The organism is Streptomyces sp. RLA123, from assembly GCF_056270165.1.
The window spans coordinates 576716-802520 of sequence record NZ_JBWDOR010000003.1; the positions used below are offsets into that span (position 1 = coordinate 576716).

At 72.2% G+C, this 225805-nt stretch carries 201 protein-coding genes, 2 tRNA genes and 4 pseudogenes (1 of these 207 only partly in view); 98 read left to right on the forward strand and 109 right to left on the reverse strand.

The window, feature by feature from the left end:
• A protein-coding gene (locus RV983_RS02595) for a S8 family peptidase (RefSeq protein WP_475984113.1) crosses the window boundary here: on the reverse strand, positions 1-41 show its start. The gene continues 3289 nt to the left of window position 1, outside the view; the window shows 41 of its 3330 coding nt (coding positions 1-41); its start codon is at positions 39-41; its stop codon lies off the left edge, out of view.
• Between the two features lie 188 nt (positions 42-229).
• Between RV983_RS02595 and RV983_RS02600 the strand changes: the two genes are divergently transcribed.
• Entirely contained in the window at positions 230-1183 is a 954-nt protein-coding gene (locus tag RV983_RS02600) for a class I SAM-dependent methyltransferase (protein ID WP_475984114.1), read from the forward strand.
• A 171-nt stretch (positions 1184-1354) separates the two neighbouring features.
• Here RV983_RS02600 and RV983_RS02605 read toward each other — a convergent pair whose 3' ends face one another.
• Positions 1355-3340, reverse strand: a complete 1986-nt coding sequence (locus RV983_RS02605; RefSeq protein WP_475990201.1) for a DUF1996 domain-containing protein — start codon at positions 3338-3340, stop codon at positions 1355-1357.
• Positions 3341-3587: 247 nt separating this feature from the next.
• Here RV983_RS02605 and RV983_RS02610 point away from each other — a divergent pair, with 247 nt between their 5' ends.
• Positions 3588-3926 (forward strand): hypothetical protein, encoded by a 339-nt coding sequence (locus RV983_RS02610; RefSeq protein ID WP_475984115.1) that lies wholly within the window; start codon positions 3588-3590, stop codon positions 3924-3926.
• 18 nt (positions 3927-3944) lie between these two features.
• Here the strand turns inward: RV983_RS02610 and RV983_RS02615 are convergent, their stop codons facing one another.
• The 4 genes from RV983_RS02615 to RV983_RS02630 all read right to left on the reverse strand — a co-directional run bounded on the left by RV983_RS02615 (position 3945) and on the right by RV983_RS02630 (position 6488).
• Positions 3945-4958 (reverse strand): alcohol dehydrogenase, encoded by a 1014-nt coding sequence (locus tag RV983_RS02615; RefSeq protein ID WP_475984116.1) that lies wholly within the window; start codon positions 4956-4958, stop codon positions 3945-3947.
• 180 nt (positions 4959-5138) lie between these two features.
• On the reverse strand, positions 5139-5498 hold the full coding sequence (locus RV983_RS02620; RefSeq protein ID WP_475984117.1) for an ArsR/SmtB family transcription factor: 360 nt from the start codon (positions 5496-5498) through the stop codon (positions 5139-5141).
• Between the two features lie 70 nt (positions 5499-5568).
• Positions 5569-5988: an SRPBCC family protein gene (locus tag RV983_RS02625; protein ID WP_475984118.1), complete on the reverse strand. Its 420-nt coding sequence runs from the start codon at positions 5986-5988 to the stop codon at positions 5569-5571.
• Between the two features lie 74 nt (positions 5989-6062).
• Complete coding sequence (locus tag RV983_RS02630; protein WP_475984119.1) at positions 6063-6488, reverse strand: organic hydroperoxide resistance protein; 426 nt, start codon at positions 6486-6488, stop codon at positions 6063-6065.
• 479 nt (positions 6489-6967) lie between these two features.
• Here RV983_RS02630 and RV983_RS02635 point away from each other — a divergent pair, with 479 nt between their 5' ends.
• A complete protein-coding gene (locus RV983_RS02635; RefSeq protein WP_475984120.1) occupies positions 6968-7405 on the forward strand; it encodes a DUF7336 domain-containing protein in 438 nt (145 codons plus the stop codon).
• A gap of 47 nt (positions 7406-7452) precedes the next feature.
• Here RV983_RS02635 and RV983_RS02640 read toward each other — a convergent pair whose 3' ends face one another.
• The 3 genes from RV983_RS02640 to RV983_RS02650 form a co-directional block, all read right to left on the reverse strand.
• Complete coding sequence (locus RV983_RS02640) at positions 7453-8079, reverse strand: CGNR zinc finger domain-containing protein (protein ID WP_475984121.1); 627 nt, start codon at positions 8077-8079, stop codon at positions 7453-7455.
• 194 nt (positions 8080-8273) lie between these two features.
• Entirely contained in the window at positions 8274-9125 is an 852-nt protein-coding gene (locus tag RV983_RS02645; protein WP_475984122.1) for an MBL fold metallo-hydrolase, read from the reverse strand.
• A 37-nt stretch (positions 9126-9162) separates the two neighbouring features.
• Positions 9163-10152 (reverse strand): quinone oxidoreductase family protein, encoded by a 990-nt coding sequence (locus tag RV983_RS02650; protein ID WP_475984123.1) that lies wholly within the window; start codon positions 10150-10152, stop codon positions 9163-9165.
• Between the two features lie 165 nt (positions 10153-10317).
• Here RV983_RS02650 and RV983_RS02655 point away from each other — a divergent pair, with 165 nt between their 5' ends.
• Positions 10318-10947 (forward strand): TetR/AcrR family transcriptional regulator, encoded by a 630-nt coding sequence (locus tag RV983_RS02655; protein ID WP_475984124.1) that lies wholly within the window; start codon positions 10318-10320, stop codon positions 10945-10947.
• A 141-nt stretch (positions 10948-11088) separates the two neighbouring features.
• On the opposite strand, the gene RV983_RS02660 is transcribed toward RV983_RS02655, so the two are convergent.
• Positions 11089-11679: a flavodoxin family protein gene (locus RV983_RS02660; RefSeq protein WP_475984125.1), complete on the reverse strand. Its 591-nt coding sequence runs from the start codon at positions 11677-11679 to the stop codon at positions 11089-11091.
• Between the two features lie 552 nt (positions 11680-12231).
• Between RV983_RS02660 and RV983_RS02665 the strand changes: the two genes are divergently transcribed.
• Complete coding sequence (locus RV983_RS02665; protein WP_475984126.1) at positions 12232-12420, forward strand: phosphotransferase; 189 nt, start codon at positions 12232-12234, stop codon at positions 12418-12420.
• 336 nt (positions 12421-12756) lie between these two features.
• The gene (locus tag RV983_RS02670) at positions 12757-13524 is read left to right on the forward strand and encodes a hypothetical protein (protein ID WP_475984127.1); all 768 of its coding nucleotides are present in this window, start codon (positions 12757-12759) and stop codon (positions 13522-13524) included.
• Between the two features lie 67 nt (positions 13525-13591).
• Here RV983_RS02670 and RV983_RS02675 read toward each other — a convergent pair whose 3' ends face one another.
• Entirely contained in the window at positions 13592-14515 is a 924-nt protein-coding gene (locus RV983_RS02675; RefSeq protein WP_475984128.1) for an SDR family oxidoreductase, read from the reverse strand.
• 86 nt (positions 14516-14601) lie between these two features.
• Between RV983_RS02675 and RV983_RS02680 the strand changes: the two genes are divergently transcribed.
• Complete coding sequence (locus RV983_RS02680) at positions 14602-15168, forward strand: TetR/AcrR family transcriptional regulator (protein ID WP_475984129.1); 567 nt, start codon at positions 14602-14604, stop codon at positions 15166-15168.
• A gap of 199 nt (positions 15169-15367) precedes the next feature.
• On the opposite strand, the gene RV983_RS02685 is transcribed toward RV983_RS02680, so the two are convergent.
• Positions 15368-16348 (reverse strand): helix-turn-helix domain-containing protein, encoded by a 981-nt coding sequence (locus tag RV983_RS02685; protein ID WP_475984130.1) that lies wholly within the window; start codon positions 16346-16348, stop codon positions 15368-15370.
• A 337-nt stretch (positions 16349-16685) separates the two neighbouring features.
• Between RV983_RS02685 and RV983_RS02690 the strand changes: the two genes are divergently transcribed.
• Both RV983_RS02690 and RV983_RS02695 read left to right on the forward strand, forming a co-directional pair.
• Positions 16686-18215 carry a carboxylesterase/lipase family protein gene (locus tag RV983_RS02690; protein ID WP_475984131.1) on the forward strand — a complete coding sequence of 510 codons (1530 nt, stop codon included), beginning with the start codon at positions 16686-16688 and terminating at the stop codon, positions 18213-18215.
• Positions 18216-18537: 322 nt separating this feature from the next.
• Positions 18538-20574, forward strand: a complete 2037-nt coding sequence (locus tag RV983_RS02695; protein ID WP_475984132.1) for a S9 family peptidase — start codon at positions 18538-18540, stop codon at positions 20572-20574.
• 52 nt (positions 20575-20626) lie between these two features.
• Here RV983_RS02695 and RV983_RS02700 read toward each other — a convergent pair whose 3' ends face one another.
• Positions 20627-21343: a tetratricopeptide repeat protein gene (locus RV983_RS02700; protein ID WP_475984133.1), complete on the reverse strand. Its 717-nt coding sequence runs from the start codon at positions 21341-21343 to the stop codon at positions 20627-20629.
• Between the two features lie 83 nt (positions 21344-21426).
• Here RV983_RS02700 and RV983_RS02705 point away from each other — a divergent pair, with 83 nt between their 5' ends.
• Both RV983_RS02705 and RV983_RS02710 read left to right on the forward strand, forming a co-directional pair.
• Positions 21427-22044 carry a hypothetical protein gene (locus tag RV983_RS02705; RefSeq protein ID WP_475984134.1) on the forward strand — a complete coding sequence of 206 codons (618 nt, stop codon included), beginning with the start codon at positions 21427-21429 and terminating at the stop codon, positions 22042-22044.
• 80 nt (positions 22045-22124) lie between these two features.
• Complete coding sequence (locus tag RV983_RS02710) at positions 22125-22985, forward strand: hypothetical protein (RefSeq protein ID WP_475984135.1); 861 nt, start codon at positions 22125-22127, stop codon at positions 22983-22985.
• A 203-nt stretch (positions 22986-23188) separates the two neighbouring features.
• Here RV983_RS02710 and RV983_RS02715 read toward each other — a convergent pair whose 3' ends face one another.
• The gene (locus tag RV983_RS02715) at positions 23189-23986 is read right to left on the reverse strand and encodes an inositol monophosphatase family protein (RefSeq protein WP_475984136.1); all 798 of its coding nucleotides are present in this window, start codon (positions 23984-23986) and stop codon (positions 23189-23191) included.
• A gap of 282 nt (positions 23987-24268) precedes the next feature.
• On the opposite strand from RV983_RS02715, the gene RV983_RS02720 reads away from it, so the two are divergent.
• The gene (locus RV983_RS02720; protein ID WP_475990202.1) at positions 24269-25789 is read left to right on the forward strand and encodes a hypothetical protein; all 1521 of its coding nucleotides are present in this window, start codon (positions 24269-24271) and stop codon (positions 25787-25789) included.
• Between the two features lie 34 nt (positions 25790-25823).
• Here RV983_RS02720 and RV983_RS02725 read toward each other — a convergent pair whose 3' ends face one another.
• The 3 genes from RV983_RS02725 to RV983_RS02735 form a co-directional block, all read right to left on the reverse strand.
• A complete protein-coding gene (locus tag RV983_RS02725) occupies positions 25824-28892 on the reverse strand; it encodes a helix-turn-helix transcriptional regulator (protein ID WP_475984137.1) in 3069 nt (1022 codons plus the stop codon).
• A gap of 276 nt (positions 28893-29168) precedes the next feature.
• Entirely contained in the window at positions 29169-29702 is a 534-nt protein-coding gene (locus tag RV983_RS02730; RefSeq protein ID WP_475984138.1) for a winged helix-turn-helix transcriptional regulator, read from the reverse strand.
• A gap of 12 nt (positions 29703-29714) precedes the next feature.
• On the reverse strand, positions 29715-30749 hold the full coding sequence (locus tag RV983_RS02735) for an alpha/beta hydrolase (protein ID WP_475984139.1): 1035 nt from the start codon (positions 30747-30749) through the stop codon (positions 29715-29717).
• 80 nt (positions 30750-30829) lie between these two features.
• On the opposite strand from RV983_RS02735, the gene RV983_RS02740 reads away from it, so the two are divergent.
• The 4 genes from RV983_RS02740 (at position 30830) to RV983_RS02755 (ending at position 41359) form a co-directional block, all read left to right on the forward strand.
• Positions 30830-31657, forward strand: a complete 828-nt coding sequence (locus RV983_RS02740) for an enoyl-CoA hydratase/isomerase family protein (RefSeq protein ID WP_475984140.1) — start codon at positions 30830-30832, stop codon at positions 31655-31657.
• Positions 31658-32168: 511 nt separating this feature from the next.
• Complete coding sequence (locus RV983_RS02745) at positions 32169-39410, forward strand: non-ribosomal peptide synthetase/MFS transporter (protein ID WP_475984141.1); 7242 nt, start codon at positions 32169-32171, stop codon at positions 39408-39410.
• A gap of 82 nt (positions 39411-39492) precedes the next feature.
• Positions 39493-40416: a pyridoxal-phosphate dependent enzyme gene (locus RV983_RS02750; protein ID WP_475984142.1), complete on the forward strand. Its 924-nt coding sequence runs from the start codon at positions 39493-39495 to the stop codon at positions 40414-40416.
• Between the two features lie 13 nt (positions 40417-40429).
• Entirely contained in the window at positions 40430-41359 is a 930-nt protein-coding gene (locus tag RV983_RS02755; RefSeq protein WP_475984143.1) for a fatty acid desaturase family protein, read from the forward strand.
• A 174-nt stretch (positions 41360-41533) separates the two neighbouring features.
• Here the strand turns inward: RV983_RS02755 and RV983_RS02760 are convergent, their stop codons facing one another.
• Positions 41534-42067, reverse strand: coding sequence for a P-loop NTPase family protein (locus RV983_RS02760; RefSeq protein ID WP_475990203.1), 534 nt, complete (start codon positions 42065-42067; stop codon positions 41534-41536).
• Between the two features lie 89 nt (positions 42068-42156).
• Here RV983_RS02760 and RV983_RS02765 point away from each other — a divergent pair, with 89 nt between their 5' ends.
• Positions 42157-42609 (forward strand): MarR family winged helix-turn-helix transcriptional regulator, encoded by a 453-nt coding sequence (locus tag RV983_RS02765; RefSeq protein ID WP_475984144.1) that lies wholly within the window; start codon positions 42157-42159, stop codon positions 42607-42609.
• 51 nt (positions 42610-42660) lie between these two features.
• On the opposite strand, the gene RV983_RS02770 is transcribed toward RV983_RS02765, so the two are convergent.
• Positions 42661-43938: an MFS transporter gene (locus RV983_RS02770; RefSeq protein ID WP_475984145.1), complete on the reverse strand. Its 1278-nt coding sequence runs from the start codon at positions 43936-43938 to the stop codon at positions 42661-42663.
• A 271-nt stretch (positions 43939-44209) separates the two neighbouring features.
• Here RV983_RS02770 and RV983_RS02775 point away from each other — a divergent pair, with 271 nt between their 5' ends.
• The 6 genes from RV983_RS02775 to RV983_RS02800 all read left to right on the forward strand — a co-directional run bounded on the left by RV983_RS02775 (position 44210) and on the right by RV983_RS02800 (position 54666).
• Positions 44210-45214 carry a LacI family DNA-binding transcriptional regulator gene (locus RV983_RS02775; RefSeq protein WP_475984146.1) on the forward strand — a complete coding sequence of 335 codons (1005 nt, stop codon included), beginning with the start codon at positions 44210-44212 and terminating at the stop codon, positions 45212-45214.
• A gap of 275 nt (positions 45215-45489) precedes the next feature.
• The gene (locus RV983_RS02780) at positions 45490-46839 is read left to right on the forward strand and encodes an ABC transporter substrate-binding protein (RefSeq protein ID WP_475984147.1); all 1350 of its coding nucleotides are present in this window, start codon (positions 45490-45492) and stop codon (positions 46837-46839) included.
• Positions 46840-46846: 7 nt separating this feature from the next.
• Positions 46847-47794 (forward strand): carbohydrate ABC transporter permease, encoded by a 948-nt coding sequence (locus tag RV983_RS02785; protein ID WP_475984148.1) that lies wholly within the window; start codon positions 46847-46849, stop codon positions 47792-47794.
• Positions 47795-47841: 47 nt separating this feature from the next.
• Positions 47842-48648 (forward strand): carbohydrate ABC transporter permease, encoded by an 807-nt coding sequence (locus RV983_RS02790; RefSeq protein ID WP_475990204.1) that lies wholly within the window; start codon positions 47842-47844, stop codon positions 48646-48648.
• Between the two features lie 58 nt (positions 48649-48706).
• Entirely contained in the window at positions 48707-51445 is a 2739-nt protein-coding gene (locus RV983_RS02795; RefSeq protein ID WP_475984149.1) for a glycoside hydrolase family 38 N-terminal domain-containing protein, read from the forward strand.
• Positions 51446-51660: 215 nt separating this feature from the next.
• On the forward strand, positions 51661-54666 hold the full coding sequence (locus RV983_RS02800) for a glycoside hydrolase family 2 TIM barrel-domain containing protein (protein WP_475984150.1): 3006 nt from the start codon (positions 51661-51663) through the stop codon (positions 54664-54666).
• A gap of 326 nt (positions 54667-54992) precedes the next feature.
• On the opposite strand, the gene RV983_RS02805 is transcribed toward RV983_RS02800, so the two are convergent.
• Genes RV983_RS02805 through RV983_RS02815 form a run of 3 tightly spaced genes read right to left on the reverse strand, consistent with a single transcriptional unit; the run spans position 54993 to position 56586 of the window.
• Complete coding sequence (locus RV983_RS02805; RefSeq protein WP_475984151.1) at positions 54993-55358, reverse strand: YciI family protein; 366 nt, start codon at positions 55356-55358, stop codon at positions 54993-54995.
• Positions 55359-55414: 56 nt separating this feature from the next.
• A complete protein-coding gene (locus tag RV983_RS02810) occupies positions 55415-55849 on the reverse strand; it encodes a protein-tyrosine phosphatase family protein (protein WP_475984152.1) in 435 nt (144 codons plus the stop codon).
• 14 nt (positions 55850-55863) lie between these two features.
• On the reverse strand, positions 55864-56586 hold the full coding sequence (locus RV983_RS02815; RefSeq protein WP_475984153.1) for an FAD binding domain-containing protein: 723 nt from the start codon (positions 56584-56586) through the stop codon (positions 55864-55866).
• A 348-nt stretch (positions 56587-56934) separates the two neighbouring features.
• On the opposite strand from RV983_RS02815, the gene RV983_RS02820 reads away from it, so the two are divergent.
• From RV983_RS02820 to RV983_RS02835, 4 genes are all read left to right on the forward strand, one after another.
• Positions 56935-57495, forward strand: coding sequence for an NADPH-dependent FMN reductase (locus tag RV983_RS02820; RefSeq protein WP_475990205.1), 561 nt, complete (start codon positions 56935-56937; stop codon positions 57493-57495).
• A gap of 264 nt (positions 57496-57759) precedes the next feature.
• Positions 57760-59334, forward strand: coding sequence for a serine/threonine-protein kinase (locus RV983_RS02825; RefSeq protein WP_475984154.1), 1575 nt, complete (start codon positions 57760-57762; stop codon positions 59332-59334).
• Between the two features lie 161 nt (positions 59335-59495).
• Entirely contained in the window at positions 59496-61817 is a 2322-nt protein-coding gene (locus RV983_RS02830; protein WP_475984155.1) for a SpoIIE family protein phosphatase, read from the forward strand.
• Between the two features lie 69 nt (positions 61818-61886).
• Positions 61887-63047 (forward strand): methyltransferase, encoded by a 1161-nt coding sequence (locus tag RV983_RS02835; protein WP_475984156.1) that lies wholly within the window; start codon positions 61887-61889, stop codon positions 63045-63047.
• 126 nt (positions 63048-63173) lie between these two features.
• Here the strand turns inward: RV983_RS02835 and RV983_RS02840 are convergent, their stop codons facing one another.
• The gene (locus RV983_RS02840) at positions 63174-63668 is read right to left on the reverse strand and encodes a hypothetical protein (RefSeq protein ID WP_475984157.1); all 495 of its coding nucleotides are present in this window, start codon (positions 63666-63668) and stop codon (positions 63174-63176) included.
• A gap of 636 nt (positions 63669-64304) precedes the next feature.
• Between RV983_RS02840 and RV983_RS02845 the strand changes: the two genes are divergently transcribed.
• A complete protein-coding gene (locus RV983_RS02845) occupies positions 64305-64727 on the forward strand; it encodes a hypothetical protein (RefSeq protein ID WP_475984158.1) in 423 nt (140 codons plus the stop codon).
• A 25-nt stretch (positions 64728-64752) separates the two neighbouring features.
• On the opposite strand, the gene RV983_RS02850 is transcribed toward RV983_RS02845, so the two are convergent.
• Positions 64753-65124 (reverse strand): ClpX C4-type zinc finger protein, encoded by a 372-nt coding sequence (locus RV983_RS02850; RefSeq protein ID WP_475984159.1) that lies wholly within the window; start codon positions 65122-65124, stop codon positions 64753-64755.
• A gap of 158 nt (positions 65125-65282) precedes the next feature.
• Positions 65283-65486, reverse strand: a complete 204-nt coding sequence (locus RV983_RS02855; protein WP_037915390.1) for a cold-shock protein — start codon at positions 65484-65486, stop codon at positions 65283-65285.
• A gap of 302 nt (positions 65487-65788) precedes the next feature.
• Between RV983_RS02855 and RV983_RS02860 the strand changes: the two genes are divergently transcribed.
• Positions 65789-66037, forward strand: coding sequence for an SCO5918 family protein (locus RV983_RS02860; RefSeq protein WP_475984160.1), 249 nt, complete (start codon positions 65789-65791; stop codon positions 66035-66037).
• 113 nt (positions 66038-66150) lie between these two features.
• Here the strand turns inward: RV983_RS02860 and RV983_RS02865 are convergent.
• Positions 66151-66687, reverse strand: a pseudogene (locus RV983_RS02865) (TetR/AcrR family transcriptional regulator); the annotation flags it as partial.
• On the opposite strand from RV983_RS02865, the gene RV983_RS02870 reads away from it, so the two are divergent.
• Positions 66638-66790 (forward strand): hypothetical protein, encoded by a 153-nt coding sequence (locus tag RV983_RS02870; protein WP_475984161.1) that lies wholly within the window; start codon positions 66638-66640, stop codon positions 66788-66790. The pseudogene RV983_RS02865 and the gene RV983_RS02870 overlap by 50 nt on opposite strands.
• Positions 66791-67249: 459 nt before the next feature.
• Positions 67250-68986, forward strand: coding sequence for an MFS transporter (locus RV983_RS02875; RefSeq protein WP_475984162.1), 1737 nt, complete (start codon positions 67250-67252; stop codon positions 68984-68986).
• Positions 68987-69238: 252 nt separating this feature from the next.
• Here RV983_RS02875 and RV983_RS02880 read toward each other — a convergent pair whose 3' ends face one another.
• The 4 genes from RV983_RS02880 to RV983_RS02895 all read right to left on the reverse strand — a co-directional run bounded on the left by RV983_RS02880 (position 69239) and on the right by RV983_RS02895 (position 74540).
• Complete coding sequence (locus tag RV983_RS02880; protein WP_475984163.1) at positions 69239-70507, reverse strand: vWA domain-containing protein; 1269 nt, start codon at positions 70505-70507, stop codon at positions 69239-69241.
• Complete coding sequence (locus RV983_RS02885) at positions 70504-71766, reverse strand: AAA family ATPase (RefSeq protein ID WP_475984164.1); 1263 nt, start codon at positions 71764-71766, stop codon at positions 70504-70506. Before RV983_RS02885 ends, RV983_RS02880 begins: the two co-directional genes overlap by 4 nt.
• 64 nt (positions 71767-71830) lie before the next feature.
• On the reverse strand, positions 71831-73180 hold the full coding sequence (locus RV983_RS02890; protein WP_475984165.1) for a hypothetical protein: 1350 nt from the start codon (positions 73178-73180) through the stop codon (positions 71831-71833).
• Positions 73181-73337: 157 nt separating this feature from the next.
• Positions 73338-74540: an MFS transporter gene (locus RV983_RS02895; RefSeq protein ID WP_475984166.1), complete on the reverse strand. Its 1203-nt coding sequence runs from the start codon at positions 74538-74540 to the stop codon at positions 73338-73340.
• Between the two features lie 74 nt (positions 74541-74614).
• On the opposite strand from RV983_RS02895, the gene RV983_RS02900 reads away from it, so the two are divergent.
• Positions 74615-75586, forward strand: coding sequence for an ArsR/SmtB family transcription factor (locus tag RV983_RS02900; protein WP_475984167.1), 972 nt, complete (start codon positions 74615-74617; stop codon positions 75584-75586).
• 7 nt (positions 75587-75593) lie between these two features.
• Here the strand turns inward: RV983_RS02900 and RV983_RS02905 are convergent, their stop codons facing one another.
• From RV983_RS02905 to RV983_RS02920, 4 genes are all read right to left on the reverse strand, one after another.
• Entirely contained in the window at positions 75594-75818 is a 225-nt protein-coding gene (locus RV983_RS02905; RefSeq protein WP_475984168.1) for a hypothetical protein, read from the reverse strand.
• A gap of 158 nt (positions 75819-75976) precedes the next feature.
• Entirely contained in the window at positions 75977-78931 is a 2955-nt protein-coding gene (locus RV983_RS02910) for a M14 family metallopeptidase (protein WP_475984169.1), read from the reverse strand.
• A gap of 204 nt (positions 78932-79135) precedes the next feature.
• Positions 79136-79336 carry a cold-shock protein gene (locus tag RV983_RS02915; RefSeq protein ID WP_319659350.1) on the reverse strand — a complete coding sequence of 67 codons (201 nt, stop codon included), beginning with the start codon at positions 79334-79336 and terminating at the stop codon, positions 79136-79138.
• 447 nt (positions 79337-79783) lie between these two features.
• Positions 79784-80503 (reverse strand): response regulator transcription factor, encoded by a 720-nt coding sequence (locus RV983_RS02920; RefSeq protein WP_475984170.1) that lies wholly within the window; start codon positions 80501-80503, stop codon positions 79784-79786.
• A gap of 722 nt (positions 80504-81225) precedes the next feature.
• On the opposite strand from RV983_RS02920, the gene RV983_RS02925 reads away from it, so the two are divergent.
• Positions 81226-84678, forward strand: a complete 3453-nt coding sequence (locus RV983_RS02925; protein WP_475984171.1) for a phosphodiester glycosidase family protein — start codon at positions 81226-81228, stop codon at positions 84676-84678.
• Between the two features lie 40 nt (positions 84679-84718).
• Here RV983_RS02925 and RV983_RS02930 read toward each other — a convergent pair whose 3' ends face one another.
• The 10 genes from RV983_RS02930 to RV983_RS02975 form a co-directional block, all read right to left on the reverse strand.
• A complete protein-coding gene (locus RV983_RS02930; protein WP_475984172.1) occupies positions 84719-85261 on the reverse strand; it encodes a hypothetical protein in 543 nt (180 codons plus the stop codon).
• On the reverse strand, positions 85258-85896 hold the full coding sequence (locus RV983_RS02935; protein WP_475984173.1) for a VOC family protein: 639 nt from the start codon (positions 85894-85896) through the stop codon (positions 85258-85260). The genes RV983_RS02930 and RV983_RS02935 overlap by 4 nt, the downstream gene beginning before the upstream one ends.
• A gap of 98 nt (positions 85897-85994) precedes the next feature.
• Complete coding sequence (locus RV983_RS02940) at positions 85995-86636, reverse strand: hypothetical protein (RefSeq protein WP_475984174.1); 642 nt, start codon at positions 86634-86636, stop codon at positions 85995-85997.
• A 94-nt stretch (positions 86637-86730) separates the two neighbouring features.
• A complete protein-coding gene (locus RV983_RS02945; protein ID WP_475984175.1) occupies positions 86731-88914 on the reverse strand; it encodes an alpha-galactosidase in 2184 nt (727 codons plus the stop codon).
• A 92-nt stretch (positions 88915-89006) separates the two neighbouring features.
• Positions 89007-90356 (reverse strand): ABC transporter substrate-binding protein, encoded by a 1350-nt coding sequence (locus RV983_RS02950; RefSeq protein WP_475984176.1) that lies wholly within the window; start codon positions 90354-90356, stop codon positions 89007-89009.
• The gene (locus RV983_RS02955) at positions 90353-91363 is read right to left on the reverse strand and encodes an acetylxylan esterase (protein ID WP_475984177.1); all 1011 of its coding nucleotides are present in this window, start codon (positions 91361-91363) and stop codon (positions 90353-90355) included. Before RV983_RS02955 ends, RV983_RS02950 begins: the two co-directional genes overlap by 4 nt.
• On the reverse strand, positions 91357-93777 hold the full coding sequence (locus RV983_RS02960; RefSeq protein ID WP_475984178.1) for a glycosyl hydrolase family 95 catalytic domain-containing protein: 2421 nt from the start codon (positions 93775-93777) through the stop codon (positions 91357-91359). Before RV983_RS02960 ends, RV983_RS02955 begins: the two co-directional genes overlap by 7 nt.
• Before the next feature lie 29 nt (positions 93778-93806).
• Complete coding sequence (locus RV983_RS02965) at positions 93807-94733, reverse strand: carbohydrate ABC transporter permease (protein WP_475984179.1); 927 nt, start codon at positions 94731-94733, stop codon at positions 93807-93809.
• An 11-nt stretch (positions 94734-94744) separates the two neighbouring features.
• A complete protein-coding gene (locus RV983_RS02970) occupies positions 94745-95788 on the reverse strand; it encodes a carbohydrate ABC transporter permease (protein WP_475984180.1) in 1044 nt (347 codons plus the stop codon).
• Between the two features lie 114 nt (positions 95789-95902).
• The gene (locus tag RV983_RS02975; protein WP_475984181.1) at positions 95903-97978 is read right to left on the reverse strand and encodes an alpha-galactosidase D; all 2076 of its coding nucleotides are present in this window, start codon (positions 97976-97978) and stop codon (positions 95903-95905) included.
• 508 nt (positions 97979-98486) lie between these two features.
• On the opposite strand from RV983_RS02975, the gene RV983_RS02980 reads away from it, so the two are divergent.
• The 3 genes from RV983_RS02980 to RV983_RS02990 all read left to right on the forward strand — a co-directional run bounded on the left by RV983_RS02980 (position 98487) and on the right by RV983_RS02990 (position 102589).
• Positions 98487-99641, forward strand: a complete 1155-nt coding sequence (locus RV983_RS02980) for an ROK family protein (RefSeq protein WP_475984182.1) — start codon at positions 98487-98489, stop codon at positions 99639-99641.
• 37 nt (positions 99642-99678) lie between these two features.
• Positions 99679-100767, forward strand: coding sequence for a mandelate racemase/muconate lactonizing enzyme family protein (locus RV983_RS02985; protein ID WP_475984183.1), 1089 nt, complete (start codon positions 99679-99681; stop codon positions 100765-100767).
• Between the two features lie 307 nt (positions 100768-101074).
• Entirely contained in the window at positions 101075-102589 is a 1515-nt protein-coding gene (locus RV983_RS02990) for a hypothetical protein (RefSeq protein WP_475984184.1), read from the forward strand.
• Between the two features lie 11 nt (positions 102590-102600).
• On the opposite strand, the gene RV983_RS02995 is transcribed toward RV983_RS02990, so the two are convergent.
• Together RV983_RS02995 and RV983_RS03000 are read right to left on the reverse strand one after the other, a co-directional pair.
• Positions 102601-103329 (reverse strand): DUF2625 family protein, encoded by a 729-nt coding sequence (locus RV983_RS02995; RefSeq protein WP_475984185.1) that lies wholly within the window; start codon positions 103327-103329, stop codon positions 102601-102603.
• Between the two features lie 49 nt (positions 103330-103378).
• Positions 103379-104149 (reverse strand): SDR family NAD(P)-dependent oxidoreductase, encoded by a 771-nt coding sequence (locus tag RV983_RS03000; RefSeq protein ID WP_475984186.1) that lies wholly within the window; start codon positions 104147-104149, stop codon positions 103379-103381.
• A 126-nt stretch (positions 104150-104275) separates the two neighbouring features.
• Between RV983_RS03000 and RV983_RS03005 the strand changes: the two genes are divergently transcribed.
• Positions 104276-104956 carry an NADPH-dependent F420 reductase gene (locus RV983_RS03005; protein ID WP_475984187.1) on the forward strand — a complete coding sequence of 227 codons (681 nt, stop codon included), beginning with the start codon at positions 104276-104278 and terminating at the stop codon, positions 104954-104956.
• A 490-nt stretch (positions 104957-105446) separates the two neighbouring features.
• Here RV983_RS03005 and RV983_RS03010 read toward each other — a convergent pair whose 3' ends face one another.
• Entirely contained in the window at positions 105447-106241 is a 795-nt protein-coding gene (locus RV983_RS03010; protein ID WP_475984188.1) for an SGNH/GDSL hydrolase family protein, read from the reverse strand.
• 593 nt (positions 106242-106834) lie between these two features.
• Between RV983_RS03010 and RV983_RS03015 the strand changes: the two genes are divergently transcribed.
• Entirely contained in the window at positions 106835-107686 is an 852-nt protein-coding gene (locus RV983_RS03015) for a GNAT family N-acetyltransferase (RefSeq protein ID WP_475984189.1), read from the forward strand.
• 435 nt (positions 107687-108121) lie between these two features.
• A complete protein-coding gene (locus tag RV983_RS03020) occupies positions 108122-109342 on the forward strand; it encodes a threonine synthase (RefSeq protein WP_475984190.1) in 1221 nt (406 codons plus the stop codon).
• Positions 109343-109452: 110 nt separating this feature from the next.
• On the opposite strand, the gene RV983_RS03025 is transcribed toward RV983_RS03020, so the two are convergent.
• Positions 109453-110043 carry a TetR/AcrR family transcriptional regulator gene (locus RV983_RS03025; protein ID WP_475984191.1) on the reverse strand — a complete coding sequence of 197 codons (591 nt, stop codon included), beginning with the start codon at positions 110041-110043 and terminating at the stop codon, positions 109453-109455.
• Between the two features lie 418 nt (positions 110044-110461).
• Between RV983_RS03025 and RV983_RS03030 the strand changes: the two genes are divergently transcribed.
• Together RV983_RS03030 and RV983_RS03035 are read left to right on the forward strand one after the other, a co-directional pair.
• Positions 110462-110740 (forward strand): SDR family oxidoreductase, encoded by a 279-nt coding sequence (locus tag RV983_RS03030; protein WP_475984192.1) that lies wholly within the window; start codon positions 110462-110464, stop codon positions 110738-110740.
• Between the two features lie 61 nt (positions 110741-110801).
• Positions 110802-110939 (forward strand): annotated as a pseudogene (locus RV983_RS03035) (SDR family oxidoreductase); the annotation flags it as partial.
• 88 nt (positions 110940-111027) lie between these two features.
• Here the strand turns inward: RV983_RS03035 and RV983_RS03040 are convergent.
• From RV983_RS03040 to RV983_RS03055, 4 genes are all read right to left on the reverse strand, one after another.
• A complete protein-coding gene (locus RV983_RS03040) occupies positions 111028-111855 on the reverse strand; it encodes an SAM-dependent methyltransferase (protein ID WP_475984193.1) in 828 nt (275 codons plus the stop codon).
• 74 nt (positions 111856-111929) lie between these two features.
• The gene (locus RV983_RS03045) at positions 111930-112838 is read right to left on the reverse strand and encodes a helix-turn-helix domain-containing protein (protein WP_475984194.1); all 909 of its coding nucleotides are present in this window, start codon (positions 112836-112838) and stop codon (positions 111930-111932) included.
• Between the two features lie 110 nt (positions 112839-112948).
• Positions 112949-113623, reverse strand: a complete 675-nt coding sequence (locus RV983_RS03050) for a response regulator transcription factor (protein WP_475984195.1) — start codon at positions 113621-113623, stop codon at positions 112949-112951.
• Positions 113611-114789, reverse strand: coding sequence for a sensor histidine kinase (locus RV983_RS03055; RefSeq protein WP_475984196.1), 1179 nt, complete (start codon positions 114787-114789; stop codon positions 113611-113613). The genes RV983_RS03050 and RV983_RS03055 overlap by 13 nt, the downstream gene beginning before the upstream one ends.
• Positions 114790-114956: 167 nt before the next feature.
• On the opposite strand from RV983_RS03055, the gene RV983_RS03060 reads away from it, so the two are divergent.
• Both RV983_RS03060 and RV983_RS03065 read left to right on the forward strand, forming a co-directional pair.
• Positions 114957-115217, forward strand: a complete 261-nt coding sequence (locus tag RV983_RS03060) for a hypothetical protein (RefSeq protein WP_475984197.1) — start codon at positions 114957-114959, stop codon at positions 115215-115217.
• The gene (locus tag RV983_RS03065) at positions 115214-115987 is read left to right on the forward strand and encodes a polysaccharide deacetylase family protein (protein WP_475984198.1); all 774 of its coding nucleotides are present in this window, start codon (positions 115214-115216) and stop codon (positions 115985-115987) included. The genes RV983_RS03060 and RV983_RS03065 overlap by 4 nt, the downstream gene beginning before the upstream one ends.
• A gap of 71 nt (positions 115988-116058) precedes the next feature.
• Here the strand turns inward: RV983_RS03065 and RV983_RS03070 are convergent, their stop codons facing one another.
• On the reverse strand, positions 116059-116883 hold the full coding sequence (locus RV983_RS03070) for a helix-turn-helix transcriptional regulator (RefSeq protein WP_475984199.1): 825 nt from the start codon (positions 116881-116883) through the stop codon (positions 116059-116061).
• Positions 116884-117096: 213 nt separating this feature from the next.
• On the opposite strand from RV983_RS03070, the gene RV983_RS03075 reads away from it, so the two are divergent.
• From RV983_RS03075 to RV983_RS03090, 4 genes are all read left to right on the forward strand, one after another.
• The gene (locus tag RV983_RS03075; protein ID WP_475984200.1) at positions 117097-117963 is read left to right on the forward strand and encodes a DUF1684 domain-containing protein; all 867 of its coding nucleotides are present in this window, start codon (positions 117097-117099) and stop codon (positions 117961-117963) included.
• A gap of 51 nt (positions 117964-118014) precedes the next feature.
• On the forward strand, positions 118015-118611 hold the full coding sequence (locus RV983_RS03080; RefSeq protein ID WP_475984201.1) for a GNAT family N-acetyltransferase: 597 nt from the start codon (positions 118015-118017) through the stop codon (positions 118609-118611).
• Positions 118608-119102 carry a nucleotidyltransferase domain-containing protein gene (locus RV983_RS03085; RefSeq protein WP_475984202.1) on the forward strand — a complete coding sequence of 165 codons (495 nt, stop codon included), beginning with the start codon at positions 118608-118610 and terminating at the stop codon, positions 119100-119102. Before RV983_RS03080 ends, RV983_RS03085 begins: the two co-directional genes overlap by 4 nt.
• Positions 119103-119449: 347 nt before the next feature.
• The gene (locus tag RV983_RS03090; protein ID WP_475984203.1) at positions 119450-119923 is read left to right on the forward strand and encodes a hypothetical protein; all 474 of its coding nucleotides are present in this window, start codon (positions 119450-119452) and stop codon (positions 119921-119923) included.
• 14 nt (positions 119924-119937) lie between these two features.
• On the opposite strand, the gene RV983_RS03095 is transcribed toward RV983_RS03090, so the two are convergent.
• A complete protein-coding gene (locus RV983_RS03095) occupies positions 119938-121293 on the reverse strand; it encodes a mycothione reductase (protein ID WP_475984204.1) in 1356 nt (451 codons plus the stop codon).
• A 164-nt stretch (positions 121294-121457) separates the two neighbouring features.
• Complete coding sequence (locus tag RV983_RS03100) at positions 121458-124427, reverse strand: carboxypeptidase regulatory-like domain-containing protein (RefSeq protein ID WP_475984205.1); 2970 nt, start codon at positions 124425-124427, stop codon at positions 121458-121460.
• 500 nt (positions 124428-124927) lie between these two features.
• Here RV983_RS03100 and RV983_RS03105 point away from each other — a divergent pair.
• Positions 124928-125468, forward strand: a pseudogene (locus tag RV983_RS03105) (hypothetical protein); the annotation flags it as partial.
• Here the strand turns inward: RV983_RS03105 and RV983_RS03110 are convergent.
• Positions 125469-126035, reverse strand: a complete 567-nt coding sequence (locus tag RV983_RS03110; protein ID WP_475984206.1) for a hypothetical protein — start codon at positions 126033-126035, stop codon at positions 125469-125471. It abuts the pseudogene before it with no gap.
• Between the two features lie 159 nt (positions 126036-126194).
• Here RV983_RS03110 and RV983_RS03115 point away from each other — a divergent pair, with 159 nt between their 5' ends.
• From RV983_RS03115 to RV983_RS03140, 6 genes are all read left to right on the forward strand, one after another.
• Positions 126195-127379 carry a cysteine desulfurase family protein gene (locus tag RV983_RS03115; RefSeq protein ID WP_475984207.1) on the forward strand — a complete coding sequence of 395 codons (1185 nt, stop codon included), beginning with the start codon at positions 126195-126197 and terminating at the stop codon, positions 127377-127379.
• An 84-nt stretch (positions 127380-127463) separates the two neighbouring features.
• Complete coding sequence (gene fdh / locus RV983_RS03120) at positions 127464-130757, forward strand: formate dehydrogenase (protein ID WP_475984208.1); 3294 nt, start codon at positions 127464-127466, stop codon at positions 130755-130757.
• Entirely contained in the window at positions 130754-131773 is a 1020-nt protein-coding gene (locus tag RV983_RS03125) for a 4Fe-4S dicluster domain-containing protein (RefSeq protein WP_475984209.1), read from the forward strand. Before fdh ends, RV983_RS03125 begins: the two co-directional genes overlap by 4 nt.
• The gene (gene nrfD, locus RV983_RS03130) at positions 131770-132822 is read left to right on the forward strand and encodes an NrfD/PsrC family molybdoenzyme membrane anchor subunit (RefSeq protein WP_475984210.1); all 1053 of its coding nucleotides are present in this window, start codon (positions 131770-131772) and stop codon (positions 132820-132822) included. Before RV983_RS03125 ends, nrfD begins: the two co-directional genes overlap by 4 nt.
• 324 nt (positions 132823-133146) lie before the next feature.
• A complete protein-coding gene (selA, locus tag RV983_RS03135) occupies positions 133147-134484 on the forward strand; it encodes an L-seryl-tRNA(Sec) selenium transferase (protein ID WP_475984211.1) in 1338 nt (445 codons plus the stop codon).
• A gap of 2 nt (positions 134485-134486) precedes the next feature.
• The gene (locus RV983_RS03140; protein ID WP_475984212.1) at positions 134487-136289 is read left to right on the forward strand and encodes a SelB domain-containing protein; all 1803 of its coding nucleotides are present in this window, start codon (positions 134487-134489) and stop codon (positions 136287-136289) included.
• Between the two features lie 23 nt (positions 136290-136312).
• Here RV983_RS03140 and RV983_RS03145 read toward each other — a convergent pair.
• Positions 136313-136405: transfer RNA gene (locus RV983_RS03145), tRNA-Sec, on the reverse strand.
• Positions 136406-136527: 122 nt separating this feature from the next.
• Between RV983_RS03145 and selD the strand changes: the two genes are divergently transcribed.
• Positions 136528-137556 (forward strand): selenide, water dikinase SelD, encoded by a 1029-nt coding sequence (selD, locus tag RV983_RS03150; protein WP_475984213.1) that lies wholly within the window; start codon positions 136528-136530, stop codon positions 137554-137556.
• A gap of 563 nt (positions 137557-138119) precedes the next feature.
• Here selD and RV983_RS03155 read toward each other — a convergent pair.
• Positions 138120-138668: a hypothetical protein gene (locus RV983_RS03155; protein WP_475984214.1), complete on the reverse strand. Its 549-nt coding sequence runs from the start codon at positions 138666-138668 to the stop codon at positions 138120-138122.
• Between the two features lie 408 nt (positions 138669-139076).
• On the reverse strand, positions 139077-139274 hold the full coding sequence (locus RV983_RS03160; RefSeq protein WP_475984215.1) for a hypothetical protein: 198 nt from the start codon (positions 139272-139274) through the stop codon (positions 139077-139079).
• 192 nt (positions 139275-139466) lie between these two features.
• Between RV983_RS03160 and RV983_RS03165 the strand changes: the two genes are divergently transcribed.
• Positions 139467-141134, forward strand: a complete 1668-nt coding sequence (locus tag RV983_RS03165; protein ID WP_475984216.1) for a phosphodiester glycosidase family protein — start codon at positions 139467-139469, stop codon at positions 141132-141134.
• 85 nt (positions 141135-141219) lie between these two features.
• Here RV983_RS03165 and RV983_RS03170 read toward each other — a convergent pair whose 3' ends face one another.
• Positions 141220-141708, reverse strand: a complete 489-nt coding sequence (locus RV983_RS03170) for a hypothetical protein (RefSeq protein ID WP_475984217.1) — start codon at positions 141706-141708, stop codon at positions 141220-141222.
• Between the two features lie 47 nt (positions 141709-141755).
• Complete coding sequence (locus RV983_RS03175; RefSeq protein WP_475984218.1) at positions 141756-142250, reverse strand: PaaI family thioesterase; 495 nt, start codon at positions 142248-142250, stop codon at positions 141756-141758.
• 90 nt (positions 142251-142340) lie between these two features.
• Here RV983_RS03175 and RV983_RS03180 point away from each other — a divergent pair, with 90 nt between their 5' ends.
• Complete coding sequence (locus RV983_RS03180; RefSeq protein WP_475984219.1) at positions 142341-142808, forward strand: winged helix-turn-helix transcriptional regulator; 468 nt, start codon at positions 142341-142343, stop codon at positions 142806-142808.
• A gap of 61 nt (positions 142809-142869) precedes the next feature.
• Here RV983_RS03180 and RV983_RS03185 read toward each other — a convergent pair whose 3' ends face one another.
• Complete coding sequence (locus RV983_RS03185) at positions 142870-143175, reverse strand: hypothetical protein (protein ID WP_475984220.1); 306 nt, start codon at positions 143173-143175, stop codon at positions 142870-142872.
• Between the two features lie 763 nt (positions 143176-143938).
• Between RV983_RS03185 and RV983_RS03190 the strand changes: the two genes are divergently transcribed.
• Positions 143939-145171 (forward strand): MFS transporter, encoded by a 1233-nt coding sequence (locus RV983_RS03190; protein WP_475984221.1) that lies wholly within the window; start codon positions 143939-143941, stop codon positions 145169-145171.
• A 60-nt stretch (positions 145172-145231) separates the two neighbouring features.
• On the opposite strand, the gene RV983_RS03195 is transcribed toward RV983_RS03190, so the two are convergent.
• Positions 145232-146125, reverse strand: a complete 894-nt coding sequence (locus RV983_RS03195; RefSeq protein ID WP_475984222.1) for a LysR family transcriptional regulator — start codon at positions 146123-146125, stop codon at positions 145232-145234.
• Between the two features lie 265 nt (positions 146126-146390).
• On the opposite strand from RV983_RS03195, the gene RV983_RS03200 reads away from it, so the two are divergent.
• Entirely contained in the window at positions 146391-147287 is an 897-nt protein-coding gene (locus RV983_RS03200; RefSeq protein ID WP_475984223.1) for an alpha/beta fold hydrolase, read from the forward strand.
• On the opposite strand, the gene RV983_RS03205 is transcribed toward RV983_RS03200, so the two are convergent.
• From RV983_RS03205 to RV983_RS03215, 3 genes are read right to left on the reverse strand one after another with little or no spacing between them, the layout of a single operon-like run.
• On the reverse strand, positions 147214-148083 hold the full coding sequence (locus RV983_RS03205) for a metal ABC transporter permease (protein WP_475990206.1): 870 nt from the start codon (positions 148081-148083) through the stop codon (positions 147214-147216). The genes RV983_RS03200 and RV983_RS03205 overlap by 74 nt on opposite strands.
• 14 nt (positions 148084-148097) lie before the next feature.
• Positions 148098-148991 (reverse strand): metal ABC transporter ATP-binding protein, encoded by an 894-nt coding sequence (locus RV983_RS03210; protein ID WP_475984224.1) that lies wholly within the window; start codon positions 148989-148991, stop codon positions 148098-148100.
• On the reverse strand, positions 148988-149929 hold the full coding sequence (locus RV983_RS03215; protein WP_475990207.1) for a metal ABC transporter solute-binding protein, Zn/Mn family: 942 nt from the start codon (positions 149927-149929) through the stop codon (positions 148988-148990). Before RV983_RS03215 ends, RV983_RS03210 begins: the two co-directional genes overlap by 4 nt.
• Before the next feature lie 211 nt (positions 149930-150140).
• On the opposite strand from RV983_RS03215, the gene RV983_RS03220 reads away from it, so the two are divergent.
• Positions 150141-150980 (forward strand): patatin-like phospholipase family protein, encoded by an 840-nt coding sequence (locus RV983_RS03220; protein ID WP_475984225.1) that lies wholly within the window; start codon positions 150141-150143, stop codon positions 150978-150980.
• Positions 150981-151044: 64 nt separating this feature from the next.
• On the opposite strand, the gene RV983_RS03225 is transcribed toward RV983_RS03220, so the two are convergent.
• The 4 genes from RV983_RS03225 to RV983_RS03240 all read right to left on the reverse strand — a co-directional run bounded on the left by RV983_RS03225 (position 151045) and on the right by RV983_RS03240 (position 157616).
• Positions 151045-153939 (reverse strand): M4 family metallopeptidase, encoded by a 2895-nt coding sequence (locus RV983_RS03225; RefSeq protein ID WP_475984226.1) that lies wholly within the window; start codon positions 153937-153939, stop codon positions 151045-151047.
• 426 nt (positions 153940-154365) lie between these two features.
• The gene (locus RV983_RS03230) at positions 154366-155700 is read right to left on the reverse strand and encodes a PP2C family protein-serine/threonine phosphatase (protein WP_475984227.1); all 1335 of its coding nucleotides are present in this window, start codon (positions 155698-155700) and stop codon (positions 154366-154368) included.
• A 303-nt stretch (positions 155701-156003) separates the two neighbouring features.
• A complete protein-coding gene (locus RV983_RS03235; RefSeq protein WP_475984228.1) occupies positions 156004-156951 on the reverse strand; it encodes a glycosylasparaginase in 948 nt (315 codons plus the stop codon).
• 71 nt (positions 156952-157022) lie between these two features.
• On the reverse strand, positions 157023-157616 hold the full coding sequence (locus RV983_RS03240; RefSeq protein WP_475984229.1) for a CGNR zinc finger domain-containing protein: 594 nt from the start codon (positions 157614-157616) through the stop codon (positions 157023-157025).
• 137 nt (positions 157617-157753) lie between these two features.
• Here RV983_RS03240 and RV983_RS03245 point away from each other — a divergent pair, with 137 nt between their 5' ends.
• Positions 157754-158614 carry a DUF427 domain-containing protein gene (locus RV983_RS03245; protein WP_475984230.1) on the forward strand — a complete coding sequence of 287 codons (861 nt, stop codon included), beginning with the start codon at positions 157754-157756 and terminating at the stop codon, positions 158612-158614.
• Positions 158615-158686: 72 nt separating this feature from the next.
• A complete protein-coding gene (locus RV983_RS03250) occupies positions 158687-159403 on the forward strand; it encodes an SDR family oxidoreductase (RefSeq protein WP_475984231.1) in 717 nt (238 codons plus the stop codon).
• 180 nt (positions 159404-159583) lie between these two features.
• Here the strand turns inward: RV983_RS03250 and RV983_RS03255 are convergent, their stop codons facing one another.
• Positions 159584-160852: an MFS transporter gene (locus RV983_RS03255; RefSeq protein WP_475984232.1), complete on the reverse strand. Its 1269-nt coding sequence runs from the start codon at positions 160850-160852 to the stop codon at positions 159584-159586.
• Positions 160853-161111: 259 nt separating this feature from the next.
• On the opposite strand from RV983_RS03255, the gene RV983_RS03260 reads away from it, so the two are divergent.
• The gene (locus tag RV983_RS03260; protein ID WP_475984233.1) at positions 161112-161873 is read left to right on the forward strand and encodes a class I SAM-dependent methyltransferase; all 762 of its coding nucleotides are present in this window, start codon (positions 161112-161114) and stop codon (positions 161871-161873) included.
• 72 nt (positions 161874-161945) lie between these two features.
• On the opposite strand, the gene RV983_RS03265 is transcribed toward RV983_RS03260, so the two are convergent.
• Positions 161946-162143, reverse strand: a complete 198-nt coding sequence (locus tag RV983_RS03265; RefSeq protein WP_475984234.1) for a hypothetical protein — start codon at positions 162141-162143, stop codon at positions 161946-161948.
• A 360-nt stretch (positions 162144-162503) separates the two neighbouring features.
• On the opposite strand from RV983_RS03265, the gene RV983_RS03270 reads away from it, so the two are divergent.
• Positions 162504-162716 carry a winged helix-turn-helix transcriptional regulator gene (locus tag RV983_RS03270; RefSeq protein WP_475984235.1) on the forward strand — a complete coding sequence of 71 codons (213 nt, stop codon included), beginning with the start codon at positions 162504-162506 and terminating at the stop codon, positions 162714-162716.
• 27 nt (positions 162717-162743) lie between these two features.
• On the opposite strand, the gene RV983_RS03275 is transcribed toward RV983_RS03270, so the two are convergent.
• From RV983_RS03275 to RV983_RS03290, 4 genes are all read right to left on the reverse strand, one after another.
• A complete protein-coding gene (locus RV983_RS03275) occupies positions 162744-163181 on the reverse strand; it encodes a cytidine deaminase family protein (protein WP_475984236.1) in 438 nt (145 codons plus the stop codon).
• 137 nt (positions 163182-163318) lie between these two features.
• Positions 163319-163774: a group III truncated hemoglobin gene (locus RV983_RS03280; RefSeq protein ID WP_475984237.1), complete on the reverse strand. Its 456-nt coding sequence runs from the start codon at positions 163772-163774 to the stop codon at positions 163319-163321.
• The gene (locus tag RV983_RS03285) at positions 163771-163998 is read right to left on the reverse strand and encodes a hypothetical protein (RefSeq protein ID WP_475984238.1); all 228 of its coding nucleotides are present in this window, start codon (positions 163996-163998) and stop codon (positions 163771-163773) included. Before RV983_RS03285 ends, RV983_RS03280 begins: the two co-directional genes overlap by 4 nt.
• A gap of 335 nt (positions 163999-164333) precedes the next feature.
• Positions 164334-164945, reverse strand: a complete 612-nt coding sequence (locus RV983_RS03290) for a flavin reductase family protein (RefSeq protein ID WP_475984239.1) — start codon at positions 164943-164945, stop codon at positions 164334-164336.
• A gap of 169 nt (positions 164946-165114) precedes the next feature.
• Here RV983_RS03290 and RV983_RS03295 point away from each other — a divergent pair, with 169 nt between their 5' ends.
• The gene (locus RV983_RS03295; protein WP_475984240.1) at positions 165115-165480 is read left to right on the forward strand and encodes a hypothetical protein; all 366 of its coding nucleotides are present in this window, start codon (positions 165115-165117) and stop codon (positions 165478-165480) included.
• A 7-nt stretch (positions 165481-165487) separates the two neighbouring features.
• On the opposite strand, the gene RV983_RS03300 is transcribed toward RV983_RS03295, so the two are convergent.
• The gene (locus tag RV983_RS03300) at positions 165488-166321 is read right to left on the reverse strand and encodes a hypothetical protein (protein ID WP_475984241.1); all 834 of its coding nucleotides are present in this window, start codon (positions 166319-166321) and stop codon (positions 165488-165490) included.
• 229 nt (positions 166322-166550) lie between these two features.
• Between RV983_RS03300 and RV983_RS03305 the strand changes: the two genes are divergently transcribed.
• Positions 166551-167120, forward strand: a complete 570-nt coding sequence (locus RV983_RS03305) for an NADPH-dependent FMN reductase (RefSeq protein WP_475984242.1) — start codon at positions 166551-166553, stop codon at positions 167118-167120.
• An 89-nt stretch (positions 167121-167209) separates the two neighbouring features.
• Here RV983_RS03305 and RV983_RS03310 read toward each other — a convergent pair whose 3' ends face one another.
• Both RV983_RS03310 and RV983_RS03315 read right to left on the reverse strand, forming a co-directional pair.
• On the reverse strand, positions 167210-167398 hold the full coding sequence (locus RV983_RS03310; RefSeq protein ID WP_475984243.1) for a hypothetical protein: 189 nt from the start codon (positions 167396-167398) through the stop codon (positions 167210-167212).
• A gap of 48 nt (positions 167399-167446) precedes the next feature.
• Entirely contained in the window at positions 167447-168415 is a 969-nt protein-coding gene (locus tag RV983_RS03315; RefSeq protein ID WP_475984244.1) for an alpha/beta hydrolase, read from the reverse strand.
• A 161-nt stretch (positions 168416-168576) separates the two neighbouring features.
• Here RV983_RS03315 and RV983_RS03320 point away from each other — a divergent pair, with 161 nt between their 5' ends.
• On the forward strand, positions 168577-169041 hold the full coding sequence (locus tag RV983_RS03320) for a MarR family winged helix-turn-helix transcriptional regulator (protein WP_475984245.1): 465 nt from the start codon (positions 168577-168579) through the stop codon (positions 169039-169041).
• 39 nt (positions 169042-169080) lie between these two features.
• On the opposite strand, the gene RV983_RS03325 is transcribed toward RV983_RS03320, so the two are convergent.
• Positions 169081-169506 (reverse strand): thiamine pyrophosphate-dependent enzyme, encoded by a 426-nt coding sequence (locus tag RV983_RS03325; RefSeq protein WP_475984246.1) that lies wholly within the window; start codon positions 169504-169506, stop codon positions 169081-169083.
• 547 nt (positions 169507-170053) lie between these two features.
• Between RV983_RS03325 and RV983_RS03330 the strand changes: the two genes are divergently transcribed.
• The 8 genes from RV983_RS03330 to RV983_RS03365 all read left to right on the forward strand — a co-directional run bounded on the left by RV983_RS03330 (position 170054) and on the right by RV983_RS03365 (position 176717).
• Entirely contained in the window at positions 170054-171280 is a 1227-nt protein-coding gene (locus RV983_RS03330) for an ATP-binding protein (protein WP_475984247.1), read from the forward strand.
• A complete protein-coding gene (locus RV983_RS03335; RefSeq protein WP_475984248.1) occupies positions 171277-171678 on the forward strand; it encodes a roadblock/LC7 domain-containing protein in 402 nt (133 codons plus the stop codon). The genes RV983_RS03330 and RV983_RS03335 overlap by 4 nt, the downstream gene beginning before the upstream one ends.
• Positions 171675-172049: a DUF742 domain-containing protein gene (locus tag RV983_RS03340; protein WP_475984249.1), complete on the forward strand. Its 375-nt coding sequence runs from the start codon at positions 171675-171677 to the stop codon at positions 172047-172049. Before RV983_RS03335 ends, RV983_RS03340 begins: the two co-directional genes overlap by 4 nt.
• The gene (locus RV983_RS03345) at positions 172024-172614 is read left to right on the forward strand and encodes a GTP-binding protein (protein ID WP_475984250.1); all 591 of its coding nucleotides are present in this window, start codon (positions 172024-172026) and stop codon (positions 172612-172614) included. Before RV983_RS03340 ends, RV983_RS03345 begins: the two co-directional genes overlap by 26 nt.
• Before the next feature lie 61 nt (positions 172615-172675).
• Entirely contained in the window at positions 172676-174028 is a 1353-nt protein-coding gene (locus RV983_RS03350) for a cytochrome P450 family protein (RefSeq protein ID WP_475984251.1), read from the forward strand.
• Between the two features lie 100 nt (positions 174029-174128).
• Complete coding sequence (locus tag RV983_RS03355; protein ID WP_475984252.1) at positions 174129-175391, forward strand: cytochrome P450; 1263 nt, start codon at positions 174129-174131, stop codon at positions 175389-175391.
• Positions 175388-176203 (forward strand): enoyl-CoA hydratase/isomerase family protein, encoded by an 816-nt coding sequence (locus RV983_RS03360; protein WP_475984253.1) that lies wholly within the window; start codon positions 175388-175390, stop codon positions 176201-176203. Before RV983_RS03355 ends, RV983_RS03360 begins: the two co-directional genes overlap by 4 nt.
• 46 nt (positions 176204-176249) lie before the next feature.
• The gene (locus RV983_RS03365; RefSeq protein ID WP_475984254.1) at positions 176250-176717 is read left to right on the forward strand and encodes an NUDIX hydrolase; all 468 of its coding nucleotides are present in this window, start codon (positions 176250-176252) and stop codon (positions 176715-176717) included.
• 48 nt (positions 176718-176765) lie between these two features.
• Here RV983_RS03365 and RV983_RS03370 read toward each other — a convergent pair whose 3' ends face one another.
• Positions 176766-178271, reverse strand: coding sequence for an aldehyde dehydrogenase family protein (locus tag RV983_RS03370; RefSeq protein WP_475984255.1), 1506 nt, complete (start codon positions 178269-178271; stop codon positions 176766-176768).
• Between the two features lie 159 nt (positions 178272-178430).
• The gene (locus RV983_RS03375; RefSeq protein WP_475984256.1) at positions 178431-179405 is read right to left on the reverse strand and encodes an aldo/keto reductase; all 975 of its coding nucleotides are present in this window, start codon (positions 179403-179405) and stop codon (positions 178431-178433) included.
• 233 nt (positions 179406-179638) lie between these two features.
• Between RV983_RS03375 and RV983_RS03380 the strand changes: the two genes are divergently transcribed.
• From RV983_RS03380 to RV983_RS03390, 3 genes are all read left to right on the forward strand, one after another.
• On the forward strand, positions 179639-180622 hold the full coding sequence (locus tag RV983_RS03380; RefSeq protein ID WP_475984257.1) for a helix-turn-helix transcriptional regulator: 984 nt from the start codon (positions 179639-179641) through the stop codon (positions 180620-180622).
• Positions 180623-180937: 315 nt separating this feature from the next.
• Positions 180938-181186, forward strand: a complete 249-nt coding sequence (locus tag RV983_RS03385) for a hypothetical protein (RefSeq protein ID WP_475984258.1) — start codon at positions 180938-180940, stop codon at positions 181184-181186.
• 32 nt (positions 181187-181218) lie between these two features.
• The gene (locus RV983_RS03390; protein WP_475984259.1) at positions 181219-182034 is read left to right on the forward strand and encodes a phosphotransferase; all 816 of its coding nucleotides are present in this window, start codon (positions 181219-181221) and stop codon (positions 182032-182034) included.
• A gap of 22 nt (positions 182035-182056) precedes the next feature.
• On the opposite strand, the gene RV983_RS03395 is transcribed toward RV983_RS03390, so the two are convergent.
• Positions 182057-183028, reverse strand: coding sequence for a thaumatin family protein (locus RV983_RS03395; protein WP_475984260.1), 972 nt, complete (start codon positions 183026-183028; stop codon positions 182057-182059).
• Between the two features lie 292 nt (positions 183029-183320).
• Here RV983_RS03395 and RV983_RS03400 point away from each other — a divergent pair, with 292 nt between their 5' ends.
• Entirely contained in the window at positions 183321-185279 is a 1959-nt protein-coding gene (locus RV983_RS03400) for a sigma-70 family RNA polymerase sigma factor (RefSeq protein ID WP_475984261.1), read from the forward strand.
• A 397-nt stretch (positions 185280-185676) separates the two neighbouring features.
• Positions 185677-186390, forward strand: coding sequence for an NPP1 family protein (locus RV983_RS03405; RefSeq protein ID WP_475990208.1), 714 nt, complete (start codon positions 185677-185679; stop codon positions 186388-186390).
• Positions 186391-186453: 63 nt separating this feature from the next.
• Here RV983_RS03405 and RV983_RS03410 read toward each other — a convergent pair whose 3' ends face one another.
• Positions 186454-186846 (reverse strand): hypothetical protein, encoded by a 393-nt coding sequence (locus tag RV983_RS03410; RefSeq protein WP_475984262.1) that lies wholly within the window; start codon positions 186844-186846, stop codon positions 186454-186456.
• A gap of 47 nt (positions 186847-186893) precedes the next feature.
• Positions 186894-187256 (reverse strand): zinc-binding dehydrogenase, encoded by a 363-nt coding sequence (locus tag RV983_RS03415; protein ID WP_475984263.1) that lies wholly within the window; start codon positions 187254-187256, stop codon positions 186894-186896.
• A gap of 86 nt (positions 187257-187342) precedes the next feature.
• On the opposite strand from RV983_RS03415, the gene RV983_RS03420 reads away from it, so the two are divergent.
• Entirely contained in the window at positions 187343-187894 is a 552-nt protein-coding gene (locus RV983_RS03420; RefSeq protein ID WP_475984264.1) for a hypothetical protein, read from the forward strand.
• Here RV983_RS03420 and RV983_RS03425 read toward each other — a convergent pair.
• The 5 genes from RV983_RS03425 to RV983_RS03445 all read right to left on the reverse strand — a co-directional run bounded on the left by RV983_RS03425 (position 187873) and on the right by RV983_RS03445 (position 192099).
• Positions 187873-188232, reverse strand: coding sequence for a hypothetical protein (locus RV983_RS03425; protein ID WP_475984265.1), 360 nt, complete (start codon positions 188230-188232; stop codon positions 187873-187875). The genes RV983_RS03420 and RV983_RS03425 overlap by 22 nt on opposite strands.
• Entirely contained in the window at positions 188229-189092 is an 864-nt protein-coding gene (locus RV983_RS03430; protein ID WP_475984266.1) for a DODA-type extradiol aromatic ring-opening family dioxygenase, read from the reverse strand. The genes RV983_RS03425 and RV983_RS03430 overlap by 4 nt, the downstream gene beginning before the upstream one ends.
• Positions 189085-189954, reverse strand: a complete 870-nt coding sequence (locus tag RV983_RS03435; RefSeq protein ID WP_475984267.1) for a citryl-CoA lyase — start codon at positions 189952-189954, stop codon at positions 189085-189087. The genes RV983_RS03430 and RV983_RS03435 overlap by 8 nt, the downstream gene beginning before the upstream one ends.
• Positions 189951-191156 carry a CaiB/BaiF CoA transferase family protein gene (locus RV983_RS03440; RefSeq protein WP_475984268.1) on the reverse strand — a complete coding sequence of 402 codons (1206 nt, stop codon included), beginning with the start codon at positions 191154-191156 and terminating at the stop codon, positions 189951-189953. Before RV983_RS03440 ends, RV983_RS03435 begins: the two co-directional genes overlap by 4 nt.
• Before the next feature lie 121 nt (positions 191157-191277).
• Positions 191278-192099 (reverse strand): IclR family transcriptional regulator domain-containing protein, encoded by an 822-nt coding sequence (locus RV983_RS03445; RefSeq protein WP_475984269.1) that lies wholly within the window; start codon positions 192097-192099, stop codon positions 191278-191280.
• Positions 192100-192517: 418 nt separating this feature from the next.
• On the opposite strand from RV983_RS03445, the gene RV983_RS03450 reads away from it, so the two are divergent.
• Positions 192518-193969: an amidohydrolase family protein gene (locus RV983_RS03450; protein ID WP_475984270.1), complete on the forward strand. Its 1452-nt coding sequence runs from the start codon at positions 192518-192520 to the stop codon at positions 193967-193969.
• 76 nt (positions 193970-194045) lie between these two features.
• Here the strand turns inward: RV983_RS03450 and asnB are convergent, their stop codons facing one another.
• Together asnB and RV983_RS03460 are read right to left on the reverse strand one after the other, a co-directional pair.
• The gene (asnB, locus tag RV983_RS03455) at positions 194046-195890 is read right to left on the reverse strand and encodes an asparagine synthase (glutamine-hydrolyzing) (protein WP_475984271.1); all 1845 of its coding nucleotides are present in this window, start codon (positions 195888-195890) and stop codon (positions 194046-194048) included.
• Positions 195891-196255: 365 nt separating this feature from the next.
• A complete protein-coding gene (locus RV983_RS03460) occupies positions 196256-196714 on the reverse strand; it encodes an ATP-binding protein (protein WP_475984272.1) in 459 nt (152 codons plus the stop codon).
• Between the two features lie 163 nt (positions 196715-196877).
• On the opposite strand from RV983_RS03460, the gene RV983_RS03465 reads away from it, so the two are divergent.
• Together RV983_RS03465 and RV983_RS03470 are read left to right on the forward strand one after the other, a co-directional pair.
• Complete coding sequence (locus RV983_RS03465; RefSeq protein WP_475984273.1) at positions 196878-197114, forward strand: DUF397 domain-containing protein; 237 nt, start codon at positions 196878-196880, stop codon at positions 197112-197114.
• Between the two features lie 159 nt (positions 197115-197273).
• Entirely contained in the window at positions 197274-198182 is a 909-nt protein-coding gene (locus RV983_RS03470) for a helix-turn-helix domain-containing protein (RefSeq protein WP_475984274.1), read from the forward strand.
• A 76-nt stretch (positions 198183-198258) separates the two neighbouring features.
• Here RV983_RS03470 and RV983_RS03475 read toward each other — a convergent pair whose 3' ends face one another.
• Positions 198259-199074 carry an SAM-dependent methyltransferase gene (locus RV983_RS03475; RefSeq protein WP_475984275.1) on the reverse strand — a complete coding sequence of 272 codons (816 nt, stop codon included), beginning with the start codon at positions 199072-199074 and terminating at the stop codon, positions 198259-198261.
• Positions 199075-199460: 386 nt separating this feature from the next.
• Between RV983_RS03475 and RV983_RS03480 the strand changes: the two genes are divergently transcribed.
• Positions 199461-199823: a DUF6204 family protein gene (locus RV983_RS03480; RefSeq protein ID WP_475984276.1), complete on the forward strand. Its 363-nt coding sequence runs from the start codon at positions 199461-199463 to the stop codon at positions 199821-199823.
• Positions 199824-199836: 13 nt separating this feature from the next.
• Here the strand turns inward: RV983_RS03480 and RV983_RS03485 are convergent, their stop codons facing one another.
• The 5 genes from RV983_RS03485 to RV983_RS03505 all read right to left on the reverse strand — a co-directional run bounded on the left by RV983_RS03485 (position 199837) and on the right by RV983_RS03505 (position 204657).
• Positions 199837-200475: an SRPBCC family protein gene (locus RV983_RS03485; RefSeq protein ID WP_475984277.1), complete on the reverse strand. Its 639-nt coding sequence runs from the start codon at positions 200473-200475 to the stop codon at positions 199837-199839.
• A complete protein-coding gene (locus RV983_RS03490) occupies positions 200472-200879 on the reverse strand; it encodes an ArsR/SmtB family transcription factor (RefSeq protein WP_475984278.1) in 408 nt (135 codons plus the stop codon). Before RV983_RS03490 ends, RV983_RS03485 begins: the two co-directional genes overlap by 4 nt.
• Positions 200880-201003: 124 nt before the next feature.
• Entirely contained in the window at positions 201004-202128 is a 1125-nt protein-coding gene (locus RV983_RS03495) for a type III polyketide synthase (RefSeq protein ID WP_475984279.1), read from the reverse strand.
• 380 nt (positions 202129-202508) lie between these two features.
• The gene (locus tag RV983_RS03500) at positions 202509-203714 is read right to left on the reverse strand and encodes a cytochrome P450 (RefSeq protein ID WP_475984280.1); all 1206 of its coding nucleotides are present in this window, start codon (positions 203712-203714) and stop codon (positions 202509-202511) included.
• Between the two features lie 133 nt (positions 203715-203847).
• Entirely contained in the window at positions 203848-204657 is an 810-nt protein-coding gene (locus tag RV983_RS03505; protein WP_475984281.1) for a LysR substrate-binding domain-containing protein, read from the reverse strand.
• A gap of 81 nt (positions 204658-204738) precedes the next feature.
• On the opposite strand from RV983_RS03505, the gene RV983_RS03510 reads away from it, so the two are divergent.
• Positions 204739-205140 (forward strand): DUF5997 family protein, encoded by a 402-nt coding sequence (locus tag RV983_RS03510; RefSeq protein WP_475984282.1) that lies wholly within the window; start codon positions 204739-204741, stop codon positions 205138-205140.
• A 28-nt stretch (positions 205141-205168) separates the two neighbouring features.
• On the opposite strand, the gene RV983_RS03515 is transcribed toward RV983_RS03510, so the two are convergent.
• The gene (locus RV983_RS03515) at positions 205169-205495 is read right to left on the reverse strand and encodes an ArsR/SmtB family transcription factor (RefSeq protein ID WP_475984283.1); all 327 of its coding nucleotides are present in this window, start codon (positions 205493-205495) and stop codon (positions 205169-205171) included.
• Positions 205496-205756: 261 nt separating this feature from the next.
• On the opposite strand from RV983_RS03515, the gene RV983_RS03520 reads away from it, so the two are divergent.
• From RV983_RS03520 to RV983_RS03540, 5 genes are all read left to right on the forward strand, one after another.
• Complete coding sequence (locus RV983_RS03520) at positions 205757-206137, forward strand: SMI1/KNR4 family protein (protein WP_475984284.1); 381 nt, start codon at positions 205757-205759, stop codon at positions 206135-206137.
• Positions 206138-206247: 110 nt separating this feature from the next.
• Positions 206248-206760 (forward strand): anthrone oxygenase family protein, encoded by a 513-nt coding sequence (locus tag RV983_RS03525; RefSeq protein WP_475984285.1) that lies wholly within the window; start codon positions 206248-206250, stop codon positions 206758-206760.
• 125 nt (positions 206761-206885) lie between these two features.
• Complete coding sequence (locus tag RV983_RS03530; protein WP_475984286.1) at positions 206886-207362, forward strand: DUF6924 domain-containing protein; 477 nt, start codon at positions 206886-206888, stop codon at positions 207360-207362.
• 299 nt (positions 207363-207661) lie between these two features.
• Entirely contained in the window at positions 207662-208429 is a 768-nt protein-coding gene (locus RV983_RS03535) for an SDR family NAD(P)-dependent oxidoreductase (RefSeq protein WP_475984287.1), read from the forward strand.
• 26 nt (positions 208430-208455) lie between these two features.
• The gene (locus RV983_RS03540; protein WP_475990209.1) at positions 208456-208821 is read left to right on the forward strand and encodes a MerR family transcriptional regulator; all 366 of its coding nucleotides are present in this window, start codon (positions 208456-208458) and stop codon (positions 208819-208821) included.
• 140 nt (positions 208822-208961) lie between these two features.
• On the opposite strand, the gene tpg is transcribed toward RV983_RS03540, so the two are convergent.
• Genes tpg through RV983_RS03555 form a run of 3 tightly spaced genes read right to left on the reverse strand, consistent with a single transcriptional unit; the run spans position 208962 to position 211952 of the window.
• On the reverse strand, positions 208962-209516 hold the full coding sequence (gene tpg, locus RV983_RS03545) for a telomere-protecting terminal protein Tpg (protein ID WP_475984288.1): 555 nt from the start codon (positions 209514-209516) through the stop codon (positions 208962-208964).
• Positions 209517-209527: 11 nt separating this feature from the next.
• Entirely contained in the window at positions 209528-211591 is a 2064-nt protein-coding gene (gene tap / locus RV983_RS03550) for a telomere-associated protein Tap (protein WP_475984289.1), read from the reverse strand.
• Positions 211592-211595: 4 nt separating this feature from the next.
• Positions 211596-211952: a hypothetical protein gene (locus RV983_RS03555; RefSeq protein WP_475984290.1), complete on the reverse strand. Its 357-nt coding sequence runs from the start codon at positions 211950-211952 to the stop codon at positions 211596-211598.
• Between the two features lie 201 nt (positions 211953-212153).
• On the opposite strand from RV983_RS03555, the gene RV983_RS03560 reads away from it, so the two are divergent.
• The gene (locus tag RV983_RS03560; protein ID WP_475990577.1) at positions 212154-212318 is read left to right on the forward strand and encodes a hypothetical protein; all 165 of its coding nucleotides are present in this window, start codon (positions 212154-212156) and stop codon (positions 212316-212318) included.
• Between the two features lie 76 nt (positions 212319-212394).
• Here the strand turns inward: RV983_RS03560 and RV983_RS03565 are convergent, their stop codons facing one another.
• Complete coding sequence (locus RV983_RS03565; RefSeq protein ID WP_475984291.1) at positions 212395-213627, reverse strand: FAD-dependent oxidoreductase; 1233 nt, start codon at positions 213625-213627, stop codon at positions 212395-212397.
• 115 nt (positions 213628-213742) lie between these two features.
• On the opposite strand from RV983_RS03565, the gene RV983_RS03570 reads away from it, so the two are divergent.
• Positions 213743-215020: a cytochrome P450 family protein gene (locus RV983_RS03570; protein WP_475984292.1), complete on the forward strand. Its 1278-nt coding sequence runs from the start codon at positions 213743-213745 to the stop codon at positions 215018-215020.
• A 641-nt stretch (positions 215021-215661) separates the two neighbouring features.
• Positions 215662-216216, forward strand: a complete 555-nt coding sequence (locus RV983_RS03575; RefSeq protein ID WP_475984293.1) for an HPP family protein — start codon at positions 215662-215664, stop codon at positions 216214-216216.
• A 712-nt stretch (positions 216217-216928) separates the two neighbouring features.
• On the opposite strand, the gene RV983_RS03580 is transcribed toward RV983_RS03575, so the two are convergent.
• Positions 216929-217825 (reverse strand): RNA polymerase sigma-70 factor, encoded by an 897-nt coding sequence (locus RV983_RS03580; protein WP_475984294.1) that lies wholly within the window; start codon positions 217823-217825, stop codon positions 216929-216931.
• A gap of 331 nt (positions 217826-218156) precedes the next feature.
• Here RV983_RS03580 and RV983_RS03585 point away from each other — a divergent pair, with 331 nt between their 5' ends.
• Together RV983_RS03585 and RV983_RS03590 are read left to right on the forward strand one after the other, a co-directional pair.
• Positions 218157-219326: a hypothetical protein gene (locus RV983_RS03585; RefSeq protein WP_475984295.1), complete on the forward strand. Its 1170-nt coding sequence runs from the start codon at positions 218157-218159 to the stop codon at positions 219324-219326.
• 43 nt (positions 219327-219369) lie between these two features.
• A complete protein-coding gene (locus tag RV983_RS03590) occupies positions 219370-219723 on the forward strand; it encodes a hypothetical protein (protein WP_475984296.1) in 354 nt (117 codons plus the stop codon).
• Positions 219724-219762: 39 nt separating this feature from the next.
• On the opposite strand, the pseudogene RV983_RS03595 reads toward RV983_RS03590, so the two are convergent.
• Positions 219763-220609: pseudogene (locus RV983_RS03595) on the reverse strand (GNAT family N-acetyltransferase).
• Positions 220610-221505: 896 nt separating this feature from the next.
• Here RV983_RS03595 and RV983_RS03600 point away from each other — a divergent pair.
• A complete protein-coding gene (locus tag RV983_RS03600; RefSeq protein ID WP_475984297.1) occupies positions 221506-222579 on the forward strand; it encodes an NAD(P)-dependent alcohol dehydrogenase in 1074 nt (357 codons plus the stop codon).
• 721 nt (positions 222580-223300) lie between these two features.
• On the opposite strand, the gene RV983_RS03605 is transcribed toward RV983_RS03600, so the two are convergent.
• The 4 genes from RV983_RS03605 to RV983_RS03620 form a co-directional block, all read right to left on the reverse strand.
• Positions 223301-223375: transfer RNA gene (locus RV983_RS03605), tRNA-Trp, on the reverse strand.
• Positions 223376-223450: 75 nt separating this feature from the next.
• Positions 223451-223987, reverse strand: a complete 537-nt coding sequence (locus RV983_RS03610) for a hypothetical protein (RefSeq protein ID WP_475984298.1) — start codon at positions 223985-223987, stop codon at positions 223451-223453.
• Positions 223980-224279: an ATP-dependent Clp protease adaptor ClpS gene (locus RV983_RS03615; RefSeq protein WP_475984299.1), complete on the reverse strand. Its 300-nt coding sequence runs from the start codon at positions 224277-224279 to the stop codon at positions 223980-223982. The genes RV983_RS03610 and RV983_RS03615 overlap by 8 nt, the downstream gene beginning before the upstream one ends.
• Before the next feature lie 128 nt (positions 224280-224407).
• Positions 224408-225058 (reverse strand): LAETG motif-containing sortase-dependent surface protein, encoded by a 651-nt coding sequence (locus RV983_RS03620; protein ID WP_475984300.1) that lies wholly within the window; start codon positions 225056-225058, stop codon positions 224408-224410.
• 463 nt (positions 225059-225521) lie between these two features.
• On the opposite strand from RV983_RS03620, the gene RV983_RS03625 reads away from it, so the two are divergent.
• Positions 225522-225749 (forward strand): DUF6480 family protein, encoded by a 228-nt coding sequence (locus tag RV983_RS03625; RefSeq protein WP_475984301.1) that lies wholly within the window; start codon positions 225522-225524, stop codon positions 225747-225749.
• Positions 225750-225805 lie beyond the last annotated feature (56 nt).

A 225805-nucleotide genomic window follows, 5' to 3' on the forward strand; every position in this document is an offset into this window, starting at 1 on the left:
GTACCGCCCAGCAGGGCGGTGGCCAGAGCGAGGGCGGCCACGGCGCCTGTCGCTCGTCTCTTCTGCTCCAAGGCATGCCTTTCTCTCCGGGCGAGCCGCGTACGGCCGACCGCTTCACCATTTAGCTATCTGATTAGTGGAATGACGATGATTACGGGCCCGACGCAGACCTGTCAACGCGGACCCGGCGAGGCGAGGGGGCAGCGAAATCGGGCACACCGGTGGAATCATGGACAGCCGAGCGGTGCCGGATCCGGGCGAGGGTGGGGTGGTGGACATGACGGCGGCCGGCTGGAAGTGGGACGACACGCTGTTCTCGGGCACGGCTCCCTACTACCGGCGCGGGCGGCTCCCCTACGCTCCGGGGCTGGTCGACACGCTCGCCAGGGAACTCGCGCTCGACGGACAGGGGCGCCTCATCGATGTCGGCTGCGGGCCGGGCACCCTCGCCCTGAGCCTGGCGGACCTGTTCGGCGAGACCGTCGGGGTCGACCCGGACGACGGGATGATCGCGGAGGCCGAGCGCGGCGCCGCCGAACTCGGAGTGAGCGGCAGGACGCGGTGGGTGCGGGCCCGGGCCGAGGAACTACCCGCGGGACTGGGCACGTTCACGGTCGCCACCTTCGGCCAGTCCTTCCACTGGATGAACCGCGACCTGGTGGCGGCGACCATCCGGGACATGCTCCGGCCGGGCGGGGTGCTCGCGCACGTCTCCGACGCGAAGACCGAGTCCTGGCCACTGGACGGCCTCCCGCATCCGGCCGTGCCCTACACGGCCGTCAGTGAACTGGTCCGGAACTACCTCGGACCGGTCCGACGCGCCGGCCAGGGGTCGCTGCCACAGGGAACACCCGGCGGCGAGGCCGCGATTCTCACCCGCGCGGGGTTCTCGGGACCGCGACACCACGTCGTTCCCGGCGGACAGGCACGGGAACGCACCTGCGACGACGTCGTGGCGTGGGTGTTCTCCATGTCGTTCTCCGCGCCGCACCTGTTCGGGCCGCGCCAGGGCGCCTTCGAGAACGACCTGCGCCGACTGCTGCGGGAGGTCTCCGCATCGGGCCGGTTCAGCGAACGCCGGCCGAGCACCGAAGTCTTGCTCTGGGGGAAGGGCCCCGCCCACGCGTCACCCGGGCCCGCGTCCGGGCCCGCGTCCGGGCCCGCGTCCGGACCCTCTGCCTGACGCCTCCACCACCGTCGTGCCGGGCGTGACCGGCCTCGCATCCCTTCCCCTTCGAAACTCCGTCCGTCGTGCCCGATGCCCCACCAGCCCCGACGGCACGGCGGTCCCCCTGGTGAACCGGGCGATGCGCCGGTCGCCAGGGGGACCTGGTCGTGTCCTGTCAGGGCCGAGCTAGCGGGAACCGCGCTTGACGCTGCGGAGCAGGACGAATCCCGCGATCGCGAGTACCGCTCCGAGCGCCGCCGGCCACAGGTTGGCACCGGTGTCGGCGAGGCCGCCGCTGATCTCCTGCTGACCAGCCTGTCCCGCGGGACTCGGGGCCGCCACGGCGGCGGGAGTCTCCTCGGCCGCACCCGTGCCCGACTGGTGGTCGTGGTGGTGTTCCTCGGGGACCACGGCCGCCGGGTCGTCCGTCGCACCCTGGTTCGCGGGAGGAGCCGGGTCGGCCTTGGGCGTCACGGTGCCCGGGACGGTGGGTGCCTCGTCCCCGGGCTGCCCGTCCTCCGGTGCGCCGCCCGAGGGCTCGGTGCCGTACCCGCCGCTCCCGGGGGCCTGTCCGTTGTCACCGCCGTTGCCGCCATCGCCGCCGTCACCACCGGCCGCCGTGCCGGATGTCGGCTCGTCCGACGCGGTCGGCTCCTGCGTCGGATCTTCCGATGCCGGGGGCTCCTGCGTCGGCTGGTCCGAGGGCTCCTGCGACGGCTGCTCACCGGCGCCGCAGGTGCGGCCCTCGTTGATGCAGTCGGCCGCCTCCTGCATCAGCTTCTCGTCGAAGATGTTGATGAAGTCGCCGTGGTCGGTGATCGGCTTGTGCAGGTTCTCCGGGAAGGAGTCGACCGCGAACAGCGGGACACTGCGCCCGCCGTCCGCCAGGCTCGGCGCGTCGACGTCGTAGACGATGCGCTGGACCAGCTGCGGGATGGCCACGAATCCCTGGGGACAGTTGCCCGCGGGGTCGGCGAACGCCACGTGCGTACGGTGGTTGGCGCTGTCGACGTTCCGTCCGTCCCAGCAGCTCTGGAACCTGAAGGTCCGCACCACGTCACTGCCCTTGGGGCACAGCGGGTACTTGTCCTTCAGCTGCCGGTCCTCGTGACCCGTGCAGCTCCACGACGCGTTGGCGTTGGCGGGGCCGTTGACGAACGCCTTGGCATCACCGGTGATGATGCGCAGCAGGCGCGGCATCGGGGTGACCTTGGTGAGCGGGTTGCCGACGAAGGTGAGGGTGACCTGCTCGGGGGTGACGATCTGACCCGCGTTGCCCTCGGTTCCGCCGCCCGGTGCGTCTGCGTCGCGCTCCTTGGTGCCGTTCTGCAGCCGCAGGACAGGCCAGTAGTACGACGACTTGTCGCCCTGGTCCTGGCAGCTGGTGTCGGCCTTCGCCAGGTCGTCGATGGTGGCCAGGCCGTTGTTGTCCTGGTTGCCGACGTAGTCGTGGAAGTGGTGGGCGCCGTTGGTCACCCCGGGCGCCACGATGATGTTGTCGGAGTTGAACAGGCCGCCGGCGTTCACTCCGCACTCGGTGGTGAACGTGCCGGGCGAGGCGTCCGACGGCCGCGGTGAGCGCGGCGCGTCCGAGGGCACGCTCATGATGTCGGCGAAGTCCGCCGCGACCGGGCCGTTTCCGCCCTGGCCGCCCTGGCCGCCTTGGCCGCCTTGGCCGCCGCCCCCCTGATCGCCCGGCGCACCCTGGCTGTTCTGGTCCCCGGCCGGTGCGGTCGGCTGCCCGTCGGCCGGCGGACTCTGGGTCTCCGGTGCGCGCAGGCCGCACGCGGCGAGATCCTCGACGCCCTGTGGGCGGTCCCCCGCCCGGTCGATGGCTTCCAGGATCCGCGCGATCGTCGCGGCACGCTTGTCCTTCAGCGGGCCCAGGATGGCGTTGTCGGTGAAGGCGGCGTCCTGCTGCTGGGCCGCCGACGTCTCCTTCAGGCGCTGGTAGGCCTCGGCGATCTGCCCGTCCAGAGAAGCGAGTTCCCTGTCGACCTCCTCCTTCGCGCCCTCCGGCACGGAGGTGAGCGCGTTGCCCACGTCCGGGCAGTCGACCGTGAAGGCCTGCGGGGCCGCAGAGACCGTCTGAGCGTCCGGAGCGCCTGTCGCGTCACCCTCGGTCGCGGAGGCGAAGACATTCGCCGTGACCAGTACCCCGCCTCCCAGCATCAGGGCGACGGCCACAAAAGTGCCGCTCCGCGTGCCGGTAGCGCGTCTGCGCGTGTTGCGTCCCAAGGAAATCCTCCTGCGCCCGATGGGTGACGGCCTGACACAGCAAGCCGCCACCTCATACGCAGAGGACACCTCTGGTGTTCAACCGCCCCGGAAAACAACTGGAGTTGCATTCTGCCGCGGCCCGGGGACCGCGAGCCCCCGGTGTGCTTTCCGGTGTGCGGCCGGTGCGAAAATCGGCCCCATGGCGACCCCGAGCTACATCGACTGCTGCACCGGACCCGCGCTCGACTGGGTGCGGACGCTGTATCAGTCGGCCCATGACCAGGAGTCCCTGCTGCGGTGCGCAGGCTGCCTGACCTTCTGGTTCCACCGCTTCCACGAGTACACCGACTGGTCGGACGGGAGCGACGACCTGACGAGCTGGTACAGCCGGCTCACCGCCGCGGAGGGCGAACGTCTCCGGGACAGCACCGACCCGTCGGCCGAGGACCTGTCGTTCCTGCGAACGCGGTCCAGCTGGATGGACGACGCCCGAGGGGTCCATCGGGCCGAAGGCGCTCCGGATCGGCCGTTCGGCTGACGCCCGCACCCGGACGGCTCAGGGGACGACGACCATGCGGAAGCGCGCGGCGCCCGACATCATGCGGGCGAACGCCTCGTTGATGCCGTCCAGCGGCATCGTCTCGGCCATGGGGCGGATCCCGGCGAGGGCGCTGAAGTTCATGGTGTGCTCGACGTCGCGCGAGGTACCGGAGGGGTGGCCGACGACCGAGCGGGACGTCAGGACCAGCTGGGCCGGGGTGATCGGCATCGGCTCGGGGGTGAAACCGACGACGATCAGCTCTCCGCCGGGCCGCAGCCCGTCGACTCCCGCCGCCATGGCCTGTGAGTTGGCGGCCGTGGCGAGGACGACCGTCGCTCCGCCGAGGGCCTGCAGGGCCTTGGCGGTGTCGGTGGCGGAGCTGTCGACATAGTGGTGGGCACCGAGCTCCACGGCCAGGGCCCGCTTGTCCTCGCCCCGCGCGACGGCCACCGTCTCGTACCCCGACTTCGCCGCGTACTGGACCGCCAGGTGACCGAGGCCGCCGATGCCGATCACGGCGACGAGGTCGCCAGGCCGGGCGATGCTCTTCCTGAAGGCGTTGTACGTCGTGACGCCCGCGCAGCCGAGCGGCGCGGCGTCGACGGCCGACAGGCCGTCGGGGATCCGGGCCAGCGCGTTGACCGGCGCCACCATGTGGGTGGCGTATCCACCCTCGTACGCCCAGCCGGGTACCTGCAGGTTCCGGCAGTCGATGAAGTCGCCTTCGCGGCAGGGCGGGCAGTGGCCGCAGTGACCGCCGAACCAGCCGACCTCCACGCGGTCGCCGACCCTCCAGTGCCGCACGCCCTCACCGAGGGCGTCGATGCGCCCGGCGACCTCGTGGCCCGCGACCAGCGGGAAGGTGACACCGGGGAGGGCGTTGTTGACGAAACCGGCGTCGGAGTGGCACACACCCGAGGCCTCGACGGCGATCCGCACGTGGCCGGGGCCGGGCTCCGGGAGTTCACGCTCGACGATCTCGAATGGTCCGCCCGGTTCGGTGACCTGGGCCACCCGCATGGAGTTCATCGCCCGTCCGGTGTGTGAGGGGTACGGCACGCAAGGCGTCGGTCCCGCTCATCGTGGCACGGGAGGCACACTCGCGCGCGTCGAGCACCGGCCACCGCAGGGCCACGCCGTGAGCTGATGCGGGTCCCCGGGCACCGCCCCCACGGCTCTGAGGCAACGGGCCGCCGCGGCCGCGCCGGCTCAGCCTTCCCGGGTCGCCGTCTCCTTGATCCAGACGTCCGCGCCGACGTCGTCGTGGCCCGCCGCGGCCAGTACCGCCTCGAGCAGCTCGGGGAAGCGCTCCTCCATCTCGGCGGACCGGGCCACGACGTAGCAGCGCGTGCCCTCCTCGCGGGTGCGGATCAGGCCGGCGGACCGGAGGACGGAGAGGTGGTGGCTCTGAGTGGACTTGCCGACGGGCACCTGGAGCGCGCCCCATCCCCGCTCGACGCCGTCGGAGAGGACACGCATGAGCCCGACACGGATCGGGTCGCTCAACGCGGCTGTCACATCCGTGAGTTGCACATCGGCGAGGTCGGGGTGCTCATGCTTCTTTCTCACCCTTCCATGGTACGTCGCGTTTGACGTTCGACGAATGGCGAACACGGGCGGCGCCCAGGGCGCCCATGACCTACGTGGCCTTCAGCGGTCGCCGGTAGGACTTGCGCAGGGACGGGGCGGCGACGGGGAGCAGCCCGGCGAGCAGCTTGCCCTTGAATGTGCTGGGTTCCCTGGTGAGTTCGACGTCGATCCGGGTGCCGTCGCCTTCGGGGGTCAGCTGGAAGACCCATCCGCCGCCGGGCCCGAAGACCTTCGACTCGTGCGTGGTGATGGTGACGCGCCCTCGTGCGGTGTCCCACTCGTAGCGCGCGCGTTCCCATGCGGACGTGGTTCCTTCGGTCACTTCGGCCCAGGTGTCGCCGATCGCGTGGATCGTGACGGTGTCGATCGTGGGCCAGTTCTCGGCGCGCGAGGGGCCGAAGTCGGTCAGCACCGCCAGCGCTTCCGACGGGCTGAGCGTGGATTCGAGGTGGAAACGCACGACGGACATACGGGTTCTGCCTTTCTTGGTGAGGGATCGTTCCGGGGGCGCCGGGCCTGCGGGCGGCTGCTCGGTGCGGGCTGTCAGACCGCGGCGGCGTTGACGGTGACGGGGATGTTGCCGCGGGTGGCCTGGGAGTAGGGGCAGGTCCGGTGGGCGGCCTCGCCGAGTTCGACGGCGGTCGCCTGGTCGACGCCGCCGAGTTCGACGTTGAGAACGGCGGCAAGGCCAAAAGCGCCGGCGTCGTCCTGGGCGAGGGTGATCTCGGTGGTGATGGCGGTGCTGGTCAGCCGGATCTTGCGCTGAGCGGCGACCAGGCGGACGGCGCCGAGGAAGCACGAGCCCCAGCCGGCGGCGAAGAGCTGCTCAGGGTTGGTGGCGTCACCGGCCCCGCCCAGCTCCTTGGGGAGGGACAGGGTGGTCTGCAGGAGACCGTCGTCGGACTGCACGCGTCCGCCGTTGCGGCCCTCGCCCGTCACGTTCACGACAGCGGTGTAGTCGATGGCCATGGCCTGTCTCCGTCTCATCACCGGGAGACTTGAGCGTCACCCGTTCAGGTAGTGACGAGATCATGGCAGCCACGTGCGACACCTGTCAAACAGGTGACGCTGCGAACCGGGTGCGATCGTCGCCCCGCACGACATCATCAAAGTACGAGCGCTTCTGACACCGGAGAGGCTCCGTCAGCACAGCGCCGCTCGGTGCGGCTCCTTCCTGCGAGGTCCCCGATCTCCTCCACGCCGATACCTGCGGAACGCGCGTCGGCTGCTCCCCGAGGCGGGCGGCGCCCAGGACTTCTTCGACGCCACGCTCGCGCTGTATCCCGACCGCATCCCGCTCCGGCGCACTGTGGGGTGCGGCCGTCACGCCCTTCCCGGCGGGGTGAACCCGGGCCCCCGAAGAGCCCTCCGCACGACGGGCGGACGGCCGGGCCCGGCATGTGATCATGGGGGTGGTGGCGGATCGCTCGGATCGGGCAGTGTGACTCATGACCGCGGTGCACGCGCTGATCCACCTTCACGACTTCGCCGACGGGAGCTCCGACTTCAAGCTGATCGGGGTCTACTCGTCGCGGGAGAGAGCGGCACGGGCCCGGGCGGCCGCAGTGGAACTCCCCGGATTCAGTGACTTTCCGGCGGGCTTTCACATCGATCCGGTGGAGGTGGACCCCGCGGGACCGGGCGGCCGGGGAGTCGAACACGGCCTCCCCGAGGAGCTGTTCCTGCTCTTTCTGACCCTGCCCGACTCCGGGCGCGGCGAGGAGGTCAGGATCCTCGGGGCCTTCCACACGGAGGAGGCAGCCGACGCCGCGGCTGCGACAGCCCTGCCGCGGCCGCGCTCCGGCGAGTGGGAGGTCTGCCCGGTGGACTTGGACGAGAGCGCGTGGAACGAAGGCTTCGTCACCGTCGCGCCCGGGGAGGACTGAGGCATTCCCGGTCCGCTCCGCTCGCGTCGCAGGGCCCGCTCAGGCCCTCACTGCGCCGAGGACGGCCCGCGCTCCTTCAGACGGGCCCGGTAGGCCCGTACGTTCTGGGCGTTGCCGCAGGTCGTGACGTCGTGCCAGACGCGGGAGCAGTTCTTGGAACGGTCGTAGAACGCGCCGCGGCAGCGGGGGTTCGCACACACCTTCAGCCGGCGCAGCGTCCCGCCGTAGGAGGCGGCCACCAACTGGATCAAGGTGTACGAGCGCAGGGCTTCGACGTCGTCCCCACAGGGCCGCAGTCGCGCGCCTCCCGCGCCCAGGGTGACAGCGGCCGTCGTCTCGATGGAGGGAACTGCGACGGTCTCCGAGGACCCCTCGACGGGGCCGGAGGAGAGCACGGCGCGCAGGTCGTCGCGGAGCGACAGGACGCGGCGGAGTCCGTCGGCGTCGAGGTCGTCCGGCATCGCCGGGGCCCCGGGGTCGACCCGGTGGAGGACGGCGAAGGACGAGTCGAGCCACTGCCGCGCCGACGCGGCCGACTCCAGGAGGTCCGGCCGGCGCGGCTTGCCGAGGCTCGCCGTGTTCAGCAGGTCCTGGACGAATCCCAGACCGCCCGGAGCACCGCTCTCCGCTTCCTCGTAGCGGGCGGAGGCAGGCCATCGGACCGCTGTGGTCACCTCTTCCTCCTCCTCCCATGCAGATGTAAGAGCCTATCGCCAACACCTCTGGCATCGGGCCGGGGGGTGGCGGTCCCCGCGACGGCCGACTATTCGCCCCTGAAGTCGACGACGGACCGGATCCGCCGGGCAGGGCGACCGACATCGCGCATCCCGCCCTGCCCGCTTGCCACGGGCTTCGGCGCCGAGCGGGATCACTCGCCCAGGAGGGCGACGGCTCCGTACCAGACCGGGCCGGTGTTGATCCGGTCCGGGTGACGGCGCAGCATCTCGTCGTAGAAGTCGCGCGCGCCGGACGCCGTCTCCAGCAGCTCCGCGACATCGCGCAGGTACTGCCGCGTCCGGCCGATGGCGGCCGGCGAGTCGGGCAGGTCCTTGTTCTTGTGTCCGGCGACGACAGCGCTCGGGTTCAGGGCCTCCACCCGGTCGAGTGCCTTCTGCCACTCCTCCAGGCCCCCGTCCACGCCTTCGGTGACGTACTGGTGGACGCCGTTGTAGACGACGTCGCCGGCCACCACCAGGCCGATGGACGGCACGTGCAGGACGGTGGTCCCGTCGGTGTCCGTGTGCCCGGTCTCCACCGGGCGCAGCACGCTGCCCTCCAGTGCGAACCCGCCCGCCGGAACCGGCTCGGCGAGAACGGGGCTGTCCGGGATCTGGCCGGGCCACAGCACGTCCCACATCTGCGCGCGGCCTTCGGTGGCCTGCCGGCGCATGAGCTCGATGGTGCCCTCGGTGGCGTGGACCGTGGCGCCGGGGAAGCGCTTGAGCAGTTCGGCGGTGCCCAGCCAGTGATCACCGTGGCCGTGGGTGATGTAGACGTACCGCAGACGCTTGCCGGATGCCTCGATCCAGTCGCCGGTCTCCTTGATCTGGTCGTGGGTGAACGGAACGTCGACGAGAACGGCGTCCGTCTCCCCCTGGATCAGCGTGCTGGTGATCGGCGAGGAGACGATGGGGCCGCCGTCCGGCAGACGCTGGTCGCCGGCGCGCGGCGCGCCGGCCACGACGAGGGTTTCGTAGGTCAGGGGCCTCGGGGTGTTCATGGGTGTTCCTCCCGTGCTCGCGAGGGGTGCAGTGGAATCACATGCCGAGGAGCACCCGACCGAAGGGTCCGCCCTCGATGAGGTGGCGCTGGGCCTCGGCGGCCCGCTCCAGGGGGAAGACGCGGTCGACAAGGGGGTTGATCTCCTTGCGGACGACCATGTCCAGCAGCTTCACGTTGGCCGCGTCGATCTGCTCCTGGGTGAACATCGCGAACTGGAAGCCGCGTACGCGGGCCGCCTTCCAGATCAGGTCGGTGACGTCGATCTCGGCCCGCGTACCGGCCGAGTAACCGATGCTGATCAGGATTCCGCCCCTGGCGAGCGCGCCCAGTGCCTGGCCGGTGATCGGCCCGGCCACGCCGTCGAGGACGATGTCGACGCCCTTGCCGCCGGTGAGTCGCGCGACACCGTCGCGCAGCGATTCGCGGGCGAGGTCGATGACCTCGTATCCCGCCGCCCGGCTCAGCTCCGCCTTGGCCGTGGTGGTGGCGGTGGTGATCGCGAGGGACGCGCCCAGCTGCCTGGCGATCTCGACGCCGCCCTGACCCACCGCGCCACCGCTCCCGGGGGCGAGCACCGTGGCGCCCGGCTGGATCCCGGCCAGTTCGGTGAGCGCGAGATGGGCGGTGAGGTAGCCGGCGCCGGTCGACAGCGCCGCGGCACTGGTGTCGTCGATCCCGTCGGGAACGGCCAGCAGGTGGGCCGGATCGGTCACGATCCAGTCGGCCCAGGTGCCGTCGGCCCCGATGCCGTAGCGGCCGCCGCTGATCATCACCCGGGTGCCCGCCGCCGGACCGGAGGCGCCGGCTTCCTCGACCGTCCCCACGCCGATGCTCCCCGCCGTGACCGGGAAGGGCTTGACGGAACCGGGGGGCAGCTTGCCCCGGCGCACGGTGTCGTCCAGCGGGTGGATGCCGGCCATCGCCAGCCGTACCAGTGCCTGCCCCTCCTGGGGCGCGGGCCTGGGGATGTCGGCCAGGTGCAACACGTCGTAGTCACCGAACCGGTCGTACTGGACAGCTCGCATCGTGATGGCCTTCCGCATGTCTGGTCGTGGCGGGGCGAGCGTCGGCCCGGCCCGGCGGTGGCACCGCCTGGGGTAGCACCGCACCGCCCAGCCAAGTAAAACGATCGCTTTCCTCGACGCTAATACAGCCGGCCATCGAAGTAAAGCGACTGTTATACTTCTGCCGTGGAGACCGAGAGCACGTCCGGAACCCGTCGCCGCGGCGGCCGGGGCGCGCGTGAGCGCATCATGCGGGCGGCCGCGAGGCTGTTCTACGAAGAGGGCATCCACGCCACCGGCGTCGCGCGCCTGGTGGAGACCGCGGAGGTCTCCACGCGCACCTTCTACCAGCACTTTCCCACCAAGACGGCCCTGGTGCAGGAGTACCTGCGCGCGTACGAGACCGGACTGGCGCACCGGATCGAAGAGCACATGAAGCGGGAGGGGCTCACCCCCAGGGATCAGTTGCTGGCCCTGTTCACCATGGTCGCCGACGCGGCCCACGGCCCTTCGGGGACGGTGAACACCCGCGGCTGCCCGCTCCACAACGCCGCCGTCGAAGCCGCGGGCAGCATGCCCGACGTGCGGGATCTGGTCCGGCACAACAAGCAGGGCGTCGTACGGCAGCTCACCGAGATCGCCGCCCGTGCCGGTGCGGCAGCCCCGGAGCAACTGGGCCGCCACCTGGCCGTTCTCCTCGAGGGTTCCACGGCCCTGTCGACCTCACTGGACAGCCCCCGCCCCCGCGACGACGCCGTGGAAGCCGCCCGCGTACTGATCGATCACGCCCTTCCCGGAACGCGGCCCGCCGCCTGACGCCCGGCCGGTCCCCGCGGGGCGGCCGGCTCCGGACGCACGAGCAGCCGGCACACCCTGGGGTGTACCGGCTGTGTGTCATCCGGGCCCGCCCGGCCCACCGCCTTCCGGTGGCGGGGCGGACGTGAGCGGCCCGTTTACTCAGGCGCCGACCGCCACGCGACCGGCGGCGTAGATGCGGGTCTGCTCGGCGATGCGGCGGCCGAGGTGCTCGGCGGTGGCGATGTCGGCCCTGTGGACTTCCTCGGGACCGTGGTCGGTGTGGGTCTGGGCACCCGCGCCGAGGTAGAAGCCGAGGCGGTTGAGGTCGTCCTCGGAGGCGGTGGAGCTGTTCCAGCCCGGGTGCAGGCCGAGATTGACCCAGGTCATGCCGTGCTGGGCCGCGAGGACGGTGAAGTACTGGAGCGTGTGGAGCTTGTCGCCGCTCTTCGCACCGGAGTTGCTGAACCCGGCGGCGAGCTTGTTCTTCCACGAGTGGACGAACCACCGCTTGGACGTGGCCTCGGCGAACTGGTGGAAGGCACCGGAGGCCGTGCCCATGTAGGTCGGCGAACCGAAGACGATCGCGTCGGAGGCGTCGAGCAGGGCCCACTGCTCATCGGTGATCTCATCGACCTTGATCAGGTGGACGACGCCTCCCGCCTCGACCACACCATCGCGTACGGCCTCGGCCAGGACGGTGGTGTGGCCGTAACCGGAGTGGTAGGCGATCGCTACGACGGGACTGGTCATGAAGTTTCTCCTCCAGGCAGTGGATCCGGCCGGTGTGGCGGCCGGTGCGTTCGGCCTTGCATCTCCCTGGACCGGGCAGCCTCCGACGTTGTGACACCCAAGGGGCGGTCTGTGAGCGGGAGCACCTCCGTTCCCACCGCCACCGGTGCCGTGGATCCCCGGGCCCCGGGACCGCCATCGGCGACAATGCACTGATGCATGCTCTGCTTCAGGCGTGGGGCGAGGTCCGGGTCGTCGGCCGGCTCTCCGGCGGCCGTCAGCAGGCGGCAGCCGCCCGCCCTGGAGTGGGAACTCGACCTGCTGGAGTCTCTGGCCGCCCACGGATTCACCGTCCCGGACGTGGTGCCCGCCGCGGACGGCCGCCGTCACATCGACGGCCTCGTGGTCCGGCGGTGGGTGGAGGGCGCACCACCCGTACCCCCGGGACCGGCTGGTTGCCGCGGCCGAACCGCGACGACTTCACCCGCTCACGCGGGGGTGGACCCAACGGCCCGGATTCTGTTCGGCCACTGATCTGCTCCGCCGCGACCGCGCCGGCGACATCTGTCCCTCATGCGCCGACAGGTGGTCGCGGCCTGCCGCAAGGCCTGGCGGCGACTGGAGGGCACACCGCAGGCCGTCGTTCACGGCGACCCCGCCGTCGCGAACATCCGCGTGGCCAAGGGCGGTGTGGGATTCGTGGACTGGGACGAGGCCCGCGTCGACCCCGTCGACCACGGTCTCGCCGCTCTTCCCACCTAAGCCCTGCCGCCGCCGTACCGACTGGCCCGTGCCGAAGCGGCCGTCCACGCCTGGGAAGCCGCGAACGGATGGCTCGCCGGGCCTTCGTACACGCGCGAACGCCTCGCACAACTCGGCCTGGTGCCGGGGGAATTCCCGCCGACCCGGCGACCCGGACGAGTGGTGTGTCACCGTGGGGACCACCGAGCACAGAAGGCACATGCAGTGTGCCATCGGCGGGCACACCAAGGGCCTCATCCGCACACGTTCGGGGTCGCTGCGGTACAACACCCGCCATTTCGGAAAACGAATGGGTACCATCCGGCAACAACACCGGAACGAGGAGAGCGGGCTGTCGTGTCCAAAGAATCCAATGAGTCGGGCATCACCACGATCCAGGACCGGGCAACTGCACGCGCCGCGCGCATCGCCGCCGACCTGGACAGCAACGCCCGCGAACAGGAAAACGTCCGCGCTCAGATCACGGAGCTGCAGGACCACTTGACCAAACTGAGCCGTGAGCACGAGTGGCTGAGCCAGTTGCAGAACACCGAGCCCGCCGAGAGCGGCGCGGCAGCCCGGCAGCAGGAGGTGGCCGGCGCGAAGGAGGAGACGCCCGCGTCACCCGCGGACGCCCCGGCACCGAAGCCGGCGAAGGCGCCGAGGGCACCGAGGGCGACTAAGGCGAAGGCGACCACCGGCCCGGCGGAGCCGGTCGCCGAGCCCGCGGTCCCCCAACCCCGTGGAGGCCGCAAGAAGGCCCCCGTCGAAACCGCCACAACGCAACGCAGGAAGAACGCGGCCCGGACCCGCAAGCCGGAGCCGGGGCCGACTCTGGTCAGCATCCTCGAGGAGGTCCTGTCCGCGAGCCAAGAGCCCCGCATGGTCAGCGAGATCGTCAACATCCTGGCTGAGCAGCACCCCGATCGCGCGGCCAAGACCCAGGTGGTCCGGAACACGCTCGAAGCACTGGTCGCCAAGGGCCTCGCCGAACGCGCCCGGCAGCAGGGCTCGGTGTTCTACACACCCGTCTCTCCGGCCGGGAGCGCGGGAAGCACGAACGGCGACGGCGCTGCGGCGGCGAAGCCGGTACAGGCCGCCGAGCCCGCCCCGGCAACCGCCTGAGAACGGCGTGGGACCGGCAGGACCCCGGAGCAGGCGCCTCCGGGGTCCTGGCCACCGGCCCGCACGGTCAGCCGGTGGTGACGGGCGTGTGGAAGTAATGGCCCTTGTCGAGGTCTTCGAGCAGACCGGGCTGGACCGGCCGCCAGTCGACCAGTTCGCGGGTCAGGGTGTTCGAGGCCGGGCCGTCGACGCCGAGGAAGGCACCCAGCCAGGCGAAGTGCTCGGCGGCGGCCTCCGGGGCCACGGAGGCCACCGGGACGTCGAGGTGACGGCCGATCACCTCGGCGATGTCGCGGATCGGGACGCCCTCCTCCGCGACACCGTGCAGCACCGAGCCGGCGGGGGCCTTCTCGACCGCCAGGCGGAACAGTCGTGCGGCGTCGAGGCGGTGGACGGCCGGCCAGCGGTTGGCTCCGTCGCCGAGGTAGCCGGAGACGCCCTTGGCGCGGGCGATGGCCACAAGGGTCGCCATGAAGCCGTTGTCGCCGTCGCCGTGGCAGGTCGGGGACAGCCGCACCACGGATGAGCGCACTCCGCGCGAGGCGAGGGCGAGCGCTGCCCGGGCGGTGGTCGCCCGGATCGACACCGGTGAACCGTCGGTCAGGGGCATGTCCCGCTCGGTCGCCACGTGCCCCGGCTTGAGGCCGACCACCCCGGAGGCGAGGACGAACGGGCGGTCGGTGCCGGCCAGCGCGTCGCCGAAGGTGTCGACGGCGCGACGATCTGCCTCGCCGGCGTCCTGGAAGCCGCCGCTGAAAGCGATGTCGTGCTTGAAGGCGAGGTGGATCACCCCGTCCGACGCGGCGGCCGCCGCGCGCAGGACGTCGAGGTCGTCGATGGTGCCTCGGACGACCTCCGCCCTGGCGGCGGTGAGGGCGGCGGCGGAGGAGTCGGAGCGGGCGAGCCCGACGACCCGGTGCCCCGCTGCGATGAGTTCGGGAACGACCGCGGAGCCGATCCAGCCGGACGCGCCGGTCACAAAGATGCGCATGGGAGGAACCCCAGACTGTTGATGTCAGTTACTGTCATCGACCCTAACACCCGATGTCAGACACTGTCATCACGTAGGATCTGCCCATGGGTAGATGGGAGCCGGACGCGCGCGGACGGCTGGCGAGAGCGGCGCTGGAGCTCTACGGCGAGCGCGGCTACGAACAGACCACCGTCGCGGAGATCGCCAAGCGGGCCGGACTGACGGAACGGACCTTCTTCCGGCACTACGCCGACAAGCGCGAGGTGCTGTTCGACGGCTCCGGCACGGTGCAGGAGCTGTTCGTGAACGCGGTCGTCGAGGCCCCGGAATCGGCGGCGCCGATCGACGCGGTGGCAGCGGGACTCGGTGCGGTCTCCGAGGTGTTCGACGGCCGCCGGGAGCACTCCCGGCTGCGGCAGGCCGTCATCATCGCGAACCCCGAACTGCAGGAGCGCGAGCTGATCAAGCTCGCCTCGATGGCGGCCGCGCTCGCCGAAGCCCTGCGCCGGCGCGGTGTCGCGCGGTCGGCCGCGAGCCTGACCGCCGAGGCCGGGATCGCGGTCTTCAAGGTCGGCTTCGAGCGCTGGATCGCGGCGTCGGAGGAACGGGAGATGCCGCAATTGATGCGGGAATCGCTGAACGAACTCAAGGCGGTGACCGCGGGCCGCTAGGGCGCGTATTCGATTGCGATCAGTGGGTTGTCCCCGTGTGGTCCTTGATCCAGGGCCGTGCTCGCCGATCGGCACGTACGGTCCGATGAACTCCCGCTCCACATCGGTCAGTTGCACCCGCGTCACCCAAGACGATCTCCCGGATAAGGCCTCCGGCGCGAGGGCAAATCCAAAGATTGATCGCGACTCGACTCGCGCCCTAGTGCCGCTTGTCCCCCGGTTTCCGCGCCCGGTCGGGGCTGTCCTGGAACCGGGACCCCGACGCCGAAGGCGCACTGCCCGCCATCGAGATCGACAGTCCGTCGGTCAGCCATCTATGGGCCACCGTCATGTTCAGCACGCGCCCCCCGGTGACGGTGCCGACCAGGGCCCAGTAGCGTTCCAGGCGGGGATCGAAGCCGGACGAACTCGACACCAGCCCGTGCAGGTATGCGCGAAAGGCGGGAGTGTCCAACTCCCGCCGGGCTCGTGCGTGGGCGGACACGAATGCGTTCACCGCGTCCCCTGCGCCGGGCGGCAGACCCCGGGCCAGAGCGGCGGACGTGAGAGCGGCAGCGTCGTCGATCTCCCCGTAGAACGCCGGCGCGTCCCTCATCTCTTCGTCGTGATCCTGGGTCCAGCGCGTGAAACTGGCTGTGGAGATGAGCAGATGAAGCTCGGCGTAGGCCAGAACCGTGGCGGGATCGGGGTCCTGCGGCGGGTCAGGGGACAGCATGGCGATCATGATGTCGAGCCGGCGCCTGGGCATGACCGCGGACAGCTCGCGATACCAGTGGTCGGTGAGGGTGCGATGCGCCTGCGGGAGTCGCTGAACACGGGAGAGGATCTCCAGGCGTCGGAGCCGTTCCTCGCTCGGGGCCTCGTCCAGGGACTCGAGTGTGGCCTGGCGCCACCGCAGTTCGGTCAGTCGTTCCTGCACCGCTTCGAGCTCGGTCGACACCAGGTCACCGAGGGAGCACTCGCCGGTGACCACTTCCATGATGGTCGCGATCGGGGTGTCCAGCGCCCGTAAGCGTCTGATGAGACGGATCCGCTCCCACGCGTCGGGACCGTAGCGCCGATGCCCACCGGTGCTGCGGCCGGCCACGGGCAGCAGACCGCCATCGGAGTAGTAGCGGAGGGTCTTCACCGGGACCCCCGTTCCGGCCGCGAGTTCACCGATGCTCCACGTGTCTTGCATCACAGGCTCTTGAACCTCCAGCGCACGGGAGGTCCTAGCGTACTGAGCACTGACCGCGTCGGTCCGCACTGTTCCCCACCGCTCAGGCCTCGTTCCGGCCTGATCTGCCTCGTGCGGGCTCATGCGGCCTCGTGCGCCTCCTCCGATCCCTTCCGGCCAAGAACGGTGGGTACACATGTCCCCGACCATGACAGCACCGCGTCCATCCCGAAAAGACAGGCTCCGTGCGGTGCTCTTCCCCGTGCTCTGCGCGGTGGCGCTGGTCGCAGCCACTGCCCTGCCGGCGAGCAGCACACCACCCGCTTCCCCGCACTCTGCGAGGCAGAGCGGTACCGTCGTGCGAACCGACCACGGCCTGGTACGGGGCGTATCACACGGCTCGTACGCCGCCTTCGACGGCATTCCCTACGCCGCGCCGCCGACCGGACCGCTGCGCTGGCGCGCCCCGGTGCCCGCCGCCACGTGGCAGGGTGTGCGGGACGCGACGACGGCGGCTCAACGCTGTGTGCAGATGCCGACGCCAGGCGCGGGCGCGGTCGTCGGGTCGGAGGACTGCCTCTACCTCAACATCACGATGCCCACGGCGAAGCCGGCCGGGCGAAAGCGGCCCGTGCTGGTGTGGATGCACGGCGGTGCGTTCCTCGGCGGTTCCGGCAGTGACTACAGCGGCGAACAACTCGCGGTGCGGGGTGACACGGTCGTCGTCACGGTCAACTACCGGCTGGGGATCTTCGGTTACTTCGGCCACCCCTGGTTGGGCTCCGCCCCGCCGTTCGGCCTGGCGGACCAGCAGGCCGCCCTGCGCTGGGTGCAGGCGAACGCAGAGCGCTTCGGCGGTGATCCGGGCAATGTCACGTTGTTCGGTGAGTCCGCAGGCGCCCTCAGCGTCTGTGCGCACCTCACCTCGCCGACGGCCGCGGGACTCTTCCGGCGGGCCGTGCTCCAGAGCGGTTCCTGCTTCATGTCCTTCCCGCGCGGCGCTCTCGGACCCGGTACACCGGCGTACGAGCCGTTCGCCTCACAACGCGACGTTCAAGCGGCCGGCGCGGAAGCCGCCCGGCAACTGGGCTGCACAGCGGACGGCGAGGACCAAGTGCTGGCGTGCCTGCGCGGGCAGAGCACGGATCGTCTCGCGACCGCGGAGCTGATGCAGTCCTTCAACCGGCCCGCCTTCGGCAACGCGCTGCTGCCCATGGCGCCGGACCGCGCGTGGGCGTCGGGACGCTTCCACCGCGTGCCGGTCATGCAGGGCACCAATCACGATGAGATGCGGATGTTCGTCGGCCTGTCGCTCGCCGCGTTCCCGATCCGCACCGAGAACGACTACCGCGCTCGTCTGGTGGACGCCTTCGGGGCGGCAGCCCCGGCCGTCGAGGCCCAGTATCCGGCAGCACATCACCCCACGCCCGCACTCGCCTGGGCCGCGGTGCTGACCGATCGATCCCTCACGTGCACCACGCTGGCCGCCGGCCGGGCCATCTCCACCCACGCCTCCGGCCTCCCGCTCTACAACTACGAGTTCAGCGATCCGGACGCACCTGTCCTCGCCGGTCTGCCGGCGAACCCGGGCTTCCCCTACGGTGCGGCACACGGCTTCGAGATGCCGTTCCTGTTTCCCTCCGTCCCCACCGAACAACCGCTGACTGACGCCCAGCGCGCGCTGTCCGACCGGATGGTCGGCTACTGGACGAACTTCGCGCACACCGGCAACCCGAATGGCCCCGGCATCCCGCCCTGGGCTGTCCTCCGCGCTGGCTCAGCTCTCGCACCGTCAGTGCAGTCCTTGGCTCCCGGGCCGGCCGGAATCCATCCTGTCGACGCCTACTCCGCACATCACTGCTCGCTCTGGGACAACCTGCCCCAGTGAGCGTCGGCACAGATACGGCCAGGGGCCAGGGGCCAGGGGCCAGGGCGCCAGCGTCGGCGGAGGAAGGGCCGGCGAACGTCCTCCGGATGTCCCAGCCGATGACGCGCCGCACCCGGAACGTCCGCGAGGCAACGGCGAAGGCTGCGGCAGCCGCAAGTGTCGGCAGGGGCCAGGAGTGCTCCCGCCGGCAGGCCGCGCCACGGCGGTGTCTGCGCCGGCCGTGCTGGGGACTCGGCCGCCGTACCCCTGTCATCAGTCAAGCATCGTTCCGCGCCTGACAAAGGACTGGTGCGGGTCCGTCGCGGGACGGAGGATGATCCCCATGCCTGAATCCACTCCTTTCCACGACCTGGCGGCGTTCATCGCGCTGCCCCGGGTCTCCTCGCTGGCGCTGTCACCGGACGGAACCCGTCTGGTGACGGCGGTTCAGGAACTGTCCGGCGACGGCACCCGCTTCATCGGCGCCCTGTGGGAGGTCGACCCCGCGGGGGAGCGCCCGGCCCGGCGGCTCACCCGCTCCGGGCGCGGCGAGTCCGCCCCCGCGTTCCTGCCCGACGGCACCCTGCTCTTCCTCTCCTCCCGTCCGGTCGCGGACCCCGGCGAGGGCGCGGACGACCAGCAGGAGTCGGCGCTGTGGAGCCTGCCGGCCGGCGGCGGCGAGGCGTCGCAGCTGCTCGTCAGGCCCGGCGGGATCGACGGGTACGCGACGGCCGCCGGGGCGTCCCGGATCGCCCTCGCGGCCGGGCTGCTCCCCGGCGCGGCGGATGCCGAGCAGGACGAGCGGCTGCGCGAGGCCCGCCGCAAGGCCAAGGTCTCGGCGATCCTGCACGAGTCGGTGCCGGTGCGGTACTGGGACCACGACCTGGGCCCCGACGTCCCCCATGTGTTCACCGTCCCGGACGCCGGGGCAGAGCCGTCCGTCGTGGTGGACTGCGGCCCCCGCAGGGTCACCGAATCCGCGGACATCGTGGTCTCCCCCGACGGATCGCTGGTCGCCTACACGGCGGCGGTCGGCACGCTCCCCGACGAGATCCGCGACGCCGTCGTGGTCGTGGACGCCGCCACGGGGAAGCAGCTGCGGGTGCTGGAGTCCCCCGACGCCGAGTTCGGCGCCCCGGCCTTCACCCCGGACAGCCGCCGTCTGGTCTGCGTCCGCGCGCGCCGGATCACCTGGGACAGCCCCGGTGACGCCACGCTGTGGCTCGCCGACGCGACCGACGACCAGGACCCCGGCCGCGATCTGCTGCCCGATTTCGAGCAGTGGCCCGGCTCCCCTGTCGTCTCCCCGGTGCCCGGCGAGGACGGTTCGCCGGTGGTGTGGTTCACCGCCGACGAGGCCGGACACGCGCCCGTCTTCCGGCTCTCCACCGGCAGCGGCGAGCTGGTCGGGCTCACGGCGTCCGGCGCGTACACCGACGTGGTGGCGAGCCCGGACGGCGGCACCCTGTACGCGTTGCGCTCGGCCGTGGACAGCCCGCCCACGCCCGTACGCCTCGACGCCGCGACGCCCGGGCAGCAGCCGGTGACGCTGCCGGCCCCCGGGCAGGTGGCCGCACTGCCCGGCAGCCTCACCGAGGTGCACACCACCGCCGAGGACGGGACGGCGCTGCGCGCCTGGCTGGTGCTGCCGCACGACGCCCGCCCCGACACCCCGGCGCCTCTGCTGCTGTGGGTGCACGGCGGCCCGCAGACCAGCTGGAACGCCTGGCACTGGCGCTGGAGCCCCTGGGTGGCCGCGGCCGCCGGCTACGCGGTGCTGCTGCCCGACCCGGCGCTGTCCACCGGCTACGGGCAGCACATGCACGAGCGCGGCTGGGCGCACTGGGGCGGTGCCTCGTACCAGGACGTGCTGGCGCTGACCGACGCCGCACTGCGGCGGGACGACCTGGACGCCGGGCGCACCGCGATGATGGGCGGCTCGTACGGCGGTTACATGGCCAACTGGATCGCCACGCAGACCGACCGCTTCAAGGCGATCGTCACCCACGCGAGTCTGTGGAACATGTACAGCTTCGGGCAGGTCACCGACTTCCCGGCGTACTGGATGCGCCGCCAGGGCGACCCGCTGGAGACCACGGAGCGGTACGAGCGGGAGTCCCCGCACCTGCGGGCCGCGAACATCACCACGCCGATGCTGGTGATCCACGGCGACAAGGACTACCGGGTGCCGGTCGGCGAGGGCCTGGCACTGTGGAACGACCTGGCGCGCTTCGAGGTCCCGGCGAAGTTCCTGTACTTCCCCGACGAGGGGCACTGGATCACCAAGCCGAACAACATCCGCCTGTGGTACGCCACCGTGCTGGGCTTCCTGGCGCACCATGTGCTGGGCGAGGAGTGGCAGCGCCCCGACCTGGTCTGACGCCCCGCACCGCCGGGGCCCGGTGGCACCGGGCCCCGGCAAGCGGGCCACGTCAGTACGAAGGGTCGTGGGGCGGAAGGGGGTTCACCGTGTCGCGCCGCTGCTCCAGGCGCCGCGTCTGCTGGGCCGACCGGATCTCGCGGAGGAACGCCTCGCTCTGAAGGGTCATCAGCGAGTTCAGCGCGTGCCGCTCCCTCGCGGGGTTGGCCAGGCACAGTTCGTAGAAGTGGGCGGCGCGCCCGGGATCCGCGTAAGAGGTCCGGTACAGGTCGGCCACGCGGTACTGCGCGTACGGGTGGCCGGCCTGCGCGGCCGGCAGGAAGCACTCCAGTGCGTGGTCCACCGGCGCCCGGTCCAGTCGCACCAGCCGCTCCAGGTACATCTCGCCCAGCGCCAGCATCGCCTCGGGTTCGCCGAGCGCGACCGAGCGCCGGTACCACTCGGCGGCCGCGTCGAAGGACTGCGCGATGCCGGCCTCGGGGCAGCCCCGGTAGTACAGGGTTCCCAGGTAGTACGCAGCCCTGGGCGAGCCGGTGCTCCGCCGCAGCCAGGGCACGGCCTTGGCCCGGTCCCCCTGCACGAAGCAGACATGACCCAGCAACTCCCCCGCGGCCGCGTGGCCTTCGGCGGCCGCGGGCTCCAGGAAGAACGCCGCGGCGGCACGGTACTGTCCGCTGTCCCAGCAGTACCGGCCGATCTGGTGGAACTCCTCGGCCGTGACGGGCTCACGCCCGTCCGCCGTGAAGTTGACACCGTTCCAGAGCACCATGCGCCGGACCCCCTCCCCTGCCCCTGCACGTTACTCCGCCGGGGCGCTTCGGTGACGGGTCGCGCAGGCGGGATCATGTACGGATGAGATCCGTGCGCAGGACCCTGCCGCTGCTGCTCCTGCCGGCTGCGGTGACCCTGGCCGCCTGCGGGACGGAGTCGGCGAGCCCTTCCGGACTCGATGCCAGGGCCCGTGCGCTGGGCGTCGAACGGGAGATGGTGTACGTGACCGACATGCCCGGCTACAGCCTCGCCACCCAGTCCGTGGGTGTGGTCGGCGACCACGGTTTCGGGGCCTCCTACTTCTCGCCCGGCGGCGGGAGGATCGAGGTGCGGGTCGACGAACGCAGAAGCGGCGGCCCCGTCGCCTGCTCCGACCCGGACAGCCGGCCCGAGGCCGAGCGGGGGTCGTGCGAGCGGGACGGCACGCGCTGGTACCGCGCGACGAGGACCGGCCACGACTACGTGTTCCAGGACGGCGGACGGGTCATCCGGCTGTCCGCGGACCGGGCCGTCGTCACCCGCGACACCCTCCGCCGAGCGGCGGAGAACACCCATCGGGCGGACCCCGGCGAACTCGCCGACGTCCTGCCGGCCACCGGCGGTGCCGGGCCGGGACCCGTCGAACGCGGCGACCTGCCGGAAGTGGGCGACCGCGCGCCGCTGGACCCGTTCGCGATCACCGCGGGAACCAGCGGCTGAGCGACGCGGGCGGAACCCAAGTCCGGGCCGGTGCGTCCCAGGGACATCGCGGGAATACCCGCACATCCTCTGGGGGCGTCATGAGACCGTTCACGTTGCTGGGTGTCGTGTGCCTGCTCACCGTGGGGTCGCTCGGTTGCGGGACGGAACCGGCGGGCGACGACGTCGGAGCGGACACGATCACGCCTCGCATGCGTCAGGTGGCGAAGGCGTGGAAGGGCTCGGATGCGGCCCGCGCGTGGCGTGCGGGTTTCTACCCGCTGGAGGACGTCGTCCGGCTGCCGGAGGGCGCCTTCCACAACGGAGCGGACAAACTCGCCTACCTGAGCGGGAACTTCACCCTCCGCGGTCCGCTGCCCGGCGCCGCAGACCGGCGCGGGCGGATCCGGTGGACGAACGGGGAGTCACTTCCTGCCACGATCACGACGGCACGGCAGGCGTACGAAACGCTGGACGGCGCCGACGGCGGCGACGGTGATCCACTGGTCGTGACCAAGGCCACCCTCGGCCAGATGACCCTGCGCACCAGCAGGGGCCCGGCCCGGGTCCCCGCCTGGCTGTTCACCCTCGACGGCTACGACACCCCGCTCACGTACGTGGCGGTCGGCTCCTCGAAGCTTCCGCGGGCCCCGGTCCCACCGCTGTCGCAGGCAACGGACAACGGGTCACCACTGCACGGACTCCAGTCGGTGGCCGCGGACGGCCGGTCCGTCACCGTGCGGGTGGGGCACGGCGCCTGCGACGACGGTCCGGCCGTCGATGTCCTGGAGACCGGCGACAGCGTGGTGCTCGCCGGCACCGTCCGTGGCGCCAACGACGGTCCGTGCACCGCGCAGTTGCTGGTCGACCCTGTGACGGTGAGGCTGGACCGCCCGCTCGGCGAGCGACTGCTCCTCGACGCGTTCACCGGAAAGCCGGTCACGGTCTCGCGCGGGATGTGATCCGCGGAGCTCCTGCCTCAGCCTCCCGGCGGCCGGCCGTGCGGTGACCGTCTCGGGTCCGTTCGCCGCATCCCGTCCGTCTGACGGATCGTCACGCGTGCTGCCCGACAAGCGCGCCTCCCCCAGGTGCCACTGACGTCCGCACGTTCACCAGGTACCGGCGAAGCGAACGCCGCCGGAACCGGCGTCATGGGGGGCGGAGCCTACGTCAGGCCGCCGGTCATCGACATCAGCAGTTCATGGGTCCCGGCGTCGGCGGCCACCACGAGTCCGCGGCCCGCCGGCCCTACTGGGGCGCCGTCGATTCCCGTGACCACGCAGCCGGCGGCGCGGCACACGGCGATGCCCGCGGCGAAGTGCACGCTGCCGGACAGGTCGCCGCCATCGGTGACGTACGCGGCGCGCTTACCGGCCGCCACCCAGGCCAACGCCAGCGTCGTGGACACCACCCGCGGGCGGAACCGCTCGATGAAGGCGGGATGGGCCAGCAGGTCCACGGCCCGGAATCCGGGCGCGCCCGGGAACGGCGGATCCAGATTGACGTCCACCAGGCCGGAGGCGGGCGTGGGCACCAACGGCGTGTCGGCGTCGTCGTGCCGCACCCAGGCGCTCTCGCCGTCGGTGAGGAAGACCTCGCCACCGAACGGATCGGCCACCGCGGCGGCACCGCCGCGCAGCGCCACATTGACGGCCACCAGCATGCTGCCGACCGCGTAGTTGAGTGTGCCGCACAGGGGATCCACCAGCCACTGGCGCGTGGCGCCGGCCGCGCCCTGCTGCCCGCCCTCCTCGCCGAGTACCGCGTCATCGGGCCGGGCGGAACGGATGACGTCGAGGATCGCCCTCTCCGCCGCCACGTCGGCGGCGGTGGCGAAATCCCCCGCGCCCTTGTCGACGCGATTCAACGGCCGGCCGTACATGGTGCGCACCACGTGCGCGCCCGCACGCGCCGCGGCCGTCGCGACCTCGGCATCGTACGGCGCGCCCTGCGATTCGATCACGACCCGCAGGGTAGCGGGCCGGGCCGGTCCGCGGCATGGCGCGCCGTGCGGGGACGCGCCGGTGCCCAGGCTGCGACCCTTCCGGGCACTGGCCCGATTGCGCCCTCGAACCCACTGTCGAGGCGGGACTGCCGCCCGTACACTGACAAGTTGAAGCGCTTGCGGGCTGCTGACGGGGGGACCGCCATGTCCGAGGGACCACAGGGCAATCCGTACGGCAATCCCTACAACGACCCGCGCGGCAATCCGCCCGGCAACCCGTACGGGTTCGTGATCCCGCCCATGCCTTCCGCCCCGCCGCCCGCGCCGCCCGCGCCGGCCGACGGGCTCCGGGCCGTGGCGGTCGCCCTGCTCAACCTCACCGGCCTCGGGCTCGGTTACACCTTGATGCGGCGCTGGGGCCTGATGGCCGCGTGCTGGTTCGCCACCGGCGTCCTGCTCCTGGCGGCGCTGCCGGCCGACCCGGACGGCGTGCCCTCGGGGGTGGTCGTCGGCTACCTGGTCCTCCTCGTGCTCGCCGCGGTACACGGCGCGTTCGCCGGGCTGCGGACCCGGCTGACGTGGCCCGCGGGGGCCCCACTGGCGATCGCGCTCGGCCTGGTGCTGCTGGCTGTGCCGGCCGGGGGCGTCGTGCTGTACGACATGGCGCGCGACGAGGCCACCGAGCAGATGCTCCTGGACCGGCTCGACCAGGCCGACCGTCTCGTCCGGGCCGGGGAGGGCCGGCCGTTCGGCACCGCGGAGGCCGGCTACCGCCAGGCCTTGCGCGCCTACCGCGACCTCAGGGCCGACCACCCGGGCTCCCGGGCCGCCGGCAAGGTGCCCGACCGGCTGGAGACATACTACACGACGGTCGGCGCCGCCTACGCACAGAAGGACTACTGCGGCGCGATCCCGGGGCTGACCTATCTGCGGACGGTCCCGGCCACCATCAGCACGAAGGAACTCGGCACGCTGGCCCAGTGGCCCGACGACCGTCTGGCCACCTCGCTCTACGAGTGCGCGTCACAGGGCCTGGCCACGAACGCCACCGGCTGGCCCGGGCTCTTCGGCGATCTGCTGAACGGATTCCCCGACTCGGCGCAGGCGGCGAAGGTCGCACCGGCCGTCCGCTCGGCCGTCGACAAGGCAGCGAAAGGCGTGGGGGGCTCCGAACCCTGCGCGGCCGTCGAGCGGTTGCGCACCCTCGGGACCCGGGCGGGTGGCCTGAGGGGAGGCGAGTCCGGCGTCGCCGACGCCATCGCCGAGCAGGCAGACCGGGCCGGGAAGACCGCCAACGCGGGCGTCTACGCCTGCGGCGTCGACCAGTACAAGGACGGCGACTTCGACGAGGCGGCACAGACGATGAACACGTTCGCCGCCGGCAACAAGACCGACAAGCGCCGGGCGCTGGCCCGCAAGTTCGCCATCGCGGCGGAGGTCGCGAGCGAGGTGCCCGCGGCGGGCAGGCATCTGCCGACCCTGGCTTCCGGCGGCAGCATCTCCGTGACGATCAAGAACGACAGCCCGCACGCCGTCACGGTGTACTACACCGGCCCGGTGACCGGAAGCCTCACGCTGGGCGCCTGCGGCGGCTGCACCACGTACTCCCTGCTGGAGCCCAGTCTGCTGGGGTTCAAGCCCTGCCAGAACAGTGGCAGGCACTACCCGCAGCGGACCATCAGGCTCCCCGCCGGCACCACGTACTTCCTGCACAAGTCCGACGCGGGCCTCGGCACGACCCCCGCGTCCGACACCGCCAAGCTCAGCCCCGGCTACATCTACACCGAGTGCGCCTACACGACGAAGGCCTTCGGCTTCTGACGGCACGTCTGCCGCGGCGCGGCCGCCCCCCGTGTCACAGGGGGGCGGAGAACCCGTGCCGGTAGGCGATCGCCGCGGCTTCTGTGCGGCCGGAGGCGCCGAGCTTGGCGAGGATGCTGGAGACATGGGTGCTCGTGGTCTTCTGCGAGATGAACAGCTCCTCCGCGATGCGGCGGTTGCTGTATCCGCGGGCCACCAGTTCCAGTACCTCGGACTCGCGCGGGGTGAGTCCGAAGGAGGAGAGCCCGTCGGTGCCGGCACCGGCCGTCTTCGCGCCCTCCGGCGCGTCGGCGCACGGAGACTCCGGCCCGCCGGCCGGACGGTTCCCGTCGGACGCCTCGGACGCGCCGGTCAACTGCCCGATGTCGGCGAGCAGAAGGCCCGCGCCGAGCCTGGTGGCGATGGCGTGCGCGCGGGTGAGCCGGTCGTGCGCCTCGGCCTCACGCCGCCGGTCGGCGAGCAGAGCGCGCCCCTCACCGAGAAGAGCCCAGGCCGGCTCATAGGTGCGTTCGGTCCTCGCGAAGGCGGCGACGGCCGCGGACCACGGACCCGGGTCGTCGTCCCCCTCCGCGTGCCGCAACTCGGCGCACAGCAGCCGCGCGTAAGCGACCGAGACCGGCAGGACGGCCTCCTGGCGCGCGGCCGCGCGGTGCAGGACGGCGAGCACCTCGGGGCACGCGCCGTCGGGCGTGGTCCTGCGCGCCGCGCCCTCGATGGCCGCGGCGGTGCAGAGCATGGGCAGCGACCACCGGACCGGCCCGTCGGTCAGGCCGGCGTCGTCGGCGCGCAGGAACTCCGCGCGGGCCTCGGCGATGCGGCCCTGCCGCGCGGCGATCTCCATCGTGCAGTGGCTGAGCGCGACGAGCAGCTGCGTCTGCAGTTTCTCGGTGCCGCGCAGTTCCTCGGCGAGTGCCAGCTGGGCCGCGGCGGCGTCCACCTCTCCGCGGAGCAGCAGCAGGAACGCGCGGCGTGCCTCGAACGTCCAGCGCGGCAGGCGGGCGCGGGCCAGGCCGGCCGCTGCGCCGAGCGCCGCTTCCGACTCGTCCCAGCGGCCCAGGGAGAAGAGGCTGAACGACCGGTTGGCGTGGACCCATGCCTCGCGGTCGGTCAGACCGAGCGACCGGCACAGCGCGATGCCGTGGTCGGCCGCCGCGAGGGCCTCCTCCGAGCGGCCCACTCCCTCCAGGATCGACGGGAGGTTCTGGTTCACCCGGCCCGCGAGGGTGAGTTCACCGAGTTCCTCGGCCCGCTGCCGGACCGCGTACAGCTCGTCGACGACACTGCCATCGGTGTCGGTGTCGGCGTCCAGCAGGCAGCGTGTGAGGCGGGCGTGCAGTGCCAGTTCCTCGGCGCCCGCGCGGGTCGCGTACTCCACCGCCTTCTCGGCGTCGGCCCGGCTGCCGGGCCCGGGGCGGTGCATCGCACCCCAGTTGGCGACGCGCACCAGTACCTCGGCCCCGACGACCGACGGCGGCAGTGCCGCGACCGCCTTCCGCGCGGTCTGCACCTCCTGCCAGCCGTCGCCGCGGCTCAGCCCTTCCACCAGGCGCGATCGCTGCGTCCAGAACCACGCGACATACAGGGGGCGGTCGTCCTCGACCGCCGCGAGGTGCTCCAGCGCGGTGTCGACCAGGTGCAGCGCCCTCTCGAAGTCGCCGCTGTGCATGGCCGCGACGGTCGCGGCGGCGAGCAGATGCTGATGGCAGAGCCCCGCGTCCGCGTCCTCACCCCGCCCGCCGGGGTACGTGGCCGGGAACCGCAGCGCGGGCAGGTCCGCGCGGGCCTCCTCCGGCACCAGGTCCCACAGGTGCAGGGCGCGCTCCAGCAGGAACAACTGGTCCGCGTAGGCACACCGGTCCCGCGCCTCCTCGGCCGCCGCGACCGTCATGTGCAGCGCCTTCACCTCGTCCCGGGCCGCGTGCCAGTGCTGCGCGAGGCGACCGGTCAGCTCCTCGGCCCGGACGAGCGACGGGTCCGCCTCCAGCACCTCGCCGTACCGGCGGTTGATCAGGGCCCGCTCGCCCGGCAGCAGGGTCGCGCCGGCCGCCTCGCGCACCAGCGAGTGCCGGAACCGGTAGTCCGTGCCGTTCGGTTCGGGGACGAGGATCTGCGCGAGCACCGCCGCGCGCAGCGCGTCGATCAACGCGCCCTCGGGCAGGCCCGCCACGGCCTTCAGTAGCGGGTACCCGATGACGGCGCCGCCCTGGGCAGCCGTGCGCACGATCCGCTGGCTCTCCTCCGTCAGCGACTCCAGCCGGGTCAGCAGTACGTCCCGCAGGCCGTCGAGACCCGTGCCGACGCGGTCCCGGTGAGCGCGGGCGAGCTCCTCGACGAAGAAGGCGTTGCCGTCGGAACGGGCGAAGATGCCGTCCACGAAGCCCGGGTCCGGCGGCGCCCCGAGGATGCCCGTGAGCTGCCCGGTGACCTCGCCGCGAGTGAACCGGGACAGGTCCACGCGGCGCACCGACCGGAGCCGGTCCAGCTCCGCCAGCAGCGGGCGCAGCGGGTGTCCGCGCCGGACGTCGTCGGTCCGGTAGGTCCCCACGATCAGGAGCCTGCCGGTGCGCCGGGTGCGGAACAGGAAGCCCAGCAGATCGCGGGTGGACGCGTCGGCCCAGTGCAGGTCCTCGACGACCAGCACCACCGGCCGCTCCGACGCCAGGCGCTCCAGGATGCGGGTGATCAGGGCGAACAGCCGTGTCACGTCACCGTCCCGGTGCACGGCGGGTACCGGGAGGTCCGGGTCCGGCAGGACCCGCGCCAGCAGGGCCTCCTGGCCGGCGCTCGCCGCGCGCACCTCGTCGCGGAACCGGTGCCACAGGGTCCGCAGGACCTCGGAGAACGGCGCGAAGGGGAAGCCGTCATGCCCGACCTCGATGCACCCCCCGACCGCCACGACGGCCGCCCCGGGTTCGAGAGCCCTCAGCAGTTCCTCGACCAGCCGCGTCTTGCCCACCCCCGCCTCTCCGCGGACGAGCACGGCCTGGGCGTCGCCGCCCTCCGCGGCACGGGCGGCCCGCACCAACACGGCAAGCTCGACCTCCCGGCCCACGAAGACGGGGCTGACGGGGGTACATGCCGTAGTGGGGTTCATCCAGTCCATGCAGGGGTGGTGATCATGCCGTTCGCGCGCCGGGAGCCGCGCCGGGCCTGTGCGTGCGTGCCGCGGGGTCGTAAGGATGTTTGACTTCTGCTCCCTACACGATACCAATGGCCCGTCGGGGCTCGGGCTGCCCTGCTCGGGCCGCCCGTGCGGGGCAGCACCATGACAAGGCGGCCGCATCCGCACCCTGCCCGCCACCGGCAGCGACCACCTCCCGGTCATCGCCCGCGTCGCACTCGCGCCGTCCGGCGGAGGCTGAGAGCCCGGCGGACGCTGTCAGCTCTCCGGTCCCGCGGTCCGGCGGGGGCGGCCGGCGCGTGCCTGGCGGCGGGGGGTGTCGATGGGCACGGCGTTCTCGATGGGGTCCGCCGCGCGCGACCGGACCAGGAGCATGTCGTCGGCGGTCAGTTCCCTGCCGTCGGCGGCGGTGAGCGTCAGCGGCTCCGGCTGCTGTCCGGTACGGGCGTCGACGACGCGGTTCATCGGCTCGTCGTCGTCGAAGAGGTGCTTCTGCCCCCACTGCCGCAACGCCGCCAGAACGGTGTGGAAGTCACGGCCCTTCTCGGTCAGCACGTACTCGTGCGAGTTGCCGGGCCCCGACTCGCGGATCTCGAAGATGCCCACCGCCACCAGCTTCTGCAGCCGGGCGGTCAGCACATTGGTGGCCAGCCCGATGTTCTTGCTGAAATCCGTGAACCGCGTGACGCCGTGCATGGCGTCCCGCAGGATCTGCAGCGTCCACGAGTCACCGACCTCGAACAGCGACCGGTCGATGGGACAGGCCGAATCCCCCAGCTCCCGACGCTTCACGGGTGACTCCCCTCACGACTCACTTGCAATTGTAGAGCAAGGGGTGTCCTGCCCGTCCCGCTGCGTTAGGACGGGCAGGACTCCCCCGCCGTCACACTCCGCCTGCAGGTGCGTGCGGAAGAACCGCACCGCCGCGGCCGTGCTCGTCCCGAAGCCCTCACCGGCGTAGGGATCGAAGTGGCCGCCGGGCACGAGGACGAGTTCGTTGGGCTCCAGCGCACGCTCGTAGGCGCCCGGCGCCAGGTCGGTGGGGGCGACGGCGTCGTGGGTGGCGACCACCGTCATGAGCGGGGTCGGCGAGATCTGGTCGATCCAGTGACCGGGGTCGTAGGACCTGGAGCGCCGGTGGGACTGGAGCGCCACCTCGTTCTCCCAGACGCCCTCGGGCATGGCGTGCCCCAGAGAGAACCGGATGGCGTCCGCGTTCCGGTAGGACGCGGTCACGGTCAGGTCGTCGCTCACGAACGGCCGGGTGGCCGGTGCCTCGCCGCGGGTCTGCGCCAGTTCGTCCCCGGCGAACTCCTCCTCCAGGGGGCCGACCAGGTGCGGGAGAACGCGCCGCCGGCTGCTCTGGGAACCGCTGATGGTGGGCACCTGCGCGTAGACGGCCTTGAGACGCCGGTCGGTGGCTCCGAGCACGAGGGCGTGTCCGCCCGCGTAGCTGGTGCCCCACACCCCTGTGCGGCCGGCGTCGACCACGTCGAGGGTCTGCGGACGGGCGACGGCCCGCCGCCAGTCCTCGATCTGGCGGTACGGGTCGACGTCCTGGCGCGGTTCGCCGCCGCTCTCAACGGAACCGCGGTGATCGTGCAGCCAGACGACGAACCCGGCTTCCGCGAGCCTGCGCGCGATCGGCTCGATGCCGTGGTACCTCGTACCCCCGAAGCCGTGCGCCATGGTGAGGGTCGCCCGCGGGCCGGAGCCCTCCGGCACGAACAGCCAGGCGCTGAGCACCGTCCCGTCGGGGAGGTGGATGAGCTCTTCCGTGCGCTCGACGGAGCCGGGCCGGGCGCGGATTTCCGCTCCGAAGCCCCGGAGGAAACTCACTTGCAAATAGCAAGTAGCGATGTCACGGTAGGTATATCGCTTGCAAAAAGCAAGCGCGACGACAGAGGAGATGTGGACCGATGACCCGGACGTACTCGACGATCACCGCGGAACTGCGCAACGGGGTCCTCTGGGCGACGATCGCCAATCCCCCGATCAACCTGATCGACGAACGGTTCGTCGCGGACCTGATCTCGCTGCTCGACGACACCGAGAAGGACGGCGACGTACGGGTCGTCGTCTTCCGGAGCGGGGACGCCGACTTCTTCATCCCCCACGTCGACCTCAAGCGGATCCCCGCGTACACCGCGGAGGCGGCGACCTCCGGCGGCCCCGACGACATCAGCCTCGGCGCGCTGTACCGGCGGCTCAGCGAGGCGCGGCCCGTCACCATCGGAGTCCTCGAAGGCCGGGCGCGCGGCGCCGGCGCCGAGTTCCTCTACGCGTGCGACATGCGCTTCGCGTCGCTCGAGCGTGCGGTGATCGGCCAGCCGGAGGTCGGCGTGGGCACCTTCCCCGGCGCCGGCGCCGTCCAGCATCTCGTGCGGCTCGCGGGCCGGGGCCAGGCCATGCAGGTGATCCTCGGCTCCGAGGACATCGACGGACGCGAGGCCGAACGTATCGGCGTGGTCAACAAGGCCTTGGCGGACGACGACTTGACCTCCTACGTCGAGCGCCTCGCCGAGCGCATCGCCTCGTTCCCCGAGGCGGCCGTGCGGATGGCCAAGCGCCGGATCAACGCGGCGGGACTCGCCCCCAAGGAGGACGTCCACGTCGACGCCGGCTTCTTCCAGATCCTGACCCGCGACCCGGCGAGCGGAGCACGGGTCGCCGCCCTCTTCGAACGCGGGCTCCAGGAACGCTCGCGTACCGAGCTCGAGTTCGGCCAGGTGCTCGGGGAGCTCTGAGCGCGCGGAGGCATCCGCCCGCGCCGGCCGGCCCCGCCGGGGCGCTGTCGCCCACCCGCCACGTCCGGAGAGGGACGCCGCACGCCCACCACCCGGGGCGCAGGGACAACGAGCGGCGGACGCTTTCCGGGACGGGGCGGGCCGCCGCACCCGTTGACCGTCACATGACCGGCCCTTGACCAACAGGTTACCCGGGCAAAGACCCCGGGTGCCGCACAGAGAAAGCCGTCATACCGCCTTCTTCCTTGCAAGCACCGGTAATTGAGGACTCATCAGCTCTTCTGTGCAGCCACGCACAAATGGCCGGATCGCCTGCTCCATTCACGTGATCGCTCGTAAATCGATCCAGGACCTTCACACACGGGTTGTGCGCGTCACCCACATTCGCCGAGGCGTTCCGCGCCCAGCGGCACATCGTGCGTCGACAGCTCCGGGAGAACGTGTGCGTGGTACACAAGCCGTGGATGCGGCCGAATCATCCAGGTCGTCCGGGTCATCCGGGTCGAACGGGGTGGGCGGCGCACCGTTCGCGGTGCTCGCCGCGATCGAGGCACAGGCCCGGCGGGCCCCCGGCGCGCCGGCCGTGGTGGATGCCACGGGACAGCTCACCTACGCCGAACTCCTCTCCGCCGCTGCCCGCTTGGCCGAGTCCCTGACGGCGCGGGGCGTCCGCCCGGGCGATCTCGTCGGACTCTGCCTGCGGCGCGGCCGGGACGCGGTCACCGCCATGCTGGCCGTCCTGCGCCTGGGCGCCGGTTACGTGCCCCTCGACCCCGGCTATCCGCCGGCCCGACTCGCCCTGATGATCGAGGAGGCCGCACCCCGGCTGGTGCTGGTCCCGGCCGGGGGCCCGGACGGCTCCGGGCCACCGCTGCCCGAGGGCACGGCCGTACTCGCCGTGGACGCGGTCGCCGGCACGAGCACCGGCACCGGCACGGAGCTCCCGCCGGACGCGCCCGCCGCGCCGGAGGACCCGGCCTACGTCATCTTCACCTCCGGGTCCACGGGACGGCCCAAGGCCGTGGCCGTCCCCCGCCGGGCACTGGCCCACTTCTGCGGCGCCGCCGTCGAGTGCTACGGACTCGCACCGGGCGACCGCGTGCTCCAGTTCGCCTCGCTCAGCTTCGACGCGAGCGTGGAGGAGATCTTCCCCCCGCTCACCGTCGGCGCCACGCTCGTCGTCCGCGACGAGGACATGATCAGCCGGCCGGACATCTTCCTGGACCGCTGCGCGGCGCTCGGCGTCACCGTGCTCGACCTGCCCACCGCCTACTGGCACGAGCTCGTCGGCGCGATCGAGCACCACGAGGCGGTCCTCCCGGCCGCGGTGCGCCTGGTGATCATCGGCGGGGAGGCGGTCCGCGCGGGAGCGGTCACCCGCTGGCAGCAGCACGTCGGCAGCGGGGTCCGGCTGCTCAACACCTACGGCCCGACCGAGACGACCGTCGTGGCCACGGCCGCCGACCTGACCACCTGGTCCGGCGACCAGCCGGTGCCGATCGGTGCACCGCTGACGGGCGTGTCCGTCCGGGTCGTGACGGCCGACGGCACGGAGGCGGCATCCGGTGAACCCGGTGAGCTGCGCATCGGCGGCGCGGGTCTCGCCACGGGATACCTGGGGCGTCCGGAGCTGACCGAGGAACGCTTCCGTCAGGGTCCTGACGGGCGGACCGAGTACCTCACGGGCGACCGCGTGAGGCGGCTGCCGGACGGCGGCCTGGAATACCTGGGCCGGCTCGACCAGCAGGTGAAGATCCGCGGCTTCCGTGTGGAGCCTGGCGAGGTCGAGACCGCGTTGCTCGCGATGCCGGGCATCTCCGACGCCGTCGTCCTGGTCGACCGCAGCACGGACGCGCCCAGGCTCGCCGCACACGTCGTCGCCGACGACGGGCACGGTGCCGACGGGATCCGGCGGTGGCTGGCCGCGCGGCTCCCGCACTACCTGGTACCGGCCGCCTTCTCCGTCCACGCGTCCTTCCCGCTCACAGTGCAGGGCAAGGTGGACCGCGCGGCGCTGGCCGCCGCACCGGCCACCGAGGCCGCCCCGGCCCCCGGCGCGGCGGACGCGGGAGCCTCCTCGCCCGAGGCGCGCGTGGGCGCCCTGTGGAGGGAACTGCTCGGCGCCACCGGCATCGGCCCTTCCGACGACTTCTTCTCCCTCGGCGGGGACTCCCTCTCCGCGATCCGCATGATCAGCAGGCTGCGCCACACCTACGGAGCCGATCTCACGCTCAGCGCGCTCTACGCCGCGCCGACGCTCGCCCAGGTGGCCGAGGTCGTCAGGGCGACCGAGGGCGCACCGCCGGAAACCGGTCCGGACACCGGTCCGGACACCGTCGCTCCCCCGGCCGACACAGCGGACGGCGCGTGGACGCTGCCCCTCACCGCGCTGCAGCGCGACTTCTGGATGGCCGAGCAGATGAGCGCCGGGCTGCCGGTGCACACGCTCGGCATCCGCTACCGATGGGCGTCCCCCGTCAGGACCGACCTGCTCGTCGCGTGCCTGGCCGAACTCGCCCGGCGCCACCCGGCCCTCCTGGCCCGCTTCCCGTACCGCGGTGACGAGCCGGTGATGGTCGTCGACCGGTCGCGCACCGTTCCCTTCGACGAGATCGACCTGCGGGACACGGCCGCGGAGGCGGTCGAAGCGCGCGCGGCCGAGGAGCGCCGGCGGATCGTCGCCGAGCCCATGGACCTCGCCGAGGGCCCTCTTGCGCGGGCGGTCCTGCTGCGCACGGGCGACGCCGGTGAACTGTTCCTCGCCGTCCACCACTTGGTGTTCGACGGCTGGTCCGTCGGAGTCGTCGGGGACGAACTGGCCGAGATCTACCGGAGCCTCGCCGAGGGACGCGAGGTGCGGGCCGCCGTCCCCGACCGGCTCCCGCAGATCGCATCCCGCCGCCCGGGGTCCGCGGCGGGCGGCCGCTCCCTCACCGCCTACTGGCGCGACCGCTTCGAGGGCGCCGGCTCGGACCTCGAACTCCCGGCGGACCGCCCGCGACCGGCACTGGAGAGCCACCGCGCGGCACGGGTGACCCGCCGCCTGGAGCCCGCCTCGCTCGACCTGCTCACCTCCTGTGCCAGGGACCATCAGGCCAGCCTCTTCATGGTCGTCCTGGCCGGCGTGCAGGCCGTCCTCGGCCGCTGCACCGGCCGCGGCGACGTGACCGTCCTGGCCCCCGTCGCGGGACGCGACGATCCCGCTCTGGACTCCGTGGTCGGCGCGCTCCTCAACATCCTGCCGCTGCGCGGGGACCTCACGGGCGGTCCGACGTTCGCCGAGCTCATGCGCCGTGTGCGCGACTCCGTCGTCCGCGACCTGGAGCACCAGGGCCTTCCGCTGCCGGACATCACGGCGACGACGCGACGACCCGGCGAGGGCCGGCACCACCCGCTCAGCCGGGTGAGCGTCACCGTGCACAACACGGCGGCGCCGCGCGATCCCCTGATCGCGTACGCGGGCGACGAGGCACCGGTGGCGACGATGGCGGACCTCGCCATCGGGCTGGACTTCCCCGCCGACGGCCCGGTGCTGACCGTCGACTACGCCACCGAACTCTTCGACGCCGAGCGCGTCGAGGCGTTCGTCGGCCACCTGCTCACCCTGCTGCACGCGGCGGCCGGGGCACCGGAGACCGAGGTCGGCCGGCTGCCGGTGCTCACCACCGCCGAGCGGCACACCATCCTGCACACCTGGAACGACAGCGCCGCCGAAGTCCCCGAAGCGGCCGGCCTCCAGGAGCTGTTCGAGAGGTGCGCCGCCGAGCGGCCCGACGCGCCCGCTCTCACCTCGGGTGCGCGGACCGTCGGTTACGACTGGCTCAACCGCCGGGCGAACCGGATCGCCCATGTGCTGCGCGGGCAGGGTGTGCGGCCGGGCGACCGGGTGGCGATCTGCCTGGACCGCGGTATCGACCTGTTCGCGGCGATGTGGGGCGTCCTCAAGGCGGGCGGCGCCTATGTGCCGCTGGATCCGGCCTACCCGCGGGAGCGCCTGCGGTACATGCTGGACGACAGCCGTCCGGTGGCCCTGGTCACCCGCCTCGATCTGCCCGGCACCCCGGAGGCGCCGGGGGACACGGCGGTACTCGCCCTCGACCGCGACGCCGCGCTGGTCGACGCCGCGCCGGACGGCAATCCGCTGCCCGCCGGCGGACCGGACGACCCCGCCTACGTCATCTACACCTCCGGCTCCACCGGGCGCCCCAAGGGCGTGCGGGTGACCCACCGCAACCTCGTGCACGCGGTGACCATGTGGCAGCGCGCCTACGACCTCGATCCGGACTGGACGTACCAGCAGGCCGCCAGCTTCTCCTTCGACATGTTCGTGGGCGAGACCCTGCGGGCCCTGTGCACCGGTGGCCGGCTCGTCGTCGTACCCCGCGAGACACTTCTCGACCCGGCCGCCCTGTACGCGCTCATGCGGGACGAGCGGGTCGAGTGCACCGAACTGGTCCCGGCCGTGCTGCGGGCCCTGCTGGCCCACGCGGACGAGGCCGGCGAACCGCTGGACTTCGTCCGGCTGCTGATCGGCGGCGGCGAGAAGTGGCATGTGCGCGAGTACCAGCGGGCACGGCGCCTCGTCGGTCCCGGGAACCGCGTCGTCAACGCATACGGGGTCACCGAGGTCACCGTCGACAACGTGTACTTCGACGGCGACGTCGACGGCTTCGCGGCCGAGGCACCGCTGCCGATCGGACGTCCCTTCCCCAACAACCGGGTGTACGTCCTGGACGCGTACGGGGCCCCGGTGCCGCCCGGCACGGTGGGAGAGCTGTACCTGGGCGGCGCCGGGGTGTCCCCCGGCTACCACGAACGCCCCGGGCTGACCGCGGAGCGGTTCGTCCCCGACCCGTACGCCGGCGGGCCGGACTCCGGCGCGACGATGTACCGGACGGGCGACAGCGCGCGCCATCACCGGGACGGCACGGTGGACTTCCTGGGCCGCCTCGACGACCAGGTCAAGGTGAACGGCTACCGGGTCGAACTCGGCGAGGTCGAGGCCGCCCTCGGTGCCCTGCCCGGAGCCGCGGCGTGCGCCGCCGCGGTCCACACCCTGCCCTCGGGAGCCGCCCAGCTCGTCGGCTACCTCGTCGGCGGACCGGACGCCGCGCTCACCGAGGCGGTGGTCCGTGAGGCGCTGGCTCCGGCGCTGCCCACGCACATGGTCCCCGCGCGGGTCGTGTTCCTGCCACGGCTTCCGCTGACGCCCAACGGCAAGCTCGACCGGCGGGCGCTGCCCGCTCCGCCCGACGCCGCGCAGGCCCCGGCGCGCACCGCGCCGCGCACCGCGACCGAGCGGCGGATCGCGGCCATCTGGGCGAAGGCCCTCGGCGTCGACGAGTCCGCGGTCGGGATCGACGACAGCTTCTTCTCCCTCGGCGGGGACTCCTTCGCCGCGCTGCGGATCGTCCGGCAGATCGACCCGGGGCTCGCCCTCGTGGAGCTGTACCGGACCCCGACGGTGCGCGCGCTCGCCGAACTCATCGCGCGACGCGAGACCGGGCAGGAGGACCGGTCCACGCGGCTGCTGCACCGGCTGACACGGCAGGAGGCCGACCCGGCCGCGGGCGGCGTCACGGTGGTCGCGGTCCCCTTCTCCGGCGGCAGCGCCGTCGCGTACCAGCCGCTCGCCGAGCGGCTGCCCGGGCACTGGGGCCTCTACGCCGTCGAGTTGCCGGGGCACGACCTGAGCCGGCCCGACGACTCCCTGCTGCCGGGCACCGAGGTTGCCGCCCAAGTGGTCGCCGAACTCGGCTCGGTGACCGGGCCGGTCCTGCTCTACGGTCACTGCCTCGGCACAGCCGTGACGCTGGAGGTCGCCCGGCAGGCGGAGGCCGCCGGAGTCGACCTGGTGGGCGTCGGCCTCGGCGCCAGCTTCCCCACGGCGCGGCTGCCCGGACGGTTCTTCGACTGGCTGTACCGGCTGCTGCCCACCGACTGGCTCACCTCGGACCGGGAGTACCTGTCGTACCTGCGCGCCCGCGGCGGGTTCACCGACCTGGAGAACTCCGAGCAGGAACAGTTCGTGCTGCGCAATGTGCGGCACGACGCGCGGGACGCCGAGGAGTTCTACACCAAGGCCTACCGGGAGTCCGGAACGGCAAGGCTGAAGGCCCCGGTGCTCAGTGTCGTGGGTTCCCGTGACCGGGTCACCGAGCTGTACCAGGAGCGCTATCACGAGTGGGAGCACTTCGCGGACGACGTGTCCCTGACGGTGCTTCCCAAGGCCGGCCACTTCTTCGTCAAGTCGCACGCCGAGCCCCTGGCGGAGAGACTGGTGGAGCACGCCGAACGGCGGTCCCCGGAGCCGGCACCAACGGTGGCGCCGGCAGCGGTGGATGACGTTCCGTCACACGAGGTCCGGCCGCCCGCACCTGTTGCCTCGGCGACGCCGGACCCCACCCTCCCGAGTCTGTCGCGCTTCGCCGTGGTGGCCCTGGGGCAGTTCCTCTCGATGATCGGCAGCAGCCTCAGCACGCTCGTGCTGAGCATCTGGGTCTACCAGCGCACCGGCTCGATCACCGACTTCGCCGTCGTGAACGCCGTCGGCATGCTCCCCGGCATCCTCGCCGGGCCGCTCGCCGGCGCCGCGGCGGACCGCTGGAACCGCCGCGTGATCATGCTGGCGAGCGACGCGGTGGCGGGTGTCTCGATGGGCACGCTGGGCCTGCTGGTCCTCGGGCGCGGCATGGAGATGTGGCAGGTCTACCTCGCCGTGTCGGTCACGTCGATCGCGGGCGCCTTCCAACGGCCCGCCTATCTCGCCGCGGTGGCCCAGCTGGTCCCCAAGCGGTATCTCGGACACGCCAATGGCATCAGCCAGCTCGGCGTCGGGGTGGGGACCGTGTTCGCGCCGATGATGGGCGCGGGGCTGATCGGCGTGATCGGCCTCTCCGGCGTGATCATGCTCGATGTGTGCAGTTTCGCGGCGGGTGTCGTCACGCTCCTGCTGGTCCGCTTCCCCGACACCCTCTTCCGCCGCCGGGACGAGTCGTTCGGCAGGGAGCTCACCGGCGGCTGGCGCTACATCACCCGCCGGCCGGGACTGCGTACGGCCCTGCGCTTCTTCGTGATCGACCACGCCTTCTACACCCTCGGCTTCGCGGTGATCACTCCGATGCTGCTGATCGAGCAGTCGCCCCTGATGCTGGGCACGGCACTGGGCGCGGCGGGAGTCGGCGGCCTGTGCGGCAGCCTGGTGATGGGGCTGTGGGGCGGCACGACCCGCAGAGCGACGGGGATGATCGCGTCCATGGCGGTGGCCAGCATCGCGATGGCGATGGTCGGCATCGCGAGCGCGCCGTTCATCGTGACCGGGATGTTCCTGCTCGCCTTCGGCGAGTCCCTGGCCGACGGGCACTGGATCGCCCTCGTCCAGGCGAAGGTGGGACTGGAGCTCCAAGGCCGTGTCCTGGCCCTCTTCATGACGCTGATGATGCTGACGATGCCGCTGGGCTACCTGGTCGTGGGCCCGCTCGCCGAGCACTACGTGCAGCCGCTGCTGGAGGCCGACGGAGCCCTGGCGGACACGGTCGGCCGGCTGCTCGGCACGGGTCCCGGACGCGGACTCGCCCTGCTGGTGGTCGTCAGCGGACTGCTGCAACTGGGCTGGGCGGCCCGCGGCTGGACGAACACCCGCCTGCGCCTGCTTGAGGACGGCCTTCCCGACGCCGTCCCCCCGGCCGAGATCGGCGATCTCGACGACCTCCAGGGCCACGCCGACGCCCTGCTCCTGACGAACCGCATCTGACGTCCCCTCCGTTGTCCGCCGCCCCGGCACGGCCCGTGCCGGGGCTGCCCGCGAAACACCCGCCTCCCCCGAAGGAATCGTCATGCCCACCCCCGCACCCCCGTTGTCCGCCGAAGCGCCCTCGGACGCCTTCGGGACCCCCCTCATCGACGTCTCCGCCCTGGTTCCCGGCGCCCGGGTGCTGGTCAAGGACGAGACGCGCTACGGCTCGGGAAGCCACAAGGAGCCCGCCGCCCGCGCCGTCGTGGCGCGCGCGGTCGCCGACGGCCACCGGCACGTCACCATCGCGACCTGCGGCAACTACGGCCGGGCCATGGCCACGGCCTGCCAGGTCGCCGGTGTGGAGTGCACGGTGGTACTCCCCGCAGGCTGGAGCGATGGCGGCGCGGCCATGGTCGCCGCCGGGGCCCGGGTCCATCTGGTGGACGGTGCCTACGAGGACGCCGTGGAGGAGTCCCGGCGGCTCGCCGCCACCGGGGACTGCGTCGACGGCAATGTGGACGGGCCCTACGCCGAGGCCGTCTTCGAAGGGCACGGCGTGGTCGTGTCCGCCCTCCGGGCCGAACTGGACGAGGCCCCCGCGGTGCTCTGGCTGCCCGTCGGCAACGGCACCACGGCCATCGCCGTCCGCCGTCAACTCGACGTGCACGGCTGGGACACGACGATCAACGGGGTCTGCTCGGCCGGCAACAACCCCGTGCTGACCAGCTGGCCGGGTCCGTACCGCACCCTGCCCCCTGAGTCCGTCACCACCACCGACCACAACCAGCCGCTGGTCAACTGGCACGCATTGCAGGGCGACGAGGCGATGGCCGCGATCGCGGCCACCGGTGGCACCGTCCTCGGCGTGGACGACCGGGAGCTGTGCGACGCGCGCGACGCGCTGGCCGCACACGGCGCGTTCCCGACCGCCGCCGGCGCCGTGGCCATGGCCGGCCTGCTCAGGACCGCCCGCTCCGAGGGCCTGGTCCCCGGTCTCCACGTGGTGGTGCTCAGTGGCCGTTGATCGGCTCGTCCCCGTGCCGGACAGTGTCATGCCCGCCGGCCCGGCCACGCTCTTCACCCGGCTCAAGGTGACCCCCGCCGACGAACTGGTCTTCGTCGCCAAGCTGGCGCTGCTGGCCGTTCTCACCTCCGGCGGGGTGATCCTCGCCCTGCAGCGGAACCTCTGGGCGGCCGCGGCCGGGATCGTGTTGCTGGCGGCCATGTTCACCCACGCCGTGGAACTGCAGCACCAGTGCCTGCACCACTCCGCCTTCCGGCGCGCGCTGCCCCACCGGCTGATCGGCGTCCCGCTGGGCATCCCGCTGCTCGTCGTCTACAGCCACTACCGGGTGCGCCACCTCCAGCACCACCGCTTCCTCGGCACGCCGCAGGACACGGAGTTCTTCGGTTTCGACACCCGGGGGCCGCTCACCCCCCGGGCCCTGCTGCGCGGGCTGCTCGACTACCCGCGGCTGGGCACGGTCGCGAGGGAGGTCGTCCGCGCGGCCACGGGCCGCTGGAGGTACGCGTTCGGTCACGTCGCGCCGGCGATGCGCCGCAGGATCGTGGTCGAGCACGTTCTCCTGGGAAGCGTCCTGGCCGGCGCGGCCGCCGTGGTGGCCGCCGGGGGCGGCGCGTACGTGCTCCGCCTCTGGGTGCTCCCCCTGGTTCTCGCGGTCCCCCTGCACTTCCTCGTCGAGCTGCCGGAACACCTGCTGTGCGACACCGAGACGACCGACGTGCTGCGCAACACCCGATCGATCAGGGGCAGTCGGCTGAGCACGTGGTTCACCAACGGCAACAACCTGCACATCGAGCACCACGCGGCGATGACCGTGCCGATCAACCGGCTCGGGGAGCGGCACCCCGAGACCCAGGCCTTCGCCGTCCACGTCGAGCGCAGCTACGCGGACTTCTACGGGCAGTTGTGGCGTTCCCTGCGAGGCCCGGGCGCGCGCCCGTAGACCGTGCGCGCCCCGCGGCAGGGACACCGGGTCCGGCCGCGGGGCGCCGCCGGGGCGGCTGCTTCCGGGGACCTTCCGGCGTCGTCCCGGTCACCGGTGAACGCGCGACTTGGAGGGGCCACGACTGGTCCTGCGGCGTCACCCCTCCCCGGACCTGACGGCGGCGGAGCCCCGTCAGTGCTCGAGCGAGGGAAGGCCGGCCAGGCCGCTGTCGAGCATGATGCGGCCGACGGTGGCATCGAGGGCGCTGTCGGCACCGACGACGGTCTCGACGCCGCCAGGCAGCAGATCGAGCGGCCGGTACCAGGACCGCAGCTCGTCCGGCAGGACGTCCTCGGCGATGGGCTTGGTGGCGTGCCGGGCGAGCGTCTCCTCGAACGGGACGTCCAGGTAGAAGCCGTGGGTCGGGCCGCGGTGGTCGGCGCGCAACCCGGCGAGCATCGGGCCGTAGTGGTCAGAACAGAGGATGCCTTCGAGGACGACGTGATACCCGGCGTCCAGGGCGTACCGGGCCGTGAGGTCGATGAGCCCGATGTTCGCCGCACCGGGCCGGTCGCGTTCGCGCAGGACGACCCGGCGGAGGTTGTCCTGCCCGACCAGGGCCACGCCCCGGCCGAACCTCTCCCGCACGCCGGCCGCGACGCTCGACTTCCCCGAGGCGCTGTTGCCGCGCAGGATCACAAGCCGGGTCTCCTCGGTGCCCACCATCACGGCGGTCACGCTACCGGGCAGGGTGCTCCGGAATCCCCTACCGGCCCGGCGCGCCCGGGCATCCTTCGCCGGGCAACTAAAATGGTGTGATCGCGCAGGTCGCGCCGCAAGCGCTCACCGCCGACGAGGAGGCCCTCGTCCGGTCCCTCGCCCGGATCATCTACGCCCTGCCGCGGGCCCTGGACACGGATCTGGTCCGCGAGCAGCGGATGCCCCTCATCGAGTACCTGACCTTGATGCATCTGTCCGAGGCCGCCGACCGGCAGTTGCGGATGAGCGATCTGGCCGCCGTCTGCGAGCTGTCGCTCAGCGGCATGACCCGCGTCGTACAACGGCTGGAGAAGCAGGGAATCGTGCAGCGGGTCAGGTCCGAGCAGGACGCCCGCGGCTGGAACGTCGTCCTCACCGACGCCGGTCTCGCTCGCCTGAGGGATGCCTGGCCGACCAACCTGGCCTTCGTGCGCCGGCACTTCCTCGACCACCTGGGCGGCCTGGACATCAAGACGCTCGCCTCGGCCCTGGAGAACGTCGCCACCTGAGCGGGAGGGGGCGGGCCGCGCCCCTTCCGCCGGCCGGCCCAGGGGCCGGCCTCAGCCCGCCGCGGTCGCGGGCGCGGCGGCGCCGCCGGGTTCGTGCCGTGCGATCGCGCCTGCCCGCGGAGCCTCTCGCACCGCCCGGTTGGCCGTGGTGAGCACGGCCAGGGCGAGCAGCCACGCCCCGCAGAACCAGACCAGTGTTCTGGCGCCCAGCGTGGTGATCAGCGCGCCGCCCGCGAGCGTGCCGATGGACAGGGCCCCCGTGGTCAGCGTGGCGACCGCGCTGCTCGTCCGGCCCCGCAACTCGTCGGGGGTGATGGCCAGCTGATGGGTCGTCATCGCCACTGTGTACACCGGTGCCACCAGTGACTCGGCCGCCGCGACCACCGCAAGCACCATCGGGTGGGGGGCCAGCGCGTACAGCGGGAACATCAGTGCCTCCAGCCACAGCATCACGATGGCGATCCGCCCGAGCGGGAAGCGCCGGGTGACCCGGTCCGCCACGAGTGCCCCCGCCATCGCGCCGACGGCCGCGCCGCCGAAGACGACCCCGATCCACAGCGGGGAGGCGCCCAACTGCTGGGCGAGGGTGATGATCAGCAGATATCCGGCTCCGTAACGCACCTTGTCGGCGGCCGACACCAGGGTGAGGAAACGGATGACGGGCCGTTGCCAGAGCCAGCCGAGCCCTTCCCGGATCTCGCTGGTCAGCCGGGCCGGCGGGCGCGCGTCCTGCCGGTCCGTCTGGAAGCGGGCGCGCATCAGGCGCAGGGACGCGGCGGACACCGCGAAGGACACCGCGTTGACGGCGAACGGCAGGGTCCGCCCGGCAGCGTAGAGCGCCCCGGCGAGTGGGGCCCCGAAGACGCCGACCGCGCCGGCGGCGGACTGCTGCCGGCCCAGTGCGGCGGTCAACTGCACAGGATCCACGACGTTGGGCAGCGCCGCGGTGCTCGCGACCTGGAAAAGGGTGCTCAGAACCCCGGTGAGCAGGGCCGTCGCGTACAGCTGGGGCATCGTCAGCCGGTCCAGCCACAGCGCGACGGCGACACCGGCCGTGAGCACGGACCGGCCGATCTCGCATCCGATCATGGTGGTCCTGCGGTCCCACCGGTCGGCGAGGGCGCCGGCGACCAGTCCGAACGCCAGGAAGGACAGGGTGCCGAGTCCGAGGACGAACCCGGCCTGTGCGGCCGATCCCGTGAGGGTCAGGACGACCAGCGGCAGGGCCATGAAGTGGGCCTGGTCGCCGATGGCGGACACCAGCTGGCCGCTCAGCAGCAGCGAGAAGTCACGGTTCCGGAGCAGGCCGGAACCACGAGGGGTTGTCATGCTGATAACGCTCCGTAACAGCTCTAGGGCACAAACGTGGCGTCGAAGCTGGTGTCCTCGCTAGGAGACACGGGGCGTAATGGCCATGCGCGGACCGTACCGAGGACGCGGAAGCGGCCGCAACCGGATATCCCGCGAGCGGTGAGCACGGGCGTCTCACGTGCGGAGTTCAAGGTCACACCCGCAGGCGCGGATCGCCTCGCCGCGTGCCGGACAGGCATACTCGGGCCCTGCGGGAGCATCGGCATCCGCAGTCAGCGGGAGGTGCGCGATGGTGTCGTCGTCGGGGACGGAGCCGCGGAGGGTCACGATCCATGACGTCGCCCGGTCCGCCGGGGTGTCGCGGCAGACCGTGTCGCGGGCGCTGAACGACAAGGACGAGATCGACGGGCTGACCAAGCAGCGCGTACTCGACGTGGCCCGCGAGCTCGGCTACCGGCCGAGCCGGTTCGCCCGCGGTCTGGTGCGGCAGGACACCACCACCATCGGGCTGGTGATCCCGGACCTGCTCAACCCGTTCTTCACCGAGGTCGCCGCGGCCGCGCTGGAGGCGGCACGCGCCCGCGGCTGGCACGTCGTCGTGTACGACACGGCCGACCGTCCCGAGGAGGAACTCGGCACCCTTCAGGTGATCGGTTCGCAGGTGGACGCCGTCGTCGGCTATTTCAGCTGCTCCGAGGACGCCCTGGAGCGGTTCACCCGGGGCGTGCCCGTGGTGCTCATCGGCCGTGAGCACCACACCGCGCGGTTCACCTCGATCCGGATCGACGGTGAGCAGGGCGTGCACGCCGCGGTCGCGCACCTGGTCGCCACGGGCCACACGCGGATCGGGATGCTCGACCACGGGGGCCGCGCCGAGCCGAGCATCCGCCGCGACTGGTTCACGGCGGCCGCGGCGGCGTACGGGGTCGACGCCGGCAAGGTGGTCGGCGCCGACCAGTCGGCCGACGGCGGCGGAGCCGCGCTCAGGACGCTGCTCGCCGCGCATCCGGACGTCACCGCGGTCTTCACCTTCAACGACATCATCGCGATCGGCGCACTGCGCGAGGCACGCCGGATCGGCAGGAGCGTCCCGCGGGACCTCGCCGTCATCGGCTTCGACGGCCTTCAGCTCGGCGCGCTCGTAGAGCCCCCGCTCTCGAGCGTCGCCCTCGACACACGCAGGCTCGGCGCGCTCGCCATCGAGCAGGCCGCACGCCTGCTGACCGGCATGGAACCGCTGGACGCGGAGGCCCTGGTCGTCCGGGCGGAACTGCGGCCGGGCGGGTCCGCGTAACCTCCAGGACACATGTGTGACCGAATGTCTTGACACTCGACCGCGCCGGAGCGCACACTCTCGAACAATTCAGAACGTCCCCGTGAGCGCTCCCGTGAACGTTCACGGGAGCGCTCACGAGAACAATTGCTTGACTTGCTGATTTCCGCCACGGCGCACGGCAGTTGAACCGGCACCGTTGCGACCTGTCCGTTCCGGTCAGAAGGCATCCCCGCCTGAGGTGTCAACGTCGACCCGACTAGCGTCGTCGCTAGTCGTTCTCTGGTAAGGAAACAATGAGCAACACAGTCACGCGCATCCGCCTCGCGGCCGTCGCCGCCGTCGCCGCCACCGCCAGTGTCGCCGTACTCGCCGGATGTTCCTCCTCGTCCGACCCGAAGGCCGATGCAGCCGCCGCGGGTTCCTGTGAGCCGGCGAAGGGCAAGGTGACCCTCCAGTACTGGAACACCGTTCCGGGCATGGACCAGGTCGTCGCCCTCTGGAACAAGAAGAACCCGGACATCCAGGTGGAGATGAAGAACATCTCCAACGACCAGTACGGCACCATCGGCAACGCCCTCAAGGCGGGCAAGGCGCCGGAGCTCGCCCAGGTCGGTTACGACGAACTGCCTTTCCTGCGCACCCAGAACGCCTTCGTGGACGCCTCGGCCTGCAAGGACGCCACCGCGGCCAAGTCGAAGTTCGTGCCGTGGACCTGGTCGCAGACCAGCTTCGGTGACACCGGCGTGTTCGCCTTCCCGCAGGACACCGGCCCGATGGCCCTCTACGTGCGCAGCGACATCTTCAAGCAGCACGACATCGCGATACCGAAGACCTGGGACGAGTACGCGGCGGACGCGACGAAGCTGCACAAGGCGGACCCCAACCTCGACATCACGTTCTTCGACCCGAACAACGCCGAGTGGTTCAACGGTCTCCTCTGGCAGAACAACGCCGAGATGTACTCGTACGCCGGCGACAAGTGGCACGTCACCGTCGCGTCCGACCAGAGCAAGCAGGTCGCCGACTACTGGCAGAAGCTGATCGACGACAAGCTCGTGCGCACCGACCTCGCGCACGGCTCGACGCAGATGTACGCCGCGTACCAGAAGAACCAGATCGCCACCTACGTCGGCGCCGCCTGGGGTTACAGCATGTTCCGCGACAACCTGCCCAAGCAGTCCGGCAAGTGGTCGATCGTCCCGATGCCGACCTGGGGCACCAACGCCGCCTCCGGCGACTGGGGCGGCTCCACCGTCGCGTTCATGAAGGGCAACACGCACCTGTACGAGTCGGTCAAGTTCAACGACTGGCTGAACTCCGACCCCGAGGCCCTCGCGCTGGAGAACAAGCTGGGCGGCCTCTACCCGGCGGCCACCGCCGGCGCGCAGCTTCCCGCGCTCTCGGAGGGTGTCCCCTACTACAACAACGAGAAGATCTTCGACGTCTTCGCCGAGTCGTCCAAGAACATCGACACCAAATTCTCCTGGGGTCCCACCCAGAAGACGGTGAACCTGGCGCTCCAGGACACGCTGGCCAAGGCGGCGGCCGGTGACGGCAAGCTCAACGACGCTCTCGCGGCCGCCCAGGCCGCCGCGCTGAAGTCGATGAAGGATCAGGCGATCCCGGCTGTCGCGGGCAAGTGACAGCGGCATGACTGATATCGCAACCCGCGCGACGCGCGTGGTGGCGGCCAGAGGGGGCCGCCGTCGTCTCAACGGCGGCGGCCCCCGGGCGGGCACCATCATCGCGTTCCTCACCCCGTTCTTCCTCCCGTTCGTGCTGTTCTACCTGGTGCCGGTCGGCTACGCGGTCTGGCAGAGCTTCCAGGTCGTGCGCCGCACCGGGGGCCAGTACGGCACGTCGTACACCACCTTCGGCGGCTTCGAGCAGTACGTGCAGGTCTTCCAGAACACGGAGTTCTGGAACAGCATCGGGCGCATCGGCCTGTTCGGCGTCGTGCAGGTGCCGGTCATGCTGTTCGTGGCCCTGATCATGGCGCTGCTGCTCGACACGCCGCTGCTGAAGCTCAAGGCCTTCTTCCGCATCACGGCGTTCATGCCGTACGCGGTGCCGGGCGTCATCGCCGCGATCATGTGGTCGTACCTGTACTCCCCGCAGCTCAGCCCCCTGGTGGACGCGCTGAAGGGCATCGGCCTCGAGCCCGACTTCCTCGGCCCGGGCGCCGTGCTGTGGTCGGCGGCGAACGTCTCCACCTGGCTGTGGACCGGCTACAACATGCTGATCATGTACTCGGCACTGCAGTCGATCCCGCAGGAGCTCTACGAGGCCGCCAAGCTCGACGGTGCGAGCAACTGGGCGATCGCCTGGAAGATCAAGGTCCCGATCATCGCCCCGTCGATCATCCTGACCACGGTGTTCTCGATCATCGGCACCCTCCAGCTCTACGCAGAGCCGGCCGTGCTGCGCCAGATCTCCTCGAACATCTCGAGCACGTACACGCCGAACATGCTCGCCTACGCGGTGGCCTCGGGGAACAACTACCAGCAGGCCGCGGCGATCTCCGTGGTCATCGCCGTCATCACCTTCGTCTTGAGCTTCGGGTTCATGCGACTCACCTCGAAGAAGGCGGGACTGTGAGCAACCAGACCCTGATCCGCGAAAGCCGCGTCAGCCGCACCGCCGTCATGGCGCTGATGTTCCTGCTGGCGATCTACTTCCTGCTGCCGATCTACTTCCTGATCGTCGCGGCGACCAAGCCGCAGGGCGACCTCGCCTCCACCAACGGCCTGGCGTTCTCGCACTTCGACCTCTTCAGCAACCTGAAGATCCTGTTTTCCCGCAGCGACGGCATCTTCGGCCGGTGGGCCCTGAACAGCGTGATCTACGCGGTGCTGGGCGCGGCCGTCGGGACCCTGATCTCCGCGCTGTGCGGCTACGCGCTCGCCAAGTTCAGGTTCCGGGGCCGGGAGTTCCTGTTCTCCGTCATCCTCGGCGGCGTCCTGGTTCCCACCACCGCGCTCGCGCTCCCGCTGTTCCTGCTGTTCTCGGCGACGGGCCTCGTCAACACCTACCTCGCGGTGTTCCTGCCCAGCATCGTCAGCCCGTTCGGCGTCTACCTGGCCCGCATCTTCACCGCCGCGGCCGTCCCCGAGGAGATCCTGGAGTCGGCGCGCCTGGACGGCGCGGGAGAGTTCCGCACGTTCTTCTCGGTGGCGATCAAGCTCATGGCGCCGTCGCTGGTGACCATCTTCCTGTTCCAGTTCGTCGCGATCTGGAACAACTTCTTCCTGCCGATGGTGATGCTGCAGAAGGAGTCGCTCTTCCCGATCACCCTCGGCCTCTACCAGTGGAACGGTCAGACCGCCCGCGCCCCTCTGCTCCAGGAATCCGTGATCACCGGCTCGCTCGTCTCGATCGTGCCCGTGATCATCGTGTTCATCCTCCTCCAGCGGTTCTGGCGCACCGGGCTCGCCTCCGGCTCCCTGAAGTAGTTCCGCGGCACCGCTCCCCCGCCTTTCCTGTCACCCGCAACAGAAGGTCCTCCGCGCTATGCACAACTCCGCCGACTCCGCCGTTTTCGTCCCCCATTTCCACTGGGACCGCGAGTGGTACGAGCCCTTCCAGGTGTTCCGGCACCGGCTCGTCACCGCTCTCGACACCGTGCTGGAGACGGCCGAGGCGAACCCGGACTTCCGGTTCACCGTCGACGGGCAGATGGCCGCGATCGAGGACTACCTGGAAATGCGGCCGGAGAACCGCGACCGGGTCAAGGCCCTGGTCGCCGACGGCCGGCTCGCCATCGGACCGTGGCTCATCCTGCTCGACGAGTTCCTCTGCTCCGGCGAGACCATCGTGCGCAACCTCCAGATGGGCTGGGCGGCGGCGGCCGAGCTCGGCGGCTCCATGCCGATCGGCTACCTGCCGGACATGTTCGGCCATGTCGCGCAGATGCCGCAGATCCTGGCGCGCGCCGGAATCGAGCACGCGGCGCTGTGGCGCGGCGTTCCCGGCTCCGTCGACGGCCACGCCTTCCGCTGGCGCGCTCCCGACGGCTCCGAGGTGCGCACCGAGTTCCTCTTCGACGGCTACGACAACGGCCTCGACGTCCTGCTGGTCCCCGACCAGATCAGGCGCGCGCTCGGGGAGTACGCGCAGATGACGGCCGGGCGCTGGGGCAACGACCCGGTGCTCGCGATGGCCGGCACCGACCACAACGCGCCCGACCCGCAGCTGGCGGCCTGGCTGCGGCGCGCCTCCAGCGACGAGCGGGCCATCACCATCGCGACGCTCGACGAGTACATCCGCGAGCACGTGCGCGACGAGGTCTCCGCCGTCGTCACCGGTGAGCTGCGCAGCCACGTGCGCGGCAACATCCTGCCGGGCGTGCTCTCCGTACGGCTCGCGCTCAAGCAGCGGATGGCCGCCGCCGAGCGGACCGTCGACCACGCCGAGCGGGTGAACGCCCTGTGGTCCCGGCGGGACGACTCGGCGTTCCTCTCGCTCGCCTGGCACAAGATCATCGAGTCGTCCGCGCACGACTCCGTCGTCGGCTCCGGCACCGACGAGACCTCCGACCAGGTCGAGGCGCGTCTGGCCGAGGCCGCGCAGGCCGCACGCGCGGTGCGGGACGCGGCCCTGGCCGAGCCCGCCGCCCTGATGCCGAGCGACGGCTACCTGGTCGCCAACCCGCTGCCGTTCCCGCGCACGGCCCTGGCCGAGGTGGATGTCGTGGCCCCGCCCGAGGGCACCCATCTCGTCGCGACCGCCGCCGACGGCTCGGCGCACCCCGTGCAGCTGATCTCCCAGGCCCCGACCGTGCTCAGCGACGAGCGCATGGACGCCTCGCAGCTGGAGCGCGTACTGCGCCGCATCCACCGCCGCGAGCTCTTCGGCCGGCTGATCGACCACTACGAGCTCACCGCGGGTTCGCTGGTCTTCCACCTCGCCGAGGTCCCGACCAGCGGGCCGTTCGACCTGCTGATCCTGCGCCGGGAGGTCGCCGCGGCGGCCGCCGCGCATCCCGGTGAGTGGCGGGTGCTCACGCTGGAGGAGGCCCGCGCGACCGCGCTGGTGCCCGTGCACGTCCCCGCCTCCGGGCTCGCCGGTTTCCGCGTCGCCCCCACCGAGCGCACCGCCCCGCGGCCGACGGCCTACGCCCCGGCGACGGCGACGGACCGCACGCTGTCGAACGGCCTGGTCGAGGTGGCGGTCGCCGCCGACGGCACCCTGGACGTGACCGGGGCCGACGGCACCGTGCTGCGCGGAGTCGGCCGCCTCGTCGACGGCGGTGACCGAGGCGACAGCTACAACTACGCTCCCCCGGCGCAGGACGTGCTCGTCTCGGAGCCGGCGGACGTCACCGTCGAACTCCTCGAGGACGGCCCGCTGCGTTCGAGGATCCGTGTCACCCGCGTCTACGAGTGGCCCGCCGAGCTCTCCTCCGAGCGCGACATCCGCAGCGCCCGGACGGTGCCGACCCCGGTGGAGACCCTCGTGGAGGTGCGTGCGGGCGAGCCGTTCGTGCGCGTCTCGACGTCCTTCCTGAACCAGTCCGCCGACCACCGGCTGCGCTTCCACGTGCCGCTGCCGGAGCCGGCGACGACCTCCGCCGCGGCCGGGCAGTTCGCCGTCACCGAGCGCGGGCTGACCTCCGAGGGCGGTTGGGGCGAGTACCCGATCCCGACCTTCCCCGCGACCGAGTTCGTGTCGGCCGGAGCCGCCAACGTCCTGCTCGACCACTCCAGCGAGTACGAACTCGTCTCCGACGGCTCCGAACTCGCCATCACCCTGCTGCGCGCGATCGGCTCGATCAGCGTCAACATCCACCCGCTGCGCGACGAGCCCGCGGCGAGCGAGATCCCGGTGCCGGGCGCTCAGGATCTCGGTGTGCGCATCGAGAACCGCTTCGCCGTCGTGCCCTCGGCGACCGGCTGGCAGGGTGCCCACGCGGTCGCGCTCGCCGAGGAGTTCCGCAACGACGTGCTGGTCACCCGCGGGACCGCGCCCGCCGGGGGCCAGCTGCCCCCCGACGCCACCGGCCTGCGGGTCGAGGGTGCGGACGTCCTCGTCTCCGGCATCCGCCGCGTCACCGGCGACGATCGCGCGGCCGGCACCGAGGTGCGCCTGGTGGCGATGGGCGACACGGGATCCACCGCCCGCGTGACCGGCGCGTTCACCGAAGCCACCACGGTCGATCTGCTCGGGCGGCCGCTGTCCACGACCCAGGCCGAGGGCGACCTCGAACTCGCCCTCGGGCCCTGGGAGATCCGCACGGTCGTGGTCCGGTAGGGGCACGGCAAGCGCACGCGAAGGACGACGTCACGGTGACCGACAGATTCGTGATCCACGGCACAGGCGAACGCCCCTGAGTTCGTCCCTCTTCCCCAGAGCCGGCCTGCTCCGCACGACACCGGGTGACCGGGGCCACCGCGCCCCGGTCACCGGGTCGGCGCACCCCGTCCGGCGTCCGGATCCTTTTGTGAGCAAGAAAGAGTTGTGACCTCGTGCCCTCCCCCATTTCCGCGTACGTTACGGACACCGCGCCCGGGCGTGGCGCGCTGCGCCCGGCACGCTCGTGGCTGCACTCCGACGCCCCTTACCGGTCGCTGAACGGGAACTGGCGTTTCCACCTGTCGCCCACGGTGCCGGTGGCAGAGGACTTCGCGGCCGAAGGCTTCGACGACAGCGGCTGGGACAGCATCCCGGTGCCCTCCCACTGGGTGCTCCAGGGCGACGGAGCCCACGGCCGGCCGATCTACACCAACGTGCAGTACCCCTTCCCGATCGACCCGCCGCATGTCCCGGACGAGAACCCCACCGGCGACTACCGCCGCCACTTCGAGGTGCCCGCCGACTGGTCGGCGGCCGAGCGCGTCGTGCTGCGCTTCGACGGTGTCGAGTCGCTCTTCAAGGTGTGGGTGAACGGCCACGAGATCGGCGGCGCCAGTGGCAGCCGGCTGGCCCACGAGTTCGACGTGACCTCGTCCGTGCGCCCGGGCGGCAACGTGATCGCCGTGCGCGTGCACCAGTGGTCGGCGGCCAGCTACGTCGAGGACCAGGACCAGTGGTGGCTGCCGGGCATCTTCCGCGACGTCACCCTCGTCGCGCGCCCGGCCGGCGGCATCGAGGACGTCTGGCTGCGCACCGGTTTCGACGGCGGACGCGGACGGATCGAGCCGGAGATCACCGCCGGGGCGGCGGCGTTCCCGGTCACCCTGCGCGTCCCCGAACTCGGCATCGAGAAGGTGTGGGCTTCGGCGGACGAGGTGGCCCCGTTCGGCATCGACGCCGTGGAGCCCTGGTCGGCGGAGCGGCCGCGCCTGTACGACGTGACCGTGTCGACGGCCGCGGAGAGCATCGCCCTGCGCCTGGGGTTCCGCACGGTCGAGATCCGGGGCGACCGGTTCCTGGTCAACGGCCGCCGCGTCGTCTTCCACGGGATGAACCGCCACGAGACCCACCCCGAGCGCGGCCGCGTCTTCGACGAGGAGCACGCCCGCGAGGACCTGGCGCGCATGAAGCGGTTCAATGTGAACGCGATCCGCACCAGCCACTACCCGCCGCACCCGCGACTGCTCGACCTCGCCGACGAACTCGGGTTCTGGGTCATGCTCGAATGCGACCTGGAGACGCACGGCTTCGACAAGCTCGGCTGGGTGGGCAATCCCAGCGACGACCCGGCGTGGCGCGCCGCCTACCTCGACCGCATCGAGCGCACCGTCGAGCGGGACAAGAACCACCCCAGCATCATCATGTGGTCGCTCGGCAACGAGGCCGGAACCGGTTCCAACCTCGCGGCGATGTCCGCGTGGGTCCACGCCCGCGACCCCGAACGGCCCGTGCACTACGAGGGCGACCACGCCGGCGAGTACACCGACGTCTACTCACGCATGTACGCGACGGTGCCCGAGTCCGAGCAGATAGGCACCGACGGCTCACAGGCACCGCTGCTGAACTGCTCGCCCGCGCAGGGCGCCCGGCAGCGCACCAAGCCGTTCCTGCTCTGCGAGTACGCCCACGCGATGGGCAACGGCCCGGGAGCGCTCGACCAGTACGAGGAGCTGGTGCACCGGCATCCGCGGCTGCACGGCGGCTTCGTATGGGAGTGGCGCGACCACGGCATCCTGACGACGGCCCCGGACGGCACGCCCTACTACGCGTACGGCGGCGACTTCGGCGAGGTCGTGCACGACGGCAACTTCGTCATGGACGGCATGCTGCTCAGCGACGACGTCGCGACTCCGGGCCTGCACGAGTACAAGGCCGTCGTGCAGCCGGTCCGCTTCACCTTCGGCGGGCTCCACAGCTTCGACCTGCTCGACGGCGACCACGTCGCGATCACCAACCTGCGGCACTCGGCCGACACCTCCGACCTGCGCTTCCGCTGGCGCGTCGAGCACGACGGCACGCTCGTGGACTCCGGGGACCTGGAGGTGCCGGTCGTCGCGGCGGGCGTGTCGGTGCGTGTGCCGCTGCCGCAGATCGCGGTGGCGCAGGACGCGGAGACCTGGCTCACCATCGACGCGGTACTGGCGGCCGGGACCGCCTGGGCAGGCGCGGGGCATGTGATCGCGACCGCCCAGCTGGACCGTTCGGCGCGGCGTCCGGCGCCGGCCGTCCGGCCGCGCACCGGCCGGCGGCCGGGTGACGGCACCCTGACGCTCGGCATCGCGGAGTTCGAGGGCGGATCCCTCGTGCGCCTCGCCGGCCGCGACGTGGCGGGCCCGCGACTGGAGCTGTTCCGTGCCCCCACCGACAACGACGAGGGCACGTCCGGTGAGAACGAGGAGAGCGACACCGGCATCGCCGGGGTCTCCCACGCCGAACTGTGGCGTCGCGACGGTCTCGACCGGCTGACCTCGCGGCTGGTGTCCGTGGAGCACGCCGACGGGGCGCTGCGCACCGTCGCCAAGGTCTCGGCGGCGGACGCCGCCCTGTCGGTGACGGTGGAGACCGTCTGGTCGGTCGAGGGCGGCGAACTCGACCTGCGCGTGGAGATCGAGCCCTCGCGCGGCTGGTCGACGGTGTGGCCGCGGATCGGGATCCGTTTCGACCTGCCCGACGGCGCCGCTCCCGTCGACGGCGCCGCGTGGTTCGGCCTCGGACCGCTGGAGTCCTACCCGGACAGCATGCGAGCGGCGCGCACCGGTCGTTTCTCCTCCACCGTTCGCGACCTGTCCGTCGACTACGCGCGGCCCCAGGAGACCGGTCATCGTTCCCAGGTGCGGGAGTTGTCGCTGACGAGCGCGGGCGGCGAGGTGCTGCGCGTCACGGCAGTCCCGGACGCGCGTGGGCGCCGCCCCGGCTTCACGCTGAGCCGTCACACCCCGCAGCAGATCGCCCGGGCCGCACACCCCTTCGAGCTGCCGGACTCGACGACGAGTCACCTCTTCATCGACGCGGCACAGCACGGGCTGGGCTCACGGGCGTGCGGGCCGGACGTATGGCCGCAGTTCGCGCTCCGGCCGGAGTCCCGCACGATCAGGCTGCGCATCGCGGCAGGTGCGTGACCGGAGAGGAACGACGAGGGGCGCCCGCGCGCAGCGGGCGCCCCTTTTTGTCCGGCGGGGCGTCGGGCCCCGACGAGTACGCCGGCCGGAACCGCGGTGGAGGCGGCTGCGGCACGACGGCGGGCGAGTGTCCCGGAGAGCCAGTAGCCGGCGATCATCACCGCGATCACCGCGGGGGTCCCGGTCGTACCCAGCACCCAGGTGGACGCGGTGGCCTCCTTGGGCGGCAGCTTGGGCAGGTCGTCCAAGGAGAGGGGAACCTGGTTGCGGGCCGAGCCGTGGAGGTACCTGCATGACCGGGCAAGAACGGGAGGGGTGCGGGTGGATCAGCTCTCGTCCGTGCCGAACGAGTCGTGTACGGGCCGCACTTCGACCGCGACCACATGGAAGTCCACGACGCGTACGGCGATCTCCCGCGCCCGCTCCAGGCTCGCGCATTCGATCACGTAGTACGCGGTGAGCTGTTCGGTCGCCCCCGTGAACGGCCCGTCCGTCGTGGCCGATCCGTCCCCGTGCCACCGGATCGTCGTGGTGTCCTTCGGGTAGGACAGTCCGGCCCCGTTCATCATCTCGCCGGAGCCCGCCAGGTACTGGTGGAGAGCTTCGTGCCTGCGGAACACCTCGGCGCGCTGCGTCGCGGACATCGCCTCGGTCGCCGCGGGATCGGCGTACATCAGCACCATGTACTTCATGCCACCACACTGACACCGTACGCGGCCGGGAGTGGGCGACTGAGGCGGACGGCCCGTCACAGTTCCTGGAAGCGGCGCACGAACCGGCGCTGCCACGGGGTTTCGACCGCACGGTGGTCGTAGCACCGGCGGACGAACGCCACCGCCCGGCCGGCCGGCACTCCGTCGAGGACCGCCATGCACGCCAGTGCCGTCCCCGTCCGGCCGTAACCGCCGCCGCAGGCGATCTCGACACGTTCGTCCGCTGCCCGGGTCAGGGCCTCGCGCAAGAGGTCCCGCGCCTCCCGGTGGTCCCGGGGAAGCCGGAAGTCGGGCCAGCGCAGCCACCGGGCGTCCCATGCGGTCGGCGGCGGCTGCCTGCCCAGCAGGTACACGGCGAACGACGGCACCGGCCCCGCGGGCAGCGGATCACGCAGCCCCCTGCCCCGCACCAGCGCGCCGGAGGGAAACCTCACGATCCCGCCGCCCGCCGGGTCCCAGCTCTCCGCCATCCCGGCACCGTCCCTCAGGCGCCCGCGAGCCGGGCGACGATCTCCGCGACCTGTTCGCGGACCACCTCCCGGGCGGCGGGGGGCAGTGAGCCGACATCGGTGGACTCCACCGCATGGGCGGCCCGTTCGGCATCGGTGTCGCACGCGGTGGTGGCGGTCAGGACGTCGTAGCCGTCGCGGACGGCGACACGGAGGCGGGTACGCCCGGCGGTGTCGGCGTGCACCGCGGTGGCCACGACAAGAGGCGGCGGGCCGCCCGCCTCGGCGGGCTGCTTGCGGTAGCCACTGACGACCGGTTCGCGCCAGCGGATGCCGAGCAGGAGGTGGTGCTTGGTCAGCGCGTCGGAAAGGTCGTTCTCGTAGATCCCGTCCGGTTCCAGGGTGACGGCACGGGCATCGAGGACGAGTGCGGCGGGCAAGAGGCAGCGCAGGGCGCTGCCGACGAGGTTGCCGCCGACCGTGGCCGTGCGGCGCACGGCTCCGGTGCCCACGCTTGCGGCTGCCCGTCGCAGCGCCTCCGGCACGCGGTCGTCGATCCGGTGCAGTACCACGGCCGCGCCCAGCGCTTCCCGTTCGATCCCGTTGGCCTCGGGCAGTTCCCGCAGCGACATGGCGTGCTCGGGGAAGCCGTCCCGCTGCCAGCCGGCCCACACGAGCGTCGCCCCGCCGATGGGCACCGCGTTCCGGGCCATGCACTCCTGGGCTTGGGTCACGGACGTGGGCAGATGCAACAGCACGGCAGTCGACCTGCTTTCCGGGCAGCCGGCAAGGAAGGAGATCGCTTCGCTGTCCGATCGCCCACGGTGCGCATTCTCCCCCGGCATGCGGACGTGCGTACAGGGCACGGCAGTTGGGCCCCGCACAACGCCGCCTCCGAATCGCGCCTTCCCGGCACCGCCGCACCCGGACCGGGGATCACACTCCCGGGGCTCCCAGGGGACCGCCGTGACCGGCGTCTCACCGTCGAGCCCAAATATTTGCTTGACGCATCAATTAGAAGGGACGTACTTTTTTTCCGCAAGCATCTACTTGACGAGGCAAGCACCGTGTTCAAGCTGTTCAAGACCAAGGAAACAGAGGCGCCCATGACCAGGATCGGCATCATCCTCGGCAGCACCCGCCCGGGCCGCAACGGAGAGGCCGTGGCCCGCTGGGTCCACGAGATCGCGGCGCAGCGCACCGACGCCGAGTTCGAGCTCGTGGACCTGGTGGACTACAAGCTGCCGCTGCTCGACGAGGCGTACCCGCCGGCGATGGGCCAGTACTCCCAGCCCCACACCCACACCTGGGCACAGAAGATCGCGTCCTTCGACGGCTTCGTCATCGTCACCCCCGAGTACAACCACTCCGTGCCCGGCGCGCTCAAGAACGCCATCGACTTCCTGCACGCCGAGTGGGTCGACAAGGCCGTCGGCTTCGTCAGCTACGGCTCGACGGGCGGCACCCGCGCCGTGGAGCACCTGCGGCTGATCGCCGGCGAGCTCCAGATGGCCGACGTCCGCTCCCAGGTCGCTCTCTCGCTCTTCACCGACTTCGAGAACTTCAGCACCTTCAAGCCCGCCGACGGCCAGCGCGACACCCTCGCCACCACCTTCGACCAGGTCATCAGGTGGGCCAACGTCCTCGCTCCGCTGCGCGCCGGCTGACACCGCCGCACGGAACCGGGAGAGGACCACGGGCAGCGTCCCGGGGGTCCTCTCCCGTCGCGCTCGGCAGGACGTGCCGCCCGGACACACTCCCGCCGTCGGCGCTCTTGCTGCGGGCGGCCGGTGTGCCCGATGCTCGTATCCGGGACCACACTGGTCGCACGGCGGCATCTGCGGCACGGCTCCCTCACCGCCCTTTCCGGTGGCGCGTATGGGGACCGCCCGTCAGCGCGTACCGGGGGGACCGGTCATCAAGGGGGTTCGATGAGGACGGAGCGGGTGACCCCGGTGTTCCAGCCGTTGGCCCCCGGTGATCCGGCCACCGTCGCGGGGTACCGGATCGCCGCCCGGCTGGGCGAGGGCGGCATGGGGACGGTGTTTCTGTCGTACACACCCGGCGGGCGCCCGGTCGCCATCAAGGTGATCCGGCCGGAACTGGCCGGGGACCCCGAGTTCCGCCGCCGGTTCCAACTCGAGGTCCAGGCCGCCCAGCAGGTGCAGGGCCTCTACACCGCGCCGGTCATCGACAGCGACTCCGATGGGGAGCGCCCCTGGCTGGCCACGGCATATGTGGCGGGGCCCTCGCTGCAGGCGGCCGTCGGCAGGCACGGGCCGTTCCCGGTACCGGCCGTGGCACTGATCGTCGCCGGGATCGCCGAGGCGCTGCAGGCCATCCACGGCGTCGGCATCGTGCACCGCGACCTGAAGCCCTCCAATGTACTGCTGGCCGCCGACGGCCCACGGGTCATCGACTTCGGGATCGCCCGGGCCGCCGACGCGACCTCGCTCACCCGCAGCGGCGCCATCGTCGGCACCCCCGCCTTCATGACCCCCGAGCAGGCTTCCGGCGCACCGTGTCTGCCTCCGACCGACGTCTTCGCCCTCGGCCAGGTCGCCGTCTACGCCGCCACCGGCCGGCCGGCGTTCGGCGAGGGCACCCCGCACGCCGCCCTCTACCGCATCGTCCACGCGGAGCCCCAGCTCTCCGACATGCCCGGTGAACTCACCGAACTGGCGCGGCTGTGCCTGAGAAAGGATCCGGCCGCCCGCCCCACCCCCGACGAGGTCATCGACATCTGCCGCCAGGTGTCGCCACGTACGGAGTTACGCCGCCCCGAGGGCTGGCTCCCGCCGGCCGTCGCAGCCGACATCGACCGCCACACCACCATGCCCGCCCCACCGCGCTCGCCCGTTCCGCGCCCCGGGCCCAGACCGGGCGTCGTCGTGGCCGTCGTCGCCGGCCTGGTGGCGGCGTGCGTCGCCGCACTCCTTGTATACGGCAGAACCACGGACCGGCCGGGCGAACCCAGCGGGGCCACATCGCCGGACCACACCTCCTCGCTGCCGACGGCCCCGAGCGGCGGCGGTGGCGGCAGCGGCAGTAAGAGCGGCGGCGCCAAGACGGTCGCACCGGTAGTGGAGCCGCCGTCCAAGTCCTACAAGGCGGTCGACCTGGCCGACGGCTACACCTTCTCCCTTTCGGAGCTGCCGCCCAAGCCGTACCACCCGCGGTCCGGCCCGCATTACGAGGGGGACTTCGGCTACTTCACCGACTGGGTCACGCAGAGCTGGGGCTTCGCCACGCCCGAGGGCAACACCCTGGTGCTGCTCACCAGCCGCCAGAAGGGTTCGCTGGCCACGTGCCGATCCGCGACCCGGTACTCCCAGGAGATCTCACGGGAGAACGCGGTGAAGGGCAGCCAAATCTGCGTGGTGACCGCCTCCGGGCACATCGCGCTCGTCACGGTGCGGGGCTACTCCCCCGAGAGCGCGGACAACTACTACGCCACGGTCGATGTGACCGTCTGGCAGAACGCGGAGACGCCCGGCGAGGACTGACCCGCCACGCCCCCTCGTCGCATCCGCCCTCGCCCACGCGCGGACGTCGCGACCAGGCCGACGTCCGGGCGGACCGGCTGAGCCGATCGGTGTAGCTGTCGGGCGGGCATGCCTGCCGCCGGGAGGGGACGGGCAGGCATGGGGGGCGGAGGTGCATTCGCATGCCCAGCGGTGACGTGCTCGCGCTCGTCGATGACAGTGGCCGGGTGGTCGAGTGGGGGCCCGCAGCGGAGGAAGTGTTCGGATGGTCCGCCGGGGAGGCCGTCGGGCGGTCCGTGACGGCGCTCATGGGCGGGCCCCCCGGGCCCGGCGGCGACCGGTCGCGGCGCGAAGGTCTCGCGAACCCACCCGGGGTGCTGGTCAAGCCGGTGCTGCACGGCACATCCGTGGTCTGGCAGGTGCTCTCTGCCGGTGAGAGCGTGCGGGGGCTGGACGCGGCGGTCCTGACGGCGCTGTTCACGCATGCGCCGGTGACACTGCACGTCCTCGACGACCGGTTGCGCGTGGTGCGCGCGAGCGCCGCCCGTCGCGCGCCTCGTTCCGTGACCGGGGAACGACTGGTGGGCGGGCTCTTCACCGAGGTGTGCGCGTTCGAGGCCCCGGAAGCCGAGACCGTCGTGGCGCAAGGGGTCCTCGACACCGGGGAGCCCGTGCTGGACCGGCTCGTCCGGGGCGACAGGGCATCGGAGCAGGCCCGGGGCCGTATCCGCGCCGTCTCCTACTTCCGGCTCGAGGACGCCGACGGCACTGTGCTCGGCCTGGTGGTGTCGGCCGTGGACGTCACGGAGCGGGAGAAGGCGCTGCACCGCCTGGCGTTCCTGGACAGGGTCCGCGCCCGGGTGGGGCACCTGCTGAACGTGGCCACCGTGTGCCAGGAGGTGGTGGAGGTGGTGGTGCCCGGCTTCGCGAGCGTGGCCGTCGTCGAGGTGGTCGACGAGGTCGTCCGCGGGGAGGAACCTCCCGCCGCCCCCGTTCGCCCGGACGTTCCGCTGCGCCGCGCGGCCTTCAAGGGGATCGTCCCGGGTCACCCGGTCGGCGACGTACGCTCCCTGCCGTCCGGCACGCCGTTCTCCCACGTCCTGTCCGACATGCGGCCGCGCCTCCTGCGGATCGACGAGGACAGCCGGTGGCTGGACACCGATCCGGACCGGGGGGATGCCATCAGGCGATCGCTCAGCCGCTCCTTGATCGTGGCGCCGCTGGAGTTGCGCGGCCAGGTGCTGGGCCTGGTCAGCTTCTTCCGCGACATGCACGAGGACCCCTTCGAGGAGGACGACGTCCAGGTGGCGGCTGCGGTGTGCGCGCACGCCGCGCTGTGCATCAACAACGCCCGCCAGTACATGCGCGAGTGGATCATCGCCTCGACCGTCCAGCACAGGCTCCTCCCTCAGCGGTCCCTCACCTCGGGCACCGTGGAGATCGCCGGTCTGCACCTTCGCAATCCGGAGAACGCGGGTGGGTGGTTCGACGCGATCCCGCTGCCCGGCGCACGCACCGTGCTGGTCGTCGGCGACGTGGCGGGGCAGGGAATGACGGCGGCGATCGTGGTGGGACTGCTCCGCACGGCCGTCCACACACTCGCCGCCCTGGACCTCGAGCCCGACGAGTTGCTGGCCCGGCTGAGCGACACCGCGACCCGTCTCGCCTCCGCGTACGCCGCTCTGCCTGCGTTCGCCCCCGGCCACGACACTCCCCTCACCGCCGGCTGCCTCATCGCGGTCTACGACCCGGTGGAACTCACCTGTACCGTCGCCCGCGCCGGCCTGCCGGAACCCGTCGCGGTCCTTCCCGACGGCACCGCGGCCGGCCTGTCCGTCCCCCCGGGCCCCCTGCTCACCGGACCGGGCAGGGCCCCGTTCCCGGCGACCACGCTCAGCCTCCCCGAGGGAAGCACTCTGGCCATGGCGACGGCAGCCCTCGCGGACCAGGTCCTGGCGCCCTCCGGCCGGCTGCGTCCCCTCCTGGACGACGCCCACGCGCGGCCCCTGGCCGGCCTGCACGACACCATCGCGTCGGCGGCCGCGGACGACCACGACGCTGCCGAGACGGTGATGCTGCTCGCCCGTACGAAGGCCCTGCCCGCGGAACGGGTGCTGACCCTCCCGCTGCCGCCGGGCGCCGAGGCCGCGCCGATCGCCCGCGCGGCGGTGCACCGGCAGATGGGGCTGTGGGGCATGGACGAGGAGACGGCGTTCACCACCGAACTCATCGTCAGCGAGTTCGTCGGCAACGCGGTCCGCTACGGCGCTCCCCCGCTGCGCCTGCGCCTCATCCTGGACCGGATGCTGACCTGCGAGGTCAGCGACGGCGCACTCAGCTCACCCCGGGTGAAGCACGCCCGCACCATCGACGAGACGGGCCGCGGGCTGTTCATCGTCGCGAGCCTCGCCGACCAGTGGGGCACCCGCAATCACGCACGGGGAAAGACCGTCTGGGCGGAGTTGCCCGCAGAGCGGCGGACACCGGCCGCACCGACACCCTGACGCCCTGACCGGTGGCCCCGGAGCCCGCGGGCAGGTGACGGTGCGCGGAGCCCGTACGCTGAGGGGGCGATGAACGTCTTCAGCACGCCGTGGGGCGCACTCGAACTGACACGCTTCCCGGCGGACCCTCGGGAGTCGCTGCGGGCATGGGACGCCGCGGACGACTACCTGCTGCGGCACCTGGCCGAGAGCGGAACGGAGCCGGCGGGCGAAGTCGCCGTGCTGGGCGACCGCTGGGGAGCGCTGGCAACGGCGCTGGCCGCACACGGCCCGACGCAGATCACGGACTCCCATCTCGGTCAGCAGGCCACGCGGGCCAACCTGCGGCGCAACGTTCCGCCGCAGGCGCAGGCCCGGGTACGGATGCTGACCACGCGGGACGAGCCGCCGGCGCGCATCGACGTCCTGCTGGTCAGGGTGCCCAAGAGTCTCGCCCTGCTGGAGGACCAGCTGCACCGGCTGGCGCCCGCGCTGCACGCCGGGACCGTCGTCGTGGGAACGGGCATGGTCACCGAGATCCACACCTCGACGCTGAAACTCTTCGAACGGATCATCGGGCCGACCCGCACCTCGCCGGCCGTCCGCAAAGCCCGGCTGATCTTCAGCACGCCCGACCTCGCGGCGCGGCGCGGGACGAACCCGTGGCCGCTGCGGTACGCGCTGCCCGACGACATCGGCGTCCTGTCGGGCCGCACCGTCACCAATCACGCGGGTGTCTTCTGCGCGGACCACCTCGACATCGGCACCCGGTTCCTGCTCCGGCACCTGCCGGCCCGGCAGGGTCCCGACAACGTGATCGACCTGGGCTGCGGCAACGGCGTCGTCGGCACCGCGGTGGCGCTCGCCAACCCCGACGCCGAGGTGCTGTTCGCCGACGAGTCGCACCAGGCCGTGGCATCCGCCGAGGCCACCTTCCGCGAGAACCTGGGGCCCGGGGCCAAGGCCCGGTTCCTCGTCGGTGACGCCGCGGACGTCCTGACCACGGTCCCGCCCGGCGGGGCCGACCTGGTGCTCAACAACCCGCCGTTCCACTCCCACCAGTCGGTCACCGACACGACCGCCCGCCGTATGTTCCACACCGCCAAGAACGCGCTGCGCCCCGGCGGCGAACTGCTGGTCGTCGGGAACCGGCACCTGGGTTACCACGTGCGCCTGCGGCGCCTGTTCGGCAACTGTGAAGTCGTGGCCTCCGACCCCAAGTTCGTGATCCTGCGGGCCGTCAAGAGCTGAGGCTCCCGGCCGGGCGCCCCAGGGAAACGTACCGTCAGTCCTCGCGCGCAGAGGCGAAGGAGCGACGCGGGGACCGGACCCCGGACCGTCGCGACGTTCGTCGCCACCGCCCGGGGCATTCACCGCTCACGCGAAGGCGGCCTCGTCGAACGAGCAGCCGCCGCGGTCCGCGGCCGGGAGGGAGTAACGGGACGTCAGCCGGGGCGTGCGGCGGAAGTACTGCCGGTAGCCGGATGCCCGGAACCTGAGGTCGAAGGCGTGACCCTCGACGTGCCAGTGCGGCAGGTCCTGCCGGTCGTCGTCCGGGGTCAGCCGGTGCAGGGCGTCGATCTCCAGGTCCGGCGACCGGCCCTTGAACCCGAGACCCCCCTCGAGATCCTGGACGTCGTCGAAGACCAGCGTCGCCGGGGACACCCAGAAGGTGAAGTGCTTCTCCGGCGGGAGCGGCTGGACCCACTGGACGATGTAGTCGAGGTCGAGCAGGAGGCGTGAGGCGTCCGCGTCGGTCTGCTGCACGTGGAGGCCGTGCACGGTGGCGTAGTGCCACCACATGTCCTCGAAGTCCGCGTCGCTCCACACACTCTTCGAAAGACCTGATTCCTGGTGATCATCTGCGCTCATGGCTGCATCCAACCAAATCTTTGCCCGGCCACGGCAACGAGGGGACTGGGTGACAGGCCGAGGTACGGGGCGTGTTGGCCAGACTATCGCGGGTGGACCGGCGGACGACCACACCGGTCACGGCCCGAGGATCCCGGTGCAGGGCGGGCGGAGCCGGGTTCGCAGGCCCCCCGCGGACGGTCTCCGGCTCGCGGCCGGGCGGGCTCGGGACCCGATCGGCAGGGCGGCCGAGAATCACCGGACGGCCCAACGCACGCGGCGGGACGGGGGACACGCTCGCGCCCTGCGACTCCTGGAGCAGTGGAGAGCAGCGCCGCATCGTACAGCGGCCCGCACGCCGCCCTGGCCGGGATCCACGGCGAGCGGGCCGTCCGCCGCGCGGGCTGAGCGGGACCGGAGCGACGCCCGTCGTACGCCCCGGGGCGGGATTGCCTCCACCGGGCGCTGCGCGCCACGCGGGCCTCGTGCGGTCAGTGTCGAGCGCGCGCGGGCGCGACGGGAACGTGCGTCCTACGATGGGACGAAAGGCCCTTCGAACCCGCGGCCGGCTCGGTCGGCGCGGAAACCGCGCCGTTGCCCCACCGGCTGCAGGGTGGCTGCCGCGCCCAGGGTTCGCCGGTCCAGGGAGGCAGGACCATGTCGCGTCGTCCCCTGTCGTGTTTCCTGATCGCACTCGCCGTCGCCCTCGTACCGGCGGCCGCCGTGGCGAGTCCGGATCCGCCGATGCTCCTGGACGACCTGGCCCAGCGGCCGTCCGCCATGCCGTCGACGTTCGAGGCGACGAACACGGTCGCCCTGGAGGGCCTGCGCTGGTCCCATTGGGGGTCCGCGGCGGCGACCGGCCGGGGCACGTTGAGGATCAACACCTGCGAGCCCACGTGCGCGGAAGGCCGCGTCCGCGTACTGCCGGATTCCGATCTCCAGGTGCAGGGCGTACGGATCGACCAGGGACGCCACTTCTACCGGCAGTACCGGATCCTGAACGCGTCCTTCTCCCCGTCGGACCGCGCGATCTACTCCCGCTGGACCGACGCCTACACGCCCGGGGACTTCCGCTGAGGCGCCGGGCCCGGCGGGCGGCGGATCACTCCTCGCCGGAGAACCGCTCCCACGCGGACTGGCGGGTGATCCCGAGGGTCTCCCCGATCCTGTTCCACGTGAGGCCGCGCCGGCGCAGCTCCTGCACCCACGCGCGCAGGTCCGCCTCGGCTTGGTCGATGTGGGCGGCGACGCGCGGAATGTGACCGAGCATCTCCTCGTCCGTCATCGACTCCCAGACGGACACGGGCCGCCCGGCAGGGCTGCCGAGGCTCCCGTCGATGATCGAGGCGGACAGGGCCACGCACTCGTTGCAGATGTACACGCCGGGGCCGGCGACCAGCTTGTCGACCTCTGTGGTCGGTTTGCCGCAGAAGGAGCACCGGGTGAGTTCCGGCAGGGTGTCGGACGGTGTCACGGTGTGCGCCTCCAAGCCGTCGGGATTCCCCGAACCCTAGGCTGTCAGGCGGTACCTGACAAGGTCTCAGAAAAGCACGCGGAGGCTGCCGGCTCCGTGGAACAGCCCGGGGCCGGCACCTTTGCAGGTGCCGGCCCCGGAATGCGATGCCTTCGGCGTCAGGCGGGAACGATGTTCTCGGCCTGCGGGCCCTTCTGACCCTGCGTGACGTCGAAGCTGACCTTCTGGCCTTCCTGCAGCTCACGGAAGCCCTGGGTCGCGATGTTCGAGTAGTGGGCGAAGACGTCAGCGCCGCCGCCGTCCTGCTCGATGAAGCCGAAACCCTTTTCCGCGTTGAACCACTTCACGGTGCCAGTTGCCATGATGAAACATCTCCTTCGGGAGCAGTACACCAAGCCCGCACTGTGCGGACTTCTGTCGCCGCAATGACCCTCCGGAAGGACCGGAAAAACAAAAATGCACCTGAGGGTCACATCCCGTCAGGCGCACATAAAGTTCATGGGTACCAAAACTGCAACGCAACTAACCTAACACAGAATTCAAGCCGGGGCGGGAGGCACGACGAGGAAGGTTCATGCCGGATCCCGTCCCGCCCTGTCGTTCTGAGCGTCGTAATGTGCAAGGCTGGCTGTGCCAGCCCATCCGCCCACCGTGTGGAGACCCAGTGCGCTGCATCATCGCCGGTTACCCCTTCGACCTTACCGCGAGCGAGGTGCAGCGGGCCATGAGCGGCATCGCTCCCGAACCCGCCGCCGGCGAGTGCGTCGTCATCGGCCAGAGCGCCTACCCCGTCAAGCAGGTGGGTGCGGTGATCACCCGCCAGGACCGGCGGGACTTCACCGCGGCGGAGGTCACCCGGGCCATGAGGCGCCTCGGATTCACCTGCCACCCCGCTCCCCCCGCCGAGGTCTGAGCGCACCCGGGGAGTACCACCGGGCGTCACGGTCGGCGAGCCTCGGCTCATCCGCCCCGTGCGCCCCATCGGCTTGCTCGGGCGCTCGCCGCCCGGATGCCGCACGTCCCCGCTCACGGGGACAGTTGCCGCAATCCGTTCTCCAGCAGCGCGAACGCGTGCTCCGCGTCGGCGCTCGCGTACCGCGCGTCGGCCGGCTCTCCGCGGGCCACCCGTTCGGCGTTGTCCTGCGCAAGCGTCCAGTGGACCGCGACGATCTGGACGGCGGCCAGTCGTGCCGTGAGCTCCCGGATGTCCGCCGTCTCCGTCAACGCCTCGGCCAGTGCGCGTTCGGCGCCGGTCTTGAACCGTTCCATCCGGGCCACCAGCGAGGGGGCGTCGAGGATCATCCGGTGGACCCTCCGCACCTGGGGATGGTCGTTGAGCCCGGTGATCGGGTCGCGCTCGCGCAGCCCCTCCAGGAAGTGCTCGCGCACCGCGGCCAGCGGGGCGGTGCGCGGCGGACGGGCCCGCACGACGCGCGCGATCTCGGTCTCGTGGTCGGCGAGGCGGTGCACCACGAGGTCTTCCTTGGTCGGGAAGTAGGCGAAGAGCGTGCGCTTGGACACCTCGGCCGCCTCAGCCACCTGGGCCACCGAGACCTGGCTGAAGCTCCGCCCCGACGGCTATGTCTGCTGGGCCGGCGACGCCTCCGCCGACCGCGGCGCTGCCGTGCTCGCCGCGATCGCCGGCCACCTGTCCGCGATGGACTGAGCCGCAGGCACGGAGGCGGTGAGCCGGGTCCGGGGTGGGGGTCAGGGGTGGGGCAGCAGCCGGTCGGTCATGGCGGCCACCGCGGAGACGACCGCGGCCCGGTGCCGGTCGCGCGCGCCGGGCCGCCTCGTCCCCCCGCCCGCCCGCGTCACCGGGGAGGACCCGCCCCGCGCGCGGCCCCGGCAGGCCCGGGGCAGGCTGAAGGCGCGCGGAGAGCCGTGGTGCGGAACCCGCCACAGCCCTCACGCCATGGGGCCCCCGCCACGGCACGGTGGCGGGGGCCCACAGCCCGCGGGACCTCGCGCACGGTCCGCCCGGCGAGCCTGCGGGAAGCCCGCCGCTCCGCCGCCCGCGATGCCGTCCCAGGCGTCGGAATAGTTGCCTCGACATACGGGTTGCCACGAGAGGTGGCGTGACGAACGACGCCATGTCCTCTTCCCTGCCCGGAGGCCCCTCTCAATGACCCTCACGACGACCGACCAGCCCACGCGGAGAACCACCGCGGCCGTCGTCCCCGTTCTGGCCTTCGCAGGCATCGTTGTCGCGGTCATGCAGACGCTGCTGGTCCCCGTCATCAAAGACCTGCCGCAACTGCTGGACACCGCTCCCACCAACGCCACGTGGGTTCTGACCTCGACGCTGCTCTCCGGTGCCGTGGCCACCCCGATCATGGGCCGTCTCGGCGACCTCTACGGCAAGCGCCGTCTGCTGATCATCAGCCTCGCGATCATGGTGGTCGGCGCCCTGATCAGCGCCGTCACCAGCGACCTGCTCACGATGATCGTGGGCCGCACGCTCCAGGGCTTCGCCATGGGCGCGATCCCGCTCGGCATCGGGCTGATGCGCGACATGCTGCCGCGCGAGCGACTCGGCTCGGCGATGGCCCTGATGAGTTCCTCGATCGGTGTCGGCGGCGGCCTCGCGCTGCCCGGCGCGGCCCTGATCGCGCAGCACACCGACTGGCACGCCCTCTTCTACGCCGCCGCCGCTCTGGGCGTCATCGCGATCGCGCTCACCCTGATCGTCGTCCCCGAGTCGCCGATGCGGGCGAAGGGCTCCTTCGACCTGCCCGGGGCCATCGGCCTGGCCACCGGCCTGGTGCTGCTCCTGCTGCCGATCACCAAGGGCAGCGACTGGGGCTGGTCCTCCGGCACCACGCTCGGCCTGTTCGGCGCGGCCGTCGTCATCCTGCTGCTGTGGGGCCTGATGGAGCTGCGGGTGAAGGCACCGCTGGTCGACCTGCGCACCACCGCACGCCGCGAAGTGCTCCTCACCAACCTGGCCTCGATCATGGTCGGCGTCAGCTTCTACGTGGTCTCGCTGGTCCTCCCCCAGCTGCTTCAGCTGCCGGCCGCCACCGGCTACGGCCTCGGGCAGTCGATGGTCGTCGCGGGCCTGTGCGTGGCCCCCCTGGGCCTGACGATGATGCTGACGGCTCCGGTCTACGCCCGGCTCTCCGCCCGCTTCGGGCCGAAGGTCACCCTGATCCTCGGCATGCTGATCATCGCGATCGGCTACGGCGGCGGCCTCGGGCTGATGAGCGCGGCATGGCAGACCGTGATCACCGCGGTGGTGCTGGGTGCCGGCATCGGCCTGGCGTACTCCTCTCTGCCCGCGCTGATCGTCAGCGCCGTCCCGGCCTCCGAGACGGGCGCGGCCAACGGTCTCAACACCCTGATGCGGTCCATCGGCACCTCGGTGTCGAGTGCCGTGATCGGCATGGTGCTCGCCAACACCGCGGACCACGCGAACGGCCTCGCCATCCCGACCATGCACGGCTTCCGCGTGTCGTTCGTCATCGCCACCGGCGCGGTCGCCGTCGGCGTGCTCCTCGCCCTGGGCCTGCCGGGACGGCGTGCGGCCTCACTCCAGCTGCGTGCCGGCAGCGAGGAAAAGGCCGGCCTGGCGAACGCCGAGGTGGTCCTGCGAGGCTTCCACGGCCGGGTGCTGGCCGCCGGCGGCGCGCCTGTCGCCCGCGCCAAGGTCACGCTGATCGACCGCCGCGGCCGTCAGGCGGGCGCGACGATATCGGGCGACGACGGCACGTACACCCTCACCGTCCCGGCCGAGGGCCACTACGTCCTGGCCGCGCGCGCCGCCGGGCACGGCCCGCTGGCCTCCTCGGCGAACCACCCGGGCCACGAACGGCTCGTCGACCTGGACCTGTCGCTCCCCGGCGAGACGGTCACCGCCTGATCCGGATCCGGACGTGAAGCGACGGCGGCTGGTGTGCCATGGGCGCCCGGCCGCCTTTCGCGTCACCGGGAGTGCGGCGCCGCCCGGGCCCGGCGGGTCAGGCAGCGCCGCATGCGGTGCTCGCCGGCTTCGGGGAGCACGGCGGTGACATGCACGGCGGACAGGGGCCGGCGGCAAGGGCGTGAGCGGTGGTCTTGCGTCGGCCCGCGGGGATGGGGAGAAGTCCCGACCTCGCCGTAGCCGTTCGCCGGGCTACCCGATCTCCACGACGCGTGCCCAGTCCGGCGGCGTGTCCGGCACATAGGAGGGGTCGTCCTCGTCGGCGCCGGACGACGCGTACGAGGGCTGCCGGGGGAACAGGCCGACCACCGTGCGGCACGGCGGACGCCTCTCCGGCCACGGGGTCTGACCATCCGTCAGAACGACGAGGACGTCCGGACGGGGCCACGCGCGCAGCGCCATGGCGAAGCCGGTCCGCAGATCCGTGCCCCCACCGCCCAGCAGCGGAATGCCCTCGGCGCGGCACAGGGGGAAGGCGATGTCGGCCGACGCGTCGCACGGCACGACGGTGACCATGTCGCGGCGGCCGCCGACGGCCCGGGAGATGGCCGCGACTTCGAGGAGGGCGCTGCCGAGTTCGGTGTCGCTGACGGAGGCGGAGGTGTCGATGACGACGGACACCCGCGGGGGCCTGCGCCGAAGGCTCGGCAGTACGACACCGGGCACACCGGCGGAGCGACGGGACGGGCGGCCGTAGGTGTAGTCCTCCCCCGCGCCGGGGCCGGAGGCCGCCGAGCGGACGGCGGCTCCCAGCAACTCCCTCCACGGCTGCGGCGGATGGAAGGCCTGCTCCGCCCACCGCTGCCATGCCCTGGGGGCACTCCCGGGCCGGCCGGTGATGCCCTGCGCGACGCGGAACCGTACGGCGTCCCTCTCCTGTTCGCTGAGACCGTGCGCTCCCTCCGGTCCCAGGTCCCAGGCGCGGTCGAGGCCGTCCGCGCCACTGCCGCAGTCCAGCCACACCATGCTCTGGGTCCGCGGTCCGAGCCGGAACCCGCGCACGTAGTCCTCCATGAGCCCGTCCTCGGGCAGTCCCAGCATGCCGGGTACGACGGCGCCTTCGGGCCGCACCAGGCCGTCGCCGTAGACGTCGTCGTTGATCTCGCAGTCGGCGGCGATGTTCATCCGCAGCCGGTCGCCCGGGCCGGTCAGGCCGTGTTCCTTCGCGACGCGGTCGCTTCGTCCGTGGTGGTCGCGCAGCAGATGGGAGACCTCGTGCACCCAGACACCGGCCAGTTCCTCCACAGGGGTCCGGGCGACGAACCCGGGCGAGACGTAGCACCGCCAGTGCCGGTCGACGGCCATCGTGAGGACCCGTGGCGACTCCACGGCGTGCAGGGCGAACAGCGCCGTCGCCAGGTAGGGCCGGGCGCGGGCAGCCTGCAGGCGGGCCGCGAAGAGCTTGTCGCGGTCCAGGGCACAGGTGGCGGGCGCATGTGCCGGCGCGCCGTGCACGGTCATCGGCCGGCCTTCACGGCGGCCGCGGCGCGGGCCGCTGCCTGGCCCGCCCGACGGGACAAGGACACCGTCCCGGCGAGCCGTTCGATGGAGGCCGGCACGTCCCAGTCCTGGCGGCGCAGCGTGGCGAGGGTGGTCGCGGGGACGACCACCAGGTCCGGGGCCCCGGTCTCCACCGCCCGCACCAGCAGTGCCCACGCCGCGTCCCAGCGGTCCTTGTCCGGCCGCCCGCGGACGGCTCGCACCACGCCGTCGAGCACGGCCTGCCGCAGGTCCCCGCGTTCGGGCAGAACGGCGTTCGCGGGGTCGGCGAGCAGGTCCTCGGGGTCGGGGAGGTCCATCCGGTCCATGCTCGCGAGCAGTTCGAGCCCCGGCCCGTCCCCCACCGTTCCCCTGACCAGCAAGGACAGTACGTCCCGTGAGGAACCGGCCGCCGTCGCGAAGGCGATGAGACGCAGGGCCATCTCCCAGCTGCGGGGTGAGGGCCAGGCGCCGCCGCGGCGCGTCTCGCTGGTGGGCAGCTGGTGCACAAGACCCGGGCGGGCGGCCAGCAGCCCGCACACCGCGCGACGGGCGAGGCCGACGGCCTCCGGCAGCCGTCGCGGGTCGAGCGACGGCAACGTGGCCCGGGGCCAGGTCCCGCCGAGCCCGCGGACCACGACCTCGTGGTCGTGGATCCACTGGAGGTGGACGAACCGGTTGGCCAGGGGTGGGCTCAGCTCCCAGCCGTCCGCCGCGGAGGACCGCGGGTTGGCGGCGGCCACGATCCGTATCCCGGGCGGCAGTTGAAGTGCGCCGATACGCCGCTCCAGCACGAGGCGGAGCAGGGCCGCCTGGACGGCAGGGGGCGCGGTGGACAACTCGTCCAGGAACAGCAGGCCCCGGCCCTCCCGCACGAGTCGCACCGCCCAGTCGGGCGGTGCCATCGGGACGCCCTGCACGGCGGGATCGTCCCCGATGACGGGCAGGCCGGAGAAGTCGGAGGGCTCGTGCACGCTGGCGATCACCGTGGTCAGCGGAAGGTCCAGCGCAGCGGCGAGCTGCGTCAGGGCCGCACTCTTGCCGATGCCCGGCTCCCCCCAGAGCAGCACGGGCAGGTCGGCGGCCACCGCCAGGGTCAGGGCCTCCAGTTGCGAGTCGGGCCGCAGCTCCGTGGTCGTGTCGCGCAACAGGTCCAGCAGCGCGCCGGCGACGTCGAGTGGGGAGGTGTCGTCCGGGTCGGAGGGCATGTCGGTCGCGGGCGGCAGGGCTGTTGTGGACATGAGTGATCACCTGTCGGTTCGTGAAGGGAGAAGGACGGAAAGAACGCTGGTCCCGGATCCGGGGTCAGTGGAAGGTCGCGAGCCGGGGGTGCGACCGGCCGTCGCGGGAACGGCCGCCCTCCGGTGCACGGCGGGGTCCTGGGCCGGCGAGGCCTGCCCGGAACAGACCGTGGACGATCCGGCGCTCCGCGGCCGCCTTCAGTGCGTCCCGCAGGGCGCCGTCCCGGAGCACGGCTCCGGGACCGAGCAGGCTCTCGACGACCGCCAGCGCACCGGCGGTGTCGCCGTGGTCCAGGCGCTCGCGGACGCCTGGGAGGCAGTCCGGACGGCGGTGCGCCTCATCGATGGCCTGGAGACAGGGAAGCGGGGTGCCGGTCAGCGCGGCCAGCAGTTCCTCCCTGCGGATTTCGTCAGGACCGTGGTCCAGAGGGACCAGGACCCCGTCGACCTGACCGATCCGGTGCCGGGCTCCGCGGCACTCCACAAGGCGCGGTTGCCCTGCCGGGTCGGGCAGCCGGCGGGAAGCCGGCGGGGCGTGGCCCGGCACGAGGGCGGCCGCGACCAGCGGGTGCAGCCGGTGGGCCGTGATCGCGCCGGCGCGCAGCAACTCCAGGTCGGGCAGCACCCAGGTCGCCGCGTCGGGCAGCACCGGCAGCCGGGAGGCCCGGTCGTCGGGGCGCGGCCGCGAGATGCGCAGGGTGGGCGAACCGGTTCCGTCACCGGTCGCGGCCAGGTCCACGAGCAGCCGGTCCCGCGGGCCCAGTCTGACGAGGACGGAGCCGCTGTGGCGGCCTTCGGCCCGGAGCACCGTCTCCGCCTCGGCCGGCCATCGTCCGACGGCGCACCAAGGGCCGGGAGGGGGGTCGTCGTCGGGTGGCCGGCCGGCGCCCGAGCGGGTCCGCAACTCGTCCGCCCTGCGAGCGTCCCACAGGTGCCGGTGCAGGTCGAGGCGGAACCGGCGATGCGGACGGGGACGGGGGTGGACGCCCGCCGCTGCCCGGTTCGCGTCCCAGAGCGCGAGACTGATGCGCTGACCCCCGTCCGCCCACGCCGGAGGCGTCCGCACCACGAGGTGCACGGAACGCCCGCCGTCCTGGTACCGCGCCAGGGCGATGGTCAGCCCTGGCCGCAACAGTCCGTCGGGGGCGATCCTCGGCATGTGCCAGCGCAACAGATCGGGAGCCAGATGGCGCAGATCGGCCCGGACACGAGCCGCGAGCGGCCCGCCATGCGTGCGGGCCAGCGCACGCAGATCGAGATCGGCATCGACGCCCGCGGCGGCGCACGCGCCTGCCCAGTCGCCCGTACGGCGACGGGCGGTCGCGGCCTCGATCATGGACGGCGGCACGGCGTGCTCACGCACGCGCAGCCACAACGAGAGGCGGGAATCCCCGGACGCGTTCTGAGTGAGCATCAGCACTCACCTTGCGCGGACGGGACCCCCGATCTGTTCGGAGAGAAGGTCGTCATCGCGAGCAGCGTAGCGTTGCCCGCCCGGCCCCGCCAGGTGTTTTCGACGCAAGGACGGCCCATCGGTTCGGGCCACGCGGAACGCGTTGACGGCGGCGGCGTCACGCGGCCGGCCGGTGGGTGGCCGGCGCCGGGGCCAGGGCGTTCGGGGCGGGGCGGAGGCCGGGGGCGAGGAGGAGGGTGACCGTGACGGAGGCGACGGCCAGGACCGTCATCGCGGTGGCCGGGGAGGTGTGCTGGGCGACGGTGCCGGCGAGGACGGCGCCGAGGCCCTGCCAGGCCAGCATGCCGGAGGAGTGCAGACCGAGGGCGTGGCCGCTGAGTTCGTCCGGGGTGAGGGCCATCAGGCGTTCCTGCAGCACCAGGCTCGCCGCGTAGCCGACCGAGGCGAGGGCGACGACGGCGGCCGCGAGGGGCAGCGCGGGATGCAGCGCGAAGAGCAGGTAGGGGGCTGCGAGGAGCAACCGGAGTACGGCGCCCACCCGTTCACGCCACCGTGGCGGGAGGAACCGGCCGGCCAGCGTGTCGCCCACGAGCATGCCGCAGGCGGCGGAGGCCAGCAGAACCCCGGCGTGAGCGGGGGCGTACGGCACGAAGAGCGACTCGCAGCCCACGATGAGGCCGTTGGGCACCCACAGGGCGAGGTACACGGTGCGGCGGGGCCCGGCGGACCAGAGCAGGGCGTTGGTCCGCCAGGTCTCCGCGGGCGACGGGCGGCCGGCCGCGCGCGGCGGTCTGGCGCCGAGCCCGAACCGGGCGGCGGCCGTGGCGGCGAGGTACAGGGCGGCGCCGATGAGCAGGACACCGCGCGGCGACAGGGCGGCGAGCAGGAGGCCGCCGACGGCGAAGCCGCAGATCTGCATGGTGCCGGTCGACATGTTGAGCACGGAGCGGCCCAGCAGGAAACCGCCCTTGGGGAGGATCTGGTGGAGCAGCCCGTAGCGGACCCCGCCCCCCACGGACGCCACCAGGCCCTCGGCGGGCAGGATGACGAAGACGGCCCACAGGGGCAGACCGGGGACGGCCAGGGCTGCGGTGCCGAGGGCGAAGAACAGGGACACCGCGCTCAACGCGGCCCGCGGCGGCAGGCGGTCCGCCGCGGACAGCAGCATCGCCGCCCCGGCCACCTGCGCCAGCGACGGGCCGAACATGGCGAGGGCGGACAGCAGCGGCGAGCGGGTCGCGTCGTAGACCAGGGTGCTCAGGGCCAGTCCGCCCACCGTCTGCGCCGCCACCTGGGCGGTGGCGCTGAGGAACAGCGGGGTGAACTCCGCTGTGCGGAACAGCTCTTGGTAGGTGCGCATGCAACGGAGTCTCGAGGGCGGCGGGCCGGGCGTTTAATGTTTCGCACGGGCGCGAAACGACGGGGAGGCACGGGGTGGGCTGGTGGCTGGTCAACACCGAGACGCTGGTGGGCAGCCGTTTCGTGGTCTCCCCGCTGGCCGAGGCCCTCGCGGCCCTGAAGCTGCTCGACCGGGGCAGCGCCGCGCATCCCGGAGAGCGGGCCTGGCTCGACGCCCATCTGCCCGCGTACCGGGAGCGGCTGGGCGGCGACCCGGTGACCGCTCTGCTCGTGCGCGCCGCGCTGGGCCGCGCCTGGAACGCCGACTTCCTGACGCCCACGCCCACCGGTGAGGGCAGCCCCGGGTTCGAGGAGGAGCTGTCCCGGATACGGGAGACCCCGCCGGACCTCGCCCTCGCGCATCTGGCGGTGTCGGCCGGGGGCCCGCTCCCCCCACTGCTGCGCCGGCCGGATCTGCCGGGGCGCGCCGCGGACGTCGTCGCATGGGTGTGGACGCACACCGTCCTGCCGGACTGGCCGCGGCGGCGGCGTGTGATCGAGGCCGACATCGTGGCGCGCACCGCGCAGTTGAGCCGCGGCGGCTGGGCGGAGGCACTGGACGCCATACGTCCGGGCATGCGCTGGCTCGGCAAGGGCCGGTTGCAGATCAACACCCGGGACAACCCGCCACGCGACGTGTCCGGGGCACGGCTGATGTTCGTGCCCGTGACCCCGGCCACCGGCTGGGTCTCGTGGGACGAGCCGCTGCGGTACGCCGTGGTCTACCCGTGCTCGGGAGCTCTCGCCGAGGCGGGCCGGGCACGGGTCCCCGAGGCGCTGGGCGCGCTGCTCGGTCCCGCACGGGCCGCGGTCCTGGTGCTCCTCGGCACGCCGAAGAGCACCACGCAGCTGGTCGCCCTCACCGGCCAGGGACTGGGGTCGGTGGGGCGCCATCTGAAGGTGCTGCTCGACGCCGGTCTGGTACTGCGGCGGCGCGCCGGCAGGTCCGTCCTGTACTACCGGACGGAGACCGGCGACGCCCTCGTCACGGCTCAGCGGGACGGCTGAACCGCCGTCACGACGACCGGCGCAGCCAGACCGTGGTGTCCGCGGGTACCGTACGGCCGTCGAGCGGGCCGCTGGCCAGCAGGACGTCGTCCCCGGGCGCGAGCGCGACGGGGTCGGGGCCGAAGTTGGTCAGGCAGCGCAGCCCCGGTGCGCGGTCGAAGGCGAGCCATGTGCCGTCGCCCGGGCCTGGACCACCGTGCCAGAAAGGGAGGCGGCCATGACGTCGCGTCACGCCGCCGACGGTGACACGCACCCGGTGAACGCACGGGCCGGAAAGTGGCGGAGTACACAAAAGGGACGGGCGGCCCGCCCCCGGAAAAGGGGGCGGACCGCCCGCCGGACGATCTGTGCGCGTCCGTTGCGGTCACCCGCAAAGGACGCGCCCGAGAGTCACCGGCCCAGGGAGCCGAGTGCCTTGCCGAGGAGTGCCGCGCGGTCGGCCGCGGTGGTGAGGTGCTCCAGGCCGAAGCCCAGCAGCACCGTGTCCTGCGTGGTGACCGCTCCGTACGTCTGGAACAGCGCGCCGGTGCGCCGCCAGTCCCGGACGACGGCCGGGCTGCCCGGGGGCGGCCCGGCGACGGTCCACGGGCCGAAGGAGCTCTCGAAGCCCTCCGTCTCGGTGGCCGCGCCACGGATGACGACCGAGGCCTCGTCGGCCTGGAGGCCCTGGCCGCCGGAGCTCGGGTCGCTGACGTAGCTGAGCGAGACCTCGACCTTCTTGCCCGCGTAGGCGGCAAGGTCGAAGTTCACCTGCTGCCAGCCCTGGGAAGAGCCGGTGAAGCTGTTCCAGGCGCCCGTGGTGCCGCTCGCGGCGCAGCCGTCGTTCGCCGGGGTCAGGTAGTGCTTCAGCCACGGGTGCTCGGCGATGTAGAACCCGGCCTCGCACTCCGCGGGCACGTCGGTGCCGGTGCCACCGTTGGTGTCGGGGAGCGTGGTCCAGTCGTCCGCGCCGACGGTGTGGATCTCCATCAGCGCGTTGTCGTAGCCCGGCTCCGTGTCCCACAGCAGGCGGGTACGGAGCGCGGGCGCGTCGGCCGCGGTCACCCCGGTCAGGTCGATGGTGCGGGTGAGCCGGTTGTACGCGTCGTCGGCGTGGACGGCGGCCGCCATGAAGGCGCCCGCGTACGGCGCGTTCGGCGGGGCGGTCCCGTCGAACCGGCCGGCGCCCGCGCTCGCGAACTGCGGGTAGTCCTCGGCCGACAGGTTGTCCGAGGTGACGCGGTACGTGGCCGCCCGGTCCAGCGGATTGCCGGGCGCGGCACCGAGGGCACCGGCGAAGCCGCCCAGAGCGCCGGAGCCGGTGAAGGCGGTGGCGCCCGAGGTCGACGTGCGCGAGTAGGCGCCCAGGTAGTACTGGCTGAAGTCGTCCGAGGGGTTGCCGCCTCCGAGGTCGACGGTGCCGCCGGCGCGCTCGCCCGCCTCGATCAGCTTGCCGCGCTCGTTGAGGAACGCGCGCAGTTGCAGCTGGGTGGCGTTGCCGGGAATGGCGCCGCCGGTGTAGTGCACGACCGTGCGGAAGTGCCCGAGGACACCGAGCGCGTCCGGTGCGCCCTGCGTGGCGACGTCCCAGACCGCCGCCTTGTGGCCGTTGGCCTTCAGCGCGTCGACATAGGCCTGCGTCTGCGTGGCCGGGGCGCCCTCCTCGGCGACGACGAGGGTGTCCGCCTTGGGCCGGTCGGCCACGGTGTAGGTGAAGGGCGTGCTGGAGACGTGCTCGCCGCTCGTGGTCTCGCCGGTGAACCACACCTCGACGGTGTCGCCCACCTCGCCGTCCCTGACCCTGGCGCGGTACTCGTCGAAGTAGAGGTTGTCGTCACCGCCGTAGGTCTCGCCGCCGTTCCACGAGTGCAGCGCCTCGCCCTGCGTACGGCCGCCGTTGACGCGGTAGTGGAGCTCCTTGTCGCGCAGCGCCTTGCGTGCGACGACCGAGACCTCCTGGTCGGAGCCGCGGGAGTACGAGGTGCCGAAGGTCGCCGGGGTGAAGTCGGCGGCATCCAGGCCCACCGAGGAGGACGGGGTGTCCGGGTGGGCGGCGGTCTCCGCGACGGAGAGCGCGAAGGGGATGTTCTTCTCGAACTCCCTCTGGATCAGCGTCTCGTCGTCCGGGAAATTGAAGACGGACTGGCAGTCGGCCGCCTTCCACTGGTCGTCCGGAACGCTGTTGGAAGCGGTCTGGCAGGTCGACATCTCGGGCGTGAACATCGCCATGTCATTGACATTGGCCGCGTGGCCGTCGGCCTCGCCGTTGGTCGTGTACAGCTCCGAGGAGACCTGCGGGTGGTAGCCCGGGATCGCGGAGCTGTCCGGGGTGCCGGCCAGCGACTTGTACAGGACGTCGTCGGGGGTGTCCGTCGCCACCTGCCAGCCGACGCCGTACAGCAGCAACTCGGCCGCGGAGTGGTAGTTGATGCCGTACGTGAAGTCGATGTGCTTCTCGAAGGAGTCCAGCGCCTTCGTCTCGGGCTCGGAGCCCGGACCGGCGCCGCGGTAGGTCTCGCTGGCCGGGCTGGGCGACGAACCCTCGTCGTCGTAGCCCCACTTGAAGGCGAAGTTGCGGTTGAGGTCGACGCCGTCGCCGGCGGATATGACGCCGTCGGCGTTCACGTCCCGCAGGTTCTTGCGCCACAGGCGGTTGGCGGGGTCCTGGAACGTGTAGTCGTACCCGTCCGGGTTGGCCGAGATGACGAACCACAGCTCGGTCGAGTCGACGATCTTCTTGATGCGCGGGACGGTGGAGTAGTTGTCCAGGTAGTAGTGCATCAGCCGCCGGGTCATCTCCGGCGTGATCCACTCCCGCGCGTGCTGGTTGGACATGTACAGCACGGAGGGCTTGGAACCGTCCTTGGACTTCTTCGCGTCCTTGGTGAGCTTCAGCGCGAGGATGTCCTGACCGTTCACGGTCTTGCCGATGGAGACGACCTTGGTCAGCCCGGGGTTCGCCTGACCCGCGGCCAGGACCTCGTCCTTGATGCCCCCCGCGCCGCTGTACGGCCGGAACACGCCATCGGCGGCACTCTGGACGCGCGCCTCGGACTTGGCGGCGAGGCTGTGCTCGGTGAGCCGCACGCCCTTGCTCTCCAGCTGCCCGGCCTGCTTGTCTGTGAGGTAGACCTCGACCGAGGCCGCGCCGTTACCGGTTGCCTGCTCGCTCAGTTCGTGGCCGTCCTGCCCCGCTTCGAGCAGCAACGGGATCTGGCTCTTGGTGACCTCCGCACGGAACACCTTGACCTCGTCCGCGTCGCCGCGGGCCGGAATCGTACTCCGGGCCTGGGCGACGGGCGCGATGGCCGCACTGCAGAGGATGAGAGCGCCGGCGACGACGGTCGTTAAGACTCTGGGTCTCACGACTCTCCTTCACATGGTCTGCGACAAGGACGCCAATACCATAAGAAGTTCACGCACCCGTCAAGGGCTTCTCAAGCCGCACTTCCGCCACCCGCACCCCTGGGGCAGCGGAGCGACCACCTCCGCAAGCACGACGGGCGGGGCCCCCTCCCTGCGGAGGGCGGCCCCGCCCGTACGGCACACGGCCTGCGAGCAGCAGGCACATCAGCCGCGGACGATGTTCTCCGCCTGAGGGCCCTTCTGACCCTGCGTCACCTCGAAGGTGACCTGCTCGCCTTCCTGGAGCTCGCGGTAGCCGTTACCGACGATGTTGGAGTAGTGGGCGAACACGTCCGGCCCCCCGTCCTGTGCGATGAAGCCGAAGCCCTTTTCGGCGTTGAACCACTTCACGACTCCAGATGCCACCGTGTGTCCATCCCTCACGTGCCGATGTGGCGGCGCACCCGGGTGCGCCGACGGGCCCCCGCGGCTGCGGGCCCCCGAGCCTGCTTACCCGAGGATGCGGATGTCTATCCCCGACGGAACCGCCCAATCGAACGGACCGCTTCCCAGCGGCCAGTTCGGGGTGCCCCGGCTCCGGCACCATGCCGCCGTGAGCGTCATCGTCAGGTTCTTCGCGGCCCCGGATCACCAGGCGGCCGTCACGGTCGTGGAGCGCGGCCCCGAGGACGTCTTCGAGTGGCTACCTTTCGGCACCTTCGACCCTGACGAGGCACTCATCGAGTGGGCGGGCATCCTCACCGGCGACCGCGGTTTCAAGGAAATCGTCTCCGCAGGTGAACCCGCGGCATTCAGCCGATTTGATGCCGTAGCCGCTGGCATCCGGCATGCGCGGACCACCGGGGCCCGCGTTCAGTGCCCGGGGCGCAGCAGTCCCGACTCGTGGGCGAGGACCACCAGTTGGGCCCGGTCCCGCAGCCCGCGCTTGCCGAGGAGATTGCCCACATGGGTCTTGATGGTGCTCTCGGCCAGGCAGAGCACCGCGCCGATCTCGGTGTTGGACATGCCCCGGCCCACCAGGCGCAGCACGTCCAGTTCGCGCTGAGTCAGGTCGTCGAGGGCCGGCTGGGCCGCCGCGCCCGGTGGCGGGCCGCTCAGGAAATCCTCCAGCAACCGCCGGGTGAGGATCGGTGCCAGCAGCGCGTCGTCCGCCGCCACCGTGCGGACCCCCGCGGTGAGTTGGTGCCGGGGTGCGCTCTTGAGCAGGAAGCCCGAGGCCCCCGCCCGCATCGCGTGGTCGACGTACTGGTCGAGATCGAAGGTGGTGAGCACCAGGACCCGGCTGCGCGGCGCGGTGCGCGCGAGTCTGCGGGTGGCCTCGATACCGTCCAGCAAGGGCATGCGGATGTCCATCAGCACGACGTCCGGATCAGTGCGCCGCACCTCCCCCAGCGCCTCCACGCCGTCCGCGGCCTCCGCGACCACCTCGATGTCCGGCTCGCCGGAGAGGATGGCGGCGAGCCCGTGCCCGATCAGCATCTCGTCGTCGGCGACGACCGGCCCGCCGTGGCGTTCGCCCCGAAGGGGGAGGCGAACCCCGCGGCCGGCCGCGAGGTCGGAGGAGGACCCCATGTCATCGGCCGCCGCCCCGTGGCGTCCGCGGTCAGGCCGGAGGCCGGTCCTTGAGGAGATGACGCACGTAGCGCAGCCCGGCACCAGGCGGACTCCGGATTCGCCATCGTGGCGCGATCGGCCCCGCGCATCCGGTCCAGCAGCCTCTCCTCCCCGTCCAGCGGGTCGACGCCCTCGTCGGTGGCCGCCTCCAGTGCCGCCGAGGGTCAGCCAGGACGGCATGCCGAAGGGTGAGTTCGGGTAGTTCGCGGCGACGGCCCGCCAGGGGGCACCGCCGACGACGAGGTCCCCGGCGACGAACGGCTGGGCCGCCTCGCACCAGCCCAGCCGGTCCGGAAGGCCGACGACCCGCATTCGGCCCGGGGGCCGGTGCACGACGGCGGCGAACGCCGTCCCGTCCGGCGTCGCCCGTTCGCCTGTGCCGAACACCGGCTCCCCAACACGGGCGACAGGGGGGCGCATCGGGCTCATGGGGAGGATTCATGCCTTTTCCCTCAGGAATTCGGTGCGGCGCGGCGCCGCGAACTTCCACGGCCGACCGGCAGACGACCCCTCTCCAGATCACGCCGGCGCTACACCAACGACCGGCACCGAAGCAGGACACGTCACAGGAAGTTCACAGCAAAGATCCCCGATGATCACCCACCTCGGGGCGCGGCGACACCCACGGCCCATCGACTGAACGCTGCCCCCCGGCCATCAGCATGGAAAGAAGTCAGCCAGTGCCCCTTCCCTTTGACTCCGTCGTCCCTCGGCCCCGTGCCGCGGCCCGGCGCGGTGCCGTCGTCCTGGCCTTGGCCACGGCGCTCAGCATCGGCGCCGGCATGATGACGACCGCCCAGGCGCTCACCCCCGAGCACCTGATGTCGGCGTCCGCCGACGCACCGAAGCCCGCCGGTTCCGTCCAGGAGCTCATCCCGAGCACCCCCGGCCAGTCCATCGTCACGCGCGAGAACCGCACGCCGATCGCGCCCGGGCTGAACCTCACCCGCTTCGACCGCTTCGAGGCGGACGGATGGGTGCGCGGGCAGGTGCTCGTCGCGGACCTCGCCGACGACCGGGTCAAGGTGGACTACATCTCCTCCGGCACGGTCACCGGCAAGTCCCCGGTGACGGAGCAGGCCAAGCGCACCGGAGCGGTCGCCGCGATCAACGGCGACTACTTCGACATGAACGACACCGAAGCCCCGGTCGGCGGCGCCGTGTCGCGTGACGGCGGCCTGATCAACTCGCCCACCGAGGGCCGCAGCCAGAGCGTCGCCATCGGCGCGGACGGCCTCGGCCGGCTCGCCCAGGTGTTCCTGGAGGGCGAGGTCACGGTCGGCGGCACGCAGCACCTGAAACTGTCCAGCGTCAACTCCCCGGTCCTGGCGGCCGGCGGCATCGGCCTGTTCACCGACCAGTGGGGCCCGTCCCCGCGCACCAAGCCCGTGAACGGCGCGGGCCGCGTCGCCGAGGTCTGGCTGCGCGACGGCAAGGTCACCGAGGTGCACACCTCCGTCAGCAGCGGCCCGATACCGGCCGGCACCAGCGTGCTGCTCGGCCGTGAGGCGGGCGCCGACGCGCTGGCCGGCCTCGTGCCCGGTGACTCCGTGAACGTCGCCTACCGCCCGCGCGCCGACTTCGGCGATGTGGCGGTCGCCGTCGGCGGCGGCCAGGTCCTGGTCGCGGACGGCGTCGTGAAGCACTACACCGACGGCGACACCGTCACCGCCACCTCGCGCACCAGCGTGGGCTTCTCCGCCGACGGCCACACCATGTACCTGGTCGCGATCGACGGCAAGCAGACCAACAGCCGCGGCATGGACCTCAACGAGCTCGGCGCCTTCATGAAGGGCCTCGGCGCCGTCAACGCCCTCAACATGGATGGCGGCGGCTCGACCACCATGGCCGCCCGGCTGCCCGGCGAGAGCGTGACGGGCCTGATCAACAGCCCCTCGGACGGTTCGGAGCGCCAGGTCGCCAACGGCCTCGGCCTGTTCGCCGCCCCCGGTTCCGGCGAGGCCCGCGGCTTCCGCGTCCTTCCCGCCCTGACGGTGGACGGTTCCGACAGGGTCTTCCCCGACCTGCACCGCACCGTCAAGGCCCTGGCGCACGACGAGACGTACGCGCCCGCGCCCACGCCGCGCGTGCACTGGCGGGACGACTCCCTGGCGGCGGTCAAGGGCGGCGACGGCAACACCGCCGTGGTCACCGGCAAGCACTCGGGCACCAGCGAGATCGAGGCGAGCGCCAGCCACGGGGTCAGCGGCACGGCGAACCTGACCGTGCTCGCGCCCGCAGTGCGGATCGCCCCGAGCAGCAGCCTGGTGGCGCTGGACGGTCCGGACGACGCCGCCCGGCTCACGATCACCGGCTACGACGCCCTCGGCGACTCCGCCCCGATCGAGGCCTCCGACATCAAGGTCACCGGCGGCGACGGCGTCGTCTCGCTGATCCCCGCCAGCGACGCGACCTTCACCGTACGCGGCCTCGCCGACGGCGCCTCCGCCACCTTGCACCTGACGGTCGGCAAGATGACCACCGACGTGGCCGTCACCGTCGGCCTGGCCGAGAAGTCCTTCGCTGACCTGTCGGACGCGGCCGCCTGGACCTCGGCGAACGACCGCGCCGCCGGCGGCTCGGTGACCCCGGCCGAAGGCCACGACGGCGCGCCCGGCCTGGCCCTCACGTACGACTTCACCAAGTCCACCGCCACCCGCGGCCAGTACGCCGTGCCGCCGCAGCAGATCCAGCTGCCCGGCCAGCCGCAGGCCGTCACGATGTGGATCAACGGCGACGGCAACGGCGAGTGGCCGCGGCTCCAGTACCGCACGGGCGCGGGCGTGACCGCCAACCTCGACGGCCCCCTGATCACCTGGACCGGCTGGCGCAAGGTCGAGTTCCCGGTGCCCGTCGGCACCCCCTACCCGATCACCTTCCAGCGCGTCCGGCTGCTGGAGACCAGCGCCGCCCGCTCGTACACCGGAAAGGTGACCGTCAGCGACCTGCGGGTCAAGGTCGCCCCCGACGTGGAACTGCCCGTGCAGCCGAAGGTCGCCGACCCCGTGGTAGTGACCAACGGCACCGTCGACGGCCGTTCTCTGCGCGTCGCCGTCATGTCCGACGCCCAGTTCGTCGCCCGTGACCCGAACAGCCCGATGGTGGAGGCGGCCCGCCGGACGCTGGCCGAGATCGCCGACGCCAAGCCCGACATGCTGGTCATCGACGGCGACTTCGTCGACGAGGGCTCGCCGGCCGACTTCACGCTGGCCCGCACGCTCCTCGACGAGTTCGACGCCCGCACCGGCGGCACGATCCCGTGGCACTACGTCCCCGGCAACCACGAGGTCATGGGCCCCGGAACGCCCGTCAACTTCACGGCGGAGTTCGGCGACACCACGTCGGTCTTCGACTCCGAGGGCACCCGTTTCATCACCCTGGACTCCTCCAGCGGCACCCTGCGCGGCGGCGGCTTCGCCCAGCTCCAGCTGCTGCACGACCAGCTCGCGGCCGCGGCGGCCGACAGCTCCGTCAGCGGCGTCGTGGTGTTCGAGCACCACCCCACCGAGGACCCGCTGGCGGACAAGGCCAGTCAGCTCGGCGACCGCAAGGAGGCCGCTCTCGTCGAGCAGTGGCTCGCCGACTTCCGGGCCGAAGGCCACAAGTCCGCCGCGTTCGTCGGCGGCCACGTCGGCGCGTTCTCGGCGTCCGAGATCGACGGCGTCTCCTACCTGGTCAACGGCAACTCCGGCAAGAACCCGGCCAGCACGCCCGACAACGGCGGTTTCACCGGCTGGACGATGCTGGGCATCGACCCGGCCAAGGGGCGGGTCGCCGACACGTTCGCCGTCCCCACCCGTGACTCCGACGCCTGGCTCCGCGCGGAGGTGCACATCCGCACCGACGCGGTGGACCTCAGCGCGCCGGACACGCTGACGGTCGGCGACCGGGCCCAGGCGTCGGCGACGGTCACGCAGGACGGCACGCGTGCCGTCCCCGTGGCCTGGCCCGTCAGCGCCTCCTGGACCGGCTCCCGCGTCGAGATCGCCGGCCGCACCGAGGGCGGCTCCGCGGTCGTCTCCTACGACCCGGCGACCGGCGGCCTCACGGCGCTCCGCGCCGGTACGGCGGTCCTCCGCGTCACCGTCAACGGCGTGACCACCGAGCACACCATCACGGTGGGCCGCCGCTGATCCCCGGCCCGGCGACCGTGCCTCCCGCACGGTCGCCGGGTCACGGCGCGGCTCCGGGTACGGGTCCTCTCCACGGGGCCTGGATGTTGTACACGTCGCCGACCCGCACATCCTCCGGCGTGCTGTACTCGCCGTAGCTCCTGATGACGGTGACGCCCACCCCGGAGCGGGGCTGCCGAAACGTGCGGAAGTATTGGGCGTTCACCGGTTCTTCCGGCACCTCCACCAGGGAGACGCCGTGCTTCTCCAGCAGACGCCGCAGCTTCTCGAACCGCAGCCTCGGAGTGAAACGCCCGTACCGGGCGCGCACCACCTCGTTCACGATGCGGCTTTCCCGGTGCGCGAGCCGGTGCACCTGCAGGGTGAAGTGGTGCCCCTCCCACGGGGCGCCGCGGGACGGACGGTGCCAGAAGAACTCGGCGAGGCCGTAGTCGCGGACCATGCTGTACCTGCCGATGACGTTCTCCGCGAAGTCGGCTCCCAGGACCGCGGTGACACGCTCCGGCGACTCCGCGGGTCCCGCGCCGAGCACCGTGCCCGTGGTGACGACGTTCATGTAGAAGGCCAGGGAGTACGGGGTCACGAGCCCGCCTCGTCCCGGCCCTGCCAGGTCGTCACGCAGGCCTCGTTCCCCTCCGCGTCGGCGAGCACCCAGTAGGACGGGGCGTGGCTCGCGGACACGAGCCGGCCCCCGGCCGCCAGTGCCGCCTCGATCCGCCGGGGCGCCTCGTCGTGCGGAACGCTGATGTCGAGGTGGATGCGATTGCGCTGCGGGCGTGGTCGGTCCATCTGCTGGAACCAGACCGCCGGGCCCTGCCCGTCCGGGTCGACCAGCGCATCCTCGGGTCCGGCGGCGCCCGCCTCGTCGGCGTAGCCCAGCACCGCCTTCCAGAACGGCCGGATCCCCGCGATGTCCAGCGCGTCGATCGCGATCTCCAGGAGCTGTACCGATCGCCCTGCGCCCGTGCCGGCTCCGGGCTCCGTCGACGACCCGGCCGCGCGCAGCGCGGCGGCGATGCGGCGCGCGAGATCGACGTCCCGAGCGGTGACCGTCGCGTGCGCGACCGACTGCAGAGTGAGCAGCACCCGCCCCGGGCGGACGTCGACCCGAAGGTGCCGGTCGGCGTCGTCACCGCACACCGCGACGGCCTCTGCCGCCAGCCCGGCCCCCCGGGCCATCGACCCGACGGGGACCGACGTCTGCAGCGTGCCCAGCACATACCGCCACCCGAGGTCGTTGACCGCGTCCGAGGCGTCCTGCCGGCTCAGTGTCCGCTCCCTACGGGCATCCTCGCAGCCGGATCCGAACCGGAACGTCAGATCGCGCAGGACCGGCGTTCTGCTTCCTCACTCGTCTTCGACATGGGCTCGTCGATCCCGCAGCGGATGGTGTCGGAGAAGGCGATGGCCGACCAGGTGGTCACCGCCCCCCGTATCGTCCGTCTCCCACAGGCGACGGTGAACCGTGCCGTCACCCGCTTCAGCTCCACCGCGTGAAGGAACCGCCCGTGATCGGGGGCGTCGTCGTCGTTGACGAGCTCGGATCCGAAGTGGACGTCGTCGTCCGGAAGCGTGATCGGCACGCCGATCCGCCTCAAGCCCACCCCGGCCTCCTCCTCCAGCGAGTCCAGGGCTCTCCCGGGGTCGGCCCCTGCCTCGATCGCCGCCGGTGACATCCGCGCCGTCAGCGGGCGAACGGCCTTCGTCTCCAGGCGGAGCCGCGCTGTTCCGTGCGCGGGGATGTCGATTTCCCTCGCGTCCGACGCACCCACCAGGACGGGTTCGAGCCTGACACGCTCCCAGTGGTACGTGTCCGAGGCGCACTTGGGTGTCTGCGCCGGAAGCGGGGAAGCCTTCCCGCCCGCCTCTGTCCGGGGCGGCGACGGCTGCTGCTGCCCGGAACAGGCAGTCAGCAGCACGACCGCCAAGGCGGCAGCGGCCGGCACGACAGCTCTCAACGTGTCTCCATGTGCGATGCGATCCCACCCGGGCTGTGCGCCGCACGCTGTCGCAGCAGGTCAAGCGTGCGGAGCCAGGGTGTGGTCACACGCCTCACCCGGTGCGCCGGACCTCGATCAGGAGGGCCTGCTCCGGGTTGAGTTGGGGCATGGGGAGGCCGGCGGAGGCGAGGACCGCGCCGGGGAGGGGGAGCCAGCCGTCGATGGCCGTGGGGAGCCAGGCGGGGCCGCTGGTCTGGTGGAAGGACGGCAGGCCGAGGTCGGTGCGGACGCGCACCTCGTAGCGGTGGCCGGGGTCGAGGCCGGGGAGTCGCGTGCGGCCGGGCTGGCCCTCGGGGGAGGTCGCGACGCGGGCCCAGCAGTAGAGGGCGGCGGTGCCGTCGTGGGCGACGACGCCGTGGAGCAGTGTGGCGTCGTCGGGGAGGTCGGCCCGTACGGTGCGGCCGCTGTGGAGCAGGGGGCGCAGTTCGCGGTAGAGGGCCGTCCACGCCGTGAGCCGGGCGACTTCCTCCGGGGTGGAGCGGGTGATGTCCTGCTCGATGCCGGCGTGGCCGAACAGTGCGGTGGCCATCCGGAAGGCGTCGGAGGTGACGCGGGCGGTGGTGTGGCTGGGGTTCGCGCCCACGTGGGCGCCGACGAGTTCGGGCGGCAGCAGCTGTCCGGTCCACCGCTGGATGGACTGGCGCTCCACGGGGTCGTTGCAGTCCGAGGCCCACACCCGGTCGGTCCTGGCGAGGATACCGAGGTCGACGCGGCCGCCGCCGCTCGCGCAGCTCTCGATCTCCAGCGCGGGGTGGCGCTCCTTGAGCGCGTCCAGCAGCCGGTAGAGCGCCACGACCTGCGCGTGGGTGGCGGGGTGGTCCCCGGGGCCGTGGACGGCCTCGTACAGCTCCCGGTTGTGGTCCCACTTCAGGTAGGCGATGCCGTACGTGGTGATGAGGCTGTCCAGCGAGTCCAGCAGGTACGCGGCGAGGGCGGGCTGCGACAGGTCGAGGGCGTACTGGTGCCGGGCCGTGGGGCCGAGGCCCGCGGCCGGGCCGAGGACCCACTCGGGGTGCTCGCGGGCCAGGTCGGAGTCGAGGTTGACCATCTCCGGTTCGAACCAGAGGCCGAACTCCATGCCGTGCGACCGGACGTGATCGACGAGCGGGGTGAGTCCGCCGGGCCACACCTTCGGGTCGACCGTCCAGTCGCCGAGACCCGCGTGGTCCGAGCGGCGGCCGCGGAACCAGCCGTCGTCGAGCACGAACCGCTCCACGCCGACCTCGGCGGCGCGGTCGACCAGGCGCAGCAGGTGGTCGAGGTCGTGGTCGAAGTACACGGCCTCCCAGCTGTTGAGGATGACCGGGCGCGGGCGGCGGGGGTGGGCCGGGCGGGCCCGCAGCAGGGTGTGGAAGCGGTCGGCGAGGCCGTCGAGGCCCGCGCCGGACCAGGCGTAGTGGCACACGGGGGTGCGGTAGCTCTCGCCGGGGGTGAGCCGGATCTCGCCGGCGCGCAGCAGTTCGCCTCCGCCGAGGACGGCGGTGTGGGTGCCGGCGCCCTCGGGCAGCCGCTCGACGAGGTAGCGCTGGTCGCCGCTCCAGGCGACGTGCAGGCCCCACACCTCGCCCGTGCCGAAGCCGAAGCCGGGCACGCCGACGGCGACGAGGTACGGGGAGTCGAGGCCGGGCTTGCCGCGGCGGACCTCGCGGACGTGGGCGCCGAAGCCGAGCGGGCGCCGCTGCGGGGAGCGTTCGCGGCTCCACTTGCCCGTGAAGTCGAGGATCTCGCCGGCCCGCCGGGGCAGGGGCAGCAGCACGGTGGCCTGGGCGAGGTCGTACGGCGCCGGGTCGGCGGAGCCGTGCCGGGTGAGGTCGGCGTGGACGGCGAGCACTCCCGACGGGTCCAGCCGGTAGGTGACGGTGATGTCGAGCCCGGCGACCCCGTCGGTGAGGGTGACGTCCAGTTCGCCGCCGCCCGCGGGGTCCTCGCGCAGGGACGTGCCGCTGGTGGTCAGGCGCGGGGCCGCGGCGCCGCCGCCGGCGTGGCCGTGGTGGGCGGGGGTGCCAGCCCATCCGTCGGCCTCGGTGGGCCAGATCGTGTACCGGCGCGGGATGTCGACGGCGTTGTTGAGCACCGCGGGCTCCGCCGTCAGGGCGAGCGCGGCGAGGTCCGCCGCGGACAGGTCGCCGAGGTCCCTACCCCAGTGCAGGACTCTGGGCACCGGCTCGGTGAGCTCCAGGACGAACGCGGTGCCGGCCGCGCGCAGGTTCACGATCCGCGCGGTGGTGTCTGCCATGGGGGTCCTTCCCTTCGATGTGCTCCGCCGTCCGGACCGGCCCCGGTACGGGGCCGGTCCGGACGGCGGTTTTACGGGTCACTGCAAGTGGATCAGTTCTTCGCGAGCAGCGTCTTGCTCTGCTCCTGCATGCCGGTGAACACGGAGTCGTCCTTCTGTCCGGCGAAGTACGCCTCGAAGAGCGGGTTCATCGCGTCCTGGACCGCGGCGCCGTTGCCGTAGACCGGCGAGGGGTAGAGCACCTTGTTCTTCAGCATGTCGGTGAAGACCGTCAGGTCGACGCCCTGGGTGGACAGCGCCTTGGCGGAGGCGTCCATGGAGGCCGGGATGGAGGGGAAGAACGTCCCGGTGAGCGAGGCCTTGCTCTGGCAGGCCTCGGAGCCCATGTAGGAGACCCACTTCCAGGTCAGGTCGGGGTTCTTGGTGCCGGCCCAGATGTTGTTGCCGTTGGAGTTGCTCATCACCGCGCGGGTCGTGCCGTCGGGGCCGTACGGGGGCGCCGCGATGCCCGCCTTCACGCCGGGGACCTTCGCGAAGGTGGAGGCCTCCCAGGAGCCGCCCATCTCCAGCGCGACCTTGTGGGAGGAGAGCAGGTCGACGTCGCTGACGCTGGAGGTGAACTCGCCGATCTTGGGCGCGTAGCCCTTGTCGGTCAGGGAGCGCACCCACTTCATCGTCTTGATGAAGCGCGGGTCGCCGTAGTTGAAGACGGTGGGCCAGCTCTGCTTGTCGCCCAGGCGCCAGCCGGTGCTGGAGACGAAGGGGCTCCAGGTGGTCTGGCCGATGAAGTCCTTGGCCGCGACCTGGCCGAAGCCGAAGGTCTTGACGTGGGCCTTGTCGAAGCCCTTCTCGTCGCCGCGGTGGCCCTTCTCGTCGATGGTGAGGTGGGCGATCAGCTTGCCGAAGTCACCGCCGTCGTCGGGGTTCCACTTCAGCGAGGCGAGCTTGTCCGCGGTGTAGCCGGCCTTGGTCAGGGCGCCCTGGTCGTAGTAGAGGGCGGCCGCGGCCCAGTCGAGCGGCAGCGCGTACTGCTTGCCGTCGGTGAACTTCCACGCGTCCACGCCCACGGAGAACCGGGACATGTCGAACTTGTCCTTCGCGATGAAGTCGTCCATCGCCAGCAGCTGGTGCTGCGAGGCGTACGCCTGGAAGAACTGCACGCTGTTCTGGAAGGCGTCGGGGGCGTTGCCCGCGACGAAGCCGGCGGTCAGCTTGGTGAAGTAGTCGTCGACGGCGTACTGCGAGATCTTGACGGTCGTGCCGGGGTTGGCCTTCTCGAAGTCCGTGGCGCAGACCTTGTACGCGGCCGCCTGCTTGTCGTCCCAGGTCCACCAGTTGACGGTCTTCGAGCCGCCGGCGGAGGACGAGCCGGACGAGCAGGCGGAGAGTACCGCCGCGAGGCTGAGCGTGGCGCCCAGCGCGACGATCTTGCGTATTCTCATGATTCCTTCTTTCGGGATGGTTCCTGGTGAGCGTGGGACGACGTCTTGAGGAGCGCGCGGAAGGCGCTCAGGGTGATGGCCAGGTCCTCGGAGCCGCCGGCGTCGTGGCCGTTGAACTCCCACAGCCGCATCTGCTTGGGGCCGCCGTAGGCGTGGTAGGCGGCGATCGCCGTGGTGGGCGGGCAGACCTCGTCGCGCAGCCCGGCGGAGAACCAGGCGGGGGCGGTCGCGCGGCGGGCGAAGGCGAGCCCGTCGAAGTAGCCGAGGGTGCGGAAGGTCTCCTCGACCCGGTCGCGGCGGGCGGCGAGGTAGCCGATGATCTCCGCGTAGGGCTGCTCGCCGGTGAGGCGGGTGGCCTGCCTGATGTCGCAGAGGAACGGCGACTGGAACTGCGCGGCCGTCAGGTCCGGTACGAGGCCGGCGACCGCGAGCGCGATGCCGCCGCCCTGGCTGGGGCCGGTGACGGCGACGCGGCGGGGGTCCACGTGCGGCGAGCCGCGCAGGGCCTCGACGGCGCGCACGGCGTCGGTGAACACCCGCCGGTAGACGTAGGTGTCCTTGTCCTCGATGCCGCGGGTGAGGAAGCCGGGGTGGGACGGGCCGCTGCCGACCGGGTCGGCGGTGCCGCCGCCGCCCGCCCAGGCGCCGCCCTGGCCGCGGGCGTCCACCAGCAGGTGGGCGTACCCGGCGCAGGCCCACATCAGGTCGTCGACGGGGGCGCCGCGTCCGCTGCCGTAGCCGTGGAACTGCACGACCGCCGGCAGGGGGCCGCCGCGGTGCCGGGGCATCCGCAGCCAGCCGCGCACGGGGTGGCCGCCGAACCCGGGGAAGACGGCGTCGAAGACGTCCACGGCCTCCAGGTCGGTCTCGACAGGTGTCAGTTCCAGGCGGGCGGGGTGGATCCGGGCACTGTCGAGGGTGCCTTTCCAGAAGGCGTCGAAGTCGGCGGGCTCCTGGTAGGTGCTGCGGTACGACCACAGTTCGGGGACGTCCTGTTCCGTCAGCACGGCTGTGCCTCCCCGTGCGGACGCAGATCGGCGCCGAGGGTGACGGCGGTGCCGGCGGGGACGCGGAGTTCGGCGGTGCGGTCGCGGTGGCGGATCCGTACCGGCGCCGTGTCGTCCCCGGCGTGCCGGCGGAGCGTCACGGCCGTCAGTTCGCCGTCGCGCCAGCTGAAGTCGGCGGCGAGGCCGCCACGGCAGCGCAGGTCCGTCGCCTGGCCGTCGGGCCACTCGCGGGGCAGGGCGGGCAGCAGGTGGACCGTGCCGGTGTGGCTCTGCAGCACCATCTCGGTGAGCGCGGCGGTGAAGCCGTAGTTCCCGTCGATCTGGAACGGCGGGTGGGTGGAGAAGAGGTTGGGCAGCAGGCCGCCCCACTGTGATCCGTCGACGGGTGCGTCGGTGCCCGGGTCGCCGTCGAGCGGCCGGGTCGCCTCGCCGAAGAGGGAGCGGGCGGTGGCCGCGTCGTGCAGCCGGGCGCGCAGGGCCATCTTCCACGCCCAGGACCAGCCCATCGCGCCGGGTCCGCGCCGGTCCAGCAGGGCGGTGGCGGCCGCGGCGAGTTCCGGGGTCGCGTCGGGGGTGATCTGGCCGAGCGGGTGGACGGTGACCATCTGCGACAGGTGGCGGTGGTACGGGTCCTGCTCGGGCAGGTCCTCGGCCCACTCCTGGAGCCAGCCGCCGGCGGCGATCCGCGGCGGGTGCAGCTTCGGCAGAGCCTCGCCGATACGGCCGCTCAGCGGTGTTTCCAGGGCGAGCAGTTCGGCGGCGCGCAGGGTGCGTACGAGGACGGCCCGGGTCAGGGCCATGTCCATCGTCGTGGAGCGGGTGAGGGAGGCCGGGGAGCCGTCGGGGGTGAGGAAGTGGTTCTCCGGCGACGTGGAGGGGAGGGTGTCGAGGCCGCCGGCGCCGTCGTCGATCAACCAGTCGAGCAGGAATTCCGCGCAGCCGCTGAGCAGGGGCCAGGCCCGCTCGCGCAGGAAGGCGGTGTCCTGGGTGAACTCGTAGTGGTCCCAGACGTGCTGCACCAGCCAGGCGCCGCCCATCTGCCAGATCGCCCAGGACGCGGCGCCGTGCCCCATGCCGACCGGAAGGGCCCAGCCCCACATGTCGGTGTTGTGGTGGGCGACCCAGCCGCGGGCGCCGTAGAGGCCGGTGGCCACGTCCCTGCCGTGGGCGGCGACGCGGTCCAGCAGGTCGAAGAGCGGTTCGTGGCAGGTGCTGAGCCCCGCGGCCTCGGCACCCCAGTAGTTCATCTGGGTGTTGATGTTGATCGTGTAGTTCGAGGACCAGGCCGGGCGCAGGTCGGCGTTCCAGATGCCCTGGAGGTTGGCGGGCGGTCCGGCGTGCGGGCGGGAGGCGGACGCGAGCAGATAGCGTCCGAGCTGGAACAGCACGGTGGCGGTGAGGAGTTCGTCGTCCCCGGCGAGGATGTCGCGGGCCACGTCGTAGGTGCCCGAGCGACGCGGGCCGATGCGCAGCGAGGTGCCGCCGAGGAGTCCGCGCAGGTCGTCCTCGTGGGCCTTGAGCAGCTCCTCGGCCCCGCGTTCCACGGCCCCGGCGGCGCTGCCGGCGGCGGTGGCCAGGTGGCCGGCGCGGTCGGCGGCGGCCAGGCCCCGCCAGTGGCGCAGGGCGCCGGTGGAACTGGCCACGACCGCCAGCAGCCGGGTCGCGCCGGTCACCAGCAGGGCGCCGGAGTCCGTGGTCACCTCGCCGTCGGTGTCCACTCGCAGGGCGACCGCGCCGAAGGGGTCGTAGCCGTCGACGGGACCCCCGCCGTACCGCAGGGGCTCCTTGACGCCTGGTTCGTGGGCGGGCGCGCCGTCGACGGGGATCTCCACGCCGAGGACGACCCCGCTCGCGTCGGCGGCGCGGTGCGCTTCCCTCAGGGGGCTGGTCAGTTCGAGCCGCAGGTCCAGGCTCCCGGCGTGCGCGACCAGGTCGGTGCACAGGGTCCCGGTGACGGCGTCGGCCCAGGTCCTGCGGTGGACGACGGTGCCGGAGGGGAGCTCGAAGGCGTCCTCGGCGACCCCGTTGTCGAGGTTGAGGGTCCGACCCCGGTACGTGGCGTCCTCTCCCCCGGACACGGTCAGCCACAGGTCGGCGTAGGGCAGGTACTCCTGGCTGTAGGGCCCCTCGAAGGCCATCAGCAGTTCCTCGGCGCGGTGCGGGTCACCGGCGCGCAGGGCGGTGCGGACCTCGGCCAGCCGCTCCGGACCGGCGCCTGCGGCGACGACGTCGGCGAGGGCCCCGGCCGGTCCCGCGGGGGTGCCGGACCACACGGTCGAGTCGTTGATCTGGATGCGGGCGCGGTGGGCGCCGCCGAAGACCATCGCGCCGAGCCGGCCGTTGCCGACCGGGGCGGCCTCGTTCCAGGAGGCCGCGGGCGCGGGCCAGCCGAGCAGGAGATCAGTGGAGTTCATGAGGGTGCCGTCCAGGTGGGCGTGCGCGGTTACTTGAGGCCGGAGAAGCCGATGGAGTTGACGATCCGCTTGCCGAAGGCCACGAAGAGCAGCAGCATCGGCAGCGCCGCGATGAGGGCGGCGGCCATCAGCCCGGCCCAGTCCGGGGCGGCCTGCGGCGAGGACTGCTTGAACACACCCAGGGCGAGGGTCAGCGGCTGCACACTCGCGTCGTTGGTGATCAGCAGCGGCCACATGTAGTCGTTCCAGGCGTTGACGAACATCAACAGCGACACGGTGGCGATCGGGGCCGCCGACATCGGCAGGACGATCCGCGTGAGGATCCGCAGCGGTCCGGCGCCGTCGATGATCGCGGCCTCCTCGATCTCGCTGCTGAGGCCGAGCATGAACTGCCGCAAGAAGAACAGCGTGAACGCCTGGAACAGCCCGCCGGGCAGGATCAGCCCCGCGAAGGTGTTGGTGAGGCCGAGGTCCTTGATGAAGACGAAGTTCGGCAGCAGCGTGAAGACGCTCGGCACCATCAGGGCGCTGATGAGGATCGCGAACACCAGGTTCCGGCCGCGCCAGTGCAGCCGAGAGAACGCGTAGGCCGCGCAGGCGGAGAACAGCACGATGAGCGCGGTCTGCACCGAGGCGTAGATCAGGGAGTTGCGCAGGTAGAGCGCGATGTCCAGGGAGGCGCCGGAGCCGCCCTGGGCCTGGGCCTCGGCGAGGGAGGCCAGGCCGAGCGCCCGCTTGAAGGCGCCGAGGGTGAAGCCGACGGGCAGCGGCGAGGAGGGGTTGGTGGCCAGTTGGTAGTTGTTGGACAGCGCGGTGCGCAGGATCCAATAGAAGGGGAAGACCGTGACCAGGGAGATGATCCCGAGGTAGGTCCAGGCCAGGATCCGGCCGGGGCCGGCCTTCCGGGTGCGGGGGCGCCGCACGGACTTCGTGCGGGGCGCGAGGGCGACCGTCATCAGGGCCTCCGTCAGTTCAGGTCGGATTCGTCGGCCCGGGCGAGCCGCAACTGGGTGAAGGTGACCGTGATGAGCAGGACGAACAGCGCCAGCGACAACGTCGCCGCGTAGCCGAAGTCGAACTGCCGGAAGGCCTTGTCGTAGATGTACATCTGCAGCACGTTCGAGGCGTTGGCCGGTCCGCCCTTGGTGGTGACCGCCACGATGTCGAAGACCTGGAAGGAGTTGATCACCGTCAGGACGACCACCATCACCAGGATCGGCCGCAGCAGCGGCACGGTGAGGCGGCGGAACATCTGGAACTCGGTCGCGCCGTCGACCCGGCCGGCTTCGTAGATGGTGGGCGGGATGGTCTGGAGTCCGGCGAAGATCAGCAGCGCGTAGTAGCCCATCCACTTCCACACGCTGATCGCGGCGAGGGACGGGATCGCCCACGGGCCGCTGCCGAGGAACAGGATCGAGTGGCCGATGACGTGGTCGAGCACGATGTTGATGACCCCGAGGTGCGGGTCGAGCATCCACTGCCAGACCAGCGCGGCGATCACGTTGGAGATCAGGAACGGCATGAGGATCACGCCGCGCAACGCAGAGGAACTGGTGACGCGGTGCAGGATCACCGCCGTCACCAGGGATATCAGGGTGCCGAAGACGACCGACAAGGCCACGAACCAGATGGTGACGAGGAGCGAGTGCCAGAAGACGTCGTCACCGAACATCTCGCGGAAGTTGGCCAGTCCGACCCAGTTCGGCGGGCTGAGGACGTGGAAGTCGGTGAAGCCGAGGTAGATGCCGCGGAGGGTCGGATAGGCGTAGAAGATCGCGAAGCCGACGACCGAGGGCAGGATGAGCAGCAGGGCGACCGGCAGGTCCCTGCGCCGGGCCGCCACCGACCTGGTGGCGGCCACGCGCTTGGTCCTGCCGCTGTGCTTCCGTGCGGTGATCGCGGTGTTCCCGCTGGATGAGGCGGCCGTGGTGGCCTCCGCGCCGGCTGCGCCGGCTGTGCCGGACGGTGGTGTCACCGGCGGCGTGTGGTTGCCCTGCGATGTGACCACCACGGCACTCTCCTTTTCGTACGTCGGTCGAACGGGTGGGTCTGTGGTGCTTCCGCTCGGTGCTTCAGCGGTTCAGCGGTGCGGTGTGGTCCGGTGCGGTGCGGGTTCCGCCGCGGGTCAGAGGGTGATCCGGTCGATGTCGGACACGTAGTCCGACGGGTTGCCGAAGCCGACCGTGTTGGCACCGGCCTTCAGGTGGACGGGCACGGTGACGGTCCTCGGCCGGCCCCACTCGTTGTCGTTGCCGCCGGGCAGCGGGAGCTGGAAGGACGTCCCGTTGACGGTGACGACCACCGTGCGGCCGGAGGAGCCGTCGGTGTAGTCGAGCTTCATCAGATAGGTGCCGTCCTTCGGCGCCGCGACGTCGTTGATCGCCACCGAGCCGTTGTTGCCGCCGAGGTTGCCGACCTTCTTGCCGCCGGAGCAGGCCGAGCAGTCGTTGACGCTCGCGTTGCCGGTGAGGGTGTTGCCGGACGCCTCGGCCTCGTAGGCCACGGGTCCGTCGGCGGCCGGCGTCGTCACGGGGACGGCCTTGCCCGCCGCGGACCGGCGGCCGCGCGCGTCATGGGCGACGACGGTGAACGAGTAACCGGTGGCGGCCTGCAGACCGGTCACGGTGGTGGAGGTGCCGCTCGCACCGGCGACCTTGGCGCCGTTGGCGTACACGTCGTAACCGGTGGTGGCGGTGCCGGTGTTCACCGGCTGCCAGGCCAGCGAGACGCTGGTGGCGGTGGAGGCGGTGGCGTGCACCGCCAGCGGCACGCCCGGCTTGCCGGTGACGGCGTCCGGGGTGACGCGCAGCAGGCGCGAACCGTGCGGCGGCAGGTTGTCGGTGAAGCCGCCGGCGCTCCTGCCGAGGTTCTTGTGGCTCCACAGGTCACGGACCGCGGGCCTGCCGGTGATGCCCAGGTCGCTCCAGTCGGCGGTGACGTCGGCGTAGCCCTTGCCGAGGTTGAACAGCGCCACGGTGTAACTGCCGTCGGCGTTGCGGGCGTACCAGACCTGCTCGGGGGTCTCCTGGCTGACCGGCCTGGCCGGGTTCCCGGCCTGGTCGACCGCGATGACCTCGTCGTTGGTGAGCAGCGACAGACCGTAGGGGTCGAGGTGGGTGAGGTCGTCACCGATGTACAGCGGGGCGCTCTCGATGGCCCAGAGCGTCATATGGCTCTGCCGCTCGACCTCGTTGAGGCCGTCCAGCGGTCCGGCGCCGACGTCGAGGGAGTCGAGGTTGTTCCAGTGGCCCGGTCCGGCGTCGTCGATCCACGGGACGACGTCGTTCCACCGCTGCTTGACCGAGTTGTTCCAGGTCACCAGGGTGTCGCAGTAGCACTCGACGTCGGTGTCGATGCGCCAGCCGTTGGAGTTCTGCTTCCAGACGTCGGCCTTGTCGTGGCTGAGCGACCAGGACAGGACGAACTGGATGGGGCGGCCGGTCCGCTCCAGCGCGCTGTGCCAGGCCTGGATGTCGGGAACGTTGTTGTGCGCCTCGTCGCCCTGGCTGGAACCGGGTCCGACACCGTCGATCTTGAGGAAGTCCACGCCCCAGTCCGCGTATTCCTGCGCGATCGAGTCGATGTACTTCGAGGTGCACGGGCTGGAGAAGTTCAGCTGGTAGGAGACGTTGTCCCAGCCGCTGGTCTTGCGCAGGTCGGGGTAGACGATGTCCTTGGTGGTGCAGCCAGGCGCGTCGAGGATGGGGCTCTTGCCGTCGTTGTACGCGTCGATGTAGAGGCCGACCGCCATGTAGACGCCGAACTTCAGGCCCTTGGCGTGCAGTTTGTCGCCGAGGTACTTCATGCCGTGCGGGAACTTGACGGGGTCCGCGGCCGGACGGGCGTACTCGTCGACGACGTTCTTCTGCGTGTGGGGGTTGACGTTCCAGCCGGCATCCACGTTGACGTACTCGTAGCCGTGCGACTTCAGCTTCGAGGCCAGGATGTCCGCCTGCTGGAGGACGTGCGACTCGGTGAGCCAGGGACCCCCGTAGCCGGGGAAGTTGGTCGACTCCAGGCTCCAGCTGCTCCAGCCCATGTAGGGCTTGGCGGCGAGCACCGGGGCCGGCGCCGTCGTCGTGCCGGCGGTCCTTGCGACGGCCGTGGCGGGGGCGGTGGCCGGGGCGGCGACGGCCGGCGCGACGAGGGGCGCCGCGAGGGCGCCCACCGCGAGGGCGGGGAGGAAGAAGGCCCTGCGCATGCCGCTGCGCGTCCGGGGCCTGGGCCGTCTCAGACGTGCGCGTACAGCTGAACGAGCCATGGGTGTACTCCATTTCGGCGCGACGGGGTACGGCAGAACGCTGCGGCGCGCGACCGGGGCCGGCGCTCGGAGGTCCGCTGGGATATCGACGGTGTTGCGGGAGGGGCAGGACGGCATGACAGGCGGGCGGGTCGTGCCCCGGAGCCTTCCTCGGTGGCGGTCGTCCCGGAACGCCACCGAGGCCGGAAGTGCTGCGACCGGGGCCCGATCGCACTCCTCCCCCATGAGGACCGTCTCGTCCGCACCGACGAGGAGTGCGGCGAATGTAGCCAGGGTTTCCTTCCAGCGTCAACATATTCGCCGGCAGAAATCCGATGTCTTGACCCTCCACAACCCGCGATCAGCCGAACATGCCAGGCAACTCCTCGGTCAGAGACGGGAAAGATGGGATCACTGAGGGCGGTCGAGCCTCTTTCTTACTTTCCGTTGGAAAGGTATGGTCCCGGCCATGAGCCTCGCCCACCAGCCCCCCGCCGCTGTCCTGGTCTTCCAGACACTCCTCGCGTACGGCCCCCTGACCCGGGCCGACATCGGCCGGCGCACGGGGCTTTCGGGCGGGGCGGTCACCAAAGCGGCAACCCCCCTGCTGGCCGACGGCTGGATCACCGAACTCGGCCGGCCTACCGGGGAGCGCGCCAACGGCCGCCCGCCGACACTGGTCGCCGTCCACGCCGAACGCGCCCGCTTCGTCGGCGTGAAGGTGACCGGCGACGAGCTCATCGGCGTCGTCACCGATCTGACCGCCCAGCCGCTGGCCTCACGGCGAGCGGGCCTCGACTCCCGCGACGTCGGAACGGTGGTGCTCGCCATCGCCCGGCTCATCACCCGCCTCCGCACCGCCGCGGGCACGGAGGAGGACGGTGCCATCCACAGCGTCGGAGTCACCCTCTCCGGGGACGTGGACGGGCAGACCGGCATCGTGCACTTCTCGCCGTTCCTGAACTGGCGCCGCGTCCCGCTGGCCCAGCTCGTGGAGACGGCCACCGGCATCCCGACAGTGATCGAGAACGACGTACGGGCCCTGACCGTCGCCGAGCAGTGGTTCGGCGCCGGTGTCGGGCTGTCGTCCTTCGCCCTGGTCACGGTGGGCGCCGGCATCGGCTGCGGGCTGTCCATCGGCGGCCGGGTGGTGTCGGGCGCGCACGGGGTGTCCGGCGAGGTCGGGCACCTGCCCGTGGGCGGCACCGACCGCACCTGCACCTGCGGCAACACCGGCTGCGTCGAGACCGTCGCCTCGACGCACGCCATCACCGAGCAGGCCCGCCTGGCCACCGGCAACCCCTCGCTGACCATGGAGGAGGCGGTCCGCCTCGCCCACGCGAACGACACGGCGGTCCGCGCGGTGTTCTCCCGCGCCGGGCAGGTGATGGGCCTCGCCATGGCATCGGTGGCCAACCTCATCGGCCCGGAGCGCATCATCATCTCCGGTGAGGGCGTGGCCTCGTACGACCTGTTCGCCGACCAGCTCCGGCAGACCTTCGCCGACCACGCGTTCGGCGCCGCGGCGGACTGCGACATCGAGGTCCGCCCGCTGCCCTTCGAGGAATGGGCCCGCGGGGGTGCGGCGGTCGCCGCGCAGCGGGTGTTCGCCCCCACGAAGTAACCCTCGTCGCGCTCCCGAAAGGCACGTGGTCATCCCCATGAGCAGGATCAGGAACGTCGAGTGCCGGATGGTCTTCCTCGAACCGGAGGTCCTGCGCACCGACGCCCTCCAGACCTTCGTCCGCCAGGAGACGATCCTGGTCTCCCTCACCACCGACGACGGCCTGACGGGCACCGGCTACGCGTACACCATCGGCACGGGCGGCAGTTCGGTGCTCGCCCTGCTCCGCGACCACCTGGCCGGTCTGCTCCTCGGGGCGGACGCCCGCAACGTCGAGGCGCTGTGGCAGCGGCTGCTGTCGGTCACCCGGGCCACCTCGGTCGGCGCGATCACCTCGCTCGCCCTGGCCGCCGTGGACACCGCCCTGTGGGACCTGCGCTGCCTGCGCGCCGGGGAACCGCTGTGGCGCCTCGCGGGCGGCGCGCACGAGCGGCTGCCGCTGTACGACACCGAGGGCGGCTGGCTCCATCTGACCCCCGACGAACTGGCGAGCAGCGCCCAGCAGGCCAAGGAACGCGGCCTGCGCGGCGCCAAGGTCAAGGTCGGCAAGCCCACCGCCGGTGAGGACGCCGAGCGTCTGGCGGCGGTCCGCGCGGCGGTCGGGCCCGACTGGGTGCTCATGGTCGACGCCAACCAGTCGATGACCGGCGCCGAGGCGATCCGCCGGGCCCGCGCCTACGAGCCCTACGACATCGCCTGGTTCGAGGAGCCCCTCCCCGCCGACGACCTCGCCGGCCATGTCCGCCTCGCGGCCTCGACCTCGATCCCCGTCGCGGTCGGCGAGTCCCTGTACGGCGTCGGCCGCTTCGCCGAGTACCTCTCCGCGGGGGCGGCCGGCATCGTCCAGGCCGACGTCGCCCGCGTCGGCGGCATCACCCCGTGGCTCAAGACCGCGCACACCGCCGAGGCGTTCAACGTCCAGGTCGCCCCGCACTTCCTCATGGAACTGCACGCCAGCCTGGCCTGCGCCGTACCCGCGGGCATGTACGTCGAGCACATCCCGCAGCTCGACGCGATCACCCGCACGCCGTTGACCATCGAGGACGGTTGCGTGGTGCCGCCCGAGGCCCCCGGCATCGGCATCGACTGGGACGAGGACGCGATCGACGACCTGCGGGTGGCGTAGCCCTCCGGGGGCGGCGGTGCCGGCGATGTCGTCGCAGAGCGGTCGTCCGATGATCTGCGCCCGGCTGCGGCCCCGTGGCCTGGAACACCGCCGTGCAGTCGATCGGTTCCGTCCCGTCTGCGCACCACCGCCGTGGCCTCACACCATAAGAGGGGGAACTCCGCGCGACGGCGCTGCCCGGTTGGTGAAACCGGGCAGGTCGCACGCATGGCCCCCGGCCCTGCATGACCGGCGCCCGGAGCCGCCGGGAGCGGTGCGCCGGTAAATCAGGAGCCGTCCGTTCACCATTGGGGCAGCATGTGCCGCCGTGAACCATGTGCTGCACGCCCTGTCCGGCAATCCGGCGCTCCCGCCCGAGCTGGTCGACCGGCTGATCGCCGCTGCGGACGACGACCTCGCATGGGCACTGGCCTGCCGCCCGGACCTGAGTCGCGCTCAGGTGCACGCGCTGGCCTCGCGAAGCGAGGAGGCCGCGGTGTGTCTCGCCCACGAGGGCAGCCTGACCGCCGAGGACATCGATCCGGCGACGCGGCCAGACGCGGCCCTCGCTCTGCTCGGCGAGGGCGCGGGCCGTCGGGAGTGGGCGCGCGTGCTGGCTGCCGATCCCCGAGTGGAGTACCGGGAAAGGCTCGCCGCCTGCCCGGATCTCCCGCCGGACGTCGTGGCGGCGCTCGCCGGGGACCCGAACGTCTCGGTCGTCGCGGAACTCGCGCTATCGACGACATCACGGGAGGTCGCCGCCCGCCTCGCGGACCACCCGCACGCCGACGTCCGCCGCTCGGTGGCGGCCAACGAGGCGGCGCCACCGAGGGTGCTGGAGGCGCTGCTCGCCGGTACCGGGGTGCCCCCGGCCGTCTCCTGCCAGGTCTGCGACCGCGAGCCGGCGCAGTTCGTCGACGACCCGCACCGCGCGGGACCCAGCCGCGACCTGCCGCCCGGCGCGTCCTGCGACGGCTCCCACGAGTCCACGGTGCACGCCATCCAGCAGGCGGCCCTGGGCAACCCGGCGACACCCGCCGTGGCGGCCGCGCTGTTCGCCGGTCATCCCTCGCTGCTGCTGCGCCAGGAACTGGCCGCCCGTCCGGACCTGCCGCAGCAGGTGTACGCGCTGCTGGCCGAGGATCCCGTCCCCTGGGTACGGGGGCAACTGGCCGACAATCCCGGGATCGGCGAGCCCTTGATGCGCTCCCTGGCCGACGACCGCGGGCACGACGTGCAGAGGAGGCTCGCGCACCATCCGCGCCTGCCCCTCGACGTGCTCGGTCATCTCACCCGCGTCACCAGGATCGGGCCAACGCCGCTTCCGCGCGTCGCCGCGGCCTCCCCGGCCGAGGTCGACGCGCTGGCAGCGTCCCCGAACCCGGTCGTACGGATGCTCGTGGCGGAACGACGGGACCTGCCGGACGCCGTGCGCGACGCGCTGGCCCGCGATCCCGACGCCAAAGTGGTCAAGTCTGTCGCGCCGCACCCGGGTCTCCCCGACGCCCTGCTGCGCGCCATGGTCGCGCGGCACGGCGTGCACGTGGCCGCCAAGGTAGCGACGAATCCCGGTGCCACACCGGCCCTGCTGGAGGAACTGACCCGGCACCGGCCACCGGTCCCCAAGGCTCTGCGCGCGATCGCCCGGCATCCCGCCGCTCCGGCCGCGGCCCTGCTGGCCTGCCTGCCCGACCGGCGGGCGAGACCGATCGCCGCCGGCCATCCCGGGCTGCCGCCCTCCGTCGTCGTCGGACTTCTCGGCGACGACGACCCCGAGGTTGCCATGGCGGCGGCGGCCAACCCGTCACTGCCGCCGGCGGTCATGGCCGAACTGGTGCGCTGAGCCCGGCAGGGCTACGCCGTGCCGAGGAACCCCGGGTCGGCCGGGCCCGTCTGCCGCGCGAAATCCGCCGCCACGCCGAGGACCTCGCGCATCGGCACGGGCCGCCGGCTGGTCGCGGCGAGATCGGCGTGCGCCTCCTTCGTCCAGAGGAACGGATAGACGCTGATCCCCTGCGACAAGGACAGAGCCGCGGCCTCCTCGCGCCAGCCGGCCCAGCGCAGCCCCTCGTAGAACCGGCCGAGGCCACCGGACAGCATCCAGGAGATCCATCCGGAGTGGCCCATGTCCATGGCCTCCCACTCCAGGGTGTCGGGCGCGAAGTAACTCATCTGCCCCGGGGCGCCGGGACGTCCCGCGGCCGCCGGGTCGTGGCCGCCCAGCGCGAACACCCCGCCCAGCACGTCATGGCCGACGACAAGACCCGTCGCGGGATGCCACGCCGGGTCGAAGGCGGCGGGGAACGCGTTGACCCGGCCCAGGCTCGGCAGGCCGCCGTTCTCCGGCCCCGCACCTCCCCCGAACACCCGCAGCCACCCGCCGTCCAGGAGCAGTCCCCCGGTGTTGAGCGTCAGCCCGCCGAGCGTCGAGCGCGCGGTGACCTGCATCTGCAGCAAGCACCGGCGTGCCTCACCGTCGTCGGCGGGAAGCACCGCGGGCGGCTCGGTGGCGGCGGCGAAAATCTCCCGCAGTTCCGGCCACACCGGATCGTCCACCTCGGTCAGCTCGTCGAGTCCACGCATCCGAGGATGATCGCAGTGCCCCCGGCGTCACCGGCCTCGGGGGGGGCGTTCACCGTGCACCGTTCCTGTCGTGCAGCCAACGCTCGAAGTCGGTGGCCACGATGCGCTCGTCGTGCACGCCGGCCGCGGCCTCGGACGCCAGCCAGACGATCGGCGGGCCCATGACGGCGGGTTCCAGGACGGCCGCGTTCCCGCGAAGGGCATCCGGGGGCAGCATGCCGGTCGCGGTCACGCCGCCGGGCAGCAGCAGGTTGACGGTGACGCCCGTGCCGCGCAGGTCGGCGGCCATGATGCGGGACAGCGCCTCGCTGCCGGCCCGCGAGGGCCCGTACGGGACGAACCCGGTCCGCTGCATGGTCGACTCGTTCACCGCGATGTTGACGATGCGTCCGCCGCCCGCGGCCAGCATCCGCGGCGTCACCTCGCGGGCCACCAGGAAGTAACCGGTCAGGTTGGTGTCGATCACCGCGCGGAACCCCTCGACCGGCACGTCCCAGAAGCCCTGCGGGTCCGTCGTGAAGCGTGGATTGACCGTGCGCATGCCGATCCCGGCGTTGTTGACGAGCATGTCGATGCCGCCGAGCCGCGACCACACCCCTTCGACCGCCCGGGCCACGGAGGACTCGTCGCGCACGTCCAGCCCCACTCCGAACGCGCCCGGCAGCCGGCCGGCGACCTCGCCGGCCCGCGTCCCGGACCGGCCGGTCAGCGCGACCGTCGCCCCTGACGCGGCCAGGGCGGACGCCATGGCGAGGCCCAGTCCGCTCGTACCGCCGGTCACCAGCGCCCTCACCGGGCGGCCTGCCCGCTCTTCGCTCATGACCCAGAGGCTACGGAGGGGAGCGCACTCGAAGTCAAGGCGTGTCGCAGCGGCGGAAGAAAGTCCTCGGCGTCGATCGTTGGACCAGAGACGGCACGAATGGACATCGCAGAACGAGGTCACACGATGGCAACTCTTGGACTCATCGGCAGCGGCTCGATCGGCAGCACGCTGGCGCGGCTCGCGACGGATGCCGGGCTGGACGTCGTCCTCAGCAATTCCCGGGGACCGGAGACGCTCGCGGATCTGGTGTCCGAGCTCGGCCCGCGAGCGCGCGCGGCGACGCCGGAGGAGGCCGCCGCGGCGGGCGACTGGGTCGTCGTCACCATCCCCCTCAAGGCGGTCGGCCGGGTCCCGGTGGCACCGCTGGCCGGGAAGACGGTCATCGACACGGGCAACTACTACCCGCAGCGGGACGGTGAGATCGCCGTACTGAAGGACGGCAGCAGCACCGACAGCCAGCTGCTCCAGGACCACCTTCCCGAGTCCCACGTGGTGAAGGGCTTCAACAACATCTTCTTCCGCCATCTGGCCGTGCTCGCCCGGCCGAAGGGCTCGCCCGACCGCACCGCGCTGCCTGTCGCGGGTGACGACCCGGTTGCCGTCGCGCACGCCGCCGAGCTTCTCGACCTGCTCGGATACGACGCGCTCGCCTTCGGCACCCTCGCCGACAGCTGGCGCTCGCAGCCGGGCACCCCGGTCTACGGCCCGCCGTACGCGGGCGGCTCCGCGGACTTCGCGAACCAGGAGGCCACCCCCGCCTCCGCCGACACCATCCGCACGCTCGTCGACGCGGCCACCCGCTGACCTGATCCCCCGTTCCCACCCTTCCGAAGGAGCGTCGCTTTACCTTTCCATGAGGCTTCCATTGTTCGGACACGACCATGGAGGCACCGTGCGGCCGCCCGGACTTCTTCCCCCTGCTCGCCCGGCACACGTCGGGCAGATCGGCCCCGACCTGCCGGTACAAGTGCGGCAATGGGTGTGCGACGTCGTGGCCGACGCGCTCCCACGGCGCACGATGCCGCGCACGGGAGCCGTGGTGACGCCGGCCGCGAGGCGGCCAAGGGTGCCGAGACCTGCGGCCCGATCATCCAGGACAAGCGGGTCCTGGTCGCCGTGCGGCATCCCGGGCGAGACGGACCGTGGTCGTGGCATGGCGCGAGGACCGGCACGGCACCGGCACACCTGACGGCCGGACCCCGGTGCCCGGCGCGTGAGCGCCGGTGCGGCCGGGACGGTGCCCGCGGAAGGTCGCGGGCACCGTCCCGGCCGGGTGCCGGTCGTCGGTGCGGGGTCAGCTGTTGGCGTTCAGGACGGGGTAGTAACCGCTCGAGTGGCCGGTGGCGGTGGGGTGGTAGGACTCCCAGCTCGGCGAGATGACGAGGGAGTGCAGGTAGTCGTCGCCCGAGCAGAGCTCGTGGTTGTTGAAGGTGCCGCGGACGTCGCCGAAGACGAAGCCGTGGGCGGCCGCTCGGGCGGCGATGACGCTGTCGAGGACGTCGGCGGCCTCGTCGATCTTCCGGTGCTTGGTGTCGGAGAGGCCGACGCAGAAGACGTTGAGGGTGTAGACGCGCGGGTAGCCCAGGACGACGACCTTCGCGTTGGGGGCCTTGGCGCGGATCGCGTCGTAGGTGGCGTCCAGACGGGCCGGGAGGGTGTTACGCGCGTAGTTCTCCGCCGTGGTGACCCGGTTGACGCAGGTGGTGTCGGAACCGGTCACGCAGGTGGTCATCACGTCCGAGAAGCCGGCGTCGTTGCCGCCGATGGTGATCGAGACCAGCCCGGTCGACGCGTTCAGCGGTCCGAGCTGACCGTTGGTCACATCCGTGGTCACCGCGCCGGAGCAGGAGGTGTCGGCGAACGAGGACGGGGCGTGGGCGTTCTTCCACAGATACGGGTACGCGCTGAAACTCCGGTGGCAACTACCGCTGGCGCTGTCGTAGTTGCCGGCGCCGTTGCCCGCGGAGTACGAGTCTCCGAGCGCGACGTAGGCAGGTCCGGCGGCGTATGCCGGACTCGACAGGAGCAGACCGAACACCACAGCCATGATCAAGGTGGCGAGGGCCGACAACGACTTCGTGGGTCTCACGGAACCTCCCTGAGCGGTGAACTGACTACCACTTAGTAGCGCCAGTTCCGGCACCTTGGGAAGTGTTCATGACAATAATTCTTCCCGCGTAGATCTTGCGTTCGCCGGACACGGAGCCGGCGTTGACCCTGCCGTCACGCTCCGGAGCGATGCCATCGCGGTGGCAGGCACGCGACAGCAATCGCAACAACGCTGCGCGACAGTGGGGTTGACGACCCTTCAGTTACCTGATGATGCGTCAGGAGCGCACGTGGTGTGCCGCACGGCAAGGCGGCGAGGAAGCCGCACACACGGAAGGCGCGCCGCTCACGCACCAGGGGCGTCGGCGGCATCCTGCACAGAGGGCACCTCGTGGTTCGCGAGCGGCGGCGGAACGGCGGCGGCGGAACGGCGGAGTGTGACTCCGTGGGCCATGGTGGGAAGACACGGCACACGGGCAACCGGTCGAGTGGCCCGGATCACAGAAGCTGTTTCGAACTTTCCGCCCGGCGGCAACGTCCTGCTGGTGTCCGTCGCCGCGGCCCGCACGGCGCCGGGCCACGTGCAGTCCGATCATCCGCATGCGAGACAGACCCGAAAGAACCGGTTGCCCCATGAACGCCCTGGTCCCCCCGTCGGTCGCCGAGCAGTCCGAGGCCGAGGCGCTGTTCCGGTTCGAGACCGGCGCCCCCGAGCCGATCCGCACCGCCCTGGGCATGAACGCGACGCGGATCGGCGGCGGAGTCGTGCTGTCGATGCGCAACGACCCCACCCGCTTCTGGAGCAAGGCCCTGGGATTCGGCGTCACCGGTCCCGTCACCGCCGGGCTGATCCGCGAGGTCTGCGACTTCTACCGGGCGGAGGGCACCCCGCAGGCCGTCCTCCAGATCGCCCCCGCCTTCCTGCCCGAGGACTGGGAGGCCATCTGCGAGCGCGAGGGCATCACCGCGGGCTCCTCCTGGGTGAAGCTCGTCGGCGCGACGGAGGACGTCGTCGCCCGCGCCGATGCCCTGGAGCAGGCCCCCGCCGGGATCACCGTGGCCCCGGTCGGGGCGGGCGACGCGGCCGAGTGGGGATCGGTGCTGGTGCGCGCCTTCGGCATGCCCGAGGAGCACTACGCCCAACTGTCCGCGTCGACGGCCGCCCAGCCGGGATGGCACGCCTTCGCCGCGTGGCTGGACGGGGAGATCGTCGGCACCGGCACGATGTACGCCGACGGCGACACGGCCCAGATGTTCGCCGGGGCGGTCCTCCCCCACGCGCGCAACCGAGGCGGGCAGACCGCCCTCCTGGCCGCCCGCGCCCGGACCGCGCGGGATCTCGGCTGCCGCTTCCTCGTGGCCGAGACCGGCACGGAGGCCCCCGGCACCCGCAACCCCTCCCTGCACAACATGCGCCGGCTCGGCCTCCAGGTCGCCTACGAACGCCCCAACTGGAACTGGCAGCCCTTGCCCGAAGCGGCCTGAGAGGGCGACCGGCCCCGCGCCTCCACAGGGGAGAGGCGCGCGGCCGGTCGCCGGGAGCTCAGCCGTGCCAGGCCGTCGTGAAGACCCAAACGCGATCGCCCGTCCGGCGGGCCACCGCAACGCCGTGAAGACGGGCCAGCGCCGCGACGGCGTCGAGGAACTCCTCGACGCCTCACGGCGCTGCGCCCCGGAACTACGCCCCGGCCTGTACTTATCGCTGCTGGAGTGGTTCCACCCGGACGGTGCCCGGATGGGCCACGCCCCGCGCCATCCGTACAGCCTCGGACACCGCGCTGTCCCCCAGGGCGCATCCCTCGTGATGCTTGGAGGTGAGCACGTGGTGCCGGGCCCCGGCGTCCCGGAACGGTGCCGCGAACGTCTCATCCGGGCCGGCGGGTGTTCCCCCGGCCCGCCCTCCCGAGGTAGGAAGGGGGGATGACCTTGCCCTTCAGCACGCTCACACATCTGGAGTGCGCGCGGTGCGGCCGCCGCCACGACGCCGACCGGGTGCAGAACCTCTGCGCCTGCGGCTCACCGCTGCTGGCCCGCTACGACCTGGAGCGGCTGCGCGCCTCGCTCACCCCCGCGGACCTCGCGGAGCGGCCGCCGTCGCTGTGGCGGTACCACGAGCTGCTGCCCGTCCGGGACCCGGGAAACGTCGTCACCCTGGGCGAGGGCATGACCCCGATGGTGCCACTGCCACGCTATGGCGCGGCCATCGGCGTCCCGGGGCTGGTGATGAAGGACGAGGGACTGATCCCCACGGGCAGCTTCAAGGCCCGCGGCGCTGCGGTCGGCGTGGCCAGGGCCCGCGAACTGGGAGCGCGCGGCGTCGCCATGCCCACCAACGGCAACGCCGGTGCGGCGTGGGCGACCTACGCCGCACGCGCCGGCCTCGACGCCCTGATCGCCATGCCCGTGGACGCCCCCGCCATCACCCGGGCCGAGTGCGCGGCCGCGGGCGCGGACCTGTATCTGGTGAACGGGCTGATCGGCGACGCGGGCCGGCTCGTCGCGGAGAAGATCAAGGCCGACCCGGACACCTGGATGGACGCGGCCACGCTCAAGGAGCCGTACCGCATCGAGGGCAAGAAGACGATGGGCCTGGAGATCGCCGAACAGCTCGGCTGGCGCGCGCCCGATGTCGTCGTCTACCCCACCGGCGGCGGCGTCGGCCTCATCGGCATCCACAAGGCCCTGCTCGAACTGCGCGAACTGGGCTGGCTCCAGGGCCCCCTCCCCCGCCTGGTCAGCGTCCAGTCCACCGGCTGCGCCCCCATCGTGCGCGCCTTCGAGAAGGGCGAACGGACCAGCGAGCCCTGGCAGGACGCGCGCACGGTGGCGTTCGGCATCACCGTCCCCAAGGCGCTGGGCGACTTCATGGTGCTGGACGCCCTCTACGAGACCAAGGGGCATGCCGTCGCCGTGACCGACGAGGAGCTGCTCGCCGACCGCGACGCGTGCGCCGCCGCGGACGGCGCCCTGCTCTGCCCCGAGGGAGCGGCGACCCTGTCGGCGGTGCGCGTCCTGCGCGAGCGGGGATGGCTGTCCGGCGAGGAGGAGGTCGTGGTGCTCAACACCGGCGCGGCGGCCAAGTACCCGGAGACGTTCCGCACCGACCCGCCGGTCCTGGAGCTCACCGACCGTATCCCGTAGGACGACCGGCGGGGCGGCCGCCCCGCCTCGGCCGTGAGGAGGTCGAGCGGTCCCCCTCCCGCATGCGCCGGGTCGCGCGGCTGGTCCCGGTGGGGCGACCCGCGCCGGGTCTACGGCCGGGGCAGCAGCCCCAGAGCGGTGTCGGCGATGGCGTGCAGGGACTCGGGGCTGCTGCCGCCCTTGCCGAGGGCCTCGATGCCGCGGACGACGGCGAGCAGGAGGGCCGCGAGGCGGGCGGGGTCGGCGCCGGGGTCGATGTCGCCCGCGCGCTGGGCGGCCGCGACGCAGGCGGTGAAGAGGTCCGCCAGGCCGGCGAAGGTGCGCCGGGCGATCGCCTGGACCTCCGCGTCGCGGCCGGAGAGCTCCGCCGTACCGTTCGCGAGCAGGCAGCCGCGCAGGGACGCGTCGGAGGCGGTGGCCGCGGCGATCTCCCGCACCTGGCCGCTCAGGCGATCCAGGGCGCCCTCGTCCGGGCCTTCGAGCCGGCCGCCCACCGCTTTGACGAGCCCGTCGCAGTAGTCCCGGAAGGCGCGCAGGAACAGCTGGTGCTTGTCGCCGAAGGCGCCGTAGAGGCTGCCCTTGCCGAGTCCGGTGTCGCGGAGGATGTCGTCCACGCTGGTCCCCGCGTAGCCGGTCGACCAGAACCGGTCCCTGACGGCGCGCAGTACCTGGTCCTCGTCGAAGCTTCGGGGGCGTGCCATGGCCCTACGGTACCCATTCTTGACTATTTCGTCCATAACGGGGTGCGTTCTGGACGCGATCGCGCAGAATCTGCCCTGCCCGGGACGTGTTCCCGGACGCGCCCCGCTCCGCACGGCCGGACGACCCACGGACCTCCCCCGGAGTGCTCCGGCCTCCCCAGGAAGGACCCGTCCAGGCCCCCATGGGAGGAAAGACCGCCCTGGTCACCAGTCCTCCAGCGGCATCGGGCGCGCGTCGCCCAGCGCCCCGCGACGACGGCGCGCGCGTCTACCTCACCGGCCGGCGCACGGACAAGCTGGAAAAGACCGCCGCGGAGACCGGCCCCGCCGCGGTCGCCGTACCGTGCGACGTGTCCCGGCCCGCCGATCCCGACCGCGTCATCGACGTCATCCGCGGCGACGGACGGCGCTGGACGCCGTGGTCGCCAACGCCGGCCTCGGCGTCGTGGGCGCATTGGCGGACGCCACACAGGAGGACTACGACCTGGTCCTCGGCGTCAACGTCGACGGCACCGTGCTGACCGTCCAGAAGGCACTGCCGCTGCCGGCCGAGGGCGCGTCGGTCGTCCTGCTCGGCTCGACGACCGGCGTGCAGGGCGTCGCGGGCATGGGCCTGTACGCCGCGTCCAAGGCGGCGATCCGCAGTCCGGGCCGCACCTGGGCGGCCGAACTGGCGCCGCGGGGCGTGCGGGGGTGAACGTCCTCGGCCCGGGCCCGACCGCGACCCCCGGCGTCGAGGCCTGGCCGAGCTCGACGGGATGACCAACGAGGCCTTCCGCCAGGTGCTCGCGGACCGGACACCGCTGAGGCGCGTCGGGCGGCCCGAGGAGGTCGCGGCGGTGGCCGCGTTCCTGGCCGGACCGGAGAGCTCGTTCGTCACCGGCTCCGAGCACTTCGTCGACGGCGGCCAGGTCCGGGTCCGACCGGCGGCGCGGCAGAGGCCGGCACCGGGCGCGCCGCCCGGTACCGGTCCGTCGCCGCGGGCTACGGCTTGCGGGCCAGCCCGGCAGAGATCAGGCACTCCCAGACCGTCAGTTCCCGCTCGGCCTGGCCGATCCGCGAGGCCTCGGCCGCCTCGGGCCGCCACAGGGACGCGGGAACGACCCCGGGCTCAAGGATCTCCAGCCCCTCGAGCAGGCCCTCGATCTCCTTGTCGGTGCGCCAACGGCCGCGCCCGAAGGTCTGCTGGAGGACCCGCTCGGCCTCCACCGTCTGCGGGTTGTTGCCCGACCGGAAGTGGCTGACGAAGAAGTAGCTCCCCGACGGCACCTGGTCGCGCCAGTAGGCGACGATCTCCGCGGGGTCCTCGTCGTCGTTCACATGGTGCAGGATCGCGCTGAAGATGACGGCCACCGGGCGGCTGAAGTCGATCAGTTCCAGGGTGTCCGCGTGCTCGCGGATCCCCTGGGGCCGGCGCACGTCCGCCTGGATCACCCGGGTGTCGTCGTTGTCCTCCAGCAGGGCCCTTCCATGGGCCAGCACGATCGGGTCACTGTCGACGTACACCACCCGGGAACCCGGCGCGTGCCGCTGCGCGACCTGGTGGACGTTGTCCGCCGTCGGCAGCCCGCTGCCCAGGTCGAGGAACTGCCGCACATCGGTGGTGGTCGCGATCTCCCGGACCGCGCGGACCAGCGCGGCGCGATTGGAGAAGGCGATCGCCACCGAACCCGGCATGTCCCGCTTGAAGACGTCACCGATCTCCCGGTCGACGGCGTAGTTGTCCTTGCCGCCGAGGAGGTAGTCGTACACGCGCGCGATGCTGGGTTTGGTCTGGTCGACCCAGGATTCCTGATCCGTCATGCCGGCCATCCTTCTCCACGCCGCCAATGCTCAACCACCCTTGTGCGCAAGGATAGTGCGCGGATCCGGCCGCGAATCGACCCTCAGCCGAGCCGGTCGATCAAGCCGGTCAGCAACCGGGCGGAGTTGCGCGGTGGTTCGGCGTCAGCGGCCAGCCGGTCCATGACCGTCAGGTAGTGCTCCACGTCCTCCTGCTTGTCCAGGTACAGGGCGCTGGTCAGCTGCTCCAGGTAGACGATGTCGGGCAGCGCGGGTTCGGAGAAGCGCAGGATGGTCACCGGCCCGCCCGCCGCGGCCAGCCCGCCGGCGTCGAACGGCGCGATCTGCAGCGTCACATGAGGCAGGGTGGCGGCTTCCATGAGGTACTCCAGCTGACCGCGCATCACCTCGACGCCGCCGAGCGGCCGGCGCAGACACGCCTCGTCCAGCACGACCCACAGGCGGGGCGCGCCCGTTCCGGCCAGCAGCTTCTGACGGGTCATCCGCAGGGCGACGCGGCGCCCGACCTCGCTCTCCGTCGCCCGGGGGTGGCCGAGCCGCGTGACCGCCCGTGCGTAGGCCTCGGTCTGCAGCAGCCCGGGCACGAACTGCACCTCGTACGTCCGGATGGTGTGCGCGGCCTCCTCGAGACCGATGTGGGTCTCGAACCAGCCCGGCAGGACATCGGCGTACTGGTGCCACCAGCCGGGGGTGTTGGCCCGGCGGGCGAGGCCGAGGAGCTCACCGCGTTCCCGCTCGTCCCCCACGCCGTACAGGGTGAGCAGATCCGCGACGTCGCGCTCCTTGAAACCCACCCGGCCCAGCTCCAGGCGGCTGATCTTCGCGTGGGAGGCGCGGATCGCGTCGCCGGCGGCCTCCCGGCTGATGCCCCGGCCCTCGCGCAGCCGGCGCAACTGCGTCCCGAGCACGATGCGCAGCACGGTCGGGCCGCCCTGGGGCGTGTCGGTCCAGGAGCGGGCCGCGGACTCGCCGCCCGGCCCAGCAGCGCTCATCTCGACTCCCCCGCACGACGTGTCGGACCCAGTGTCCCACTGCCGGGCCCGCGCCCGCAGTCCCACCGCGCAGAACGGCGGAACGTTCCGGTGGACGGCCGCCCCACCGGTCAGACCAGCCCCGCGCGGTAGACCAGCAGGGCGATCTGGACCCGGTTGTTCAAGTCGAGCTTGGTCAGGATGTGGGAGACGTGCGACTTGACCGTCGGCAGGCTCATGAAGCACGACGCGGCGATCTCCGCGTTGGTCATGCCCTGGGCGACGGCAAGGGCGACCTCCCGCTCACGATCCCCGAGCAGACGCAACAGCCCCTCCGCCCGGGCCCGTTCGGTGCCGTCCGTGGCGCTGCCGGGCGCACTGCCGGTGACGGCGTCGATGAGCTGCTTGACGGCGTCGGGTGACAGGACCGGCTCCCCCGCCCTCACCTTGCGCACCGCCGCGACGATCTGCGCCGGGGGCGTGTGCTTGAGCACATAGCCGGCGGCCCCTGCCCGCAGGGCGCCGAGGATGTAGCCGTCGGTGGTGAAGGTCGTGAGGATCAGCACCTCCGGAGCCTGCGGCAGCCGCCGCAGCGCGGCGGTGGCGGCGAGCCCGTCCATGCGCGGCATGCGGATGTCCATCAGGACGAGGTCGGGATGGTGGACCTCGACCAGTGGCAGGACGTCGGCACCGTCCTCGGCCTCGCCGACCACGTCGATGTCGTCCGCGGCGGACAGCATCAGGCGCAGGCCGGAGCGGACGAGGGGGTCGTCGTCGACGATGAGGAGGCGGGTCATCTTGTCCATGGCAGCCAGATGTCGAGTCGGAAGTCGGTCGCGCTCTGGCGGTGACTCATCCGTCCGCCGGCCAGGTGCACGCGTTCGTTCATGCCGATGAGGCCCTGCCCGGAGCCGGGCCCGCGCGTCGCGGGCTCCCGCTGCACGGGGTTGGCGACGCCGACGGTCAGCCCGGCGCGCCGGCCACCGGTCAGGGTGAGGCTGACGGGCGTGCGGGGGGCGTGCTTGCGGTGGTTGGTGAGGGCTTCCTGAAGGACACGGTAGGCGGTGCGGCTGGTGGCCGGGTCCATCGTGGCCGGATCCTCCAGTTCCTGGTGCATCTCCACGGTCGCACCGGTCCCGCGTGCCTCCTCGATCAGCCGCGGCAGGTCGCCCAGCGAGGGTTGCGGCGGTTCGGCGTACGGACTGACCGTCGGGGCGCGCAGGACCCGCAGCACGTCCTGGAGATCCTCCAGTGCCTGGCTCGCACTCTGCCGGATCACGCCCGCGGCTTCGGCGACACGCTCCGGCGCGGCGCCCGGATGGAACTCCAGAGCGCCCGCGTGCATGCTCAGCAGCGTCAGCCGGTGCGCCAGGACGTCGTGCATCTCCCGGGCGATCTCCTCGCGGGCCTGCTGCCTGGCCCGGTCGGCGCGCAGCCCTGCCTCCCGTTCCGCGCGCGCTTCCCGCTCCCGCACACCGCCGACCCACAGGCCCCAGCCCACGGTGCCCCCGACGAACGCCGCCCCCGCCACCGCCGTGGCCGCGGTCAGGGGCGTCAGGACGACCGTCACGAACGGCCGCGCCAGTACCGGCAGCAGCGCGAAGGCGGTGACCCCCGCGGTGACCCGGCCCGGACGGCCGGCGGCGACGGTGAACAGCGCCACCAGCAGCGGGACATCGGTCGGCCACGCGGTGGCCAGGACGACGAGTGCCACAGCCAGGGCCGCCGGAAAGCGCCTGCGCCAGTACAGCGCCACGCACGCCAGCAACGGCACGGCCATGCCCCCGGCGTCCACCCCCCAGGCGGGAGGCAGGAGCCACGACAGCGCCGCGCGCGCCGACAACTGGGGATACACCGACAGACCCGTCGCGTCGGCCCGCACCACGAGCACGGTCAGCGCCGCGGCCGCGGCCGCCACGAGCCCGTCCACGAGACGCGGCCGCTCGCGCCACATCTGCCGAAGGTCGATCACGTCGCCACCGTAAGGGTGCCTCGCCTGCCCGCCAACTCCTGACGGGACGCGCGGGGAATTCCTGTACCAAAGGATGAAGAGCGCCCCGAACAGGTGGTTCTTTCGGCCGCGACACGATCTCCCCAGGGCTGAATTCTCCGGCCCCGCATTTCCGTAACGTGAAGGCCATGAACCTCGAGAAACTCTCCAAGCACCTTTCCCGGACCGAGATCGCGGCCATGGTGGCCCTGCTCCTGGGAGCCGTCGTCACGGTCTACGCGGCCACGCACATCGTCGAGCGGATCTGGGCCCACGCGACCTTGACCCTGATCCAGGTGCCCGGCCTCGGCGCGGCCGTCGTGCTCGCGGCCGGCGTGGTCCTGCTGCTGGCTGCAGGGGCCCTCCTGCGCCGAAGGGGCCGGCGCGCACCCGCGGGCCTGGGCTCGTGACGCTGCGGACCGGACGCGGACTGCGCACAGCCCTCGCGCTGGTCACCGCGGCCGTCGCGGCGTCGGCCGCGGCGTGCGGAACGCTCCACGGCGTGACCTCGCCGCGCGACGCGCGGGAGCACGCCGAAGCGGCCAGGACCCAGGCCCCGCGACCGGCGGTCGACTGCGGCACCGACAAGTGCGTCGCGCTGACCTTCGACGGCGGTCCCAGCAGACCGACTCCCGAGCTGCTCGACATCCTGAAGGAAAAGCACGTCCACGCCACCTTCTTCGTCCAGGGGAAGGGCCACACGGACACCTATCCCGAAACGGTGCTGCGCATGGCCCGTGAGGGCCACGAGATCGGCAACCACACCTGGTCGCACAAGAACCTCACCACGCTGGACGAGAAGGGGATCACCGACGAACTCGTCCCCGTGCAGCAGGAGGTGCGGGCGATCACCGGACACACCCCCACACTGATGCGTCCCCCGCAGGGACGTACCGACGACGCGGTGTCCGCCGTCATGAAACGGCTCGGTCTGGCGCAGGTGCTGTGGAGTGTCACCGCGAAGGACTACGCCACCACGGACACCAAGACGATCATCCGCCGCGTCCTGGAGCAGACCCACCGCGACGGGGTCATCCTCCTCCACGAGCGGTACGAGGGAACGGTCCCTGCCGTGCCCACCATCATCGACACCCTCCGCGAGCGGGGATACACCCTGGTCACCTTCTCCCAGCTCCTCGCCCCGGCCGTCCCGCGGCCCGGAGTCGTCTACCGCCCCTGAGTCGTGCGCCCGCGGATGCCGGTGTGCCGTTCGCGGCGACACCCCGGCATCCGGGGGCGCCGACCTGCTCGTCAGGTCCGGTCGCCGACGAGCCGCCGCAGTCGTTCCTCGCTCGCGCTGCCGGGGTCGGCGGTGAAGACGGTCAGTATCTGCGACTGGTCGAGGTCGGCCAGGCTCTCCCCGCGCAGCCGGAGGGTGCCGACGTCGGGGTGGTTGATCGTCTTGGGCGCGCAGTACGGCCCGAGCACCGGCCGTTCGCGCCACAGCGCGGCGAACTCGGGGCTGGCGTCGAGCAGCGCGTCCACCAGTGCGGAGACGCGGGGGTCGCCGGCGCCACCGGTGTGGGCCGCCAGGAGCTGGGCGGTGAGGGTCCGGCTGTGCCGGGGGTGGTCCTCGGCGGGGAGTGCCAGCCGTGTCCCCGGGTCGGTGAACCAGCGGTACGCCAGGGAGCGCGCGTGGCCCGTGTACCGGGTCTGGTCGCCGACGAGCAGCCGCGCCGGCCGGTTCTGCGCGAGGGTCTCGCCGAGGTGGTTGACGATCTGCGCGGGCGTGTCCCCCAGGCGGTCCAGGATCCGCTGGATGCCGGGATTGACGCGGTCCGCCTCCGGCTCGCGGCGTGGCGGGGCGTACCCGGCGAGGCGGAACAGGTGGTCGCGTTCGTCCGGGGAGAGCCGTAGCCCTTCGGCGATCCCCCCGAGGATCCGTTCGGACGGGCGGGCCCCCCGCTGCTGCTCGATCCGGCTGTAGTAGTCGGTCGACACATGGCTGAGGACGGCGACCTCCTCGCGGCGCAGCCCCTCGGCACGCCGCCGCCGGGTGCGGGGAAGCCCCACGTCCTCGGGCTGGAGGGCATCACGACGGCTGCGCAGGAACCGGGCCAGCTCACCTCGTCGCACTGACTGCCCTCCCTTGGTCACGGCGTCACGTCGTCGCGGCGTCACCGCGCCGGTGGAGGGCGTCGCTCGCGCCCTCCCGTGACCCCTGCAACCCGTGGCGGGCGCGACGCTATTCCGGGGCCGCAGGGATTTCCCGTCGTTCCGGGATGACGCGCCTGACGGGCGGGGTTGTACCGAGTGGGACAGCCCACATCACCGGGCGAAGGAGCGGACATGACCGTGCAGGACACCGACCGGGCCGAGCGGACGGAATCGACGGTATCGACGGAACCCGCCGACCCGGCGGCGTTCGCCGAGGAGTGGGAACGGTGGCACCGTGCCCATGAGGACACGCTCGCCGGACCGCACGGCTTCCTGGCCATCACCAGCCTGCGCTGGCTCGGCCCTGAACCCGAGCGCTTCGACGACGCCCCCGGAGCCTGGTCGGCCGTCGGCGACCGCGTGGTGGTCGACCTCGCCGAGGGCGAGGAGCTGACCGTCGACGGCACTGCGGTGCACGGGCGGCACGACTTCGGGGTCATCCGTGAGCGGGACAGCGTGTACGCGGGCCACGGTGACGCGGTGATCGAGGTCGCCAAGCGCGGCGGGCACAACATCGTGCGCCCCCGCCACCCCGGCAACGCCCTGCGCACCGCCTTCGCCGGCACCCCCGCCTACGCCCCCGACCTGCGCTGGGCCAGCGAGGCCCGCTTCGTGCCGTTCGACACCCCGCGCGCCGTGACCGTGGGCGCCACCGTCGAGGGTCTGGAGCACGTCTACGACTCCCCCGGCCAGGTGGAATTCGAGCTGGACGGAACGACGTACCGGCTCACCGTGTTCAACGGCGTCCGGCCCGGCAGCCTGATGGCACTCTTCACGGACGCCACCTCCGGCGTGACCACCTACGCAGCCAACCGCTCGCTCCAGATCGACGCACCCGGCCCGGACGGCCGCGTCCGCCTCGATTTCAACCGCGCGGCCAACCTGCCCTGCGCCTATACCGATCTCGCCACCTGCCCCCTTCCGCCCGCCGGGAACAGGCTCCCGGTGGCGGTCGAGGCAGGCGAGAAGATCCCCTTCGAACGCGGCGGACGGGGCTGACGCGCGGGAAATCGCTGGACGCGCCGCGGCCCGGTCGGCGACCATCCCCGGGTGACGGACGAAGCCGGTGACCGGGAACCGCTGACGCGGAGCGCGCCGCGCGTCGGCTTTGTGGAGCTGTCCGGCGCGGCGATGTCCGCGCTGCTCGACGGAGACCTGTCCGCAGCCAGCACGGTGGCGGGCGTTTGCCTGACCGAGTACTTCCTGACCGCCCGCGCACGGTGGCTGTGGCGGTACCGGCTCGGCCAGATGGCCGTCGATCCCGGCCGTGCGCGGTGGATGGTGCGGCAGGCGCTCGTGGCGGACGAGGGCCTGGTCGTCGGGCACGCCGGTTTCCACGGTCCGCCCGACGAGAACGGCATGGTCGAGATCGGGTACTCCGTCGCTCCCCGCTTCCGCCGCCGGGGATACGCCCGCGCCGCCCTGTCCGAGTTGCTGCGCCGGGCGGCGGCGGAACCCTCGGTCACGACCGTGCGGGCCTCGATCGCCCCGGACAACAAGGCGTCCCTGGCCACGATCGCGGGCTTCGGCTTCGCCGAGGTCGGCGAGCAGTGGGACGACGAGGACGGCCGCGAACTCGTCTTCGAGGTCCCGGCCCGCCCGGCCGACGTGACCGGCGCGACCGGAGCACCGGCGGCCGCGCGATGATGACGGCGTCCGACGTCCTGTCCGTGCTCGCCGTGCTGCGGCGGGCGGACGCGGACGTCTGGATCGGCGGTGGCTGGGGCGTCGACGCCCTGGTCGGCGAGCAGACGCGTCCGCACCGCGATCTGGACCTGATGCACCGTGCGGAGCAGGAGCCGGCCGTCGTCACGGCGCTGGCGGGCGCGGGGTTCGCGGAGACCCTGGACCGGCGGCCGGTGCGGTTCGTCGTGACGGACCCGCGCGGGCACGAGCTCGATCTCCACCCCCTGTCGTTCGCGGCGGACGGCTCCGCCGTGCAGTCCTCCCCGGACCCGGACCGCCCTTTCCGCTATCCCGCCTCGAGCTTCACCACCGGCACGATCGAGGGAACGGTGGTCCGCTGTCTCTCCGCCGCGCAGCAGGTCCACTTCCACCAGGGCTACGAGCCGGCCGACCACGACCGCCACGACATGGCCCAGCTCCGGCGCGCGTTCGGCATCGCGACCCACTTCTGACTCCCCCTCGTCCGGGGTCGGCAGCGCAGGCCGCGAGCCCGCCGGCGCGTCAACAGTGTCAAACGGTGTGATGGAGATTCCGTGTGCGCCTGGCGCTTCTCTGCTCCGTGAAGCGCCCCCAGGGCCACCAATACCCTCCCGAACGAGATGAAATCCCTGCTCCCGCAGTCCTCTCACACCCTGGACCGGCGCTACCGGGGCTCAACACCGCCTGCTACGTTCCCCATGGCTCGACAGCGAGGTGGGACGCGGTCCACGCCGACGACGTCACCGGGACGGCCCGCCCTCCGGACAACGGCCCCGGCGACCTGAACGACCGTTCCACAGCACGACCTTGGGAGCCACACGTGCGGAAAGCACTCCTGCCCGCCGTACTTGCCACCGCCGCCGTACTCGTCACCGCCGCCGTCGCCGTCGCGCATGCGCGCGGATCCGGATCCGGATCCCCATCCGGCGACCCGGCGGAGGCCGCTGACGGACTGCGCGTCGGGGCCACCTGCTCGTCCGACTTCGCCTTCGCGACCGAGGTCTCGTGCGGGCTGACGCACTTCGGGGACGTCCGCCGGCACTGCTCCGGCACGGGCACCGCCCCCTGCCCCCGGACCCGCTCCGTCACGCTCAAGAACGTGGGGCGGACGCCGGTGCGGCTCGTGGCGGTCAGCGGATCGGCACCGGGTGAACGTCACGAGACCGTCTCCCGCACCCTGCCCGCCGGCGCCTGGGAGGTGCTGGGTCCGCGGGCGGGCGACGCCTTCCTCTTCGACATCGTGCTGCGTTCGGGGGGCGGCCGGGCGACGGTCGGCGTCACGGGCGTCTCCTGACGCGGCGCGAGGCGTCACAGGTCCAGCAGCGCCTGCTCGACGACCTCGGTGAGCGCGGGGTGGATGTAGAGCACGTCCTTGGCGACGTGGTCCACGCTCTGCCCCAGGGCCATGGCCTGGATCAGGGGCTGGATGAGCGTCGCGGCCTGGGGGCCGATGATGTGGGCGCCCAGGAGCGTGCGGTCCGCGGGGTTCGCGAGGATCTTCACGAAACTGGTGGTGTCCTCCAGCGCCCATCCGTACGCGGTCCCGGAGTAGTCGCGGACGCTGACGAGATACTCGATGCCGCGGCGGCGGGCCTCCTGCCCGGTCAGGCCGACGCCCGCGATCTGCGGATGCGTGAACACCGCGTGCGGCACGACCGAGGTGCCGAGGGTCCTGATGTCGTCGGGGTGGAGCAGGTTGTGACTGACGAGGCGCACCTCGGCGTTCGCCCGGTGCTTGAGCTGGAAGTGGTTCGCGACGTCGCCCAGCGCCCAGACGCCCGGTACCGAGGCGCGGCACGCGGCGTCGGTGGCGATGTGGCCGTCGGAGTCCAGTTCCAGCCCTCCGGCCACGGCGTCCAGCCGGTCGGTGTTGGGCCGGCGGCCGACGCACACCAGCATCGCGTCCGCTTCGACGACCTGTTCGCCCCGCGGTCCCCGCACGGTGACCGCGACGCCGTCGCCCCGCCGTGCCACGGAGGCGACCTCGGTGTCGAGCAGGACCCGGTGCCGTCGCGAGGCGAGTTCGGTGAACCGCGCCGACACCTGCTCGTCCTCGGACATCAGCAGCCGCTCCCGGTGCTGCACGATCGTGACGTCCGCCCCGAACGCGTCGAGGACGTGGCCGAACTCGGCCGCGATGAACCCTCCGCCGATGACGACCAGGGACGCGGGCACCTCGTCGATCCGCATGATGGTGTCCGAGGTGTGGTAGGGCACGGTGTCGAGCCCGGGGATGTCGGGGATCACCGGGCGCGACCCGACCGCCACGACGATCGTCTCCCCGCTGATCTGCTCGGCGCCGACCTGCAGCACCTTCGGCGCGACGAAGCGGGCCGCTTCGGCGTACACGTCGACGCCGCTGTCCCGGCGGAAGCGCACCGCGCTTTCGTGGAGCGGGTCGATCCGCCCGAACACCCGGTCGCGGACGGCCCGCCACTCCACGGGTTCCACCGTCGCGCGGACGCCGAGCCGTGCGGCCTCCCGCGCCTCCACCACCGCGTCGGCGGTGACGACCAGCATCTTGCTGGGGATGCAGCCCCGGTTGAGGCACGTCCCGCCGAACCGTCCTGGGTCGACGGCCGCGGAGCGCAGATGGGCGAATTCGTCGCTGAACAGCATGTTGCCGCTGCCCATTCCCAGAACCACGAGGTCGTAGTGCTGCACGTCCGTCCGCCTTCCGTCCCTGATGAGTCCGTTTCCTCCCGATTCTGACCCCTCCGGTCGCCTCCGCGCGGTGGGCCACACCGCCCCCGGACGCGTTGTCCCCGGCCGGACCCCGGCGCGGTCGCCGGGTTCCGGCCGGGGACGGCCGAGCGGATGACGGGTGATCAGACGCCGTGGCCGTGGGCAGCGGTGACGTGCAGGGTCACCGGAACCGGGCTGATGGCGTAGGGTGTGTCGCCGCTGAGCGTGATCTGCGTGCGGTAGTCGCCCGGCGCGGTGACGTCCGGGGACGCGGAGTCCAGGACGACGGTGACCGTGGTGCGCCGGCCCGGCTCCAGCGTCACCTGGGAGACACCCGACGTCAGCCAGCCGGTGCCGGAGGGCTGGGCCAGATGGACGGTCACCGGTGCGGTGCCGGTGTTCGCGAGGCGCAGCCGCGCGGTCGTGTGCCGGCCCTGGACGACGGTGCCGCTGATCGTGCCCGGGTTCGCGGTGACACGTCCGGCGCCGACGGCGAGGTCCGTGCGGGTCACCCGGTCGGCGTGCACCGCGGTCCTCTGCGTGACCGTGGTGTAGCCGGACGCCGTCGCGCTGAGGGTGTGGCGGCCGGGGCCCGCGGCGAACAGGGTGTAGAAGCCGTCACCGACGGCCGGGTCGTCAGGGGTTGCGACGGTGGTGGTCGTGGTGACGGGTTCCGAGCCGAGGTCGGTGACGGTGGCGCCGACCAGACCCGCCCGGGTGTTGGCGTCGCGGACGGTGCCGAAGGTCAGGCCGCCGGGGGCGGGCACCAGGGTGCGCGTCGCGACGAAGACGTCGTCGATCGCCCAGTGGTAGCCCCAGTTGGCGACGAAGTGGAAGCGCAGCCGGACGGCCTTGTGCCCGGCGAAGGCGCCGAGGCCCACGTGAACGGTGCGGTTCTGGACGGTGTCGCTGGTTTTCGGCGAGGACCAGGCGCTGGTCCAGGTGGCGCCGCCGTCGGTGGTGACGTCCACGCTCATCTGCTGGTTGTTCGGGTTGTACCCGTACTCGGTCCTGAAGGACAGCTCGGCCGACTGCCCGGCGGAGAAGTCGAGGACCGGGCCGATGAGTTGGCTGTCCTGGTGCGGGCCGATCGGTCCGTTGTCGCTCTCGGCGACGGCGAAGGCCCCGCTGCCGCCCGTGAGGTTGCCCCGCTGGATCGGGTCGTCGAACACCCAGCCGCTGTCGGTGCCGGGGGCGTCGACGACGGTCCAGCCCTGCGGCGCGCCGGTGGTGGAGTCGAACGTCTCGGTGCCGCCCTCGCGTTCGAGGGTGTAGCCGACGGCCGTCGCCGCGTCGGGGTCGGCGGTCAGCGCGAAGTCCGCGGTGACCTGGCGCTCGCCGACGGCGACCTGCCCTCCTCCGGGACGGTAGCCGGGCAGGCTGCTGGTGACGTCCAGGGTGTACGCGGCGCCCTGGGGCAGGTCCAGCCGGTACGCGCCGGTGGCCGGATCGGTCCACACCGGGGTCTCGGGCGAGCCGGCGACCGTCACCTCGGCGTAGAGCGGCCAGCCGTGGCCGGAGCCGTCCGTGACCTTCCCGCGGACGGGCTTGCGCGGGATCGGGGCGAGCGCCACGTCACGCGTCAGGGACTGGCCGTCGGCGATGGTGAGCGTGGCGGGGGCGGTGGCCGTGTAGCCGAAGGCCTTCACCGTCAGGTCCTTCACGGTGCCGGCGGGCAGGTCGAGGGTGTACGCGCCCTTGGCGTCGGTCGAGGCGACGTCCAGTCCGGAGCCGACGGTCGCGTGGGCGACCGGCTTGCCACTGGCGGAGTCCTTCACCGTGCCGGACAGGGTGCCGTGCGGGCCGCTGCGGAAGGCGGCGAGGCCCGCGGGCGTGCCGAGGCCCGTGGGGCCGTCGTAGCCGGGGCCCCCGGTGCACAAGTAGGCGGTGTCGCACGTGCCGTTGGATCCGGTCGTGACGTCGTTGAGGCCCGCGCCGCCGGCCGCGTAGGGGTAGGCGTTGGGGTACGTGCCCGGGCGCGGGGGGCCGGCGAGGGCGTAGAGGGAGGCGATCACCGGGGTCGCGACGCTGGTGCCTCCGTAGCGCTGCCAGCCGGTCCCCTGGGCGCCGTACGTCAGGTACACGGCGACGTTGTCGGCCACGGCGGCGACGTCCGCGACGCTCCGCCCGGTGCAGCCGGTGTCCTTCTGGAAGGAAGGCTTGGCCTGGTTCTGCGCGCAGCCGGAGCCGGGTCCGTAGTGGTCCCGGGCCCAGACCGTCTCGGACCAGCCGCGGGCGGAGCCCGGGTCGGCGGTGAGGGTGGTGCCGCCGACGGCGGTCACGGTCGGCAGGGTCGAGGGGAAGGAGACCCCGTACTTGTCGTCGCCACTGGCCGCCACCACGGCGACGCCCGGGTGGTCGTATGAGGCGCCGTAGGTCGCGAGGTCACCGGCGAGGTCACCGAGCCGGCCATAGGAGTTGGAGACGTACTTCGCGCCGAGGGCCACGGCCTCGTCCACGCCTGCGGCGAGGTTGTCCAGGCCGTCGTTGTCGGTCACCACGAGCAGGATGTGCGCGCCCGGGGCCGCCGCGGACACCATGTCCAGGTCCAGGGCGACCTCCCCCGCCCATGCTCCACTCGGCTGCGGGTAGGAGGTGCCTCCGCGCTGGTCGACCTTCTGGAAGCAGCCGTTGGCGGTGGTGCAGGGCGGCAGACCGTACTGCTGCCGGTAGACGGCGAGGTCGGCCTCGGCGTTGGGATTGTCGTAGGCGTCGACGATCGCGATCGTCTGCCCCGCGCCGCCGTCGGCGGGCAGGCTGTAGGCGCTCTGGATGTCCTGCGGGCCCAGGCCGGCAGGGGTCGCCGAGGCGCTGAGCCGCAGGAGCGGCGGCTGACCGGTGGCGCGCAGCGCGTAGCAGGCGGCGCGGCCCTTGCCAGGGGTGTCGCAGACGGGCTCGAGGTCGGGCGCGGTCTCGTGCGCACGCGCTGTGGGCGCGGAATGGGCGGCGGGGGCGGCAGGGGCGGCTGCGCGGGCGACCGGTGCGGTCGGCCGGGCCTGCGCGGCCGGCTGAAGGCCCAGCACCGCCAGGGCCGCGACGCCCAGGACGGCCGCACCGCGGCCGAGCACGCGGAAGGCCGGTGAGGCGCTTCTCGCGGAGGGGGATATCGACACAATCAACCAATCCGGACAGGACCCCGAATTCGGGGCCGGTGACGGCGGATTCACGGATCCGCCGACGAACCATTACCGGACCTGCATTGACCATGTGTCAATACCTGGTTTGTTGCCATCACATGTCGCCGCCATCTTGCTGCGCATGATTCAGGCCACGGGTAAAACGTTCCCAAAAACCGGTTCACCGCCCGGCGGGAAACGGGATGCCGTTCAGGCCATGAGGAGGTATGACCTGGTGAACGGTTCTCCCTTCATGGCGAATCCGCATCAGGTGCCATGAAGTCGGGCAGACCGCCTGACGTTTCGTGTGCGGTGACGTGGAATTCCCGGAGCCGATGCTTCCCACTTGTGCAGGCGCACATTCTCTCCCCGGGTCCCGGGTTGCCACGGGAGCGGCCGAGGACAAGAATCCGGTCTCGACGGAAAGAGAACCGTGCACCGGGCAATCAGAAATGCGGCCAGGTTCCGGGAATTCCGTGTGTCCCGGCGTCCCGGGACTGGACCTCGTCGTCGTCACCCTGGCCGGCTTCCGCGCGGCCGGGATGCCCGGCTTCGGTCGCTACGCCCCCGCCCGCGCCTGTGCGGTGCTCGACCGGCTCGACCGGCTCGACGGGGACATCGCCCGGATCCCGGCCGCCAAGGCGCGCCCCGACGCCGACGGAGCGTTCCGCGACTCCGGCCGGTGACTGGACAATGCCAACTCGCTCTACGGGTCGGTCAAGAACGACGACGACGGCCATGGCCTCGCCGCCCCCTGGACGCCGCCGACAGCGCCGGATTCCCGCTGGAGCCGCACTTCTCCCTCGACCGCCGCCCCCGCCCGTGCAACACGTACCTGGAGCGGGAACGCGCCGGCATCCGTTGCCGGGCCGGGGCTCCGCCCCGCTGCCGGCGGCGGTCGGGACCATCGCGCGCACGGGCGACGTACGCGTGCAGCGGCGCCTCTTCGCCCGCGTCGAGGCGGCGGGACGGCGCGCGGGACGCGGCGCGGCGCCGGACGCGTGGGGTCAGGACCTCGCCCTGATGCGACCGCGGTGACTACGCGGGCCAGTGGTACCCGAGGGCGAAGTCCACCACGACGGCGAAGGTCAGGTACATGAGCCAGCAGGCGGTGAGGATGCGGAACAGGCCCATCGCCCGCTCGGTGACCGGGACGCCGACGGACATGGCGAGCTTGGCGGCGTAGACGAAGAAGAGGCCGATGAAGACGATCCCGACGGGCCAGTCCTTCACCGCGAAGAACACCGTCGCGCCCAGGGCCGACAGGACCATGTAGGCCACCGAGACCCCGGCGTTCACGCGCGGGTCGTTGCCCCGGTAGCGGTCCCAGCCCAGCGCGAACCAGTGGATGCCGTAAGCGGAGAAGGCGAGCGCCGCCATGTAGAGGGTCGGCGCCTCGAACACCTCGAACCACGTGAGGCCGACGAAGAGGATCAGACCGGCCAGCAACTGGCAGAGGCCCGGAAGCCAGATCCCCCAGGTGCCCAGCGCGCGGTCCACGCGCTCGTCGCGTCGGGGCCAGCCGAACAGCTCCTGCGGGCCCCAGATCAGGTAACCGGTGCCCAGGCCGAAGAAGCCGCGGGCGAGCGGCGGGTACGCCGACACGGGAAAAATGACATCCATGAATCGCCAATTCCCGGCAAATGGTAAATAATGCCCGCCGGACCGGGCCACGCGCGGTCCCCCGCCGCCGTCCGGTCCCGGACGCAAGGCGGCGGCGACGTCTCCGTCACCGACCGACCGAATGGATGTGCAGGGCTCCCCATGAACGTGCCGACGCATCCCGGCCTCGACGGCGGTCCGGTGTACCTGGACTACAACGCCACCACACCCGTCGACCCGCGGGTCGTGGAGGCGGCGCGGCCCTGGCTGGAGCGCTGGTTCGGCAATCCGTCCAGCGGGCACGCCGTCGCGGCGCGGCCGAGGGCGGCCCTCGCGCACGCCCGTGAGCAGGTCGCCGCGCTCATCGGGGCCGGAGCGGACGAGATCGTGCTCACCGGCTCCGGCTCCGAGGCGGACACGCTCGCGCTGCGCGGCGCGGTGCTGGCGGCCCCGGCCGGCCGGTCGCGGGTGATCACCCAGATCACCGAGCACCCGGCCGTGCTGGAGACCTGCCGCGCGCTGGAGCGGCTGCACGGGGTGGAGGTGGTCTGCCTGCCGGTGGACGGCGAGGGCCTGGTGGATCCCGCCCGCCTGGCCGCCGCGCTCGACGACCGGACCGCCGTGGTCTCCGTCATGGCCGCCAACAACGAGACCGGCACAGTCCAGCCCGTCGCCGAACTGGCCAGGCTGGCCCGGGCGCACGGCGCGCTCTTCCACTGCGACGCCGCCCAGGCGGCCGGCAAGGTCGTGCTGGACGTTCGGGGGCTCGGGGTGGACCTGCTGACCGTCGTGGGCCACAAGATGTACGCCCCGAAGGGGGTCGCCGCGCTGTACGTACGGCGGGGGGTCGGGCTGGAGCCCCTGGTGCACGGCGGCGGGCAGGAGGGCGGGCTCCGGGCGGGCACCGAGAACGTCGCCTTCGCCGTCGCCCTGGGGGCCGCCGCCGAACTGGCCGCCGCGGAGCTCGCCGACGGCGGCGACCGGCGGACCGCCGCGCTGCGCGACCGACTGCACGGCAGCCTCGCCGAGGCGCTTCCCGGGCGGGTCCGCCTCAACGGCTCCGCCCGGCACCGCCTGCCCGGCACCCTCAACGTCAGCATCGACGGCACGGCGGCCCACAAGCTGCTCGCCTCCGTGCCGCTGCTCGCGGCCTCCACCGGTTCGGCCTGCCACAGCGGCGCCCGCACGGCCTCCCCCGTCCTGCGGGCGATGGGCCTGGACGACGCCCGCGCCCTGGCCGCGGTACGGATGTCGGCCGGACGCTGGACGACCGGTGCCGACGTCGACCGGGCCGCCGGCCTGCTCGTCGCCGCGGTCCGCTCCCCCGGGACGGCCGGCCCCGCCTGAGTCCGCGCCCGCCCGGACTTGCGAGCGGCCTCCCGGCCGGTAGCGTCGAGAGGACGCAGGGCCACCGCACGAAGGAGCAGGCGGATGGGCTGGAAACGGTTGATCGAGGCCTGGCCGGTGTACCGGCAGCTGACCGGGACGGACCCGCTGGGGCGCGGCATGGCGACCCGGTCGAAGCGCTCCGCCGGACTCGGGTCCCGTACCGAGAGCGCGGACCGTGTCGTCGACTCCGTGTGCCCGTACTGCGCGGTCGGCTGCGCGCAGCGCGTCTTCGTCAAGGACGAGAAGGTCATCCAGATCGAGGGCAACCCCGACAGCCCGATCTCCCGCGGCCGGCTGTGCCCGAAGGGGGCCGCCAGCAAGCAGCTGGTCACCGGCCCCCACCGTGAGCAGCGGGTGCTCTACCGGCCGCCCTACGGCACCGCGTGGCAGGAGCTGGACCTGGACGCGGCCATGGACATGATCACCGACAGGGTTCTGGACGCCAGGCGCCGGGGCTGGCAGGACACCGACGAGCAGGGCAGGACGCTGCGCCGGACCATGGGCCTGGCGAGCCTCGGCGGCGCCACGCTGGACAACGAGGAGAACTACCTCATCAAGAAGTTGTTCACCGCCATGGGCGCACTGCAGATCGAGAACCAGGCCCGTATTTGACACTCCGCCACGGTTCCCGGTCTGGGAGCCTCGCTCGGGCGCGGCGGCGCCACCGACTACCTGCAGGATCTGGTCAACACCGACTGCATCATCATCATGGGCTCGAACATGGCCGAGGCCCACCCGGTCGGCTTCCAGTGGGTGACCGAGGCCAAGGCGCGCGGCGCCCGGGTCATCCACATCGACCCGCGGTTCACGCGGACCAGCGCCCACGCCGACCAGCACATCACGGTGCGCGCCGGCACGGACATCGCGTTCCTCGGCGCCGTGATCAACCACATCCTCACCAACAACCTGGACTTCCGGGAGTACGTGACGGCGTACACCAACGCGCCGTTCCTGCTGAACGAGCAGTACCAGGACACCGAGGACCTGGACGGGCTGTTCAGCGGCTACGACCCGCACAGCGCCGCGTACGACGCGTCGAGCTGGTCGTACGCGGGCACGCCGGCGGAAGAACGGCCGGGCGGCCACGCGAAGGAGACCTCCGAGCCCTACCAGCACGGCGCCAAGGGGCCGTTCGTCGAGCACGCCCCCGGGGAGATCGAGGCCGATCCCACCCTGGAGCATCCGCGGTGCGTGTTCCAGGTGCTCAAGCGGCACTTCTCCCGCTACACCCCGGAGATGGTGGAGCGGATCTGCGGCGTGCCCCAGGACCTGTTCCTGGACGTGTGCCGGGCCTGGACCGACAACTCCGGCCGGGAGCGCACCACCGCGCTGGTGTACAGCGTGGGCTGGACCCAGCACTCCGTCGGCGCCCAGTACATCCGGGCAGGGTCGATCGTCCAGCTCCTGCTGGGCAACATCGGCCGTCCCGGAGCGGGGATCTACGCACTGCGCGGTCACGCGAGCATCCAGGGCTCGACGGACGTGCCCACCCTGTTCAACCTGCTGCCCGGCTACCTGCCGATGCCCGATGTCGCGCACGAGACCCTGTCCGACTACCTGGACGGCGTCCGCGGCCCGGAGCAGAAGGGCTTCTGGGGCGACGCCGACGCCTACATGGTCTCGCTGCTGAAGGAGTACTGGGGCGACGCGGCGACGGCGGAGAACGACTACTGCTTCGACTACATGCCACGCGTCAACGGCGACCACGGCACCTACCGCACCGTCATGGACATGGTCGACGGGAACAAGGTCTTCGGCTATTTCCTGCTCGGCCAGAACCCCGCGGTCGGCTCGGCCCACGGCCGCCTGCAACGCCTCGGCATGGCGAACCTGGACTGGCTGGTCGTCCGCGACATCACCATGATCGAGAGCGCCACCTTCTGGAAGGACGCGCCGGAGATCGAGACGGGTGAGATCGTCACCGACCAGTGCCGTACGGAGGTGTTCTTCTTCCCCGCCGCGTCGCACGTGGAGAAGGCCGGCACCTTCACCCAGACGCAGCGGATGCTGCAGTGGCGCGACCAGGCCGTCGCCCCGTCCGGGGACCAGCGCTCCGAGCTGTGGTTCTTCCACCAGCTCGGCCTGCGCCTGAAGGAGCGCCTGGCGGGTTCGACCGATGAGCGCGACCGCCCGATCCTCGATCTGGCCTGGGACTACGAGACCGAGGGCGACGAGGCGTCCCCGTCGGACGTGCTGCGCCACATCAACGGCATCGACCTGCGCACCGGCCGCACGGTCGACAGCTACCTCGACCTCACGGCGGACGGCAGCACGGCGTGCGGCTGCTGGATCTACAGCGGGGTGTACGCCGGTGAGACCAACCAGGCCCGGCGCCGCACGTCGCACCTCGAGACCGGACCGTACGACCCGGAGTGGGGCTGGACCTGGCCCCTGAACCGCCGCGTCCTGTACAACCGCGCCTCGGCCGACCCGCAGGGGCGGCCCTGGAGCGAGCGCAAGAAGCTCGTGTGGTGGGACGAGGAGGCGGGTGAGTGGACCGGAAACGACACGCCCGACTTCGAGAAGAACAAGCCGCCGGACTACCGGCCCCCCGAAGGGGCGTCGGGCCCGGAGGCGCTCGGCGGCAGCGACGCGTTCATCATGATGCGCGACGGGAAGGCCTGGCTGTTCGCCCCGGCGGGGCTGGCTGACGGTCCCCTCCCCACGCACTACGAGCCGCACGAGTCGCCCGTGCGCAATCTGCTCTACGGCCAGCAGGGCAACCCGGTCCGCAAGGTCTACGGGCGCCCGGACAACCCGTCCAATCCGGCGCCCCCCGAGGCCCACAGCACGGTGTTCCCCTTCGTGTTCACCGCGGCGCGGCTGACCGAGCACCACACCGCGGGCGCCATGAGCCGGCAACTGCCCTACCTGGCGGAGCTCCAGCCGGAGCTGTTCGTGGAGGTGTCGCCGGAGCTCGCTGCCGAACGCGGCCTGCGGCACCTGGACTGGGCGCACGTGATCACCAGCCGGACCGCGGTCGACGCCCGCGTGGTCGTCACCGACCGGATGGCCCCGCTGCGCCTCGACGGACGCGTCATCCACCAGGTCTGGATGCCGTACCACTGGGGCTCGACGGGGCTCACCAAGGGCGACGTGGTCAACGACCTGATCGGCGTGGTGTGCGACCCGAACGTGTTCATCCAGGAGAGCAAGGTGCTGACCTGCGACGTAAGGCCTGGGCGCCGACCGCGGGGCCCCGCCCTGCTCGACTACGTCGCCGACTATCGCCGCCGGGCCGGCATCACCGCCGAGACCGGCACCCGCATAGCGACAACGGGTGGCCACACCTCGCGGGCCCACACCGAACCGGATCCGCCGGAGGAGCCGTCATGACGCACGAGCAGAGCCTGTACGGACCGCTCGCGGACCCCGCCGGGGACGCCGGCCACCGCGACCACCCGCCCCGGGTGGGCTTCTTCACCGACACCTCCGTGTGCATCGGCTGCAAGGCCTGCGAGGTGGCCTGCAAGGAGTGGAACGCGGTCCCCGAGGACGGCATCGACCTGCTGGGCATGTCGTTCGACAACACCGGGATGCTGGGCGCCAGTTCGTGGCGGCATGTCGCGTTCATCGAGCAGCAGCGCCCGTTGGGGCAGCAGGACGCGGGACTGTCCGGACTGCCCGTCGGCCCCAGCAGCGTCGACGGAACGACCGAGGTGGTGGCCGACGCGCTGGAGGCCGCCAAGCGCGGCGGCGGCGACCTCGGCACCGCGCCGGTGGACCTGGGGTTCCCCTCCTTCGACCTGCCCGGGTCCGGCGGCGGCGTCGAGAACCGCACCCAGTTCCGGTGGCTGATGTCCTCGGACGTGTGCAAGCACTGCACGCACGCCGGGTGCCTGGACGTGTGCCCCACCGGGGCCCTGTTCCGCACCGAGTTCGGGACCGTCGTGGTGCAGCCCGACATCTGCAACGGCTGCGGCTACTGCGTGTCCGGCTGCCCCTATGGCGTCATCGACCGGCGGCCGGACGACGGGCGCGCCTGGAAGTGCACCATGTGCTACGACCGGCTGCGCGACGGCCTGGAGCCGGCCTGCGCCAAGGCCTGTCCGACGGACTCCATCCAGTTCGGCCCGCTCGACGAGCTGCGCGAGCGGGCCGACCGGCGGCTGGCGCAACTGCAGGAGGCCGGGGTCGCCGATGCCCAGCTGTACGGCCGCGATCCCGACGACGGCGTCGGCGGCGACGGCGCGTTCTTCCTCCTGCTGGACGATCCGGAGGTCTACGGCTTCCCGCCGGACCCGATCGTGCCCACCCGTGACCTGGTGTCGACCTGGAAGTTCGTGGGCGCGGCCGCCTCGGCGATGCTGGTCGCCTCGGCCGCCGTCTTCCTGCGCGGGGTGCGGCGATGAGCGGCGACGAGGGGGCACCGCGCGACGGACGCGGACCCGGCGCCAAGGGCCACGGCGGCGGCCGGGGCGGCCGGGGCCGCGACGACGACGGGAGCCGCGAGCAGCCCATGGTGCCGCGCGCCGACTTCCGCTCCTACTACGGGCGGCCGGTGCTGAAGCCGCCGGTGTGGGAATGGAAGATCCCTGCGTACCTCTTCACCGGCGGACTGTCGGCCGGTGCGGCCCTGATGGGCGCCGGCGCCGATCTGACGGGACGCCCCGAGCTGCGCCGGGCGAGCCGCATCGGTGGCTTCGGCGCGCTGCTCGTGAGCATGTACCTGCTGGTCGCGGACCTCGGGCGGCCCGAACGCTTCCACCACATGCTGCGGGTCGCCAAACCCACCTCCCCGATGTCCGTGGGCACCTGGGTCCTCGTCGCCTACGGTCCCGGCAGCGCGCTGGCGGCCGCCGCCGAGGTACTGCCGGCCTCCGTGCGCGCCACTCTGCCCGGCCGGCTGCTGCGGGCGGCGGCGCGCCCGGCCGGCCTGTCCGCGGCCCTCCTCGCCCCCGGGGTCGCGTCGTACACGGCGGCGCTGCTCTCCCAGACGGCGGTACCGGCCTGGCACGGCGCCCGCCAGGAACTGCCGTTCGTGTTCACCGGCTCCGCCGCGGCCAGCGGAGGCGGCCTGGGCATGCTGGTGGCGCCGGTGGCGGAGGCGGGTCCCGCACGGCGCATCGCCGTGATCGGCGCGGCGGCCGAGATCGTCGCCTCCCGGCTGATCGACCGGCGACCGGGCCTGGTGACGGAGGCCTGGACCACCGGCCGCCCGCACCACCTGCGCAAGGCGTCGGAGTACCTCACCCTGGGCGGCGCGCTCACCGCGCTGACCCTCGCCCGCCGCAGCCGCCCGGCCGCCGCCGTGAGCGGGCTGGCGCTGCTCGCCGGCAGCGCCCTGCAGCGCTTCGGCACCTTCGAGGCGGGCGTGACGTCCACGAAGGATCCCGCCTACGTGGTCAAGCCGCAGCGCGAGCGCCTCGACGCGCGACGCGAGGGGCACGACGGCGATTGACATCCTCCCCGCCCTGAAGGACGGGGATTCCCGGCGCACGCGGGCTGGGGACCAGCGGTCCGCCGGCGCTCGCACGATCGGCACCAGCCGGGTCGAGACCAGCGCGGACCAGCATCACGCCGTGCGGCGTGCCGCACGGGACCTCGGCCACCGAGGACGGCGACGCCCCGCCACCCGCACGGGGCGGTGGCCCGCGCTCGGGCTCAGCCGGTCGCCGGCCCGACCGCGGTCCCGCCCGGCGTCCCCGGTGTGGCGCGGGCACCCCGTGTCGCGGCCGCCGTAGCCTGACGGGGTTTCAGGGGGACCGGAACGAAGGTGCACGAGATGGACCGCGATCACGCCTCCGCCGCGCCTCCCGACGTGCGGCGACGACTGCCGCGCACCGACACGCTGTTGGCGGACCCCCGGCTCGCCGCGGCGGCGGAACGGCTGGGACGGGGCCTGGTGAAGGACGTGGTCGCCCGAGTCCAGGAGCGGGCGCGGGCGGGCGAGGTGCCGGTCGCCGATGTCGCCGAGCACGCGGTGGCCGCGCTGCCGGCCACCGCGGCCGGACTACGGCCGGTGCTCAACGCCACCGGGGTGCTGCTGCACACCAACCTCGGCCGGGCCCCGCTGTCGGCCGCCGCCCGCGAGGCCGTCATGGCCGCGGCCGGGACCACGGACGTGGAACTGGACCTGGCCACCGGCGAACGCTCCCGCCGGGGGCGGTCCGCGCTGGAGGCCCTCGTGCGGTGTGTGCCGGACGCGGAGGCCGCCCTCGTGGTCAACAACGGCGCGGCGGCGCTGGCGCTGGCCGCGACCGCGCTCGCCCAGGGGCGGGAGATCGTCGTCAGCCGCGGCGAACTCGTGGAGATCGGCGACGGCTTCCGTCTGCCCGACCTGCTCGTCTCCACCGGCGCCCGGCTGCGGGAGGTCGGCACCACCAACCGCACCACGCCTGCGGATTACGCGGCGGCCGTGGGGCCCGACACCGGCTTCGTCCTCAAGGTGCATCCCTCCAACTTCCGCATCACGGGCTTCACGCGCGAGGTCCCCGTCGCGGAACTGGCCCGGCTCGGTGTGCCCGTGGTGGCCGACATCGGCTCCGGCCTCCTCGCCCCGGAGCCGGTGCTGCCCGAGGAGCCCGACGCGGCAAGCCGGTTGCGCGCGGGCGCGTCCCTCGTCACCGCGAGCGGCGACAAACTGCTCGGCGGGCCGCAGTGCGGGCTGGTGCTCGGCCGCGCCGACCTGGTCGAGCGGATGGCGCGTCACCCGCTGGCCCGCGCGCTGCGCGTGGACAAGCTGACCCTCGCGGCGCTGGAGGCGACGGTCCGCGGGCCCGCCACCCCGACCCGTACGGCGCTGCACGCCGACCCCGCGCGGCTGCGGCAGCGCGCCGAACGGCTGGCGGAGCAGTTGCGCGCGCAGGGCTTCGACTGCGGGGCGGTCGGCACGGAGGCGGTGGTCGGCGGCGGCGGGGCACCGGGTGTCACTCTGCCCAGCGCCGCCGTCTCCCTGCCCGCCGCCTACGCGGCCCGGCTGCGGCGGGCCGACCCCGCCGTGATGGCCCGCGTCGAGGACGGCAGGTGCCTGCTGGACCTGCGGGCACTGCCGGAGGATGCGGACGGGGTGCTGGCGGCCGTCGTGCTGCGTGCCGGGCCCCGGCTGGACGGGGAGACCTGAGGATGCACGTCGTCGCCACCGCGGGCCATGTCGACCACGGCAAGTCCGCGCTGTTGCGGGCCCTGACCGGGATGGAGCCCGACCGCTGGGCGGAGGAGCGGCGGCGCGGCATGACGCTGGACCTGGGGTTCGTGTGGACGCGGCTGCCGGGCGCCGGGGACATCGCCTTCGTCGACGTACCCGGCCACGAACGGCTGGTGGGCAACATGCTGGCCGGGGTCGGGCCCGTGCCCGCCGTCCTCTTCGTGGTGGCCGCCGACCAGGGGTGGCAGCCGCAGTCCGAGGAGCATCTGGCCGTCCTGGACGCCCTCGGAGTGCGGCACGGCGTCCTCGTCGTCTCCCGCTGCGACCTCGCCGACCCCGGTGCGGCACGGAAGCAGGCCCTGGCCAGGATCGCGGAGTCCTCGCTCGGCGAGGTGCCGAGCGTGGCCGCAAGTCCCGTGACGGGCAAGGGGCTCGATGAGCTGCGGACGGCCCTGACCGCCCTGGCTCACGACCTGCCCGTCCCCGATCGCGCCGCCGACGTCCGGCTGTGGATCGACCGGGCGTTCACGGTGCGGGGCCGCGGCACCGTGGTCACCGGCACTCTCGGAGCGGGCACCGTCGCGGTCGGCGACCACCTCCGCCGCGCGCGCGACGGACGCCCCGTACGGGTGCGCGGCCTCGAGTCCCTCAAGGAGCCTCGGGAGCAGGTCGGGGCGGTCGCGCGGGTCGCGGTCGACGTGACCGGTCCCGGCTCCGGTGACCTGCGCCGCGGTGACGCGCTGCTCACCCCCGACCGCTGGCTGACGACCGATCAGGTGGACGTGCGGCTGCGCGGCGACGCCGCCGGGGACCTGCCCCGCGAGCTCACGCTGCACGCGGGTTCGGCGGCGGTCCCGGTGACGGTCCGTCCGCTGGGCGCGGACACGGCCCGCCTGCGGCTGGCCGCGCCCCTGCCGCTGCGCGTCGCCGACATCGCGCTGCTGCGCGATCCCGGGCGGCATCGCGTGGCCGCGGGAATCACCGTCCTCGACGTGCGTCCGCCGCGCCTGACCCGCCGGGGGGCGGCGGCGGCCCGGGATGCGGACCTGCGGGCGGCGTCCGGGCCCGCCGACGGGGCGGCGGAGCTGCGCCGCCGCGGCCTGGTGCGCCGCCCGGAGCTGCTCGCCATGGGGGTGCTCCCGCCGGCCGGCCCCGTGGCCGGGGACTGGCTGGCGGACCCGGCCCACTGGGCGGACCTGCGGGTGCGGTTGTGCCGGGCCGTCGACGACCACGCCGAACGTCACCCCTTGGAGCCGGGCCTGCCTCTGGAGGCGGCACGTCAGGCGCTGGGTCTGCCGGACCGCGCTCTGGTCGAGGCGCTGCTGACGGCCGGGCCCGGGCTGCGTCACCGCGACGGGCGGCTCTACGGCAGCCGGGGCCGCCCCGCGCTCCCGCCCCCGGTGGCGGCCGCCGTGGACGCGGTGCGCGCCGACCTGGCGCGTACGCCGTTCCGCGCCCCCGAGGCCGACCGGCTGGCGCACCTCGGGCTGACCCCGAAGCTGCTCGCGGCCGCCGAGGCCGCGGGGGCGCTGCTGCGGATCGCGGAGGGCATCGTGCTCCTGCCGAGCGCGGACGAGCGGGCGGCGGACGTCCTGGCGCGGCTGGAACAGCCGTTCACCGCGAGCGAGGCACGCCGCGCCCTCGACACCACCCGGCGGGTCGCCATCCCGCTGCTGGAGTACCTCGACCGGCACGGCCGCACCCTGCGGCTGGACGGAGCGCTCCGCCGCTGCCCCGCGGCGGGCCCGCCGGAGGAACCGGGCGGCCCCGATGCGGGGTGAGCCGTCCTGGGGCGACGCACCGGCGGAGACGGACGGGAATCGAACCCGCCTGCCCGAGTTGCTCGGACACCTCGGTTTTGAAGACCGGGAGGGCCACCAGGCGCCTTTACGTCTCCCTGCCGGGCTGTCAGCACCGTCACCACGGCGCCGTTCCGGCCACGCGCCCATCGAACCCGCGGCCCATGGGCCTGTCAACGCGCCACACGGCGCCCCCTCCCGCGAAAGGAACGACGCACCGATGACGGGAACCGACGTCCGCCAGGACAGCGTGCGACTGACGCAGTACGCCCACGGCGGCGGCTGCGCCTGCAAGATCCCTCCCGGCGAGCTGGAGGAGATCGTGGCCGGGCTGACCTCCGGGGCAGGGACGAACGGCACCGCGGCCGGGCTGCTCGTCGGGCTCGACAGCGGCGACGACGCCGCCGTCGTCCGGCTGCCGGGCGGATCCGGTTCGCATGCCGTGGTCGCCACCGCGGACTTCTTCACGCCCGTCGTCGACGACCCCTACGACTGGGGCCGCATCGCCGCCGCCAACGCGCTGTCCGACGTCTACGCCATGGGCGGCACGCCCCTTGTCGCCGTCAACCTGCTCTGCTGGCCCCGTGAGGTGCTGCCCTTCGAGCTGGCCCGGGAAGTGCTCCGTGGCGGCCTGGACGTCGCCACGCAGGCGGGCTGCTTCGTGGCGGGCGGCCACAGCGTCGACGACCCGGAGCCCAAGTACGGCATGGCGGTGACCGGTACCGCCGACCCTTCCCGCCTGCTGCGCAACGACGCCGGGCGGCCCGGGATGCCGCTGTCGCTCACCAAGCCGTTGGGCCTGGGCGTGCTCAACAACCGCCACAAGACGACCGGCGAGGTCTTCCCGCAGGCCGTGGAGACCATGGCGACACTCAACCGGGCGGCATCGGAGGCCGCGTTGGCGGCGGGCGCGGTCTGCGCGACCGACGTCACCGGTTTTGGCCTCCTCGGGCACCTGTACAAACTGGCGCGCGCCTCCGGCGTGACGGCGATGCTCGACGCCTCCGCCGTGCCCTTCCTCGACGGCGCGTGGGACGCCGCCCGCGCGGGCCACATCAGCGGCGGCACGCGCCGCAACCTCGACTGGGTCGCGCCCCACACCGACTTCGGCGGCACCGACGAGCTCACCCGGCTCCTCCTCGCCGACGCGCAGACCTCCGGCGGGCTCCTGGTCGCCGGCGAGGTGCCGGGGGCGCCGGTCGTCGGCGAACTGGTGCCCGCGGGTCCTGCCCGGCTGGTCGTCCGCTGACGCGGGCGGCGGGCGCGACGGGAAACGCTGTCGGGCGCCGCGGCTCCGGCCGCGCGCCCTCGGTGCCTCCGGCCGACCGGTTCACCACCGCGGGCGGGACAAGGTCGAACCCTGTACACGCTTCCCCTCGCACTCGGGCCATGGAACGCGAGGCTCACACCTTCACTCGTTCTGCACACCGTGTGCGGCTGACGGAGGCGTTGCCAGCAACGCCGGGGCCGGGGCGGCGACACCCTCAACGCATCGGAGGGTCTTCGCAAACCCCTGTTCAACGCGCGAGAAGCACGCGGACCCGAGAGTTCTGCGCGGACGTGACCCAAGGGCCACGGAACCCGGCCCGCCGGGACCACGTTGTAAGATCGATCCACAGCCATGGCGCTCGGCGGTGTGTTTCTCCACCCGAAGGACCGCGGGCATGCGGTGATCCGGCAACCGCACCGGACGGCTGCGGCAGGGGGACAACGGCACGAACGATTTCACCGCGCATCGGGTGAGCGGTACGGGGCGCCTTGCCTGCCGGCGCGGCAGCCGGCCGGTGGCTCCGGAACGGGCGCGCGGGACCGTCAGGTCGCGGCGCGGTAGAGGCCACGGCCGGCGCGCTGGGCGCGGGACGCGCCGACCAGCCGGTCGAGGGTGCTGCGCACGGCGTTGATGCTGCCCGCGTTGGCGTCCCGGCCCAGGGCGGCGGCGACGTCGCGGGCGCGGACCTCGGCGCCGTCGGTGGTGGCCAGGTACTCCAGGATCTGCTCGGTGAGCCTGCCGTAGCCCGGTTGTGCGAAAGCGTGGGCGTCGTCGCTCTCCGGGCCGGGCTCCACGGGCTCCGTGTCCGGTGCCACCGGGACCGCCTCGGACGCGGTCACGGGCGTGAGGTCGGGGTACCGGCCCACGAGGGGCCACGAGTCGGCGGTCCTGGGGCGCCCGATCGTGGCCGCGTCGGGGACGGCCGACGGCATGAGCTTCCGGAGGGCGTCCAGTGCCTTGTGTACGGAGCACAGATGCGCCGCGACGGCCGCCAACTCACGCTCGAGCCCCTGCTTCTGGGCCTGGAGCCGCTCCGCCTCGTCCCTGAGGGCTTCTGCCGTGGCCTCAATGTCCCGGGGGGTGTGCGTCATTGAGTCCAGGTGTCCTCTCGTCCTCGACCGGCCGGCAGCTTCCAATATGGCACGTTCCGGCGTTCCTGATATCCGTCGTGGCAGGTAAAAGCCACAACGGATGAACACCCGCACGCCGGATGACAGATTAGTACGCCGAACTGTGAGGTGATCACAACAGATCGTCCCGGATCCCTTGCCCGAGAAATCGTTACCATCCGCCCGATGTGACGCATCTCGCAAGGGCTCCGCGCGGTGCGCCAGGAGGCCGACATCGCAGGTGGGCCGCCCGCACCAACGTGCGGCGGCACCGGGCTCCGGCCGTTCCGCCGTCCTGGCGCGTCGCAATGCGACGGCCTGCCTCGACCCGGCTGACCCGCTTCCTCTCTTTTTGTTGGGCGATGTCGTTCACATACGCGCTCCAAGGGATCAATGCCGCCCACAAATGAACACGCGCGGCAGAATGCCGCGCGCGGTCACCGCGACCCGGGACCGGTCCCGGAAGGTGCGCCGGAAGAAGATCGCCCGGACGACGACGGGCGGGCGGGCGGGCGGGCGCATCGTGGGACCGCCCTTGCGGACCGGGTGGCCAGAAACCATGGCCCAGCGGCGGCCCGGGCCCGTCATGGCAGTTCACCTGGGCACCTGATGTGCCGTCACCATACGGCGGGCGCCGGCCGGCCGACCTGTGCTTGTCACCGAGGTTTCTCCCGCGAGCCCTTGGCGGTTGATGTGCACGTCTCCGCGCGGGGCTGTGATGGCGTTCGATCGCGGTGCCCGGAGGACCGGCACCGCGGAGGACCGTTCGTCAGGAGAGGCATGTCCGTCACAGCCGAGAAGACACGCCGCGGAAGCCGGGTACGGCACGGTGCCTGGACAGGGGTCGGCCTGGGCGCCGCCCTCACCCTGGTGGCCCTGGTCCCGCCCGCGACGGCGGGGGCCTCGCCGACCGCATCCGCAGCGTCCGTCACGTCCACCGTGTCCACCGCCACGTCCGCCGCGCACGGGATCGTGTGGACGACGCAGAGCGTGGCCCCCGGCATCCAGGTGCGCAGCGGGGTCCTCCAGGACGCCGACGCCGCCGGGGTGTGGACGGTCACCGTGCAGGCGCCCGCCGTCAACCGCCTGACCGGCGCCGCCGCGTGGGCCCCGCTCGGGGACCGCACCTGGGCCGACACCACCGCCGCGCGCCTGCGGGACGCCGGTCTCGAGCCCCGGCTGGAGCGCGTCGTGTGGGACGACTACACCGACACCCCGCGCGGCACGATGGGCTGGCAGGTCAGGGTCGGCCGGTTCGCCACGCAGGCCGCGGCGGCCACCGCCAACTCCGCGGTGACGGGCGCCGGTCTGCGCACCGCCGTCGAGTGGACCGGCTACGACGGCCGGCAGGCGGCCGACGGGGAGCGCATCCACGTCGCCGTTCTCGACCCGAGGCGCGTGCGCGGGACGATCGCGGTGAGCGACGGCGGCAACACGGCCGACCGGGAGAAGACCTCCACGGTGGCCACCCGGCTCGGTTCGCTGATCGGCGTCAACGGCGGCTTCTTCATCACCTCTGACGCCGACGGCGTCCAGGGCACGATGGCCGGCCTGTCCGCCGTGCACGGCGAGCTGGAGTCCATGGCCGTCGGTTCGCGCGCGGCGCTGATCCTCGGCGACGGGGGCCGGCGGCCGCGCATCGCCGACCTGTCCACCACCGTGACGGTGCGGTCCGGCAGCGCCTCGTACGCGGTGCAGGGCATCAACCGCGTCCCGGGCAAGATCCGCAACTGCGGGCGTCCCGGCGCCGTTCCCACCCAGCAGCCTCGGCACGACACCACCTGCACGCTGGCGGACGACCTGGTGAAGTTCACCCCGGCCTTCCAGGCCGCGCTTCCCACGGGCGCGGGCACCCAAGTGGTCCTGGACAAGCGGGGGGTCGTCGTCTCCGCGGGTGAGCGCGGCGGTGCGGCGCCGACGGACGGCTCCGTCCTCCAGGGCACCGGCGCGGCGGCGGCCTGGCTGAACGGTCACGCGCACCCCGGCGGGCGACTGTCGCTGAGCGAGGTCGTCCGGGACTCCTCCGGGCGGCAGGTCCGGCTCGGCCCCGACGACAGCATCGTCAGCGCGGCGCCGACTCTGCTCCAGAACGGCCGCGTCCACATCGACGCCACCACCGAGGGCACCCTCGACCCCCTCGACCTGTCCTTCGGCTTCGCCTGGTCCAACGTCCGCCAGCCCCGTACCCTCGCGGGCATCGACCGGCACGGGCGTCTGCTCCTCGTCACCGTGGACGGACGCCGGCCCGGCGTCAGCGAGGGCTTCACGCTCGGCGAGGCCGCCCGCTTCATGCGGTCGCTCGGCGCGGTCCAGGCCCTCAACCTCGACGGCGGGGGCTCCTCGGCCATGACGGTCAAGGGCGCCCTCGTCAACGTCCCCTCCGACGCGACGGGTGAGCGCGCGGTCGGCGACACGATCCAGGTGCTCCCGGAGACGGGCCGGCACTGACCCGCACGGGTCCCCAGGGGGCGGTGTCCGTGAGGACGCCGCCCCTTCGCGTGCTCCCGGCGCGGAGGGGCGGGAAGGCGCGGGCTTACCGGGACGCCGCCGCGAGAGGCTCCGGCCGGCCCGCCTGCCGGCCGGCGCGGAGTCCGGAGACGGCGAACCCGGCGGCGCACAACGTACCGGCGGTGGCGGCGACCATCGCGAGGATCGCCGTGGCCGGCGCGTCGTCGCCCGCCGGGTAGCGCTGACCGCAGAGCCGCACCGTGCCGGGGTGACGCGCGGCGGCTTCCAGGCACAGGGAGTCGCCCACGGCGAGGTCCGCGGACATCGCCGCGCTGGGCAGCCAGTCATCGGAGAAATGACGTCCGGCGGCCTCGTAGCCGACCCGAACCTCGCGGCCCTTGCCCGTCGTGATGCGTTCCACCGCACCCCGCACCCGTACCGGGGACCCGTCGATCCGTTCGGCCGCGAGCAGTTGGGAGCCGAGGAACCACGCGACGCCCAGGTCGACGAGCAGGCAGGCCAACGCAACGGCGCACGGAATCCTCGGCAGCGCTCTCCACGTGTCCCCTCGCACGGCCCGCATTGTGCCACGCGCGGACGGAGCGGACGCAGCCCTTTCCGTCAGCGCGGCTCGAGCGGGAAGAGCATGCAACTGCTCGTCGCATGGGCGAGCAACCGGTCCCGGGCGTCGAACAGTTCGGCCTGGGCGAGGGCGGTGCGGCGGCCCTGGTTGAGGACGCTGCCGACGGCACGCACCTTGCCGGTGTCCACGTTCATCGGACGCAGGAACTTCAGGCTCAGGTCCAGCGAGGTGTACCCCATGCCGGCCGGGAGGACGGACTGCACGGCGCAGCCGGCGGCCGAGTCCAGGAGCGTGGCGTACACGCCGCCGTGGACGCTGCCGATGGGGTTGTAGTGCTCCTCCCCCGGTTCCATGGTGAAGACGGCACCGCCGAACTCGGCCTGCTCCAGCGTGAATCCGAGTGTCGCGGCGATGGGCGGGGCGGGCAGACGCCCGGCCACGATGTCGTGGAGGAAGTCCAATCCGCTGCGCTGCCCGACGGCGGCCGCGGAGACGCTCGGGTCCTTCCACTCGAACGTACGTGACCGGATCATGGCCGCCCTCTCTCCAGCTGACTTCGACATCCGAAGTTAGAGGGTCGCACATCTGGCTGTCAATGACGAAGCCAGCTTACGATGGCAGGCATGACCTGGCTGGAGACCAGCACCGAGAACTGCACGGTGCAACGCACCCTCGACCTGATCGGCGAGAAATGGTCGCTGCTGGTGCTGCGCGAGGCGATGAACGGCGTACGCCGCTTCGACGACATCCGCCGGCACATGGGACTGTCCGAGGCGGTGCTCGCGGACCGGCTGCGCAAGCTCGTCGCCGCCGGGATCCTCGACACGGTCCCGTACCGCGAGCCGGGCAGCCGCACCCGGCACGAGTACCGGCTCACCCGCAAGGGCTGGGACCTGTGGCCCGCGATGATCGCCCTCAAACAATGGGGCGACCGCTACACCGCGGATCCCGACGGGCCGCCCCTGGAGGTGGTGCACCGCGAGTGCGGCGCACCGGTGGAGACCGTCGTCGTCTGCACGGACGGCGACGGACCACTGACGCCCCGCCAGGCGGCCACGCGCCCGGGGGCGTCGGCCCGCGCCGCCACCTGACACGGGGCTGCCCGTGCCCGGACCTGGCAGGTCCGGGCACGGGCCGCGTGCTGCTCAGCGATCACCGGAAGCCGTAGCCACCGAAGCCGCCGAAGCCGCCGTAACCCCCATAGCCGCCGTAGCCGCCATAGCCGCCATAACCTCCGTAGCCGCCGAAGCCACGGTAACCGCCGTAGCCGCCCCAGCCGCGGCCCCAGCCGCCACCCCAGCCGCCACCCCAGCCGCCGCCACCGAAGTGGGCGGACGTCACGGAGGCATGGGCGACCTGCGGGGTGGCGGCGCTGGCAGCGCCGGCGCCGGCGAGTGCGAGAAGCGGTGCCGCCAGGGCGGCCGCGGCGACTCGACGAGCAGTGATGTTCGCGCGCATTGGATTCCCCTTCGAGACGGGAACGTCGGATCGCGGTCCGCGTGGGGCGACCGCTGCCGCACCGGCGCTTACGTGGTGCACCGGTACGACGTGGGCGCTTCGTCCGGAGACGTGGTCCCGCCGTTACAGACGTGACCTATGTGGCCAAAGCCACTAAAAACGCCCAGATATGACCGTGCCACGAGGGGGTCCCAGAGTCAAAAGATAGGCAGGAGGGGGCAAAGTGAGGCCTGAGGACTGGGCTCTCGCCACATTCGCCACTCTGCGTGGCAAGTTGATCACTTACCGTGCGTGAACGATGTCCATAAAGGTGCCCCGTGCGCCGCACCGCCGGGCACGCGGTTCAGCTACCCATCAAGTCCGCCCATTCTGCGGTGAGTTGGCCCTCCGTCCCGGCACCTCGACGGCCGGGCCGCGCCCCGAACTCCCCCGTTGTGGGCAGCCAATACGTGACGGAACGTGATGACATGACGACATGACGTGACGCAACCAGGATCGCGATTCACAAAGCCGCGGACGCCCGTCCCGAAGCGTGAACCCTCACGTGTCGCGCCCCACGGCTGCGGCGGCCGGTGCCGGGGAGGCACAGACATCTTTATTCGAGATAACTGACATCATCATTCATCTCCACGACATGGGAAGCGCCAGTGGCCCCCCGACGCTGGACCACCTGGAAGGGCGGATGCCGGCGAACGGCCCCGCCCGGACGAGAGCCCCCATCGGACCGCGCGCCGCGGTTCCCGTTCGAGGAGAGACAGCACCCGTGTTCGCAGCAACCGCTCAGAAGGCCCTACGCCGATCCGCACCCGGCAAGGACGCACACGGTGTTCCGGGCCGGCTGGTCGCGCTCCTCGCCGTCGCCACCGGTATGACGGTCGCCAACCTCTATTACGCCCAGCCGCTGCTGTCCTCGCTCAGCCAGGTCTTCCACCTCGGCACCACCGCCGCCGGAGCGCTGATCACGCTCACCCAGGTCGGCTACGTGATCGGCATGCTGTTCCTGGTACCGCTGGGCGACCGGCTGGAGAAGCGCCGGCTCATCACCGTGCTGCTGACCGTCACCACGGTGGCACTCGCCGTGGCCGGCGTGGCGACGAGTTTCCCCGTGCTGCTGCTGGCGTCCCTGGTGAGCGGCGCCACGTCGGTGGTCGCGCAGATCCTCGTCCCGTTCGCCGCGAGCCTGGCGCCCGACCACGCGCGGGGCCGGGTCGTCGGCCGCGTCATGAGCGGGCTGCTCACCGGCATTCTGCTGTCGCGCACCATCAGCAGCCTGGTCTCCGACGTCGCCGGCTGGCGCTACGTCTACCTGGGCTCGGCCGTCCTGATGGCCCTGCTCGCCGTGGCCCTGCACAGGGCCCTGCCGCAGCACTCGCCCACGATCTCCCTGCCGTACGGCCAGGTACTGCGGTCGACGGCGCGGCTGGTGCGCACGCACCCCGCGCTGCGGCGCCGGGGCCTGTACCAGGCGGCGATGTTCGGTGGGTTCAGCGCCTTCTGGACCACCGTCTCGTTCGTGCTGACCGGGCCCCGGTTCCACTACTCCCCCATCGGCGTGGCCCTCTTCGCGCTCGTCGGGGCCGCCGGTGCCGCCGTGGCCCCGCTGGCCGGGCGCTGGGCCGACCGCGGACTGGCGCGCCCCATGACGGCTGCGGCGTTCGGTGCGGCCGCGGCGGGCTTCGCCGTGGCGGGCTTCGGCGGGCATCACATCGTCCTGCTCGCCCTGGCCGCGGTCCTGATCGACATGGCTGTGCAGACGACGATGATCCTGGGCCAGCACACCGTGTACCAGCTCGACGCCGGCGCACGGGCCCGGCTCAACAGCGCCTACATCGCGATCTTCTTCACCGGCGGCGCCCTGGGGTCCCAGCTCGGCTCCCTCGCCTACCACGCGGCCGGCTGGACAGCCGTGAGCGCGTTCGGTGCCGTCCTGCCACTCCTCGCGCTGGCCTACTGGGTCACCGAACTCCGGCGGCCGCGGCCGCGCGCCGCGGGCTGACGCACCGGAGCCGCCGCACGCGGCGTGCCCCCGCCGGACCGCGGTGGGGGCGCGCCCGTGTCATCCCCGCCCGGCGCTCTCCGCCGCGGCGGTGGGCGCGATGTGCCGCAGCAGTGCCTCGACGGCCGGGGACGGCTCACCCTGCGGCCGGACCACCATCACCTTCCAGGCCGGGATGTGGTGGGTGAACCGCCGCAGCGCCAGGCCGGGGAACCGGGCGGCGATCGACGCGGGCATGATGCTGACGCCCAGGTCGTGGCGGACCAGCTCGGAGGCGGCGACGATGTCGTTCACCTCGTAGGCGGTCGCTCGTTCCACGCCGGCGGCGCGGAACGAGCGGTCGACCGCATAGCGGACCGCCCACCCCGGCGAGAAGTCGACGAACGGCAGCCGGGCCACCTCGGCGTGGGACACCTCGTCCTCGTCGGCGAAGGCGCGCGCGGGCGAGGACACGAGCAGCATGTCCTCACGCGACAGCAGGCGGGTCACCAGTCCCCGCTGCTGTTCGCGGGCGAGCGCGACGACGGCCAGGTCGACGGTCCCTGCCCGCAGCGCCTGCCGGATGTCGGCCACGGCCGCCTGCCGCAGCCGGACGCTGACACCGGGATGGTCCCTGCGCAGGCTGGCGAGGGCATGGTGCAGTCCGGCCCACACCCCCTGCATCGTGCCGACGGTGACCAGGCCCCGCAGCTCGCCCCGCAGCGCGTCGACCGCCGCCCGTGCGTCGGCCGCGGCCCGCAGCGCCGTCCGCGCCGCGGGCACGAAGGCCTCACCGGCCGGTGTGAGCGAGACGCGGTGCGTCGTGCGGTCGAAGAGCGGGCTGCCGAGCTCCTTCTCCAGGGCGCGCACCGTGCTGGACACGGCGGACTGCACCACGTGCAGCCGCCGTGCCGCCGCGGTGAACCCGCCCTCCTCGGCCACGGCGACGGCCACTTCCATCTGCCGCAGATCCATCCGCGCCCACCACCGTCTTCGCGCGTCCCGGGCCCTGGCAGGTCATCTCCGCGGGAGATGACCCGTACCCGTGATCATCGTACTCGCCGGTCCGGGCTGTCGTGGACCTGCGCATTCGCCTACGGCCGGCCCGCTGGCTGACGAGCGCACCGGCGCCGGCCGTGTCGGCGCCCGCGGATGCCGGTGCCGCCGCGACCGGCACACCGGCATCCGCGGGGGCACGGCCCGTACGAACGGCGCGAAACCGGGCGCATAGGCTTCGCGGATGCACGACGAAACAACGCTGTCCGTCTTCGCCCTGCCGCACGGGGCCCGCCGTACGACGCTGCCGACCCGGCGGGGTGAGTTCGCCGCCCTGGAGGCCGCTCCCGAGACCCCGGTACGCGGAACCGTCCTGCTGCTGCCCGGCTACACCGGCAGCAAGGACGAGTTCATACCCCTGCTGCGCGCCGTGGTGGACGCCGGTTACCGCGCGGTCGCCGTCGACGGCCGCGGCCAGGACGGGACGACCGGCCCGGACGAGGAGTCCGCGTACGCGCGGGAGGCCCTGGTGGCCGACGTCCTGGCGCAGGCGGAGGCCCTGGCCACGCCCGTGCACCTGCTCGGCCACTCGATGGGCGGACAGGTCGCCCGCGCCGCCGTCCTCACCGACCGCCGTCCGTTCCTCTCCCTCACGCTGATGTCGTCCGGGCCCGCGGAGGTCGGCGAGGAGCGCGGGTCGCTGCTGAAGCTGCTCATCGACGCCCTGGCGACCATGACGATGCAGCAGATCTGGGATGTGATGCAGCAGCTCAAGCCGGCGGTCGCGTCACCGGCCGACACCGGGCTCCTGCGGCAGCGCTGGCTGCGCAACAGCCCGGTGCAACTCCGCGTCGCCGGTGCCCGGCTGCTCGATGAGCCCGACCGGACGGCAGAGCTGGCCACCGTCACGGCGCTGCCGGTGCACGTCCTGTACGGGGACCGGGACGATGCCTGGGCGCCGGACCTCCTCGCGGACATGGCCCGCCGGCTCGGCGCCCACCGGACCGTCGTGGCGGACGCGGAGCACTCGCCCAACCTCCAGCAGCCGGCTGCCACCGCGGCCGCCCTCACAGCGTTCTGGGACGGACTGCCCGCCGCGGGCGCCGACGGCCCGCCAGACGGCAGCACCCGTAGATCGTGAACGAGATCGTCGTGACATAGGGGCTGATGGGAATGGTGCTGCCCAGCGCGAGGAGGATGCCGCCCTCGATCGAGAGGATCGCGAATCCCGCGCTCAGCACCGCCAGCAGGACCGGCGAGGCGGTCACACGAGCCGCCGCGGCCGCGGGGGTGACAACAAGGGTGAGGACCAGCAGCGCCCCGATGATCTGCACCGACAGCGCGACCGCCACCCCCAGGGCGAGCATGAAGGCGAGGGAGAGCCCGCGCAGCGGCACGCCCCGGGCGGCCGCCACCTCCGGGTCCGCGCTGGCGAACGTCAGCGGCCGCCACATGAGCGCCAGGGCGACCAGGACGAGCGCGGACGCGACGGTCAGCCAGGTCGTCTGCGGGGTGTCGACGGCCACGATCTGCCCGGTGAGCAGGCCGAACTTGTTGGCCGCCCGGCCCTTGTAGAGCGCGAGGAAGAGCACCCCCAGGCCGAGCCCGAAGGGCATGATGATGCCGATCGCCGAGTTGCGCTCCCGGGCCCGCGCGCCGAGCACGCCGATCGCGCCGGCCGCCGCCAGGGAGCCCACGATCGAGCCCGCCACCACGTTCACTCCCAGCAGCAGGGCGCCCGAGGCCCCGGCGAAGGACAGTTCGCTGATCCCGTGCACGGCGAACGGCAGGTCCCGCATGATGACGAAGACCCCCACCAGGCCGCCGACCAGGCCGATCACGGCCCCGGCGACCAGGGAGTTGCGGACCAGCGGCAGGAGTTCGCCGTAGTGGTCGAAGACGAAGACCTGCTGCCACAGGCCGTCGGCGAGTGTCACGCCTGTCATGTCGGTCATCTCCGTGTCTCTTCGGGCAGTTCGGCGTGATGGGGAGGGCCGGCCGCCTCGTCGGGGGCGCCGACGACCGTGACGCGGCCGCCGACGCGGACGACGTCGACCCGGGTCCCGTACAGCCGGGACAGCGAGTCCGAGGTCAGCACCTCGTCCGGGGGCCCGGCGCGGTGGCCGCCGCGGGCGAGGTAGAGGACGCGGTCGGCCGCGCCCAGCACCGGGTTGATCTCGTGGGTCACGAACACCACCGCGGTGCCGTGCGAACGGCGCCGGGCGTCGACGAGCCCGGTCACCGCCCGCTGGTGGTGCAGGTCCAGGGAGAGCAGCGGCTCGTCGCACAGCAGGATCCGCGGATCGCCGGCCAGCGCCTGGGCGACCCGTACGCGCTGCCGCTCGCCGCCCGAGAGCAGACCGACCGGCTCGTCCGCGTAGGCGTCCGCCCCGACGGAGCGCAGCACCTCGTCCACGTGGCGGCGCACCGCGCGGCCCCGGCGCGGCCCGAAGACGTGGCCGTCGATGCCGAGCCGCACCAGGTCCCGGGCCCGCAGCATGGTCTGCGCGGACAACGCGGCCTGCTGCGGGATGTAGCCGATGTGCCGGCTGCCGCTGCGCGGGGGTTCGCCGAGGATCGTCAACGTCCCGGCGGACAAAGCCCGTTGGCCCAGCAGCGCCCGTACCAGACTGGTCTTGCCGGCTCCGTTGGGGCCGAGGACGGCCAGGAACTCACCGGGGCGCACGTCGAGGTCCAGCCCCTCCCACAGCACACGGGAGCCGTAGGCGAGTGCGCCACCGCGCAGGCTGATCACCGGTGCCGCGCCGGAGTCGCCGCCGCTGTCACCACTCGGGGCACGGCCCAGGCGGGCCGGGGGGATGCGGGCCGCGGCCGGGCCGCTCATGCGCCCAGCGCGTCGGCGAGGGCGTCGACGTTGGCGGTCATCCAGCCGAGGTAGTCCTTGCCCCGCGGCAGCGTCTCGGTGACGGGGACGACGGGAATCCCGGCGGCCTGCGCCGCCTCCTGGACCTTCTGGGTCTGCGGGCCCGAGGTCTGCTCGTTGTAGACCAGCGCCTTCACCTTCTTCCCGGTGAACAGGGCCAGCGTCTCCTGAAGCGTCCGCGGGGATACGTCGTCGCCCTCCTCGACGGCCTCGCTGAAGTCCGGGGGTGTCGCATTGCGCAGGCCGCTCGCCTCGATCAGGTACAGCGGCACCGGCTCGGTGATGGCCACCGCCTCGCCGCCGTGCGCGGCCTTGATGCCGGCCTCCTTCGCCATCAGCGGCTTCAACTGCGCCTTGAACGCCTCGGCGTTGGCCGTGTAGCCGCTCGCGCCCGCCGGGTCGGCCTCGGCGAGCGCCCCGGCTATCTCGTCGGCGATCCCGGCGACCGAGGGGAAGTCGTACCAGACGTGCTCGTTGAGCTCGCCGCCGGGCGGCGCGGTCTTCCCCGACACCTTCACCGCGTTGATCACATGGGCGGAGCCGTTGCCGGCGCTGCGCAGCATCCGGTCGACGAAGTCGTCGTAGCCGCCGCCGTTCTCGATCACGACCTTGGCCTTCGACAGGGCCAACTGGTTCTGCGTGCCCGCCTCGTAGGAGTGCGGGTCCTGGTCGGGGCTGCTGATGATCGAGGTGACGGTGACCCGCCCGGCGCCGATGCGGTGGGCGATGTCCCCGTAGACGTTCGTGGTGGCGACCACGGGCACGTTCACGGACGACGCCGAGTCCGGGGACGGGACCGCCGGCGATGCGGTGCCCGACGTGGTGCCGCACCCGGCGACGAGGGCCGCGAGGCAGAGTCCGGCGCTCAGAACAAGGGGCCGGGACGGGGACTTGGGCAGGGACATGGATTCCTCCGACGTGCTGGAAAGGGGTGGCGGCCCGGCCAAGGCGCGTTCCGTGGCGGGCTCTGGCGAGGACTATACACAAATGGTTTTCATTTTCGATAAGCCGTTCCCCGCCGCCCGGCCCCCTGCCCCGCACCGGCCGCGGGCCATGGGTGGAGGATGGGTCGGGGTTTCTCGACACCCCGACACGACGAGAGGGCGGGACATGACCGAGGCGCTGGTACTCGGCGGCGGTGGCGTCGCCGGGATCGCATGGCTCACCGGACTGCTGGCCGGGCTCGCGGACGCGGGTCAGGACGTCTCCGGGGCCGATGTGATCGTGGGGACGTCGGCGGGTGCGACCGTCGCCGCGCAACTGGGCAGCGGGCTCCCCCTGGAGGAGCTCTACGCCCGGCAGACCGAACCGGGGCTGCAGGCCGCGGAGATCATGGTCGACGTGGACCTGGCGACCCTCGGCGAGCGGATCGGCGGGGCGCTGCGGGGTGCCACCGGCATCGCCGACATGCGGCGCGCGGCAGGCAGGTTCGCGCTGGGCGCCGGGACCGTGGCGGAGGAGGTACGCCGCGAGGTCATCGAGTCCCGCCTGCCGTCGCACGCGTGGCCCGGCCGCGCGCTCAGGATCGTCGCCGTGGAGGCCCTGACCGGGGAGCCGTACGTCTTCGACGGTACGTCGGAGGTGAGCCTGGTCGACGCCGTCACGGCGAGCTGCGCCGTGCCCGGCGTCTGGCCGCCCGCCACGATCGACGGGCGCCGCTACATCGACGGCGGCGTGCGGTCCGCCGCCAACGCCGACTACGCGGAGGGCGCCTCCCGCGTCCTGGTGCTGGTGCCGTTGGGAAGCACCGACCTGTTCCCCACCGAGGTGCCCCTGGAGCAGGCCGTCCGCGATCTGCGCGCCGGCGGCGCCAGGGTCGCGGTCGTCGAGCCGGACGAGGCGTCGCTCGCGGCGATCGGCGCGAACCCGCTGGACCCCTCCACGCGCCGGCCGGCCGCTGAGGCGGGACGCGCGCAGGGACGCGCGCTCCGGCTCCCATGGAGCCGTTGACGGAGCACAGCACCGGGCCCCCGCAGCGACGTGTCGCTGCGGGGGCCCGGTGGAGTGGGGACGGTCAGGAGCAGATGCCCGCCGGACGGTTGCGGGTCACGAGATCGGTGTCGGTGGTCGTGGTGTCCAGCCACACGACGCGCTTGCCGGTGTCGGCCGCCGCGTTGGCCTGCTGGCCGTGGCTGCACGAGACCCGGCCGAGCGGGGCGCCCCGCGGGGTGAACTGGTAGAGCTTGGCCAGGGAGTCGTTGTAGTCGTCGAAGACCTGGCCCCAGGACGCGTACACCGTGAGGGTGACCGCGGAGTCCGAGGCGGTCAGGCCGAAGGCCCGGACCGGGTGCGCGCTCTTCTCCGGGATCAGGTCGGTGACATGGGAGCCGTCGAAGTCGGCCCGGCGCAGCGTGGTCAGGTCGTCGTCGGTGTAGTCGGTGTCGATGATCCAGTAGACCCCGGAGGAGGTGACGACCGGCGTGCTGATCCACTCCGGCTGCGAGGGTGCGCCCAGCATCGTGGTGGTGCCTGCCGCGATGTCGTACACCTCGACGGCGACACCGTAGACGCCGTCGAACAGGCCGTCCTGGATGTACGCGATGCGGCCGTCGTGCACCGCCGGCTCGGAGGCCTGGTTCTCCTGGCGGCCGAGCGGGACCTGCCGCGGGACGGTGGCGCCGCCCTTGAGGTAGAAGACCCGCAGGCGACCGGACGACTGCTCGCGGTACGACCACGCCACCGTGTCGCCGTCGACGCTGAGGCCGCCGATCTCGGACGTGGTGCTGAAGAGTGTCTTCGGCTTACCGCCGGTGACGGGCGCGGCCAGGATGTCGTAGGTGCGGGTGTAGGGATCGTCAGGGGAGACGAGGTCACCGACGGCCACCCAGACCACGCGCTTGCCGTCGGTGACGGGGCTGAGGTGGGAGCGGCCGTCGTTCGGGGAGACCTGGCGGGGCTTGCCGGAGCCGTCGGTGCGGCCGACCCAGACGGCGTACGGGGCCAGGCTGTCGGCGCTGGACTTCGGCGCCGCCCACCAGCCGTTGCCCGCGCTGGGGTTGTTGCCGCTGCCGGTGTACGACATCAGGGTGCCGACCCGGCCCATGAGGACGTCGCTGTCGAGGCCGAGGGACTTCTCCCAACCGGGGACGATGCCGTGGGCGTCGAAGGCGCCCTTGACGACGGCCAGTTGGCTGCCCTTGACGCCGAGCGACCGGGCCGCGGCGACGACCGCGTCCCGGCCCTCGTCGAACCCGTCGAGCGGGGCGATGTAGGAGGTCAGTGCGCGGTAGACGATGCGGTCGGCGAGCGCGCCGCCCAGGCGCTCGCGGATGTCCCACAGGGCGCCGCTGAAGATGGTGGAGTTCACGTGCACGCCACCGTTGTCGGACGCGGAGCCGAGCGGCAGGCCGAGGAACTTGGCCGTGGTGGCACCGTCGTTGAGGTCGCGGAACGCGCATTGCCTCGGCGTGCGGGTACGGCAGAGGTCGCCGCCGATGAGGCCCGCGTCGGGGTCGGTCATCGGGGTGTGGTTGACGGTGACGTCGATGGTGTTGCCGAAGTAGTCGGCGATCGCCTCGTTCATCGCGCCGGACTGGCCCGCGTAGACGAGGTCGGCGGTGTGCTCGACCACGCCGTGGGTCATCTCGTGGCCGACCACGTCGAGATCGGAGGCGAGCGAGCGGTACTCGTCGTCGCCGGTGCCGTAGACCATCTTCGTGTGGTCCCAGAAGGCGTTGACGAACGGGGAGCCGAAGTCCGTCACGCCGACGAGGGAGTTGATGGTCATGCCCTTGCCGTCGAGGCTGTCGCGCTTGAAGGTGTCGCGGTAGAAGTCGTACACCTGCCCCGCCGCCCAGTGCGCGTCCACCGCTCCGGTCGCGGTGAACTCGGGGCCCACCTTCGGCGTGGGCGAGGCGAACGGGACGACGCCCTCCGGCCATGCGCCGGAGACGTCCTGGTACCAGAGGCTGGAGGCGTCCCAGGTCTGGATGACGCCGTGCTGCTTGCTGCCCGCCATGTGCGCGGTGTCGCGCAGCAGGTACTGGCCCGTGGCGGCGTCCTTGGTCAGGTACAGCGGCACGGTGCTGCCGCCCAGGAGGGTGCCGCTGCCGGTCACGCTCCCCGAACCGGCGCCGGGCGTGGCCGGCTTGCCGGGCCGCATCGACGTGCCCTCGGTGTGGACGGCGGCGGCCCGGGCCGGTGCAGCGAAGGTGGGGAGGCCGCCGGACTCGAAGAGCGTGACGCCGGTGGCGGCGTCGACGTACACCTCCTGGACGAGCGGTGTGCGGCTGGCGGGGTCGGTGCCGCGCACGGTGATGTGGCGGGCGAGGACGCCCTTGCCGACCGGCAGGACGGTCAGACCGCGGTCGGTGCCGGCCAGGTCGTCCGCGGCGGACCGGGAGTGGGCGGGGCGGTATCCGCCGCGGGCGAGCCCGGACCGGATCTCCCGGACGGCGCGCTCGACGGCGGTGGCCGCCGGGAGGGCGGGCCGGGCGGTGTCGACGTCCAGGGAGGTGAAGTAGGCACCGGAGGTGCCGGTGACGGTCCGCTTCCCGTCCCGGTGCGTCATGCGCACCACGTACTGCGCGCCGAGTACCGGCACGCCGCGGAACTTCTGGCCCAGCCGCACGGTCTCCGTGCCGTCGGCCTCCGTCGTCACCGAGTCCGTGACCAGGTCCCGGTCCGGTGCGGGAATCCGGTACCGCTCCTGGTGCCCGGCAAGATGCGACCGGGCGGCCTCCGCGGCCGGGGCCGACGCGTCCACCGCGTCGTCAAGCCCCTCGACCAGCGCGGGAGTCGCCGTATCGGGAGTCGGCTCCGAGCCGGCCGGGGCGGCCGGTCCCGCTTCCGCGGCGTGTACGGGAGACGTCAGGCCGGCCACACCCAGCGCCGTGGTGACGGCGAGCAGAGCGGCCAGGCCGGCGCGGCCGGGTCTGTGAACGGGCCTGCGCCGTGTACGAGATGACATGGAAAACGTGCCTCCGACGGCCCGGCACGACCCCGGGCCCGGTAGTGGGACATCCGATGCTCGGCGCACCATCGCGCCCGCGGCTCGTCCACGACCTTCGTCGCCTCACGCGCACATGACAAGAGAAGATCCGTTAGGAGTACGCGCAATTGCACAGGTGCGAAGTACCGGTGGCCACCGGGCTCCGGTGCTCGGGCCGCCGTCCATGCCGCGACCGGCGGTGCGCCCGCGCGACTGTGGCGGCGAGGCTGCGAGGCGACAAGGCCGCGAAGGGGCCTGATGGCCTCCCCCACCAGCTACCGCGGGCGGTCGAAGGCTGGGCCATGAACGGCCGTGCCGCGACCGGCCTCCCGGGGCACACGGGTGCAGACGCGCGGGACACGCGGGACACACCGGTCGCACGCGACGCCGGGGAAGCGGATCGCGTCAGTCCGTCGGGGTGCGCAGGGCCAGGACGGCCAGGTCGTCGTGGCCGTCGCTCGGGTGCTGGTCGGCGACGACCGCGCAGAACCGGTCGACCGGCAGGTGGAAGTTGGCCGAGGCGAGTTGCGCGAGGGCCCTCAGGCCGATGTCGACGGGTACGTCGCGGTGCTCGACCAGCCCGTCGGTGTACAGCACGACCGTGGAGCCGGGTTCGAGGCGGTGCGCGTGGTCGTGCCGGCGCTGGGAGATGTCCACGCCGAGGGGAAGGTCCGGCTCGGGGGCCAGGTAGCGGGCGTGGCCGTCCGGGGTGACGAGCAGCGGCGGCGGGTGGCCGGCCGTGCTCCAGTGCAGGGTCCACGCGTCCGGGCCCCTGGTCTCGATGCGGACCAGGCAGGCGGTGGTCACGCTCTGCTCGTCGAAGGCGTCCTGCGTGCTGTCCAGGCGGGAGAGGACGGCGCTGGGCGGCGTGCGCAGTTCGTAGAGCAGCGCACGCAGCATGCTGCGCGTCTGGGCCATCGCGGCGGCGGCCCGCAGGTCGTGCCCGGCGACGTCGCCGACGACGGCGGCGCAGGAGCCGTCGGGCAGCAGGACGGCGTCGTACCAGTCGCCGCCGATGTGCTCCGGCTGCACGGGGGGACGGTAGACGGCGGCCGCCTCGACCGGACGCAGGTCGGGCAGCCCGGGCAGGAAGAGTCGCTGGAACTCCTCGTTGCGATCGCGGACGCGCTCGAAGAGGCGGGCGTTCTCGATGGCGACGCCGGCCGTACCGGCCAGTGCCACCAGCATCGCCTCGTCGGACTCGTCGAAGGGGCCGCCGTCGAGGCGCTCGGACAGGTAGAGGTTGCCGTAGACCTGCTGGTGCACGCTGATGGCCACTCCGAGCAGCGTCCGCATCTTCGGGTGGCCCGGCGGGAAGCCGACCGACTCCGCGTGCCGGGCGATGTCGGCCACGCGCAGCGGTTCGGGGTGGTGGATCAGATAGCCGAGCAGACCGCGGCCGCGCGGAAGTTCGGTACCGGCCAGGCGTTCCTTCTCGACGTCGTCCAGGCCGACGGTCAGGAACTCGGCCAGGCCCTCGCGCTTGGCATCGAGCACGCCGAGCGCCCCGTAGCGCGCTCCGACCACGTCCACCGCGGCCGACACGATGCGGGACAGCACGACTTCCAGGTCGAGCTCGCGGCTGATCGCCAGCATCGCCGCCATCAGCAGCTGCAGTCTGCGCTGGGCCCGCGCCAGGTCGTTCAGCTCCGACGAGATCCGTTCCAGGCCCGGATCCAGCGGGAACCACGCGCGGCCCATTTCGCCGGCGTCCCGCCCGGCGCCACTCACCTCACCCATAGCAGCGACACTCGCCCACGACGATCCGACAACGGCAGGAACCGCACACGACACCACCAGACACCACGACGCAGAACAAAAGCTTCGGAGGTGCCCCCGCGGTCCGCCACCGCGCACCGCACCGCCATCGGGGTGGCGGCACGCGCCGGTACGCCCGGAAACGGCGGCCGCCGGCCGGCGGCCGCGGGCGTCCCGGAGGGGACGACACCGGCCCTGCACATGGGCGCGGAACAGGCCAGTCGGGGTGGCCCGGGACATCACCGGCATGGCCCACGGCACGTGGGGCGGGCTCCCCGGACGGCCTCATGCCACGCGGCGGGGGCGCAGTTCCGGGCCGGTCGAGCTGTCGGTCATCACCGCGTAGACGCTGCCGTCCTGGCCGGCCGCGCCGCCGTGCCGGCCGTCGGGCGTGAGGGCCAGGGCCCGCAGCTCGGCGCGGTAGTCGTCGGGCAGGTCCGCGGTCTCCTGAAGCGCGATGCGGCAGGCGTCGGAGGGCTCCTTGCCCACGGCCAGCAGGTCCACGACGGTCCGCGCGGTGCCGCCGCGCATGCTCAGTTCGCCGCGCCCGGTGCAGGCGGCCCCGCCGCCCCGCAGATCGCACCAGTTGCCCGCGCCGGGGACGGCGGAGTCGCCGACCCTTCCGGGGTACTTGAACGGATAGCCCGAGGTGGAGACCCCGACACACAGCTCGCCGTGCCCGTCCAGCGCGATGATGTTGACCGTCCCCCACGGTCCCTCGTGCGGGGCCATCCGGCGCACCAGGTCCAGCGCCGCGCGCCGGTAGCGGTGGTCGCCGTCCGCCGCCGCGGTGTTCTCCCCCTCCACCGAGTCGACGGCCGTGAGCAGTTGCTCACGCCACAGGGCGCGGGCCTCGTCCGTCAGCAGTTCGGCGGGGGCGAACCCGTTCTCCCGGGCGAAGAGCGCGGCACCGTCGCCGACCAGCAGGCAGTGCTGCGGCAGCCGTTCCAGCACCGCACGGGCCACCGATATCGCGTTCGGGTATCCCCGCAGCGCGCCGACCGCGCCGAAGCGGCGGTCGGAGCCGAGCATCACCGACGCGTCGAGCTCGACGACGCCCTGCGCGTTGGGGAGTCCGCCGGTGCCGACGTAGTGGTCGGCGGGGTCGTCCTCACAGCGGCGCATCGCCGCTTCGACGGCGTCCAGCGCGGAGCCGCCCCTCCGCAGGACCTCCATCCCGGCCGGCAGACCGGTCTCGCTGCGCTCGCTTCCGATGATGATTGTGCTCACCATGGGTCAACCCTTCGCCTGCGGTGGTCGCGTGGTGCCTCATGATCACCGCCTGCCGGGGCGCCGGACAAGGGTCACCCCACGTGGGTGCGCGCGTAGTGGCGCGCAACGCGGGCGCGGTTGCCGCAGATGTTGCTCGTGCACCACTTGCGTCGCGGGTTCTCGGCGAGGAACAGCATCGAGCACTCGGGGTTGGCGCAGCGCCGCAGCAACCGGAGCCGGTCGGGGCTGCCCAGCAGCGCGATGGCCTCGCCGGCGATCGCGGCGAGTGCGGCGTTCCCGCCGTGCTCGGTGTGCCGGCGGGTGGCGGCGCGCGGCCCGTCGCCGGTGACGACCAGGCGCGGGCTGGCGGGCACCGACGAGGCCGCGGCGTTGATGTCGTCCACGGCGGCGGCGTCCGCGGGCCGGTCCTCCAGGTGGGCGTCCAGCGCCTCCCGGATCGCGGCGCGGAGTCTGCGCGTCGCCATCGGGGCCGGGGCCGGGCCCGGGGGAAGCCGGCGCGACTGGATGTCCCACCAGGCGGCCGCGGCCGCGGAAGGCTCGATGAGGTCGACAGGCGGCTCGGCGACCGTCATCAAAGTGTCGGCGAGATCCACGGCGACCAGGGGCTCGCCCCCCATGGGGAAGCCCGCGGCCTGAAGCTCCTCGAGGCTTACTTGAATGCTCACATATTGATGCTACCCATTAGCCGCGGCGAGGTCCAGACAGCACACATTCGCATCAGATCGCGAAGTGTTGCCCTCATAGGCTAATGGAACTACGGTCGATTGAGACATTAGTCATCGAGCATGGAAGAGGGACCGCCATGGGACTGTCATGGCAGCAAGGACCGCTCTCCACCGCCAGGATCGGACGCTTCCTGGTCCCGGAGCCCCTGCCCGAGCGGATGCTGTTCGCCGAACGGCTCCGCCGCCGCATGAGGGTCCGGTACGCGGACGAGTGGATCGCCGACAGCGAGGACGTGGTCCTGCTCCACGAGCCCGGCCGCTATCCGGTGGCCTACTTCCCGCGGGCCGACGTCCGGGATGACGCGCTGCTCCCCACCGACCGCACCACCCGGCACCAGGACCTCGGCGAGACCTCCTGGTTCACGGTCCGGGCCGGCGACCGGCAGACCGAGCGCGCCGCATGGGAACTGACCGCCCTCCCCCAGCACGCGAGCGAGCTCAAGGGGCGCGTCGCCTTCGCCTGGCGGGCGATGGACGCCTTCTACGAGGAGGACGAACGCATCCTCGGGCACGCCGCCGACGCCTACCACCGCATCGACATCCGCGACACCTCCCGCACCCTGGAGGTGCGCTCCGGGGGCCGCGTCGTGGCCCGCTCGGAGCATCCGGTGGCGCTGTACGAATCCGGGTTCGCGCCCCGCTGGTACGTCCCGCGCGCCGACATCGACGAGACGGCGCTGACCCCCGTCGAGGGACAGACGTTCTGCCCCTACAAGGGCCTCGCCGACTACTACGACATCGACGGCTCACGGAAGGCCGCGTGGTCGTACCGCGACGCCTACGCGCAGGTCGGACGGGTCAGCGGGCTTGTCTCGTTCGAACCGGACCAGGTCGAGGTGCTGCTCGACGGCAAGCGGCTCGCCCTCGAACCCGGCCAGCAGGTCATCCCCCACGGGGTCGACCGCGGCCTGGACGCCACCGAGGTGCGCGGCGCCTGACCCCGGCGACTCGCCCCCGTCCGTCCCGTCCGCCCGCTCCGCTGCCGGGCGTCACCGTCGAAGGAGATCCCCATGCCCACATCCCTCAAGGACCGGACGGTGCTCGTGGTCGGCCGCGGCAGCGGGATCGCCCGGGCGATCGCCGACGCGGCACTCGCCGAGGGCGCACGTGTCGTGGCCGCCGGCCGTAGCGTGACCGGCCTCGAAGAGGCCTACCGCGACTCCGGCGTGACGGTGCGGCACGTCGACCTCACCGACGAGGCGTCGATCGCGGCCCTGGCCGAGGACCTCGGAGCCGTCGATCACATCGTCTCCGCGGCCTCGGCGCGCGCCCGCGGCCTGGTCGGCGAGCTGAGCCCCGAGGCGATCGTGCTGTCCTTCCGCACCAAGGCCGTCGGGCCGATCATGCTGGCCAAGCACTTCGCGTCCCGGATGCCGGCGGACGGCTCGTTCGTCCTGCTCTCCGGTGTCGCCGCCCTGGAGCCCGACCCCGGCTTCATCGGGGTCGCCGCGACCAACGGCGCGGTCGACACCATCACCCGTTCCCTGGCGGTCGAACTCGCCCCGATCCGCGTCAACGCCATCTCCCCCGGCACCGTCGACACCGGCGCGTGGGACGCGCTGGGCGACCGGAAGAAGAGCGACTTCTTCGCCCGTCTGTCCGCCGCCAATCCCGTCGGGCGTATCGGCACCACCGAGGACGTCGCCCAGGCGGCGGTCTTCTTGATGACCAATACCTTCATGACCGGCGTCTCCCTGCCCGTCGACGGTGGGCAGCCCCTCGTCTGACCGGCGCCCGCACGGGCCGGTCCACACTTCCCACCGGCCGGCCCGGTCACCGGGCAAGAGCGTCGCCGCAACGCGCACCACGCGCTCCCCGGCCCCCGCGTGCACACAGGCGGTATCAAGCCGCAACGGCCGCCGTAGCGGTACGCCTTGGAGACCGCGCGCGGCGACCGGGCCGGGCCGTCACTCGGTGGCAGACGTGGGTGTGCGGACCGGCGGCTGCGCGGTGGACGCGTACGCCGCCGGCCGGCGCACCCGGTTCCACACCGTGGCCGCCGCCGCCAGGGCAGGCGTCACGGCGAGCACGAAACACAGTGCCAGGGGAAGCCGGCCGATCACGAGGCCGACCGCGGCTGTCCCGCTCGCGGATCCGGCGTTGATCGCCGTGTTCACCCAGGCGCCGGCCTGGGTGCGCGCTCCGGCGGCGGCGGACTCGTCGGCGATCAGATAGGCCGTGCTCAGGGCCGGTGCCACGAACAGTCCCGCGAGTGTCACCACGGCCGCGAGGACCCACGGATCGGGGGAGATTCCGGCCGCGGCGATGGGCAGTGCCATGCCCACGCTGAGGATCGGCAACCGCTTCCGGGCAGGGGTGCGCCAGGAGCGCGCACCATAGGCCAGCCCGCCGACCGCGCTGCCCGCGGAGAGCGCCGCCAGGATCCAGGAGACCGCTCCGGGTTGGTGCTGCCGTTCGGTGACGGCCACGACCAGCAGGTCCAGGGCTCCCAGGCACACGCCGGCACCGGCCGCGAGCGCCGCCGCCCGACCCAGCTCGGGACCGGGCTCCCACCACCGCGACGCTTTCGCCGCGGGGCTGTCCCCCGGCTCCTCGACCGGTCCGCCCGCGGTCCGGACCGCGGGGGACGAGACGAACGCGAGCGTGCCGGTGAGCACCAGGGCGGCGCTGACCGCGACGGCGACCGCGGGCGTGGCCAGTGCCACCAGCAGGCCCACCAGCAGGGGCCCGGTGACGAACAGCATCTCCTCCGCCACGGCGTCCAGGCTGAAGGCCCGTTGCCGCAACTGTTGATCGGGCATCAGTGCGCTCCACACGGAGCGCATCACGGGACCCAGCGGCGGCGTGCAACTGCCGGCGAGGACGGCCATGAGCGCCAGGAGCGGCCCGGGAGCGCCCGGCCTCCAGGTGGCCCCGGCCAGCATGCCCAGGAACAGCGCATAGGCGCAGGCCATCGGGGTGAGTGCCCGGCGCGGCCCGTGCCGGTCGACCAGAGCGGCCCTCACGGGGGAGAGAAAGACACTGGTCAGGCCGAACAGGGCCATGACGGCGCCGGCGGTCCCGTACGAACCGGTGGATCCCTTGATCGCGAGCATCAGCGCCAGGGAGACCATCCCGTACGAGAGCCGGCCCAGCAGAGCCGCGCCGAACGTCCGGCAGGCATGGTGGGTCCGCAGCACGGCGGAGTACGACGGTGTGCGAGAGGACGAGTGCACAGAAGGTTCCTCGAATGGGCAGCGCGCGAGCGCGCGCCGCGGGCGTGCGGGGACATCGAATGACCGGCACCCACCGGGCCCGGTCGGCGCGACGTCCTACGCACGGGAGAGGAACATGCCGGTCACCGTAGCAGGACCGGCCACGAGGGCAGGAAGGGCACGGCACCCGGAACCGGGGTGCGCCGAAGCGGCGTCGATCTCCAGAACGACGCCACGACGCCCCGGCGACCTGCCGGGACCACCGGACGGAGACCGCAGCATGCCCCCAGCCGAGCACCATGCGCAGCCCGCACCCTCGTCCCGGGTGAACGACTACGACAGCTTCGCCGAGTCGTACGCGGCCCAGAACGAGACCAGTCTCGTGAACGCCTGGATCGAGCGGCCCGCGATGCTGTCCCTGGCCGGTGACGTGGCCGGCCGCCGGATCCTCGACGCCGGCTGCGGGGCAGGGCCCCTGTCCGCCGCGCTGCGTGATCGGGGTGCCCTCGTCACCGGTCTCGACTCCAGCGCCGGGATGCTGGAGCTGGCGCGGCGCCGGCTGGGCGCCGAGGCGGACCTGCACGTGGGCGACCTGAGCGACCCGCTGCCGTTCGCCGACGGTGCGTTCGACGATGCCGTCGCGTCTTTGGTGCTGCACTACCTGGAGGACTGGGGGCCGACGCTGACCGAGATGCGGCGCGTGCTCCGGCCCGGCGGCCGGCTGATCGCGTCGGTCCAGCACCCGTTCGTGGACTACATGGTGCAGGATCCCAGGCCCGACTACTTCGCGACCACCGACTACAGCGACGAATGGAGCTATCTGGTGGGACGGCCCGCTCCGATGCGCTTTTGGCGCAGGTCGCTGCAGGCGATGACCGGCGCCTTCACCGCGGCCGGCTTCCGCTTGGCCGTCCTGAGCGAGCCGACGGTCGATCCGGCCGCCCGCGAGCTGTTCCCGGACGAGTTCCACCACCGCAAGCTGAGCTTCCTGCTGTTCGTTCTGGAGGTGCCCCCGGGGCCGGCCGCCGGCGCGGCCGGGTGACGGTCGGCGGACCGGTGGTTCGCCTTCGGGAAGGGAAACGGAGGGTGTCCCTTCCCGAAGGTTCTGCGAGGGTCAGGCTCCGGGCCCGCGGACGCCGGTGAGCCGTCCGAAGGCGTTCTCCAGGGGTGGCACACCGGGCTGGAGCACGTCCGCGGCAATGCCGAAGAGGCCCGCGAGCACGGCCTCGGTGACGGCGACCGCGGCCACGCTCTCGCGGTTGGAGACACCGCGTTCGGCGACCCGATAGGTGCCGTCCGGGGTCACCTCCATCGCCTGGCCCCACAGGGCGCCGGAGGTCGCGCGGTGCGCCCGGCGCAGGATGCCCGCGGCGAGTTCGGGACGACCCAGGCGGCACAGGCCGTACGCGGTTGGTGACGGGCGCCGACATGTGACGGCGGCCCGACCGCTGGCCGCCCCCGTCCAACGAGGCGACGTGCTTCCTGCGCGGCTCCGGTGTGCTCTCCCCCGACCCGCCCGGCCCGGACGAGCCCGCGACCGGCTTCGTGCACGACCCCGCGAACCCCGTATCGGTCCGCGGCGGCACCCTGCTCCTGCGCGACGCGTACCCGGCGGGCCCGTCCGACCAGCGCGCCATCGAGGCCCGGCCCGACGTGCCGACCTGTCCAGCGCATGCTCACACACACCCTGCGCCAGTTGCAGCGCGACGGTCTCGTCACCCGCACCGCCTACCCCGAGGTGCCCCCGCGGGTGGAGTACGCACTGACCGATCGGGGCGCCACGCTGCGCGACGCCGTCACCATACTGATCGACTGGGCAGGCACTCACCACGACCAGATCTGCGCGAACCGATCCAGTTTCGACGAGACGGCGTCCCCGCGCTGACGTCCTGCCCGGACGTCCGACGCGGGGTCAGTTCGTGCCGAATGGTGCGGCCGCATCGGTGTCGAGTTGGTGGTCGGCCCAGACGTAGCTCTCGGGCAGCAGGTCGGCGATGGAGACGGTCCGGAGGCGGTCGCCTGCGCCGACGATGACGTCGATGGCCGGGAAGTAGTCGAGAAGGACCTGGCGGCACCGGCCGCACGGAGGGAGCACCCCGCGGTCGCGGTCGCCCACGGCGACGATGGTGCGCAGGTCATAGGCGCCCTCGGCCGCTGCCGCCCCGATCAGGACCAGTTCGGCGCAGGGGCCGCCGGTGAAGTGGTAGGCGTTCACGGCGGTGACGATGCGGCCGTCGCCGGCCCGGCCCGCGGCCGCCACGGTGTGGTTGTCGCCCTGGCAGCGAGTGCGCGCTATGTCGGCCGCCGCCCGGATGAGCTCGTGATCGACGTCGTGGAGTCGCCCGGTCATCGTCCCTGCCTTCGTGAGGTGTCGGAAGACGTTGGCCCGGATGGCGCGGGGCCGCAAGCGGATTTCGGTGGCGGGCTTCGCGGAGGCGGGTTCCGACACGCCTGCGCGGCTCCGCCCCGCCGCCCCGCCGCCCCGGCTCACCGCTCGGGAGCGGGACCCGGGAGCCGCCGGCGGATGGTCACGAACTCGCTCGCGTCACCGCCGTTCAGGCGGCGCAGCAGGGACCCGGCGATGCGCTGTGCCTGGGTCTTGGCGAGGTCGGCCTTCGGGCCTCGGTAGAGCGAGTCGACGGTGCCGGTCCACAGTTCCAGCCAGCGGGCGAAGTGGCCGGGGCCGAGCGGGGCGAGCCGGTGCAGGGCGACGTGCGGGCGGAGCGCGTTGCGCCGGTAGAGGCCGGCCGCGAAGAGCGCGGACTCCCAGAAGTCGCACATGACGGGCAGGTGCGCGGCCAGGTCCATCTTGGCCACGTCGGTGAAGACCGGGCCGATCAGGGGGTCGGCGAACGCCTGGCGGTAGAAGGCCGTGACCAGGGCCTCGACGTCGGAGCGGCCGGCCAGGTCCCGGGCCGCCCGGCCGCCGCCGGCCGGGGTCACATCCGCCCCAGGACGAGGGCGGAACCGCAGACGGCGAGGGCGAGCACCTTGACGACCTCCAGCGCGACGTACACCAGGTGCGTGCGGCTGCGCGGCACCTGTTCCCCCGCGAGGACCCGGGCCGTACGCCGGTTCAGCGGGGGTCGCACGGCGGTCGACTGGGCGGCCAGCACGGCCACGGCCACCGCGCCCGCCGCGATCGCGCCCGGCCCGGGAACGGCCACGGCCACCGCGACGGCGGCGCATTCGATGCGGGTTGCTGCCGGTCGGCCGCGGGCATGTCCCCCGGTGCGGCGGAGCCACGGCGGTGGAGGTGGCCGAGTACACCCACCCTGTCGGCGTCCTTGCCGCGCTCCGTGTCCCGGCTGCCGCCACCCGGGCCCCCGTCGCCCCCTGCCGATGCCCGGCCCCAAGACCCGTCACCGGCACACGCCGCGCCCGACCGCATCGATACCGCGCTGCGCAGCCTCACCCCCGTCCACGGCGATCGCCTCCGGCGGAGTCCGGGCCCCGCGACGGCGGCGGACGGCGGGCCCCGCCTGGACCCCGGTACCCGGCGTCAGCCCTCGGAGCGGGGCTCCTCGTAGGGAATGCGGTTGAGGTGGAGGACGTCACCGAGGGTGCCCCACTCGTCGCCGCCGAGCTTGGTGAGCGGGCGCAGCAGCGGGGAGCCGGGACGGCCGTCGGCGAGAACCTCCTCGTCGGCGACGGCGTGGAGCACCCGCCCGAAGACGAGGGTGGAATTGCCCATCCGCACGGTGGTGTGCGAGCGGCATTCCAGGGCGACCGGCGAGGCGGCCACCCGGGGCGGGCGCACCCGCAGGCTGGGTTCGCGTTCGATGCCCGCGTAGTCGAACTCGCTGACGTTGCGCGGGAAGTCGGTGGCCGTCGCGTTGATCAGGCGCAGCAGCGCCTCGGAGGCGAAGTTGACCACGAACTCGCCGGTGTCCTCGACGTTGCGCAGCGAGTCCTTCCGGCCGATCGAGGTGAACTGGACGATCGGCGGATCGGTGCTCGCGATGCTGAAGAACGAGTGCGGCGCGAGGTTCTCGGTCCGCCCGTCCGGTGTGACGGTGGAGATCCACGCGATCGGCCGAGGGACGACCACGGAGGTCATGAACCGGTAGAAGGCGGCACTGCCCATCGCCTGGGGATCGAAGTCGGCGCGCATGAGCCGCAGTATCCCCGCGCGTCCCCGCGCCCCGCCGCGCGACCGTGGCCCGGCGTGTCGCCATGGTGATCCACAGCGGGCCGCGGAGGCTACCATCCCCGGCACGACCTGCGCGACTGCCGTCACGAACCCCTCCACTGATTGATCAAGTTCCCTTAAGCTGCGCGTCATGCACACGACCCTGACGGAGTACGCCCGGTGCCTGTACGGAGACGAGTACCGGCCCACGCGCGATTGCGTGCTCGTCCACCAGGAGCATCACTTCGTCGGGGAACTGACCTTCGCCGACGCCGACTCGATCGTCGCGATGCTGCACGACCTCAGCCCGCACGTCGTCGACGGGCTGCTGCCGGTGTGGATCCGCAACCTCGCCTACCGGCTCGCCCTCCTCCAGCGCCCCCACGATCCTGCGCTGCTGCGCGAGGCGGCCGACAGCCTCTACCTCCACGGGCCGGAGTGGGACGACATCGCCGCCGACCTGCGGCGCCGGGCCGATGCGGTGGACAGGCAGCCGACGGAGCCGCAGGCGTACTGACGGACGGTCAGGACGTCCCCGACGAGGCCGTCGCCGACGGCGGGCGCTCCGGGTACAGCGCCCCGGGCAGCGGCGCCAGGTGCACGCACATCGAGGTCGGGAAGGCGGGCTCCTCACGCTGCGCGTTCCGGCATCCGCCGCCCGGCCCGTGGACGATCGGCACCCAGCCGGAAGGCTTGGCCCGGAAGAACCATCGGTCGCCCGCCCGGGAGGAGCAGCCGGGGGCGTTCTCGCCGGCGCACGCCGGTCCCGTGCGCCAGGAGAAGTCCAGCACGAGCCACTTCCCGTCGCAGACCTCCGCGTCGCGGTATGTGTGCGCGGGGGCGCCGACGGCGATCAGTGCCTGCTCGTAGGAGGCGGTGGTGCAGCCCGTAACCGGCGGATGGCAGCCCAGTCGCCCGCACAGCCGCAACGCAGGCGGGTGCGCGCCGTCGGCGGTGAAGACCGTGTAGTGGTCCACGATCAGGTCGCGGTCGCCCAGGGGCTGGGGCAGCCGGACCCGGGCGGTGACCGTCGTCACCCCGGTGCACCCCGACCGCCGGTCGCCCGAGGGTGAGGAGTAGGTGATCTGCACCCATGTGTGCTGCGGCACGCTGTCGGTGACCACGGCCCTCAGACCTCGGACGCACGCGTGCGGACCGTGCGGTACCTGCGCGTCGAGCACGAGCGTGCGGTGGTCGCCGCCCAGCCGCGCTCCGGTGACCGAGATCGGGGCGGCAAGGGTCCAGGGGATCGGCCCGCCGGCCGTCGACGAGGAGGTCACACCGCCGTCCCGGCCGGCCACCCGGGACCCGCACGCGCCGAGGAACAGCACCAGGAGCGCGCCGAGCACGGCGGCCACGACCGCTCCACGATTCCCACCTGATCGCAAGCCGCTCATCCCCCATGTCGCACCGCGTTGTCCGACGCCAGTACAGGACCGCCGCCGTCCCGCTCCGTCCTCACCCGCCCGGCGCAGCGCCCGCCCGGCGATCGGGCGAAACCCCGGGCGGGGCCGGTTGCCGGACGCGCGGGCGCGGAACGAGTCCCGGGCACACCGCCGGCCCGGACGACCGCCCAGGAGCAGCGCCATGACGAGGATCGCCATCATTCTCGGTAGCACGCGGCCCGGCCGCAACGGGGCGGCGGTGGCGGAGTGGGTGTACGACAACGCCGCCGGACGGGACGACGCGGAATACGAGTTGGTGGACGTCGCCGACCTCGGGCTGCCGCTGCTGGACGAGCAGGCACCGCCGTCGATGGGCCACTACAGCCGCCCGCACACGCACGCGTGGGCGGAGAAGGTCGCGTCGTTCGACGGGTTCGTCTTCGTGACCGCCGAGTACAACCACTCGATCCCGGGGGCACTGAAGAACGCCATCGACTTCCTGTACGCGGAGTGGAACAACAAGGCGGCGGGGTTCGTGGGTTACGGCAGTGCGGGTGGCACGCGCGCGGTGGAGCATCTGCGGCTGGTGATGGCGGAGGTCCAGGTCGCGACGGTCCGTGCGCAGGTGGCGCTGTCGCTGTTCCGCGACTTCGCCGACATGAGCCGCTTCGAGCCCGGCCCCCGCCGGGCCGCGGAGCTGGGTGTCGTCCTGGATCAGGTCACCGCATGGAGCAACGCGCTGGCGCCGCTGCGCCGGGCCTCCGCCGGATGATCCGGGCGGCCGTGCGCGGTCGCCCGGCGGCAGCGCACGCCGGTGGACACGCACTGGGCGCGCCGTCCGGCGGGTGGGCAGGTGCGGGCTCAGCCGGAGCAGGCGGTGCGCTGGGCTTCCTGCCACTCGCAGCGCGGGCAGAGCGGGGTGCCCGGGATCTGCGCCTTGTACTCGGTGGGCTCCCGGCACAGGGTGCACTCGGCGACCGGCTCCCCGGGAGCCGCCGTCCAGTCCACGGAGACCGGCACCGGGATGCCGCAGTACGGTTCGCTGCTCATGGATCGCCTCGCAAAGGTGGCCGGAGGACCGTTGAAGGGTCCCGTGACTCAGACGGTACCCAGTGCCTCGCGCAGGACGGTCTGCGCCTGGGTGATGGCGGCCTCGGCGGCGTGGGTGGAGCGCAGGGCGTTGAGCATCACGAAGTCGTGGATGACGCCCTGGTAGCGGACGGCGGTGACGGGGACGCCGGCCTCGCGGAGCTTGTTGGCGTAGGCCTCGCCCTCGTCGCGCAGGACGTCGGCCTCGCCGGTGATGACCAGGGCCGGGGGCAGGCCGGTGAGCTGCTCGACCGTGGCGCGCAGCGGGGAGGCGGTGATCTCGGCGCGCTGGGCGGGGTCGGTGGTGTACTGGTCCCAGAACCATTGCATGCCGTCGCGGCGCAGGAAGTAGCCCTCGGCGAACTGGTGGTACGAGCCGGTGTCGAAGGCCGCGTCGGTGACCGGATAGAAGAGCACCTGCTGCACCAGGGGTACGTCCCCGCGCTCCTTGGCCATCAGCGTCAGCGCGGCGGTCATGTTGCCGCCGACCGAGTCCCCGGCGACCGCGATGCGGGTGGCGTCGAGGTTCTTGGCGGCGCCGTCGGTGACGATCCAGCGGGCGACGGCGTAGTTCTGCTCGATGGCAACGGGGTACCGGGCCTCGGGCGACAGGTGGTACTCGGGGAAGACGACGGCGGCGCGGGCGCCGGTGGCGAGTTCGCGGACCAGGCGGTCGTGCGTGTGGGCGTTGCCGAAGACCCAGCCGGCGCCGTGGAGGTAGAGGATCACCGGCAGGGTGTCGGTGGCACCGGCGGGGCGGACGATCCGGGCACGGACGCTGCCGGTCGGGCCGCCCTCGACGGTGATCCACTCCTCGTCGACGTCCGGCTTTTCAATGTCACCGGACTGGACCTCGTCCACGGCCTTGCGGCCCTCGGCCGGGGCCAGGTCGAACAGGAACGGCGGCTTCGCCGTCGCCGCCGCGAAATCCGCCGCGGCAGGCTCCAGGACAGGGGCAGTGGGCACGTACGCGGACATGGCCGACTCCTTCGAGAGCAGTCACCGGACCGTTGCGTCCGGCTCACGAAGAGAAACCTAGTCCGCGACTACCTCGCACACAAGCTAATTGGTGACGTTGAAATCGCGCCCTCAGTGGGCTAGGGTGCGCCGAACACGCGCGAGCGAGAGAAGGACGCGTCATGGACCGAGCCGGCGCTTCCGCGGCCGACGGCGAGCAGGAGTTCTCCACGCTCCTGGACGACCAGCTGTGCTTTGCCCTGTACGCCGCGTCCCGCGCGGTCACCAGCCGCTACCGGCCGCTGCTGGACGAACTGGGCCTCACCTATCCGCAGTACCTGGCCCTGCTGGTGCTCTGGGAGCGCGGGCCGACCCCCGTCGGCGACATCGGCACGGCCCTGCACCTCGACTACGGCACGCTCACCCCCCTGGTCAAACGCCTGGAGACGGCGGGTCTGGTACGTCGCGAACGCCGTCCCGACGACGAACGCACCGTGCAGGTCAGCCTCACCGAGGAAGGTGCCGCGCTACGCGAACGTGCCGCCTGCGTCCCCTCGGCCATCGGGGACGCCATGGCTCTGACGCCCGCCGAGTTCGACCAGGCGAAGAGGATCCTGCGGCGGCTCACCGCCAACGTCTCCGCGTAACGGGACTCTTTCCCCGCCCGGAGCCGCTCCCCTGCTCCACTACGCCTTCGTGGAGTTGGGCGAACACCTCGGTGTTGTGGCCGCAGTCGACGGGGACGTCGATGACCGTGGCACCCGGCCGCACCCGGGCCTGACGGGACAGTGACCCGCCGAGGACCTCGGCGAACTGCCCGTCGGTGCGGACCCGGTAGCCGTGGGCGCCGAAGTCGGCGGCGTCGTGGCGATGCCGTAGTCGCCGAGTCGCACCCCGAAGGTCCGGCCGTACTCCGGCTCCGCCTGGAATCCCACCATGTCGTAGCTGTCGTAGCTGTCGTCGCGCAGGATCACATGGGCGAAGTGCGGGCCGAGGCGCGTGGCGGTCTCCAGTTCCTGGGCGCTGAAGAGGAAGCCGCCGTCACCGGGGACGGACACGACGAGCCTGCCCGGTCGCACCATGCGGGTCGCCATCGCCCAGGGCGGGGCCACGCCGGCGGCCGGCGCACGGTGCGGGTACGGACCTCGCCGAAGAACCCGGTATCCGGATCGCGTGGATCAGGCCGGGGCCGCGGACGGAACGGTCGACGAGCGCGGTCACCTCGGCCCGGGTCATGGGCGAGGCCAGTGCGCACCGGAGTGACCCCCGCGGCCCGGCCGTCCGGTGGCCTCCCGTCCTCCCGGGCTTCCCGCCCCGTCCCCCCGGCAGTGGCCCGATCCGGGCATGGCGGACAACCGGGAACACCGCCCGCACCCACCCCGGACGGGCCGCTGACCTGGAGGATTGCGGTGACCATGTGAAGATCTGCAAGTGCCCCAACCGTGTGGTCAGTTGGTGATCCACTCCTGCTAGGGTGATCGGGTTTCCAGAAGGCTGATGGCGCGTCATGCGCGCGGGGGACAGTCTCCAGGGCCCCATCGCGGAGGAGCGGCTCTTGGCTCGGCTTGACGGCACACGCCCTGTCGCGGTGTTCGCCCATGGCCCGACGCCGCGGCCCGGATCGTCGCTTCCGTCGTGATGCGACTTGAAGAGAGCCTCATGACATCGATTTGGGATGATCCACTCCTGTGGATCTCGATAGTTGTATTCTGCGTTGCCGTCTTGATCATCCTGCGCGCCCGCAGGACCAACATGATCCTGCGCGGCAACAACGCCCGGCTCCAAGGTGAGCGCAACGCGCTGCAGCAGGAGCGGGACCATGTCCGCGCGGCCCATGCCGAACAGCGGGAACAGCACGCCGACGAAGTGGCGGAGGTACGCAAGGACGCGGAGGAGGACACCAAGACCGTTCTGAAGTCGGCGATGCGCACGCTCCAGGTGCTCGCCGACGAGCAGCAGGTCGTCATCGACCGGGTGCAGAAGAAGTACGGCGACGACCCCCAGATCCTCGCCGACCTGATGGCGATCGACCACGCCAACAGCCAGTTCGGCCGCCGTGCCCAGGGAATCGCCGTGCTCTGCGGCGGCTGGCTCGGCCGCCGTGAGGCCATCGCCTCGGTGTACGACGTGGCGCGCAGCGCGCAGGGCCGCATCCGGCGGTTCGACCGCGTGCAGATCCACGCCCAGGTGCACTTCACGGTCACCAGCCGGGCCGTCGAACCGGTGGCCGTCGTGCTCGCCGAGCTGCTGGCCAACGCCACCAACTACAGCGCGCCCGACACCCCGGTCGAGATCAACATCCGCTCCGTCCCCAAGGGCGTCTGCGTGATCGTCGACGACGCCGGCCTCGGCATGAGCCAGGAGGAGAAGGACCGCGCCGCGCTCCTGCTGTCTCCGTCCGCTCCGGTGGGGATCACCACACTCGGCAACCCCCCGAAGTTCGGCTTCGCCGTCGCGGGCATGCTCGCCGCCCGTTACGGGTTCGAGGTGTCCGTCGACTCCGTCTCCCCGTACGGCGGCGTGCGGGCGGTAATCCTTCTGCCGGAGGACCTTCTGAGCAACGAAGTCCCTGCACCGCAGCCCGAGGCCGTCCACGACCACGCCCGCACCGAGCCGGCGCCCCCCAAGCGCCTGGCGCCCGTGAGCGCTCCCGTTCCCATGGCCGCCACCGGCACCACGGCGGGCGGCCTGCCCAAGCGCCGCCGCCAGAGAGTGACGGTGCTGCCGCAGCCCGCCACCGCCGAGGCGGCGTCCGACTCCGGCGGCACGCCCGCGCCGGCGACCGAGCAGGCCAGCGGTACGAGGGCCTCGCGCATCGGGGCGTTCCAGCGCGGCACTCTGTCCGGTCGGGACATGACGAACACGGAAGGACTCCAGGACCAATGAACCCCGATCTGTCGTGGGTGCTGAACGACGTACTCCAGGTGCGCGGCGCCCGGCACGCGATCCTCGTCTCGGCCGACGGTCTGCTGCTGGACAAGTCCAGCGAGATCGGCCGTGACGACGCGGAGACCAACGCGGCGGCGATGAGTTCGATGCAGTCGCTGTCCCGGGCCGTCGCCCCGTTCACCGGCGGCGGCGGCAGTCCGTGGAGGCAGACGCTGCTGGAGTACGAGCACGGCTGGATCTTCCTGATCGCCGCTGGCGACGGCGCGTACCTCGCCGCTTCTGCGGCCCCGGACGTGGACATGGAGGCCATGAGTTTCCGGATGCAGCAACAGGTCGGCGCGCTGGGCAAGGCGATGACCACACCGCCCCGCCAGAGCGCCGGTGCCGAAGCATGACGTCCTCCGGCAAGGAAGAACCGGTCTCGAGCGACTTCGTCCGCTCCTACGTCATCACCGGCGGCCGTCAACTCCCGGCCGCGGACCGGCTGTCCCTGCTCACCCTGGTCACCATCGCCCCCGACCGGGAACTGCCCCTGGGGTCGGGTCCCGAGGTCCGCGCCATCTGGGAGCTGTGCTTGGGGGGGTACCTGTCGGTGGCCGAGGTGGCCGCACACCTGGAACTCCCCGTGGGCGTCGCGAGGTTGCTGCTGACCGACTTAACCGAGCATGGGCATCTGCTGCGCCGTGAAGCCCCGCCCCCCGCCCAGGCCGTCGACAAGAGAATCCTCGAAGAGGTGTTGCATGGACTCCAAAGGCGTTTTGCCTGACAGCGCATATGTGTCGGAGGGGGTGACCACCGCCGCGAAGATCCTCGTGGTGGGGCACTTCGCCGTGGGCAAGACGACGTTGATCGGCACACTCTCGGAGATCGCCCCGCTGCGCACCGAAGAGAAGATGACGCAGGCGTCGCTCCACGTGGACGACCTGGCGGGCGCGCCGGACAAGCGGACCACCACGGTCGCGCTGGACTTCGGCCGCCTGACGCTGAGCGAGGAGCTGGTGCTCTACCTCTTCGGCACCCCCGGGCAGCAGCGGTTCATGCAGTTGTGGGAGGACATGTCCCGCGGCGCCCTCGGGGCACTGCTGCTGGTGGATCCCGCCCGGCTCGCCGAGTCGTTCCCCGTCATCGATCTCATCGAGAAGTACGGCCTGGAGTACGCCATCGCCGTCAACAACTTCGACACCGAGCACCGCTACCAGGAGGACGAGATACGGGAGGCGCTCGACCTCTTCCCGCACACCCCCGTCGTGTACTGCGACGCCCGTGACGAGTCCTCCTCGGCACAGGCGCTGATCTCCCTCGTCCAGCACCTGCTCACCCACGCCGCCTGACCACCGGACCCCTTCACCGCCCGCCCGGGCGGGAAGGCTCCGGCCCCCTCAAGGAACCCCCATGGAATCCCAGCACTCCGCCCCCGCCCCCGACGCCCCCGCCAGATGCCCGATGCACGGCCACGACTTCGCGGCCGACCCCGGGCGGATCTACGACCAGCTGCGCGAGTTCGGCCCCGCCGCACCCGTCGAACTGTCCCCCGGTGTCGACGCCACCTTGGTGACCGAGCACCACACCGCGCGCCGCGTCCTGCAGAACCCCACCCTCTTCGCCCGCGACTCCCGCCGCTGGGCCGCGCTCAACGAGGGCCGCATCGCGCTGGACAACCCGGTCCTGCCGATGATGGCCTACCGGCCCAACTGCCTGTTCACCGACGGCACGGTGCACCTGCGGCTGCGCAAGGCGGTCACCGAGAGCCTCGACAAGCTGAACGTCAGCCGGCTGGCCCGCGACGTGGAGCAGATAGCCGACTACCTGATCAGCCAGTTCAGCGAGCGCGGCCGCGCCGACCTGCTGAACGACTACGCCAAGCTGCTGCCGCTGCTGCTGTTCAACAAGCTCTTCGGCTGCCCCGCCGACATCGGCGACCGCCTGACCACCTCGATGGCCGCCATCTTCGACGGCGAGGACGCCCTGCGGGCCAACGAGGAGCTCACCGCCTGCCTGATGGAGCTGATCGCCCTCAAGCGGCGCACAGCCGGCGAGGACATCACCTCCTGGCTGATCGCGCACCCCGCGGGCCTCAACGACGAGGAGCTGAAGGACCAGCTCGTCATGCTCATGGGCGCCGGTGTGGAGCCCGAGCGCAACCTCATCGGCAACACCCTGCTCCTGCTGCTGTCCGAGGACCGCTCGGGCCGCCGGTCGGGCATGCTGATCGAGGAGGCCATGGACGACGTGCTGTGGAACAACCCTCCCATCGCCAACTACGCCACCCACTTCCCGCTTCAGGACGTGGACCTCGACGGCGTGGAGGTTGCGGCCGGCACCCCGCTGGTCATCAGCTTCGCGGCCGCCAACAGCGACCCTGCGCTCACCGCCGAGCGCGAGACGCTGAGCAAGGGCGCCCACCTCGCCTGGGGCGCGGGACCGCACGCCTGCCCGGCGAAGTCCCCGGCCCAGCTGATCGCCCTGACGGCGGTGGAGAAGATCCTCAACACCCTCCACGACCTGACGCTCGCCGAGGACCCCGAGAAGCTGCAGTGGCGTCCGGGCCCGTTCCACCGGGCCCTGGTGGCGCTGCCGGTGAGCTTCAGCCCCATCCCGGCCACCCGGTTCGCCGAGCCGCTCCCGCGGGCCCAGGTGCCCGCGGCGGCCGGTCCCGCGGCGGCGGAGGCACAGCCGTCCCTCGCGGCCCGGCCGGAGGCGAAGAAGGGATTCTGGAGCACCTTCCTGGACCTCTTCCGCGTCTGACGAGCGGCATGTGACAGGAGCAACACCCAAGGACCGCATGACCGCAGGTGGGGGAGGGGTAGGTTCCGCCGGTCCGGACACCCAGCCTGAGGAGCTCTGCGTGACCGCAGTCGGTGACATAAGCGGCACAGTCATTGACCGTCGAGCCGTCATATCCGTCCTTCGGCGCCTTCGCACCGCACAGGGGCAGGCCGATCCCTTCCCCCTCTACGAGGAACTGCAGACCATGGGTGATGTCGTGCCCGCCCCCTGGGGCGGGTACTTCATCACCGGATTCGACGCCTGCGACCAGGTCCTGCGCGGCAGGAACTGGACCGTCCCCGACTTCGCCTGGCAGGAGCGGCAGCGGGACACCGAACGGTGGCACGCCCCGGCCACCCGGGAGATGAGCCGGACGCTGTCCCGGCTGAACGCGCCGGCCCACACCCACCAGCGCCGCAGCCTCGGGAACCCCTTCGACCGCAGCACCGTCGCCGACATGGTGCCGGAGGTCGAGCGGCATGTCGCCGGGCTGCTCGACTCGCTGGAGGACAGGCTGCTCGCCGACGGCACCGCCGACTTCGTCGGCACCGTCAGCGAGCAACTGCCGATCGTCACGATCGGCCGCTGGCTGGACATCCCGGCCACGGACTACGCACGCATCCTCGACTTCACGCACCGCCAGGTGTACGCACAGGAACTGCTGCCCACCAAATCGGAGTTGGCGATATCGGAGGAAGCCACCGCCGACATGCGGGCCTTCTTCACCGACCTGGTGGCCGGCCGGCGCGCCCGGCCTGGCAACGATGTCCTGTCCGGCTGGATTCGTCACTGGGACGAGCAACTGCCCGGCGACCGCGAGGCGGCCGACCGGATGATCTACCAATTGGTCATGTTCCTCACGATCGCCTCCCTGGAGACCACGGCCACCTTGCTGTCGGTCGCCGTGTGGCTGCTGCTCGACAAGCCGGCTCGCTGGGACTGGCTGCGGCACCACCCCGAGCACGTCGACGACGCCATCGAGGAGGCCCTGCGCTACGACCCGCCCATCCACCTCAACAGCCGCGTCGCCGCCGACGACACGGTTCTGGCGGGTGTCCCGATCGCCAAGGACACCATGGTGCACGTGATGTACGGGGCGGCGAACCACGATCCGCGGCGCAACCCCGATCCGCACGGCTACGACATCCTGCGCAAGGGCACGCATCTCACCTTCGGCGGCGGCGCCCACTACTGCCTGGGGGCGGCGCTGGCACGGCTCGAGGCCCGTACGTTGCTGACCGCCTTGCTGAAACGATTCCCCACACTCCGCCTCGCCTCCGCGCCCTCGTACGCGCCCCGCATGGTCTTCCGCCGTGTGACCTCCATGAAGGTGACCGCATGAACGCCCCGCAGCCCCTCCCCTACCCGAACGCGCCCGCACCCGGGCCCCTCAGAACGCTCAGGACCGGCCGGCGGGGCCCGGTCCTGGACATCGAGCTGCACGACCCCGAGCGGGGCAACGCCGTCACCGAGGCCATGCTGGACGAGCTGCTCGCGGTCCTCGGCACCGCCGAGCCGGAGGTGCGGGTCATCGTGCTCTCCGGCTCCGGTGACGACTTCTGCCTGGGCGGCGACCGGACCGAGTACACCGACTTCCTCGACCACGACCCCACCGGCGGCGGCATCCGCACGTCGGCCACCAAGGGCCGCCTCGTCTGCGAGGCACTGAGCGGCAACTCCGCGGTCACCATCGCCAAGGTCCACGGCAAGGCGATCGGCGCGGGGCTCGGCCTGGCCCTCGCCTGCGACCTGCGCGTGGGCTCCGACACCGCCTCCTTCCGCCTCCCCGAACTCGCCCTCGGCCTCCCCACCGCCTGGGGCGGCCTCCTCCCCCGGCTCCTCAACGAGATCGGCGCCGCGCGCGTGCGCGAACTCGTCCTCACCGGAAGGTCCTTCGACGCCCACGAGGCGCTGTCCCTGTCCGTCCTGCAGAAGGTGGTCCCCGAAGACCGGCTCGACGACGCCATCGCCGCATGGGCGCGGCCCGTCGTCCGGCGCCCCGAAAGCGCTCTGCGCGTGACCAAGACCCTGCTCAACTCCTATGCGGCCCCGACCCGCCTCGCCGACACCTCGGCCCTGGACGCGGAGCTCATGGCCGCCGTCCTGGCGGCCACGCACTACGCGCGCAAGGACGGCACGGTCCACCACATGTGAGCGCCCGGGGCCCGCCGGCTCCGGCGGGCCCACTGCCGGCGGCACCGTGCCGCCGCCCGGCGCAGGCCCGGGCGGACGGATCGCTCCGAACGACGTCGGCGCCCACCTGTACCTCGAACGCGACGGTGCGGTCCTGCTCGGCCTGCGCCATCCGGACTCGCGCTTCGCGCCGCTGCAGCACCACTTCCTGGCCGGCCACTGCGAGCAGGAGTCCGCCGTCGCCTGCCTCGTACGCGAGGCGCGCGAGGAGGCGGGCCTGGTCATCGACCCCGGCGACGTCGAGTTCGTGCACGCCGTCCACATGCTCCACACGCCCGGCACCCGGCCCCGCATGCAACTGGTCTTCCGCGCCCGGCAGTGGAAGGGCGAGCCGCGACTCCTCGAACCCGACAAGTGCGTCAGCTGGGACTGGTGGCCCGCCGACCGCCTCCCGGAGCCCACCGTCCCCTACACCCGCGCCGCCATCGACGGCATCCGGCAGGGCCGGCTGTACACGGAGATGGGCTGGGCCTGACCTCCTCCGTGCCGTACGAGCGGCGCACCCGGGCCGAGGTGTGCGGGCTCAGAAGCGCACGTAGACGTTCTTCGGCTGGGTGTACTCCGCCAGTTCCTCGATGCCCTCCTCGCGTCCGACACCGGAGTTCTTCACGCCGCCGAACGCGGTGCCGGGGAGGTGGGCGGAGCTGGAGTTGACCCAGATGTAACCCGTGCGCAGGTCTCGGGCGGCGGACAGCGCGGTGTGCAGGTCCGTGGTCCACACGCTGGCGGTGAGGCCGTAGGGCAGGGCGTTGGCCTCGGTGACGGCCTCCTCGTAGCTGTCGAAGGGGGCCGCCACCAGGACCGGCCCGAAGATCTCGTCCGTGAAGAGGGGGCCACCGGGTCCCGCGGGTGCGGAGAAGAGGGTGGGGCGGACGTAGTAGCCCGGGCGATCGGGGAACGTACCGCCGGCGACGAGGTCGAGGGCCGGGTCGGCGAGGCCGGCCCGGACGTAGGAGGAGACCTTGCTGTAGTGGGCCGCCGAGACCAGGGGGCCGATGTCGGTACCGGTCTCGGAGGGGTCGCCGATCCGCAGGGCGTCCATGCGCCGGCCCACCTCCCCGACCACGCGCTCGTACAGCGAGTGGTGGACGAGCAGACGCGAGGTGGAGCCACAGCTCTGGCCCTGCCATGTGAAGTTCATTCCGGCCATCACGCCGTTGATCGCGGCGGGAACGTCGGCGTCGCGGAAGACGATGATCGGGTTCTTCCCGCCGAGTTCGAGGGTGACCGTCTTGACGGCGGCGCTCGCCGCGCGCGCCTGGACGCGCCGTCCCGTGGCCGACGAGCCGGTGAAGGCTATGCGGGGGACGTCGGGGTGGGTCACGAGCCGTTCGCCCGCCACGGAACCGAGGCCCGGCACGATGTTGAGCACCCCCGGCGGCACGATGCGGGCGGCGATCTCGCCGAGGCGGAGCGCCGACAGGGAGGTCACCTCGGCGGGCTTCAGGACGACGGTGTTGCCGGCCAGCAGCGGCGCGGCGACACGGGCCGCCGCGAACATCAGCGGGTGGTTCCACGGGACGATCCGCCCGACCACGCCGAAGGGGTCGCGCAGGGTGTAGTCGAACGCGTCGTGGTCGGCCATGGGGACGGTCTCGCCGCGCAGTTGGAGCGCCAGGCCCGCGAAGTAGCGCAACTGGGCCGCCGCAACGCGGAAGTCGTTCCGCATCACCCCGATGGGGCTGCCGTTGTCGATCGTGTCGATCCAGGCCAGTTCCTCGCCGTGCGCCTCCACGGCGTCGGCCAGCACGGTCAGCACGGCGGCCCGGTCGGCGATCGACGTCGCGGCCCACGACGGTGCCGCGTCGCGGGCCGCGTCGACCGCGGCGTCCACATCCGTACTGCCCCCGAGGGGCATGCGGGCCACCACCGTCTCGTCCGCCGGATTGATCACGTCGAGCGTGCCCCCCGAGACCGCTTCGGTCAGTTCCCCGCCGATCAGCATGTGCCAGGGACGGTCCACGATCTCGCGCGTGCGGGGCCGCGCGGCGAGAGTGCCCTGCGGATGAGTCAGCCACGAAGTACGCATACATCCCATGTTTGCACCATTAAGGGACATATGCGCCAATATGTTGGATTCGGTCCGGAAAGACATTCCGTCCAGCGAGCTCCCTCGGGCCGGGCTTCCCGGCATCGCCCCAGGTGGGCTGGGGTGCGCACCGGCTGCCGGGCGTGGGTGCGCGCCCGCTCAGGCGCTGTAGAAGTTGCGCTGCCAGCGGTGCCGGGCCAGTACGCCGAGCTGCTCCTGGGCCAGGGCGCGGCCGTCGCTCACGGCGGCGTTCCGCTCGACATTGCGCACGGAGCGCATGCCGGGGATCACGGTGGAGACCGCCGGGGAGCTCAGGACGAAGCGCAGCGCCGTCGCGGCGAGCTCGTCCCGGCCGATGCCGAGGTCGGCCACGATGGCGTCGACGTGCCGCTCGACCTGGGCGGGGCGGTCGCCGCGGAAGTAGCGGTTGCGGAAGTCGCCCTCCGGGAAGGTGGCCCCGGCCGTGACGCGGCCGGTCAGTCCGCCCTCGTCGAGCGCCACCCTGACGATGACACCGACGCCGTGCTCCTGGCAGGCCGGGAAGAGCGCGTCCGCGGGAGCCTGGTCGAAGATGTTGTAGATGACCTGCACGGTGTCGACCACCCCGCTGCGCACGAGGGCGAGCGCGTTTGCGGGCTCGTGGTCGTTGACGGAGACACCGAAGAGGCGGATCTTGCCCTCCCGCTTCAGGTCGGCGATCGTCTCCAGCCAGTCGCCGCGGCCCACCCACTCGTCGCTCCACACATGGAACTGGAGGACGTCGAAGTGGTCGAGGCCGCTCGCCCGCAGGCTGGTCTCCAGGCTCTCCCGGATGTGCGCGCCCGGGAACGCCTCCGCGGGGTCGACACCGTCGGGCGCGGGCCACCGGCGGTTCATCGGGGGAACCTTCGTCGCCACGAGGATGCCGTCGCCCGCACCGGCCCGCCGGCGGACGAACCGCCCGACGATGCGCTCGCTCTCGCCGTAGCCGCGGGCGGTGTCGATGAAGTTCACCCCGAGATCGACAGCCCGGTCCAGCGCCCGCACCGACTCGTCCTCGGTCGCGCCCACCCACGCCGACTCCCCGATGCCCCAGGCTCCGTAGCCGATCTCGGACACCTGGAGCCCGCTGCGTCCCAGTTCCCTCGTACGCACAGTCGTCCTCCCGCGGATGCCGCCGTGGCGGCACGATCGATCCCCGTCGGCACGACGATAGGCGATCACGCGCAAGGCGGGCGGCGCGGTCCCCGGCGGACCGGGCAGCCGGCGGAAATGCCGGAACGCCGCCATCGGCTTGATCGTCCTGACAGGATGAACCGGGCGGCGGCTTCCCGCCAAGTGTCGTGAGAACGACGCGCGTTCATGCTCCCGGCGCACGGAGAAGGATCATGCTCGAATCGATCGGCCTGAGCCGGCAGGACGAGGCGGTCTACGAGGTCCTGATCCGCAGGACCCGGGCCACCGTCGCCGACCTCGCCCACGACGGCCATCTCAGCGCCGCGGTGGCCCGGCGCTCGGTGCAGTCGCTGGTGACGCTCGGCCTCGCGATCCGCTCCCCCGGACGTCCCGTCACCTACGTCGCGGTCTCCCCGGACACCGGGCTGGAGGCGGTGCTGCGGGAACGGGAACGCTCGCTGAACGACGTGCGCGCACAGGTCGCGGGCCTGATGGACGTCTACCGCGCCGCCACCCGCTTCGAGAACCCCGACGACCTCGTGGAGGTCGTCTCCGGGCGCGAGGACGTCAACCGCCGCTGGGCGCACATGCAGCAGAGCACCCGCACCCAGGTACGCGGCTTGGACCGGCCCCCGTACGCCGCGGTGGAGGCCCACACCGAACCGAACCCGGACGAGCTCGCACTCCTGGGCCGCGGGGTGGCCTATCGCGTCATCTACGACAGCAGCGTCCTGGCGCTCCCCGGCTGGCTCGACGACGTCACCGTCGGCATACGCCACGGCGAACAGGCCCGCATCGCCCCCGGCCTGCCCATGAAACTGGCCGTGTCGGACGACCGGCTGGCCATCATCCCCCTGCTGCGCCCCGGCGACAATGTCGTGACCGCCTCCTACCTCATCCACCCCTCCCCCCTGCTGGACGCCCTGATCGCCCTCTTCGAGGCGCTGTGGGAACGCAGTGTGCACGTCCGGGCGCATGAGGGGGTCACGACGGAGGGCGGCCAGGAGGAGTTGTCGCCGCAGGAGGCACGGCTGCTGACGTTGCTGGCGGCGGGCGCCACGGACAAGGCCGCCGGGCGTGCGATGGGGTGGAGCGAGCGGACCGTGCAGCGGCACGTCACCAAGCTCATGCAGCGCTTCGGCGCGCAGACCCGCTTCCAGATCGCCATGGAGGCCACCCGGCGCGGCTGGATCTGACGATTCGCCAGGAAATTACGCCGGGCATCTGAGGTCACGTGCCCCCAGATGGGTGTCGCCTCGACGACATTGCGGTGCACACCCACACAAACCGCCCACATCGCCGCCGGTGAGGGCTTACCGGCCTCGGGGCGGCTTCCACGGCGCAGCGCCCATCGCCGCTCGGCGTCGCCCGTACGCCGGCCGCGCCGTCGCCACGCGCCGGACCACCGTCGCGCACGCTCTCAGGGCCGCTACGGAGGAGCGACCGCGGCCACGGCACGGGATCACGCAGGGGGCGGCACTCCCGGCCGCCGCCGGAAGAAGTGCTCGGACATGAAGTCCTTTGTCATCAACGCACACGAGAACCGTCTGTTCGTCGGGGGCCGGTGGACCACGCCGTCCGGCCGCCGCACCATCGACGTCACATCGGCCGGCACCGGCGAGCACCTGGCCACCGTGCCCGAAGCGGGCGGGGCCGACCGGATGGCGGCCGTACTGACCGCCAGCGGTCTCCAGGACGTACGGCGGTTCCCGACCGTCCGCGGCGGCTCGGTGCTCGTGGCGGGTCGCCGACCCCGGTAGCCGGTGGCCGAACGGGCGGTAGCGTGGCCGGCATGACGACCGGGGGCGAGGCGGCGGACGGCGAGGCACTGGCGGGCGGGGTGATGAACGCGGGCGCCGTCTTCCGTCGCGGGGCCCTGGTGGACCGGCCGGCGCCGCACACCGCGCGGGCCCTCCACGCCCACCTCCTCGCGCTCGCGGAACGCGGCTTCGGCTCGGCCCCGAGGCCCGTCCGTCTCACCGATGACGGCCGCGAGCAGCTGACCTGGATCCCCGGTGACGTCGCCCTGCCGCCGTTTCCCGGCTGGGCGACGACCGGGACCGCGCTGCGGTCCGTGGGGAGCCTGCTGCGGCGTCTGCACGACGCGAGCGCGGACATCCCCGTCGACTCCCGCGCCGAGTGGCCGCGGGCCCTGGCCGACCCGGAAGGGGGGACGATGCTGTGCCACAACGACGTGTGCCCGGAGAACGTCGTCTTCCGCGACGGCCGTGCCGCGGCCCTGATCGATTTCGACCTGGCCGCCCCCGGCAGGCCCCTGTGGGACCTGGCCATGGCCGCCCGCTACTGGGTGCCCATGCTCGATCCCGAGTCCGCGGCGGCCCAGTACCCGGCCGGGACGGACGCCCCGGGGCGGCTGCGCGTGCTCGCCGACGGCTACGGCCTCACCGCACAGGAGCGCGCCGGACTGCCCGCTGTGGTCGAAGCGGCCACCGCGTCCTGCCGCGCCTTCGCCCTCGGCCGCGCTGCCGACGGCGACCCCGGCTTCGTACGGCTGCTGGCGAAGCGCGGCGGCGTACAGCGCTGGGACCGCGTACAGGACTGGCTCGTGAGCCACCGCGAGACGTTCACGGCCGCCCTGCTCGCCTGACCGGCCCCGGGCCGGGAGTGCGCTATCCGGTGGTGCCGAAGGTGACGCGGTAGTAGCAGGCCCCCTTGCAGGACATGGTCGCCGAGTCGTCGAAGGCGTAGGAGTAGGCGTAGGGCGCGGCCTTCTTGAAGACCCGGGTGTAGTCGACCGGCCACTTCGAGGGCACACAGTCGGTACGGCCCGCCCACGCCCCCCGGCAGCAGTAGACGTCGCCGCCGAAGGCCGCGCAGGGCGGCTTGCAGCCGATGACCTGGCCACCGGCCTCGGCCCGCATGGCACTGGGGCAGTCCACGGGGCTCGTGCACGTGCCCCGGTAGCAGCCGGAGGCGCTGACCGGATCGCTGCTGGTGGTGTGGGAGATGTTGATGAACATGGGCAGGTTGGAGCCGTCGACCATGCTCACGTCGTAGAAGTCCAGGCCGGCGTACGCGTCGAAGGTGAACTCACCGAGGGTGGTGGGCGGGTTGGGACCCGTGCACACGGTGGTGCAGTCGCCGGTGCGGCAGGCGCTCGCGGCGGTCGTCGCGCAGCCCGTGCGGCCCCAGATCCGCCCGCCCCACTTGTTCCCCACGGTCAGCGAGGTGCTCTGCCCCGGGGCGAGCCTGCGGCCGTCGGGGTAGGCCGGGGAGTCGGTGACGACGGCCCAGATCGTCTCCTGCGTACGGTTGACGACGGTGATCGCCCGGCTGCCGGCCGGGGCCGCCGGCCGCGACGTGCGTGACCCGGGCGTCGTCCCGGCAGTCGCGGGCGGCCGTTTGCCGCCCTTCGACGAGGGACTGGGCGAACCGGAGGGCCGGTGGCTCGCCGAGGGGGATACCGAGGGCCGGGCCGCCGCGGTCGTCCCCGGCGCCCCGGGCGCCCCCGGCGAGGAGGGCGCGACCGCCACCGCGTCCCGTCCGGCCGCCCGCGTCACCGGGGCGTCCCCCGTGCCGAACAGGGTGAGGGCCCCGTACACCGCCGTAACCGTCACCGCGACCGCTGCCGCCGCGACCACCCACCGTCGCCCCTGCCGGGACCTCGCACCGTGCCGACCGCCTCGTGCCATCCTTGTGCCTTCCTCGTCCTCACCGGGTGCGTGCGCACGTATCGGGGACCGCGTCGGGGGGCGTTCGACAACACAAATTTCGTGCGGCGATCCAGCGGATTTGTGTTGTCAGGACCGCCGGCGGCCGTCTCCTCTACGTGCGGACATCCCCGCCCGCCCCGCGCACGGGCCGGACGGGTCAGGGCAGCGAGACCAAGTGCCGCGCCACGGGGCGCCGGTACGAAGGGAAGAGTGGAGTCACATGCGCAAGACCCACCGGAGCGGACCCGGCGCCGGGGTGGTGATGGCGGCACGCGCGGGCGACCGGCAGGCGCTGGACCAACTGGTGGCCGAGTGCCTGCCGCTCGTCTACAACATCGTCGGCCGGGCGCTGAACGGCCACGCCGACGTGGACGACGTCGTACAGGAGACGCTGTTGCGCATGGTGCGGGGGCTGACGGAGCTGCGGGACCCGGGGGCGTTCCGCTCCTGGCTGGTGGCGATCACGATCCGGCAGGTCCGCGATCACGTGCGGCTGCGCGCGACGGCCCGGGACCGCAGCGCCGACCTGGCGGCCGCCGAGCAGATACCCGACCCCGGCCTCGACTTCGCCGGGCTGACGATCCTGCGCCTCGGCCTGACCGAACAGCGCCGCGAGGTCGCCGAGGCGACCCGGTGGCTGGACGAGGACGACCGGGAGCTGCTGTCGCTGTGGTGGCTCGAGGAGAGCGGCGAGCTGGACCGGCCCGAACTCGCCTCCGCGCTGGGCCTGTCCGACCGGCACGCCGCCGTGCGGGTGCAGCGCATGAAGAAGCAGATGGAGGCCGCGCGCGTGGTGGTGCGGGCCCTGAACGCCGCACCCCGGTGCGGCGGTCTCCAGGCGCCCGCCGACAACTGGGACGGCATGCCGAGCCCACTGTGGCGCAAGCGCTTCGCGCGGCACGTGCGCGGGTGCCCGGTGTGCGGCGGGATGGAGGAGGGGCTGTTCCCCATGGACCGCCTGCTGAGCGGGCTGCCGCTGCTGGCGGTGCCTACGGCGCTCGACCCGGCGCGGGTGGTCGCGGCTGTCGCGCGCGAGGCGGCGACGGCCGCGGGGCCGGGCGGACCGGGGTCCTCCGGTGGTTCCGGAAACGCCGCCGGGCACCGGGCGGCCGGCCGCGCGCGGCATGCGCACCGGGCCGCGCGGTCGGCGTCGCGCGTGTTCAGCGCGCCGGCCGTCTCGGGGGCCGCGGTCGCGGCCGTGGTCACCGTGGCGCTGGTGGCCGCCGGACTCACCGCGGGCTCTTCGGACACCCCGCCGAAAGCCGCGCTCCCCGCCCGGCCCGCGCCCGCCGCCACGGCCACCGTCTCACCGGCCCCCTCGGCACACTCCGCGAGCCCCTCCCCGTCCGCCGGCACGTCGACGTCACCGGCGAAGAAGAAGGCCACGCCCACGCCCGCGCACAAGGCGCCCGCCGCTCCGCCCGCGGTGGACGTCGCCTCGACGGCCAAGAAGGGCGTGGGGGTCTGGACCTTCCCGGGGGTGAGCAAGGCGCTGGCCGCGTCCGGCGCGAGCTGGTACTACACCTGGTCCACGGCGCACTCGGAGGTGACGAGCCCGCCCTCGGCCGGATTCGTCCCGATGATCTGGGGCCGCGACTCCGTCACGCCGCAGAACCTGTCCCAGGCGAAGTCCCAGGGCCCGTACCTGCTGGGCTTCAACGAGCCGGACATGGCACAGCAGTCGAACATGACGGTGGAGCAGGCCCTCTCCCTGTGGCCGCAGCTCATGGACGCGGGCAAGGTGCTCGGCAGTCCCGCGGTCGCCTACGGCGGCGACACCCCCGGCGGCTGGCTGGACCGCTTCATGTCGGGGGCGAAGGCGAAGGGCTACCGCGTCGACTTCATCACCCTCCACTGGTACGGCGGCGACTTCCGCACCGCGGAGGCGGTCGGGCAGCTGACGTCCTACCTGAACGCGGTGCACCAGCGGTACAACAAGCCGATCTGGCTCACCGAGTACGCCCTGATCGACTTCTCCCACGGCACCCGCTTCCCCTCCCCCGGCCAGCAGGCGTCCTTCGTCACGGCCTCCACCAAGGCGCTCGAGGGCCTGCCCTGGCTCCGGCGCTACGCGTGGTTCGGACTCGGGGCCGACGCCTCCGCGCCGAGCAGCGGCCTGTTCACCAGCGGCACGTCGGCCACGGCCGCGGGCCGGGCTTTCCAGGCGGCGCACTCATAACACCCCGGACGGTGGGTTGATTAACAGCCGTATTTAATTTCCCGGCCTCTTCCGCCCACCGTCCCCCAGTAAATGCCGGGACATGTCGGGAATGCCGTTCCAGAAATGCGTGCTTGCGCCACCGGATCGGCCTCGGATAACTTGTCGTCGCATCAACAGGCGGAGTTCAGGCCGGAGATGACAGCTCCGGCCGCTCCGGCACGGCCGGAAACCTTCGTCGCGCGAAACCGTCAGTCCTCGGGCAGGGAATTCTGAAAAGAACCCTTGCCCCCTTTCATGTCGAGGAGTTCTCGTGCGCAGCCTGAGGTCGGCGAAAAACAATCCCGCTGAAACGGCGCCCCGTACCCGGCGCCCCGGCCGTCGCCGTCTGGGGGCCGTCGCGACCGCCCTGGGCGCGATGGCGGTCCTTGCCTTCCCCGCCGAGGCGAACGCCTCCGTTCTCCAGCTCCTGCCCCAGAACGCCGACGGCCTGGAGCAGTCCTTCTCCCCGGCCTACGACTACGACGGGGACGGCTGCTACGCCACCGCCGCCATCGGCGCCGACGGCACCCTCAACCCCGGCCTGAAGCTGGGCGGGGACGTCAACGGGCACTGCCACGACTACGCGCAGCTGGCCAACGCCAACACGTACTCGCGGGAGAAGTGCAACAACGACTGGTGCGCCGTCGTGTACGCCAGCTACTTCGAGAAGGACCAGGCCACACTGGGCCCCGCGGCCATCGGCCACACCCACGACTGGGAGCACGTCGTGGTCTGGATCCACAACAACCAGGTCGAGTACGTCTCGGCGTCGCAGCACTCCGGGTACCAGATCGCCGCCCGCTCCGCGATCCGCTTCGACGGCACCCACCCCAAGATCGTGTACCACAAGGACGGCGCCTCGACCCACTGTTTCCGCTTCGCCAACACCAACGACGAGCCCGCGGAGAACGCCACCGGCGGCTGGTTCTACCCCCGTCTCGTCGGCTGGGCGGGCTACCCGGCGGGCTTCCGCGACAAGCTCATGAACGCGGACTTCGGCTCGGCCACCATCAAGATCAACGATGCCCGGTTCAACTCCACCCTCGCCAACTCCAAGCCGTCGGGCATCCCCTTCGACCCCAACGCCTGATCCGTGCTCGTGGTCGGCGCCCCGCCCGGGGCGCCGTCCACGAGGGGGACGCGCCGGCCCCGCTCATTCGCAGACGTGCTTGGGGCCCGTCGCACCCGGCCGCGCCCGGAACCGCACGGTGTGCCCCGCGTCGTCGGTGAACACGGCCTCGGACGGCGAGACCAGGGTCATCGTGCCCCGGTGCATGGGATTGTCCCAGCCCGCGGGCGGGTTGCCCGAGCCGTCCGAGAGCGGGCGTTCGGCCTCGAAGTACGCAGAGCCGATGCGGACGTCGTCGATCCCGCAGTGGGTGTAGAGCTCGAACGGCATGGCCCGCGGCACGGTTCCGCCGGTCGCCGTGGCCGTCGGTTCCGGGACGGCGGTACGGCGCGGCCGTTCGTCGCCACTGGTGCAGCCGGTGAGTACCGCGGCGGACAGTGCCGCGACGAGGACGAGACACGGGATTCGGGTATTCATGGCGCTTTGACGCCCCGGTCCTGTTCCCGGTTCCGGACCGGGCGCGGTCAGGCGTGGGGCGGCCTCGGCGCGTGCGGGAGCAGGACGGCGCGGCCGTTCGTGGTGCCCGTCGCCTGGCGGTGCCATGCGGCGGGGAGGCCGTCGAGCGGGACGCGTTCATGGGCGACGGTGAGCCCGCCCTCGGCCGAGCGGCGGGCGATCTCGACCAGCGAGGCGGCCCGGCGGGCCGGCGTGAGTTCGTTGTTGGTGTAGCCGAGGACGCGCAGGGAGCGGCTGCGCAGCGTGCCGGAGTCGAGCGGGCAGGTCTCGGCGGCGGAGCTGCCGAGATTGACCAGGCGTCCGCCGGCGCGGAGGGTACGGGCCGCCGCCGCGGCCGGGGGGCCGAAGAGGGGGTCGATGACCAGGTCCACGGGTCCGTCCGCCGCGGCGGCGATACGGGCGGCCAGTTCGCCGACGTCATCGGTGTCGAGGGGACGACGGCGTCGGCGCCCGCGGCGTGGGCCCGCTGCCGCGCGGCCGCGGAGCGGGCGGCGGCCACGACGCGCCGGGCACCTGCGGCGCGGGCCAGCTGCACCGCGGCCTGCCCGACCGTGCCCCCGGCGCCGAGGACGACCACCTGCTCCCCAGCGGCCAGTTCGCCGTGCCACGTCAGTGCCATGTGCGCGGCGACCGCGGACAGCCCCAGGGCCGCGACGGCCACCGGGTCGGCGCCGGGCGGCAGTTCGACCAGCGCCTCCTCCAGGACCGCGGCGAACTGGGCCATGCTGCCGTCGCCGGGCGCCATGCCCGCCCCTGTCGGGAACCAGACCGTGCGCCCGGCGTGCAGGCCAACACCCTGGACGCCGGGCACGTACGGGGTGCGCGGCCGGCCGAAGTACGAGATGCCGCTCGCGCACAGCAGGTCCAGCGGCGTCAGCGGCGCTGCGTGCACCTCGACCAGGACCTCGCCCTCCCCCGGCCGGGGCGGCTCCCGGTCGGCCACCCGGGGTGGCCCGCCGGGCTCGGTGATCTCCGCCGCCCGCATCCTCATGTGGTGATGTCGGGGTAGGGCAGCGTCATGTGCGACAGCCGCCGGGCGTACTCCTTCTGGAACTCCAGGGGCCCGTGGTCGCGTTCGAACAGCCCGATGAACAGGGTGATCGTGAGGAAGGGGTGGGCCCCCAGCTCGAACAGTCCCGGGTAGTGGTGGGTGGACAGGGCCTCGCGTTCGGTGTCGTCGAAGCTCAGCCACGTCGAGGCCTCGCCGTGCGGGCAGTTGAGGATGCGGTTGGCGTACTCGTCCTCCCACCTGCGCACCGTGGCCGCCGGCTCCTCCCGGTAGCGCTCCAGCAGTTCCGGGTCGCGGTCGACGGTGTAGAGGAACTTGTTCAGCAGGTACTTGCTCACGAGCGGCCTCCGCGCGGGTACCAGGTGAAGTAGGCCTCCATGGTGTGGAACAGGTCGAAGGTGTCGGTGTAGTCGGCCTTCCGGCCCTCACCGGCGACGCCCATCATCAGCATGAAGTCCATGAAGCCGTGGGTGGCGTTCCCCGGCAGGTGCAGGCTGTCGAGGGTGACCTCGGCGAGGCAGCCCTCGATATCCCCGGACGCGATCCACTCGACGGCCCTGCGGTCGAACTCCGGGTCGGGGCCGTGCGGCCCGAACTGGCGCGGTCCGCCGAGCTCCAGCGACAGGTGGCCGGTGCCGATGACGGCGACGCGCCGGTCGGCCGGCCAGGACTCGATGAGTTCGCGTATCGCCCGTCCGAGCTGCACGAAGCGCTTGGGCTGCGGCAGCGGCGGCGCGAAGATGTTGGTGTAGATCGGCACGATCGGCAGGTCGTTCTCCGGCCGCAGCGTGATGATCGGGCACGTGATGGAGTGGTCGATGCGCATCTCGTTGGAGAAGGCGAGGTCGAAACCGAGGTCGAGGCCGCCGCGCAGCACGTGCGAGGAGAGGTCCTCGTGCCCCGTCAGCAGCATCCGGGGCAGGCCGAACTCGCGTTCCTCGTTGTAGAAGTTCGCGTCGTAGAAGGGCGCCTTGCCCACGAGGAACTGCGGCATGTTGTCCAGCCACAACTGGTGGAAGTGGTCGGAGCCGACCATGACCAGCACGTCGGGCCGGGCGGCGGTCAGCGTCCTGCGGAACGCCTCCACCTTGCGCACCCATTCGTCCGCGAAGGGGGGACGGTCCTCCCCGGTCGCGTTGCTCGCCCGGTAGTAGAACGGGTGGTGGGTGGACGCGATGACCGCGACCAGCTCAGCCATGCGGACCTCCGTTGGTCTCGTCGGCGGGTGAGTGGGGATCGGGGTCCACGGACCGGTTGTTCAGGTCCACGGACAGGAAGATCTCGCCTGCGACGGGGTGGCGCAGTTCCTCCGCGAGCTGCCCGATGAGCCCCGCGGTGCGGGCGAGCAGGGCGAAGCCGCGCAGCAGTTGCAGGGGCAGCCCGAGGTCGGCGAGCGCGGCACCGCACACCCCCGCGCCGTTGAGCGGCAGGGTCCTGCCCAGCACCTCGGGGTGGACCCGGCCGATGGCGGCGAACAGCGACAGGTGCGGGCCGATCAGCCCTTCCTCCTCGGCGATGCGGAAGAGCCGGGGGGTGCGGGGGTCGCCGTTCTTGTGCACGTGGTGGCCGAGGCCGGGAACGAAGCGCCCCTCGGCGCGCCGGGCCCGGACGGTGGTGAGCGCCAGCGCGTCCCAGCCGGCGTCGTCGGTGGGCCGGGGGCCGTGCAGGGCGTCGAGGACGTCGTGCAGGAAGCGGCCGCAGTCCTCGGTGACGCCGAGGAAGCGGGAGCCGCCGCCGAGCAGTCCCGCGGCGAGGGCGCCCTGCACCGAGTCGGGGGCCGACAGGTACGTCAGCCGGGTGACGATCGCGGTGGGGGTGAAGCCGTGGTCGGCCAGGGCCGCGAGCACCGCCTCGAAGACCCGGGTCTCCCCGGCGGTGGGACGGCGCTGGGTGGCGAGCCAGAAGGCGAGTTCACCGAAGCCGACCTCGCCCATCACGTCCTCGGCCAGGTCGTGGCCGAGAAGGGTGATGGACTCCGCGGACGAGGCCCCGAGGGCGGTGGGGTACGAGGGCCGGGTGGGCCGGTCGGCCCGCTCCGGCTGCTCGGCGGGCCCGGTCACCGCTCCTGCCCGGAGGCGGCGACGTCGTTGGGGCCGTTCAGCCAGGCGCGCAACTCGACGCCGTGCTCGTCCAGTTCGGGCGGTGGCAGGCGGTAGCCGGCCGGGGTGTGCGAGAAGCGGATCGGGTGCCGGGTGGTGGGCACCGCGCGATCGCCCTCGCCGACCTCGACCACCGGGTCCAGCCCGAAGCGTTCGGCCATGGCGAACCCGCCGTCGATGGTGTTGATCGGCCCGCAGGGGATGCCGGCCTCGACCAGCAGCTCGAACCACTCGTCCGCGCCGCGCTTGGTGAGCTCGCCGACCAGCAGGGGGCGCAGTTCCTCACGCCGCCGCGTGCGGTCGGCGTTGCGGGCGAAGCGCGGGTCGTCGGCGACCTCGGGGATGCCGAGGACCTCGCAGAGCCTGCGGAACTGGCCGTCGTTGGCGGCGGCCACGATGAGGTCGTTGTCGGCGGTGGGCAGCGGCTCGTAAGGGAACACGCTGGGGTGGGCGTTGCCCATCCGGAAGGGGACCACGCCTCCGGCGGCGTAGGCGGAGCTGTGGTTGACCAGCCCGGTGAGCGCCGAGGACAGCAGATTGACCTCGACGTGCTGGCCGTTCCCTGTGGCGTCGCGGTGGCGCAGCGCCGCGAGGATGCCGATGGCCGCGTGGTTGCCGGCCATGACGTCGAACACGGAGATGCCGGCGCGGTAGGGCGGTCCGCCGGGGTCGCCGGTCAGGCTCATCAGGCCGGAGATCGCCTGGACCATCAGGTCGTAACCCGGCACGTTCCGCCCGGGGCCGGTGCCGAAGCCGCTGATGGAGGCGTAGACGACGCCGGGGTTGGCGGCGGACACCGAGTCGAAGTCCAGGCCGAAGCGCTCCAGGCCGCCGGGCCGGAAGTTCTCGATCACCACGTCGGCGCGGCGGGCGAGTTCCCGGGCGGCCGCGGCGTCGTCCGCGTTCCTCAGGTCCAGGGCGATGGAGCGCTTGCCGCGGTTGACACCCAGATAGTAGGTCGAGACGTCGCCGCGCACCGGAGGCATCCACGACCGGGTGTCGTCGCCCTGGGGGCTCTCCACCTTGACGACGTCGGCGCCCATGTCCGCCAGAAGCATGGAGGCGTAGGGCCCGGCCAGGATCCGCGAGAAGTCGGCGACCAGCACACCGGCCAGGGGCCCTGCCTGCGGCGACGGCTCGGGTGGCAGGTGGGTGTTCGGCATCGGGGGGTGCCTCCATGTCCGCAGAACGGACGGATGTCCGCCACAGCGATTCTGGCACGTCGCCCGCCGACGTCAAGACCGTTCGGTCCCGGAATCCCGCGGCCTCCCCCCGGCGCCCCGCTCACCCGCGCGGCAGCGCGGCGCGCGTCACGTGCGGAACGGTCTCCAGCCGGGCGAAATCGGCACTGATCTCCCCCGCGGCCTGCAGCAGCAGCGCGAGGTGGTGGTCGAGCAGGTGCTCCACGGACGTCTCGGCGGCGTGCGTGTTGACGTTCAGGGCGGCGACGACCCGGCCGGTCCCGTCCCGCAGCGGCACCGCGACCGACCGGATGCCGCGGGCGAGTTGCTCGTCCGTCAGCGCCCAGCCGCGGGCCCGCACCTGGCGCAGTTCCGCGTCACGCTCCTCGGGACCCGGCCGCCAGCGCGGCTCCAGCCCGGACCGGCTGGGCTCCGCGAGGACTGCGCCGATCTCCCCGGGCGCCAGCGCCGCCAGCAGCACCTTGCCCAGCGAGGTCTGCAGGGCCGGGAAGCGCGTCCCGATCTGCACCGCCAAGGTCACGATCTTCGGCACGGCCACCCGGGCCACGTAGACGATGTCCGGGCCGTCCAGCTGCGCGATGGAGCAGGACTCCCCGGTGCGCCCCGACAGTTCCTCCATGTGCGGGCGGGCCACATCCCACAGGCCCATCGACCGCACATAGGCCACACCCAGTTCGAGCACCCGGGGCGTGAGCACGAAGCCGCCCCCGCCCGACGCGGTGCGCACATAGCCGAGTTCCTGGAGGGTGAGCAGGATGCGGCGGGCCGTCGGCCGCGCCAGCCCGGTCGCGGTGGCCACCTCGCTCAGTGACATCGCCGGCCGGTGCGGCGCGAAGGCCGTGATCACCTCCAGGCCGCGCGCGAGCGCCTCGATGAAGTCGGGTCCGGTGCCCTCGCGTGGCATGTCGCCTCCAGCTGACGTACGGATCGGTGTGCGGTCGACGGGAACGACCCAGGGTAACGTCCGGCAGGCGGACGCAGGTTCGGGTCCGCGGCCACGCCGGGAGCGGGCCACACCTTCGCCGTTCCACCAGTTCAGGGCGGCGACCCGCCCCGGCCGGCGGACCAGGAGTCACGCTCGGTTGCGCGTCTGTCCGTCCACCTCAGCGAAGCATCCGGCAGGCGGACACATTGCGCAAGGCGGCGGAAAACGGCGGGCACCGAAGCCGCGCAACAGGTGCTGACAGATTCCTTGACACCGTCGGCACACGACCTCACAGTGACAGAAATTCCAAGTGACCGCTTGCCGGACGACCGTCCGTTGATCGGCCACGGACGGCTGCCTGCCATGCCGCACCCATGGCGAGGAGTGGAGTTCGACGATGAACGAGCAAGAGTTCCTGCCCGGACGGCCCGTCCTGCTGCGCGGCGGCACGGTCCTGCCGATGGACGACCGGCGGCAGGTGCTCCACAACGCCGACGTCCTGGTCCTCCGTGACCGGATCGCCGCGGTGGGGCCCGACCTCGCCGCCCCGGACGGCGCGGTCGTCGTCGACGCCACCGGCGGCATCGTCATGCCCGGCATGATCGACACCCACCGCCACATGTGGCAGACCGCCATGCGCGGTTACGGTGCCGACTGGACGCTGACCCAGTACTTCGTCTGGTACTACCTGGAGTCCGGCCGGCTCTTCCGGCCCGAGGACATCCACGCGGGCAACCTGCTGGCCGCCCTCGAGGCCGTCGACGCCGGCGTCACCACCGTCGTGGACTGGTCGCACGGCCTGCAGACCGTCGACCACGCCGACGCGGCCGTGGACGCGCTGCGGTCCGTACCGGGCCGCTTCGTGCTCGCCTACGGCAACATCCAGCAGCCCCCGGCCGAGTGGACCGCCGCCCCGGAGTTCCGCGACTTCGTGAACCGCCGGATCACCGGGGACGACATGCTCGGCTTCCAGATCGCCTTCGACGTGACCGGCGACCCCGCCTTCCCGGAGAAACCCGCCTTCGAGGTCGCCCGGGAGCTCGGCGTGCCGGTCACCACGCACGCCGGGGTGTGGGGTGCCACCGGCGACGACGGCATCCGGCTGATGCACGAGCACGGCTTCATGACCGACCGCACCGTCTACGTCCACGCCGCCTCGCTGTCCGCGGACTCCTACCACCGCATCGCCGCCACCGGCGGCTCCATCTCGGTCTCCACCGAGAGCGAGCAGAGCGCCGGCCAGGGCTACCCTCCCACCTGGGCCGTCCGCTCCCACGGCATCCCGGTGTCGCTGTCCATGGACACCAGCGTGTGGTGGAGCGGCGACCTGTTCTCGGCGATGCGCACGACCCTCGGCGCCGACCGCGCCCGCGAGCACCACGAGGCGCACGCCAAGGGCGAGACCGTGACGCACTGCAGCCTGCGCGCCGACCAGGTCGTGGACTGGGCCACCCGCGGCGGCGCCCGCACCCTCGGCCGCGACCATGAGCTCGGCAGCATAGAGACCGGCAAGAAGGCCGACCTCGTCCTGATCAAGAACGAGCACTCCCCCGTGTCGTTCCCGCTGCTCAACCCCTACGGCCACGTGGCCTTCCAGGCCCAACGCGGCGACGTGCACACCGTCCTGGTCGACGGCCGGGTCGTCAAGCACGAGCACCGCCTGGTCGGCGCCGACCTCGCGGCCGCGCGCCGCGAGGTCGAGCGGACGGTGGAGCACCTGCGCTCGCAGCTCGGCGAGGAGGGCTGGGCCCGGGGTATGAACCCCGACGTCCCCGCGACCAAAATCCTCGACAATCCCTACCAGTACACGGACTACCGCAGCAGCTCCACGCACAGCCGCGCCGAGTGACGCCCCGGCCCGATCGGCCCGACCCGGCCGCCACCGGCCGCCACCGGTGGCGGCCGGGTCGGGCCACGTCGACGGGTCAGGCCACGTCGACGGTCGGCGCGTAGAGGTCCATCCACAGCGCGAGGTCGAGGACACGCTCCAGGCCGTGCCGCGCGGCGTGGGTGATCTGCGGGGCGTCGTCCTTGACCGCGCGTTCCAGCCACCCCTTGCTGACCAGGTCGAAGACCGCGTGCGAGGGCCTGGCCAGCAGTTCCCTGCCGTTCTCCCGCAGCGCCACGGCGTACCCCGGGTCCTGGGTGGAGGGGTAGGGGCTCTTGACGCGGTCGTACACGGACCGCGGCAGCAGGTCCGCGGTCGCCTCGCGCAGCAGGCTCTTCTCCCTGCCGTCGAAGGACTTCAGCGCCCAGGGGGTGTTGTAGACGTACTCCACCAGCCGGTGGTCGCAGAACGGCACACGGACCTCCAGGCCGACCGCCATGCTGGCCCGGTCCTTGCGGTCCAGGAGGATGCGCACGAAGCGGGTGAGGTGGAGATAGCTGATGCCCCGCATCCGGAACTCGAAGTCGCTCTCCCCGTCCAGCCGTTGGACCCCGGTCATCGCCTCGCGGTAGCCGTCGTGGACATAGCCCTCCAGATCGAGGGCCTTGGACAGCGGCTCGGTCAGGACGTTGCCGTCGTCCCCGAACTGCTGGGCGAAGTGCACCAGCCAGGGGAAGGTGTCGGCCCTGCGGGCCTCCTCGTCGAAGAACTGCTGGTACCCGCCGAAGACCTCGTCCGCGGACTCACCCGACAGGGCGACGGTCGAGTGCTGCCGGATCGCCTTGAACAGCAGGTAGAGCGAGGTGTCCATGTCCCCGAGCCCCGCGGGGATGTCCCGGGCGCCGATGACCCGGGCGCGCACCTCAGGGTCGGCGAGCTGCTGGGAGTCGAGCACGATGTCCTGGTGCTCCGTGCCGGCCAGGGCGGCCACGTCGTGGACGAAGGGCGTGTCGGGGGTGGCCCGCAGTTCGTCCGGGACGAAGTGCTCGGTCTGGCCGACGAAGTCGACGGCGAAGCTGCGCACGGTCTCGCCCACGGCGGCCAGTTGCTGCGCGGCCAGCGCGGTCATCGCCGAGGAGTCCAGGCCGCCGGAGAGCAGGGTGCAGCGGGGGACGTCGGCGACCAGCTGGCGGCGGACGATGTCGTCGAGCAGCTCGCGCACGCGGGCGATCGACGTCTCCTTGTCGTCGGTGTGCCGCCTGGTCTGCAGCGACCAGTACACATGGGTGCGCAGCCCGCCCCGGTCGACGGTCACCACCGTGCCGGGCTCGACCTCGCGCATGCCGTCCCACACCGCGTGGCCGGGTGTCTTGACGAACGCGAACAGCTCGCGCAGGCCGTCGAGGGTGACATGGCGCGCGGCGAGCGGGTTGGCGAGGATCGCCTTGGGCTCGGAGCCGAACAGCACCCCGTCGTCGGTCGGGTAGTAGTAGAAGGGCTTGATGCCCATGCGGTCACGGATCATGACCAGCTTCTGGTCGCGGCTGTCCCAGATGGCGAAGGCGTACATGCCGTTCAGCCGTTCGGCGATCCCCTCGCCCCACTCCAGGTAGCCGTGGAGCACCACTTCGGTGTCCGAGGTGGTGGTGAAGCGGTGACCGCGTGCGGCGAGTTCCTTGCGCAGCTCGGTGAAGTTGTACGCCTCGCCGGAGTAGACCATGACCGCCGTTCCGCCGTCGGGGTCATCGGCCGCCATGGGCTGCCGGCCGCCGGGCAGGTCGATGATGGCGAGCCGCCGGTGTCCGAGCGCGGCCGGTCCCCGTACCCAGGTGCCGCGGGCGTCCGGCCCGCGGCAGGCCATCGTCTCGGTCATCGCGTCCACTGTGGCCTGCTCGTTCCGCAGATCCCGCCCGAACGAGACCCATCCCGCGATTCCGCACATGCGTCCGCCTCCGGCTCTGCGGTGCCTCTGTGTTCCGTCGCACCGCGGCCCGGGGTCCTGCCTGGCGACTCCGCGCCGGGACCACCATCACGGGGAGTGACGTGTATTAAGCACCTATATGTCCGAGTCTCCGTCGGCACGTGTCATTCGTCAAACGCTCCACGCGACGGTCACCCGGGGTCCGCGACCCGGGACGGAAGGGTCCCTGAAGCACCTCTGACCTGCGAAGGCATCGGAGCGCCGACCAGAGCGGGAGCCGGCACGCACGGTCGCGCGCAGATGCCGCCGCCCGATGCGCGGACGTCCGTCCGGGTGACCGGACGAGGGCGACGGGGCAGCGACGGCGGCGCGTGAGCCGTGCCGGATCAGACGCGCGCGGAGACCAGCGCCCAGACGGATTTCCCCGCGTCGTCGGGCGGCGTCCAGCCCCAGGAGTCACTGAGCGAGTCGATGATGTGGAGTCCCCGTCCCGACTCGGCGAACCAGTCGGGCTCCTTCAGCACGGGAATCCCGGTGCCGGGATCGGCGACCGTGCACAGCACGGATGTCTCACGCAGCAGCAGCCCCAGCCACAGCGGCCGGTCGGAGAGCGCGCACGTCGCGTCCTCCAGCCCGTAGCGAACGGCGTTGGTCAGCATCTCCGAGACGACTGTCGACGCGTTGTCGACGACTCTCAGCATGCCCCAGTCGCTCAGGGTGGACCGGGTGAACTGCCGTGCGGCGCCCGCCGCGTGGAGGTCCCCGCTCAGCCCGCAGGCGGCGAAACGCGTCCCGGGACCCTCAGACAGGTCGAAGTCGAGAGGGGTCGCCGGGTGAGTCGTCATCGAGTACTCCGCGGAGCGTCGAGGGGGGCGCCGTGTCTACGGACTCCACTATCCCCGTCGGATCCCTACCGGTGCAAGCACATCTGCAATTACAGTCGTAAGTGCAAATGTAAGTACGTCTGCACGTGCAGATGCACGTGCAGAACGCCAAGGAGGCGTACCCATGCGGGAGTTCGAAAACGGCGTCCCGGCCACCGACATCGACGGCGCTGTCTGGCGTAAGAGCCGCCGCAGCAACCCCAGCGGCAACTGCGTGGAGCTCGCCCCGCTGCCGGGCGGCGGCTTCGCCCTGCGCAACTCCCGCCACCCCGGGGGCCCCGCCCTCATCTACACCCGCGCGGAGATCCAGGCATTTCTCGGCGGCGTCAAGGACGGCGACTTCGACGACATGGCGGGCTGACGGACCCTCACCAGCGATGACCCGCCCTCCGCCGCTTCGAAGCGCGGCCCCGACGGCGCGCCGTACGCCCACGCGTACGGCGCGCCCGGGGATATGGCTGTATTCGCACGCCCATCGGTGGGAGACTGGTTGTCTGCCCAGTCACTCACGGGAGTCGGCATGACCGCGACGCGGCCGAGCAACGAACCGTCGATAAAGCAGTACCTGGAGCACCCCCGAGGTGGTCCCACGGTCCTGCGTATCGTGCTGGGCACCCAGTTGCGCAGGCTGCGGGAGGCGTCCCACATCACCCGCGAGGACGCCGGCGAGGCGATCCGCGGCTCCCACGCGAAGATCAGCCGCCTGGAGCTGGGCCGCGTGGGCTACAAGGAACGCGACGTGGCCGATCTGCTCACCCTGTACGGGGTGACCGACGAGGCCGAGCGCGCCGACTTCCTGAACCTCGCGCGGCAGGCCAGCACGCCCGGCTGGTGGCACCGGTACGGCGATGTCCTCCCCGGCTGGTTCGAGACGCTGGTCGGCCTGGAAGAGGCCGCCTCCATCATCCGTACCTACGAGGTGCAGTTCATTCCCGGCCTGCTGCAGACCGAGGAGTACGCCCGTTCCGTGATCCGCCTCGGCCACCCGCGGGCGTCCGGTGTCGAACTCGAACGCCGGGTCGCGCTGCGCATGGCCCGTCAGCGGTTGCTGACCGCGCCGGGCGCGCCGAGGCTGTGGGCGGTCGTGGACGAGGCGGCCCTGCGCCGGACGCTGGGCAGCCGGGAGGCGATGCGCCGCCAGCTGGAACGTCTCATCGAGGCGGCCTCGCTGCCGAATGTGACGCTGCAGATCGCGCCCTTCCACGTCGGCGGCCTCGCCACGGCCGGCGGCCCGGTCACGATCCTGCGTTTCCTGGAGCCGGACCTGCCGGACATCGTCTACCTGGAGCAGTTGACCAGCTCGCTGTACCTGGACAAGCAGGAAGACGTCGACAACTACCTGGCCGTCATGGACCGCCTCAGCGCCGAGGCCGAACCGCCGGCGCGGACACCGGGCATCCTCAACGACATCGTGAAGCAGCTGATCTGACCACGGACGTCACCCGGTCCCGGGCGGTGAACCCCGGAACCGGGACCGGGATCGGCGCGATCGGTCCTGCGATCCGTCAGGCCTTGCGGCCGACGCCGCCGAACTCGATCCACTCCTGGGTGGCCTGACGAGGCGCCAGGTCGCTGTCGGGGCGCCAGGTGGAGACCTCCACCAGGCCCGGCTCCAGAATCCGCAGTCCGTCGAGGAAGTCCGCCACGTCGTGCTCCTGGCGCACCCGGCCCCAGTTGCCCTGCGTGCTGGCGTCCATGAACTCGGTGACGAAGTCGCGCACCGACTTGTCCTCGCTGACCAGTTGGCACACCACCAGGAAGCTGCCCGGTGCCAGACGCTCCGCGACCCCTCGCACCAGACCCGCCGGGTCGTCCTCGTCGGTGATGCAGTGCATGACGGACACGAACAGCGCGGCGACCGGCTCGCTGAAGTCGATCAGCCGCTCGACCTCCGGGTGCCCGAAGATGCCCTCGGTGTCACGGAAGTCGGCCTGGATGACCGCGGTGTTCTCGTTCTCCTCCAGCAGCGCCCGGCCGTGCGCGAGGACGATCGGGTCGTTGTCGACGTAGACCACGCGCGAGGAGGGGTCGATGCGCTGGGCGACCTGGTGCACATTGTCCTGCGTCGGCAGGCCGGATCCGTGGTCGAGGAACTGCCGGATGCCGTACTCCTGCGCCAGCACGCCCACGACGCGCTGGAGGAACCGCCGGTTGTTCACGGCGAGTTCCTTCGTGCTGGGCACGACCTTGAGCAGTTCCTCGGAAGCCTCGCGGTCGACCGCGTAGTTGTCCTTGCCGCCGAGCAGGAAGTCGTACATCCGCGCGACGCTGGGCGTCCCGGTGTCGATCGCGGTCGGCAGCGGCTCACGTTCCTGGCTCATCCGGCCCCTCACAGTCCTCCCCGCGACCCGAACGCAGGGGTTGATCGCGGATCTCCATCGTATGGGCAGTACCCGGCACCGAACTGTGGTTTTCCCATTCCGCTTATGAAAATACTGTTGACAGGAGGAGTTCTGAAATCCTTTCAGGCAATGCGTTAAGCGACATACCGCGCGTCTCGGGGCCCGGGCAAGAGCGCCCGCCGGTGCCGTGGCGGCTGCACGTCCCATGTCGTACGGCCGGCGTGTCGTCGTCCCCGTGACGCCTCTCCCGGCCGAGGCCGGCCCCGCAGGACGTCGAGTGCGTTCCCGCCGTGCCGGCGACCGCCCGCCGCCGGGCCGCAGAAAACGCGTGGAACGGAAGCGGCAGCGCCGCCTATCGTCGGGGCATGAGCACCCGCGTCTTCCGCATCACCGTCCGTGGCGTCTTCGACGGCCTCAGCCCCGAGCAGCGCGCCGAACTCCTGGCCCGCGCCGGGGAGCACGATGTGCTGCGCGCGGCTTTCACCCCCGAGGGCCACCTCACGTACGACATCGCCGCCCGCCCCGCGTTCACCTTCCGCTTCCAGGACTCCGGCGAGGCCGAGGAGGACATCCTGGAGGCCACCGAGCGCGCCGAGGAGGCTGCCCGGGCGTGGCTGACCGCAGGCGGCTACGGCTTCAAGAACCTCCGCGCCCAGGCCGAGGACCTCTCCCAGGCCCCGCTCGGCAAGCGGCAGCGCCGCGCGGCGGCAGCGCAGAACCCCGCGTGACCGCGGGGCCCGGCTACGCCTCGCGCGGCGGGACGTAGAAGGCGGTCGTCGCGGCGACCGCGGCGGCGGCGACGTCCTGGGGCGCACCCGAAGCCGCGTACGCCTCGCCCCATGCCTCGCTGCTGCGGATCATGCCCGCGCGGACCTCGTCGGACTCCGCGAACTCGGCGGCCTGCTCGGGGGTGACGAAGTCGCCGGCCAGATAGCGCACGAAGCCGAGGAGCGCGAGGTCCCAGCCGACGCCGACGGCGCCGGGCCCGAACTGGTCCCACATCCCGGGCGGGACGACCGCGGCATGCTCGAGTTCGAGGACGGTCCGCTCGTCCTGCTCGGAGAGCCGCACGGTCACCTCGCTGAAGCCGGGGGCCTCGCCCATCACCCAGCTGACGCGCAGCAGCCGGGGGGCCTCGCACTGGAGGATCTCCCCGCCCGCGTTGCCCTCCAGCTGGTAGTGGCCGCCGAGACGCAGCTCACCGGTGACCGGGAGGAACCAGCGCTGGATGCGCTCGGCGCTGGTGCAGGCGTCCCAGACGTCCGCGATGTCCGCGTCGTAGGCGCGGCGGAGCAGGACCGTGCGTGCCTCCTCGCCGGAGACGTCGCGGGAACCGACCTGCCGGTGGGCCTGGTTGATCTGGTCGACGATGTCGCTCATGGTGTCTCTTCCTGTTCCCTCCCGGGGCGGGGGGTGTGCCCCGGTTCCGGCCGTGGCCCCTGCTGCCGTTCCCCGGCGATCCGCCGCTCCCGGCGTCCGCGCGCCAGTTCCGTGCCCAGCGCGTCCAGCCGCTGCTCCCAGAAACCGCGGAAGCGCTCCAGCCAGACGTCGACCTCGCGCAGCGGGTCCGCTTCCACGGCGTAGAGCCGCCGGGTCCCCTCCGCCCGGACGACGGCGAAGCCGTGCTCCCGCAGCACCCTCAGGTGCTGCGACACCGCGGGCTGCGAGATCCCGAACTCCGCCCGGATCGCGTCGCTGATGGCACCGGAGGGCTGCTCACCGGCGGCGAGCAACTCCAGTATCCGGCGGCGCACCGGATCCCCGAGGACGTCGAATGCGTGCACGGGGAGCACTATGCCAGGGCTCACTTATATAAGCAAGAACTTATGGAAGGCTCCTCGGCAGCCGGAACGCCGGCGACCCGGGGCGGCGAGCCGCCCCGGGTCGCCCCGGTCCCCCTGCCCCGCCTCACGGAGCCGCGGGATCGCGGCGGCCGTCGTCGAGCGTGCCGTAGTTGTGCTGCGGCAGCACATCCGCGTCGTAGTCGGCCTTGACCCAGGTGCCGAGCACCATCTCGGCCGTGATGCCCGGGCCGAACCCGGCCAGCAGACCGCGGTGGCCGTCCAGCGCCGTTCCCTCGTCGAACATCCGGGCCAGGGCGTCGAGCACGACGCAGCTGGCGATGTTGCCGTACTCGGTGAGCGTGGCGCGGCTGAAGCGGAACGCCTCAGGGGCGACGCCGAGGAAGTGGCTCAGGTCGTCCAGGATGCGCGGGCCTCCCGCGTGGATGATGTAGAAGTCCAGGTCCGACGCGTTCCACTGGTGCTCCTCGGCCACCCGGCGCAGCACGGGCGCCAGCGGCTCCATCGTGCCGGGCACGCGCTTGTCGAGCTGGAAGTGGAAGCCGGTCTGGCGCACCGCGTAGGAGATCCAGGCCTCGGTGTTGGGGATGAGGTAGGAGGAGTTGCGCTCCAGCCGCATCCCGGTGCCGCCGTTGCCCCGGACGACCGCGGCGGCGACGCCGTCGCCGAACAGCCCGTTGGACAGCAGCGTTCCGACGCTCAGGTCGGCCGGCTGGTAGCACAGCGAGCAGAACTCGCAGGCGACGATGAGCGCGTTGGCCTCGGGGTACGCCGTACAGAAGTCGTGCGCCCGGTTGATGGCCGCGCCGCCCGCGGCGCAGCCGAGCTGGGCGATGGGCATCTGCCGGGTGTCGTGCCGGAAGCCCATCGTGTTGATGAGCCACGCCGTCAGCGACGGCATCATGAAGCCCGTGCACGACACGTAGATGATGAGGTCGATGTCGGCGGCGGTCAGCTCCGCCTCGTCCAGCGCCTGGCTCACCACCGCGGGCACGCGCGCCTTGGACTCCTGCTCGTAGATCTCGCTGCGCACATCGAAACCCGGGTGTTCCAGCACCTCGTCGATCGGCCGTATCAGGTGCCGTTTCCGTACGCCGGTGTTCTCGATGAGCCTGAGGGTCAGGCCGAGTTGCGGGTGGTCTTTGTGCAGCCGTCGTGCCAGCTCGAGCGTTTGTTCGCAGGTGATAACGTTGTCGGGAACCGCGATCACCGGCTTGCACAGAACTGCCATGATTGGCTCCATTTCTGTCCCTCTGGCGGGCAATGGTCCACGTGGTGCACCGCCCCGGTGCATTTCTCCCGGGGCAGACCCGTACCTTTCAAGAATTTCACGGAAAGGCGATAGGGAGGTACGGGAATTTCACCTGCGGCGCCCCAATGGCGCCGTTTCTGCACGTGGGCCCAAACGGAGTCGGATGACACATTCGGACCGGCCACCGCCATATGGCTTTGTGGCCCATTCGGTTTCTGGTCCGCCCAACAAAAAGTACGGCAGCCGGACCGGGAGCGCACGTCGGAGGTGGTCGCGCCCCGCGCCGCACGGGCACCGCGGCACGGCGCCGGCCCCGCCCCGTACGGGCAGAACCGGCGCCGGGGCACTCGGGGCGGTCTCTACCAGCCCACGTGCAGCGCGACCGGGTAGCGCCAGATCGACGTGGCGCTCCACCGCACCTCCTCGGCCGGCTTGGCCAGCCGCAGCTCAGGGAAGCGGCGCAGGAGCTCGGTGAAGGCGACCTGGAGCTCCATCGTCGCCAGGGGCGCCCCGAGGCAGTGGTGACCGCCCCAGCCGAAGGTCATGTGCGGGGCGCCGGTGCGCTCCAGGTCCAGTTCGTCGGGGCGCTCGAACTTCGCGGCGTCGCGGTTGGCGGTCAGGTACGAGACGTGCACAATGTCGCCGGCGCGGATCAGCACGCCGCCGAGTTCCACGTCCTCGATGGCCACCCGCGGGATGCCGACGCCCTTGCGGAACGGGATGTGGCGCAGCATCTCCTCGATGGCCTGCGGGATCTTCTCGGGGTGCGCGCGCAGCGTCGCGAGCTCGCGGGGCCGGGTCAGCAGCGTGTAGGCGATGTTGCCGATCTCGTTCGAGGTCGTGTCCTGGCCGGTGATCAGCAGCACCATGGCCATGACGGTGAGTTCCTTGTCGTTCAGGATCTCGTCGCCGTCGCGGGCCGTCGCCAGCACGCTGATCAGGTCGTCGCCGGGATGCGCGCGCCGCCGCGCGGTCAGGTCCGCGAAGTACGCGCGCAGGTCGGCCTTGGAGCGCACGGCGTCGTCGCGGTTGTCGGGGCTGAAGTCCATCAGCGTGCGGGCGTGGGCGCGCAGCCGCCAGCGATCGTCCTCGGGGATGTCGAGGACCTCGCAGATGGCGGTGAGCGGCAGCGGTGCGGCCAGGTGCTCCACGAGGTCGGCCGGGGAACCCTCCGCGGCCATCGTGTCGAGGAGCTCGGTGACGACCCGCTCGATGTGCGGGCGCATGCGCTCGACCTGGCGCGGGGTGAAGCCCTTGGAGACCAGGGAGCGCAGCCGGCTGCTGTCCGGCGGGTCCATCACGTTGATCGCCTCGTCCTGCACGATCGGCTCCGGGGTCATGCGGGGGAAGTCCTTGCCGACGACGCCCCTGCGGCTGAAGCGCCGGTCGGTCGTCACCGTCCGGACGTCCTCGTAGCGCGTGACGAGCCACGCCTCGCCCTCCCCGTGGGGCAGCTTGATGCGCGAGATCGGTTCGTTCTCCAGCAGGTGCTTCAACTGGGGGTCGAAGTCGAGGGCCACGGCGAAGTCGAAGGGGCAGTCGTGCGGGGAGGGACCGGAATCCATGCGATGCTCCAGTGAGCCTGGACGTCAGGGAACACCTCACAACAAATCGCTCCCGGAGCCCTGACGGCCACCGCAGCAAGCCCATCCGGGGGACCGGCAGGGCGGCCCGGGTGCCTGATCCCGTGCCTCCGCGTCAGGAACGGCGGCGGGGCTTGCCCTGTTTGCCGCCCCGGCCCGTGCCGCCCTTGGTGCCTCCGGAGGAGCCGCGCGGGTTCCTGCCGCCGGCCCGGCCGCCGCCCCCCGAGCCCGCCGCCTTCCCGCCGGCGGGCTTGCGCCGCGCCGCGCCGGCCTCGGAGCGCTGGTCCTTCGCCTGGGCGGGCGCGTCGTCGGTGCGCCGGCCCCGCGTGCTGTTGACGGTCCGGCCGCGGACGACGCCGATGAAGTCCTCGACCATGTCCGTCGTCGCGTCCTCGGGCCACGACAGCGCGATACGCGACTGCGGGGCGTCCACGAGCGGACGGTAGGTGAGGTCCCTGCGGTGGTGGAGCCGGGCCAGCGACTGCGGGACGACCAGCAGCCCCACCCCCGCCGCCACGAGCTCGACGGCGTCCGCGGTCGTGGCGGGGCGCTCGATCGCGGGCCTGCCGGGGGGCCGCTCCCAGTCGATGGTGTCGTCGAGCGCGTGGAAGACCACCTCGTCGGCCAGGTCGGCGATGCTCACCTCCTCGACCGCCGCGACGACGTGGTCCTTCGGGACCACGACCACCGTCGTCTCGGTGTAGAGGGGGATCGCGCTGAGGTCCGCGCCGTCCACCGGCAGCCGTACGAAGCCCGCGTCGGCGCCGCGGCCGCGCAGCAGTGCCGTCGCCTCGCCGGAGGGGACCGCGACCAGTTCCAGCGGGATGCCGGGGAACCGCTCCTGCCAGATCCTCACCCATTTGGCGGGTGTCACGCCCGGAACGTACGCGAGCTTGAACTGGGGGGATGCTTCCGAGCCTGTCACCAGGACAGGCTACCCGGGCCGGGGCGGGGGCGGCCCGTCCACGCGGTCGGGACGGGCCCGCGGGATCGATATCCTTGACCCATGACGTCGCACCACAGCCCCCAGACCATGAAGCCCGCCACCGCGGCCAAGAAACTGGGTGTGTACCTCGAGGGCACTCCCGCCGAGTTCAGGGAAGGCGTCGTGTCACGCGACGAGCTCAACGCGCTCCAGGCCGATCCGCCGGAGTGGCTCCAGGAACTGCGGCGCAACGGGCCGCACCCCCGCCCCGTCGTCGCGGCCAAGCTGGGTGTCTCCATCTCGGGCCTGGCGCGCGGCGGTGTCACCGAGCCGCTCACGACCGAGCAGATCGACGCGCTGAAGCAGGACGCCCCGGAGTGGCTGGACAAGGAACGCGCCACGCAGGCCGAGGTGCGCAAGGAGGCGGCGCGTCTGAAGGAGCGGGACGCGGAGCGCGAGGAGCAGGCGAACCGGTCGCGCTGACCCGCGGTACCCGAAGTCCCCTCCCCCGTCACACGGACGTGGGGAGCGACCCGCCGGCGACGAGGTCGAGCAGGCCGGGGAAACGTTCCTGGAGGTCGTCGCGGCGCAGCGTGACCTTGCGGCTGTTGCCGTAGTTGACCTGGCGGATCAGCCCTGCCTCGCGCAGGACCCGGAAGTGGTGGGTCATCGTCGACTTGGAGATCGCGAGGCCGAAGGACGCGCAGGTCCGCTCGGTGCCCTCGGACTCCCGGCACAGGTCCTCGACGACCTTGCGGCGCAGCGGGTCCGCCAGGGCGGTGAAGAGGGAGCCCAGATCCATTTCCCCGGTCTCGGGGTGGCCTTCGGCGTCCGGCATGTTCCCTCCTGCCCTGGATACGACAATCACCATATCTCAGGGGCATGCGCCCCCGCGGCGCTCGTCCCTGGGCGGTCCGGCACCGCGGCCGTACCCCGGGCCTGCCGCCAACTCCGCGCGGGACGAGGGTAATCGGCACCACCGGTCTTTCCTCACCCGTACCGCGGGAGGGCTGAGCGGACGGGGGTCCGACCGCGGTATGGTGCGCCCCGGGAGGGGCCTCGGCGTGCGGTGCCGGAACGCCCAGGGGAGGGACGTGCCATGGGCGCACCAGACGCCGCGATCCAGCGGGCCGAGCGGGCGCTCGGCGTCGCCTTCCCCGAGGACTACCGCTCCTTCCTCTCCGACCCGGGATCCGTGGCCCGGCACTTCCTCCCCGCCGGTCACTTCCTGACGCTCTGTCCGGTCGGCGATCTCCTCGGGCTCAACGACGCGGCGGGCCCGGCCGGCCGCCTCCCCGGCGCGCTGGTCATCGGTGGCGACGGCAGCCGTGAACTGCTGGTCTACGACTTGCGGCAGCAGCCTCCCCCGCTCCTCCTGGTCGACACCGCGGCCGCCGCCTGGTCCGAGGGCCTGCGTCAAGCGGCCTCCCTCACGGAGTTCCTGACCCGCTTCCCCGACCACGGCTGGCGCTGGCAGTAGGCACCGGCGGGTGCCCCAGCGCCGGGGATTCGAGGACCGGTGCCGCCGGTGTGCGTTCAGGTACGCCTCTCATGAACAGTAAGATCTCTGACCAATCAAAGGTGGGGCCCATGCGCACCGTCGCACTGGAGATCGTTCGTGGAGGAGCGGCGACGCTGCTCGGCCTCTACGCGGGCGGCGTGTTCTTCGCCGTGATCGCGCCGTCGATCGGGCGGCTTCCAGGACCCGTGTACGTGCCGTACGGGAAGCCACTCAACGCCGACCACGGCCGCGCGATGCCGCGGTTCCTCCTCACCTGCCTCGCGCTGCTCGTCGCGACATGCGCGCTCTCCTACGGGCAGGGCCGGGTGGTGTTCTGCCTCAGCCTGGCCGCCGCGGTGCTGGTGCTCGCCACGATCGTGCTGACGGTGACGCAGATGGAACCGCTCAACCGGCTTGTCGACGGCTGGAGTCCCAGCGATCCGCCGGCCGACTTCGCCGCCGTCCGCGACCGCTGGCTGGCCCTGCACACCGTCCGTACGGTCCTCGCGGTACTGGCCTTCATCAGCCTGCTCACCGCGCAGGGATCCGACCGGGCGGAGCAGCCGCACGCCCGTCCCGCCGCCGCGGTCGCCGACGGCTGACCGCGTGCCCCGATCACAGCCGGGCGCTGTCGCCGACTGAGCCGCTCACGGCCGCGTCAGCGGTACCGCGTAGCGTGCGTACGAAGTGCGCGGGCTGTGACCTGCGTGGATGGGTGGGCAGTGGCATGAGTGACCGTACGAAGTGGCTGGCGGGGCGCGATCGGGACGCGGCACTGATCATCAGGACCGACTACAGCGACGAACAGGCATGGACGGCGGTGAAAGCGGAGCTGATGAAGTCCTGTGGAGACGGAGACTTCGATCCGTACCTCCACATCGCCGATGATCCCCAGTGGACGGGGTGCACCTCGGCTCAGATTCACTCCGCGGCGTCGGTCGACGAGGAACTGTCCGTAGTGTTCCTCGCCGACCGCGACTCGATGCGTGACTACCCCGTCACCTTGGTGGCAGTGGCCGTGCTGACCCGGGAAGAATGCGACAGCGACGAGGAGTTCGAAGCGGACGGCGGCGAGTTCCGCACCGTCCCTGCCGGAGTCCACGAGATACACGCGAACCTGATGATCGCCAACCTGTCCTTCGGCGAATTCAAGGATGCCGCCGAGGAGGACCCCCAGGGCACCTTCCGAGGCTTCGCCGTCTGAGCGGCTGAGCCGAAGCACGGGTAGTTGTCACCAGCAGGACCGGCCGAGCTGGCGAACAGGGACGTTCGAAGCAGCCTGGTTGTCGCCGGCGAGGCACGCGGCTTGTCACGAACGCTCATGCAGCAGCCTTTTTGTCATCCGTCGCAAGACCGGGCTGCTGGTCATCCGCGCACGAACTGCACCTGTTCTTCGCGCCAGGTCTGTTCGCCTGTCCTCTCCCAACGTGTGGCGGGTCTCGCTACCGAGGCTACGTCCCAGCAGACGATGCTTGACCTTGCCGCTGGGGGCAGGGTTGGACGATGACCGGCATGAACAGCACCGCACCGCGCACCAGCAGGATCGTCGCCGTCACCGGAGCCGGTACCGGGATCGGCCGGGCCACTGCCCGTGCCTTCGCCGCCGAGGACGCCCACGTGGTGGCGATCGGGCGGCGAGTCGAACCGCTCGAAGAGACCGCTGCCGGGGACGGCAGGATCACACCGCTGACCGCCGACATCACTGCCGAGGGCGAGCCCCATCGGATTCTCCGGGCCGTACTGGAGACACACGGCCGGCTGGACGTGCTCGTCAACAACGCCGGCATCGTGCGCAGCGGCGCTCTGGGCGCGCTGACGCCCGAGATGATCGAGGCTCAGCTCGCCACCAACCTCGTCGCTCCTGTACTGCTGGCTCAGGCCGCACTGCCGCTCCTGGAGGCGTCGCGTGGGGTGATCATCAATGTCAGTACATCGGTAGGACAGCGGGCATGGCCGGGCAGCTCGGTCTATGCGGCGACGAAAACCGCTCTGGAACTGCTGACCCGCAGCTGGGCGGTCGAGCTGGCACCCCGCGGGATCCGGGTGGTGGCAGTCGCGCCCGGCGCGATCGACACTCCCATCGGGGAGCATCAGGGTCTGACGCCGGAGCAGACGGCCGCAGTGCGGGAGTGGCAGCTGGCGCACACCCCGCTGGCCCGGATCGGCCGCCCCGAGGAGGTGGCCTGGGCGATCACCAAGCTTGCCGCCCCGGCCGCCTCCTTCGTCACCGGAGTGATATTCCCGGTCGACGGCGGAGCGGTCGTGGCGTGATAGGAGTGGCCCTGGAGGTGGGACGAGTGCGGATCGGTGAGCTGGCCACGGCAACCGGGACGACCGCTCGTGCGCTGCGGCACTACGAGCAGGCCGGACTGATCTCCTCCGAACGGGCCCCCAACGGCTACCGCGTCTACGACGAGCGGGCCGTGGTGCGAGTCGGCAACATCCGCTACCTGCTGGCCGCCGGGCTCACCCTGGACGACGTGCGGGTGTTCCTGCCGTGCCTGGACGGCGATATAGCTGCGGCACCGCCCTCGGACAGGGGCCTGCACGTCGCACTGGCACGTCTGGCGGTCCTCAACCAACGGATCGCCGCCCAGACCGAGGCCCGCGACCGGCTGGAAGCCGCGTTGCAACAGGCAGTCGTGGCCAAGCCCCGTCGGTAGTCTGACCGCCTCACCGCGTAGGCCGAACAACCCCAGCGTCACCAGGCCCAAATCTGGCAGTGACACCAAGCCTGCCTGTGTGACAACTACCGTGCTTCGGCTCACCGGCCTCGCCCCGTGAGCCGCTCTTCCGGACCCGCTCAGAACTCCAGCTCGACGTAGTCGATGTCGGTGAAGTCGACGTTCAGCCCCTGGGCGCGGCGGCCGCGGTCCTTGAAGTAGATCTCCTGGAGGCCCTCGGCGGCGATGGCGCGCAGTTGCTGCTCGGTGGCGCCGGCGTCCTGGGCGGCGAAGAGGCGGGCGGCGTAGGCCGGCGGGAGGGACTGGGTGATGAGACGGAGGCGGCTGTCGTCGGTGGAGCCGGGGGCGGCGGTGAAGCCGAAGCGGGCGCGGGTCTCGATGACGATGCCGCCGGTCGTGGCGGCGCGCCTCTTCGCGCGGCCGCGGACGCGGGGCTGCCAGCGGTCGCGGACCGCCGTCTCGAGGCGGGCGGCGAGGTCCGTGCGGGGGTGCTTCAACTGGCCCGTGAGGTAGCGCTCGACGGTGCGCTGGGAGACGCCGAGGAGGGCGGCGACGGCGCGGGTGCCCTTCTCGTGCTTGACGAGGAAGCGCATGCGGGACTGGGCCGACTTGGGCAGGGGGCGGGTGAAGGTCGCCGCGGTGGCCTTGTCGAGGCTGTCGCCGAGTACGCCCATGGGTGTGCTCCCTACTCGCCGTCGGCGGCGGCGTCGGTGCCCTTGATGTGACGGGCGGGATTGTGGCCGTCCTCCAGGAGTTCGGCCGCCCACATCAGGGTCTGGGTGCCCTCGTGCTTGACCATGCCCGGCGAGACCCCGAGGCGGAAGCCGCCTGCCAGGGGCTTGCCGTCCGGGGTGTACGGCAGGAAGTCCAGGGGGCCGGGGCCGTCGGACAGGTAGACGGCGCAGTCGGAGAGTACCGCGACCGGGTGCAGGTCCACGGCCGCGAGCCGCAGCATCTTGCGGTGCATGTTGACGCGGGCGGTGGCGATGACGGCGGCCCTGATGTCCGGGCGCCAGGTGGGGCGTTCGAGGGCGGGCCAGCGTTCGCCGGGCCGGTAGCCGGCGCCCTGGGGGCGTTCGCGGAGCTTGCCGATGCCGCCCTTGACGGTCGCCTTGATCGCCGACAGCAGCGCGACCCGCGCCGGGTCGTTCCGCTTGTGGCGCTCCATCGCGGCGAGGAACTCGGCTTCCGGCAGGCCGGGGACCACGCCCAGCTCGCCCATGGTGGCCAGATAGGCGTCACGCAGACGGGCGTACCAGGCGTCCAGGTACGGCCCGTGCTCAGGCCTTACGTACCCTTCCAAGGGAGCGACGTCGTGGCCGAGTTCGGCGGCGTAGGCGACAGTCGGCGTGGCGTACCAGGCGGGGCCCTCGGGGCGGCCGCCGTGCGGGGTGAAGGGGCTCGGCAGCCGCGGGTCCAGGTCGACGCCGGACAGGTCGACCAGCCAGCAGCCGGGCAGCGCCTTGTCGAAAGCCGGTGCCTTCACGTGCACGGGCTCGCCGAGCCCGACGGTGAGCCGGTTCGCGGCGGCGGCGAAGGCCATGTTGACGTCGACGCCGACGGCGTACGCCTGCGCGCACTCGGTGTCGGTGAGGAGTTCCGGGTCACGGATCCAGTCGTAGGCCTCCTCGTCCAGCACTTGGTCCGGGGTGCGCTGGTGACCGCGGGGGTGGAGCACGGCCACGACGGGGTGCTCGTCGGGGGCCTCGGGCGGTGCCGGGTCGGCGGGGCGGGTGAGCGCGCCGGGGTTCGGCCCGGACACCCATGCCCCGGTCGCCGGGTCCTTCACCGCCCGGGTCGGCGGGCGCAGGGCCGTCATCAGCTCCAGCCCCGACACGGCCGTCGAGCCGCGGGGGGTCAGCACGCGGGACGCGTACGCGGCAAGGGTCCGGGCGAGTTCGGGCGCCGGCAGGCCTGCGGCACCGCCCCAGGACCGCGTGTCCAGCGCCCCCCACGGCAGGACGGCCAACTGCACGCACTGACGCCTGCCGCCTTCAGCCGGCCGGAACACCCGGGCCCACGGGCCGAAGCCGCGCTGGGTCAGCTGCCAGCCGGCACGCGTGATCCGGCGGACGACCGCGTGGTCCGCGGGCAGCCTCAGGCCGCGCCGGTCCTCCAACTCCGCCGGTAGCCCCAGCCGTTCGGCCGCCTGCTCGGTCAGCACGATCAGCGGGTCGGCGTCCTTGCCGTTGCGGTGCAGCCGTGCCGCGCCGAGGCGTGCCTCCGCGAGCGTCCACTCCACCAGGGAGGGGATGTCCTCCGCCGGGCACTCCAGCACCAGGCCGCCGGCGCCGTACGCCGATCCGTCGCCGTCGAGCACCGCCAGCGGGCCGTTCGTGAACCGGGCGTCGGGCGCGTCCTGTTCGGCCTGCCGGCGTCCTGCCTGCGGCGCCCGCGCCGGAGGAGCGGACACCACGGGCCGGGCGGGGGCGGCGGGGGCGGTCCTCCGCGATTCCGGGGCCGGTTCCGGGGCCTCGGGCACGAGTTGACCGGCGATGCCGTCCAGGAGTTTGGCGTACGCGGCCCGCGTGGCGCCCTGGGGTTCGCTGCGGCCGGCCTCCCAGCCGGCGACCGTGGTGCGGGTGACCTGGAGCGCCTCGGCGATCTCGGCCTGGGTGAGCCCGTACGCGGTGCGCAGCCGGGAGCGTTCGGCCGGCTCGGGAAGCTGGGTGCGGCGGGGTCCGGACCGCAGGAGGGCGTCGACGGGATCGGGCGCGGCGGCGGCCTCGGGGCGCTGGGGCTCCTGCACTGCCTCAGGCCTCCACGGAACGGGGGACGCCGCGTGGCGCGGATTCGAGGAACTCACGCAGGTGCAGACCGGTGAGGATGCGCGCGGGGTTGCGCCCCGGGGGCAGCGGCAGCCGCTGGCCGAGCGCCCACTGGAAGCGCCGGGCCGGGGCGAGGTCGAAGACATAGCGGCCGTCCGCCGCGTCGTCGGAGCGGCTCCCGCGGATCTCGTAGGCGCCGACGCACACTCCGCCGTCGACGAAGGCGAGCAGGAAGTCGCCGTGGGTGGCGATGGTGCGCGCCGCGAAGCGCCAGCCGCGCCCCGCACCCTCCGCCACGGTCCGGCCGTCGCGCAGCGACTGCCGGACGTCGACCGCAAGCATGTGCTCCTCCGACTCCGACTCCGACTCCGACCGGGGCGGGATGTCCGGTCGTGCCGGCCGGTTTCCCCGCGTAACGACGGACTTTATCAGCCGATAAAGTCCGTCGCGATCATGCCGTGGGAAGCGGCCCGGTGTGTCGCGCGTCCGCCGGAAGTCCGTGCCGTGTGCTTCGATTCGGCCACGGCCTGAGAGGGAGAGGACATGACACGTACGACACCGCCGCGCCCGCTGGATGTCACGGAGGCGTTCCCGGAATTGGCGGGTTTCGCCAGGACGGCGTTCCGGCTGCACCCTGTTCCGGGGAATCCGACCGTCCATGACAGCTCGGTGGGTGGGCCGCCGCTGTGGCCGGCGGACGAGCCCTGACCGCGCGACGCCTGCGCCGGACGGCCCCGGTGTCGCAGCGGCCTCCGGGGCGAAAGCTCCCGCTCCGCCGGGGAGTTCACCGTACGGACGCGGCCGGGGGGCGCTCGCGCAGCGCGCCGTATCCGAAGAAGTAGGCCGGGAGCCGCCGCAGTCGGCGTGAGCCTGCGAGCGCGTTCGCCACGCGCATGCCCCGCGCGGCGCTGCCGAACGGCGGCTCCCCCCGCAGCACGGGGGCGATGACCCGGGTGTGGGCGATCCGCTGGAGGGTCTGGGTGGCGGCCGTGGTGGGCCGCCTGCGGCGCTGGACGGCACGCACATCGCGCAGGCCCACGCCGCCGAGGCGCAGGGGTTCGACCAGGTAGCGGGCGGAGGCCACGGCGTCCTCGACGGCGAGGTTGATGCCGATGCCGAAGACCGGGGACATCGCGTGCGCGGCGTCGCCGATGCACAGCAGCCCGGGGCGGTGCCAGCGGCGCAGGCGCTCCAGGCGTACGTCCAGGAGCTTGACCTCGTCCCAGGAGCGCAGGGCGTGGGTGCGGTCCTCGATCCACGGCACGGCGGCGGCGTAGTCGGCGAGGAAGCGGTCGAGTCCTGCGGCGCGGCGCTCGGTATCGGTGCCCTTGGGAATGAGCGCGGCACACTGCCAGTAGTCGCCGCGGTCGATCATCGCGGTGAGGAAGCGGTCGCCGGAGCCGCCGACGAGCCCGTGCGGGTCGCCCTCGTGCCGGGGCAGCCGGAACCACCAGGCGTCCATGGGGCAGGCGTATCGGCGCAGGCCCAGTTCCGGCCGGGATCGGGCCAGTGATCCACGGCCGTCACAGGCGACGGTGAGGTCCGCGCGCAGCTCGCCGGTGCGTCCGTCGGAGGTGCGGTAGCGCACCCCGGTCACGCGCCCGCGTTCGATGAGGAAGGAGGTCGCCTCGGTGTTCATCCGCAACCGGAAGGACGGCTCGCGCCGCGCCTCGTCCACGAGGAGTCCGAGCAGGTCCCACTGGGGCACCATCGCCACGTAGTTGTACGGGCCGCGCAGCACTCCGAGGTCGGCGACGGTGACCAGCGAACCGCTCTCCCCGACGGGCAGCTGGAGGGTGCGGACCCGGCGCTGGGGCAGTGCCGCGAAGCGTTCGGCGAGGCCGAGGTCGTCCAGCAGGGCGAGGGTCGAAGGGTGCACGGTGTCGCCGCGGAAGTCGCGCAGGAAGTCGCCGTGCTTCTCCAGCACGGTGACCGCGATCCCGGCGCGGGCGAGCAGCAGGGCGAGCACCATCCCGGCGGGGCCGCCGCCCACCACACAGCACGTGGTCCGTTCCATTCGCGCCCTGCCCCTCCGGCAGCACAGACACCGCCATATCGGTACATAATATGCTTAAAGTGATCACATCTCCGCGCGCCGGTCCTGACGCGCACCCCCACGTTCCGGAGGCACGATGAGCCGGCAACCGGTCCTTCTCCCCTACGGCGACCCGGCCTTCGTGGCGGACCCCTTCCCGTTGTACCGGCAACTGAGCCAGGAGGGCCCCGTCCGGAGGGCCGTCATCGCCGGCGGTATCGAGGCCTGGCTGGTGACGCGCTTCGAGGACGGTCTCGCGGCCCTCTCCGACCCACGGCTGAGCAGCGACGTCCGCGACGCGTCCGACCCCCGGCTGATGCAGATGCTGCCCGTCACGGAGCGTGAGTCGATGCTGCGCACCATGCTGCGCTCCGACCCTCCCGACCACACCCGGCTGCGCCGGCTGGTCTCGAAGGCGTTCACCGCCCGCCGGATCGCCGAGCTGCGGCCGCGGATCCAGGAGGTCACCGACCGCCTGCTGGACGCGATCCTGCCCGCGGGGCGCGCCGATCTGGTCGCCGACTTCGCGCTCCCGCTGCCCGTCACCGTGATCAGCGAGCTGATCGGGGTGCCGTCCACCGACCAGGGCGACTTCCAGCGGTGGACCGACGAGATGATCCTGCGCGGGGCGGAACCGCCGGACCCGGTGAAGGTCGACGCGGCCTGGCGGCAGATGCGCGCCTACCTGGTCGGCCTCCTGGACGACAAGCGCGCACGGCCCGGCGACGACCTGCTCAGCGCGCTCATCACCGCCCGGGACGAGGAGAACCGGCTCGACGAGGACGAGCTGACCGCGATGTGCTTCCTGCTGCTGGTGGCCGGCTACATCACCACGGTCAACCTGATCGGCGGCGGCGTCGCGGCGCTGCTCGCCCACCCGGAACAGCTGCGCACGCTGCGGGACGACCCGGAACTGCTGCCCGGCGCGATCGAGGAGTTCCTGCGCTGGGACGGACCCGTCAGCCCCGGCATCGTGCGCTTCGCCCGGGAGGACATCGAGATCGCGGGGACCGCCGTTCCGTGCGGCGCGACCGTCTTGATCGCCTCCGCCATCGCCGACCGCGACCCGCAGCGCTTCCCCGACCCGGACCGGCTCGACATCACCCGTGGCGACAGCGCCCATCTGGCGTTCGGGCACGGCATCCACTACTGCCTGGGCGCCCCGCTGGCCCGCCTGGAGGGCCAGATCGCGATCGGCACCGCCTTGCGCCGCCTCCCCGGGCTGGCCCTGGCCGTGCCGCCGGAGGAGGTCCGCTGGCGGATGGGCGGACTGCGCGGGCCGTCGTGGCTGCCGGTCACCTTCGAGGCGGGTGCGCCCGGCGGGGCGGGGCTCGACAGCGGGATGGCCTCGTCGCGGGGGGCGGCTTCGTCGTAGGCGTAGGCGTAGGCGCAGGCGCACCGGGGCCGGACCGGGCGGGGACGACGCGCAGGGGTCGACGGGCGCTTCGTGGGGTGACTTCCGCGGTCGCATTCGGGCTCCCGGGCGGAGGATTTCCTCCTGGTCAGGAAACTCCCGGGGAGCGAAATCCACGAAGGCGCGGACGCGCCGGGTCGCCGATTCCGGGCGGTTTCAGAAAACCACCGGGACCGCATACGCGTGCTTCTCGCGGAGCCCACCGAACGCACCTTCCGCGCGGACCGGGAAACCCCATCCGCACCCGCGCGCACGTGGCCGCCCACCGGATCGACCCCCGGGACGTAGGCATCGAGCTGCCCAACCGCCCCTGAGGCGCCGGAACGTCCAGCCGCCGTCACGTCCCTTCGCGTCGCCCGCAACTGGGCGGAAGTGCCTCGATAAGCGGGGTCGATCAAGCGATAGAAAGCCGCATTTGGACATGCGGTGGACCGGGACATCAGGATTTTCGGCATGACCCGTCTTCACGGACGACGAAGCCGCCGTGTGCGGGAGTCGAGGGCGAATCCGAGGTGCTTCCGTGCTGATTCCGCGCATTCCTCTCCCATGCGCCATGTCCCGCCCTTCCCCGACGGCGGGCCGCGGCCGGGAAGGGCGCCGTCATGGCGACTAGCCCACCCGAGACATCGGTGACCGCGCACGTGTCGGCCCCCGCGGCTCATCGGCCTCCGGCCCGGCGGTGGAGAACCACGGAACCGCGGCCGGCGCGGCGCACCGTCGTGTCGGCGGCCGTGACCACCTCGGTGGGGCTCGCCGTCGTGGTGGCCCTGGGCGCACTCATCCACCAGACGGTGCTGATACCGCCGCTCGCGGCCACGACGGCGATCGTCACGGCGACCCCCGGCTCACCTCTCGCGCAGCCGCGCCACGTCTTCGGCGGCCACCTGCTGTCGTGCCTCGTCTGCTTCGTGGTGCTCGCCTTCGGCTGGCGCGGTCCCTGGGTCGCCGCCGCGGCCTGCGGCATGGCCTGCGCGCTCGTACTCGTGCTCAAGACGGCCCATCCGCCCGCGATGGCGACCGCAGTCATGGTCATGCTCACCGACCCGCCGGCCCATCTCTTCGTGCCCCTGCTGGCCGCCGGACTGGCACTGCTGGTCCTGGTGCAGATGGCCTCCTCCCGGCTGCAACGAGAGGTCTATCCCACCTCGTGGTGGTGAGCCGGCGCCTCGCGGGCGGGACGGCGTCCGGGTGGGACACGGTCACGGCATGGGAGGACCGGACCGTCTCGATACGGGCGTGGGCACGCTTGGCCATGCAGACCTGGAGCTTCGGGGGGATGATCCGGTCGTTGGTGCCCACCGGGGCCCAGGAAGGGATGGCCTTCCAGGCCGGCTCGCCGGAACGCTCGTTGAGGGCCGTACGCGTCCCGGGACGCTGGGTGACCGCCATCAGGTCGGCGGTACCGGCGGGGACATCGGCACCGAACGCCTGGTGGAACTCGGCCGGGTCCATGGAGAGGTCGACGTCCTTGGAGCCGTCCGGATCGGTGATCGGGACGGGACGGGACGGGACGGAGAACCTTGCCGATGACGCTGCCCGGGAACGTGCCCGCCAGATCGTTGGCGCTCTCGCCCTTGTCGGGGAGGAAGGCGTCGGCGTACTCCAGGGAGCCGAACTGTCGGGGTAGCCCGGGAACGTGTAGAGCTGCTGAGGAAGGCGCGCGCGCCCTCGCGGCCGAACGTTCGGGCCACCGTCTGCCCGACCGCCCCGCCCGCACCGTAGACGACGGCGGTCTTGTTCTCCAGCAGCATGTCCCGGTCCCCTGACCACCCCTCCGCCGGGGCACCGCACAATGTCCTGGCACACCCGCCGGCCGAGCGACCTCGACGGCACCGAATCCTGAGCAGACAGGAGGCGTGCAGGGCGGCTTCAGTTGTTCAGTGAAGCTACGTATGGAGCCAGTTTGGCCGGGCTCACCACCCACATAACGCGTTCGATGCCCCGCTCCGAAACGTCGGCAAGCACCAGGGCCACCGGCCCTCCATCGTTCGAGACGAGGGCGGCGGGCCGGCCGTTGGCCTCGACCCAGCGGATGTCCGTACCAGGCCAGAATCGTGGGGCGTAGGCGACAAAGGTCTTGGCGACGTGCGGACGTCCGACGACCGGGATCTTGGCTGCTCCCCGCACCCCTCCGCCGTCGGCATAACTCACGACGTCCGCCGAGAGAACCTCCTCGAGCGCGGACATATTACCGGATTGTGCCGCAGCGATGAACGCCTTGAGCAGGCGCTCGTGAGCGTGATTGCTGACCGGCTCCCTGCGTTCCGCGGTCAGATGTTTCCGGGAGCGGCTCACCAGTTGGCGCGTATTGCCTTCGCTCGTCTCCAGGATGTCCGCGATCTCTTTGTAGGGATAATCGAAGGCTTCCCTCAGGACGTAAGCAGCCCTTTCCACGGGGTTCAGCTTCTCCAGAAGGAAGAGAACCGCCATGTCGAGCACCTCTGCCCGTTCCGCACCCAGCTGGGGATCCGCAGTGGTATCGACCGGCTCCGGAAGCCACGGCCCGACGTACGATTCACGCCGCATCCTGGCGGACTGGGCCGCGTTGATCGCCAGGCGAGTGGTGACCGTCGTCAGGAACGCCGCCGGACGTCGGATATCGGCGTGGTCGATGGCCTGCCAGCGCAGCCACGCATCCTGGACGATGTCTTCGGCCTCCACGCAACTGCCGAGTACGCGGTACGCGATACCGAACAGTTGAGGCCGCATGGCCATGAAGTCCCTTGTTGCCTGCTCAAGGGGGTCTGCGTCACTACCGGCGCACATGAGTGGCCTCCACCTTTGAATCACCATGCTATTTGCCGTCACAGCGGTATGCGCGGCGTACTGAGCGGGTGGCCCGCCCGCACCTGTCAAGCGAGTACATCCGGGGCCTTTCGCACGACCGTGCAGCCCGCTGATCTGTGACACCGGCAACCGGCAACAACCCTCAGCGACTGGGCCAATACAGCGGGCGCCGTACCAGCGGTCGACCTGACGCTGACGCCACCGACCCGTTGCCCCGGCCCGGCAATCCACCGGAATTGACCATTGCCCTTTCCGCCCAAGCGACACATATCACTGGACCGGGCGCTCGCCGGTCCCGATACTCATCACCGTGATCGCGCTGCCGGTGCTGTGGCTGTATGGCGCCTCCGGGGTCGGGAAGACCACCGTGGCCTGGGAGGTGTTCGTCCAGCTCGCCAGGATGGGCGCGCCCACCGGATATGTGGACATCGACCAGATCGGGATGTGCTACGCGCCGCCGACGCCACGCCACTGGGCGCCCGAGCCGGACACAGATCCGGGCCGCCATCGGCTCAAAGCGCGCACGCTCGACGCGGTCGTGGCCAACTTCCGTGACGCGGGTGCGCGGTCCTTGGTCGTTCCGGGCGTCACCGACCCTGATCGCGGTGTGGATGCCGACCTCGCACCGCAGGCTGCGGTGACTGCCTGCCGACTGCGAGCAGAGCCGGCGGAGCTGCGCCGACGACTGGCTGCCCGCGGTCGCCCGAGCGACGATCTCGCGGAGCTGCTCGCGTACGCCGACGACCTCGACCGTGCCTTTCCGGCCGATCTGTGCATCGACACGACCGGCCTGACCGTCGCCGAGGTCGCCGAGCGCGTCCGCACGCGCACCGGCTGGCCCTATCCGCAGGCACGGGTGGAAGAACCGAGCATGATGCGACGGGAACCGGACCGCACACCGGGAAGCATTCTCTTGCTCTGCGGGCCCGCCGCCGTCGGCAAGTCCACCGTCGGCTGGCAGGTGTACCAGCAGGTCCGCCGGGCCGGTGCGCACGCCGCATTCGTTGACCTCGACCAGATCGGCTTCCACCGCCCCATCCCGACCGGCGACCCGGGCAACCACCGGCTCAAGGCCGCCAACCTGGCCGCGGTCTGGAGCACGTTTCGGGCCAACGGAGCAGGATGCCTGATCGCTGTCGGCCCACTCGACCGGCCCGAGGACATGAGGGCGTACACCGCAGCACTGCCTGCCGCCACGATCACCCTGTGCCGGCTGCACGCCAGCCGAAGAACACTGGCCGACCGAGCCACGCTCCGGGGCCGAGGCATCACTCCGGCCCCGGGGCTCGCCGGCGACCGACTGATCGGCCAACCGCAGGCCCGACTACGCGAGATCTCCGATCAGGCGGCACGGAACCTCGACGCCTTGGACGGGCTCGGTGATCTGCACGTGGGCACCGACGACCGGCCCGCGAACGAGATTGCCGCGGAGATCCTCCGGCGTACCCAATGGCCATCGCAAGTTCACTGGGCCACGTAGGACGCGAAGCGGATGCACGGCTCGCGCACTCATCCCTCACGCGGTGCCGCCGTCGACGGAGCGCGGCCGCTCCGTCGAGGCGATCAGCAGCGTCGTCGGTGGCGCGGGTCAGCGCGACGTCGGCAGCCTCGAACCGGCGGATCTGGGTCATCGGCCAACCGGGCAGTTGCATGAGCCGACCGCGCACCCGGCGGCCTTCCGAGGCGATGTCCACGAGCGCGTGGGCATCACTGAGCGGGACCGGCAGCACATTGCTCAGTTCGGTGACCTTGTCCTCGCGGGCGCCATCCTCCTGGTGTTCGACGAGGAGAACGGTGGTGGGCACCTGCAGCGCAGCGGCCAGGCGTCGCGCGGTCTCCATGCGCGTGCCCGCCCGTTCGTCTTCGCTAGCTCATAGCGGAGGCCGTCGTGTTGACGCCGGGCCAGGCTCCCAGGCTCAGGCGAAGTCGAACGAGGCGAAGTCGGCGACCGGGCGGTACCCGATGCGCTGGTAGATCGCGTTGCTCGTGGGGTTCGCCAGGTCCGTGAACAGTACGACCTCCGCCGCGCCTTCGGCCTGTGCGGCGCGGCTCACCTCCGCCGTCACCGCACCCGCGTAGCCGTGACCGCGCAGCTCGGCCGGGGTGTAGACGGGACCCACGCGGACCTGGCCCGCGACCATCGGTGTCACGCCCGCCATGGACACAGGCGTGCCGTCCGGGGTCTCCCAGAACGTGAACCGCCTGTAGCCGGCCGACAGGCCGGTACCGACAGAGGGCGCCTCTCCGATGGCCGCCGCGAAGTCGTCGTTCCACTCGGCCAGGCGCTCCTTGTCCTGGCCGCCCGCGATGCGGCTGCGGCCGTCCGGTGCGGGCTCGGGCGGGGTGAGCGTGCCGAGGCGGTAGAGGCGTCGCTGCTGGCCGAGTACCGGCACGGTGCCGGTGTGACGCCCCCAGGCCTCAGCGAATGCGACGGCCGTGTCATGGACCGCGGTGACACCGGGCAGTTGGTGACCCAAGCCGGCCAGGCGGGCGGCGAGCGCTTCGGCCTGGTCGGCGGTCAGCGCGGTGAGGTTCAGCCGGCGGGGCGGCGTGCGGAAGAAGGCGGCGGACACGTCGCCCGCTTCTTCCAGTCGTCCGAAGACGGGAGCCTCGGCGCCGTACGCGCCCGCTCCACCGCGCGCGCAGGACCTCCGTCACCGTCAACAGCAGGGTGTGCAGGGCGGGGCGGGAGTACAGGAAGTCCCCGGCACCGGCGAGGAAGCCGTCGACGTCTTCGGTGAGGTGCCAGTCATCCACCCGCATACCCAGGACTCCTCATGGTCGGCGCACGACGGTGACCCCGTCGCGACGGGGGAGAAACGACGGAGCCACCACAGCCAGTGTGCGGTGACACCCTGCAACCACGGGCCCATTTCGACCAAATGCCTGCTCAGCGGCCCTCAGCGGGTTGACCCGCGAACAAACCGCCCCGATGCGGGCGCGTCAGCGCGAACCTCTTCGAGAAGAGGCCGGGGGGCTGCTCCCAGCGCGGGCGACACGCGGGCTTGGCCGGCGCAGTCGCGGCACGCGACGCGGCCGAGGCCGCGGATGTGGATGCGGATGTGGATGCGCTACCCGTCTTCGATGGCATGGTGGTGGGTCTCGTCCCGCCGCCGGGCGGGGCCGGGTCGAGCTCGACGGCCGCGCCCACCAGGTACGGGTCCCCGACGGTGCCGGTGCCCGTCATGATGACGTCGACCGAGGAGGTGTCGACGGCCTGGATGACGGTGGTCTCACCGCCGCTGGTGGACGAGATGACATACGGGGACGCCGGCCGATCCGTTGCCGTCTACCGTGACGTCAGGGTCCGCGGTGACCGAGCAGGTGCTCCGGCGGCTGCAACCGCAGCTGGACAAGGGGTCCTCCAAGGGACGTGCCTCGCCCGGCCCAGAACCAGCGGCACGAACAAGTCTCACGTGCACCGGCCGGGGCGGCTCCGGACATGGGACGGACATTTTGAACAATGATTCATTAAGCACGCGATAATTGATAAAATCCGCGCCTTAACGCAACAGAAGGCGAACTGTCGTGCACTGCGCGTCGCATGCGTGCTCATGATGCGCTGCATCAGCAAGCGCATCATTCTGGAAATATCCGAAGCGGAGCGGTGGCCACGTACCGGCCCGCCCGCTGCTTGGCCGCGAAAGCGAGGCACTCCCATGCAGATGCGAGCAGCCCGGATGCACGGCTACAAAGAGCCCCTGCGAATCGAAGACGTCCCCGTGCCCGATCCGGCGCCGGACGAGATCCTGCTGAAGGTCGCGGCGACAGGCATGTGCCGCAGCGACTACCAGCTCCTCGACGGCTACTTCGAGGCCCCGTTCCCCGTCGAACTCCCCTACATCCCCGGTCATGAGGTCACCGGCCGCGTCGCGGGACTGGGCAGCGGCGTACCGAAGACGGCGGGCTACTCCGAGGGGGACATGGTCGTGGTCAACCCCAGCTGGGGAGACGGCACCTGCCGGCAGTGCCGCGAGGGCAACGAGCAGTTGTGCAGCGGCAACGGCCGCTGGGTGGGCTTCGGCCCGCCCGGGGGCTTCGCCGAGTACATGGCCGTGGAGTACCGCCACGCAATCCCGGTCTCGGAGGAGGCCGCGAAAAACCCCGAGCTCCTGGCCCCGATGACCGACGCGGGCATGACCCCCTACCGCGGGATGAGGAAGCTCCGCGACGCGGGCAAGCTTGGACCCGGCCGCACCGTCGCGGTCACGGGCATCGGCGGGCTGGGGAGCTACGCGGTCCAGTACGCGAAACTGCTTGGCAGCGGCGCGACCGTGGTGGCGCTGGCCCGCCAGGACGGCAAGCTGGACGTGGCGAAGGAGAACGGCGCGGACTACGGGATCAACGTCAAGGACAAGCCCGTGCAGGCCATCCAGGACGAGCTGGAGCAGCTGACCGGTCGGCGGACGATCGACGCCATCCTGGACTGCGTCGGCAGCACGGAGTCCATCTCCATGGGCTTCGACCTGCTGGGCCCGGAGGGCGCACTGGCAGCCGTCGGCCTGATGAGCCAGCATGTCGAGCACCGGCAGTTCCCCTTCGTCGGCACGGAGCTGTCCTATCTCGGCTCGTTCTGGGGCAACCATCTGGACCTCGTCGAGGTTCTCTCGCTCACCGAGGCCGGCCTCGTCAAGCACAACGTCACCAAGGTCAGGCTCGAGGACATCAACGACAACCTGGAGGCCCTGGGGCGCGGCGACGTCCTCGGTCGCCTGGTCATTGCCTTCGAATGACCTCGAGAGAGCCTTGGTACTGCAACCGCATGTGGCGTGACAGGTTGTCGTCTTGGTCGCTGGACTGACTGTGTGATGAATCGCTGACGGTCGCGCAGATCGAGGACTGGTCCGAGGGGATAGCCGATTTTGGGCCTTGACCCAGCCGGGCGGACCGCTTCGCTCGCACGCCGGCGGATGCCCGTCCGGTCGCACGGCTAATCAAATGCTCAACCGTGACGGTGCCTGAACGGCGCCGGGGCGAGCCGGCCCCCGCCGTCGACGGAGCGCGCGATCACGTCCGAAGCGGAAACGGCCCCGGCCAAGAGCCGGGGCCTTCGCCAGATGCCCCCTTTTGACCGGACCCAGCGCCCAGGGCGGCCCACAGATCGCCAGACGCAACCCAGCGGGCGACTTCGAGAGCTCCCCCCCTCACCTGCAAGCCGCTCCCCCGGCTCCGCGTGTTCACCTCAACCCGTTCCGATACGCCCAGCAGGCCGGCTCTGAGTACGCCTGATCCCACGCCTCGATGGCGACCGCGTCACGGTCCGGAAGGGGTCCAGAACTGTATGTCCAAGAGGCCCCGGAAGCGTGCCCTTATTTTCCTGCCGCAGGAGGCGTCGTGACACTTCGGGCGAGCAGCGGGCGAGCAGACGATCTTCATGGGGCCGGATCCCGCACCCCATCATTGGCGACTCCCGAATCACCGCAGGTCAGCGGGCATCGGCATCGCCGCTTCCGGCAGGGGCGGCAGGATGTGAACCTGCGGCGTGCGGGTTTGGAGTCCGCTGCTCTGGCCGGGCTGAGCTACACCCCTCGGTGCGCTCACTCTGACACGGGAGCGCACCGACGGGCCGAGGATTTACCACCGGGTCCCGATGGCCGCGACCAACTACCCGCGTCCGGCGTCGCGTTCGTCGAGGGCGTCGAGGAACTGCGCCATCAGCGATCCGACGAGCAGGCCCTCGGGGCCGAAGCCGGCGGGCGCCACGACGTCGGGCTCGCGCAGATAGCTGCCCCGGACGTCGAGCGGCTGGCCGCCGCCGACCGCGATGCCGTCGAGTTCGGCCGCCCGGACGGCGACGTAGAGGCGGTTGAGCCATTCCAGCCACAGGTCCGCCGCCTCGTCGTCGAGGCGGGCGCGCACCAGGGGGCCCGGTGCCGCGAGAGCGTCCACGACGGACCGGTCGGAGTCCGCCACGCGGTCGGCCAGCCGGCCGCGGAGGGACTCCGCGGCGGCGTCGGCCTCCCAGCGCCGCAGGGGGTCATCGGCCGCGTCCTGGGTCAGTTCGACGAGGTGGTCCGGCGCGTCGACCGGCCCCGGCGCGGCGGCGACACGGTCGGCCAGGCGGATAAGCCTCTGCGGCAGCGGCTGCCGCAGGGCGACGAGGATCGTGTCGCCGTCGCATGTGAAGACGCTGTCACCCATGGCGCACCGTCACCCACAGGCTCGCGGCCATCAGGCGTGCGGCGACGACCTCGCAGGCGTCGCGGTCGCCGTTGAAGACGGCCGTCCGGCCCTTGGAGTGGGCGAGCAGCATGAGCCGGTGCGCCTCGTCCTCGCTGACCGACAGGACACGGACGAGGACACGGACCACGTATCCCATGAGGTTGACCGGGTCGTTCCACAGCAGCACCGCCCACGAGGAGGGCGTGACGGTGTCGGTGTGTTCGTCGAGTGCCGTTCCTGAGGCGGGGGCTGCCTGGGTCGGGGTGGTCACGGTGTCCTTCGGGTCCTTCCGGGACGGGGCGAGACGGGACGGGGTGGCCGGAACAGCAGCCGGGTGCCGGCCCTCCGCGAGGAGGAGCCGGCACCCGGGCCGATGAACGAGGTGTGTCGCAGGGCTCGTCAGTGACGGGCGGCGCGACGCTTGCGGTTCGCGAAGAGCAGACCGCCACCGGCGAGCAGCGCGACAGCGGCGCCACCGGCGAGGAGCGGGGTGGAGCTGGAGGCACCCGTCTCGGCGAGATCGGCGGCGGGCGAGGACTCGCCACCGGCCGGGGAGGGTGCCGCGTCGGAGGCACTGCTGCTCGCGTCAACGGTCGGGGACTCGCTGGGCGCGGGCGACTCGGTGGTCGGGGTGGCCGACGGGGTCTCGCTCTGCACCGGGGACTCCGGCGTCTGCGGGGGCGCGCCCTCGCAGGCGGGAGCGGACTTCGTGTCGCTGAACGAGAACTGCTGGCCGTCGCCGGCCTTGACGACGATGCTGACCTCGACCGCGCTGGTGTGCGGGGGCAGGGTCAGGTGCTCCTTGTGCAACTCCGAGCCGAAGGTCTCGGTCGGGAGCAGGTCCTTGCCGTCCACGGTGATGGTCACCGTGTTCTCCACACGGCCGTTGTAGGCCGTGAGGTTGACGAACGTCACCTCGGAGCAGTTCACGTCCCACTTGGGAGTGTGCGCCGAGGCGGGCGCGGCGCAGAGGCCGAGCCCGATGATGCTGGTAGCTGCGGCCGCTATGAGCACGCCGGGGCGCGGCCGGATTCGGGGGGATAGGGTCACTGGATCTCCAGGCTGTCGTTATCCGATGCCATTGGCGCGCAGAGTACTCTGCCGCACCACACGCTTCTCAGGCGCCCCATAGGTTGACTCCTGTCCACAGCCGAGATGCCCGGCTCATGGGTTTCCTGATCATCGGAGCAGCCTGCGCGGAATACGCCCGTTGCGTGACCACTCGTCCGCGCCGCATCCGCGTCCGGACCCGGCGCGGGCCGACAACCCCGTTCCCGCGTGCGGCTGACCCCTCGGCAGACGGCGGTGCCGCCCCGGCCGCGGGTCTGCACGGCGTACGTGCGGGGTGATCAGCCGGTGGAACCTGCAGGTCATCGCCGTCGCGACGGGCGCGGCGCCGTTGCGCGGCCTACCATCGAAGGACAGGGCAGAGCGCGGCAGGGGCCGTCGTCCCCGGGCGGGCCCGAGGTGCCGCGGTCATCCGCACATCGGGAGTACACCGGGAGTGATACCCATGCCGACCACGAACAGCGGCCCCAAGCTCGCCCCGCAACTCCGGCCGCACCGTGAAGGGGTGCCGCCCACGCCCACTCCCCCGTGCGAGAGCAGCACCACGGCCGGTATCTCCTACACCGAGCCGCCGGAGGTGCGGACGGCGTGGGAGGTCGTCTCCCTCTTCCTGATCTTCGCCGTGGCGGTTCTCATCGCCGTCGGGCTGATCGCCCGAGTGGTGGCGATGTAGCCGGCGACGTCCACCGACCCCTCACCGGGTGCCCGCCACCGCGGTGAGCAGCCCTC

What these genes read in the sequence shown, in the direction of transcription:
- RV983_RS02600 (WP_475984114.1), top strand. Translation starts at nt 230, where the DNA reads ATGGACAGCCGAGCGGTGCCGGATCCGGGCGAGGGTGGGGTGGTGGAC.
- RV983_RS02605 (WP_475990201.1), bottom strand. Translation starts at nt 3,340, where the DNA reads ATGCTGGGAGGCGGGGTACTGGTCACGGCGAATGTCTTCGCCTCCGCG.
- RV983_RS02610 (WP_475984115.1), top strand. Translation starts at nt 3,588, where the DNA reads ATGGCGACCCCGAGCTACATCGACTGCTGCACCGGACCCGCGCTCGAC.
- RV983_RS02615 (WP_475984116.1), bottom strand. Translation starts at nt 4,958, where the DNA reads ATGAACTCCATGCGGGTGGCCCAGGTCACCGAACCGGGCGGACCATTC.
- RV983_RS02625 (WP_475984118.1), bottom strand. Translation starts at nt 5,988, where the DNA reads ATGTCCGTCGTGCGTTTCCACCTCGAATCCACGCTCAGCCCGTCGGAA.
- RV983_RS02630 (WP_475984119.1), bottom strand. Translation starts at nt 6,488, where the DNA reads ATGGCCATCGACTACACCGCTGTCGTGAACGTGACGGGCGAGGGCCGC.
- RV983_RS02635 (WP_475984120.1), top strand. Translation starts at nt 6,968, where the DNA reads ATGACCGCGGTGCACGCGCTGATCCACCTTCACGACTTCGCCGACGGG.
- RV983_RS02645 (WP_475984122.1), bottom strand. Translation starts at nt 9,125, where the DNA reads ATGAACACCCCGAGGCCCCTGACCTACGAAACCCTCGTCGTGGCCGGC.
- RV983_RS02650 (WP_475984123.1), bottom strand. Translation starts at nt 10,152, where the DNA reads ATGCGAGCTGTCCAGTACGACCGGTTCGGTGACTACGACGTGTTGCAC.
- RV983_RS02660 (WP_475984125.1), bottom strand. Translation starts at nt 11,679, where the DNA reads ATGACCAGTCCCGTCGTAGCGATCGCCTACCACTCCGGTTACGGCCAC.
- RV983_RS02665 (WP_475984126.1), top strand. Translation starts at nt 12,232, where the DNA reads ATGCGCCGACAGGTGGTCGCGGCCTGCCGCAAGGCCTGGCGGCGACTG.
- RV983_RS02675 (WP_475984128.1), bottom strand. Translation starts at nt 14,515, where the DNA reads ATGCGCATCTTTGTGACCGGCGCGTCCGGCTGGATCGGCTCCGCGGTC.
- RV983_RS02680 (WP_475984129.1), top strand. Translation starts at nt 14,602, where the DNA reads ATGGGTAGATGGGAGCCGGACGCGCGCGGACGGCTGGCGAGAGCGGCG.
- RV983_RS02685 (WP_475984130.1), bottom strand. Translation starts at nt 16,348, where the DNA reads ATGCAAGACACGTGGAGCATCGGTGAACTCGCGGCCGGAACGGGGGTC.
- RV983_RS02695 (WP_475984132.1), top strand. Translation starts at nt 18,538, where the DNA reads ATGCCTGAATCCACTCCTTTCCACGACCTGGCGGCGTTCATCGCGCTG.
- RV983_RS02700 (WP_475984133.1), bottom strand. Translation starts at nt 21,343, where the DNA reads ATGGTGCTCTGGAACGGTGTCAACTTCACGGCGGACGGGCGTGAGCCC.
- RV983_RS02705 (WP_475984134.1), top strand. Translation starts at nt 21,427, where the DNA reads ATGAGATCCGTGCGCAGGACCCTGCCGCTGCTGCTCCTGCCGGCTGCG.
- RV983_RS02710 (WP_475984135.1), top strand. Translation starts at nt 22,125, where the DNA reads ATGAGACCGTTCACGTTGCTGGGTGTCGTGTGCCTGCTCACCGTGGGG.
- RV983_RS02720 (WP_475990202.1), top strand. Translation starts at nt 24,269, where the DNA reads ATGCCTTCCGCCCCGCCGCCCGCGCCGCCCGCGCCGGCCGACGGGCTC.
- RV983_RS02725 (WP_475984137.1), bottom strand. Translation starts at nt 28,892, where the DNA reads ATGGACTGGATGAACCCCACTACGGCATGTACCCCCGTCAGCCCCGTC.
- RV983_RS02740 (WP_475984140.1), top strand. Translation starts at nt 30,830, where the DNA reads ATGACCCGGACGTACTCGACGATCACCGCGGAACTGCGCAACGGGGTC.
- RV983_RS02750 (WP_475984142.1), top strand. Translation starts at nt 39,493, where the DNA reads ATGCCCACCCCCGCACCCCCGTTGTCCGCCGAAGCGCCCTCGGACGCC.
- RV983_RS02760 (WP_475990203.1), bottom strand. Translation starts at nt 42,067, where the DNA reads ATGGTGGGCACCGAGGAGACCCGGCTTGTGATCCTGCGCGGCAACAGC.
- RV983_RS02770 (WP_475984145.1), bottom strand. Translation starts at nt 43,938, where the DNA reads ATGACAACCCCTCGTGGTTCCGGCCTGCTCCGGAACCGTGACTTCTCG.
- RV983_RS02775 (WP_475984146.1), top strand. Translation starts at nt 44,210, where the DNA reads ATGGTGTCGTCGTCGGGGACGGAGCCGCGGAGGGTCACGATCCATGAC.
- RV983_RS02780 (WP_475984147.1), top strand. Translation starts at nt 45,490, where the DNA reads ATGAGCAACACAGTCACGCGCATCCGCCTCGCGGCCGTCGCCGCCGTC.
- RV983_RS02785 (WP_475984148.1), top strand. Translation starts at nt 46,847, where the DNA reads ATGACTGATATCGCAACCCGCGCGACGCGCGTGGTGGCGGCCAGAGGG.
- RV983_RS02790 (WP_475990204.1), top strand. Translation starts at nt 47,842, where the DNA reads ATGGCGCTGATGTTCCTGCTGGCGATCTACTTCCTGCTGCCGATCTAC.
- RV983_RS02795 (WP_475984149.1), top strand. Translation starts at nt 48,707, where the DNA reads ATGCACAACTCCGCCGACTCCGCCGTTTTCGTCCCCCATTTCCACTGG.
- RV983_RS02805 (WP_475984151.1), bottom strand. Translation starts at nt 55,358, where the DNA reads ATGAAGTACATGGTGCTGATGTACGCCGATCCCGCGGCGACCGAGGCG.
- RV983_RS02810 (WP_475984152.1), bottom strand. Translation starts at nt 55,849, where the DNA reads ATGGCGGAGAGCTGGGACCCGGCGGGCGGCGGGATCGTGAGGTTTCCC.
- RV983_RS02820 (WP_475990205.1), top strand. Translation starts at nt 56,935, where the DNA reads ATGACCAGGATCGGCATCATCCTCGGCAGCACCCGCCCGGGCCGCAAC.
- RV983_RS02825 (WP_475984154.1), top strand. Translation starts at nt 57,760, where the DNA reads ATGAGGACGGAGCGGGTGACCCCGGTGTTCCAGCCGTTGGCCCCCGGT.
- RV983_RS02830 (WP_475984155.1), top strand. Translation starts at nt 59,496, where the DNA reads ATGCCCAGCGGTGACGTGCTCGCGCTCGTCGATGACAGTGGCCGGGTG.
- RV983_RS02835 (WP_475984156.1), top strand. Translation starts at nt 61,887, where the DNA reads ATGAACGTCTTCAGCACGCCGTGGGGCGCACTCGAACTGACACGCTTC.
- RV983_RS02840 (WP_475984157.1), bottom strand. Translation starts at nt 63,668, where the DNA reads ATGAGCGCAGATGATCACCAGGAATCAGGTCTTTCGAAGAGTGTGTGG.
- RV983_RS02845 (WP_475984158.1), top strand. Translation starts at nt 64,305, where the DNA reads ATGTCGCGTCGTCCCCTGTCGTGTTTCCTGATCGCACTCGCCGTCGCC.
- RV983_RS02855 (WP_037915390.1), bottom strand. Translation starts at nt 65,486, where the DNA reads ATGGCAACTGGCACCGTGAAGTGGTTCAACGCGGAAAAGGGTTTCGGC.
- RV983_RS02875 (WP_475984162.1), top strand. Translation starts at nt 67,250, where the DNA reads ATGACCCTCACGACGACCGACCAGCCCACGCGGAGAACCACCGCGGCC.
- RV983_RS02880 (WP_475984163.1), bottom strand. Translation starts at nt 70,507, where the DNA reads ATGACCGTGCACGGCGCGCCGGCACATGCGCCCGCCACCTGTGCCCTG.
- RV983_RS02885 (WP_475984164.1), bottom strand. Translation starts at nt 71,766, where the DNA reads ATGTCCACAACAGCCCTGCCGCCCGCGACCGACATGCCCTCCGACCCG.
- RV983_RS02890 (WP_475984165.1), bottom strand. Translation starts at nt 73,180, where the DNA reads ATGCTCACTCAGAACGCGTCCGGGGATTCCCGCCTCTCGTTGTGGCTG.
- RV983_RS02895 (WP_475984166.1), bottom strand. Translation starts at nt 74,540, where the DNA reads ATGCGCACCTACCAAGAGCTGTTCCGCACAGCGGAGTTCACCCCGCTG.
- RV983_RS02920 (WP_475984170.1), bottom strand. Translation starts at nt 80,503, where the DNA reads ATGGGGTCCTCCTCCGACCTCGCGGCCGGCCGCGGGGTTCGCCTCCCC.
- RV983_RS02945 (WP_475984175.1), bottom strand. Translation starts at nt 88,914, where the DNA reads ATGGCAGACACCACCGCGCGGATCGTGAACCTGCGCGCGGCCGGCACC.
- RV983_RS02950 (WP_475984176.1), bottom strand. Translation starts at nt 90,356, where the DNA reads ATGAGAATACGCAAGATCGTCGCGCTGGGCGCCACGCTCAGCCTCGCG.
- RV983_RS02960 (WP_475984178.1), bottom strand. Translation starts at nt 93,777, where the DNA reads ATGAACTCCACTGATCTCCTGCTCGGCTGGCCCGCGCCCGCGGCCTCC.
- RV983_RS02965 (WP_475984179.1), bottom strand. Translation starts at nt 94,733, where the DNA reads ATGACGGTCGCCCTCGCGCCCCGCACGAAGTCCGTGCGGCGCCCCCGC.
- RV983_RS02975 (WP_475984181.1), bottom strand. Translation starts at nt 97,978, where the DNA reads ATGCGCAGGGCCTTCTTCCTCCCCGCCCTCGCGGTGGGCGCCCTCGCG.
- RV983_RS02980 (WP_475984182.1), top strand. Translation starts at nt 98,487, where the DNA reads ATGAGCCTCGCCCACCAGCCCCCCGCCGCTGTCCTGGTCTTCCAGACA.
- RV983_RS02985 (WP_475984183.1), top strand. Translation starts at nt 99,679, where the DNA reads ATGAGCAGGATCAGGAACGTCGAGTGCCGGATGGTCTTCCTCGAACCG.
- RV983_RS02995 (WP_475984185.1), bottom strand. Translation starts at nt 103,329, where the DNA reads ATGCGTGGACTCGACGAGCTGACCGAGGTGGACGATCCGGTGTGGCCG.
- RV983_RS03000 (WP_475984186.1), bottom strand. Translation starts at nt 104,149, where the DNA reads ATGAGCGAAGAGCGGGCAGGCCGCCCGGTGAGGGCGCTGGTGACCGGC.
- RV983_RS03005 (WP_475984187.1), top strand. Translation starts at nt 104,276, where the DNA reads ATGGCAACTCTTGGACTCATCGGCAGCGGCTCGATCGGCAGCACGCTG.
- RV983_RS03015 (WP_475984189.1), top strand. Translation starts at nt 106,835, where the DNA reads ATGAACGCCCTGGTCCCCCCGTCGGTCGCCGAGCAGTCCGAGGCCGAG.
- RV983_RS03020 (WP_475984190.1), top strand. Translation starts at nt 108,122, where the DNA reads ATGACCTTGCCCTTCAGCACGCTCACACATCTGGAGTGCGCGCGGTGC.
- RV983_RS03025 (WP_475984191.1), bottom strand. Translation starts at nt 110,043, where the DNA reads ATGGCACGCCCCCGAAGCTTCGACGAGGACCAGGTACTGCGCGCCGTC.
- RV983_RS03040 (WP_475984193.1), bottom strand. Translation starts at nt 111,855, where the DNA reads ATGGCCGGCATGACGGATCAGGAATCCTGGGTCGACCAGACCAAACCC.
- RV983_RS03045 (WP_475984194.1), bottom strand. Translation starts at nt 112,838, where the DNA reads ATGAGCGCTGCTGGGCCGGGCGGCGAGTCCGCGGCCCGCTCCTGGACC.
- RV983_RS03050 (WP_475984195.1), bottom strand. Translation starts at nt 113,623, where the DNA reads ATGGACAAGATGACCCGCCTCCTCATCGTCGACGACGACCCCCTCGTC.
- RV983_RS03060 (WP_475984197.1), top strand. Translation starts at nt 114,957, where the DNA reads ATGAACCTCGAGAAACTCTCCAAGCACCTTTCCCGGACCGAGATCGCG.
- RV983_RS03075 (WP_475984200.1), top strand. Translation starts at nt 117,097, where the DNA reads ATGACCGTGCAGGACACCGACCGGGCCGAGCGGACGGAATCGACGGTA.
- RV983_RS03085 (WP_475984202.1), top strand. Translation starts at nt 118,608, where the DNA reads ATGATGACGGCGTCCGACGTCCTGTCCGTGCTCGCCGTGCTGCGGCGG.
- RV983_RS03115 (WP_475984207.1), top strand. Translation starts at nt 126,195, where the DNA reads ATGAACGTGCCGACGCATCCCGGCCTCGACGGCGGTCCGGTGTACCTG.
- RV983_RS03125 (WP_475984209.1), top strand. Translation starts at nt 130,754, where the DNA reads ATGACGCACGAGCAGAGCCTGTACGGACCGCTCGCGGACCCCGCCGGG.
- nrfD (WP_475984210.1), top strand. Translation starts at nt 131,770, where the DNA reads ATGAGCGGCGACGAGGGGGCACCGCGCGACGGACGCGGACCCGGCGCC.
- selA (WP_475984211.1), top strand. Translation starts at nt 133,147, where the DNA reads ATGGACCGCGATCACGCCTCCGCCGCGCCTCCCGACGTGCGGCGACGA.
- RV983_RS03140 (WP_475984212.1), top strand. Translation starts at nt 134,487, where the DNA reads ATGCACGTCGTCGCCACCGCGGGCCATGTCGACCACGGCAAGTCCGCG.
- selD (WP_475984213.1), top strand. Translation starts at nt 136,528, where the DNA reads ATGACGGGAACCGACGTCCGCCAGGACAGCGTGCGACTGACGCAGTAC.
- RV983_RS03155 (WP_475984214.1), bottom strand. Translation starts at nt 138,668, where the DNA reads ATGACGCACACCCCCCGGGACATTGAGGCCACGGCAGAAGCCCTCAGG.
- RV983_RS03160 (WP_475984215.1), bottom strand. Translation starts at nt 139,274, where the DNA reads ATGACGGGCCCGGGCCGCCGCTGGGCCATGGTTTCTGGCCACCCGGTC.
- RV983_RS03165 (WP_475984216.1), top strand. Translation starts at nt 139,467, where the DNA reads ATGTCCGTCACAGCCGAGAAGACACGCCGCGGAAGCCGGGTACGGCAC.
- RV983_RS03175 (WP_475984218.1), bottom strand. Translation starts at nt 142,250, where the DNA reads ATGATCCGGTCACGTACGTTCGAGTGGAAGGACCCGAGCGTCTCCGCG.
- RV983_RS03180 (WP_475984219.1), top strand. Translation starts at nt 142,341, where the DNA reads ATGACCTGGCTGGAGACCAGCACCGAGAACTGCACGGTGCAACGCACC.
- RV983_RS03185 (WP_475984220.1), bottom strand. Translation starts at nt 143,175, where the DNA reads ATGCGCGCGAACATCACTGCTCGTCGAGTCGCCGCGGCCGCCCTGGCG.
- RV983_RS03195 (WP_475984222.1), bottom strand. Translation starts at nt 146,125, where the DNA reads ATGGATCTGCGGCAGATGGAAGTGGCCGTCGCCGTGGCCGAGGAGGGC.
- RV983_RS03200 (WP_475984223.1), top strand. Translation starts at nt 146,391, where the DNA reads ATGCACGACGAAACAACGCTGTCCGTCTTCGCCCTGCCGCACGGGGCC.
- RV983_RS03210 (WP_475984224.1), bottom strand. Translation starts at nt 148,991, where the DNA reads ATGAGCGGCCCGGCCGCGGCCCGCATCCCCCCGGCCCGCCTGGGCCGT.
- RV983_RS03220 (WP_475984225.1), top strand. Translation starts at nt 150,141, where the DNA reads ATGACCGAGGCGCTGGTACTCGGCGGCGGTGGCGTCGCCGGGATCGCA.
- RV983_RS03225 (WP_475984226.1), bottom strand. Translation starts at nt 153,939, where the DNA reads ATGTCATCTCGTACACGGCGCAGGCCCGTTCACAGACCCGGCCGCGCC.
- RV983_RS03230 (WP_475984227.1), bottom strand. Translation starts at nt 155,700, where the DNA reads ATGGGTGAGGTGAGTGGCGCCGGGCGGGACGCCGGCGAAATGGGCCGC.
- RV983_RS03235 (WP_475984228.1), bottom strand. Translation starts at nt 156,951, where the DNA reads ATGGTGAGCACAATCATCATCGGAAGCGAGCGCAGCGAGACCGGTCTG.
- RV983_RS03245 (WP_475984230.1), top strand. Translation starts at nt 157,754, where the DNA reads ATGGGACTGTCATGGCAGCAAGGACCGCTCTCCACCGCCAGGATCGGA.
- RV983_RS03250 (WP_475984231.1), top strand. Translation starts at nt 158,687, where the DNA reads ATGCCCACATCCCTCAAGGACCGGACGGTGCTCGTGGTCGGCCGCGGC.
- RV983_RS03260 (WP_475984233.1), top strand. Translation starts at nt 161,112, where the DNA reads ATGCCCCCAGCCGAGCACCATGCGCAGCCCGCACCCTCGTCCCGGGTG.
- RV983_RS03265 (WP_475984234.1), bottom strand. Translation starts at nt 162,143, where the DNA reads ATGGAGGTGACCCCGGACGGCACCTATCGGGTCGCCGAACGCGGTGTC.
- RV983_RS03270 (WP_475984235.1), top strand. Translation starts at nt 162,504, where the DNA reads ATGCTCACACACACCCTGCGCCAGTTGCAGCGCGACGGTCTCGTCACC.
- RV983_RS03275 (WP_475984236.1), bottom strand. Translation starts at nt 163,181, where the DNA reads ATGACCGGGCGACTCCACGACGTCGATCACGAGCTCATCCGGGCGGCG.
- RV983_RS03290 (WP_475984239.1), bottom strand. Translation starts at nt 164,945, where the DNA reads ATGCGCGCCGACTTCGATCCCCAGGCGATGGGCAGTGCCGCCTTCTAC.
- RV983_RS03295 (WP_475984240.1), top strand. Translation starts at nt 165,115, where the DNA reads ATGCACACGACCCTGACGGAGTACGCCCGGTGCCTGTACGGAGACGAG.
- RV983_RS03305 (WP_475984242.1), top strand. Translation starts at nt 166,551, where the DNA reads ATGACGAGGATCGCCATCATTCTCGGTAGCACGCGGCCCGGCCGCAAC.
- RV983_RS03310 (WP_475984243.1), bottom strand. Translation starts at nt 167,398, where the DNA reads ATGAGCAGCGAACCGTACTGCGGCATCCCGGTGCCGGTCTCCGTGGAC.
- RV983_RS03315 (WP_475984244.1), bottom strand. Translation starts at nt 168,415, where the DNA reads ATGTCCGCGTACGTGCCCACTGCCCCTGTCCTGGAGCCTGCCGCGGCG.
- RV983_RS03320 (WP_475984245.1), top strand. Translation starts at nt 168,577, where the DNA reads ATGGACCGAGCCGGCGCTTCCGCGGCCGACGGCGAGCAGGAGTTCTCC.
- RV983_RS03330 (WP_475984247.1), top strand. Translation starts at nt 170,054, where the DNA reads ATGACATCGATTTGGGATGATCCACTCCTGTGGATCTCGATAGTTGTA.
- RV983_RS03335 (WP_475984248.1), top strand. Translation starts at nt 171,277, where the DNA reads ATGAACCCCGATCTGTCGTGGGTGCTGAACGACGTACTCCAGGTGCGC.
- RV983_RS03340 (WP_475984249.1), top strand. Translation starts at nt 171,675, where the DNA reads ATGACGTCCTCCGGCAAGGAAGAACCGGTCTCGAGCGACTTCGTCCGC.
- RV983_RS03345 (WP_475984250.1), top strand. Translation starts at nt 172,024, where the DNA reads ATGGACTCCAAAGGCGTTTTGCCTGACAGCGCATATGTGTCGGAGGGG.
- RV983_RS03350 (WP_475984251.1), top strand. Translation starts at nt 172,676, where the DNA reads ATGGAATCCCAGCACTCCGCCCCCGCCCCCGACGCCCCCGCCAGATGC.
- RV983_RS03360 (WP_475984253.1), top strand. Translation starts at nt 175,388, where the DNA reads ATGAACGCCCCGCAGCCCCTCCCCTACCCGAACGCGCCCGCACCCGGG.
- RV983_RS03370 (WP_475984255.1), bottom strand. Translation starts at nt 178,271, where the DNA reads ATGCGTACTTCGTGGCTGACTCATCCGCAGGGCACTCTCGCCGCGCGG.
- RV983_RS03380 (WP_475984257.1), top strand. Translation starts at nt 179,639, where the DNA reads ATGCTCGAATCGATCGGCCTGAGCCGGCAGGACGAGGCGGTCTACGAG.
- RV983_RS03385 (WP_475984258.1), top strand. Translation starts at nt 180,938, where the DNA reads ATGAAGTCCTTTGTCATCAACGCACACGAGAACCGTCTGTTCGTCGGG.
- RV983_RS03390 (WP_475984259.1), top strand. Translation starts at nt 181,219, where the DNA reads ATGACGACCGGGGGCGAGGCGGCGGACGGCGAGGCACTGGCGGGCGGG.
- RV983_RS03400 (WP_475984261.1), top strand. Translation starts at nt 183,321, where the DNA reads ATGCGCAAGACCCACCGGAGCGGACCCGGCGCCGGGGTGGTGATGGCG.
- RV983_RS03405 (WP_475990208.1), top strand. Translation starts at nt 185,677, where the DNA reads ATGGCGGTCCTTGCCTTCCCCGCCGAGGCGAACGCCTCCGTTCTCCAG.
- RV983_RS03410 (WP_475984262.1), bottom strand. Translation starts at nt 186,846, where the DNA reads ATGAATACCCGAATCCCGTGTCTCGTCCTCGTCGCGGCACTGTCCGCC.
- RV983_RS03430 (WP_475984266.1), bottom strand. Translation starts at nt 189,092, where the DNA reads ATGGCTGAGCTGGTCGCGGTCATCGCGTCCACCCACCACCCGTTCTAC.
- RV983_RS03440 (WP_475984268.1), bottom strand. Translation starts at nt 191,156, where the DNA reads ATGCCGAACACCCACCTGCCACCCGAGCCGTCGCCGCAGGCAGGGCCC.
- RV983_RS03445 (WP_475984269.1), bottom strand. Translation starts at nt 192,099, where the DNA reads ATGCCACGCGAGGGCACCGGACCCGACTTCATCGAGGCGCTCGCGCGC.
- RV983_RS03450 (WP_475984270.1), top strand. Translation starts at nt 192,518, where the DNA reads ATGAACGAGCAAGAGTTCCTGCCCGGACGGCCCGTCCTGCTGCGCGGC.
- asnB (WP_475984271.1), bottom strand. Translation starts at nt 195,890, where the DNA reads ATGTGCGGAATCGCGGGATGGGTCTCGTTCGGGCGGGATCTGCGGAAC.
- RV983_RS03460 (WP_475984272.1), bottom strand. Translation starts at nt 196,714, where the DNA reads ATGACGACTCACCCGGCGACCCCTCTCGACTTCGACCTGTCTGAGGGT.
- RV983_RS03465 (WP_475984273.1), top strand. Translation starts at nt 196,878, where the DNA reads ATGCGGGAGTTCGAAAACGGCGTCCCGGCCACCGACATCGACGGCGCT.
- RV983_RS03470 (WP_475984274.1), top strand. Translation starts at nt 197,274, where the DNA reads ATGACCGCGACGCGGCCGAGCAACGAACCGTCGATAAAGCAGTACCTG.
- RV983_RS03475 (WP_475984275.1), bottom strand. Translation starts at nt 199,074, where the DNA reads ATGAGCCAGGAACGTGAGCCGCTGCCGACCGCGATCGACACCGGGACG.
- RV983_RS03480 (WP_475984276.1), top strand. Translation starts at nt 199,461, where the DNA reads ATGAGCACCCGCGTCTTCCGCATCACCGTCCGTGGCGTCTTCGACGGC.
- RV983_RS03485 (WP_475984277.1), bottom strand. Translation starts at nt 200,475, where the DNA reads ATGAGCGACATCGTCGACCAGATCAACCAGGCCCACCGGCAGGTCGGT.
- RV983_RS03495 (WP_475984279.1), bottom strand. Translation starts at nt 202,128, where the DNA reads ATGGCAGTTCTGTGCAAGCCGGTGATCGCGGTTCCCGACAACGTTATC.
- RV983_RS03500 (WP_475984280.1), bottom strand. Translation starts at nt 203,714, where the DNA reads ATGGATTCCGGTCCCTCCCCGCACGACTGCCCCTTCGACTTCGCCGTG.
- RV983_RS03510 (WP_475984282.1), top strand. Translation starts at nt 204,739, where the DNA reads ATGACGTCGCACCACAGCCCCCAGACCATGAAGCCCGCCACCGCGGCC.
- RV983_RS03515 (WP_475984283.1), bottom strand. Translation starts at nt 205,495, where the DNA reads ATGCCGGACGCCGAAGGCCACCCCGAGACCGGGGAAATGGATCTGGGC.
- RV983_RS03520 (WP_475984284.1), top strand. Translation starts at nt 205,757, where the DNA reads ATGGGCGCACCAGACGCCGCGATCCAGCGGGCCGAGCGGGCGCTCGGC.
- RV983_RS03525 (WP_475984285.1), top strand. Translation starts at nt 206,248, where the DNA reads ATGCGCACCGTCGCACTGGAGATCGTTCGTGGAGGAGCGGCGACGCTG.
- RV983_RS03530 (WP_475984286.1), top strand. Translation starts at nt 206,886, where the DNA reads ATGAGTGACCGTACGAAGTGGCTGGCGGGGCGCGATCGGGACGCGGCA.
- RV983_RS03535 (WP_475984287.1), top strand. Translation starts at nt 207,662, where the DNA reads ATGACCGGCATGAACAGCACCGCACCGCGCACCAGCAGGATCGTCGCC.
- tpg (WP_475984288.1), bottom strand. Translation starts at nt 209,516, where the DNA reads ATGGGCGTACTCGGCGACAGCCTCGACAAGGCCACCGCGGCGACCTTC.
- RV983_RS03555 (WP_475984290.1), bottom strand. Translation starts at nt 211,952, where the DNA reads ATGCTTGCGGTCGACGTCCGGCAGTCGCTGCGCGACGGCCGGACCGTG.
- RV983_RS03560 (WP_475990577.1), top strand. Translation starts at nt 212,154, where the DNA reads ATGACACGTACGACACCGCCGCGCCCGCTGGATGTCACGGAGGCGTTC.
- RV983_RS03565 (WP_475984291.1), bottom strand. Translation starts at nt 213,627, where the DNA reads ATGGAACGGACCACGTGCTGTGTGGTGGGCGGCGGCCCCGCCGGGATG.
- RV983_RS03570 (WP_475984292.1), top strand. Translation starts at nt 213,743, where the DNA reads ATGAGCCGGCAACCGGTCCTTCTCCCCTACGGCGACCCGGCCTTCGTG.
- RV983_RS03575 (WP_475984293.1), top strand. Translation starts at nt 215,662, where the DNA reads ATGGCGACTAGCCCACCCGAGACATCGGTGACCGCGCACGTGTCGGCC.
- RV983_RS03580 (WP_475984294.1), bottom strand. Translation starts at nt 217,825, where the DNA reads ATGTGCGCCGGTAGTGACGCAGACCCCCTTGAGCAGGCAACAAGGGAC.
- RV983_RS03600 (WP_475984297.1), top strand. Translation starts at nt 221,506, where the DNA reads ATGCAGATGCGAGCAGCCCGGATGCACGGCTACAAAGAGCCCCTGCGA.
- RV983_RS03610 (WP_475984298.1), bottom strand. Translation starts at nt 223,987, where the DNA reads ATGGGTGACAGCGTCTTCACATGCGACGGCGACACGATCCTCGTCGCC.
- RV983_RS03625 (WP_475984301.1), top strand. Translation starts at nt 225,522, where the DNA reads ATGCCGACCACGAACAGCGGCCCCAAGCTCGCCCCGCAACTCCGGCCG.